At 65.3% G+C, this 181284-nt stretch carries 148 protein-coding genes, 1 pseudogene and 2 riboswitches (1 of these 151 running past the window's edge); of the genes and pseudogenes, 93 read left to right on the top strand and 56 right to left on the bottom strand.

Features of this window, described 5'->3' with window-relative positions; all coding sequences use genetic code 11:
* From PNI01S_RS17165 to hutG, 7 genes are all read left to right on the top strand, one after another.
* The coding region (locus PNI01S_RS17165) for a cytosine permease (RefSeq protein ID WP_174602960.1) at window positions 1–598 on the top strand (598 nt) is incomplete at its 5' end.
* Window positions 599–740: 142 nt separating this feature from the next.
* Window positions 741–1649: an ABC transporter substrate-binding protein gene (locus PNI01S_RS17160; RefSeq protein WP_413247473.1), complete on the top strand. Its 909-nt coding sequence runs from the start codon at window positions 741–743 to the stop codon at window positions 1647–1649.
* A gap of 62 nt (window positions 1650–1711) precedes the next feature.
* The gene (locus tag PNI01S_RS17155; protein ID WP_038803328.1) at window positions 1712–2566 is read left to right on the top strand and encodes an ABC transporter permease; all 855 of its coding nucleotides are present in this window, start codon (window positions 1712–1714) and stop codon (window positions 2564–2566) included.
* Window positions 2563–3378 (top strand): quaternary amine ABC transporter ATP-binding protein, encoded by an 816-nt coding sequence (locus PNI01S_RS17150; RefSeq protein ID WP_024764190.1) that lies wholly within the window; start codon window positions 2563–2565, stop codon window positions 3376–3378. Before PNI01S_RS17155 ends, PNI01S_RS17150 begins: the two co-directional genes overlap by 4 nt.
* Before the next feature lie 49 nt (window positions 3379–3427).
* Window positions 3428–4960: a histidine ammonia-lyase gene (hutH, locus tag PNI01S_RS17145; RefSeq protein ID WP_084358672.1), complete on the top strand. Its 1533-nt coding sequence runs from the start codon at window positions 3428–3430 to the stop codon at window positions 4958–4960.
* Window positions 4957–6153: an imidazolonepropionase gene (hutI, locus tag PNI01S_RS17140; RefSeq protein ID WP_084358671.1), complete on the top strand. Its 1197-nt coding sequence runs from the start codon at window positions 4957–4959 to the stop codon at window positions 6151–6153. The genes hutH and hutI overlap by 4 nt, the downstream gene beginning before the upstream one ends.
* A gap of 217 nt (window positions 6154–6370) precedes the next feature.
* Window positions 6371–7174 carry an N-formylglutamate deformylase gene (gene hutG, locus PNI01S_RS17135; RefSeq protein ID WP_065327951.1) on the top strand — a complete coding sequence of 268 codons (804 nt, stop codon included), beginning with the start codon at window positions 6371–6373 and terminating at the stop codon, window positions 7172–7174.
* A gap of 116 nt (window positions 7175–7290) precedes the next feature.
* On the opposite strand, the gene PNI01S_RS17130 is transcribed toward hutG, so the two are convergent.
* Together PNI01S_RS17130 and PNI01S_RS17125 are read right to left on the bottom strand one after the other, a co-directional pair.
* Window positions 7291–8688 carry a hypothetical protein gene (locus PNI01S_RS17130; RefSeq protein WP_065327950.1) on the bottom strand — a complete coding sequence of 466 codons (1398 nt, stop codon included), beginning with the start codon at window positions 8686–8688 and terminating at the stop codon, window positions 7291–7293.
* A gap of 115 nt (window positions 8689–8803) precedes the next feature.
* Window positions 8804–9785: pseudogene (locus PNI01S_RS17125) on the bottom strand (LysR family transcriptional regulator).
* A gap of 63 nt (window positions 9786–9848) precedes the next feature.
* Between PNI01S_RS17125 and PNI01S_RS17120 the strand changes: the two are divergent.
* Genes PNI01S_RS17120 through PNI01S_RS17110 form a run of 3 tightly spaced genes read left to right on the top strand, consistent with a single transcriptional unit; the run spans window position 9849 to window position 12407 of the window.
* The gene (locus tag PNI01S_RS17120) at window positions 9849–11093 is read left to right on the top strand and encodes a D-amino acid dehydrogenase (protein WP_065327948.1); all 1245 of its coding nucleotides are present in this window, start codon (window positions 9849–9851) and stop codon (window positions 11091–11093) included.
* A gap of 24 nt (window positions 11094–11117) precedes the next feature.
* Window positions 11118–11468, top strand: coding sequence for a RidA family protein (locus tag PNI01S_RS17115; protein WP_024764186.1), 351 nt, complete (start codon window positions 11118–11120; stop codon window positions 11466–11468).
* Window positions 11469–11507: 39 nt separating this feature from the next.
* Window positions 11508–12407, top strand: a complete 900-nt coding sequence (locus PNI01S_RS17110; protein ID WP_065327947.1) for a transporter substrate-binding domain-containing protein — start codon at window positions 11508–11510, stop codon at window positions 12405–12407.
* 2 nt (window positions 12408–12409) lie between these two features.
* On the opposite strand, the gene PNI01S_RS17105 is transcribed toward PNI01S_RS17110, so the two are convergent.
* Entirely contained in the window at window positions 12410–12886 is a 477-nt protein-coding gene (locus tag PNI01S_RS17105; RefSeq protein ID WP_065327946.1) for an NUDIX domain-containing protein, read from the bottom strand.
* Entirely contained in the window at window positions 12883–13311 is a 429-nt protein-coding gene (locus tag PNI01S_RS17100) for a hypothetical protein (protein ID WP_065327945.1), read from the bottom strand. The genes PNI01S_RS17105 and PNI01S_RS17100 overlap by 4 nt, the downstream gene beginning before the upstream one ends.
* A 179-nt stretch (window positions 13312–13490) precedes the next feature.
* Between PNI01S_RS17100 and pip the strand changes: the two genes are divergently transcribed.
* The 7 genes from pip to PNI01S_RS17065 all read left to right on the top strand — a co-directional run bounded on the left by pip (window position 13491) and on the right by PNI01S_RS17065 (window position 22014).
* A complete protein-coding gene (pip, locus tag PNI01S_RS17095; protein WP_024764183.1) occupies window positions 13491–14462 on the top strand; it encodes a prolyl aminopeptidase in 972 nt (323 codons plus the stop codon).
* Window positions 14459–14896: a D-aminoacyl-tRNA deacylase gene (gene dtd / locus PNI01S_RS17090; RefSeq protein ID WP_024764182.1), complete on the top strand. Its 438-nt coding sequence runs from the start codon at window positions 14459–14461 to the stop codon at window positions 14894–14896. Before pip ends, dtd begins: the two co-directional genes overlap by 4 nt.
* A gap of 201 nt (window positions 14897–15097) precedes the next feature.
* A complete protein-coding gene (locus tag PNI01S_RS17085) occupies window positions 15098–16666 on the top strand; it encodes a glucan biosynthesis protein G (RefSeq protein ID WP_038803332.1) in 1569 nt (522 codons plus the stop codon).
* Window positions 16659–19232 (top strand): glucans biosynthesis glucosyltransferase MdoH, encoded by a 2574-nt coding sequence (mdoH, locus tag PNI01S_RS17080; RefSeq protein ID WP_038803333.1) that lies wholly within the window; start codon window positions 16659–16661, stop codon window positions 19230–19232. Before PNI01S_RS17085 ends, mdoH begins: the two co-directional genes overlap by 8 nt.
* A gap of 221 nt (window positions 19233–19453) precedes the next feature.
* Window positions 19454–20251 (top strand): transporter substrate-binding domain-containing protein, encoded by a 798-nt coding sequence (locus PNI01S_RS17075; protein WP_024764181.1) that lies wholly within the window; start codon window positions 19454–19456, stop codon window positions 20249–20251.
* A gap of 73 nt (window positions 20252–20324) precedes the next feature.
* Window positions 20325–21287: an amino acid ABC transporter permease gene (locus PNI01S_RS17070; RefSeq protein ID WP_065327944.1), complete on the top strand. Its 963-nt coding sequence runs from the start codon at window positions 20325–20327 to the stop codon at window positions 21285–21287.
* On the top strand, window positions 21280–22014 hold the full coding sequence (locus PNI01S_RS17065; RefSeq protein ID WP_024764179.1) for an amino acid ABC transporter ATP-binding protein: 735 nt from the start codon (window positions 21280–21282) through the stop codon (window positions 22012–22014). Before PNI01S_RS17070 ends, PNI01S_RS17065 begins: the two co-directional genes overlap by 8 nt.
* Before the next feature lie 396 nt (window positions 22015–22410).
* Here the strand turns inward: PNI01S_RS17065 and rhlE2 are convergent, their stop codons facing one another.
* The 6 genes from rhlE2 to PNI01S_RS17035 form a co-directional block, all read right to left on the bottom strand.
* The gene (gene rhlE2, locus PNI01S_RS17060; RefSeq protein WP_065327943.1) at window positions 22411–24450 is read right to left on the bottom strand and encodes an RNA helicase RhlE2; all 2040 of its coding nucleotides are present in this window, start codon (window positions 24448–24450) and stop codon (window positions 22411–22413) included.
* Between the two features lie 154 nt (window positions 24451–24604).
* Window positions 24605–25453, bottom strand: a complete 849-nt coding sequence (metF, locus tag PNI01S_RS17055; protein WP_024764178.1) for a methylenetetrahydrofolate reductase [NAD(P)H] — start codon at window positions 25451–25453, stop codon at window positions 24605–24607.
* Window positions 25454–25507: 54 nt separating this feature from the next.
* Window positions 25508–26038: an HD domain-containing protein gene (locus PNI01S_RS17050; RefSeq protein ID WP_024764177.1), complete on the bottom strand. Its 531-nt coding sequence runs from the start codon at window positions 26036–26038 to the stop codon at window positions 25508–25510.
* Between the two features lie 55 nt (window positions 26039–26093).
* Window positions 26094–27500 (bottom strand): adenosylhomocysteinase, encoded by a 1407-nt coding sequence (ahcY, locus tag PNI01S_RS17045; protein ID WP_024764176.1) that lies wholly within the window; start codon window positions 27498–27500, stop codon window positions 26094–26096.
* An 8-nt stretch (window positions 27501–27508) separates the two neighbouring features.
* Window positions 27509–27621: riboswitch (S-adenosyl-L-homocysteine riboswitch) on the bottom strand.
* A gap of 309 nt (window positions 27622–27930) precedes the next feature.
* Window positions 27931–29154 (bottom strand): CaiB/BaiF CoA transferase family protein, encoded by a 1224-nt coding sequence (locus tag PNI01S_RS17040; protein ID WP_065327942.1) that lies wholly within the window; start codon window positions 29152–29154, stop codon window positions 27931–27933.
* A 126-nt stretch (window positions 29155–29280) separates the two neighbouring features.
* Window positions 29281–30462 (bottom strand): acyl-CoA dehydrogenase, encoded by a 1182-nt coding sequence (locus tag PNI01S_RS17035; RefSeq protein ID WP_038803335.1) that lies wholly within the window; start codon window positions 30460–30462, stop codon window positions 29281–29283.
* Window positions 30463–30689: 227 nt separating this feature from the next.
* Between PNI01S_RS17035 and PNI01S_RS17030 the strand changes: the two genes are divergently transcribed.
* From PNI01S_RS17030 to PNI01S_RS17010, 5 genes are all read left to right on the top strand, one after another.
* Window positions 30690–31598 carry a LysR family transcriptional regulator gene (locus PNI01S_RS17030; protein ID WP_084358670.1) on the top strand — a complete coding sequence of 303 codons (909 nt, stop codon included), beginning with the start codon at window positions 30690–30692 and terminating at the stop codon, window positions 31596–31598.
* Window positions 31599–31836: 238 nt separating this feature from the next.
* A complete protein-coding gene (locus PNI01S_RS17025; protein ID WP_015479269.1) occupies window positions 31837–32244 on the top strand; it encodes an acyl-CoA thioesterase in 408 nt (135 codons plus the stop codon).
* A gap of 193 nt (window positions 32245–32437) precedes the next feature.
* Complete coding sequence (locus tag PNI01S_RS17020; RefSeq protein WP_084358680.1) at window positions 32438–33445, top strand: ABC transporter substrate-binding protein; 1008 nt, start codon at window positions 32438–32440, stop codon at window positions 33443–33445.
* Between the two features lie 67 nt (window positions 33446–33512).
* Window positions 33513–34319 carry an ABC transporter permease gene (locus PNI01S_RS17015; RefSeq protein WP_045215900.1) on the top strand — a complete coding sequence of 269 codons (807 nt, stop codon included), beginning with the start codon at window positions 33513–33515 and terminating at the stop codon, window positions 34317–34319.
* Entirely contained in the window at window positions 34319–35095 is a 777-nt protein-coding gene (locus PNI01S_RS17010) for an ABC transporter ATP-binding protein (protein ID WP_084358669.1), read from the top strand. The genes PNI01S_RS17015 and PNI01S_RS17010 overlap by 1 nt, the downstream gene beginning before the upstream one ends.
* A gap of 10 nt (window positions 35096–35105) precedes the next feature.
* On the opposite strand, the gene PNI01S_RS17005 is transcribed toward PNI01S_RS17010, so the two are convergent.
* Both PNI01S_RS17005 and PNI01S_RS17000 read right to left on the bottom strand, forming a co-directional pair.
* The gene (locus PNI01S_RS17005) at window positions 35106–36089 is read right to left on the bottom strand and encodes a TPM domain-containing protein (protein WP_065327939.1); all 984 of its coding nucleotides are present in this window, start codon (window positions 36087–36089) and stop codon (window positions 35106–35108) included.
* On the bottom strand, window positions 36086–36700 hold the full coding sequence (locus tag PNI01S_RS17000; RefSeq protein ID WP_037011389.1) for a LemA family protein: 615 nt from the start codon (window positions 36698–36700) through the stop codon (window positions 36086–36088). Before PNI01S_RS17000 ends, PNI01S_RS17005 begins: the two co-directional genes overlap by 4 nt.
* 146 nt (window positions 36701–36846) lie before the next feature.
* Here PNI01S_RS17000 and PNI01S_RS16995 point away from each other — a divergent pair, with 146 nt between their 5' ends.
* The 3 genes from PNI01S_RS16995 (at window position 36847) to PNI01S_RS16985 (ending at window position 38776) form a co-directional block, all read left to right on the top strand.
* Window positions 36847–37677, top strand: coding sequence for an EamA family transporter (locus tag PNI01S_RS16995; protein ID WP_084358668.1), 831 nt, complete (start codon window positions 36847–36849; stop codon window positions 37675–37677).
* Between the two features lie 100 nt (window positions 37678–37777).
* Window positions 37778–38164: an MAPEG family protein gene (locus tag PNI01S_RS16990; protein WP_024764168.1), complete on the top strand. Its 387-nt coding sequence runs from the start codon at window positions 37778–37780 to the stop codon at window positions 38162–38164.
* A gap of 144 nt (window positions 38165–38308) precedes the next feature.
* Window positions 38309–38776 (top strand): c-type cytochrome, encoded by a 468-nt coding sequence (locus PNI01S_RS16985; protein WP_084358667.1) that lies wholly within the window; start codon window positions 38309–38311, stop codon window positions 38774–38776.
* Window positions 38777–38835: 59 nt separating this feature from the next.
* On the opposite strand, the gene PNI01S_RS16980 is transcribed toward PNI01S_RS16985, so the two are convergent.
* Window positions 38836–39234: a DUF1090 domain-containing protein gene (locus PNI01S_RS16980; RefSeq protein WP_024764166.1), complete on the bottom strand. Its 399-nt coding sequence runs from the start codon at window positions 39232–39234 to the stop codon at window positions 38836–38838.
* Window positions 39235–39383: 149 nt separating this feature from the next.
* Between PNI01S_RS16980 and PNI01S_RS16975 the strand changes: the two genes are divergently transcribed.
* Complete coding sequence (locus PNI01S_RS16975; RefSeq protein WP_084358666.1) at window positions 39384–40367, top strand: CE1 family esterase; 984 nt, start codon at window positions 39384–39386, stop codon at window positions 40365–40367.
* On the opposite strand, the gene PNI01S_RS16970 is transcribed toward PNI01S_RS16975, so the two are convergent.
* On the bottom strand, window positions 40364–41110 hold the full coding sequence (locus PNI01S_RS16970; protein WP_024764164.1) for a metallophosphoesterase family protein: 747 nt from the start codon (window positions 41108–41110) through the stop codon (window positions 40364–40366). The two genes, PNI01S_RS16975 and PNI01S_RS16970, sit on opposite strands and share 4 nt — an antisense overlap.
* A 175-nt stretch (window positions 41111–41285) precedes the next feature.
* On the opposite strand from PNI01S_RS16970, the gene PNI01S_RS16965 reads away from it, so the two are divergent.
* Window positions 41286–42590 carry a ferredoxin reductase family protein gene (locus tag PNI01S_RS16965; RefSeq protein ID WP_024764163.1) on the top strand — a complete coding sequence of 435 codons (1305 nt, stop codon included), beginning with the start codon at window positions 41286–41288 and terminating at the stop codon, window positions 42588–42590.
* 5 nt (window positions 42591–42595) lie between these two features.
* On the opposite strand, the gene ligB is transcribed toward PNI01S_RS16965, so the two are convergent.
* The 3 genes from ligB to PNI01S_RS16950 all read right to left on the bottom strand — a co-directional run bounded on the left by ligB (window position 42596) and on the right by PNI01S_RS16950 (window position 46622).
* Window positions 42596–44263: an NAD-dependent DNA ligase LigB gene (ligB, locus tag PNI01S_RS16960; protein ID WP_065327933.1), complete on the bottom strand. Its 1668-nt coding sequence runs from the start codon at window positions 44261–44263 to the stop codon at window positions 42596–42598.
* A 149-nt stretch (window positions 44264–44412) separates the two neighbouring features.
* On the bottom strand, window positions 44413–45603 hold the full coding sequence (gene metK, locus PNI01S_RS16955; RefSeq protein WP_024764161.1) for a methionine adenosyltransferase: 1191 nt from the start codon (window positions 45601–45603) through the stop codon (window positions 44413–44415).
* Between the two features lie 17 nt (window positions 45604–45620).
* Window positions 45621–46622, bottom strand: coding sequence for an ArsR/SmtB family transcription factor (locus PNI01S_RS16950; RefSeq protein WP_065327932.1), 1002 nt, complete (start codon window positions 46620–46622; stop codon window positions 45621–45623).
* Between the two features lie 225 nt (window positions 46623–46847).
* Between PNI01S_RS16950 and tkt the strand changes: the two genes are divergently transcribed.
* From tkt to PNI01S_RS16905, 9 genes are all read left to right on the top strand, one after another.
* Window positions 46848–48845 (top strand): transketolase, encoded by a 1998-nt coding sequence (gene tkt / locus PNI01S_RS16945; RefSeq protein ID WP_065327931.1) that lies wholly within the window; start codon window positions 46848–46850, stop codon window positions 48843–48845.
* Between the two features lie 59 nt (window positions 48846–48904).
* The gene (gene epd, locus PNI01S_RS16940; RefSeq protein WP_024764158.1) at window positions 48905–49951 is read left to right on the top strand and encodes an erythrose-4-phosphate dehydrogenase; all 1047 of its coding nucleotides are present in this window, start codon (window positions 48905–48907) and stop codon (window positions 49949–49951) included.
* Between the two features lie 28 nt (window positions 49952–49979).
* Window positions 49980–51143 carry a phosphoglycerate kinase gene (locus PNI01S_RS16935; RefSeq protein WP_024764157.1) on the top strand — a complete coding sequence of 388 codons (1164 nt, stop codon included), beginning with the start codon at window positions 49980–49982 and terminating at the stop codon, window positions 51141–51143.
* An 86-nt stretch (window positions 51144–51229) separates the two neighbouring features.
* Window positions 51230–51424: a hypothetical protein gene (locus PNI01S_RS16930; protein WP_024764156.1), complete on the top strand. Its 195-nt coding sequence runs from the start codon at window positions 51230–51232 to the stop codon at window positions 51422–51424.
* Between the two features lie 140 nt (window positions 51425–51564).
* Window positions 51565–51900 (top strand): MliC family protein, encoded by a 336-nt coding sequence (locus PNI01S_RS16925; RefSeq protein ID WP_024764155.1) that lies wholly within the window; start codon window positions 51565–51567, stop codon window positions 51898–51900.
* Window positions 51901–52019: 119 nt separating this feature from the next.
* The gene (fba, locus tag PNI01S_RS16920) at window positions 52020–53084 is read left to right on the top strand and encodes a class II fructose-bisphosphate aldolase (protein ID WP_024764154.1); all 1065 of its coding nucleotides are present in this window, start codon (window positions 52020–52022) and stop codon (window positions 53082–53084) included.
* 48 nt (window positions 53085–53132) lie between these two features.
* Window positions 53133–53600 (top strand): hypothetical protein, encoded by a 468-nt coding sequence (locus tag PNI01S_RS16915; protein ID WP_231387536.1) that lies wholly within the window; start codon window positions 53133–53135, stop codon window positions 53598–53600.
* A 37-nt stretch (window positions 53601–53637) separates the two neighbouring features.
* A complete protein-coding gene (locus PNI01S_RS16910; RefSeq protein ID WP_024764152.1) occupies window positions 53638–54408 on the top strand; it encodes a class I SAM-dependent methyltransferase in 771 nt (256 codons plus the stop codon).
* A 49-nt stretch (window positions 54409–54457) separates the two neighbouring features.
* Window positions 54458–54952: a M48 metallopeptidase family protein gene (locus PNI01S_RS16905; protein ID WP_084358665.1), complete on the top strand. Its 495-nt coding sequence runs from the start codon at window positions 54458–54460 to the stop codon at window positions 54950–54952.
* Here PNI01S_RS16905 and PNI01S_RS16900 read toward each other — a convergent pair.
* Window positions 54946–55413 carry a hypothetical protein gene (locus PNI01S_RS16900; RefSeq protein ID WP_024764150.1) on the bottom strand — a complete coding sequence of 156 codons (468 nt, stop codon included), beginning with the start codon at window positions 55411–55413 and terminating at the stop codon, window positions 54946–54948. The genes PNI01S_RS16905 and PNI01S_RS16900 overlap by 7 nt on opposite strands.
* Window positions 55414–55589: 176 nt before the next feature.
* Window positions 55590–58019 carry a penicillin-binding protein 1A gene (locus PNI01S_RS16895; protein ID WP_024764149.1) on the bottom strand — a complete coding sequence of 810 codons (2430 nt, stop codon included), beginning with the start codon at window positions 58017–58019 and terminating at the stop codon, window positions 55590–55592.
* Between the two features lie 185 nt (window positions 58020–58204).
* Between PNI01S_RS16895 and PNI01S_RS16890 the strand changes: the two genes are divergently transcribed.
* The 11 genes from PNI01S_RS16890 to hemE all read left to right on the top strand — a co-directional run bounded on the left by PNI01S_RS16890 (window position 58205) and on the right by hemE (window position 74229).
* Window positions 58205–59269, top strand: a complete 1065-nt coding sequence (locus PNI01S_RS16890; RefSeq protein ID WP_024764148.1) for a pilus assembly protein PilM — start codon at window positions 58205–58207, stop codon at window positions 59267–59269.
* Window positions 59269–59862 (top strand): type 4a pilus biogenesis protein PilN, encoded by a 594-nt coding sequence (gene pilN, locus PNI01S_RS16885; protein ID WP_024764147.1) that lies wholly within the window; start codon window positions 59269–59271, stop codon window positions 59860–59862. Before PNI01S_RS16890 ends, pilN begins: the two co-directional genes overlap by 1 nt.
* The gene (gene pilO / locus PNI01S_RS16880) at window positions 59859–60512 is read left to right on the top strand and encodes a type 4a pilus biogenesis protein PilO (RefSeq protein ID WP_037010140.1); all 654 of its coding nucleotides are present in this window, start codon (window positions 59859–59861) and stop codon (window positions 60510–60512) included. The genes pilN and pilO overlap by 4 nt, the downstream gene beginning before the upstream one ends.
* On the top strand, window positions 60509–61033 hold the full coding sequence (gene pilP / locus PNI01S_RS16875) for a type 4a pilus biogenesis lipoprotein PilP (protein ID WP_024764145.1): 525 nt from the start codon (window positions 60509–60511) through the stop codon (window positions 61031–61033). The genes pilO and pilP overlap by 4 nt, the downstream gene beginning before the upstream one ends.
* 53 nt (window positions 61034–61086) lie before the next feature.
* A complete protein-coding gene (locus tag PNI01S_RS16870; RefSeq protein ID WP_084358664.1) occupies window positions 61087–63228 on the top strand; it encodes a type IV pilus secretin PilQ in 2142 nt (713 codons plus the stop codon).
* Window positions 63229–63236: 8 nt separating this feature from the next.
* Window positions 63237–63755: a shikimate kinase AroK gene (gene aroK, locus PNI01S_RS16865; protein ID WP_024764144.1), complete on the top strand. Its 519-nt coding sequence runs from the start codon at window positions 63237–63239 to the stop codon at window positions 63753–63755.
* 50 nt (window positions 63756–63805) lie between these two features.
* Entirely contained in the window at window positions 63806–64912 is a 1107-nt protein-coding gene (gene aroB, locus PNI01S_RS16860; RefSeq protein WP_024764143.1) for a 3-dehydroquinate synthase, read from the top strand.
* A 6-nt stretch (window positions 64913–64918) separates the two neighbouring features.
* Window positions 64919–66607 carry an AAA family ATPase gene (locus tag PNI01S_RS16855; RefSeq protein WP_084358663.1) on the top strand — a complete coding sequence of 563 codons (1689 nt, stop codon included), beginning with the start codon at window positions 64919–64921 and terminating at the stop codon, window positions 66605–66607.
* 462 nt (window positions 66608–67069) lie between these two features.
* Entirely contained in the window at window positions 67070–71515 is a 4446-nt protein-coding gene (gltB, locus tag PNI01S_RS16850; protein WP_084358662.1) for a glutamate synthase large subunit, read from the top strand.
* Window positions 71516–71542: 27 nt separating this feature from the next.
* The gene (locus PNI01S_RS16845; protein WP_084358661.1) at window positions 71543–72976 is read left to right on the top strand and encodes an FAD-dependent oxidoreductase; all 1434 of its coding nucleotides are present in this window, start codon (window positions 71543–71545) and stop codon (window positions 72974–72976) included.
* Window positions 72977–73164: 188 nt separating this feature from the next.
* Window positions 73165–74229, top strand: a complete 1065-nt coding sequence (hemE, locus tag PNI01S_RS16840) for a uroporphyrinogen decarboxylase (protein ID WP_084358660.1) — start codon at window positions 73165–73167, stop codon at window positions 74227–74229.
* A 253-nt stretch (window positions 74230–74482) separates the two neighbouring features.
* Here hemE and gabP read toward each other — a convergent pair whose 3' ends face one another.
* Window positions 74483–75874 carry a GABA permease gene (gene gabP / locus PNI01S_RS16835; RefSeq protein ID WP_038803337.1) on the bottom strand — a complete coding sequence of 464 codons (1392 nt, stop codon included), beginning with the start codon at window positions 75872–75874 and terminating at the stop codon, window positions 74483–74485.
* Window positions 75875–76117: 243 nt separating this feature from the next.
* Entirely contained in the window at window positions 76118–77461 is a 1344-nt protein-coding gene (locus PNI01S_RS16830; protein ID WP_231387535.1) for an MFS transporter, read from the bottom strand.
* A gap of 228 nt (window positions 77462–77689) precedes the next feature.
* Here PNI01S_RS16830 and PNI01S_RS16825 point away from each other — a divergent pair, with 228 nt between their 5' ends.
* Together PNI01S_RS16825 and PNI01S_RS16820 are read left to right on the top strand one after the other, a co-directional pair.
* Complete coding sequence (locus PNI01S_RS16825; protein WP_024764137.1) at window positions 77690–78598, top strand: LysR family transcriptional regulator; 909 nt, start codon at window positions 77690–77692, stop codon at window positions 78596–78598.
* Window positions 78599–78692: 94 nt separating this feature from the next.
* The gene (locus PNI01S_RS16820; RefSeq protein ID WP_024764136.1) at window positions 78693–79460 is read left to right on the top strand and encodes a ParA family protein; all 768 of its coding nucleotides are present in this window, start codon (window positions 78693–78695) and stop codon (window positions 79458–79460) included.
* 4 nt (window positions 79461–79464) lie between these two features.
* On the opposite strand, the gene PNI01S_RS16815 is transcribed toward PNI01S_RS16820, so the two are convergent.
* The 10 genes from PNI01S_RS16815 to PNI01S_RS16770 all read right to left on the bottom strand — a co-directional run bounded on the left by PNI01S_RS16815 (window position 79465) and on the right by PNI01S_RS16770 (window position 94581).
* A complete protein-coding gene (locus tag PNI01S_RS16815) occupies window positions 79465–80274 on the bottom strand; it encodes a universal stress protein (protein WP_084358659.1) in 810 nt (269 codons plus the stop codon).
* 76 nt (window positions 80275–80350) lie between these two features.
* Window positions 80351–80797, bottom strand: a complete 447-nt coding sequence (locus PNI01S_RS16810) for a YiiD C-terminal domain-containing protein (protein WP_084358658.1) — start codon at window positions 80795–80797, stop codon at window positions 80351–80353.
* Between the two features lie 83 nt (window positions 80798–80880).
* Window positions 80881–81315 (bottom strand): thioredoxin TrxC, encoded by a 435-nt coding sequence (trxC, locus tag PNI01S_RS16805; protein WP_024764133.1) that lies wholly within the window; start codon window positions 81313–81315, stop codon window positions 80881–80883.
* 110 nt (window positions 81316–81425) lie between these two features.
* The gene (locus PNI01S_RS16800; RefSeq protein WP_414602895.1) at window positions 81426–83210 is read right to left on the bottom strand and encodes a methyl-accepting chemotaxis protein; all 1785 of its coding nucleotides are present in this window, start codon (window positions 83208–83210) and stop codon (window positions 81426–81428) included.
* 505 nt (window positions 83211–83715) lie between these two features.
* Window positions 83716–84993 (bottom strand): bifunctional O-acetylhomoserine aminocarboxypropyltransferase/cysteine synthase, encoded by a 1278-nt coding sequence (locus PNI01S_RS16795; RefSeq protein WP_038803338.1) that lies wholly within the window; start codon window positions 84991–84993, stop codon window positions 83716–83718.
* Window positions 84994–85115: 122 nt separating this feature from the next.
* Window positions 85116–86576 (bottom strand): protein adenylyltransferase SelO, encoded by a 1461-nt coding sequence (gene selO / locus PNI01S_RS16790; protein WP_084358657.1) that lies wholly within the window; start codon window positions 86574–86576, stop codon window positions 85116–85118.
* Window positions 86577–86634: 58 nt separating this feature from the next.
* Window positions 86635–89991, bottom strand: a complete 3357-nt coding sequence (gene mscK, locus PNI01S_RS16785; protein ID WP_084358656.1) for a mechanosensitive channel MscK — start codon at window positions 89989–89991, stop codon at window positions 86635–86637.
* An 83-nt stretch (window positions 89992–90074) separates the two neighbouring features.
* On the bottom strand, window positions 90075–91817 hold the full coding sequence (locus PNI01S_RS16780) for a potassium/proton antiporter (RefSeq protein WP_024764128.1): 1743 nt from the start codon (window positions 91815–91817) through the stop codon (window positions 90075–90077).
* 100 nt (window positions 91818–91917) lie between these two features.
* Window positions 91918–92556 (bottom strand): hypothetical protein, encoded by a 639-nt coding sequence (locus PNI01S_RS16775; protein WP_065327411.1) that lies wholly within the window; start codon window positions 92554–92556, stop codon window positions 91918–91920.
* A 222-nt stretch (window positions 92557–92778) separates the two neighbouring features.
* Window positions 92779–94581 carry an acyl-CoA dehydrogenase gene (locus PNI01S_RS16770; protein WP_084358655.1) on the bottom strand — a complete coding sequence of 601 codons (1803 nt, stop codon included), beginning with the start codon at window positions 94579–94581 and terminating at the stop codon, window positions 92779–92781.
* Window positions 94582–94759: 178 nt separating this feature from the next.
* Here PNI01S_RS16770 and PNI01S_RS16765 point away from each other — a divergent pair, with 178 nt between their 5' ends.
* Window positions 94760–95596 carry a 23S rRNA (adenine(2030)-N(6))-methyltransferase RlmJ gene (locus tag PNI01S_RS16765; protein WP_084358654.1) on the top strand — a complete coding sequence of 279 codons (837 nt, stop codon included), beginning with the start codon at window positions 94760–94762 and terminating at the stop codon, window positions 95594–95596.
* 108 nt (window positions 95597–95704) lie between these two features.
* Here the strand turns inward: PNI01S_RS16765 and msrA are convergent, their stop codons facing one another.
* The 4 genes from msrA to aceE all read right to left on the bottom strand — a co-directional run bounded on the left by msrA (window position 95705) and on the right by aceE (window position 103766).
* On the bottom strand, window positions 95705–96352 hold the full coding sequence (gene msrA, locus PNI01S_RS16760; protein WP_024764124.1) for a peptide-methionine (S)-S-oxide reductase MsrA: 648 nt from the start codon (window positions 96350–96352) through the stop codon (window positions 95705–95707).
* 133 nt (window positions 96353–96485) lie between these two features.
* Window positions 96486–99185 carry a putative bifunctional diguanylate cyclase/phosphodiesterase gene (locus PNI01S_RS16755; RefSeq protein ID WP_024764123.1) on the bottom strand — a complete coding sequence of 900 codons (2700 nt, stop codon included), beginning with the start codon at window positions 99183–99185 and terminating at the stop codon, window positions 96486–96488.
* A gap of 277 nt (window positions 99186–99462) precedes the next feature.
* The gene (gene aceF, locus PNI01S_RS16750; RefSeq protein ID WP_084358653.1) at window positions 99463–101106 is read right to left on the bottom strand and encodes a dihydrolipoyllysine-residue acetyltransferase; all 1644 of its coding nucleotides are present in this window, start codon (window positions 101104–101106) and stop codon (window positions 99463–99465) included.
* Window positions 101107–101117: 11 nt separating this feature from the next.
* Window positions 101118–103766, bottom strand: a complete 2649-nt coding sequence (aceE, locus tag PNI01S_RS16745; protein WP_024764268.1) for a pyruvate dehydrogenase (acetyl-transferring), homodimeric type — start codon at window positions 103764–103766, stop codon at window positions 101118–101120.
* 244 nt (window positions 103767–104010) lie between these two features.
* Here aceE and glnE point away from each other — a divergent pair, with 244 nt between their 5' ends.
* The 12 genes from glnE (at window position 104011) to PNI01S_RS16685 (ending at window position 118625) form a co-directional block, all read left to right on the top strand.
* Complete coding sequence (gene glnE / locus PNI01S_RS16740) at window positions 104011–106956, top strand: bifunctional [glutamate--ammonia ligase]-adenylyl-L-tyrosine phosphorylase/[glutamate--ammonia-ligase] adenylyltransferase (RefSeq protein ID WP_084358652.1); 2946 nt, start codon at window positions 104011–104013, stop codon at window positions 106954–106956.
* Between the two features lie 292 nt (window positions 106957–107248).
* Window positions 107249–108292 (top strand): lipopolysaccharide heptosyltransferase II, encoded by a 1044-nt coding sequence (waaF, locus tag PNI01S_RS16735; protein ID WP_084358651.1) that lies wholly within the window; start codon window positions 107249–107251, stop codon window positions 108290–108292.
* Window positions 108289–109362: a lipopolysaccharide heptosyltransferase I gene (gene waaC / locus PNI01S_RS16730; protein ID WP_084358650.1), complete on the top strand. Its 1074-nt coding sequence runs from the start codon at window positions 108289–108291 to the stop codon at window positions 109360–109362. Before waaF ends, waaC begins: the two co-directional genes overlap by 4 nt.
* Window positions 109359–110480: a glycosyltransferase family 4 protein gene (locus PNI01S_RS16725; RefSeq protein ID WP_084358649.1), complete on the top strand. Its 1122-nt coding sequence runs from the start codon at window positions 109359–109361 to the stop codon at window positions 110478–110480. Before waaC ends, PNI01S_RS16725 begins: the two co-directional genes overlap by 4 nt.
* Complete coding sequence (gene rfaP, locus PNI01S_RS16720) at window positions 110477–111283, top strand: lipopolysaccharide core heptose(I) kinase RfaP (protein ID WP_037013950.1); 807 nt, start codon at window positions 110477–110479, stop codon at window positions 111281–111283. Before PNI01S_RS16725 ends, rfaP begins: the two co-directional genes overlap by 4 nt.
* Complete coding sequence (locus PNI01S_RS16715; protein ID WP_024764273.1) at window positions 111283–112017, top strand: lipopolysaccharide kinase InaA family protein; 735 nt, start codon at window positions 111283–111285, stop codon at window positions 112015–112017. The genes rfaP and PNI01S_RS16715 overlap by 1 nt, the downstream gene beginning before the upstream one ends.
* A complete protein-coding gene (locus PNI01S_RS16710) occupies window positions 112014–112769 on the top strand; it encodes a lipopolysaccharide kinase InaA family protein (RefSeq protein ID WP_084358648.1) in 756 nt (251 codons plus the stop codon). Before PNI01S_RS16715 ends, PNI01S_RS16710 begins: the two co-directional genes overlap by 4 nt.
* Window positions 112766–114244 carry a lipopolysaccharide kinase InaA family protein gene (locus PNI01S_RS16705; protein WP_084358647.1) on the top strand — a complete coding sequence of 493 codons (1479 nt, stop codon included), beginning with the start codon at window positions 112766–112768 and terminating at the stop codon, window positions 114242–114244. Before PNI01S_RS16710 ends, PNI01S_RS16705 begins: the two co-directional genes overlap by 4 nt.
* Before the next feature lie 15 nt (window positions 114245–114259).
* Window positions 114260–116014, top strand: a complete 1755-nt coding sequence (locus tag PNI01S_RS16700; protein ID WP_024764275.1) for a carbamoyltransferase family protein — start codon at window positions 114260–114262, stop codon at window positions 116012–116014.
* Window positions 116015–116077: 63 nt separating this feature from the next.
* Entirely contained in the window at window positions 116078–117049 is a 972-nt protein-coding gene (locus PNI01S_RS16695) for a glycosyltransferase family protein (RefSeq protein WP_084358646.1), read from the top strand.
* 51 nt (window positions 117050–117100) lie between these two features.
* Window positions 117101–117784, top strand: coding sequence for a hypothetical protein (locus PNI01S_RS16690; RefSeq protein ID WP_243779349.1), 684 nt, complete (start codon window positions 117101–117103; stop codon window positions 117782–117784).
* A 37-nt stretch (window positions 117785–117821) separates the two neighbouring features.
* On the top strand, window positions 117822–118625 hold the full coding sequence (locus PNI01S_RS16685) for a hypothetical protein (RefSeq protein ID WP_024764278.1): 804 nt from the start codon (window positions 117822–117824) through the stop codon (window positions 118623–118625).
* 66 nt (window positions 118626–118691) lie between these two features.
* On the opposite strand, the gene PNI01S_RS16680 is transcribed toward PNI01S_RS16685, so the two are convergent.
* Window positions 118692–119645: a glycosyltransferase family 2 protein gene (locus PNI01S_RS16680; protein WP_331274339.1), complete on the bottom strand. Its 954-nt coding sequence runs from the start codon at window positions 119643–119645 to the stop codon at window positions 118692–118694.
* 346 nt (window positions 119646–119991) lie between these two features.
* Between PNI01S_RS16680 and PNI01S_RS16675 the strand changes: the two genes are divergently transcribed.
* Complete coding sequence (locus PNI01S_RS16675; RefSeq protein ID WP_037013940.1) at window positions 119992–121479, top strand: hypothetical protein; 1488 nt, start codon at window positions 119992–119994, stop codon at window positions 121477–121479.
* Between the two features lies 1 nt (window position 121480).
* Here PNI01S_RS16675 and PNI01S_RS16670 read toward each other — a convergent pair whose 3' ends face one another.
* Window positions 121481–122128: a lipopolysaccharide kinase InaA family protein gene (locus PNI01S_RS16670; RefSeq protein WP_084358644.1), complete on the bottom strand. Its 648-nt coding sequence runs from the start codon at window positions 122126–122128 to the stop codon at window positions 121481–121483.
* 100 nt (window positions 122129–122228) lie between these two features.
* Between PNI01S_RS16670 and msbA the strand changes: the two genes are divergently transcribed.
* From msbA to PNI01S_RS16640, 6 genes are all read left to right on the top strand, one after another.
* The gene (gene msbA, locus PNI01S_RS16665; RefSeq protein ID WP_037013965.1) at window positions 122229–124058 is read left to right on the top strand and encodes a lipid A export permease/ATP-binding protein MsbA; all 1830 of its coding nucleotides are present in this window, start codon (window positions 122229–122231) and stop codon (window positions 124056–124058) included.
* Window positions 124059–124080: 22 nt separating this feature from the next.
* A complete protein-coding gene (locus PNI01S_RS16660) occupies window positions 124081–124977 on the top strand; it encodes a GNAT family N-acetyltransferase (protein WP_084358643.1) in 897 nt (298 codons plus the stop codon).
* Window positions 124978–125074: 97 nt separating this feature from the next.
* On the top strand, window positions 125075–126487 hold the full coding sequence (locus tag PNI01S_RS16655; RefSeq protein WP_084358642.1) for a PIG-L deacetylase family protein: 1413 nt from the start codon (window positions 125075–125077) through the stop codon (window positions 126485–126487).
* A gap of 64 nt (window positions 126488–126551) precedes the next feature.
* On the top strand, window positions 126552–127976 hold the full coding sequence (hldE, locus tag PNI01S_RS16650; RefSeq protein ID WP_024764284.1) for a bifunctional D-glycero-beta-D-manno-heptose-7-phosphate kinase/D-glycero-beta-D-manno-heptose 1-phosphate adenylyltransferase HldE: 1425 nt from the start codon (window positions 126552–126554) through the stop codon (window positions 127974–127976).
* A 159-nt stretch (window positions 127977–128135) separates the two neighbouring features.
* Entirely contained in the window at window positions 128136–129419 is a 1284-nt protein-coding gene (locus tag PNI01S_RS16645) for an acyl-CoA dehydrogenase family protein (protein WP_084358641.1), read from the top strand.
* A gap of 148 nt (window positions 129420–129567) precedes the next feature.
* Entirely contained in the window at window positions 129568–130773 is a 1206-nt protein-coding gene (locus PNI01S_RS16640; RefSeq protein ID WP_084358640.1) for an acyl-CoA dehydrogenase family protein, read from the top strand.
* 139 nt (window positions 130774–130912) lie between these two features.
* Here PNI01S_RS16640 and PNI01S_RS16635 read toward each other — a convergent pair whose 3' ends face one another.
* The 4 genes from PNI01S_RS16635 to PNI01S_RS16620 all read right to left on the bottom strand — a co-directional run bounded on the left by PNI01S_RS16635 (window position 130913) and on the right by PNI01S_RS16620 (window position 134540).
* The gene (locus PNI01S_RS16635; protein WP_054906319.1) at window positions 130913–131824 is read right to left on the bottom strand and encodes an NUDIX hydrolase; all 912 of its coding nucleotides are present in this window, start codon (window positions 131822–131824) and stop codon (window positions 130913–130915) included.
* A gap of 329 nt (window positions 131825–132153) precedes the next feature.
* Window positions 132154–132957, bottom strand: coding sequence for an aldo/keto reductase (locus PNI01S_RS16630; protein ID WP_084358639.1), 804 nt, complete (start codon window positions 132955–132957; stop codon window positions 132154–132156).
* Entirely contained in the window at window positions 132954–134129 is a 1176-nt protein-coding gene (locus PNI01S_RS16625) for an NAD(P)/FAD-dependent oxidoreductase (protein WP_065085586.1), read from the bottom strand. Before PNI01S_RS16625 ends, PNI01S_RS16630 begins: the two co-directional genes overlap by 4 nt.
* 78 nt (window positions 134130–134207) lie before the next feature.
* Window positions 134208–134540, bottom strand: a complete 333-nt coding sequence (locus PNI01S_RS16620; RefSeq protein WP_024764290.1) for a DMT family transporter — start codon at window positions 134538–134540, stop codon at window positions 134208–134210.
* Between the two features lie 142 nt (window positions 134541–134682).
* On the opposite strand from PNI01S_RS16620, the gene PNI01S_RS16615 reads away from it, so the two are divergent.
* On the top strand, window positions 134683–135567 hold the full coding sequence (locus tag PNI01S_RS16615; RefSeq protein ID WP_024764291.1) for a LysR family transcriptional regulator: 885 nt from the start codon (window positions 134683–134685) through the stop codon (window positions 135565–135567).
* 77 nt (window positions 135568–135644) lie between these two features.
* Complete coding sequence (waaA, locus tag PNI01S_RS16610; RefSeq protein WP_084358678.1) at window positions 135645–136925, top strand: lipid IV(A) 3-deoxy-D-manno-octulosonic acid transferase; 1281 nt, start codon at window positions 135645–135647, stop codon at window positions 136923–136925.
* Here the strand turns inward: waaA and PNI01S_RS16605 are convergent.
* The 3 genes from PNI01S_RS16605 to PNI01S_RS16595 form a co-directional block, all read right to left on the bottom strand.
* Window positions 136906–137499 (bottom strand): helix-turn-helix domain-containing protein, encoded by a 594-nt coding sequence (locus tag PNI01S_RS16605; protein WP_084358638.1) that lies wholly within the window; start codon window positions 137497–137499, stop codon window positions 136906–136908. The two genes, waaA and PNI01S_RS16605, sit on opposite strands and share 20 nt — an antisense overlap.
* A 185-nt stretch (window positions 137500–137684) precedes the next feature.
* Window positions 137685–139634: an oxidoreductase gene (locus PNI01S_RS16600; RefSeq protein WP_084358637.1), complete on the bottom strand. Its 1950-nt coding sequence runs from the start codon at window positions 139632–139634 to the stop codon at window positions 137685–137687.
* A gap of 164 nt (window positions 139635–139798) precedes the next feature.
* Window positions 139799–140149 carry a EutQ-related cupin domain-containing protein gene (locus PNI01S_RS16595; protein WP_065085583.1) on the bottom strand — a complete coding sequence of 117 codons (351 nt, stop codon included), beginning with the start codon at window positions 140147–140149 and terminating at the stop codon, window positions 139799–139801.
* A gap of 333 nt (window positions 140150–140482) precedes the next feature.
* Between PNI01S_RS16595 and PNI01S_RS16590 the strand changes: the two genes are divergently transcribed.
* Window positions 140483–141556, top strand: a complete 1074-nt coding sequence (locus PNI01S_RS16590; RefSeq protein ID WP_084358636.1) for an ABC transporter substrate-binding protein — start codon at window positions 140483–140485, stop codon at window positions 141554–141556.
* A 66-nt stretch (window positions 141557–141622) separates the two neighbouring features.
* Entirely contained in the window at window positions 141623–142411 is a 789-nt protein-coding gene (locus PNI01S_RS16585; protein WP_024764297.1) for a class II aldolase/adducin family protein, read from the top strand.
* Window positions 142412–142481: 70 nt separating this feature from the next.
* Here PNI01S_RS16585 and PNI01S_RS16580 read toward each other — a convergent pair whose 3' ends face one another.
* Window positions 142482–143936, bottom strand: coding sequence for a TolC family outer membrane protein (locus PNI01S_RS16580; RefSeq protein ID WP_065085580.1), 1455 nt, complete (start codon window positions 143934–143936; stop codon window positions 142482–142484).
* A 174-nt stretch (window positions 143937–144110) separates the two neighbouring features.
* A riboswitch (TPP riboswitch) is annotated at window positions 144111–144218 on the top strand.
* 112 nt (window positions 144219–144330) lie between these two features.
* On the opposite strand from PNI01S_RS16580, the gene thiC reads away from it, so the two are divergent.
* On the top strand, window positions 144331–146211 hold the full coding sequence (thiC, locus tag PNI01S_RS16575) for a phosphomethylpyrimidine synthase ThiC (protein ID WP_024764298.1): 1881 nt from the start codon (window positions 144331–144333) through the stop codon (window positions 146209–146211).
* A gap of 136 nt (window positions 146212–146347) precedes the next feature.
* Window positions 146348–147634 carry a putative hydroxymethylpyrimidine transporter CytX gene (cytX, locus tag PNI01S_RS16570; protein WP_084358635.1) on the top strand — a complete coding sequence of 429 codons (1287 nt, stop codon included), beginning with the start codon at window positions 146348–146350 and terminating at the stop codon, window positions 147632–147634.
* Window positions 147635–147723: 89 nt separating this feature from the next.
* Here cytX and PNI01S_RS16565 read toward each other — a convergent pair whose 3' ends face one another.
* Window positions 147724–148476 carry an RsiV family protein gene (locus tag PNI01S_RS16565; protein WP_024764300.1) on the bottom strand — a complete coding sequence of 251 codons (753 nt, stop codon included), beginning with the start codon at window positions 148474–148476 and terminating at the stop codon, window positions 147724–147726.
* 229 nt (window positions 148477–148705) lie between these two features.
* Between PNI01S_RS16565 and PNI01S_RS16560 the strand changes: the two genes are divergently transcribed.
* From PNI01S_RS16560 to PNI01S_RS16510, 11 genes are all read left to right on the top strand, one after another.
* Window positions 148706–149323: an NUDIX domain-containing protein gene (locus PNI01S_RS16560; RefSeq protein WP_084358634.1), complete on the top strand. Its 618-nt coding sequence runs from the start codon at window positions 148706–148708 to the stop codon at window positions 149321–149323.
* The gene (locus tag PNI01S_RS16555) at window positions 149314–149772 is read left to right on the top strand and encodes a DUF1249 domain-containing protein (protein ID WP_024764301.1); all 459 of its coding nucleotides are present in this window, start codon (window positions 149314–149316) and stop codon (window positions 149770–149772) included. Before PNI01S_RS16560 ends, PNI01S_RS16555 begins: the two co-directional genes overlap by 10 nt.
* A 159-nt stretch (window positions 149773–149931) precedes the next feature.
* Window positions 149932–150741, top strand: a complete 810-nt coding sequence (cpdA, locus tag PNI01S_RS16550; protein WP_084358633.1) for a 3',5'-cyclic-AMP phosphodiesterase — start codon at window positions 149932–149934, stop codon at window positions 150739–150741.
* A 75-nt stretch (window positions 150742–150816) separates the two neighbouring features.
* Window positions 150817–151446 (top strand): YqiA/YcfP family alpha/beta fold hydrolase, encoded by a 630-nt coding sequence (locus tag PNI01S_RS16545; RefSeq protein WP_084358632.1) that lies wholly within the window; start codon window positions 150817–150819, stop codon window positions 151444–151446.
* A gap of 11 nt (window positions 151447–151457) precedes the next feature.
* Window positions 151458–153353, top strand: coding sequence for a DNA topoisomerase IV subunit B (parE, locus tag PNI01S_RS16540; RefSeq protein WP_084358631.1), 1896 nt, complete (start codon window positions 151458–151460; stop codon window positions 153351–153353).
* Entirely contained in the window at window positions 153353–154405 is a 1053-nt protein-coding gene (locus PNI01S_RS16535) for an esterase-like activity of phytase family protein (protein ID WP_084358630.1), read from the top strand. Before parE ends, PNI01S_RS16535 begins: the two co-directional genes overlap by 1 nt.
* Window positions 154402–154926 (top strand): retropepsin-like aspartic protease family protein, encoded by a 525-nt coding sequence (locus PNI01S_RS16530; RefSeq protein WP_024764305.1) that lies wholly within the window; start codon window positions 154402–154404, stop codon window positions 154924–154926. Before PNI01S_RS16535 ends, PNI01S_RS16530 begins: the two co-directional genes overlap by 4 nt.
* Before the next feature lie 7 nt (window positions 154927–154933).
* On the top strand, window positions 154934–157198 hold the full coding sequence (gene parC, locus PNI01S_RS16525) for a DNA topoisomerase IV subunit A (RefSeq protein ID WP_065085577.1): 2265 nt from the start codon (window positions 154934–154936) through the stop codon (window positions 157196–157198).
* A 151-nt stretch (window positions 157199–157349) separates the two neighbouring features.
* The gene (locus PNI01S_RS16520) at window positions 157350–158072 is read left to right on the top strand and encodes a PqiC family protein (RefSeq protein WP_024764306.1); all 723 of its coding nucleotides are present in this window, start codon (window positions 157350–157352) and stop codon (window positions 158070–158072) included.
* 245 nt (window positions 158073–158317) lie between these two features.
* Window positions 158318–159874: an ArnT family glycosyltransferase gene (locus PNI01S_RS16515; protein ID WP_084358629.1), complete on the top strand. Its 1557-nt coding sequence runs from the start codon at window positions 158318–158320 to the stop codon at window positions 159872–159874.
* Window positions 159874–161112, top strand: a complete 1239-nt coding sequence (locus PNI01S_RS16510; RefSeq protein ID WP_024764308.1) for a metallophosphoesterase family protein — start codon at window positions 159874–159876, stop codon at window positions 161110–161112. The genes PNI01S_RS16515 and PNI01S_RS16510 overlap by 1 nt, the downstream gene beginning before the upstream one ends.
* A gap of 1 nt (window position 161113) precedes the next feature.
* Here the strand turns inward: PNI01S_RS16510 and PNI01S_RS16505 are convergent, their stop codons facing one another.
* Both PNI01S_RS16505 and PNI01S_RS16500 read right to left on the bottom strand, forming a co-directional pair.
* Entirely contained in the window at window positions 161114–161650 is a 537-nt protein-coding gene (locus tag PNI01S_RS16505) for a metal-dependent hydrolase (protein ID WP_024764309.1), read from the bottom strand.
* A gap of 50 nt (window positions 161651–161700) precedes the next feature.
* Window positions 161701–163269 (bottom strand): AhpA/YtjB family protein, encoded by a 1569-nt coding sequence (locus PNI01S_RS16500; RefSeq protein ID WP_024764310.1) that lies wholly within the window; start codon window positions 163267–163269, stop codon window positions 161701–161703.
* Window positions 163270–163491: 222 nt separating this feature from the next.
* Between PNI01S_RS16500 and serB the strand changes: the two genes are divergently transcribed.
* On the top strand, window positions 163492–164712 hold the full coding sequence (gene serB, locus PNI01S_RS16495) for a phosphoserine phosphatase SerB (RefSeq protein ID WP_024764311.1): 1221 nt from the start codon (window positions 163492–163494) through the stop codon (window positions 164710–164712).
* Between the two features lie 81 nt (window positions 164713–164793).
* Here the strand turns inward: serB and PNI01S_RS16490 are convergent, their stop codons facing one another.
* The 6 genes from PNI01S_RS16490 to PNI01S_RS16465 form a co-directional block, all read right to left on the bottom strand.
* On the bottom strand, window positions 164794–166878 hold the full coding sequence (locus PNI01S_RS16490) for an EAL domain-containing response regulator (RefSeq protein ID WP_084358628.1): 2085 nt from the start codon (window positions 166876–166878) through the stop codon (window positions 164794–164796).
* A 65-nt stretch (window positions 166879–166943) separates the two neighbouring features.
* On the bottom strand, window positions 166944–168752 hold the full coding sequence (locus PNI01S_RS16485; protein ID WP_084358627.1) for a cyclic-di-GMP receptor FimW-related protein: 1809 nt from the start codon (window positions 168750–168752) through the stop codon (window positions 166944–166946).
* A 128-nt stretch (window positions 168753–168880) separates the two neighbouring features.
* The gene (locus PNI01S_RS16480) at window positions 168881–169858 is read right to left on the bottom strand and encodes an HPP family protein (RefSeq protein WP_084358626.1); all 978 of its coding nucleotides are present in this window, start codon (window positions 169856–169858) and stop codon (window positions 168881–168883) included.
* A gap of 76 nt (window positions 169859–169934) precedes the next feature.
* Window positions 169935–170804, bottom strand: coding sequence for an archaetidylserine decarboxylase (gene asd / locus PNI01S_RS16475; protein WP_084358625.1), 870 nt, complete (start codon window positions 170802–170804; stop codon window positions 169935–169937).
* A 3-nt stretch (window positions 170805–170807) separates the two neighbouring features.
* The gene (rhdA, locus tag PNI01S_RS16470) at window positions 170808–171623 is read right to left on the bottom strand and encodes a thiosulfate sulfurtransferase (protein ID WP_084358624.1); all 816 of its coding nucleotides are present in this window, start codon (window positions 171621–171623) and stop codon (window positions 170808–170810) included.
* A gap of 114 nt (window positions 171624–171737) precedes the next feature.
* On the bottom strand, window positions 171738–173261 hold the full coding sequence (locus PNI01S_RS16465; protein ID WP_084358623.1) for an HDOD domain-containing protein: 1524 nt from the start codon (window positions 173259–173261) through the stop codon (window positions 171738–171740).
* A gap of 120 nt (window positions 173262–173381) precedes the next feature.
* Between PNI01S_RS16465 and motA the strand changes: the two genes are divergently transcribed.
* Both motA and motB read left to right on the top strand, forming a co-directional pair.
* Window positions 173382–174233 carry a flagellar motor stator protein MotA gene (gene motA / locus PNI01S_RS16460; RefSeq protein ID WP_024764317.1) on the top strand — a complete coding sequence of 284 codons (852 nt, stop codon included), beginning with the start codon at window positions 173382–173384 and terminating at the stop codon, window positions 174231–174233.
* A 15-nt stretch (window positions 174234–174248) separates the two neighbouring features.
* Entirely contained in the window at window positions 174249–175316 is a 1068-nt protein-coding gene (gene motB, locus PNI01S_RS16455) for a flagellar motor protein MotB (RefSeq protein WP_024764318.1), read from the top strand.
* Between the two features lie 134 nt (window positions 175317–175450).
* On the opposite strand, the gene rsgA is transcribed toward motB, so the two are convergent.
* A complete protein-coding gene (gene rsgA, locus PNI01S_RS16450) occupies window positions 175451–176482 on the bottom strand; it encodes a small ribosomal subunit biogenesis GTPase RsgA (protein ID WP_065085567.1) in 1032 nt (343 codons plus the stop codon).
* An 89-nt stretch (window positions 176483–176571) separates the two neighbouring features.
* Here rsgA and orn point away from each other — a divergent pair, with 89 nt between their 5' ends.
* Window positions 176572–177114, top strand: a complete 543-nt coding sequence (gene orn / locus PNI01S_RS16445) for an oligoribonuclease (protein WP_084358622.1) — start codon at window positions 176572–176574, stop codon at window positions 177112–177114.
* A gap of 105 nt (window positions 177115–177219) precedes the next feature.
* Here orn and queG read toward each other — a convergent pair whose 3' ends face one another.
* On the bottom strand, window positions 177220–178281 hold the full coding sequence (queG, locus tag PNI01S_RS16440) for a tRNA epoxyqueuosine(34) reductase QueG (RefSeq protein WP_084358677.1): 1062 nt from the start codon (window positions 178279–178281) through the stop codon (window positions 177220–177222).
* A 244-nt stretch (window positions 178282–178525) separates the two neighbouring features.
* Here queG and PNI01S_RS16435 point away from each other — a divergent pair, with 244 nt between their 5' ends.
* The 3 genes in view from PNI01S_RS16435 to amiB are tightly spaced (at most 7 nt apart) and all read left to right on the top strand, a layout consistent with a single transcriptional unit that may run on beyond the window.
* Window positions 178526–180022: an NAD(P)H-hydrate dehydratase gene (locus PNI01S_RS16435; RefSeq protein WP_084358621.1), complete on the top strand. Its 1497-nt coding sequence runs from the start codon at window positions 178526–178528 to the stop codon at window positions 180020–180022.
* Window positions 180010–180477, top strand: a complete 468-nt coding sequence (gene tsaE, locus PNI01S_RS16430; RefSeq protein ID WP_037012078.1) for a tRNA (adenosine(37)-N6)-threonylcarbamoyltransferase complex ATPase subunit type 1 TsaE — start codon at window positions 180010–180012, stop codon at window positions 180475–180477. The genes PNI01S_RS16435 and tsaE overlap by 13 nt, the downstream gene beginning before the upstream one ends.
* Before the next feature lie 7 nt (window positions 180478–180484).
* A protein-coding gene (gene amiB, locus PNI01S_RS16425) for an N-acetylmuramoyl-L-alanine amidase AmiB (RefSeq protein ID WP_083196183.1) crosses the window boundary here: on the top strand, window positions 180485–181284 show its 5' portion. Its footprint extends 631 nt past the window's final position; 800 of the gene's 1431 nt are visible here — the first part of the coding sequence; the start codon lies at window positions 180485–180487; its stop codon lies off the right edge, out of view.

The raw sequence follows: 181284 nt of genomic DNA, 5'->3' as shown, positions 1-181284 counted from the left end.
CTATATCGTCGGCCTGAGCGGCAGTGGCGCCGTTGCTGCGCTGCTGTACTTCAGCATCGCCTTCGGCAAGATCACCATCTCGACGCTGAACTCCTACGGCAGCTTCATGTGCATCGCCACCGTGATCAGCGGCTTCCGTGGCCACCTGGAAGTGAGCCGTGTGCAGCGCCTGGTGTTCGTCCTGCTGATCGTCGGCGCCGCGACCCTGATCGCGTTGCTCGGCCAGCATTCGTTCCTTGGCGCGTTCAAGTCCTTCATCCTCTTCCTGCTGGCCTTCTTCACCCCGTGGAGCGCGGTCAACCTGGTGGACTACTACTGCATCACCCGCGAGCACTACGACGTGCCGGCGCTGGCCGACCCCGATGGCCGCTACGGCCGCTGGAACATCCCCGGCATCAGCGTCTATGTGATCGGCGTGCTGGTGCAGTTGCCGTTCATTTCCACCAAGTTCTACACCGGCCCGATGGTGGACGCCCTGGGTGGCGTGGATATCTCCTGGATCATCGGCCTCGTGGTTCCGGCCGTTCTCTATTACCTGGTCGCCCGCCGCGTCACGCGGGCAGTACCGGACCGGCTGATCCTGCCGGCCCGCACCTGAACAGACCGGCCCGGCCGCGCGGCCACAAGCCTGCGCGGCCCTTGCACTGCCCAACCTCATTCACGTTTAGGAGCATCAGATGAACAACACCAAGAAGACGCTGCTGGGCCTGTTCCTGTCCGCCGGTCTGCTGGGCGGCACCATGACTTCGGCCCAGGCCGCCGGCTGGTGCGAGAGTGGCAAGCCGGTGAAATTCGCAGGGCTGAACTGGGAGAGCGGCATGCTGCTCACCGACCTCATGCAGATCATCCTGAAAAACGGCTACGGCTGCGAAACCGACAGCCTGCCGGGCAACTCCATCACCATGGAGCAGGCGCTGGCGAACAACGACATCCAGATTTTCAGCGAGGAATGGATTGGCCGCAGCGACGCCTGGAACAAGGCCGCCGCCGCGAACAAGGTGGTCGGCGTGGGCGCGCCCATCGTCGGCGCCACCGAGGGCTGGTACGTACCGCGCTTCGTGATCGAGGGCGACAAGGCGCGCAACATCGAAGCCAAGGCGCCGAATCTCAAGGCCGTCACTGACCTGGCGCAGTACGCCGAGGTCTTCCGCGACCCGGAAGAGCCGGGCAAGGGCCGCTTCTACAACTGCCCGGCCGGCTGGACCTGCGAGCTGGAAAACTCCGAGATGCTGAAGAAGTACGGCCTCGAGGACAAGTTCACCAACTTCCGCCCCGGCACCGGCCCGGCCCTGGATGCCGCCGTATTGTCGAGCTACAAGCGCAAGGAGCCTATTCTCTTCTACTACTGGTCGCCGACGCCGCTGATGGGCCAGGCCGACCTGGTGAAGCTGGATGAGCCGGGCGTAAACAAGGACGTGAAGATCCAGGTCGGCCTGTCCAGGGCCTTCCACGACCAGGCCCCGGAACTGGTCGCCGTGCTGGAAAAGGTCAACCTGCCCATCGACCTGCTGAACCAGAACCTGGCGAAGATGGCCAAGGAGAAACTCACCTCCGAGCAACTGGCCAAGGCCTTCCTCAAGGAACACCCGGAAGTGTGGACCACCTGGGTCAGCGAGGACGCTGCGAAGAAGGTCCAGGCCGCGCTCTGACGCCGCCGAATCCGGGGAGGCGCTGCTTCCCCGGTGATGCCCACTCCTGACGAGTACGTGCCATGTTTCCCGAACGCTTCACCTTCTCCATCGCCGACTGGGTCAACGGTTGGGTCGATGCCCTGGTTACCAATTACGGCGACGTGTTCCGCCACATCTCCGACACCCTGCTGTGGGCCATCGTCAACCTGGAGAGCGTGCTGCGCGCGACGCCCTGGTGGCTGATGCTGGCCATCGTCGCCGGCATCGCCTGGCACGCCACCCGGCGCATCCTGCCGACCGTGGTGATCGTCGGGCTGCTGTTCCTGGTGGGCGCCGTGGGCCTGTGGGACAAGCTGATGCAGACCCTGGCGCTGATGATGGTCGCCACGATCATCTCGGTGCTGATCGGCATCCCGCTGGGTATCCTCGCCGCACGCAGCGACCGCTTCCGGGCGATCCTGCTGCCGCTGCTGGACATCATGCAGACCATGCCCAGCTTCGTGTACCTGATCCCGGTGCTGATGCTGTTCGGCCTGGGCAAGGTGCCGGCGATCTTCGCCACGGTGATCTACGCCGCGCCGCCGCTGATCCGCCTCACCGACCTGGGCATCCGCCAGGTCGACCGCGAAGTGATGGAGGCCATCACCGCCTTCGGCGCCAACCGCCGCCAGCAACTGTTCGGCGTGCAGCTGCCGCTGGCGCTGCCGAGCATCATGGCCGGCATCAACCAGACCACCATGATGGCCCTGTCGATGGTGGTCATCGCCTCGATGATTGGCGCCCGTGGTCTGGGCGAGGACGTGCTGGTGGGCATCCAGACCCTCAACGTCGGCAAGGGCCTGGAGGCGGGTCTCGCCATTGTCATCCTCGCCGTGGTCATCGACCGCATCACCCAGGCTTACGGCCGCTCGCGCCACCATGAGGCCAGCAAATGAGCAAGATCCAGGTCAAGAACGTCTACAAGATCTTCGGCGCCAAGGCCGATGCGGCCCTGGCGATGATCCGCCAGGGCAAGAGCAAGGCCGAAGTCCTCGCCGCCACCGACTGCGTGGTCGGGGTGAACGACCTGTCGCTGTCCATCGAGGCCGGGGAAATCTTCGTCATCATGGGCCTCTCCGGTTCCGGCAAGTCGACCCTGGTGCGCCACTTCAACCGTCTGATCGACCCCACCAGCGGGCAGATCCTGGTCGACGGTGAGGACGTGCTCGGCTACGACGCTGCCGCGCTGGAAAACTTCCGCCGGCGCAAGATCAGCATGGTGTTCCAGAGCTTCGGTCTGCTGCCGCACAAGAGCGTGCTCGACAACGTCGCCTACGGCCTGAAGATCCGTGGCGAGAGCAAGGCATTGTGCCAGGAACGCGCGCTGCACTGGATCAACACCGTGGGCCTGAAGGGCTATGAAAAGTCCTACCCGCACCAGCTCTCCGGCGGCATGCGCCAGCGCGTCGGCCTGGCCCGCGCCCTGGCGGCGGACACCGACATCATCCTCATGGACGAAGCCTTCAGCGCCCTCGACCCGCTGATCCGCGCGGACATGCAGGACCAGTTGCTGGAGCTGCAGAAAACCCTGCACAAGACCATCGTCTTCATCACCCACGACCTCGACGAAGCGGTGCGCATCGGCAACCGCATCGCCATCCTCAAGGACGGCCAGCTGATCCAGGTCGGTGCGCCCAGCGACATCCTGCACAAGCCTGCCGACGAATACGTCGACCGCTTCGTCCAGCGCCGTGTCGCTGCTATCTAACGTCATTCACCGGCGGGGAAGGGGGCTTCCCCGCCTACAGGAGTTCCGCATGTCGTCCGCTTCCCCCATCACCATCGGCAACGGCCCAGTGCGCTGGCAGGATCTGGTCGCGGTGGCGCGCCACGGCGCGCGGCTGCAACTGTCGGCGGCCGCCTGGGCGCGCATCGACAACGCCCACGGCATCGTCGAGCGCATCGTCAGCCGGGGGGAACGGGCCTATGGCATCAGTACCGGGCTGGGCGCGCTGTGCAACGTGGTGCTGCAGGGCGAGCAACTGGCGCAGCTGTCGCGCAACACATTGCTCAGCCATGCCTGCGGTGTCGGCGAACCGCTGAAGGATGAGCAGACCCGCGCGATTATTTGCGCGGCCATCACCAACTACAGCCACGGCAAATCCGGCCTGCACCGCCGCGTGGTGGAAGCGCTGGTCGCGCTGCTCAACCATGGCATCACCCCGCGCGTGCCGTCGCAGGGTTCGGTCGGTTACCTGACCCACATGGCCCACGTCGGCGTGGCGCTGCTGGGCATTGGTGACGTGAGCTATCGCGGTGAAGTCGTCCCGGCCTTCCAGGCCCTGGCCGCCGAAGGTCTGGAGCCGGTGCAGCTGGGCGCCAAGGACGGGCTCTGCCTGGTCAACGGCACGCCCTGCATGACCGGCCTGAGCTGCCTCGCCGTCGACGACGCAACGCGCCTGACGCAATGGGCCGACGTGATCGGCGCCATGAGCTTCGAAGCCCTGCGCGGGCAGATCGACGCCTTCGACGCCGAGATCATCGCGCTCAAGCCGCATCCGGGCATGCAGAAGGTCGGTGCCAACCTGCGCGCGCTGCTCGAAGGCAGCGAAGTCATCGCCGCCAGCAAGGGCATCCGCACCCAGGACGCCCTGAGCATCCGCTCCATGCCGCAAATCCACGGCGCCTGCCGTGATCAGTTGGAGCACGCGGCGAAGCAGATCGAGACCGAACTCAACTCCGCCACCGACAACCCGCTGGTGCTGGGTACGCCGGACGATTACCGCGTGGTGTCCCAGGCCAACCCCCACGGCGAATCCGTGGCCATGGCCGCCGACCTGCTGGCGATTGCCGTGGCTGAATTGGGTGGGGTATCCGAACGCCGCCTGGACCGTCTGATCAACCCGCTGGTCAGCGGCCTGCCGGCTTTCCTGGTCAGCCAGCCGGGCGTCAACTCGGGGATGATGATCGTGCAATACGTCGCCGCCTCCCTGGCCGGCGAGAACCGCCAGCTGGCGCAGCCGGCGGTGGTGGACAACTTCGTCACCTCCGGCCTGCAGGAAGACCACCTGAGCCTGGGCACCAGCGCCGCGCTCAAGCTCGGCCGCGCCATCGACAACACCCGGCGCATCTTCGCCATCGAATACCTGCTGGCTGCCCAGGCCTTTGAATTCCTCAAGCCGCAGCGTTTCGGCGCCGGCACCGACTGTGCCTGGAGCGTGCTGCGCGAACAGGTGCCGGCCTATGACAGCGACCGCTGGCTGGCGCCGGACATCGACCGTGCCACCGCACTGCTGGCCGACCCGGCAGCACTGGAAAGCGTCGGCGCGAGCATCGGGAGACTGCAATGAAACACCTCTGGCACCACTGCCACGCGGCAACCATGAAAGATGGCCGCTACGCCATCATCGAAGACGCCGCGATCATCACCGAGGGTGAACGCATCAGCTGGATCGGTCCGCGTGCCGAGCTGCCCGAGCGCCCGGTACAGAGCACCGACCTGGGCGGCGCCTGGGTCACGCCCGGCTTCATCGACTGCCACACCCACCTGGTGTTCGGCGGTGACCGCAGCGGCGAGTTCGAGCAGCGCCTGAACGGCGTCAGCTACGCGGACATCGCGGCGGCCGGCGGCGGCATCGCCAGCACCGTGCGCGCCACCCGCGAGGCCAGCGAGGACGAACTGCTGGCCAGCGCCATCAAGCGTGCCCGCCCACTGTTGGCCGACGGCGTGACCGTGCTGGAAGTGAAGTCCGGCTACGGCCTGGATCTGGACAGCGAACGGCGCATGCTGCGCGTGGCCCGCCGTCTGGAGCAGGAGTTGCCGGTGACGGTACGCACCACTTGCCTGTCCGCCCATGCGCTGCCGCCGGAATACGCTGGGCGCGCCGACGAGTACATCGATCAGGTCTGCACCCACATTCTCCCGGCGCTGGCCGAAGAGGGGCTGGTGGACGCGGTGGATGCCTTCTGCGAGCACCTGGCGTTCTCTCCGGCGCAAGTCGAACGGGTGTTCCAGGCCGCCCGGCGCCTGGGCCTGCCGGTCAAACTGCACGCCGAGCAATTGTCCTCGCTGCATGGTTCCAGTCTTGCGGCGCGTTACGGCGCGCTATCCGCCGACCACCTGGAATTCATGGACGAGAGCGACGCCATGGCCATGGCCGAATCGGGCACCGTTGCCGTGCTGCTGCCGGGCGCCTTCTTCGTCCTGCGCGAAACCCAGCTGCCGCCGATGGACGCCCTGCGCAAGCACGGCGTGAACATCGCCATCGCCAGCGACCTCAACCCCGGCACCTCGCCAGCGCTGTCGCTGCGCCTGATGCTGAACATGGCCTGCACCGCTTTCCGCCTGACCCCGGAGGAAGCGCTGGCCGGTGTCACCCTCAACGCCGCGCGGGCGCTGGGCATGGCCGACAGCCACGGCAGCCTGGAAGCGGGCAAGGTCTCCGATTTCATCGCCTGGGACATCCAGCGCCCCGCCGAACTGGCCTACTGGCTCGGTGGCGACCTGCCCAAGCGCATCATTCGTCACGGCGAAGAGTTGTGAAACCGCAAGTTCAAAAGCCCCTCACCCTAACCCTGGCTGCGCGCCCCGCTCCTCAAGCGGGAGAGGGGACTGTTCGGTGCAGGATGACGCTTTGCTGTAGGGCCGGTACGGACGGCCCCCTCTCCCCCTGGGAGAGGGCTGGGGTGAGGGGGAAGCATTGGCACAGACTTTCAGCACGAAAATGAACTCATCTCGCTGGGTGTGGAGATAACTACCCATGAATAACGTTCTCGAATTCAAACGTGGCCGCGTGCCACTGCTCATCAGCATGCCGCACCCCGGCCTGCGCCTGACCCCGGCCGTGGAAGCCGGTCTGGTCGACGAAGCCCGCGAACTGGCCGACACCGACTGGCACATCCCGCAGCTTTACGCCTTCGCCGAAGAACTGGGTGCCAGCACCCTGGCCGCCGGCTACTCGCGCTATGTCATCGACCTCAATCGCCCGGCCGACGACAAGCCGCTGTACAGCACGGCCACCACCGGCCTCTACCCGGACACCCTGTTCGACGGCCGCCCGCTGTTCAAGGAAGGGCAGGCGCCTTCCGCGGAAGAGCGTGCGCGTTACCTCAAGGAAGTCTGGACGCCGTATCACCAGACCCTGGCCGGCGAACTCGCACGGCTGAAGGCAGAATTCGGCTACGCGCTGCTGTGGGATGCCCACTCGATCGCCTCGGTCATCCCGCACCTGTTCGACGGCAAGTTGCCGGACTTCAACATCGGCACCAACAGCGGCGCCAGCTGCGACGCGCAACTGGCCGAGCGACTGGTGGCGGTGTGCGCCGACGCGCCGGCCTATCGCCACATCCTCAACGGCCGCTTCAAGGGCGGCCACATCACCCGCCACTACGGCCAGCCGCAGGACAACGTGCATGCGGTGCAGCTGGAACTCGCGCAGTGCAACTACATGGATGAGCACGCACCCTTCGGCTACCGCGAAGACCTCGCCGCACCGACCGCCCAGGTACTCCGGCGCATGCTGGAAACCTTCATCGCCTGGGGCCGCGAGCACTACGGCCGGTAAGTTTTTACACAGCCTCCTGCCGCGCCGGGGCTTGTCGGCGCGGCGCCGCTGGACCACGCATCCCGGCGGCGCTTCCCCGGTGTGACAGGGGGCTGTCTTTTCTTCCCGAAACTGCTTCAGCGAAAGCGAACGATGCGCGAATCGGAGTAATAGAATTCATTTCGGCTATCGCCCTGGCGGAATACCAGGCCGTAGTCTTCCAGGAAGTATCGGGTATCGATGCGCTTGTATTTGTCGTCGACTACCGAGCAATGAATCTCTTTGGCGCTGCCGGATAGTTGGGGATTCAGCTCGGCTGCGGACAACTCGCGGATCACCTCGCAGCGCGTTTCCTGGGTGTCTCGGGTCTGGCCGATGATGCTGAAGTTCTCTTTTCGAGTGAGCCGGTAGCTGAGCTTTTCACCCACAGGCATCTGTTTCCAGTTGCCTTCCAATTCCAGCTTTTCTACCTCACAGGTGCCCTGCGCCTTGCTGTAGTGGGTCACGCTGCTGAGCTCCAGCATGCCCATGAAACTGGTGTCCTGCGAGACGTAGCCCGTGCCCTGCCGCTTGATGTGCAGCAGGCCGGGAGTATCGCCCGGCTGGAACCAGAACTCCTCAATCAATGGCTTGGTTTCTCCCTTGAAGGTCGAGGTGCCTTCGGTGCGTAGGTAGGACAGAGATTTTCGAGGCGCATCGAAGCCCAGGGAGGTCACGTAGCGAGCGACTCCGGCATCCAGCGCAGGTTGGTTTTCCAGATCAGGGGCGGGCTTGTCGCGATTCTCCGCCCGCGCCAGCGCGGACAGTTGTTCGTGCGGCTTGCAGGCAGCTTGCAGGATGGCGAGGTAGTCGGCTGAGGCGGAGCTGAAGGTGCGCGCGCTGGGGGAGGCCTCGATGCGGCCATCCGTGACTCGCTGGCGCGGATCCAGGTCGTAGCCAGTCAGCCAGGTGTAAGTGTTACGGCCGCAATTGACTTGCAGTTGCTCGACCTTGCTGCCGTAAGGCGCTTGGTAGGGCGCATCGTAGGCCAGCGACGGGTAGTCGAATGCAGCCCAGAGCTTCAGGCTCCCGTCGGGCTGTGGTTCCAGGCTGGCGATGTCCAGCAGGACATGTCCGTCGTTGCCGCTTTCGAAGTTCGCCAGTTTGCGCCAGTCCGGGTTCTGAGCGCAGGCCTGAACCACCTGCGGCAAGCTACGCAGTGTTCTGGCGGTGTCACTCGTCAGCGGGATGGGTTCGCGATATTGCGACTGGCCCACAGCGTACATGCGACCGGGAGTGTCGACATATAACCAGTTGGCGCTCTCAGCCGAGCAACTTACCTGAAGCTGCAGCAGGCCGCGTGGAAGGCGCAGGGCGAGGGCGGCTTCGTTGCCGGCGCGCAGGACGCTGTTTTCCACAACGTTGCCGGCGCTGGCGGTATTGGTCACCAGCTTGTCGAGGGCTTGCGTGGGATTCTTTCCGGTGGCGGTTTGCGTGGCGCAGGCGCCAAGCGAGAGCAGAAACGGAGCAAGGAGAAGTGGGCGAAGCAATGTCATGACGAGTCCTTTCAGATCAAAACCAATCCCTTCGGGGCGCGGAAGATTCGGGTATTTCCCCTCGTTTGACAATGACGCGTAGCAATCAGGCGCAGCAGACTTCGCGGACCTTGCTTCAATCCTCGGTCTGGAGATCGGCCAACTGCATCTCGGCATGTCGCACCAGCATCTCCAGCAGCAGGGCCTGGGTGTGCGGCGGGGTCTCGTCGGCTCGGGTCAGGGCGTAGAGCGTGACCTTCACCGGAGGTGACAGCGGGCGCAGTGCGGTGAGTCTTTCGTCCGCGCCCAGTGCCGTGAAGGGGTCGACCAGCGCCAATCCTGTTCCTGCCTCCACCAGCGTGCGCGCCAGTGCATAGGTCTGTACTGAAATGCGCACGCGCGGCGGTGGTTCGACGTTCGCCAGGTAGCTTTCCAGCCGCGCCGACAGCGGGTCGGAGGTGGACAGCCCGATCATCGGCTCGCCGGCCAGTTCGTCCAGCGTCAGCGCCTTGCCCAAACGGTCTTCCGGCCAGTGCGCGCGTGGTGCCAGGGCTACCAGCGGGCCGCTGGCGATGACCTGCGAGCGCAGGCCGGGGTGGTCGGTCTGCTGCAGGGTGAGGGCGAGGTCGAGCTCGCGCATCAGCAGGTTCTGGATCAGTTCGCGGGAATGCTGGGTGGCCAGTTCGCAACTGCTTTGCGGGTAGCGGTCGGTCCATTCGCGGATCACCGGCGGCAGCAGCGACAGCGCCAGGGCCGGCGTGGCGCCCACGCGCAGGCGGTTCTCCGGCTGGCCGCGCAGGCTCTGCGCCAGGCGGCGCACGCCCTGCAGGCTTTCCGTGACCTTGGCGACTTCGCGCTCCAGCTCCAGCGCCTCGGGGGTCGCCTGCAGTTTGCCGCGCACGCGCAGGAATAGCGGGAAGCCCAACTGCTGCTCGGCGTGCTGCAGCACCTTGGTCACTGCCGGCTGGGAGACGTGCAGCAATTGCGCGGCGCCGCTGACCGAGCCGGTTTCGCGGATGGCCTGGAACACTTCGATATGGCGCAGGCGCATGGCTTGCCTCCGTCAGCGGATTCGCCAAGGTATAACCCTGGTTTATGGGTTGCCCATGTTTATTCATTGTTCGCCGCCTGTCATCCGGTCCTAAGGTCGGAGCCTGGAATGGATGGACAGTGAGACGGCAATGGCACAGCGGATTTGCATCATCGGCGCGGGCGTGGTCGGGCTGGCTACGGCGCAGGCGCTGGTCCAGGAGAGCTTCGACGTCACTGTGCTGGAAGCACGGGATGCGGGCGGGCTGGAAACCAGTTTCGCCAACGGCGGCCAGCTGTCCTACCGCTACGTGGCGCCCCTGGCCGATGCCGGCGTACCGCAGCAGGCACTGGGCTGGCTGCTGCGCGGCGACTCGCCGCTGCGCCTGCGCCCGCGTCTGGATCCGGCGCAGTGGCGCTGGCTGATGGAATTCACGGCGGCCTGTCGGCGCTCGGTGAACCAGGCCAATGCGAAACATTTACTGCGCCTCGCGCTGTTCAGCCAGAGCACGCTGGCGCAGTGGCGGGAGGATGGGCTGGACGGCTTCGACTGGCGGCGCAACGGCAAGCTGGTGGCCTTCCGCGATGAAGGCAGCTTCCGCAGTGCGCGGCAGACCCTATCCGATCCTTCAGCGCAATTCGTGCTCTCGGCGCAGCAGTGCCGCGGGCTGGACCCGGCGCTGGCGAGTGCGCCCTTCGTCGGTGGCATCCATACGCCGGACGAGGAGGTCGCCGATTGCTTCCTGTTCTGCCAGCGGCTCGCCGAGCGACTTCAGGCATCGGGACGTTGCCGGCTGGTGTATGCCCGCCCGGCTTCCCGGCTGATGATTCGCAATGGCGTCGTGATCGGTGTGGAGGCGGGCGGCGAGACCTTCGAGGCCGATCACGTGGTCCTCGCCGCCGGCTACCGCAGCGCGGCGCTGCTGCCGGGTAGACCGCGCCTGCCGCTCTATCCGCTGAAGGGCTACAGCCTGACCGCGCCAATCCGCGCCGAGGACCACGCGCTGGAGGTGAGCCTCACCGACTACGACCGCAAGGTGGTCTATGCACGCCTCGGCGAACGTCTGCGCATCGCTGCCATGGTCGATATCGTCGGCTTCGACCCGCGCCTGGAACCCAGGCGACTGGCGCTGATCCGGCAGCAGGCGGCGGATACGCTGCCGGACGCCTGTGACTACAGCGCCGCCATCGAATGGGCCGGCATGCGTCCGGCCACGCCCACCGGCGTGCCGCTGGTGGGGGCCTGCGGGCCGCGTGGCCTCTGGCTGAATCTCGGCCACGGCGCGCTGGGCTTCACCCTCGCCTGTGGCAGTGCGCAACTGATCGCCGCACAGATCGCCGGGCGTCACCCGGATATCGACACGACCGGCCTGACGCCCGCGCGGCTGGCCGGCTGATTTCTTCGAATGGGGAGACACACCATGCAACTCACACGCATCGCCACCAACGATCGCCTTTCCGGCGCTATGGTCTTCGGCTCGCTGGTGTTCCTGTCCGGGCAGGTACCTGGGCAGGCCACCGACATCCAGGGCCAGACCCGCGAAGTGCTGGCGAAGATCGACGCGCTGCTGGCCGAAGCCGGCACCGGGAAGGCGGACATCCTCAGCGCGACCATCTACCTCAAGGACATCGCCGCCGATTTCGAGGCCATGAACGGCATCTGGTCCGGCTGGCTGCCGGAAGGCTGCGCACCGACCCGCACCACGGTGCAGGCGCTGCTGGCGCGGCCGCAGGTGCTGGTGGAAATCACCGTGATTGCCGCGCGGCCCTGACCCCTAACCCGACTCACAACAACAAGAAGGATCGCACCCATGAAACGACTTGCACTGGGAATGCTGGCGGCGTCCAGCCTGGTCTGCGCGCTGGCGCAGGCCAACGAGGCACTGGACGGCACGCTGAAGAAAGTCGCCGAGCGCGGCACGATAACCCTGGGTTATCGCGACGCCTCGGTACCGTTCTCCTACCTGGGCGATAACAGCGGGCAGCCCATGGGTTACTCGGTGGACCTGGCCGGCAAGGTGGTCGAGCGCATCCGGCAGAAGCTCGGCAAGCCCGATCTCAAGGTGAAGTACAACCTGGTGACCTCGCAGACGCGCATTCCGCTGGTGCAGAACGGCACGGTGGACCTGGAGTGCGGTTCCACCGGTGTCACCGCCGAGCGCATGAAGCAGGTCGCCTTCTCCTACGGCTTCATCTATGTGAAAGGCCAGTTGCTGACCGCCAAGGACAGCGGCATCCAGGGCTTCGCCGACCTCAAGGGCAAGAACGTGGTGACCACCGCCGGCACCACCAACGAGCGCTACCTGAAGGCCTATAACGCCGAGCACAAGCTGGGCATGAACGTGGTCAGCGCCAAGGACCACGGCGAAGCCTTCCTCATGCTGCAGTCGGGTCGCGCGGTGGCCTTCTACATGGATGATGCGCTGCTCTACGGCGAGAAGGCCAAGGCCCGCGACCCGCACCAGTGGGTGGTGGTGGGCGAGCCGCAATCGCGAGAAATCTACGCCTGCATGGTGCGCCGCGACGATCCGCAGTTCCTCGCCCTGGTCAACCAGACGCTGGCCGAGCTGTATTCCTCCGGCGAGATCAAGGGCATCTACCAGCGCTGGTTCGAGCAGCCGATCCCGCCGAAGAACCTCAACCTGGAATTCCCCATGACCGCCGAGCTGCAGGCGATCATTGCCAAGCCCACCAGCGAACCGGTGCAGTAATCCTAGCGCTGCAGGCCGAGGTGGCGGATCAGCGGTTGCGCCTCGGCCAGGCGCTCCCAGACATCGTCGAGCAATTCGGCGGGGTAGTAGGAGGGCAGGCGCGGCAGCTCGCGGCGCGGCACCCAGGCGACTTCGCGGATATCGAACTCGTCGCCACCCAGGCCGCGCAGGTTGTCCAGGTTGACCCGGCCGTCCCAGGCATCCACGCGGTAGAACAGCTCCATGTGGAAGCGCCCGGCCAGCGGCTCGGCGAACTCGCGCACGTAGACCAGCGGGCCGACCTCCACCGCCAGCCCGGTTTCCTCCCGGCACTCGCGGCGCACGGTGTCGCGGGTGCACTCGTCCTTGTCCGACTCGAAGCCACCGCCCGGTGGAATCCAGTATTCGTCGCCGGCGACTGCATGACGCACCAGCAGGATTTCGTCGTTGCTGACCAGCAGCCCGGCGGCGCGAATGCGGTGTTGCAAGGGGGAAGTCATTGCCAGTCGAGCCTCGCCAGTTTCCATTCCGATCCTTCGCGCCACCACTCCAGCCTGACCGAGTAATGCCCGGCGCTATCAGGGAGGAGGTTCTCGGCGCCGGTGAGGGCGACCTGCGCGTCGGTATGGCCGCGGTTGGCGTAGGTCGGGTCGATCCTGCTCTCGCTGCTGAGCAGGATCACCTTGACCTGCTGGTGCCGCAGGAACATCAGCGTCATGGTGCGCCTGGCCCAGTCGCGATCGAACTCGCCATTGGCGCGGAAGTCGCCAGCCAGCTGATCGATCACGGCCCCGCTATTCTTGGCTTCGAGGTTGTCCTGCAACTGCTTCACGGCGGCGTCCAGCTGTGCGCGCGGGTCGTCGCGATCACAGCCGGCCAAGGCGAGCATCAGCAGGAAAAGAGAAAGAAACAACTTCCGTGGCATGGCTCACTAACTCCCTTATGGGTTTTTCGCTGGCCCGAGTATCATGCCCGACACCGTGGGGGCCGAAGACTTTCGATGGAAGTCGCGCTGCGGCAACGCGACTTTCTATAAGGTGGCGACAGGCCCTAGGATGGTTACTGGTCCGGGAGCGACCGTACGCACTGATCCAGGAGCGAGCCATGCAAACTTTGTATCCGGAAATCAAGCCTTACGCCCGCCATGAACTGGCCGTCGATGAGCCGCACGTCCTCTATGTGGACGAGAGCGGTACGCCCGACGGACTGCCGGTTCTGTTCATCCATGGTGGCCCGGGCTCCGGTTGCGATGCCATGTCGCGGCGCTTCTTCGACCCCAATATCTACCGCATCGTCACCTTCGACCAGCGCGGCTGCGGCCGCTCCACGCCTTACGCCAGCCTGGAGAACAACACCACCTGGCATCTGGTGCAGGACATCGAGCGCATCCGCGAGCACCTGGGCATCGACAAGTGGGTGCTGTTCGGCGGTTCCTGGGGCTCCACCCTTTCGCTGGCCTACGCCCAGACCCATCCCGAGCGCGTGCTGGCGCTGATCGTACGCGGCATCTTCCTCTGCCGTCCGCAGGAAATCCGCTGGTTCTACCAGGAGGGCGCAAGCCGCCTGTTCCCGGATTACTGGGAAGACTACCTGGCGCCGATTCCCGCCGACGAGCACGACGACCTGCTGCACGCCTTCCATCGCCGCCTGACCGGCCCCGACCAGATCGCCCAGATGCACGCCGCGCGCGCCTGGTCCACCTGGGAAGGCCGGACCGCCACGCTGCGGCCGAACCCGGCGGTGGTGGATCGCTTCGCCGACCCGCACCGCTCGCTGTCCATCGCCCGCATCGAGAACCACTATTTCGTCAACGACGGCTTCCTCGAGCCGGACCAGCTGCTGCGCGACATGCACAAGATCGCCCACCTGCCGGGGGTGATCGTTCACGGCCGCTACGACGTGGTCTGCCCGCTCGACAATGCCTGGGCGCTGCACAAGGCCTGGCCCAACAGCGAGTTGCAGATCGTCCGCGACGCCGGCCACGTGGCCGGCGAGCCGGGCATCACCGATGCGCTGATCCGCGCCACCAATGAAATCGGCCGCCGCCTGCTGAACCTGCCGCCGGAGGCTGAATGAAGGGTTTGATCCAGCGGGTGCGAGGCGCCCGCGTCGAGGTTGACGGCGAAATCGTCGGCGCTATCGACCATGGGCTGCTGGCTCTGGTAGGGGTCGAACCCCAGGACGACGAAGACTCGGTCAACCGTTTGCTGCACAAGCTGCTTAACTATCGAGTGTTTGGCGACGATGAAGGTAAAATGAACCTTTCATTGAGCGATGTCGGCGGCGGCCTGCTGCTGGTTTCGCAGTTCACCCTGGCCGCAGACACCCGCAAGGGCCTGCGACCGAGCTTTTCCAGCGCGGCGCCTCCTGCAAGGGGCGCCGCGTTGTTCGATCTACTCGTGGAACAGGCGCGAGAGCGTCATCCGCTGGTCGCCACTGGCCGTTTTGGCGCCAACATGCAGGTCCACCTGGTCAATGACGGGCCGGTGACCTTTCTACTGGAGGCTTGAACGCGCGGCAGCTTGTCATATCGCCGTGGGATGATGGTTAGGGCTTATGCATCTAGAACAATGCGCCTCCGGGAGCCGGAAGTACCCGTGGAAAAAAGCGGGGAATCATTCAGGCTCACCGGGGTCGGAATTCAATCGCCGGCAATTTGGCATCGCCTTTGCTGGCTTTAATCGTTTTGTGTTCACGGACGAGGGGGACTCGTGATTTTCCGTTCCGTTCAACAACCGCTTTCGCGCCACATCCTTCGCGGACTGGTCGGCTCCGCCCTGTTGGCGTTGAGCGCTACCCATGCCTGGGCCTTCAATCTCGACGACGTTGGCGAACAGGCCAAGGCGCTGGCTGCTGAGAAGTACAGCGCACCGACGAGCAACCTGCCATCGGAATTCAGCGAAATGAAGTTCGCCGATTACCAGCAGATTCGCTTCCGTAACGAGAAGGCCTACTGGGCCGACGAGAAGACCCCCTTCAAGATCAGCTTCTATCACCAGGGCATGCACTTCGACACCCCGGTGAAGATCAACGAAGTCACGGCGACCGACGTCAAGGAGATCAAGTACGATCCCTCCCGTTTCGACTTCGGTTCGCTGAAGTTCGACGCCAATGCGACCAAGGATCTGGGTTACGCCGGCTTCCGCCTGCTGTACCCGATCAACTCGCCGGACAAGCAGGACGAGATCGCCACCTTCCTGGGGGCGAGCTACTTCCGCATCATCGGCAAGGACCAGTGGTGGGGCCTCTCCGCCCGTGGCCTGGCGCTGGATACCGCGCTGCCATCGGGTGAGGAATTCCCGCGCTTCCGCGAGTTCTGGATCGAGAAGCCCAAGCCCAAGGACAAGCACCTGGTGATCTTCGCGCTGCTGGATTCGCCCCGCGCGACCGGCGCTTACCGCTTCACCATTCGTCCGGGCAACGACACCGTGGTCGATGTGAAGGCCCGCGTGTATTTGCGCGACAAGGTGAGCAAGCTGGGCCTGGCGCCCCTGACCAGCATGTTCCTGTTCGGCTCCAACCAGCCGTCCGCCGAGCACAACTTCCGCCCGGAACTGCATGACTCCACCGGTCTGCAGATCCACGCCGGCAACGACGAGTGGATCTGGCGTCCGCTGAACAACCCCAAACACCTGTCCGTCAGCGCCTACAGCGTCGAGAACCCGAAAGGATTCGGCCTGCTGCAGCGCGGCCGCGAGTTCTCCCGCTACGAAGACCTCGACGACCGCTACGACCTGCGTCCGTCCGCCTGGGTCGAGCCGCAGGGCGACTGGGGCAAGGGCACCATCGAGCTGGTGGAAATCCCGACCCCGGATGAGACCAACGACAACATCGTCGCCTTCTGGAATCCGGAGAAGCGCCCGGAAGCCGGCGAGCCGCTGGACTTCGCCTACCGCATGCGCTGGACCAAGGATGAGGACGCGCTGCACGACGCGAAGAACGCCTGGGTCATGCAGACCCTGCGCTCGGTCGGCGACGTGAAGCAGAAGAACCTGATTCGCCAGCCTGATGGCAGCGTCGCCCTGGTCGTCGACTTTGTCGGCCCGACCCTGAAGGCGCTGGCCGGCGATGCTCCGGTGAGCACCCAGGTGAGCACCGACGACAATGCCGAGGTGAAGGAAAACGCCCTGCGCTACAACGCGGTGACCAAAGGCTGGCGTCTGACCCTGCGGATCAAGGTCAAGGACCCGAAAAAGCCGACGGAAATGCGTGCGGCGCTGGTAAACGGCGGCCAGACCATTTCCGAAACCTGGAGCTACCAGCTGCCTGCCGATGAATAACTCCACCGCTACCACCGCGCCGGTGGCCGACTACCTCGCGCACCTGCCCCTTTCGGCGCAGGAGCGTGAGCAGCTGGCCCAGGCCGGTTCCTTCAGCGAGCTGCATCAGCAGCTCGCTGGCGATATCCAGGGCGAGGACGCTGCGCTGGCTTCGGTCGGCGCGCGTCTGCGCCACGGCTATGGGCAGGACCTGGACGATGCCCAGATGCTGGGCATGGACGACAACGGCCGCACCTACCTCAAGGCCGCGCCGCCGATCCAGCGCACCAAGGTGATTCCCGAACCCTGGCGCACCAACCCGATCATGCGCGGCTGGCGCCGCCTGACCGGGCGCAGCAATCCGGCCAAGCCCGCCCGCGACCTGCCCAAGGCGCGCTGGCAACGAGTCGGTTCGCTGCGCCGGTTCATCCTGGTCCTGCTCATGCTCGGCCAGACCACCGTCGCCACCTACTACATGAAAGGCATCCTGCCCTACCAGGGCTGGGCCTTCGTCGACCTGGAAGAGATCAACCGCCAGACCTGGCTGCAGACCCTGGAGCAGGTGCTGCCCTACGCCATCCAGTTCGGCGTGCTGACCCTCTTCGCCATCCTCTTCTGCTGGGTTTCTGCCGGGTTCTGGACCGCCCTGATGGGCTTCTGGGAACTGCTCACCGGCCGTGACCGCTACCGCATCTCCGGCAGCAGCGCGGGTAGCGAGCCGATTGCCGCCGACGCCCGCACCGCCATCGTCATGCCGATCTGCAACGAAGACGTCCCGCGCGTCTTCGCCGGCTTGCGGGCGACCTATGAATCGGTGGCGGCCAGCGGCGAGCTGGATCGCTTCGACTTCTTCGTGCTCAGCGACACCAATCAGCCCGACATCGCCATGGCGGAAGAAAAGGCCTGGATCGAGCTGTGCAAGGAAGCCCTGGGCTTCGGTCGTATCTTCTACCGTCGCCGCCGGCGCCGGGTGAAGCGCAAGAGCGGCAACATCGACGACTTCTGCCGTCGCTGGGGTGGCCAGTACAAGTACATGGTCGTCATGGACGCCGACAGCGTGATGAGCGGCGACTGCCTGACCAAGCTGGTGCGGCTGATGGAGGCCAACCCCGAGGCCGGCATTATCCAGACCGCGCCCAAGGCGTCGGGCATGGACACGCTCTATGCGCGCATGCAGCAGTTCGCCACCCGCGTGTACGGCCCGCTGTTCACCGCCGGCCTGCACTTCTGGCAGCTGGGCGAATCCCACTACTGGGGCCACAACGCGATCATCCGAGTGAAACCCTTCATCGAGCACTGCGCCCTGGCGCCGCTGCCGGGCAAGGGCTCCTTCGCCGGCGCGATCCTCTCCCACGACTTCGTCGAAGCCGCGCTGATGCGCCGCGCCGGCTGGGGCGTGTGGATCGCCTACGATCTGGAAGGCAGCTACGAGGAGTTGCCGCCCAACCTGCTGGATGAGCTCAAGCGCGACCGCCGCTGGTGCCACGGCAACCTGATGAACTTCCGCCTGTTCCTGGTCAAGGGCATGCATCCGGTGCATCGCGCGGTGTTCCTCACCGGCGTGATGTCCTACCTGTCGGCGCCCCTGTGGTTCTTCTTCCTGGTACTGTCCACCGCGCTGCTGGCGGTGCACCAGTTGATGGAGCCGCAGTACTTCCTCGAGCCGCGCCAGCTGTTCCCGATCTGGCCGCAGTGGCACCCGGAGAAGGCCATCGCCCTGTTCTCCACCACCCTGACCCTGCTGTTCCTGCCCAAGCTGCTCAGCGTCATGCTGATCTGGGCCAAGGGCGCCAAGGGCTACGGCGGCGTAATCAAGGTGACCCTGAGCATGCTGCTGGAAATGCTCTTCTCCGTGCTGCTCGCGCCGGTGCGCATGCTCTTCCACACCCGCTTCGTGCTGGCCGCCTTCCTCGGCTGGGAAGCCCAGTGGAAGTCGCCGCAGCGTGACGACGACGACACCCCGTGGAGCGAGGCGATTCGTCGCCATGGCCTGCAGACCCTGCTGGGCCTGTGCTGGGCGCTGCTGGTGGCGTGGCTGAACCCGCGGTTCCTGTGGTGGCTGTCGCCCATCGTCGGCGCGCTGATGCTGTCGATCCCGGTCTCGGTGATCAGCAGCCGGGTCAAGCTGGGCCTGGCCTCGCGCGACGAGAAGCTGTTCCTCATCCCCGAGGAATACGACACCCCGCGCGAGCTGCGCGCTACCGACGAGTATACCTACCAGAACCGCTGGCAGGCGCTGAAGGACGGCTTCGTCCGCTCTGCCGTGGACCCGGTGCTGAACGCCCTGGCCTGTGCCATGGGTACTGCCCGCCACGGCCAGTCCGCCGCCATCGAATCGACCCGCGCCGCGCTGGTCGAGAAGGCGCTGGAAGCCGGTCCCGAGCAGCTCGACGGCAACCGCCGGCTGGCGCTGCTGAGCGATCCGGTGGCGCTGTCGCGCCTGCACCTGGCGCTCTGGCAGGGGGACAGGGAACAGTGGATCGGTCCCTGGCGGCAATCGCTGAAGGCCGATGCCCATGCTCCCGCCGTCCCCTTGGCCCCGGTTGCGGAACAGGGCGTCTTGGCGCTGCCCGCCGCGCAATCCTGACCGCAGGTCGCCCCGTCTCGTTCGGGACGGGGCGACCTGCCGGTTTCCGCTGTTTTCCCCGCGCACCGCTGCTGGTAACCTTCGCCAGCTATCCAGAAAAGATTGAGATATCCGGCGCATGGGGTACGCTTCGCACCCTTCCGCGCAAGGCTTGCTCTTGCGCGCCCGGTTCGATCGCTGGGAAAAACAACAAGTTCTTTCACTTGCTTGGGAGTATGGGGATGAAAAAGTACCTGGCATCGCTGGTGATGGGCGTCTGCGCCCTGGTCAGCGTGAGCGCGGCTCAGGCCGGCGCCATCGATGAAGCGGCCAAGCGCGGCACCCTGCGCGTGGGCATGGACCCGACCTACATGCCGTTCGAGATGACCAACAAGCGCGGTCAGATCGTCGGCTTCGAAGTAGACCTGCTCAAGGCCATGGCCAAGTCCATGAACGTCAAGCTGGAACTGGTTTCCACCGCCTACGACGGCATCATCCCGGCCCTGCTCACCGACAAGTTCGACATGATCGGCTCGGGCATGACCCTGACCCAGGAACGCAACCTGCGCCTGAACTTCACCGATCCCTTCATCGTGGTCGGCCAGACCCTGCTGATTCGCAAGGAACTGCAAGGCGAGATCAAGTCCTACAAGGACCTGAACGACGCCAAGTACCGCATCACCTCGAAGATCGGCACCACCGGCGAATTTGTCGCCAAGAAGCAGCTCTCCAAGGCCCAGTACCACGGCTTCGACAACGAGCCCGAAGCGGTCATGGATGTGGTCAACGGCAAGGCCGACGCCTTCATCTACGACTCTCCGTACAACGTCGTTGCCGTCGGCAAGTTCGGCGCCGGCAAGCTGGTGCACCTGGATCAGCCGTTCACCTACGAGCCGCTGGCCTTCGGTCTCAAGAAGGGCGACTACGACTCGATCAACTTCATCAACAACTTCCTCAAGCAGATTCGTGAAGACGGCACCTACGATCGCATTCACGACAAGTGGTTCAAGAACACCGACTGGCTCAAGGACATGGAATAATCCACGTCTGACACTGGTCGACCCGACGCGCAGGCCCTGAGCCTGCGCGTTCGCATTTTCACGGTAGAGATTCGTGGCTAGAACGAAACGCGCAACCTGGCCCTGGCACGGGCTGACCGGACTGATCCTGCTGTTGATCGGCCTGGCCATCTGGTACTCCACTTCGCTGATCTCCTACGAGTGGCGCTGGAACCGCGTCCCGCAGTACTTCGCCTACCAGGCCGAAGAACCGCTGCGTGCGGACAGCATCTCGCGGGTGGAGAAGATCGAGCCGTACGGCAGCGATGCCCGCGTCACGCTGGTGGACGAGGATGGCAAGCAGCAGGTGCTGACCGTTGCGTCGGACAGCCTGCAGTTCTCCGAGAACGACGACGTCGCCGAAGGCGATGTGGTCGGCGCAACCCGCCACTGGGCGGCCGGCCCGCTCGCCTGGGGCCTGTGGACCACGCTGTGGATCTCTTTCGTTTCCGGCGCGTTCGGTCTGTTCATCGGCCTGTTCACCGGTCTCTGCCGTCTGTCGAAGAACCCGACGCTGCACGACCTCTCGACCCTCTACGTCGAGCTGGTGCGCGGTACGCCGCTGCTGGTGCAGATCTTCATCTTCTACTTCTTCATCGGCACCGTGCTGAACCTGTCCCGCGAGTTCGCCGGCGTGGCAGCGCTGGCGCTGTTCACCGGCGCCTATGTGGCCGAGATCGTCCGTGCCGGCGTGCAGTCCATCGCTCGCGGCCAGGACGAGGCGGCGCGCTCTCTGGGCCTGAATGCCGCGCAGTCGATGCGCCACGTGATCCTGCCGCAGGCCTTCAAGCGCGTGCTGCCGCCGTTGGCCGGGCAGTTCATCAGCCTGGTGAAAGACACTTCCCTGGTCTCGGTGATCGCCATCACTGAACTGACCAAGAGCGGCCGCGAGGCGATCACCACCTCGTTCTCCACCTTCGAGATCTGGTTCTGCGTCGCCGCCCTCTACCTCGTGATCAACCTGCCGCTGTCGCATCTGGCGGGGCGCCTGGAGCGGAGGCTCGGCCAAAGTGATTGAAGTCCGTAACCTGACCAAGGTCTTCGATACCCGCGGGCAAGTCGTGCGCGCGGTGGATGACGTCACCACCGGTGTGGCCAAGGGTGAGGTCGTGGTGGTGATCGGCCCGTCCGGCTCGGGCAAGTCCACCTTCCTGCGTTGCCTGAATGGCCTGGAGGAGTTCGACTCCGGCTCGGTGAGCATCGACGGCCTCGATCTCGCCAACCCGAAGACCGACGTCAACGCCTACCGTCGCGAAGTCGGCATGGTCTTCCAGCACTTCAACCTGTTCCCGCACATGACCGTGCTGGAAAACCTGTGCCTGGCGCAGAAAGTCGTGCGCAAGCGCGGCAAGGCGGAGCGCGAGGCCAAGGCCAGGGCGCTGCTGGATAAGGTCGGCATCGGCCAGAAGGCCAATGAGTACCCGTCGCGCCTCTCCGGCGGCCAGCAGCAGCGCGTGGCCATTGCCCGCGCGCTGTGCATGGACCCGAAGGTGATGCTGTTCGACGAACCCACCTCGGCGCTCGACCCGGAAATGGTCGGCGAGGTGCTGGACGTGATGAAGACCCTGGCCGTGGAAGGCATGACCATGGTCTGCGTGACCCACGAGATGGGCTTCGCCCGCGAAGTGGCGGATCGCGTGCTGTTCTTCGATCATGGCAAGCTGCTGGAGGACGCCGCCCCGGCGGAGTTCTTCGCTCAGCCCAGGGATGCCCGCGCGCAGAGCTTCCTGCGGCAGGTGCTGTGAGGTATTCGCCGCTGTGAAAGAGCCGCCTTCGGGCGGCTTTTTGGTGTTTGCTCGGGGGTGAGGGATGGCTTTGGTAGGAGCAACTGTCTTCTTCAGGTAAGTCCGTGCCAGTGCCTTCCCTCACCCCAGCCCTCTCCCAGAGGGAGAGGGAGCCGCCCGTGCCGGCGGGCACCAAGGTTTCATCCTGCACCGAACGGTCCCCTCTCCCTCTGGGAGAGGGTTAGGGTGAGGGCTGATCCGAGTACAGGACTGTCGGGTAGGAGCAACTCCGTCCGTGATAGCTCACAGCGAGCTCGGAACATCGCGGACAAAGTCCGCTCCTACGATCACAGGGAACACCGGCGACAAATCCCGGACAAAAAGAAACCGCCCCGGAGGGCGGTTTCTTCTGCAGCGTCAGTCGCGGTTGCGGGTCAGCAGCGCGGGACGCTCGGTCTTGCGGCGCGGTTCCAGCTCTTCCAGCTGCTCCGGTGTCGGGAAGCGGTCGGTGCGGACCAGGTCGCGCTTGTTGATCACTACCGGTTGGCGGGTCGGCTTGGCGGCGCCGTACTCGCTCGGCTCGCGCAGCGGGGCGTCGTTCATGCGCGAAGCCGGAGCCTTGCCGCCGCGCTTGCGCTGGCCGGCCTTGCCCTGAGCGTTGCCGCCCTGGCCCTGGGTGCGACCGCCGCCGTTAGGCTTCTTGGCGGCGCGGCCCTGGCCTTGCCCCTGGCCACGGTTCTGACCGCTTCCGCCCTGGCCGGCACCTTGGCCACCCTGGCCGCGCGGGCGCTGCTGGCCCTGCCCCTGGTTCTGGCCTTGCCCCTGGCCGCCACGGCGGCGCTGGCTGCGCTGCTGGTCCTTGTCCGGGAACGGGCTGACGTAGTCGGCGCGGTTGCCAAAGTTGTCGAAGTCGTCGTCGAGGAACTCTTCAGGATCGCGGTTACCGTCGACCTTCGGTGCTCGGACCTGCCTGGGCTGCTGCTGGCGGCCCTGACCCTGCTGGTCCTGCTGCCGGGGCTGGCGAGGCTCACGAGCCTGGGTGTGGGCGTTCGGCTGAGCGTCGCTGCCCTGGCCGTCACCCTTCTTCTTGCCACGGCCGCCACGACGACGGCGCTTGCCGGCTGGCTTGTCGCTGTCGGCGAATTCGCCTTCAGCTGCGGGGGCAGCGTTCTGCTGGTCCTCACCCTGGGGCTGCTGAGGCTTGTCCTTGCTGCGGTCTTTGCGTTCGCCACGCTTGGCCTTGTCCTTGCGCGGCTGGCGCTGAGGTACTTCGCGGGCCTCGGGCTGCTGGACCTCGGGCAGCACGGTATCGGGGTCGAAGCCCTGCATGTCGCCATCGGGGATGCGCTGCTTGGTCAGGCGTTCGATGGCCTTGAGCAGTTTGTCTTCGTCCGGCGCCACCAGCGAGATGGCTTCACCGGTGCGACCGGCACGGCCGGTACGGCCGATGCGGTGAACGTAGTCTTCCTCGACGTTGGGCAGCTCGTAGTTGACCACGTGAGGCAGTTGGTCGATGTCCAGGCCGCGGGCGGCGATGTCGGTGGCGACCAGGATGCGCACGTCGTTGGCCTTGAAATCAGCCAGGGCCTTGGTGCGCGCATTCTGGCTCTTGTTGCCGTGGATCGCGGCAGCCGGCAGGCCATGCTTGCTCAGGTATTCGGCGAGGCGGTTGGCGCCGTGCTTGGTGCGGGTGAACACCAGCACCTGTTCCCAGGCACCCACGGTCACCAGGTGCGCCAGCAGGGCGCGCTTCTGCACCGACGGGATGCGGAACACGCGTTGTTCGATGCGCTCGACGGTGGTGTTCGGCGGGGTGACCTCGATGCGCTCCGGGTTGTGCAGGAGCTTGTTGGTGAGGTCGATGATGTCTTTGGAGAAGGTCGCCGAGAACAGCAGGTTCTGGCGCTTGGCCGGCAGCTTGGCGAGGACCTTTTTCACGTCATGGATGAAGCCCATGTCGAGCATGCGGTCGGCTTCGTCGAGGACGAGGATTTCCACATGGGACAGGTCGACGCTGCCCTGACCGATCAGGTCGAGCAGGCGGCCGGGGCAGGCGACCAGGACGTCGACGCCCTTGGACATCGCCTGCACCTGGGGATTCATGCCGACGCCGCCGAAGATGCAGGCGCTTTTCAGCGGCAGGTCGCGGGCGTAGACCTTGAAGCTGTCGTGCACCTGGGCTGCCAGCTCGCGGGTCGGAGTCAGTACCAGGACACGGGCCTGGCGTGGGCCATGGCGGTGTTCGCGGTCCGGGTGACCTTCGGGGAACAGGCGTTCGAGCACCGGGAGGGCGAAGCCGCCGGTCTTGCCGGTGCCGGTCTGTGCGGCAACCATGAGGTCGCGGCCTTGCAGTACGGCGGGGATGGCGCGTTCCTGAACGGGAGTGGGGCGCGCGTAGCCGGCGGCTTCAACGGCGCCAGCCAGGGCCTCGGAGAGACCGAGGGAAGTAAAGGACATGCGGGGTTCCTGTAGGCCGGCAACCTGCCGGCTCGAGGGCGCGTGATTTCAAGCTCGGGGCGAGCGCTCAGCCTTGGGCTGGAAGCACTCCGCCCACGATACGCCGGCGTTGCGCTGGCCGGGATCGTGGACGGTAAGCCCGGAGCAATGATCCTCAGCGGGGGAGCTTGAGGTTGTTCCAGAGCGCCAGGCTGGGTTCAGCCTGGTTCAGGGTGTAGAAATGCAGACCCGGTGCGCCGCCTTCCAGGAGACGTTCGCACATGTCGGTGATGACCTGCTCACCAAAGGCCTGGATGCTGGCGATGTCGTCGCCGTAGGCTTCCAGTTGCTTGCGAATCCAGCGGGGGATTTCCGCGCCACAGGCGTCGGAGAAGCGGGCCAGTTTGGTGTAGTTGGTGATCGGCATGATACCCGGTACGACCGGAATGCTGACACCGAGTTTCTCCGCACGCTCGACAAAATGGAAGTAGCTGTCGGCGTTGAAGAAGTATTGTGTGATGGCAGAGTCGGCGCCGGCTTTGACCTTGCGCACGAAATTCGCCAGATCATCCTCGAAATTGCGCGCTTGCGGGTGAACTTCCGGATAGGCGGCAACTTCGATGTGGAAGTGGTCGCCGGTTTCGGCGCGGATGAATTCCACCAGTTCGTTGGCGAAACGCAGTTCGCCGCTGGCCATGCCCATGCCCGAGGGCAGGTCGCCACGCAGGGCGACGATGCGACGGATGCCGGCGTCCTTGTAATGGGCCAGCAGGGCGGAGAGCTCGGCCTTGGTGTCGCCGACGCACGACAGGTGCGGGGCCGTCGGCACCTGCACGTCGCCGTCCAGCTGCAGCACGGTGGTCAGGGTGCGGTCGCGGGTGGAGCCGCCGGCACCGTAGGTGCAGGAGAAGAAGTCGGGCTTCTTCGCTGCCAGCTGGCGCGCGGTGGCCAGCAGTTTTTCATGGCCGGCTTCGGTCTTGGCGGGGAAGAACTCGAAGCTGAAACGGCGATCTTTCTGACTCATGGTCGTTCCTTCGGCGCCACATCATTGCGCGGCTGCCGGCATGTGCCGTCGACTTCAGAAGTAACGGCGATAATGGTCTATCTTCGTGCGCAGTCGCTCGGCGCTGGGCTCGTGCACATGGCCGAGGACGGCCAGGATACGCTGCGACTCCCCATGGTATTCGGCGATCTTGCTCCGCGCCCAGGTCGAGGGTGGCGGCTGCAGGTTGGTGATCCGGTCACACAGCTTGACGATCGCATATTGCTGCGCGCCGGTTGCCAGCCTTTCGAGGTAGGTATCGAATGACAGCTTTTCGCCATTCACCACCTTGCTCAGGCGTTGGGCGCCCTCGGCGACGAACTCGCCGAAATCCGTCTGCAGTTCCTCGAAGGGCACCGGGGTGTCCTCGAGTACGTCGTGCAGCAGTGCAATCTGGACGGTCTCCGCCAGGCGCTCGATGGGCGCTTCGCGGTCGGCCGCCATCACTTCGTTGGCCACCATCGCCAGGTGGACCGCGTAGGGCAGCGTCGAGGCGGTCAGCGTCTGCCCGGCGTGCGCGCCGGCGGCGAAGATCCAGGCCTGGTTGTAGCTGTCCTGCAGGTCCATGCAAGGTTTCCAATGGCAAAGAGGGCAGACGATTGCTCGTCTGCCCTCTGGTACATCAGTAGCGGTAGGTGTCCGGCTTGAACGGGCCTTCCACGGTCACGCCGATGTACTCGGCCTGTTTCGGGGTCAGCTGGGTGACGACGCCACCGAAGCCTTTCACCATCTCCAGGGCCACTTCTTCGTCCAGCTTCTTCGGCAGTACTTCGACGGTCAGGCGCTGGGCCTTCTTCTCGGCGGAGAGGTCGGCGTACTTCTGCTCGAACAGGAAGATCTGCGCCAGTACCTGGTTGGCGAAGGAGCCGTCCATGATGCGGCTCGGGTGGCCGGTGGCGTTGCCCAGGTTCACCAGACGGCCTTCGGCCAGCAGGATCAGGTAGTCGTCGTTGGCCGGATCGAAATCGCCAGCGCCGGTGCGGTGGATCTTGTGCACCTGCGGCTTGACCTCTTCCCAGGCCCAGGTCTTGCGCATGAAGGCGGTGTCGATCTCGTTGTCGAAGTGGCCGATGTTGCACACCACGGCGCGCTTCTTCAGCGCTTTCAGCATGCCCGCGTCACAGACGTTGACGTTGCCGGTGGTGGTGACGATCAGGTCGATCTTGCCCAGCAGGGCGGCGTCAACGCTGGCTTCGGTGCCGTCGTTCAGGCCGTTCTTGTACGGGGAGACCAGCTCGAAGCCGTCCATGCAGGCCTGCATGGCGCAGATCGGGTCGATTTCGGAAACCTTCACGATCATGCCTTCCTGACGCAGCGACTGGGCGGAGCCCTTGCCCACGTCGCCGTAGCCGATCACCAGGGCCTGCTTGCCCGACAGCAGGTGGTCGGTGCCGCGCTTGATGGCATCGTTCAGGCTGTGACGGCAGCCGTACTTGTTGTCGTTCTTGCTCTTGGTCACAGCGTCGTTGACGTTGATCGCCGGGACTTTCAGGGTGCCGGCCTTGAGCATGTCGAGCAGGCGGTGAACACCGGTGGTGGTTTCTTCGGTGACACCGTGGATGCGCTCGAGCATCTGCGGGTATTTCTTGTGCAGGATCTCGGTCAGGTCACCGCCGTCGTCCAGCACCATGTTGGCGTCCCACGGCTGGCCATCCTTGAGGATGGTCTGCTCAATGCACCACTCGTACTCCTGCTCGGTCTCGCCTTTCCAGGCGAACACCGGGATGCCGGCGGCAGCGATGGCGGCAGCGGCCTGATCCTGGGTGGAGAAGATGTTGCAGGAGGACCAGCGCACTTCGGCGCCCAGCGCAGTCAGGGTCTCGATCAGCACGCCGGTCTGGATGGTCATGTGGATGCAGCCGAGGATTTTCGCGCCCTTGAGCGGCTGGCTGGCGGCGTACTTGCGGCGCAGGCCCATCAGAGCCGGCATTTCGGACTCGGCGATGATCAGCTCGCGGCGGCCCCAGGCGGCCAGGGAAATGTCGGCGACTTTGTAGTCAGTAAAAGCAGCGCTCATGTGTAACTCCATTCGTTGTCTGCGAATGGGCGCCGTTGATGCGTTTGGCGATCGGCGGCAGCCGACCGTGACGCGCCCTGTTCGAGCCTGACAAGCCGAAGCGAATCGACCTGCTGCAGCGCCCCTCGGACAGGTGGCGGGAACGACCGGACAGCGCCGGCCGTTATTGAAGCTCGCGGATTATAGCCATGGCGCATGACAAGCCAAAGGCTTTTGGTCGTGTTCGCGCAGTGGATCGCGACCGGGATCCCCGTCGCGCCCGCGCCAGGGGCCGTGAAAACCCTGGCGCGGGCGTCGTTGCGGGGATCGGTGGCGTCCGCTGGAGCGGGCGCCGATGGTCAGTTGTAGGGCGTATAAAGCGGTGCGCTTTATCTGCCGCTTCTGGCTTCAGAGCCGACGGACGGCGGATAACGCTCGAGGCGTTATTCGCCCTACGGGGACGTCAGATCACGCCGTCCTCGCGCAGCTTGCCGATGGCTGCCTGGTCCAGGCCGAGCACGCCTTCGAGGATTTCCTGTGTGTGCTGGCCGAGGGTCGGCGGGGCGTTGCGGTATTCGACCGGGGTCTCGGACAGGCGGATCGGGCTGGCGACCTGCGGCACCGTGCCGGCCAGCGGGTGCGGCAGGTCCACGCGCAGCCCGCGAGCGATGACCTGCGGATCGGCGAACACCTGGGCCAGATCGTTGATCGGCCCGCACGGCACGCTGGCGTGTTCCAGCACGGCGATCCACTCGGCGGTGGTGCGCATCACGGTGGCCTGGCGGATCAGCGGGATCAGCACCTCGCGGTGCGCCACGCGCGCCTGGTTGGTGGCGAAGCGCTCGTCGGTGGCCCACTCCGGGTGGCCCGCCAGCTCGGCGAACTTGCGGAACTGGCCGTCGTTGCCGACGGTGAGGATCAGGTCGCCGTCGGCGGTGGGGAAGTCCTGGTACGGCACGATGTTCGGGTGCGCGTTGCCCAGGCGACGCGGCGGGTTGCCGGTGGTCAGGTAGTTCAGGGTTTGGTTGGCCAGGCAGGCGACCTGCACGTCCAGCAGCGCCATGTCGATGTGCTGGCCGATGCCGCTGACATCGCGGTGGGCGAGCGCGGCGAGGATCGCGGTGGACGAGTAGAGGCCAGTGAGGATGTCAGTCAGTGCTACACCCACTTTCACCGGGCCGGCGCCTTCCTCGGCGTCGGAGCGCCCGGTCAGGCTCATCAGGCCGCCCAGGCCCTGGATCATGAAGTCGTAGCCGGCGCGCTTGGCGTAGGGGCCGAACTGGCCGAAGCCGGTGATCGAGCAGTAGATCAGCTTCGGGTTGAGCGCTTTCAGCGACTCGTAGTCCAGGCCGTAGGCCTTCAGCCCGCCGACCTTGAAGTTCTCCAGCACGATGTCGGCCTTGGCGGCGAGTTCGCGCACCAGGCGCTGGCCTTCGGGCTGGGTGAAGTCGATGGTCAGGGATTTCTTGTTGCGGTTGGCGGACAGGTAATAAGCCGCTTCGCTGGTGTCGCGGCCGTCGGCGTCCTTGAGGAACGGCGGGCCCCAGGCGCGAGTGTCGTCGCCGCTGCCGGGACGCTCGATCTTGATCACTTCCGCGCCGAGGTCGGCGAGGATCTGCCCGGCCCAGGGGCCGGCGAGAACGCGGGAGAGGTCGAGGACACGAATGTGCGAAAGGGCGCCGGACATGCAATCACCTGCAGCTTGGATAGGGGCGGGGAGGACGCGGTGCGGGGACTCCACGGTCCTCCCCGGGGCCTCTCGGGCGAGAGGTAAAGCGTGCGCTGGCCCAGGCGGGCCAGCGCGGGGCATTGCTTAGAAGAACGCCTGGATGCCAGTCTGGGCGCGGCCGAGTATCAGCGCGTGGACGTCGTGGGTACCTTCGTAGGTGTTCACCACTTCCAGGTTGACCAGGTGGCGGGCGACGCCGAACTCGTCGGAGATGCCGTTGCCGCCAAGCATGTCGCGGGCCAGGCGGGCGATGTCCAGGGCCTTGCCGCAGCTGTTGCGCTTCATGATCGAGGTGATTTCGACGGCGGCGGTGCCTTCGTCCTTCATCCGGCCCAGGCGCAGGCAGCCTTGCAGGGCGAGGGTGATGTCGGTCTGCATGTCGGCCAGTTTCTTCTGGATCAGCTGGTTGGCGGCCAGCGGGCGGCCAAACTGCTTGCGGTCCAGGGTGTACTGGCGAGCGGTGTGCCAGCAGGCTTCGGCGGCACCCAGGGCGCCCCAGGAGATACCGTAGCGGGCGGAGTTCAGGCAGGTGAACGGACCACGCAGGCCGCGCACGTCCGGGAAGGCGTTTTCTTCCGGGCAGAACACGTTGTTCATCACGATCTCGCCGGTGATCGAGGCGCGCAGGCCGACCTTGCCGTGGATCGCCGGGGCGGACAGGCCTTCCCAGCCTTTTTCCAGGACGAAGCCGCGGATCTGGCCTTCGTCATCCTTGGCCCAGACCACGAAGACGTCGGCGATCGGGCTGTTGGTGATCCACATCTTGGCGCCGGTGAGACGGTAGCCGCCGTCGACTTTCTTGGCACGGGTGATCATCGAGCCCGGGTCGGAGCCGTGGTCCGGCTCGGTCAGGCCGAAGCAGCCGATGTATTCGCCGCTGGCCAGTTTCGGCAGGTATTTCTGCTTGGTGGCTTCGTTGCCGAATTCGTTGATCGGCACCATCACCAGGGAGGACTGCACGCTCATCATCGAGCGGTAGCCGGAGTCGATGCGCTCGACTTCGCGGGCGATCAGGCCGTAGCACACGTAGTTCAGGCCGCTGCCGCCGTATTGCTCGGGGATGGTCGCACCGAGCAGGCCGGTTTCGCCCATCTCGCGGAAGATCGCCGGGTCGGTCTGCTCGTGGCGGAAGGCTTCCAGTACGCGCGGGGCCAGCTTGTCCTGGGCGAACTGCTGGGCGCTGTCGCGCACCATGCGCTCTTCTTCGGTGAGTTGCTGATCCAGCAGCAGCGGATCTTCCCAGTTGAAGCTTGCTTTGGTCGCCATGGAGAACCTCGAACGCAGACAGTGAAAGACCCGCACAAGTCTAGGCGGGCTCGGTGTGGGCCATCCTAGTCAGCCGTCGGGAAGCGGGGCAACCGATTAATTCGCACGCTGTTGTGCTATTTTGTCACTCCGTAATTGCTGGGCTGCTGCTGGATTTTGCCTGCTCGCCTCTATTTCAGGCGTTCATGGCGATTCCTGTGCATCACGATATTCCGAAGAGGCATTCGATGCGACGCAAGATCCCGACCACCGCGGCGCTGGTCGCCTTCGAGTCCGCCGCCCGCCACGAGAGCTTTACCAAGGCCGCCGACGAGCTGTCGCTGACCCAGAGCGCCATCTGCCGACAGATCGCCACGCTGGAGGAGTTTCTCGGCGTCGAGCTGTTTCGTCGCTCGCGGCGCGGGGTGAAGCTGACCGAAGCGGGGCTCAACTACAGCCGCCGTGTTGCCCAGCGCCTGGATGCCGTGGAGCGCGACACGCTGGCAGTGATGGGGCAGCAGGGCGGCGGTACGCTGGAGCTGGCGGTGGTGCCGACCTTTGCGACGCAATGGCTGCTGCCACGGCTGAAGGACTTCAAGCGCCTGCACCCGGAAGTCACGGTGAACATGACCAACCGCACCCGGCCCTTCCTCTTCGCCGACACCGAGTTCGACGCGGCGCTGTATTTCGGCGACGGCGTGTGGTCCGGCACGGTGGCCAACTTCCTCATGCACGAGAACCCGGTGCCGGTGTGCAGTCCCGAGCTGCTGGGTGGGTGCCGTGAACTGTCCGCCGCGCAGATCGCCGAATTGCCCTTGATGCAGCAGACCACCCGGCCCTACGCCTGGCGCCAGTGGTTCGGTTCGCTGGGCATGAGCGTGGCGCACGACATGAGTGGCACGCGCTACGAGTTGTTCTCCATGCTCGCCCAGGCGGCGATGCACGGCATGGGCGTGGCGCTGATCCCGCCGATGCTGATCCAGCACGAGTTGGCCGACGGACGGCTTATCGTGCCGATGCAACATGCCTATTTGAGCGAAAATGCCTATTACCTGATGATTCCCGAGCGCAAGGTGGAATCGGCGACCCTGGGCGCTTTTCGCGATTGGCTGGTGGATGAAGCCGCCCACTACCGCGCCGAAGCCGGCCTCGGCTGAACACCTGCTGCGCGTCGGCATAACTGCGTTGGAAACAGACTAAAAAATGCTCATTTACAGAACGTAAACTCCGCTTTTTCAGCCTGTTCCCGCCTTGTTCTGCTCTAGCTCGCAAGATGTTGAACAGGTCTGAGTCATGGCAAGTTATCTGGCGCCGGACTGGTCCAGACTTGCACAGCCGGCGGGGCTTTCCCCGTCATCGCGCTCACGAGGCGCAACCTCCCAAGAAGGAGCTTCCATGAATTTCCACACCCGCAAATGGGTCAAGCCTGAAGACCTCAACCCGAACGGTACCCTGTTCGGCGGCAGCCTTCTGAAATGGATCGACGAAGAAGCGGCGATCTACGCCATCGTCCAGCTGGGCAACCAGCGCGTGGTCACCAAGTTCATCTCGGAGATCAACTTCGTCAGTTCCGCGCGCCAGGGCGACATCATCGAGCTGGGCATCACCGCCACCGAGTTCGGCCGCACCTCGATCACCCTGACCTGCGAAGTGCGCAACAAGATCACCCGCAAGAGCATCCTCACGGTGGACAAGATGGTCTTCGTCAACATCGGCCCCGATGGCCAGCCGGCGCCGCACGGCCGTACCGAGATCAAGTACATCAAGGACCAGTTCAAGGACGATGCCATTCCCCAGCCCTGATGGCTGGCTCGCCAAGGTGATTGCCTGCGTGCCCGGAGCCAAGCCGAACCGCGGCGAAAACCTTTGCATTTGCGTCGATTGAATGTGAGCCTGTGCCCGCCCACGGCGGGCATGGGCCGACGCTGCTCCCCGCCGATCCAGCAGTACTGCATTCAGCAGAATGTTCCTGCAGAACAATGACCGGGGAGAGACCATGCACACCACTTTCGCATCCGCGCTGCGCCAACTGGCCGTGGCCACCTGCGCCAGCCTGCTGCTGGCCGGCGTCGCGCACGCCGCCGCGATCAAGGCCGACACCAAGCCCGAGGCCGGCACCTTCAAGATGGGCATGCAGCCCTGGCTGGGCTACGGCCAGTGGTACGTCGCCGAGCAGGCTGGCGCCTTCAAGGCCAACGGCCTGGAGCAGGTCGAGCTGGTCAACTTCACCGAAGACAAGGACATGAACGCCGCCCTGGCCAGCGGCCAGATCGACGGCGGCAACCTCGCCACCCACACCGCCATGGCCATGGTCGCCGCCGGCCTGCCGGTGAAGATCGTCCTGTTGCTGGACCAGAGCACCAGCGCCGACGCGCTGATCGTCGACCCGTCGATTAAGACCCTGACCGATCTCAAGGGCAAGCAGGTCGCCTATGAAGAAGGCACCACCAGCGACATCCTCCTGCACAGCGCCCTGCGCAAGGCCGGCCTGACCCTCGCCGATGTGCAGCCGGTGCCGATGCCTGCCGCCAACGCCGGCAGCGCGCTGATCGCCGGCCAGGTCCCGGCCGCCGTCACCTACGAGCCGTACCTGTCCGCCGCCAAGCAGCAGAACCCCAAGGTCAACCTGCTGTACAAGGGCTCGGATGACCCGGGCATCATCAGCGACGTGTTCGTGGTGCGCGACGAAGTGCTGAAGGAGCGTCCCGGCCAGGTGCTGGCGCTGATCAAGAGCTGGGAAGCGGGCCTCAAGCACTACACCGAGAAGAGCGCCGAAGGCCGTGCCGCCATCGCCAAGGGCGTGGGCGCCGACGAGTCCGAACTCAGCAGCGCCTTTGACGGCGTGCACTTCTACTCGGTGAAGGAGAACCAGGCCGAGCTGAAAGGCTCCTTCCAGAAAGGCTCCTTCGAGCACATCCAGAAGGCTGCCAGTGAAGCGGGCATCCTGCAGCAGCCGGTCACCCCGGCACAGGCCATCGACGCGCGCTTCGTCGAGGCCCTCTGACTCTCTGAAACACCACGCGCGCCGGCCCCGAGCCGGCGCGCGTCTTTCTCCGTTCGACGAGCCCGACATGAAAGCCCGCAAATCCAACCCGCTGTTCACCATCGGCAAGCCGATCGCGCAGCGCCATTTCCTGCTCATCGGCGGCGCCGTGTTCGTCCTGCTGGCGCTGCTCTGGTGGCTGGCCGGCGCCAGCGGCGCGGTGCCGAAGATATTCCTGCCGGCGCCCGGCGACGTCTGGGCGCGCATGCTCAAGCTGGCCGCCGATGGCACGCTGTGGTCGGACCTGAAGGTCAGCGTGTATCGCATCGCCGTGGCCTTCCTGGTGTCCTCGGCGATGTCCATCGTGATCGGCGTCTTCGCCGGCTGCTACGGCTTCTGGAAAGCCGCCACCGAGCCGCTGGTGGACTTCGTGCGCTACATGCCGGTGGTCGCCTTCGTCCCGCTGACCATCCTCTGGGCCGGCACCAGCGACTTCCAGAAATTCCTCATCATCTGGATCGGTACCTTCTTCCAGCAGGTGCTGATGGTGATGGACGCGATCAAGCGCGTGCCGGCGGACTTCGTCGGCCTGGGCCGAACGCTCGGCATGCCGGATCGCCGAATTCTCCTGAAGATCGTCCTGCCCAGCGCATTGCCGGGTATCTGGGACGCCCTGCGGATCAGCCTCGGCTGGGCCTGGACCTGGCTGGTGCTGGCTGAACTGGTGGCGGCGACTTCGGGCCTGGGCTATCGCATCACCGTGTCCCAGCGCTTCTTCCAGACCGACACCATCATCGGCTACATCCTGCTGCTCGGCTTCCTCGGCCTGATCACCGACCAGGCCATGCGCGCCGGCGAGAAGGTCCTGTTCCGCTACAACCGGAGGCGCAACTGATGGCGACTTTGGAAATCTCCGGCCTGAACAAGAGTTTCGCGGTCGGCCAGTCGCGCCGCGAGGTGCTGCGCAACATCGACCTGACGCTGGCGGACAACGAGTTCGTGTCCATCGTCGGCACCTCCGGCTGTGGCAAGAGCACGCTGCTGTCCATCGCCGCCGGCCTGGAAGAGTTCGACAGCGGCAGTGTGAAGGTCGACGGCGTGCCGATCACAGGGCCGGGCCTGGACCGTGGCGTGGTGTTCCAGTCCTACACCCTGCTGCCCTGGCTCACCGCGCGGCAGAATGTCGAGTTCGCCCTCAAGGCGGCCGGCATGTCCCGCGCGCAATGCCGTGAGATCGCCGACGAGCACCTGGAGCTGGTGAAGCTGACGAAGTTCGCCGAGGCCTACCCGAATGAGCTGTCCGGCGGGATGAAGCAGCGCGTGGCGATTGCCCGTGCGCTGTCGTACCGGCCGAAGATCCTGCTGATGGACGAGCCCTTCGGCGCGCTGGATGCCATGACCCGCCACCAGATGCAGGAGCTGCTCACGCGCATCTGGGAAACCCACCGGCTGACGGTGATGTTCGTCACCCACGACGTGGAAGAGGCGGTGTACCTGTCCGACCGCATCGTGGTGATGGGACTCGGGCCGGGGCGGATCAAGACCACCTTCGACGTGAAGCTCGGCCGCCCGCGCCACGAGGACATGGCTGCCAGCGCCCAGTTCATCGACCTGCAGCGCCAGGTGCTGCGCTCGATCCGCGAGGAAGAGCAGGGCGTCTCCGCCCTCTGAGGGCCCTGGTTTACCAGCGGCCGGAGGCCCCGCCGCCGCCGCTGGAACCACCGCCGCCACGGAAGCCTCCACCGCCGCCGCCACCTCCACGCCCGCCGCGGCCGATCGAGCTGATGATCGTCATGAGCAGTTGCAGCACGCCCATGGTCAGCCACATCGGCGGCAGGAAGAAGATGTACAGCACCAGCGGGATCGTGAAGGCGCCGATCAACTGCTGTTGCAGCGCGGCGGGATTGACGTCGCTGACCAGCAGCACGCCAGCGGCGATGCCGCCCACCAGCACGCTGCACAGCAGGTAGCGGCCCATGCTGCGCTGGCGCATCCAGGACACCGGCAGCAGCATGCCCAGCAGCGGCACGCCGACCAGCAGGCCGAGTAGCGCTGCCAGGCGGGTGGGCGGGATTTCCTCGGCGGCCGTCGCGTTGCGGTTCGAGTAAGCGTCGCTGTAGTTTTCCGCCGGGCCGGTATGCGGCAATTCGTCTTCGCTGCCGTCCGGCGTGGTTGCGGCGGAGGGCGGCTCGATCAGCGCGATCAGACTGTCGACGCCGGCCTGGATGCCGCCAGCGAAGTCGCCTTTCTGAAAGAAGGGGACGATCTGTTCGCGGATGATCCGGCCGGCCTGCACGTCGGTGATGGTGCCTTCCAGCCCGTAGCCGACTTCGATGCGCAGCGTACGGTCATTCTTCGCAACCACCAGCAGCACGCCGTCATCGACACCCTTGCGGCCCAGCTTCCATTGCTCGAAAGCACGCACCGCGTAGTCCTCGATGCTGTCCTCGCCAGTGGTGGGAACCAGCAGTACGGCGATTTGCGCGCCCTTGCGTTGCTCCAGGCCGGCGAGTTGGCTTTCCAGCTGCGCGCGCTGCCCGGCATCGAGGGTCTGGGTGAGGTCGGTGACGCGGGCGCTGAGCGGCGGAATGGCGACCGGCGCCGCCTGCAGCACGACCGCCCAGCACAGCAGCAGGGCGGCCAGCAGCCAGCGCGGCAAGGTCATTGTGCGGGCTGCGCCGGCGCGTTGCCGAAGTCCACTTTAGGCGCGGTGGAAATGGCGGCTTCGTTCTCGACGCTGAAGTTGGCCTTGGGCTTGTAGCCGAAGATCTTCGCGGTGATCACCTGCGGGAACTGGCGAATCATCACGTTGTATTCCTGCACGGCCTTCACATAGCGGCCACGGGCGACAGTGATGCGGTTCTCGGTGCCCTCGAGCTGGGTCAGCAGGTCCTTGAACAGGCCGTCAGCCTTGAGCTGCGGGTAGTTTTCCGAGACCACCAGCAAGCGTGACAGCGCCGAGCTGAGCTGCCCCTGGGCCTGCTGGAAGCGCTTGACCGCTTCCGGGTCGTCGAGCTGGTCGGCATTCAGGGTGGTGCTGCCGACCTTGGCGCGGGCCTCGGTCACCTGGGTCAGCACGCTGGCTTCATGGGCGGCGTAGCCCTTCACGGTGCTGACCAGGTTGGGGATCAGGTCGGCGCGGCGCTGGTACTGGTTGAGCACTTCCGACCAGGCGGCCTTCACGCCTTCGTCGCCGGATTGCATGGCGTTGTAGCCGCAGCCGGAGAGCAGGGTGACGAGGATGTAAGCGGTCAGGAACTTGATCAGGCGTGGCATGGCAGAGGCTCGTGCTGGCGAAAAGGCCCAGTCTAGGCCAGTTATGGCTGAGGAGGCAGGTGGAAATGTCCGAAACAGCCAGCGCTTGCCCGGCATGGGGTGGCTCAGGGTAGAATTGATCTGGTCTATACCAGGAGTTCGTTTTCGTGCTTGCCACTACCCTGGTGCTGCTGGCCGCCCTGCTGCACGCTACCTGGAACACCCTCGTCAAGTTCAGCAACGACCGCCTGCTGGTGGTTGCCTGCATGGACATGGTCGGCCTCGCCGCCGCGCTGCTCCTGCTGCCCTGGATCGAGATTCCTCCTGCCGAAGTCTGGCCCTGGCTGCTGGCCGCCGTGTCGTTGCAGCTGGTCTATCGCGTGCTGCTGATCCAGGCCTACAAGGTCGGCGACCTGGGTTTGGTCTATCCGCTGATGCGCGGGCTGTCGCCGCTGGTGGTGCTAGCGCTGACCCTCTACTTCGGCGGCGAGCACCTGACCGGCAAGCAGATCCTCGGTATCCTGCTGATCCCGGTCGGCATGCTGTTCCTGCTCAAGGGCGGCGGCGGCTCGAAGCTGCCGTGGATCGCCTATCCCACCGTGCTGCTGATGGGCCTGTGCATCGGCAGCTACACCTGGACCGACGGCAACGCGCTCAAGCTCTGGCCCAAGCCGCTGGACTACCTGGTTTGGCTGTCGCTGCTGTCGGGCCTGCCATTTCCGCTGGTGGCGCTGTGCGGGCGCACCCGAGCCTTCGCCAAGTTCTGGATCAACGACTGGAAGCTCGGCCTGAGCGTCGGTTTCTGCGTGCTGCTCAGCTACGGGCTGGTGCTCTGGGCCATGCAGCTGGGCTCCATCGCCGAGGCCGCCGCGCTGCGCGAGACCAGTGTGCTGCTGGTGGTGCTGTTCGGCATGCGCTTCCTCAAGGAACCCTTCGGCCTGCCGCGTCTGGCGGCGTGCAGCCTGGTGTTGGCGGGCATGCTGGTGATGAAACTCTGAGGATTGGCTCGCGCTACGGAGCAACCCGCCAAGCCGGTCAAGGACGCAGCGTGCGGCGATGACCTAAGCTGCGCGCTTTCCCCTCGACGAGAGTCCCGCCATGCCCATTGCCTTCTGGTGCGTCCTGATCGCGATCTTCCTGCCTTACGTCGGCACCAGCATCGCCAAGTTCACTGGCGGCGGCTTCGGCCCCCGGCAGAACCACGACCCGCGCACCTTCCTCGCCAGCCTGGAGGGCTATCGCAAGCGCGCCAACGCCTTCCAGATGAACAGCTTCGAGGTGACCCCGGCCTTCGCCGCGGCAGTAATCATCGCTTACGTGGTGAACAATGCCGAACCCGCCACCATCGACCGCCTGGCCATCGCCTGGGTCACCAGCCGCCTGCTCTACCTGATCTTCTACATCGCCGACCTGGCGATGCTGCGCTCGCTGGCATGGTTCCTCGGCATGGCGTTGATCATCGCGATCTTCGTCGTTTCCGCCTGACCCGAGGCTGCCTGAACGGCAGCTGAACGAATGGCACGGCGCTGCGGCGGATGGCCGCAGCGACCGGCGCGCGGTCTGGATCATTCGGGGAACGGGGCGGATAATCCGGCGCTTCCGTGTCTGGCCGTCCTACAAGAGTCCCCCATGAAGTTGAAGACCCTGCTCGTTCTGCTGCTGGCCGGTACCGCGCTTGCCGGCTGCCATCGCCTGGACCCCAACTCGCCGGAGTACAAGCGCCAGGCGGTGTTCAAGGAGATGCTCAAGACCAGCGAGGACATGGGCGGCATGTTGCGCGGGCGAATTCCCTTCGACGCGGACAGGTTCCGGAGCAATTCGACCAAGCTGGGCGAACTGGCCGACAAGCCCTGGCAGTACTTCCCCACGACCCAGCCGCCAGCTGACAAGGTGGAAAGCGACGACACCCGCGCCAAGGCGGAAATCTGGCAGCGCCAACTGGAGTTCCAGGCCGACGCCAAGACCTTCGAACAGGCCGTCCGCGCCCTGGGCGAAAACACCCGCAATGCCGCGCCGACGCCTGAAGGCGTGCGCAAGGACTTCGCCGCGGTGGAAGACGCCTGCGAAGCCTGCCACAAGAAATTCCGCGCGCTCTGACGGGCGCTTTCTTGTAGGGTCGAGCTGACTCGCGAACGAGCCAGTTCGATCCTACAGGTTCACTCCTCCAGTTCGCGCTTGGCCTGCTCCAGTTCGGCGCGGGCTTCGGCCAGCTTGTCCTTGCGCTTCTCGATCTTCTCGGCGTCACCCTTGTTCATCGCCTTGCGCAGGTCCTTCTCGCGCTGGGCGACTTCCTTCTCCGCGTCCAGCACATTCTGCTTGCGCTCCTGCGTGAGGCTGGCGTCGGTGCAATAGGTCTTCACCTTCTCCAGGGCGGTCTGCAGGCCGGCGATGCGGTTGCCGTTGCCTTGGGCCTTGGCCTGTTCGAGCTGGGTTTCGAGAGCGGCGCGCTTGGCGGCGCAGCCGGTCAGCGGTTGCCCGGACGTCTCGGCGGCGAGTAGCGGGCTGGCGCAGCCGAGGGCGAGAACGGCGGCCATCAGGGCAGAGCTTCGGAACATTTTCGGAGTCCTTGGTTACCAAACACTATGACGTTGGAGTCAACGGCTAGAGTTTGCCATGGACGGGAGCGCCAGGGGCTGCCCCAGGGCAATGCCTCCGAATCTGGCCCGGACTCGCAAGGCCCGCCGGGCGGGCAAGGAGAAGCGGTATGCGGGTGGCGATGCGGATCGTGCAGGGGCTCATCGCGCTGCTGGTACTGGCGCTGCTGGTGGGCGGTTGGTGGTACGTGCCCGGCGAGCTGATACAGCGACCAACGCTGACCGGCAGCAGTGAGGATGCCTCGCTGCGCCAGGGGCAGCGACGCCGCAGCTACGTGCTCTACGTGCCGCAGAAGTTGGCCGAGCGCCCGGCGCTGCTGGTGGTGCTGCACAGCTCGCAGAGCAACGGCGAGCGCATGCGCCGCGACAGCGGCTACCGTTTCGACGCGTTGGCAGATCGCGACGGTTTTCTGGTGCTCTACCCCGATGGTTTCGAGGGCCATTGGAACGACTGCCGGCGGGTCGCCTCCTACAGCGCCCGGCAACTGAACATCGATGATGTCGGCTTTCTCTCGGACATGATCGCGCGCCTGCAGCGCGAGCGCGGCGTCGATCCCGCGAGGGTGTTCGTCACGGGCTATTCCAATGGCGGGCAGATGGCCTTGCGGATGGCGGCGGAAGCGCCGGACAAGGTCGCTGGCGTCGCCGCCGTGGCTGCCAGCCTGCCGAGCGCCGACAACGACGCCTGCCGTCCCGCCGAGCAGCCCAGGGCGGCGTTGTTGATGAATGGCACGCGGGACCCCATCAATCCCTACGCGGGTGGCCGGGTCACGCTGTTTGGCTTCGGTGATCGCGGCAACGTGCTCTCTGCCGAGGACTCTGCTCTTGCACTGGCGCGGCGCAACGGCCAGGGAGGCGAGCCGCAGGTGGATAAGCTGACCCAGCCGGGGCCGGTGTGGACGCAGCGCCAGCGCTGGGCTGCCGGCGACGGGCCGCCCGTGGAGCTGGTGACGGTGTTTGGTGGAGGGCACCTGATTTCGCAGCCGCTTTACCGGCCGCCGCGCATGCTTGGCCAGGTCGACCCGCAACTGGATGGGCCGGCTGAAATCTGGCGGTTCTTCAGCGAGCTATCACCTGGCGAGCAGCCGTTCTAGAGTTCGATCACCCGACAGGGATCGAAGCCGCTGTCCTCGCCGGGGTAGGCGCCGGGGTTGGCGACGATGCGGCCCCGGCCGACCTGGTAGTCCAGGCATTCGTGAACGTGACCGTGGATCCACAGGTCACAGCGCTCGACCAGTGATTCCAGGTTGGAAGCGAAGGCCGGCGACAGCGCATCGCCCACGTAATGCGGAGGAATCGAGCGCGCGCTGGGTGCGTGGTGGGTGACCACCACCGTGGGCCCGGCAAAGGGCTGTGCCAGTTCCGCCTCCAGCCACCGACAGGTCGACGCGCAGATATCGGCGCTCATGCCTGGGGTGAAGGGTTGGGCGAAGTAGTCGATCGTACGGAAGTCCGGCATGAGTAACTGGGCCTGCTCGTAGGCCAGTTCCGACGCATGCGCGCCATAGAGCTGAAAGTCGGTCCACAGCGTGGCGCCAAGGAAGCGTACGCCGCCCAGGACCACGGCGTCCTTTTCCAGAAAGTGGATATTCAATGCCTGCGCCAGATTGCGCATGGCCTGGGTCAGTTCGGGCAAGTCTGAGTGATAGAACTCGTGGTTGCCGGCGACGTAGATGATCTCGCTATCAGGAAATTCCTCGCGCGCCCAGTGCAACCCCTGCAAGTGTTCGTGGATATCTCCGGCAAGTACGACGATGTCCGACACAGTCTGCGGCAATTGGCGATAACCGTTGGGAAAGTGCTCGTGATGGAGGTCGGAAAGAACGCGAAGGCGCATGGTTGTTTTTATATTTGCCGTAGGAAAGTGCCGAGCATAACGAAGGATGATGCGTTTGACATGGATCATGGCATCACCGGTACGACCCTAAAGGCCCTTCGAAATTAAGGGATAATTCAGAGGAACCCTTCAGCTTCCATGTGGGTGCACTAAGTCAGTGCTCCAAGGAGAAGTCATGAAACTCATCTGGATCGTACTGTTGGCCGTGGCGGCCACCTTTGGCCTCGCCCTGTTCGTCGACCCGCCGGCGACGCTGGATATCTGGGTCGTGCGCAAGCAGGCCATTCTCTTCACTGGCGTCGCGTCATTCGCGCTGATGTCGCTGATCATGCTGCTGGCGGTGCGCCCGGTGTGGCTGGAGAAGCCCCTCGACGGCCTCGACCGCATGTACCGCGCGCACAAGTGGGCGGGCATCCTGGCCATCGTGCTGGGCCTGCTGCACTACCTGATGGAGCTGGGTGGGCCGCTGCTCGCCGAGTTCATCGCCAAGCCGGCCAAGGGGCCGAGGGTGGAAACCTTCCTCGACGTATTCCGCGGCTCGGCCAAGGACCTGGGCGAGTGGTCGGCCTGGTTGCTGGCGGCGATGCTGGTCATCACGCTCTGGCAGCGCTTCCCCTATCACTTGTGGCGCTATGTCCACAAAACCCTCGCCGTGGTCTATCTGGTGCTCGCCTTCCATGGCGTGGTGCTGGCGCCGGCGGGCTACTGGGCGCAACCGGTCGGCTGGCTGGTGGCACTCTGCGCCGCGGTGGGCAGCCTCTGTGCGCTCTGGTCGCTGACCGGGCAGATCGGCCGCCGGCGCACCCATGAGGGTGTCGTGGTCGCGGTCGACCGCCCAGGCGAGCGAATGCTGGAAGTGACCTGCAAGCTGCAGGGGCGTTGGCAGCACCGTGCCGGGCAATTTGCCTTCCTCACCTGCAATCGCCTGGAAGGCCAGCATCCCTTCACCATTTCCAGCGGCGACCTGGGCAACGGCGAAGTGCGTTTCAGCATCAAGGCATTGGGGGACTACACACAGCGCCTTCAGGATGGACTGAAGGTGGGAGACCCGGTGAAGGTGGAAGGGCCGTACGGCCGCTTCGACTTCCGCCGCGACAAGGGCGAGCGGCAGGTCTGGATCGCCGGTGGTATCGGCATTACACCCTTCCTGGCGTGGCTCGACTCACTGCAGGCGCGGCCGGATGACAGCCCGGAGGTGACGCTGCTGTACTGCGTGCGCTCGCCGTCCGATGCCATCTATGCCGGCCGCCTGCGTGAGTTGTGTGCGAAATTGCCGCGTATCGATCTGCGTGTGCATTACAGCGAGAGCGAAGGTTACCTGCAGGCAGCCGATCTGGGTCTGCAGCCCGGTGTAGGAGGGCGGTGGCCGAGCGTGTGGTTCTGCGGCCCGCAGGCGCTGGCCGAACTGCTGCGCCGTGACCTGCGCCGCCAGGGCATGCCGGGCAACCGCTTCCACCAGGAAGCCTTCCAGATGCGCTGAGGCGCTCAGAAGCCGGCAACGCCGAGGTCGTGCAACTGCTCGCGCAATTGCACGACTGCCGGCGCTTTGAAGAAGGCTTCCAGTTGTGCCGCGCGCACCTTGCCTATGCCTGGTTGCATCTGCCACTGCACTGCGTCGCGGGCGGCCAGCGCGGGCCAGTCGTCTCCCGCGGGATGGGCGTTGGGGGACGGTGCACCCAGTGCACGCAGCCAGGTAGCGAACGATCGCCGGCGAGCGAGCTGGAACTGCTGGTGCAGACTCGCTGCACTTCGCTCTCCGAGTCCGGGAACCTGGCTCAGTTGCTCTGGCGTCAGCGTCATCCAGGCGAGTATCCCCGTCAGCAGCCCGGCTTCGTGCAGCTTGCTCCAGGTGCCCGGTCCGACACCGGCTAGCCCCAGCCCGCTCTTTCCGCTGAGCCACTCCAGGCGGGCGAGGAACTGTTCCTCGCAGCCCTCGATGGGCTGCCAGCAGGAGAGGGCGTTGAACTGGCCGTCTTCTGGCGCGGCTATTTGGGGGCGATTCGGCGAGCGCCAGACCACGCCGTCCAGGCGAGGAATGGTCAGTCCGGCGAGGGCGATGGCGACCTGGTCGCCAGGGCGGATGTCCAGGCTGCGCCAGCGTTTGAGCGAGCCGACGCCGACGCGCTGGATGGTTCGTCCGTCCAGCTCTACCGGGGCCAGATGCAGCACAGGTGTCACCCGGCCACTGCGGCCGACCTTGAACGCCACGCGACGAACCTCCGCCAGTGCCTGTTGATGTGGATACTTCCACGCCACCGCCCAGCCCGGCGCCTGTGCACTCCAGGCCTTGCCCGGTGGCCGGCGGCCCTGGCGGATGACAATGCCATCGCTGGCGAAGGGCAGCGGCTGGCGATACCAGCGTTCGCGCCAGGACTCGATTTCAGATTGCCCAGCCACCGGTACGGTCAGGTCGGCGCTGTCATCGAATCCCAGCTGGCGCAGTCGTGCCAAGCGATCCGGCATTTTCACCGGACCCTCCGGCAGCTCCCAGACGAACAGACCGATCTGTGTGCCTTGGTCGCCCAAATCCTTGCGGGCCATCAGGCCGGCGACCTTGCCGCGGGCACCCGAACCGCCCTGCAACGCTTGCACATGCTGTGGCAGTCGCCAGTACAGCTCGCCTTGCAGCACCAGATCGCCTGGTTCGCCGGGTAACTGCCTGGGGATAGCATCGATTCGTTGCGCGTTGGCGGTCCAGTCCTGCCCGGCGCTGCCGTCGCCGCGGCTGATTGCCTGGATGAAGCGACCGTCGCGGTAGATCAGCGTGACCGCTACGCCGTCGACCTTGGGTTGCGCCCAGAGATCGGAGCGGTTGGCCAGCCAACTGCGCACGGCCGAGGCATCGGGAAGCTTGTCGAGGCCGGTGTGGGGGAAGGGGTGGCGAATCGTCCCCGCGCTGCTGGCCAGCGGTGACTCGGGGGCAACACGGACTTGAGGGAAGCAGTCCCGCCACTGCGCCAGTCGTTCGCGTGCCTGGTCGTAAAGCTCATCGGCCACGGGGGACCTTCCGTCCCGGTGGTAGGCGTCATCCCACTGCGTCAGCTGCCCGCGGAGTGCCTCGATCTGTCGAGGCACCTGCTCGGCCGGCCAGTCGGGGCAGGCACGAACGGTAAGAGGAAGGCAAAGCAGCAAGGTGATGACGAGGCGGAGCATGGCGAGAGACCGTGCAGTGGAAACCCGCAAGGCTAGGAGCCGAAAGCGGCGATTGATGCCGGAATGAGCGTGGATTTTTCGCCAAGGCTTGTGGGCGATCAGAAACGAAAAAGCCCCGCCGAGGCGGGGCTTTTTCCTGCTACCGGGCCTTACAGGCCGGCGGCATCACGCAGGGCGGCAGCCTTGTCGGTGCGCTCCCAGGTGAAGGCGGTGAAGGTGTCACCGTCGTAGGTCATTTCGAACGGGTTGCGACCGAAGTGGCCGTAGGCTGCGGTCGGCTGGTACATCGGGTGCAGCAGGTCGAGCATCTTGGTGATCGCGTACGGACGCAGGTCGAAGTGCTCGCGGACCAGTTGGATGATCTTGTCATCGCTGATCTTGCCGGTGCCGAAGGTGTTGATCGAGATGGAGGTCGGCTGGGCCACGCCGATGGCGTAGGACACCTGGATCTCGCAACGCTCGGCCAGGCCGGCGGCGACGATGTTCTTGGCCACGTAGCGGCCGGCGTAGGCGGCGGAACGGTCGACCTTGGACGGGTCCTTGCCGGAGAACGCGCCGCCGCCGTGACGGGCCATGCCGCCGTAGGAGTCGACGATGATCTTGCGGCCGGTCAGGCCGCAGTCGCCCACCGGGCCACCGATGACGAAGTTACCGGTCGGGTTGATGTGGAACTGGGTGTCCTTGTGCAGCAGTTCGGCCGGCAGCACCTGCTTGATGATCAGCTCCATCACGCCTTCGCGCAGGTCCTTGTAGCTGACTTCCGGGTTGTGCTGGGTGGACAGCACGATGGCGTCGATACCGACGACCTTGCCGCCTTCGTAGCGGCAGGTGACCTGGGACTTGGCATCCGGGCGCAGCCACGGCAGCAGGCCGGATTTGCGGGCCTCGGCCTGGCGCTCCACCAGGCGGTGGGAGAAGCAGATCGGTGCGGGCATCAGCACGTCGGTTTCGTTGCTGGCATAGCCGAACATCAGGCCCTGGTCGCCAGCGCCCTGGTCTTCCGGCTTGGCGCGGTCGACGCCTTGGTTGATGTCCACCGACTGCTTGCCGATGATGTTCAGCACGCCGCAGGTGGCGCCGTCGAAGCCGACTTCGGAGCTGTTGTAACCGATGTCGATGATGACCTTGCGCACCAGCTCTTCCAGGTCGACCCAGGCGGAAGTGGTGACTTCACCGGCGATGATCGCGACACCGGTCTTCACCAGGGTTTCGCAGGCCACGCGGGCGTATTTGTCCTTGGCGATGATGGCGTCGAGCACCGCATCGGAAATCTGGTCCGCGATCTTGTCCGGATGGCCTTCGGAGACGGATTCGGAGGTGAAAACTGAGTATTCGCTCATCTAACGGTTCCTATCATTTACCGGTGGGTGAGGACGCTTCGCGAATCCGGTTTGGCGAAGTGCCGCACCTGGATCTGAAAGCCATTGCGTAAACCGATGTACACACTTTCGCCGGACGCGAGCCCGGCGGCGTCGGCCCAGCGGGCCAGGTCTTCCTGTTCGAACCCCAGCCAGAGATCGCCACAGGCCTCGCGGGCCCAGCTCTGGTCGTGGCTGCAGAGTTCGGTCACCAGCAGGCTGCCACCGGGTTTCACCAGGTGTGCCAGCTGCTTCATGGCCTCCGCCGGTGCGGCGAAGTGATGCAGCACCATGTTCAGCACCACACAGTCCGCCGCGTCGTCGACGTCCTGCAGGGCGTCGCCCAGCCGCAGCCGGACGTTGTTCAATCCATCGCTGGCGCAACGTTGCCGCGCCATTGCAAGCATGGTCTCGCTGTTGTCCAGCGCCGTGACCTGATCGAAACGCCGGGCCAGCTCGGGGAGAAACCCGCCGTCGCCGGGGCCGACTTCCAGCGCCGTGGCGCCGGCGGCGAAGCTCAGTGCATCGAGCAGCGCCAGTACGCTTTCGCGGTATTGCGGCAGTCCTGCGATCAGGTCCTGGGTCGCCTGGAACTTCTCCGCACTACGGGCGAAATAGTCGCGGCTCACGGCGGCACGTTGGGCGTGTACGCCGTCGACCCGGGCGCTGACGTCATCGGCCAGCGCCAGTTCGTCCACTTCTTCGAGCAGCGCCCCGTGCAGCGTGCCGCCCAGGCTTTCACCCTGGGGCAGGGCGCGGCGATAGAAGATCGCGTTGCCTTCGCGACGGGTAGCGACCAGGCCGGCCTGGGCCAGCACCTTCAGGTGATGGCTCATGCCCGACTGACGTACGCCGAAGATATGTGCCAGTTCCAGTACGCCGAACGAATCGTTGGCCAGCACCCGCAGCACGTTCAGCCGCAGCGGGTCGCCGCCGGCCTTGCACAGGGCAGCCAACTGGTCGCAATCGTCGTGGCGGATTTCGGGCAGGCGCAGACTCATGGGTTGCGCAGTCTAGTCATGGCCTTCGGGGTCGGCAAGGGCTGTATCAAAAAGTTTTGATATTGCCGGATGAGTGGTTTTTGATCAGCCCACGGCGATAAACCGGTGCCCTGTGTCAGGCATCTGCCGATCTGTCATTGCCCCACAGGGGCCGGCTGGGCGAAAATACCGGCCTTTTTTCATTCCCTTCGATCTTTCGAAGCAGCCCCCGCAGGAGATTCAGCGATGCCCAGCCGTCGTGAGCGAGCCAACGCCATCCGCGCACTCAGCATGGATGCCGTGCAGAAAGCCAACAGCGGCCATCCTGGCGCCCCCATGGGCATGGCGGATATCGCCGAAGTCCTCTGGCGCGACTATCTCAAGCACAACCCGAGCAACCCGCAGTGGGCCGACCGCGACCGCTTCGTGCTGTCCAACGGCCACGGCTCGATGCTGATCTACTCGCTGCTGCACCTCACCGGCTACGACGTCACCGTCGATGACCTGAAGAACTTCCGCCAGATGCACTCGCGTACCCCGGGCCACCCGGAGTACGGCTATACCGCTGGCGTCGAGACCACCACCGGCCCGCTGGGCCAGGGCATCGCCAATGCCGTGGGCATGGCGCTGGCCGAAAAAGTACTGGCTGCGCAGTTCAACCGCGACGGCCACAGCATCGTCGACCACTACACCTACGCCTTCCTGGGCGACGGCTGCATGATGGAGGGCATCTCCCATGAAGTCGCCTCGCTGGCCGGCACCCTGCGCCTGAACAAGCTGATCGCCTTCTACGACGACAACGGCATCTCCATCGATGGCGAAGTCCACGGCTGGTTCACCGACGACACCCCCAAGCGCTTCGAAGCCTACGGCTGGCAGGTGATCCGCAACGTCGACGGGCATGACGCCGACGAGATCAAGACCGCCATCGACACCGCCCGCAAGAGCGACGCGCCGACCCTGATCTGCTGCAAGACCATCATCGGCTTCGGTTCGCCGAACAAGCAGGGCAAGGAAGAAAGCCACGGCGCCGCCCTGGGCGTCGACGAAGTGGCCGCCACCCGCGCTGCGCTGGGCTGGAACCACGGCCCGTTCGAAATCCCGGCGGACATCTACGCCGAGTGGAGCGCCAAGGACAGCGGCGCCACCCGCGAAGCCGAGTGGAACAAGCGCTTCGCTGCCTACCAGGCCGCGCACCCGAAACTGGCCGCCGAGTTCGAGCGCCGTGTGGCCGGTGAGCTGCCCGCCGACTTCGCCGAGAAGGCTGCTGCCTACGTCGCCGACGTCGCCCTGAAGGGTGAGACCATCGCCAGCCGCAAGGCCAGCCAGAACGCCCTGAACGCCTTCGGCCCGCTGCTGCCGGAACTGCTGGGCGGCTCCGCCGACCTCGCCGGTTCCAACCTGACCCTGTGGAAGGGCTGCAAGGGTGTGAGCGCCGACGATGCCAACGGCAACTACCTGTTCTACGGCGTGCGCGAGTTCGGCATGAGCGCCATCATGAACGGCGTGGCCCTGCACGGCGGCTTCATCCCCTACGGCGCAACCTTCCTGATCTTCATGGAATACGCCCGCAACGCGGTGCGCATGTCCGCCCTGATGAAGCAGCGCGTGCTGTACGTGTTCACCCACGACTCCATCGGTCTGGGCGAAGACGGCCCGACCCACCAGCCGATCGAGCAACTGGCCAGCCTGCGCCTGACCCCGAACCTGGACACCTGGCGCCCGGCCGATGCCGTGGAATCCGCGGTGGCCTGGAAGTACGCCATCGAGCGCGCCGACGGCCCGTCCGCACTGATCTTCAGCCGCCAGAACCTGCCGCACCAGCCGCGCGACGCCGCCCAACTGGCCGATGTGGCCCGTGGCGCCTACGTGCTGAAAGACTGCGACGGCGAGCCGGAACTGATCCTGATCGCCACCGGCTCCGAAGTCGGCCTGGCCGTGCAGGCGTTCGACAAGCTCAGCGCCGAAGGCCGCAAGGTGCGCGTGGTCTCCATGCCGTCCACCAGCGTCTTCGACCAGCAGGACGCCGGCTACAAGCAGGCCGTGCTGCCGGTACAGGTCGGTGCGCGCATTGCCATCGAAGCGGCCCACGCCGACTATTGGTACAAGTATGTGGGCCTGGAAGGCCGCGTGATCGGCATGACCACCTTCGGTGAGTCGGCCCCGGCCCCGGCGCTGTTCGAACACTTCGGCTTCACCGTCGAGAACGTGCTGGAAGTCGCCGCCGAGCTGCTCGAAGCCTGACGAGCGCCTGAGCCTGCCGGGGTGCGTTACGCCCCGGCAGCGATCACCAAGGGATAACAATGTCCAAGCGCCCTTACCGAGTTGCCCTCAACGGCTACGGCCGTATTGGCCGCTGCGTGTTCCGTGCCCTGCACGAACGCGGCGCCAAGGCCGGTTTCTCCATCGTCGCGCTGAACGACCTGGCGGACCTGGCCAGCCTGGAATACCTGACCCGCTTCGACTCCACCCACGGCCGCTTCCCCGGCGAGGTGAGCGTGGCCGACGGCTGCCTGCATGTAGGCGGCGACTGCGTGAAGGTGTTCCGCGAAGCCGAACCCGAGGCGATCGACTGGCGTGCCCTGGACATCGACCTGGTGCTGGAATGCTCCGGCGTCTACAACACCCGCGCCGATGGTGAGCGCTTCCTCACCGCGGGTGCGTCGCGGGTGCTGTTCTCGCAGCCGATGGCCAGCGAGGCGGATATCGACGCCACCGTGGTCTTCGGTATCAACCAGCAAGAGCTCTCCGGCGCCGAGACGCTGGTGTCCAACGCCTCCTGCACCACCAACTGCAGCGTGCCGCTGCTCAAGCTGCTGAACGAGGCCGTGGGCATCGAGTACGTCTCGATCACCACCATCCACTCGGCGATGAACGACCAGCCGGTGATCGACGCCTACCACCACGAAGATCTGCGCCGCACGCGTTCGGCCTTCCAGTCGGTGATCCCGGTGTCCACGGGGCTGGCGCGCGGCATTGAGCGCCTGCTGCCGGAACTCGCCGGGCGAATCCAGGCCAAAGCCATTCGGGTGCCGACGGTGAACGTCTCAGCCCTGGACATCACCCTGCAGGTCTCCCGCGATACGTCCGCCGAGGAGATCAACCGCGTGCTGCGCCAGGCTGCCGCCGAAGGCCCGCTGAAAGGCCTGCTGGCGTACACCGAGCTGCCCCACGCCAGCTGCGATTTCAATCATGACCCGCACTCGGCCATCGTCGATGGCAGCCAGACTCGCGTTTCCGGCCCTCGCCTGGTGAACGTGCTGGCCTGGTTCGACAACGAGTGGGGGTTCGCCAACCGCATGCTCGACACCGCAGGGCACTTCCTGCACGTCGCCGCTACTGAACGTTAATCAAACAGCCCCTACAGGACTGACTGTCATGACCGTGTTGAAGATGACCGACCTCGACCTCAAAGGTAAGCGCGTACTGATCCGCGAAGACCTCAACGTTCCGGTGAAGGACGGTGTGGTCAAGAGCGACGCGCGTATCCTGGCCTCGCTGCCGACCATCAAGCTGGCCCTGGAGAAGGGCGCGGCGGTAATGGTCTGCTCGCACCTGGGCCGCCCGACCGAAGGTGAATTCTCCGAAGAGAACAGCCTGCAGCCGGTCGCCGACTACCTGTCCAAGGCCCTGGGCCGCACTGTGCCGCTGGTCAGGGATTACCTGGGCGGCGTCGAGGTGAAGCCGGGTGAAGTCGTGCTGTTCGAGAACGTGCGCTTCAACAAGGGCGAGAAGAAGAACGCTGACGAGCTGGCCCAGCAATACGCCGCCCTGTGCGACGTGTTCGTCATGGACGCCTTCGGCACCGCCCACCGCGCCGAGGGTTCCACCCACGGTGTAGCCAAGTTCGCCAAGGTCGCTGCCGCTGGCCCGCTGCTGGCCGCCGAACTGGAAGCCCTGGGCAAGGCGCTGGGTAATCCAGCGCGCCCGATGGCGGCCATCGTCGCCGGCTCCAAGGTGTCGACCAAGCTCGACGTACTGAACAGCCTGGCGCAGATCTGTGACCAGTTGATCGTCGGTGGCGGTATCGCCAACACCTTCCTTGCCGCGGCAGGCCACAAGGTCGGCAAGTCCCTGTACGAGGCCGACCTGGTCGATACCGCCAAGGCCATTGCCGCCAAGGTCAGCGTACCGCTGCCGGTGGACGTGGTGGTTGCCAAGGAATTCGCCGAGACTGCCGTTGCTACCGTCAAGGACATTGCTGACGTGGCCGACGATGACATGATCCTGGATATCGGTCCGAAGACGGCGGCCCAGTTCGCCGAGTTGCTGAAGACTTCCAGGACCATCCTCTGGAACGGTCCGGTCGGCGTGTTCGAGTTCGACCAGTTCGGCGAAGGCACCAAGACCCTGGCCAAGGCCATCGCCGAAGGTTCCGCCTTCAGCATCGCCGGCGGTGGCGACACCCTGGCTGCCATCGACAAGTACGGCATCGGCGAGCAGATTTCCTACATTTCCACCGGTGGTGGCGCCTTCCTTGAGTTCGTCGAGGGCAAGGTCCTGCCGGCCGTCGAAGTGCTGGAACAGCGCGCCAAGGCCTGACCTGGGGCGTTGCCGGGCGACAGTAAAGCAAACCTCCGCGGCATCCTCGGGTCACAAGCCTAGTATGGATGCCAAGGAGAACGGTCATGCGAGCTGTCACCCCTTTGTTGTCGTTTTGCCTCGTGCTGGTGGGTTGCGCCGGAGGCGGCGGGACGCCCAGTACCTGTGAAGTGATGAGCCCGCCCTCGGTCATGGTGCCTTCGGACCAGAACCGCGAGCGGGTGGAAAGCCAGAGCAGCGGCGATCCGACCCCTGACCAGAAGCCGGTGAACTGCCCCTGAGGCCTCGTCCGGCGGTCGGGTCACGAACTGGCAGTGCCGCACGCGCCCTGGCGTAGGCGGCACTGGCGTTCCTGCGGCGGGACGGGCAATCTGGCGCATTGGATATCCGGCGGCGCGTCCGCCCGAAGGAGAGTCGCCCGATGCTGCGTTATATCGTCCCGGCCCTGGGCCTATTGCTGGTGGCGGGCTGCTCGAGCCATTCGTCCGGCGGCAAGGCGGCTTCGGGTAGTGGCTGGAACCACTGGGTCTGCGACAGCAAGGCCGAGGTGCAGTGGCGCTACGTCGATCCCAGCAAGTCGGTGGTCGACCTGAAGCTGGGTGAGGACGACGTGGTCCATCACCTGGAAGAGGAACCCGGCGGTTCCGGCGCTTTCTATAGCGACGGGCTGATCGGCTTGAGCATCAAAGGCGACCAGGGCCTGGTCTACTGGGTCGAGAGCAACGACCTGATCGGCCGTGGTTGCAAGGCGCCCTGAGCGCCGATTGTCCGGCGTGCGCCGGAAGGCTTGAACACGGCCTGTCCCTGCGGCAGGCTTCCAAACATGTAGTTAAGGGGCTCGTGTAACCGAGCCTGACTTCTGGGAGAAGCGAGACCATGGCACTCATCAGCATGCGCCAAATGCTGGACCACGCCGCCGAGTTCGGCTACGGCGTTCCGGCTTTCAACGTCAACAACCTGGAGCAGATGCGCGCCATCATGGAAGCGGCCGACAAGACCGATTCCCCGGTGATCGTGCAGGCCTCCGCCGGTGCCCGCAAATACGCCGGTGCGCCTTTCCTGCGCCACCTGATTCTCGCGGCCATTGAAGAATTCCCGCACATCCCGGTGTGCATGCACCAAGACCACGGCACCAGCCCCGACGTCTGCCAGCGCTCCATCCAGCTGGGCTTCAGCTCGGTGATGATGGACGGCTCGCTGAAGGAAGACGGCAAGACCCCGGCCGACTACGAGTACAACGTCCGCGTGACCCAGCAGACCGTTGCCTTCGCCCATGCCTGCGGTGTGTCCGTGGAAGGTGAGCTGGGCTGCCTGGGCTCCCTGGAAACCGGCATGGCCGGCGAAGAAGACGGCGTTGGCGCCGAAGGCGTGCTGGATCACAGCCAGTTGCTGACCGACCCGGAAGAGGCTGCGGACTTCGTCAAGAAGACCCAGGTCGACGCCCTGGCCATCGCCATCGGCACCAGCCACGGCGCCTACAAGTTCACCAAGCCGCCGACCGGCGACGTGCTTTCCATCGAGCGCATCAAGGAAATCCACAAGCGCATCCCCAACACCCACCTGGTGATGCACGGCTCCTCCTCGGTGCCGCAAGAGTGGCTGAAGGTGATTAACGAGTTCGGCGGCGACATCAAGGAAACCTACGGGGTGCCGGTCGAGGAAATCGTCGAAGGTATCAAGCACGGTGTGCGCAAGGTCAACATCGACACCGACCTGCGCCTGGCTTCCACCGGCGCCATCCGCCGCATGATGGCCGAGCAGCCGAGCGAGTTCGACCCGCGCAAGTTCTTCGCCAAGACCATCGTCGCCATGCGTGATATCTGCATCGCCCGCTACGAAGCCTTCGGCACCGCCGGCCATGCCTCGAAGATCAAGCCGATCTCCCTGGAAGGCATGTTCCAGCGTTACGCCAAGGGTGAGCTGGTGTCGAAGGTCAACTGATCTCGAGCCCGGTTCCCGCTCTCGCTCTGTTTCTGAAGAGTTGAAGAGTTGAAGAGCCCCGCCCTGCGGGGCTCTTTCGTATTCGCCAGAAGGAAATCGCCGATGTTGCGCGCCTTGTTTTCCGTCTTGCTGCTGGCGCTTCTCGCGGGGTGTTCGCTGTCCCCGGCACAGCCTCCCGCGCCAGCGCCCAAGCCGCCCGTGGATCTGCCCGTGGATGCGCAGAACTGCCTGACGCACCAGGAGTGCACGCTGAAGACCTCGCGCACCCTGCTGTTCGTCTTCGACTATGCCGAAGCGGGCGCCGCGCTGGTGGAAAATGAAAACCGCGTGCTCAGTACCCCGGAAAAGGCGCCGAAGAAGGGCTGGCCGGCGATCCGCATCCAGTTGGCCGATCCGGATGGCGGTCGCTTCGAGTTCTCCAGCGAATGCCGGCAGAAGCGCTGCATTATCAAGGAATCGCGCCTGCTCAGCTGCTACCGTAGTTATCTGGACGGAAAAGCCTGCCGGTTCCGCTGAGCGCTGGTGCTCCGGCCGGACGGGCTCTGGAGGCACGATGACGGATGTACACGGCAGTGCGCGGGAGGGGTTCTCCCGCGAAGCTAAGACCTACGCCCACGGGCGTCCGGATTATCCCGACGAGCTGCTGGGCTGGCTCGGCGAAGAGCTGGAGATCGGCGCGGGCAGGAGCGTTGTCGATCTTGGCGCAGGCACCGGGAAGTTCACCACGCTACTGCTGCGCACGGGGGCGCAGGTCACTGCCATCGAGCCTGTGGCAGCGATGCGGGAGCAGCTCAGTGCGGCGCTGCCTGCCGTGAAGGCGCTGAATGGCACGGCACAGGCGATACCTCTGGCGGCAGAGAGCATCGATGCACTGACTTGCGCACAGGCCTTCCACTGGTTCGCCGACGCGCGGGCGCTGGAGGAAATCCATCGCGTCCTGCGGCCGGGCGGCCATCTTGGCCTGGTCTGGAACGTGCGCGACGAGCGGGTCGACTGGGTGGCCCAGGTGACGCGGATTCTCGAGCGCTACGAAGGCAGCACGCCGCGCTTCCACACCGGGCAATGGCGCCGCGCCTTTGCCGGGGCGCGTTTCGAGGAACTGCGGTTGCGCGAGTTCAGCTACCAGCACCTCGGCCCGCCGGAGCAGGTCATAGTCGCACGCACCCTCTCGGTGAGCTTCATCGCGGCGCTGCCTGACGAGCAGAAGCAGCGTGTCGCCGATCAGCTGCACGAGCTGATCGCCACGCACCCGGCGCTGAAAGGGCGCAGCGAAATTGCCTTCCCATACCGCACCGAGGCCTACAGCACCCGCGCGTTGGCCTGAACGGCGAATGCGGTAGACTGGCGGACGTTCTCTCCGCCAGTCGTTTCCCATGCAGCCGCTTCGCTATCTCCAGGCCTATCCGCCACAGCTCCAGGACCAGGTGCGCCAGCTCATCGAGCAGGACCGCCTCGGCGAGTATCTGGAGCGCCGCTACCCCGGTCGCCACGACGTGCAGAGCGACAAGGCGCTGTACAGCTATGCCATGGACCTCAAGCAGCAGTACATGCGCACTGCGCCCGCGGTGGACAAGGTGCTCTACGACAACAAGCTGGACGTGGTGCAGCGGGCGCTTGGCCTGAATACGGCGATCTCGCGTGTACAGGGCGGCAAGCTCAAGGCGAAGAAGGAGATCCGTGTTGCCTCGTTGTTCAAGGAGTCAGCTCCCGAGTTCCTGCAGATGATCGTCGTCCACGAGTTGGCGCACCTGAAGGAGCGCGATCACAGCAAGGCGTTCTACCAGCTCTGCGAGCACATGCTGCCCGGTTATCACCAGCTGGAATTCGACCTGCGCGTCTACCTGACCTGGCGCGACTTGCCTCAGTAGTAGAGTCGCCCGAGGTAGAACAGCCCCAGGCACCACGGCAGCAGCAAGGCGAGGCCCAGGTAACGCAGCGCTTTGCGCGGGCCGCGCTCGCCCTGGTTCAGCCAATGGATGCCCGCCAATATCAGTGCATAGACCGCCAGACCCGCCAGCAGCCACTCATATTGCTCCGTTGTGGGCGACACCGGGCCGAGATGGGTGTGGGTCAGGTGCCACGCGCAAAGGATGATGGCCGGCATGAGCAGTAGCAGTGCCACCAGAACTCGCCCTGCGAGGCGCAGCAGGAAGGCGATGAACAGCCCGGCCAGGCCGGCGCTGGCAATCAGCACGGTGAACGCCTGGTCGAGGTAGACGAGGTCAGGCGCCGGCTCGAGTGAGCGTGGCTGTGCGAGCAGGCGCAACAGGGGCGCGCCGAGCACAAGGACGATCAGGCAGAACAGCCAGCCAGTCAGAGGGCGCGGCATTCGAATTTCCTGATGAAGTTGCTGCGGGAAGCCCCTGACGTGCCGGATGGGGTCGGTCGCCTGGGGTTGTTCACCGCCGCAAAGCCCAGATTAATCAATGCTTTGGCTAAATGCCATGATTTTGTCGGGAATGATTCCCGAAAATGAGAAGGCCCCTCCTGGGAGGGGCCTTGCTATCAGAACAGGTCGATCGGCGCTTCTTCGTCCGCCGGCATACCGCTGCCGGGAGTGCTACCAGGCGCCAGTTCGTTCATTGACGGAGGTGTGTCTTCGTTTTTGAACAGTTCGAAGTACGCGCCTGGTGTGCCCGGAGGCGCCGCGCGGCCCGTGACTGGGTCGATACGCAGGCTGACCATGCCGGGCGGCTCGGGCAGCAGATGCGAAGGCTTGTCCTTGAGCGCCGCGCCCATGTAGCGCATCCAGATCGGCAGGGCCACGTTACCGCCGTACTCGGCGCGGCCAAGGCTTTCCGGCTGATCGAAGCCCACCCACACGGTGGTCATGAAATCGGCGTTGAAGCCGGAGAACCAGGCATCCTTCGACTCGTTGGTGGTGCCGGTCTTGCCTGCCAGATCGTCGCGCTTGAGCGCCAGGGCACGGCGGCCGGTGCCGCGCTTGATCACGTCCTGCAGCATGCTGGTCATGATGTACGCGGTACGGGCGTCGAGGACGCGTTCGGCTGCCGCCGGTTCGATCGTGGTCCTGGCTTGGCTCGGGTCGTCATTGCCGAAGGCGTCGGTAGCGGCCGGTTGCGGCTGTGCCTGTACCTGCTCCCCGTCGCGGGGAATGCTGGGTGGGTTGGCCTGGTAAAGCACCTGGCCGTCGCGGCTTTCGATGCGCTGGACGATATAGGGTGAAACCTTGAACCCGCCATTGGCGAAGACGGTCCAGGCGCTGGCGATCTCCATCGGGGTCAGGGTCGCGGTTCCCAGGGCCATGGAAAGGTTGGGCGGCAGGTCATCCTTGTTCAGGCCGAACTTGCTGATGCATTCGCGCGCGCGATTGACGCCCAGGGCCTGGAGAATGCGGATCGAGACCATGTTGCGCGACTTGTAGAGCGCTTCACGCATGGGAATCGGGCCGAGGAAGGTATTGGTGTCGTTCTTCGGGCGCCAGACCTTGTCCAGATACTCGTCGTAGAACACCACCGGTGCATCGTTGATCAGCGAGGCGGCAGTGAAGCCGTTGTCGAGCGCGCAGCTGTAGATGAACGGCTTGAAGCTCGAGCCGGGCTGGCGACGGGCCTGGGTGGCGCGGTTGTAGTTGCTCTGTTCGAAGGAGAAGCCACCGACCAGCGCCATGATCGCGCCGTCCTGCGGGTTCAGCGACACCAGGGCGCTCTGAGCGGCAGGCACCTGGGTCAGGCGCAGCGAGCCGTCGTCCTTGCGTTGCACGCGAATCACATCGCCGGCTTGCACTACATCGCTGGGCTGGCTGGGCATGCGGCCCATGCTGTTGTTGCTCAGGTACGGGCGGGCCCACTTCATGCCGTCCCAGCTCAGGGCCTCTTCCTTGCCGTCGCGGGTCATGACCATGGCACCGCTTTTCTCGACCTGGACAACGATGGCCGGTTCCAGGCCGCCCAGCGGGCGCTGCTGTGCGATAGCCTGGCGCCAGGCGTCGCGGGTCTTGCCAGGTAGGCGGGTTTCGGGGCCGCGGTAGCCGTGGCGCTGGTCGTAATCCTGCAGGCCTTCGCGCAGGGCGGTATTGGCGTCTTCCTGCAGATCACTGCGTACGGTGGTGTAGACGCGATAGCCTTCGGTGTAGGCGTCGCCGCCAAAGCGACCGACCAGCTCGGCGCGGGCCATCTCGGCGATGTAGGGGGCAGCCAGTTCCGGAGTCTGGACGTGGTAGGAAGCGCCGACCGGTTCCTGGATGGCTGCCTGGTAGCGTTGCAGGTCGATGAAGCCGAGCTTGAGCATGCGCTCGAGAATCCAATTGCGACGTTCCAGGCTGCGCGCGGCATTCGCCAGTGGGTTGTAGCGCGAAGGCGCCTTGGGCAGGCCGGCGATCATCGCCATCTGGGCCAGGCTCAAGTCCTTGATGGACTTGCCGTAGTAGACCTGGGCCGCGGCCTCGACGCCGTAGGCGCGGTTGCCGAGGTAGATCTTGTTCACGTAGAGCTCGAGGATCTCGTCCTTGGTGAGCGAACGTTCGATCTGCAGGGCGAGCAATATCTCGTTGATCTTGCGGGAGAAACTGCGCTCGTTGGTGAGGAAGTAGTTCTTCGCGACCTGCATGGTGATGGTGCTGCCGCCGGTCTGGATGTGCCCAGTCTTCAATAATTGCGCGGCAGCACGCATCAGGCTTTTGACGTCCACGCCATAATGGTTGGCGAAATTGTCATCTTCAGCCGATAACAGTGCGTGGGTGAAATCCGGGGGGATTTCAGCAAATCGAATCGGCGTTCGGCGCATCTCGCCAAACTCTGCTATCAATTTGTTATCAGCACTGTACACCCGCAGCGGCATCTGCAATCGCACGTTGCGCAAGGCCTCCACGGAAGGGAGGTTCGGGCTGAGGTACAGATAGGCGCCGCTGAAACTGAGCAGCACTCCACAAATAATGGTGACGCAAGTCCACCACAGAAACTTCAGCAGGCGCATCGGAAGGTCTTGGATTTCCAGAGAAAAGAAAGAGTTAAGCGGATGGTGCGGTAAAAAGGGAAAAGCTGATCACATTATAAGCAGTTTTTTTGCTGGCGAGCCATTTGCGAAGCTGTCAAGTCTGGTATCTAATGTGGAAAAACATAAATCGTCCGTAAGTCTCGGATGCTGATAGGAAATCAGTCGTGCTAGGGCTCTTCAATAAGAAAGCGAACACGCTGCTGGGGATAGACATCAGTTCGACTTCGGTCAAACTTCTCGAATTGAGCCGCTCTGGAGGCCGCTACAAGGTAGAGGCCTACGCTGTCGAGCCGCTCCCGCCCAATGCAGTGGTAGAAAAGAACATCGCTGAGCTGGAGGGTGTCGGCCAGGCGTTGTCACGTGTGGTCGCCAAGGCGCGGACCGCTGTGAAAACGTCTGCGGTCGCGGTTGCCGGCTCGGCGGTCATCACCAAAACCATCGAGATGGACGGCGGACTCTCGGACGACGAGCTGGAAAACCAGCTCAAGATCGAGGCCGACCAGTACATCCCCTATCCCCTCGAAGAGGTTGCCATCGACTTCGAGGTGCAAGGCACATCCGCGCGCAACGCAGAGCGCGTCGATGTTCTTCTTGCCGCTTGCCGCAAGGAAAACGTCGAGGTGCGCGAAGCTGCGCTGGCGCTCGCGGGTCTGACAGCCAAGGTCGTCGACGTCGAAGCCTATGCGCTGGAGCGAGCATTCAGTCTGCTGGGAGACCAGCTGGGCGGCAATGCCGACGAGCTCACAGTTGCGGTGGTCGATATCGGCGCCACCATGACCACGCTGAGCGTCCTGCACCACGGACGCACCATCTATACGCGCGAACAGCTCTTCGGTGGGCGTCAGTTGACCGAGGAAATCCAGCGTCGCTATGGCCTGTCGGTCGAAGAAGCTGGCCTTGCCAAGAAGCAGGGCGGTCTTCCGGATGACTACGACAGCGAAGTGCTGCAACCGTTCAAGGATGCCGTGGTCCAGCAGGTGTCTCGTTCCTTGCAGTTCTTTTTCGCCGCCGGTCAGTTCAACGATGTGGATTACATCCTGCTGGCGGGTGGCACTGCGTCCATCCCTGACCTGGATCGCCTGATCCAGCAGAAGATCGGCACTCCGACCCTGGTGGCCAACCCGTTCGCCGACATGGTGCTGAGCGGCAAGGTCAACGCCGGTGCGCTGGCCAGCGATGCGCCGGCGCTGATGATTGCCTGCGGTCTGGCGATGAGGAGTTTCGACTGATGGCACGCATCAACTTATTGCCCTGGCGAGAGCAACTGCGCGAGGAACGCAAGCAACGCTTCCTGGTGATCCTCGGTGCTGTGCTGCTGGCTTCCGGGGCCCTGATTTTCCTGGGGGACCAATACTTCAATTCGGCCATCGAGAACCAGAGCGCGCGTAATAATTTCCTGCGCAAGGAAATCGCCGTGCTGGATGCCCGGATCAAGGAGATCAGCGAGCTGAAGACCCGTCGCCAGCAGCTGCTGGAGCGGATGAAGATCATCCAGGACTTGCAGGGCAACCGCCCGATCATCGGCCGGGTGTTCGATCAGTTGGTTCGCACCTTGCCCGATGGCGTGTTCTTCACCGAGCTGAAGATGTCCGGGAAGTCCATTTCCATTGCGGGGGCAGCCGAATCCAACAATCGCGTCTCCAACCTGATGCGTAACCTGGATGCATCGGAGTGGCTGATGTCGCCGAACCTCACCGAAGTGAAGGCCGTCACTCAGGGTGCACTGGATCAGGCGAACGTCTTCCAGTTGACCGTGCAGCAGACCCAGCCCGGCGGCGAGGAACAGAACAAGACCAGCGCCGCGCAAGGAGCCAAGAAATGAGTCTGGCCAGTTCTCTGGAGAGCTTGCGCAAGATCGATATCAACGATCTTGACCTGAACAACCTCGGCTCCTGGCCGGCAGCGGTCAAGTTCATCGCCTGCGTACTGGTGATGGCTGTGGTACTGGTGCTCGGGTACAACTTCCACCTGAAGGATCTGCAGGATCAGCTGGACCGCAATCGCGACGAGGAGCAGACCCTCAAGCAGCAGTTCTCGACCAAGGCCTTCCAGGCGGCAAACCTGGACGCCTACAAGGTACAGATGAAGGAAATGGAAGAGTCCTTCGGTGCCTTGCTGCGTCAACTGCCGAGCGATACCGAGGTGCCCGGGCTGCTGGAAGACATCACCCGCACCGGTCTGGGCAGTGGCCTGGAGTTCGAAGAGATCAAGCTGCTGCCGGAAGTTACCCAGCAATTCTACATCGAGCTGCCGATCCAGATCAGCGTTGTAGGGGGGTATCACGACCTGGCTACCTTCGTCAGCGGTGTGGCCAGCCTGCCACGCATCGTGACGCTGCATGATTTCGACATCAAGCCGGCCAGCCCGGACAGCACCTCGAAGCTGCGCATGAGCATTCTGGCGAAGACCTATCGGTACAACGACAAGGGCGTGAAAGCTACTGTCCCGGCCGCAGGAGCGAAGAAGAAATGAGGGGGCGCCTGATCATTTGCAGTTTCCTGCTCCTGACCCTTAACGGCTGCGGCTCGGGAAGCGACTTTGCCGACTTGCAGAGTTTCATGGATGAAGTGCGCGCTCGCCCGAAAGGTGCCATCGAGCCGCTGCCGAAGTTCCAGGCATACGAGGCCTTCACGTACAGTGCTGCGTCCTTGCGCAGTCCTTTCCAGCCACCAGTGAAGATCGATCTGGCGGTCAAGCAGAAGGGCAACAAGGTCATCAAGCCTGACGAGACCCGGGTCAAGCAGTTCCTCGAGGGTTTCAATATCGAGACCTTCGAAATGGTCGGTACGCTGGGCAAGGACAGTCAGGTGTTTGCGCTCGTCAAAGGTGCAGGAGGGGTGCATCGGGTGCGGGTGGGTGACTACCTTGGGCGTAACGACGGCAAGATCGTTGCGATCAGCGAAGCCAAGATCGACGTGATTGAAATCGTTCCTGATGGTGAGGGTGGCTGGCTGGAGCGTCCGCGCAGCCTGACTCTCAAGGAACGCTCCTAAGGGCGGGGATGAACATGGATAACAAACAGCAGTCTGCACGACGGATTCAGACGATGAATAGAACGCTTTCCCGCCTGAGCATTTCCCTGCTCGCGGCCGTATTTGCGCCAGCTTTGCTGGCCGCCAACCTGCAGAGCGTCGATGTGGCGGCCCTGCCGGGAGACCGCGTGGAGCTCAAACTCGGTTTCGACGAGCCGGTGGCTGCACCGCGTGGCTATACCATCGAGCAGCCCGCGCGTATCGCACTGGATCTTCCGGGCGTGCAGAACAAGCTGGGTAGCAAGAACCGTGAACTGGGTGTGGGGAACGCCCGTAGCCTGACAGTCGTTGAGGCTAAGGATCGAACCCGTCTTATCGTCAACCTGAGCACCCTGGTGCCTTACAGCACGCGCGCCGAAGGTGCCAACCTGTATGTGGTGGTGGGTGGAGCAGGTTCTGCTTCCAGTTCATACGCTTCTGCGTCGCCGACTCCTTCGGCAGTTGCCAAGCCTGTGCAGGCCAAGCCTTACATTCCGGCTGGTAAGGCAATCCGCAATGTGGATTTCCAGCGCGGCGATCAGGGCGAAGGCAACGTCGTAATCGATCTTTCCGATCCGACGGTCAGCCCGGATATCCAGGAACAAGGCGGCAAGATCCGTCTGGACTTCCCTCGCACCCGGTTGCCGGACAATCTGCGCGTTCGTCTGGATGTGAAGGACTTCGCCACGCCGGTGCAGTTCGTCAATGCATCCGCTTCGGGCGACAAGGCCAGCATCTTGATCGAACCGACCGGGCTGTATGACTATCTGGTCTACCAGACCGACAATCGCATGACCGTCAGCATTAAGCCGCTGACCCAGGACGATGCCGAGAAGCGCAAGAAAGACACCTTTGCCTATACCGGCGAGAAGCTGTCGCTGAACTTCCAGGACATCGATGTGCGCTCGGTCTTGCAGTTGATTGCCGACTTCACCGACCTGAACCTGGTGGCATCGGATACCGTGCAGGGCAACATCACCCTGCGCCTGCAGAATGTGCCTTGGGACCAGGCGCTGGACCTGGTGCTCAAGACCAAGGGCCTGGACAAGCGCAAGGTCGGCAATGTGCTGCTGGTTGCGCCGGCCGATGAAATCGCGGCTCGCGAGCGCCAGGAACTGGAAGCACAGAAGCAGATTTCCGAGCTGGCCCCCCTGCGCCGTGAGCTGATCCAGGTCAACTACGCCAAGGCATCGGATATCGCCAAACTGTTCAGCTCGGTGACTGGTGCAGGGGCTCCAGGTGCTCCAGCTGCAGCACAGGGTGATAACCGTGGATCAATCACCGTAGATGATCGTACCAACAGCATCATCGCCTACCAGACGCAGGATCGCCTGGATGAGCTGCGCCGTATCGTTGCTCAGCTGGATATTCCGGTACGTCAGGTGATGATCGAGGCGCGTATCGTTGAGGCTTCGGTCGATTACAGCAAGAGTCTCGGGGTCCGTTGGGGGGGGGCCTTTACCTTCGGAAACTGGGCCAGTTGGGGCAAGAACGGGAACATTGGTACCGGCGGCGATAACGGCACCAGCTGCGGTCCGTTCGGTGGTGGTGGCTGTACCCTGCCGACAACCAACAACGTTCCTACTCCGTCGGTTGACCTTGGTGTGACCAACAGCACTTCTGGCATCGGCATCGGCTTCGTGTCCAACAATGCGATTCTGGATCTGCAATTGTCGGCGATGGAGAAGGGCGGTAACGGCGAAGTCGTATCCCAGCCGAAGGTTGTCACTTCCGACAAGGAAACTGCCAAGATCCTGAAAGGTACGGAGATTCCGTACCAGGAAGCCAGTTCCAGTGGTGCAACATCGGTTTCCTTCAAGGAAGCTGCATTAGCGCTGGAAGTGACTCCGCAGATCACCCCAGACAATCGCATCATCATGGAAGTGAAGGTCAACAAGGACGAGCCGGACTTCGCCAACGCGCTGAACGGCATTCCGCCGATCAAGAAGAACGAAGTGAACGCCAAGGTGCTGGTCAACGATGGCGAGACCATCGTAATCGGTGGCGTGTTCTCCAACACCCAGACCAAAGCCGTGGACAAGGTTCCGTTCCTGGGTGACGTTCCGGTGCTGGGCCGACTGTTCCGTCGAGATTCGGTAACCGACAGCAAGAACGAGCTACTGGTTTTCCTTACCCCGCGGATCATGAATAATCAGGCCATTGCAGTCGGCCGTTGATCAATGTCGTGTCCAATTTGATTCTGGTAGGCCCGATGGGGGCTGGTAAAAGCACCATCGGGCGTCTTCTCGCCAAAGAGCTTCACCTCGTCTTCAAAGATTCGGATAAAGAGATCGAGCAGCGCTGCGGAGCCAACATCCCCTGGATATTCGATGTCGAGGGCGAGGCGGGCTTCCGTGAGCGTGAGCAGGCGATGCTGGCCGAGTTGTGCGATGAAGGGGGCATGGTCATTGCCACCGGTGGCGGCGCGGTGATGCGCGACGCCAATCGGCTCATCCTCAAGGCCGGCGGCAAGGTGATCTACCTGCACGCCTCGGTCGAACAGCAGATTTCCCGCACGGCGCGCGACAAGAATCGCCCGCTGCTGCAGAAGCCCAATCCGGACCAGATCCTTCGTGATCTCATGCAGATGCGCGACCCGCTCTATCGCGAAATCGCCGACGTGATCATCGAAACCGACGAGCGGCCTCCACGCCTGGTCGTACTGGAGATTCTGGAGCGGTTGCGTGAGCTTGAGCGCCATTAACGGCGCTGCAATCTGCGGTATCCTAGTCCCCTTTCTTGCCTGGGGGTTTCATGCGCACACTCAACGTCGATCTGGCCGATCGCAGCTACCCGATCTACATCGGTGAAGGGCTGCTGGACGATCCGCGCTACTTCGAGCCGCATATTCGCGGCCGCCAGGTAGCCATCGTCACCAACGAAACCATCGCGCCGCTGTACCTGGATCGACTGCAGAAGACCCTGGCCGGCTACAAGGTCACCACGGTCGTGCTCCCCGACGGAGAGGCCTACAAGCAGTGGGAAACCCTGCAACTGATCTTCGATGGCCTGCTGACCGCGCGCCATGACCGCAAGACCACCCTGATTGCACTGGGCGGTGGCGTCATCGGCGACATGACCGGTTTCGCGGCGGCCTGTTACCAGCGTGGTGTCGACTTTATCCAGGTGCCGACCACCCTGCTGTCCCAGGTGGACTCCTCGGTCGGCGGCAAGACCGGCATCAACCACCCGCTGGGCAAGAACATGGTCGGGGCCTTCTACCAGCCCCAGGCCGTGGTCATCGATACCGCGACCCTGAAGACCCTGCCGCCGCGCGAGCTGTCGGCGGGCTTGGCGGAAGTGGTCAAGTACGGCTTCATCTGCGACGAGCCCTTCCTCACCTGGCTGGAAGCGCACATGGATGACCTCCTGGCGTTGGAGCCCACCGCGCTGACCGAGGCCATCGAGCGCTCCTGCGCCGCCAAGGCGCGAGTGGTCGGCGCCGACGAGAAGGAAACCGGCGTCCGCGCCACGCTCAACCTGGGCCACACCTTCGGCCACGCCATCGAGACCCACATGGGTTATGGCGTCTGGTTGCACGGTGAGGCGGTGGGTGCGGGAACCGTGATGGCACTTGAGATGTCGCATCGGCTGGGATGGCTGACAAAGGCCGAACTCGACCGCGGTATCCGCCTGCTTGCTGCGGCGAAACTGCCGGTGGTCCCGCCGCAGGAAATGAACGCCGAGCATTTTCTCGAGCACATGGCTGTCGACAAGAAAGTGCTCGATGGCCGTTTGCGTCTGGTATTGCTCCAAGGGCTGGGGGGCGCGGTCGTGACCGCCGAATTCCCCCGTGAGATTCTGGAAGAAACACTGCGCGCTGACTACCAGGCACTGGTCGGTCAGGCAGGAGAACACTGAGGTCCCATGTCCAGCTTGCATGCCGATGAGGCCTTCCTGGCCCACTACCAGTTCAGCCACGATCCGTTCGCACCGCGGGTCCCGGGCTTCAAGTTCTTCCCGGCGCAGCGCAAGCCCGTACTGGGCCAGCTGCACCACCTAGCGCGCTACAGCCACCTGCTGCTGGCCGTCACCGGCCCGCTGGGCAGCGGCAAGACGCTGCTGCGCCAGGCGCTGGTGGCCAGCACCAACAAGGACGCCGTCTCCAGTGTGGTGATTTCCGGTCGCTCAGTGACCGACGAAGCCACTCTGCTGCGGCAGCTCGCGCAAGGCCTGGGTATCACCCAGACCAGCATCGAGGCGATCCTCGCCAAGGTCGCCCAGTTGGCGATCACCGGGCAGGACGTTTATCTGCTGGTGGACGACGCCGAGCAACTGCGCGACGACGCCCTCGAAGTCCTGCTGCTGCTGGCTGCCGGCAACTCCGAAGCGCGCCTGCACGTCTTCCTGTTCGGCGAGCCCGAGTTGCTGTCGCGCCTGGAAGTGCTGTCCGAAGGCGAGGAGCGCTTCCATGCCATCGAACTGCAACCCTACAGCGAGGAAGAGACCCGCGAGTACCTAGCGCAGCGCCTGGAAGGCGCGGGGCAGGGCATCGAGCTGATCTCCGCCGACCTGCTGGCCGACATTCACGAACAATCCGGTGGTTGGCCGGGCACTATCAACCAGACCGCCCGCGACGCGATGATCGAGGCGATGCTGGCGGATCGTAGCGGCGAGCGCAAAGCGGCCGGTGCCGGCTTCAAGCTGCCGAAGAAACATCTGGCCATCCTGGGCGTGGTCGCGATTGGCGTCATCGCTGCCTGGTTCATGCAGGGCAAGACCACCAAGCCGGAGACAGCGAGCAGCACCGCTGCGCAGACTTCGTCGCAACTGCCGCTGAATGGCGCTGCACCGCAGCCGAACGCTCAGCCGCAGCCTGATGCCCAGGGTAATGGCCCGTCGGTGGAGTTCGCTGGCTCCAACCAGCCGCTGCCGTTGCCGCTGGTCGGTGAAAGCCAGCCGGTGATCCGCGAGCCGATGGCCCAGGCCGGCGGCCAGGAGGATGCCGACGAAGGCGCCATGCCGTCCGCAGCCATTCCGCCGACCGTGACCACCACCGCGCCGCCGGTGACTCCGCTGGCCAATAACGGCCCTAAACCGCTGAACCCGGTTCCGCCGGCCCCCGCCCAACAGCAGGCAGCTATCCAGCCCACGCCGACTCCGGCGGCTACGCCGCGCCCGGAGCCGGTCAAGCCGGCCGCTACCGCACCGGCCAAGCCTGTCCAGACTGCCAAGCCGGCAGCGTCCAAACCTGCCACCACCGTTGCCAGCGCCAAGCCGGCGACCGCCGCCAGCAAGCCCGTCGCAGCCGTCGGCAGTGCCGGCGGCAGCAACTGGTATCAGTCCCAGGCCGGGTCGCGCTACTCCGTGCAGGTGCTGGGCACCGGTTCCGAAGCCAGTGCCAAGGCCTTCATCAGCCAGCAGGGCGGTGGCGAGTACCGCTACTTCCGCAAGAACCTGCAGGGCAAGCCGTTCTATGTGGTGACCTACGGCAACTTCGCTGACCGTAATGCCGCCCAGGCTGCGATCAAGAAGCTGCCGGCGAAGATCCAGGCCTCCAAGCCCTGGGCCCGACCCTTCTCCAGCATCCAGCAGGACATCGCCGGGGCGCGCTGAAAGGTCGCACTGTCGCAATACTGAAAAAGCCGAGCCCCATACCCTGGGTCTCGGCTTTTTTATTGGCTTGTTTCTTTTGTTGCATTCTTATAAAAATGCGACATCGGGTGTCAGTAGTGCGTCAAAAAAATTAAGTGACGTCGCTTTCCCCGTGTGTACAATGACCTCCCTTTGCCTATCGGAAACTCGCCGTTTGAGCGGGTAGACAGGCGAAGTGCTTGAAGAGGGTCTGCTGACGTTTCGTCATGGCCAGGGCCGGAACCGCCGCCGCGTTGGGTAAGACGTGGCAACTCGCGCGGAACGGTCATTCCAGGTGAACCAGGGGCTACAACGGCGCTGCACGATAGAGGCGGCCCGAGCCTTTAGGGTGCGCGGGAAACGAGCCTGCACGGCGAAACAGGGCGATGGCGAAACGTCAGCAGACCCTGGAATTTATAAAAGTTTTGCCGGTGAGAGTTCCCTATGAAAGCAGGTCTGTACCATCCTGAGACGTTCAAGGATAACTGCGGATTCGGTCTGATCGCCCATATGACGGGCGAGGCAAGCCACGAACTTCTGCAAACCGCCATCGAAGCACTGACCTGCATGACCCACCGAGGTGGGATCAACGCGGACGGAAAAACCGGGGACGGTTGTGGGCTGCTGATCCAGAAGCCCGACCAGTTCCTGCGCGCCGTGGCCAAGGAATCCTTCAACGCCGAGCTGCCCGCCCAGTACGCCGTGGGCATGGTCTTCTTCAACCAGGACCCGGTGAAAGCCGAAGCCGCCCGCGCGAACATGAACCGCGAGATCGAGCGTGCGGGCCTTACGCTGGTCGGCTGGCGCAAGGTGCCGATCGACACCAGCGTGCTGGGTCGCCTGGCGCTGGAGCGCCTGCCGCAGATCGAGCAGGTGTTCATCGGCGGCGAAGGCCTGTCCGACCAGGAATTCGCGGTCAAGCTGTTCAGCTCCCGTCGCCGTTCCTCCGTGGCCAACGCCGAGGACGCCGACCACTACGTCTGCAGCTTCTCGCACAAGACCATCATCTATAAGGGCCTGATGATGCCGGCGGACCTCGCCGCCTTCTATCCGGACCTCTCCGACGAGCGCCTGAAGACCGCCATCTGCGTCTTCCACCAGCGCTTCTCCACCAACACCCTGCCGAAATGGCCGCTGGCCCAGCCGTTCCGCCTGCTGGCGCACAACGGCGAGATCAACACCATCACCGGCAACCGCAACTGGGCCCAGGCCCGTCGTGCAAAGTTCGCCAACGAGTGGATGCCGGACCTGGACGAGCTCGGCCCGCTGGTCAACCGCGTGGGTTCGGACTCCTCCAGCATGGACAACATGCTCGAGCTGATGGTCACCGGCGGCATGGACATGTTCCGTGGCCTGCGCATGATCATTCCGCCGGCCTGGCAGAACGTCGAGACCATGGACGCCGACCTGCGCGCGTTCTACGAATTCAACTCGCTGCACATGGAGCCGTGGGACGGTCCCGCCGGCGTCGTGCTGACCGACGGCCGCTACGCCGTCTGCCTGCTCGACCGCAACGGCCTGCGCCCGTCGCGCTGGGTCACCACCAAGAACGGCTACATCACCCTCGCCTCGGAAATCGGCGTGTGGGACTACAAGCCCGAGGATGTCATCGCCAAGGGCCGTGTCGGCCCGGGGCAGATCCTCGCGGTGGACACCGAGACTGGCCAGCTGCTGCAGACCGAGGACATCGACAACCGCCTGAAGTCGCGCCACCCGTACAAGCAGTGGCTGCGCCAGAGCGCGCTGCGCATCCAGGCCACCCTGGACGACGACCAGGGCGTAGCCAGCTACGACGGCGACCAGCTCAAGCAGTACATGAAGATGTTCCAGGTCACCTTCGAGGAGCGTGACCAGGTGCTGCGCCCGCTCGCCGAGCAGGGCCAGGAGGCCGTCGGCTCGATGGGCGACGACACCCCGATGGCGGTGCTGTCCAAGCGCATCCGCTCGCCGTACGACTACTTCCGTCAGGTCTTCGCGCAGGTCACCAACCCGCCGATCGACCCGCTGCGCGAAGCGATCGTGATGTCCCTGGAAACCTGTCTGGGCATCGAGCAGAACATCTTCGAAGAGTCCCCGCACCACGCCAACCAGGCGATCCTGACCACCCCGGTGATCTCCCCGGCCAAGTGGCGGACCCTGATGAACCTGGAGCGTCCGGGCTTCGACCTGCACCACATTGACCTGAACTACGACGAGACCGTCGGCCTCGAAGCGGCTGTGCGCAACATCGCCGACCAGGCCGAGGAAGCCGTGCGCGCCGGCAAGGTGCTGCTGGTGCTCTCCGACCGCCACATCGCCCCGGGCAAGCTGCCGGTGCACGCGGCCCTGGCCGTCGGCGCCGTGCACCATCGCCTGGTGCAGACCGGCCTGCGCTGCGACTCCAACATCCTGGTGGAAACCGCCACCGCCCGTGACCCGCACCACTTCGCGGTGCTGGTGGGCTTCGGTGCGTCCGCGGTCTACCCGTTCCTCGCCTACGAGGTGCTGGCCGACCTGATCCGCACCGGCGAAGTGCTGGGCGACCTCTACGAGGTGTTCAAGTACTACCGCAAGGGCATCTCCAAGGGGATGCTGAAGATCCTCTCGAAGATGGGCATCTCCACCATCGCCTCCTACCGTGGCGCCCAGCTGTTCGAAGCCATCGGCCTGGCCGACGAAGTCACCGGCCTGTGCTTCCCGGGTACCCCGAGCCGTATCCAGGGCGCGCGCTTCCTCGACATCGAGAACGAGCAGAAGCTGCTGGCCAACGAAGCCTGGAACAACCGCAAGGCGATCCAGCAGGGCGGCCTGCTGAAGTTCGTCTACGGCGGCGAGTACCACGCCTACAACCCGGACGTGGTGAACACCCTGCAGGCCGCCGTGCAGCAGGGCGACTACGCCAAATTCAAGGAATACACCGCGCTGGTGGACAGCCGCCCGGTGTCCATGCTGCGCGACCTGCTCAAGGTGAAACCTGCCGAGCAGCCGCTGAGCCTGGACGAGATCGAGCCGCTGGAAGCCATCTTCAAGCGCTTCGACGCCGCCGGCATTTCCCTCGGCGCGCTGTCGCCGGAGGCCCACGAGGCACTGGCCGAGGCGATGAACCGCCTGGGCGGCCGCTCCAACTCCGGTGAAGGCGGCGAGGACCCGGCGCGCTACGGCACGCTGAAGAGCTCGAAGATCAAGCAGGTGGCCACCGGCCGCTTTGGCGTGACTCCGGAATACCTGGTCAACGCTGAAGTCCTGCAGATCAAGGTGGCCCAGGGCGCCAAGCCCGGCGAAGGCGGCCAACTGCCGGGCGGCAAGGTCAACGGTCTGATCGCCCGCCTGCGCTACGCAGTTCCCGGCGTGACCCTGATCTCGCCGCCGCCGCACCACGACATCTACTCCATCGAAGACCTCGCCCAACTGATCTTCGACCTCAAGCAGGTCAACCCGCAGGCACTGGTCTCGGTGAAGCTGGTGTCCGAACCGGGCGTGGGCACCATCGCCGCCGGCGTGGCCAAGGCCTATGCCGACCTGATCACCATCTCCGGCTACGACGGCGGTACCGGTGCATCGCCGATCACCTCCATCAAGTACGCGGGTTCGCCGTGGGAGCTGGGCCTCGCCGAGGCGCACCAGACCCTGCGCGGCAACGACCTGCGCGGCAAGGTCCGCGTGCAGACCGACGGCGGCCTGAAGACCGGCCTGGACGTCATCAAGGCGGCGATCCTCGGCGCCGAGAGCTTCGGCTTCGGTACCGCGCCGATGATCGCCCTGGGCTGCAAGTACCTGCGCATCTGCCACCTGAACAACTGCGCCACCGGCGTTGCCACCCAGAATGACAAGCTGCGCAAGGACCACTTCATTGGCACCGTGGACATGGTGGTGAACTTCTTCACCTTCATCGCCAGCGAGACCCGCGAGTGGCTGGCCAAGCTCGGCGTGCGCAGCCTGGAAGAGCTGATCGGCCGCACCGACCTGCTGGAAATCCTCCCGGGCGAGACGCCCAAGCAGGGCAACCTCGACCTCACGCCGCTGCTGGGCAGCGACCTGATCCCGGCCGAGAAGCCGCAGTTCTGCATCGTGGAGAAGAACCCGCCGTTCGACCAGGGCCTGCTGGCCGAGAAGATGGTCGACCTGGCGCGCGGCGCCATCGAAGGTGCCAAGGGCGGCGAGTACGAACTGGATATCTGCAACTGCGACCGTTCCATCGGCGCGCGGATTTCCGGCGAGATCGCCAAGGTCCACGGCAACCAGGGCATGGTCAAGGCGCCGATCACCTTCCGCTTCAAGGGCACTGCGGGCCAGAGCTTCGGCGTGTGGAACGCCGGCGGCCTGCACCTGTACCTGGAAGGTGACGCCAACGACTACGTGGGCAAGGGCATGACCGGCGGCAAGCTGGTCGTCACCCCGCCCAAGGGCAGCCCGTTCAAGTCGCAGGAGTCGGCCATCGTCGGCAACACCTGCCTGTACGGCGCCACTGGCGGCAAGCTGTTCGCCGCCGGTACCGCGGGCGAGCGTTTTGGCGTGCGTAACTCCGGCGCCCATGCCGTCGTGGAAGGCACCGGTGACCACTGCTGCGAGTACATGACCGGCGGTTTCATCTGTGTTCTGGGCAAGACCGGCTACAACTTCGGCTCCGGTATGACCGGTGGCTTTGCTTATGTCCTCGACCTGGACAACACCTTCGTTGACCGCGTGAACCATGAGCTGGTGGAGATCCAGCGGATCAGCGGCGAGGCGATGGAAGCCCAGCGCAGCCACCTGCGCAAGGTGCTGGTCGAGTACGTGGCGGAAACCGCGAGCGAGTGGGGCGCGCATCTGCTGGAGAACCTCGACGACTACCTGCGTCGGTTCTGGCTGGTGAAACCGAAGGCCGCCAGCCTCGGTTCCCTGCTGACCAGCACCCGTGCCAACCCGCAATAAGCGCCTGAAGTTTGATGAGGTCTCTAAATGTCTGAACGTCTGAGTTCTGATCGCCTGAATAACGACTTCCAGTTCATCGAAGTCGGGCGCAAGGATCCGAAGAAGAAGCTTCTTCGCCAGCGCAAGCGCGAGTTCGTGGAAATCTACGACCTGTTCAAGCCGCAACAGGCGGCTGACCAGGCCCACCGTTGCCTGGGCTGCGGCAACCCCTACTGCGAGTGGAAGTGCCCGGTGCACAACTTCATCCCCAACTGGTTGAAGCTGGTCTCCGAAGGCAACATCCTCGCCGCCGCCGAACTGTCCCATCAGACCAACACCCTGCCGGAAGTCTGCGGCCGGGTGTGCCCGCAGGATCGCCTGTGCGAAGGCGCCTGCACCCTGAACGACGGCTTCGGCGCGGTCACCATCGGCTCGGTGGAGAAGTACATCACCGATACCGCCTTCGCCATGGGCTGGCGCCCGGACATGTCCAAGGTCAAGCCCACCGGAAAGCGCGTCGCCGTGATCGGTGCGGGCCCGGCGGGCCTGGGCTGCGCCGACGTGCTGGTGCGTAACGGCGTGACTCCGGTGGTGTTCGACAAGAACCCGGAAATCGGCGGCCTGCTGACCTTCGGCATCCCCGAGTTCAAGCTGGAGAAGCAGGTGCTGTCGCGCCGTCGCGAAGTCTTCACCGGCATGGGCATCGAGTTCCGCCTGAACACCGAGATCGGCAAGGACATCACCCTGTCGCAACTGCTCGATGAGTACGATGCCGTGTTCATGGGCATGGGCACCTACACCTACATGAAAGGCGGCTTCCCCGGCGAGGACCTGCCCGGCGTGCACGACGCGCTGGACTTCCTGATCGCCAACGTGAACCGCAACCTGGGCTTCGAGAAGTCGCCGGAAGACTTCGTCGACATGAAGGGCAAGCGCGTCGTGGTACTGGGCGGTGGCGACACCGCGATGGACTGCAACCGCACCTCGATTCGCCAGGGCGCCAAGAGCGTGACCTGCGCCTACCGTCGTGACGAAGAGAACATGCCCGGCTCGCGCAAAGAGGTGAAGAACGCCAAGGAAGAAGGCGTGAAGTTCCTCTTCAACCGCCAGCCCATCGCCATTGTCGGCGAGGACAAGGTGGAAGGCGTGAAGGTGGTCGAGACCCGTCTCGGTGAACCGGACGCCCGTGGCCGCCGCAGCCCCGAGCCGATCCCGGGCTCCGAGGAAATCATCCCGGCCGAAGCCGTGCTGATCGCCTTCGGCTTCCGTCCGAGCCCGGCGCCGTGGTTCGACCAGCACCAGGTGGAAATCGACAGCCAGGGCCGTGTCATCGCCCCGGCCGCCGCGCAGTTCAAGCACCAGACCAGCAACCCGAAGATCTTCGCTGGCGGCGACATGGTCCGTGGTTCCGACCTGGTGGTGACGGCGATCTTCGAAGGCCGCACGGCAGCCGAAGGTATCCTCGACTACCTGGGCGTCTGAGTGCGTTCCCTGTAGGGCGAATAAGGCAGAATGCCTTATCCGCCGCGGCGGATAACGCCTGTGGCGTTATGCGCCCTACGAGAATGGCGCAGCGACAAACTGTCGCGATGGACGAAAGGCACGGCACCCGCCGTGCCTTTTCGTTTGGGCTTTGCGAAAATGCCCGCACTTTTTTTCCGGATGCCGTTATGACTGCCCTGAAGAACGATCGCTTCCTCCGCGCCCTGCTCAAGCAGCCCGTCGATGTCACCCCCGTCTGGATGATGCGCCAGGCCGGCCGCTACCTGCCGGAGTACCGCGCCACGCGCGCCAAGGCCGGTGACTTCATGAGCCTGTGCATGAACCCGCAGATGGCCTGCGAAGTGACCCTGCAGCCGCTGGACCGCTACCCGCAGCTGGACGCGGCGATCCTCTTCTCCGACATCCTCACTATCCCCGACGCCATGGGCCAGGGCCTGTACTTCGAAACCGGCGAAGGTCCGCGCTTCAAGAAGGTCGTCAGCACCCAGGCCGACATCGACGCCCTGCCGATCCCCGATCCGGAGAAGGACCTGGGCTACGTGATGGACGCCGTGCGCACCATCCGCCGCGAGCTGAATGGCCGCGTCCCGCTGATCGGCTTCTCCGGCAGCCCCTGGACCCTGGCCACCTACATGGTCGAAGGCGGCTCCAGTCGTGACTTCCGCAAGACCAAGGCGATGCTCTACGACAACCCGCAGGCCCTGCACGCGCTGTTGGACAAGCTGGCCCAGTCGGTCACCAGCTACCTCAACGGCCAGATCCTTGCCGGCGCACAGGCGGTGCAGATCTTCGATTCCTGGGGTGGTGCGCTGTCGGCGGCGGCCTACCAGGAGTTCTCCCTGGCCTACATGCAGAAGATCGTCGACGGTCTGATCCGCGAACACGAAGGCCGCCGTGTGCCGGTGATCCTCTTCACCAAGGGTGGCGGCCTCTGGCTGGAGTCCATGGCCAATACCGGCGCCGAAGCCCTGGGCCTGGACTGGACCTGCGATATCGGCAGCGCCCGCGCCCGCGTCGGCGACAAGGTTGCCCTGCAGGGCAACATGGACCCGGCAGTGCTTTACGCCAAGCCGGACGCCATTCGCACTGAAGTCGCACGCATCCTCGGTGCCTTTGGTAACGGCAATGGCCACGTGTTCAACCTCGGCCACGGCATCACCCCGGAAGTCGACCCGGCCCATGCCGGTGCCTTCTTCGAGGCCGTGCACGAGCTGTCGGCACAGTACCACTGAGCCTGATGCCGAACTGAAAAGCCCCGCGGATGCGGGGCTTTTTCGTTTCTGGCTCCGGGGTTCGCGACCCGGCACCGGGCCTGCCGGCGTATCGCAAACCAACCTCGCACCGGCAAAAGCCAATCCGCGTGTGGGAGCGGACTCCGTCCGTGATCGGCCCGAACAGCAGAGGCTTTCCCCGACAACAAAAAAGCCCCGCTTCACAGCGGGGCTTTTCGTTCCCTCATGGAGCATCAGGCCCCATCAGAGCGCGTCACGCGGCATCGCCCACCAGGCCGGCGGCGCGCTGGGCCTTGCGGCGGTTGGACACCAGCAGGCCGGAGCAGACCACTACGACGGTCAGCAGGGTAGTGGCGACCACTTCCATGCGGTGATCCGGACGGATCAGCATGATCACCAGGGCGCCGACGATGAACAGAATCACCGCCCAGGTCAGCCAGGGGAACAGCCACATCTTCAGCTTCAGCTGGTGGCCCTGGGCGAGCAGCTTCTTGCGCATGCGCAGCTGCGACAGGGCGATCACCAGGTACACCAGCAGGGCGATGGCGCCGGAACTGGCCAGCAGGAAGTTGAACACTTCGGCCGGGGCGAGGTAGTTGGCGAAGGTGCAGAGGAACGCCATGGCGGTGGACAGCAGCACGGCATACACCGGAGTACGGCTGACGCTGGTTACCTGGGCGATCTTCGGTGCATCGCCGCGCTTGCTCAGCGAGTACATCATGCGCGAAGCGGTGTAGAGCGCCGAGTTCAGGCAGCTGGTTACCGAGACGAGGACGATGATGTCGACGATCAGCTTGGCGTACGGGATGTGCAGGTGTTCCAGCACGGTCTGGTAGGAGCCCATGCTCACCAGGCGCGGGTCGTTCCACGGCACCAGGCAGACCACGATCAGGATCGACAGCAGGTAGAACAGCGCGATACGCCAGATTACCGAGTTGGTGGCACGGGTGATCTGCTGCTCCGGGTCCTTGGACTCGGTGGCGGCGATGGTGACGATTTCCGAGCCCATGAAGGAGAACATGGTGGTCAGCAGCGCCGCGAGCACGGCGCCCCAGCCCTTGGGCAGGAAGCCTTCGCTGGTCAGGTGGCCGATGCCGGAGACTTCGCTGTTGGGCGAGAAGCCGAAAATGGCCGCGCAGCCCAGCACCAGGAAGGCGATGATCGAGACGACCTTGATCAGCGCCAGCCAGAACTCGAACTCACCGTAGTTCTTCACGCTGAACAGGTTGGTCACGGTCAGCGCGGAGGTGATCAGGAAGGCCAGCACCCAGATCGGCGCGCCGGGGAACCAGGCGTGGATGATGGCCGCGGCGGCGTTGGCCTCCAGCGGGATCACCAGGACCCAGAACCACCAGTACAACCAGCCGATGGTGAAACCGGCCCAGTGCCCGATGGCACGGTCGGCGTAGGTGGAGAAGGAGCCGCTGTCCGGCTGCGCGACGGCCATTTCGGCCAGCATGCGCATCACCAGGACCACCAGCAGGCCGGCGACCAGATAGGAAATCATGACGGCCGGGCCGGCTTCGGCGATGGCGTGGCCGGAGCCTACGAACAGGCCTGCGCCGATGGCGCCGGCGATCGAAAGCATCGTGACGTGACGATTTTGCAGGCCCTGGGAGAGCCCGGAGGTTGGGGTGCTGCTCATGCTTTACCTACAACTACGGAGGGAATTGCGTACTGCGGGAGTCGAGGTCCGTTTCAGGATTCCAACAAGTCGTTCGACATTGTGAACGCAAGGATCGCGCCACACTTTGTTACGACTTAAGTCGTAGGTTGGAAATTTATCCTACAACGCCCGCCTGGCAGGCGTTATCGGATCTGAGATTAATGTCTTTGCACGACAGTTCCATGTCGTTTTAAGACATGCACGATGTCGTGTGTGTAGAAACTACCCAGCTTTGTTGGGTGCAGGAAGGTCGCGCGGTAACACTGGCAGGCGTGCCAGGTGCAGGGCCACCAGCAGGCCGATGCCCAGCAGGCTGGCGATGAACAGGCCCACGCCGTTCCAACCGTACTGGTGCCAGAACAGCCCGCCAGCGGTGCCGGCGACGCTGGAGCCGACGTAGTAGCTGAACAGGTACAGAGAGGAGGCCTGGCCTTTGGCCTTCAGAGCGCGGCGGCCGATCCAGCTGCTGGCCACCGAATGCGCGCCGAAGAAGCCGAAGGTGAAGATCAGCAGACCGACCAGGACCACGGCCAGCGGTTGCAGTAGGGTGATCAGCACGCCGCCGAGCATCAGCGCGATCATCGCCCAGAGCACCTTGCGCCGACCCAGCTTGTCGGCCAGCGAACCGACCCACGCCGAACTGTAGATGCCCGAGAGGTAGACCAGCGAGAGCACGCCGACGATGGCCTGGCTCAGGTGATAAGGCTCAGCCAGCAGGCGATAGCCGATGTAGTTGAACAGGGTGACGAAGGCACCCATCAGCAGGAAGGCTTCGAGAAACAGCCAGGGCAGGCCGGCATCGCGGAAATGTCCGGTGAATCCCTCGATGAGCCGGCGTGGCTTGAGCGGTGCCGGACGGAAGTTCTTCGATTCGGGAAGGATGCGCCAGAACAGCAGCGCCGCGGCCAGGGCGAGCACACCCAGGGTGGCTAGCGCCACGTGCCAGTTCACGTAGTCCACCAGCACGCCGCTGATCAAGCGGCCGCTCATGCCGCCGATGGCGTTGCCGCCGATGTACAGCCCCATGGACAGCCCGATGTGTTGCGGGTGGATTTCCTCGGAAAGGTAGGTCATGCCCACCGCCGCCAGGCCGCTGAGGGACAGGCCGAGCAGCGCGCGCATGGCCAGCACGCCGTGCCAGGTCGGCATCAGCGAGCTGCCAATGGTAAACAGGGCGGCGAGGACCAGCGAAGCAACCATGATCGGCTTGCGTCCGATGGCGTCGGAGATCGGCCCGGTGACGAGCAGGCCGAAGGCCATGGTGACGGTGGAGATCGACAGTACCAGGCTGCTCTGCGCGGCGGTCAGGCCAAAGGCCTTGGACAGCACCGGCATCATCGGCTGCACGCAGTAGAGCAGGGCGAAGGTGGCGAAGCCACCGGAGAACAGCGCCAGCGAGGTGCGCATGAAGGCCGGGGTGCCTTTCTCTATGTAGGTTTCGATTTCCTCGACGACGCGCACCACGTCGCCGTTGGCTTCACGCGCGCTCTCGCGCAGATTCGCCAGCACCTCCGCCGGATCGTTGGCGGCTACCGGTTCTTGTACGACGGTCGGTTCGGCCGCCATGGGATGTTCTTCCCGCAAAGCCCGCAGTGCAGGTTGACTCACGACACACCTCAAGTAGATGACAGCAGAGGGCCTGGAATGGCGGCAGGGTTCCGCGCGGCCAGGCAGGGAGCAGGTTGGTAGTCGTTATTGGGCTTGTGTGGAAAGGATAAGGAGCGGGCTTTATTATTTCCAATATATTAATCGACACGTTTGATTCGTTTTACGAATCACTTATGCGGGGGCGGAATGGAACTGCGACACCTGCGTTATTTCATCGCCGTGGCGGAAGAGCTGCACTTCGGCCGCGCGGCCGAGCAACTGGGGATTTCCCAGCCGCCGCTGAGTCAGCAGATCCAGGCGCTGGAGGAAGAGATCGGCGCGCGCCTGCTGGAGCGCACCAACCGCCGTGTGGCGCTCACCGAGGCCGGCAAGCTGTTTCTCGACGAGGCGCGGCAGGTACTGCAGCAGGTGGACCGCGCCGTGCTGCTGGCCCGGCGCGCGCATCAGGGCGAGATCGGTGAACTGAAGGTCGGCTTCACCGCGTCGGCGCCGTTCACCTCCAGCATCCCGCGCGCGATTCTGGCGTTCCGCCAGGCCTATCCGGACGTGCATCTGGACCTGCAGGAGCTGAGCAGCGGGCAGGCGGTGCAGGCATTGCTGGAGGAGCGCGTACAGGTGGGACTGATTCGCCCGATCCCGCTGCCGGAAACCCTGGAGGCCGTGGAGCTGTTCAGCGAACCGCTGGTGGCTGTGCTGCGCGCCGATCATCCGCTGGCGCAGGCCAGCCAGGAGGGCCTGGAGTTCGCCGAACTGGCAGACGAGCCTTTCGTATTCTTCCCGCGCAGCTATGGCACGGGGCTCTACAGCCAACTGATGGCGCTCTCACGACAGGCCGGCTTCAGCCCGCGCATCGCCCAGGAAGCGGGAGAGGCGATGACCATCATCGGTCTGGTGGCGGCGGGGCTGGGGGTGTCGATGTTGCCGGCGTCGTTCCGCCGTACGCGGGTGGACGGCGTGGTCTATCGCACCCTGAGCGATCCGGGCGCTACCAGCTCGGTATGGCTGGTGCGGCGGCGCAACGAGACGTCACGCCTGGCGCAGTCGTTCTTCGACCTGGTGACCGAGGAAGTGAAGGCTCAGCACGGCGCCCGCTGAGCAGGGGCAAATATACCGGGCTGCTGCGCTCGCCCTTGTCATGGGCTTTGCATAGAATCCACCGGCACTCGATTGGTTCCTGGAGGGACGGCTCATGCGGCGTGTGGTGTTCAATCAGAAGGGCGGGGTCGGCAAGTCCAGCATCGCCTGCAACCTGGCGGCAGTGAGCGCAGCGGAGGGCCACCGCACCTTGCTGGTGGACCTCGATGCCCAGGCCAACTCCACCCACTACCTCACCGGTCTGACCGGCGAAGATCTCCCGGTGGGCATCGCCGATTTCTTCAAGCAGACGCTTTCGTCCGGACCTTTCAGCCGCAAAGGCAAGGTCGACATCTATGAGACGCCGTTCGATAACCTGCATATCGTCACCGCCAGTCCCGAGCTGGCCGACCTGCAGCCCAAGCTCGAGCAGAAGCACAAGATCAACAAGCTGCGCAAACTGCTGGACGAGCTCGGCGAAGACTACGACAGGATCTACCTGGATACTCCGCCGGCGCTGAACTTCTACACGGTTTCTGCACTGATCGCCGCCGATCGGTGCCTGATACCCTTCGATTGCGATAGCTTCTCCCGACAGGCGCTGTATGGCCTGCTGCAGGAGATCGAAGAGCTGAAGGAGGACCACAACGAAGACCTGGAAGTCGAAGGCATCGTGGTCAACCAGTTCCAGCCGCGCGCCACGCTGCCGCAGCAACTGCTGGATGAGCTGGTGGAAGAGGAGCTGCCGGTGCTGCCGGTCTACCTGATGAGTTCGGTGAAAATGCGCGAGTCGCACCAGGCGTGCACCCCGCTGATCTTCCTCGAGCCCCGGCACAAGCTGACCCAGCAGTTCGTCGAACTGCACAACCTGCTGGAAGCCTGAGCGGTTACTGGCTGATCAGCACATCGCAGGGTGGCCGGCGCAGGAAGTAACGCGTCGAGCTGCCCAGCATGGCTTGCTCGATGGCGCCGCGGCTGCGGCTGCCGAGTATCAGCAGGTCGGGCGACCACTCCCGCAGCGCCGTTTCCAGCGCCTGCTGGGCTGTGCCCTGTTGCACCGCGCAGAGTAGCTGCGGCCCCGTGCTCGGTACGTGCTTGCGCTCATCCTGCAGCGCCTGGCGCAGCAGTTCGCGCTGCGTCTCCAGGTGGCTGTCGGCGCGGCCGGCCTTCTTGCCCGACTGGTAGGCGTTGAGCGCCAGCAGCTCGGCGGCGGGTTCCAGCAGGCGGTAGCCGGCGCGCCAGGCCTGGCAGGAGCAGTGCGACAGGTCCAGCCCAGCCAAGGCCTTGGTGTAAGGCGCGGCGGACTCTTCCACGGCGAGCAGGATCGGCGCGCGGCAATGCCGGGCGATGCGCTCCAGTGTGGTGCCGTCGAAACGCTCGAGCAGTTGCTGATGGTGCGCACCGATCACCAGCAGGTCGGCGCCCAGCTCCTGCACCGCCTGGGTGACGGTATTGGCGGCGCGCCCCTGGCGTATCACCAGTTGGTAGTCGGCGATGTCACTGGCGCGGGCTGCATCGCGCAATGCCACTTCAGCCGCTTCGCGGACGGTATCCATCATGCGGTCGGGGAAGAATTCCTCGATGACGTGCAGCAGCGTGACGCTGGCCCCGTGCTGGCGCGCCAGTTTTGCAGCGCGCCGCACCGCGATGTCCGCCTCGACACTGAGGTCATGGGCGACGAGCAGGTTCCTGTACATGGTGGGTTCCCTCTATGGCGCTTCCACTGTCGCGCCACATAGGAAATTTCACCTTGATGCAGGGCAATGGCTCGATTCAGCGACTGCGCAGCTGATAGATGGCATGGCTTTCGGCGACGACATTGCCTTCTTCGTCCTTCAACTGCAGGTCGAGGACGAACTCCGCCTTGCCTTGGTGCATCGCCTCTTCGCCGATATGCTGGATTTCGGCTTCAGTGAGCTGCGCATCGACGGTCACGTCACTGGCGGCGGGGCGCAGGAAGCGCAGCCCGGCTTCCTTGACGATGGGGTAGAAGCGCCGCGCATCGAAGCTGGTGAGCATCAGCACGCCACCGGGCAATTCGGCCACGGTGAACAGCGCGCCGGCGTACATGTTCTGGATGTGGTTCTCGTTGCCCTTGAGCGGCATGCGCAGGCGCACGTGGCCCGGCTCCAGCACCTCGGCCTTGAGGCCGGTGCGCTTGACGAAGGCGATGTGCTCTTCGGTGAGCTGGCGGATGAAGTCTTCGGGGTAGGAAGGCATGGGCGTGCTCCGTTTTTTTGCCCAAGCCTAGCCCGCGTGTGCGGTCTGGCAATGACCGCACCGATTGACCGAAACGCTCGCCCTCAGATGCCCTGGCGCGACAGCCAGTCGAGCAGCTGTGGCAGAGGCATCGCACCGCTCTGGCGCGCCACTTCCTGGCCATTGCGCAGCAGGATCAGGCTGGGAATCGAGCGAATCCCCAGGCGCGTGGAGAGGTTCGGGTTGGCGTCGCTGTCCAGCTTGGCCAGACGTACCTTGCCCGACAAGCGCGCCGCCGCTTGTTCGAACACCGGCGCAAAGCCCTTGCACGGCCCGCACCAGTCGGCCCACACGTCCACCAGCAACGGCAGATCGCCCTTGGCCTGGGCGGTGAAACCGGCTTCATCAAGGTCGAACGGCGTATCCAGCACGATCGGCGCCTGGCAGCGCCCGCAGCTGGGCGAGTCAGCCAGGCGCGCGGCGGGCACGCGATTGAGGCCGTTGCAGTTCGGGCAGGGGATGATCAGGGAATCGGACATGGCGAGGCTCCAGAGTCTATGGAGCAAAGATGGAGCCTCCAAGCTCCGATCTCAACGGTACGTTGAATGCTTTTCCGAAGGTGGGCCGACGGAGCGTCGGCCCATTCACATCACACGCGGAAGTGGCTGACCAGCGTCTGCAACTGCCCGCCCAGGCGCGCCAGTTCGACGCTGGAGGCGGCGACTTCTTCGTTGGCCGAGGCGGTCTGTTCGGAGACGTCGCGCACGTTGACCACGCTGCGGCTGATTTCCTCGGCCACGGCGCTCTGTTCCTCGGCAGCGGTGGCGATCTGCTGGTTCATCGCCTGGATGTTCGACACGGTGCGGGTGATCTCGCCCAGTGACTCGCCGGCCTGGCGGCTGAGGGCGACGCTGCTGGCGGTGAGTTCGCGGCTGCCGAGCATGACGCTGGAGACCTGGCGGGTGCCGCTCTGCAGGCCGGCGACCAGGGCTTCGATTTCTTCGGTGGATTGCTGGGTGCGCTGGGCCAGCCCGCGTACTTCGTCGGCGACCACGGCGAAACCACGACCGGCTTCGCCCGCGCGGGCGGCCTCGATGGCGGCGTTGAGGGCCAGCAGGTTGGTCTGCTCGGCCACCGACTTGATCACGTCCATGACCTTGCCGATCTTCTCGCTCTCCTGTTCCAGGCGCTGCATGGCCTCGGCGGAGCGTTCGACTTCCTCGGCGAGACGCTCGATCTGCTCCACGGCCTTGTTCACCACGCGGTCGCCGTCCTGGGCCTGGTGGTCGGCGGCGGAGGCGGCCTGGGAGGCCTGCTCGGCGTTGCGCGCTACCTCCTGCACGGTGGCGGACATCTCGTGCATGGCGGTGGCGACCTGGTCGGTCTCGACCTTCTGGGTGTTCGCGCCGGCGCTGGTCTGCTCGGTGACGGCGGAGAGTTCTTCGGCGGCGCTGGCGATCTGGGTGACGCCGTCGCGGATGCCACCGATCAGCTCGCGCAGGCTCTGGCTCATGCGCTGCATGCTTTGCTGCAGGCGGCCGAGCTCGTCGCGGCGGGTGACCTGGACGGTCTGCGACAGGTCGCCGGCGGCGATGCGGTCGACCACAGCCATGGTTTCCTGCAGCGGGCGGGTGATCTGGCGGGTGATGATCAGCGCGGCGATTCCGCCCAGGACCAGCGCGAGCAGGGTGAACAGAGCTTGCAGGCTACGTGCGCTGGCGCTTTCGGCGTCGCGGCGATCGAGCTGGAGTTGGTAGAGATTCTCGCTGATCTTGACGATGTCCTGGCCCTGGCTGGTCATTTCCTTGCGTGCCTGGACGATGGCGGCCATGTTGCCGCGCAGGGTGGTGACGGCATCGCGATAGGCGCGCAGGGCAGTGCCCAGTTGCTGGACGTACTGCGCTTCGGCGACGCCGAGGACGCTTTCCAGGGCCGGCAGGCCGGCGATGCTTTCGTCCAGGCCGCGGGTCACGCCGTCACCGTTGCTGGTGAGGGCCGTGGCCAGGTAATCGCGCACGTCGTAGCGGGCCTGCAGCAGGTCTTCACGGGTACCGGTAATGGCCTGGAAGCGGGTGGCGCGCTCTTCGTCCGCGGGGGCCTTGAGTACGTCCTGCTGGATGGTGGCCGTGAGTTCGGCGGCACGCGTGGCGTTGTCCTGCAGGGCGCCTCGGGTGATGCCGGCGCTCTGGTAGCCGGCGCGCATGGCGGCCAGGGATTTCTCGTAGTCGGCGATGACGCCGCCGAGCTGGTCGAGCAGGCGCACGTTCTCGGGGCTGACGAAGGAGGCGCGCAGTTTCTGCTGCTGCGCCTTGAAGTCGGCCAGGGTGGACATGACGTTGGCGGCTTCCTGCTCGGCGCCGTCGGCGATCATGTACTGCAGGCGGGTGATGCGCAGCTTGGTCAGGCGCGAGTTCAGCTCGGTGATATCGCTCATCCAGTTGCTGCGGTCGATCAGCGAGCCGAGGCCGACCCAACTGACGATGGCGAGGATGGCGGTGAAGGCGAGGACCAGGCCGAAGCCCAGGGCCAACTTGAGATTCACGCTCAGGTTGGAAATCCAGGTGTTCATTGACGATCTCCAGGAAAGGTTGTGTGAAGTCAGGCCGTTCGGAGATTGTTCTTGTTGGGGGCCAGGGTGGCGAACCACGTCCAAGCCCTATCGGCAGGATCGGGCGGAACCGTATGGTCACGGGCGAAAAAAGTTATCCGCCGGCCGGCGCCTGGAAGGAGGGTCGGAGAGGAATGGGCGGGGAAAGGCGGACGAAATCCCTGTTCGCTGGCGTGTCGCTGGGTGCGGTCGCGCTCTGGCTTGCGGCGCTGCGCGGCATTCTACGGAAAGGCCAGTGGGCTCGTCTGCAAAATGATGGCAAAGAGATATTGCAGGGGCGCTGACCCGCGAATGAGGCGCCGGCCTGGCGCCTCATTCGGTTGCCACGGGATCAGGCCTTGGCGGCGTCAAGCGCCTGGGCGAGGTCGGCGAGGATGTCGTCGATGTGCTCGATGCCGATGGACAGGCGCACCATGTCGCGCGGTACGCCGGCCTTCTGCAGTTCTTCGTCGTTGAGCTGGCGGTGGGTGGTCGAGGCCGGGTGGCAGGCCAGGGACTTGGCGTCGCCGATGTTGACCAGGCGCACCACCAGGTTCAGCGCATCGATGAAGCGCGCGCCGGCTTCCTGCCCGCCCTTGATGCCGAACGAGAGGATCGACGCGGGCTTGCCGCCCATGTAGCGCAGCGCCAGTTCCTGCTCGGGGTGGTCGGCGAGACCCGCATACTTCACCCAGCTGACCTGCGGGTGGTCCTGCAGGTATTGCGCGACTTTCACGGCGTTCTCGCAGTGGCGCTCCATGCGCAGGGCGAGGGTTTCCAGGCCTTGCAGGATGAGGAAGGCATTGAACGGCGAGAGCGCGGCACCGGTGTTGCGCAGCGGCACGACACGGCAGCGGCCGATGAAGGCGGCGGGGCCGAAGGCTTCGGTGTAGGTCACGCCGTGATAGGACGGGTCGGGCGTGTTGAGCAGCGGGAAGCGTTCCTTGTTCTCGGCCCAGGGGAATTTGCCGGAGTCGACGACGATGCCGCCGATGCTGGTGCCGTGGCCGCCGATGTACTTGGTGAGCGAGTGCACCACGATGTCCGCGCCGTGTTCGAACGGGCGGCAGAGGATCGGCGTGGCGACGGTGTTGTCGACGATCAGCGGTACACCGTGGCGGTGCGCGGCGTCGGCCAGGGCCTGCAGGTCGACGATGTTGCCGGCCGGGTTACCGATGGATTCGCAGAACACCGCCTTGGTGCGTTCGTCGATCAGCGCTTCGAGGGCGGCGATGTCGTCATGCGGCGCGAAGCGGGTCTGGATGCCGAAGCGCGGCAGGGTGTGGGCGAGCAGGTTGTAGGTGCCGCCGTAGAGCTTGGCCACCGAGACGATGTTGTCGCCGGCTTCGGCGACGGTCTGGATGGCGTAGGTGATGGCGGCCATGCCAGAGGCCACGGCCAGCGCTGCCACGCCGCCTTCCAGCGCGGCCACGCGCTCCTCCAGCACCGCGTTGGTGGGGTTCATGATTCGCGTGTAGATGTTGCCGGCGACCTTCAGGTCGAACAGATCGGCGCCGTGCTGGGTGTCGTCGAAGGCGTAGGAGCTGGTCTGGTAGATCGGCACGGCCACGGCCTTGGTGGTCGGGTCGGGGCTGTAGCCGGCGTGGATGGCCAGGGTTTCCGGTTTCATTGTTCGAGCGTCCTTGTGGCAGAAAGCCCCGAGGATGCGAGCGGCGCCCGGCCCTGGTCAATGACCGGGAGCAATCTGGCCAGGGCGTCGCTAGATCGCTTTTGGCTGAGCTTATAACCGGCTCAGGAGGAGCAACTGATCTCCAGATGCTTGCCCCAGTCCGGCGGACGGCGGGTGAAGGCTTCGGCGTCGGGCTGCTCTTCGAAGGGCCGGCTGAGCACTTCATGCAGGCGGCGCACGACGCTGAAGTCGCCCTGCTCGGCGGCTGTGATGGCTTCCTGGGCGAGGTAGTTGCGCAGGACGTAAAGCGGGTTGACGGCGTGCATGCGCGCGCGGCGTTCGTCCTGGCTGCCGCCTTCGCGCTCGACGCGAGCGCGGTAGTCGGCGGCCCAGGCGTCGAAGCCGGCCAGGTCGACGAAGTCGTCACGCACCACGGCCAGCGCCTGCTCCGGCGCCTGCTCGCCGAGGCGGCGGAAGAACAGCGAGTAGTCCACCGCGCCTTTCTGCATGCTCTGCAGCAGGCGCTGTACTAGCTCCAGGTCGCCATCCTCGGCAGTGGTGAAGCCCAGGCGCCGGCGCATCAGGTCCAGGTAGTGGGCCTGGTACAGTGGCAGGAACAGGTCCAGCGTGGCGCGCAGGTCATCGACTTCGACGAAGTGCACCAGCGTCTGGCCCAGCGCGGCGAGGTTCCAGTGGGCGATGGGCACCTGGTTGCTGAAGGAGTAGCGGCCGGTGTCGTCGGAGTGGTTGCAGATGTGGTTGGCGTCGAAGTCGTCGAGGAAGGCGTAGGGGCCGTAGTCGAAGGTGATGCCGAGGATCGACATGTTGTCGGTGTTCATCACGCCGTGGCAGAAACCGTAGGCCTGCCAGCAGGCGATCATCTGCGCGTTGCGCTCGACCACTTCGCGGAAGAATGCCAGGTAGGGCTTCTCGTCGTTCAGGCTGTCGGGGAAATACTCGCGCAGGACGAACTCGCCGAGCGTCTTCAACTGCTCTTCCTGCTGGGTGTAGTAGAAGTACTCGAAGTGGCCGAAGCGCACGTGGCTGGGCGCCATGCGCAGCAGCATGGCGCCGGTTTCCCGGGTCTCGCGCCACACCGTGGTACTGGATCCGGTGACGCACAGGGCGCGGCTGCTGGGGATGCCGAGGGCGTTGAGGTATTCGCTGGCGAGGAACTCGCGGATCGACGAGCGCAGCACGGCGCGGCCGTCGCCCATGCGCGAGTAGGGGGTCTGCCCGGCGCCCTTGAGGTGCAGGTCCCAGTGCTCGCCTGCAGCATTGACCACTTCGCCCAGCAGCAGCCCGCGGCCGTCGCCCAGGCGTGGGTTGTAGGAGCCGAACTGGTGCCCGGAATAGACCATGGCGCGCGGCTCGGCTTCTTCCCAGAGCTTGTGGCCGGCGAAGATTTCCGCGAACACCGGGGTATCCGCCTCGCTCGGGTCGAGATCGAGCAGGGCCATGGCCGAGCGGCTGGCGACGACCAGGCGCGGGTCGGCGATGGGATCGGGCAGGACTTCGGTGGAAAACACGTCGCCCAGGCGGGCGAAGCGGTTATCGAAGGCGAGTTCGTCGAGCTTTTTCACAGGCTAACTCCGGACATGTCCGAGTATTGTGCTCGGATATGTCCGGAGGCGTCCAGCCTCAGGCCTTGTCGCCGTTGGGCTTGTCCTGGCTGATCTTCACGGGCGTGGCGGTGGGCTGCTGCTGGCCGACGATGACCTGGGCTTCCTGGCCCTGGAAGTTCTTCAGGAACACGTCGACCTGGTTGAAGGCCATGTCGATGCCGGCCTCGCGGAAGGCCAGGGCGATGCGAGTCAGGGTCTCGTCCACCGCCGGATTGCGGTCGCCCAGTTCGCGCACATGGAAGCGCAGTTCGTAGTCGAAGGTGCTGGCGCTGATGGTGGTGAAGTACAGCACCGGTTCCGGGTCGCGCAGGATGCGCGGGTTGGCGTGGGCCGCGTCGAGCATGATCTTGCGCGCCAGCGGCAGGTCGCTCTCGTAGGCCAGACCGATCTTGATGGTCACCCGCGTCACGGTATCGCTCAGCGACCAGTTCACCAGTTGCCCGGTGATGAAGGTCTGGTTGGGGACGATGATTTCCTTGCGGTCGAAGTCGGTGATAGTGGTGGCGCGGATACGAATCCGGCTGACGGTGCCGGACAGCGTGCCGATGGTCACCACGTCGCCGATCCGCACCGGGCGCTCGAAGAGGATGATCAGGCCGGAGACGAAGTTGGAGAAGATCGCCTGCAGGCCGAAGCCCAGGCCTACCGACAGGGCGGCCACCAGCCATTGCAGCTTGTCCCAGCTCACCCCGAGGGTGGACAGCGCGCTGACGAAGCCGATGCCGCTGATGGTGTAGGACAGCAGGGTGGTGATGGCGTAGGCGCTGCCCTGGGCCAGGGTCAGGCGTTGCAGTACCAGCACTTCCAGCAGGCCGGGCAGGTTGCGCGCCAGGGCCACGGTGACAGCCGCGATGACCATGGCCATGAGGAAGTCGCTGAGGCTGATCGGCGTGGTGGAGGCCGCGTCGCCTGTGCCGCTGGTGTATTGGTAGAGAGTCACGTTGTCGAGGTACGAGACCACGCTGATCAGGTCGGCCCAGACCCAGTACAGGGTGACCACGAAGCCGATCAGCAGGCCCAGGCGGATCAGGCGCATGGACTGCTCGTTGATCTGCTCGATGCCCAGGGTGGGCTCTTCCACGACGACCTCGCTGCCCTCGATGCCTTCCTTGGGTGCGTTCTGCCGCTTCGCCAGGGCGCGCTGGTAGGCCAGGCGGCGCGCGGCGACGCCCATGCCGCGGACGAAGGTGGCTTCCACCACCATCCAGAACATCAGCAGGAACAAGGTGTCGATCAGCCGGTCGGTCAGCTTTAGCGCGGTGTAGTAGTAGCCGAAGCCCACGGCGAGGAACAATGCCACTGGCAGGGCAGTGAAGCCCAGGCCGACGACCATCTTGATCATTGACGGACGCTCGCTGGACGGGCTGTTGAACAGCAGCTGGGCGAGCAGCCAGGTCATGGCGCCATAGCCGAACAACACCACGGCGATGCCAATCACGTCATCGGCGAGGGATGCCGGTGAGTGCTCGGCGACGGTCACCACCGCGACCAGCGACATCACCACCAGGCCCAGTCGGCGCATCAGCTTGCCGAGGAACTGCACCTGCGACTGGCTCCAGTGGAAGTGTCGCTCGGCGATGCCGCCGGGGCGCAGGATACGGTGTGCGGTGTAGAACACCAGCCAGACCTGCGCCATCTCCAGCAGCGCACTGCCCAGGGTGGCGTTCTGCCCACGGGCGTCGAGCAGCAGGGCGAGGCCGGCGATGGCCAGGGCCAGCGTTCCGGGCAGCGCCAGCAGCACCGCGAGCAGTAGAGCCAGCGGGGTGTGCGCCTGGCTGTCACGCTTGAAGTGGCCGATGTCGTCGTTCAGCGATTCCAGCTTGTCGTAGAGGAACTTGCGCTTCCACAGCAGCCCGGCGACCAGCAGGAGCAGCGGCAGGAACAGGAAAGGCCGGTCGATCAGGCCTTCGAACAGCTCCTGCACACCCGATCCCCAGGGCACTTCGGCGAGCTGGTGGTGTAGCAGAGTCGGGGTCATCTTGAACCACGACAGGTCCAGCGGGCGGTTGCTGGGGATCCAGAACATCTGCTCGTCGAGGGTGGCGCGCAGGCTGTCGCTGGTTTCCTTGAGCTGCTTCTGGTTGAGCTGCAGCGTAATGGCTTCGTTGAGCAGCGCGTTGAGTTCGTGGTTGAGGCGCTCCATCAGCTCCAGGCGGGTATTCACCAGCTCGTTGAGGTCGTGGCGCAGTTGCGGTGTGACGCTTTCCTGGGCCTGCTGGGCAAGCAGGTTGTCGATGTAGAGCTGGGTGTTGTTGATTTCGTCGCGCTTCTGGTTCAACTCGAACTGGTAGAGACGCAGGTCGGCGATTTCGTCGGCGAGGTCCTGGTCGGTCTTGATCACCGGCAGCGATTGTTTCTGCTGGTAGAGGATCTTCGACAGCAGCAGGCTGCCGCGCAGCACGTTGATCTGCTCGTCCAGCGCCTGCTCGCCCTGGGTCAGGTTGTCCAGTTGCTGCTTGGCCTCCAGGTTGCGCCGGGTGAGCGTGTTAAGGCGGTCGGTGGTGCGCAGCAGGTAGTCGGAGAGCTTGAGGTTGGTGGCGCTCTGCTGGCTCAGCAGGCTGTCGGTGCCGGCAGCCTGGTCGGTGTCCTTGGACAGTTTGGCGACAGTCTGTTCGGATTGCTCGCGGCGCTTGTCGCTGATCATCGTCTGCAGTTCGAGGGTCTCGCGCTCCTCGCGGCCAATGCGTTCGGCGAGCAGGTCGCGCTGGCTGGAAGCGAGGTCGAGCAGCAGGTTGTTGCCGGCCAGTTGCTTGCGCAACAGCGGGTTCTGGGCAGTGAGCAGGGCCTGTTCGGCAAGCAGTTCGTTGCGATGCTCTTCGCTGAGCGTCTTGCTACCGTCCTTGCCGGCCTTGAGGATGCCGGCGATCTCCAGCAGGCGTGTCTGGTTCTTGCTCAGATCGGCCTGGGCGCGCTCGGGACGGGTCTGCGCAGTGAGGATGTCGCTCTTGGCGTCCACCAGTTCTTTCTGCCACGCGGCCAGTTGGGTGGACTGCTCGTTGAGGGTCATTTCCAGCTGGGTAGCGTTGAAACCGGCGTAGCGTTGGCTGGCGGGCTTGTCGCTGCTGCCCTTGAGGCGGCTGAGCGCCTTCTGGTTTTCATTGATCAGCTTGGGTGCGTCGGCCAGCTTGCCGTTCAGCTCCTGCAATTGCTGCTCGGCATCGGTCTTGGCGGCGAGCAGCTTGAGCGTGTTTTCCAGGGTGGCCTTGAGCGCTTTGGCGTCCGCCTCGGGCAGCTTGCGGTCGGCCAGACCGTCGAGGCTCTGTTGCACCTTTTCGGCGCTGGGCACGGTGGTATCGGCGGCCTGCGCGGGCAGGCCGGTGAACGCGCCGCACAGGAGGACGGCAGTCAGAAAGGTACGCAGCAGGAATGACATGGTCGCGATCAGCGGCTCGTGCAAAAAGTGGAGTGAGGGTAGTGCTGGCGGGCCGGCACCCGCAAGCGGGCACCGGTAGGCGGTCAGAGGAAGAGCCCGGGACCGGGACGGCCTTCCGGGAATTTGACCCCGACCTTGCGGATCTTGTTCCCGTCCAGGGCGGCAACGGTCCAGGTCAGGCCGTTCCATTCCACCTGGTCGCCGATGATCGCCTGGCCGCCGATTTCTTGGGCGATGAAGCGGCCCAGGTTCTGCTCGCCATCCACGCCTTCGAGCTTCAGGCCGTAAAGCGAGGCCACGGCGGAGAGCTGGGCGTCGCCCTCGAGGACGAAATCGCCGAAGAAGCGCGCGCTCAGGCCGCGGTCCGGCGCCTGGCTGAACAGCTTGCCCAGCGGCGAGAGGTCATGCTCGTGGCCGATCACGCAGAGGATGTCGTCGGCTTCGAGGATGGTACTGCCCGAGGGGTGCAGCAACTGGGTGCCACGGAACAGCGCGGCGATTCGGGTGCCTTCGGGCATCTTCAGCTCGCGCAGGGCGGCGCCGATGCACCATTTTTCCTTGCTCAGGTGATAGACGAACAGCTCCCACTCGCTGGTGGGGTGGACTTCCAGGCCGGCGCGGGAGATCGGCGCCGGATCCGGTGGTACCACCACGCGCAACAGCTTGGCGGCCCAGGGCAGGCTGGTGCCCTGCACCAGCAGCGAGACCAGCACGATGAAGAAGGCGACGTTGAAGAACAGCTGGGCGTTGGGCAGCCCGGCCATCAGCGGGAACACCGCGAGGATGATCGGCACCGCGCCACGCAGGCCGACCCAGGCGATGAAGGCCTTCTCGCGACCATGGAAGGCGCGGAACGGCGCAAGGCCCACCAGCACCGACAGCGGACGGGCAAAGAGGATCATCCACAGCGCCAGGCCGAGAGCGGGCAGGGCGATGGGCCAGAGGTCGTGTGGCGTGACCAGCAGGCCGAGGACCAGGAACATGCCGATCTGCGCCAGCCAGGCCATGCCGTCGAGCATGTGCATGATGCCGTGGCGCGAGCGGATCGGCTGGTTGCCCAGCACCAGGCCACACAGGTAGATGGCCAGGATGCCGCTGCCGTGCACCGCGTTGGCCACGGCGAAGATCAGCAGGCCGCCGCTGATGGCCAGCAGCGGGTACAAGCCGTTGGCCAGGTGGATGCGATTGATCACCTGCAGCAGCAGCCAGCCGCCACCCAGGCCCAGTACCGAGCCGATGCCGAACTCGCGCAGGAAGTGCCAGAGGAAGCTCCAGGACAGGCCGCTCTCGCCGTGGGCAAGCATGTCGATCAGGGTAACGGTGAGGAATACTGCCATGGGGTCGTTGCTGCCCGACTCGATTTCCAGGGTCGCGGTGACCCGCTCGTTCAGGCCCTTGCCGCCCAGCAGCGAGAACACCGCCGCAGCGTCGGTGGAGCCGACGATGGCGCCGATCAGCAGGCCTTCCATCCAGCTCAGCTTGAACAGCCAGGCCGCGGCGATGCCGGTCAGCCCTGCGGTGATCAGCACCCCGGCAGTGGCCAGCGACAGCGCGGGCCAGAGTGCCACACGGAAACTCGACACCCGCGTGCGCAAGCCGCCGTCCAGCAGTATCACCGCCAGCGCCAGGTTGCCCACCAGGTAGGCCATGGGATAGTTCGAGAAACCGATGCCGCCGGGGCCGTCGGTGCCCGCGATCATGCCCACGGCGAGAAAGATGACCAGGATCGGGATGCCCAGGCGCGAGGACAGCGAGCTGACCAGGATGCTCATGCCGATCAGCACGGCAGCGATCAGGAAATAGCTGTTGATGGCCACGGCATCCAATATGTCGACCTCCTGGGGGATAGGGGAGTGGCGACGCTACTCGAGGATCAGGATGCAGGCCGCATGCCAATCGATTCTAACCTGCGGATTTACAAGGCTGTCAAAGGTTTGTTGAGGACCGTTCGACGGTGCTTTCAAGCCAGCCTGCACTGCCTTGCCAGGTGGGCACCAGATTGAGCCCGGAGAGTGCGGTGGGCGCCCATTTCAGTGCCTCTTCCAGAGGCAGTCTGACGGCGTCCAGGCAGGATTGCCTGTCTCGTTGCAGGATGGCGCGGGCATTGGCGACCTCGCCGGCGATGCTGTGCCCGGCATCGGCGCTCAGGGCGCGAATCTGCGTGTGCCAGAGGTGGCGCGCCGAGCTGCCGGTGACGCCGCAACTGCCCAGCGGGTCGTAATAGGACGAGCCGAACTGTGCATAGCCGGCATTGACCAGTGCGTTGAAGTAGCGGCTCTGCGAGGTGATGGATTTGCTGTCGCCACCGCGCAGCACGGCAAGCCCGTCGCTCATGGCCTTGTCGATGTCCTTCAGGTAGTCGTCAGCGTGCTCGAAGGCTTCTGTGCTGGGTGCGCTGTAGATCGGCGAGGTACTTGGCGAAAGGGCGGTGTCTCGCTGTTTGCCGTCGTCGGTCGACCCGGTGTTGAACAGGACGAGCGTGCAGCCCAGTGCTGCAGCGATAGCGAGCAGAGGCAGGAAGTTCTGGTAGTGGCGTTGGAGTGACGGGAGAGTGACGGTCTGCATGGCCATGGTCGAGAGGGATGGAGAATGCGCGGTCGCTATTCAATTGCATCTACCTCAGGCCTTGCTGTCGGTCGGTTCGGTGCTTCTCGTGGGAAGTGTCCTCCAATTCTTTAGGCTGTCTTCTGTCAGCTTGTGGGGCGCTTCCGCGGTCGGCGACGCGGCCTTCATCCGGGCATAAAAAAGCCCCGGACGTGACCGGGGCATAAGGGACATACGAGACGCTTAGAACCAGGCGTCCTGCATGGTGGAACAGGTGTCGTCGCGGGCTTCGAGCAGCGCCAGGTCATGGTGGCAGGACGGCACTTCCCAGGTCAGGAAGTAGCGCGCGGCCTGTAGCTTGCCGCGGTAGAAGTCGGTGTCCGAAGCATCGCCTCGTGCAAGGCCCTCTTCGGCGCGGATGGCCTGCTCCAGCCAGCGCCAGCCGATCACGGCGTGGCCGAAGACCTTCAGGTACAGCGCGGAGTTGGCCAGGCCCTGGGCTACGCGGCCCTGCATCAGGTCGCCGAGCAGGCTCAGGGTGGTCGCGGACAGGCGCGCCATCAGTTGTTCCAGCGGCTCGCGCAGCTTGTCTAGCGACGGGTGCGCGCTGGCGCGCTCGCAGCACTGGTTGATCAGGCGGGTCAGCTGTTTCAGGCCGGCGCCGTTGTTCTGCGCCAGCTTGCGGCCGAGCAGGTCCAGCGACTGGATGCCGTGGGTGCCTTCGTGGATCGGGTTCAGGCGGTTGTCGCGGTAGTACTGCTCCACCGGGTATTCGCGGGTGTAGCCGTGGCCGCCGAGGATCTGGATCGCCAGCTCGTTGGCCTTCAGGCAGAACTCCGAGGGCCAGGACTTGACGATCGGAGTGAGCAGGTCGAGCAGTTCGTGGGCCTGCGTGCGCTCTTCCTCGGTGGGCAGGGTTTCGCAGTCGTCCACCAGGCGCGAGGCGTACAGGCCGAGGTCGAAGGCGCCCTCGACGTAGGACTTCTGGGTCAACAGCATGCGTTTCACGTCGGTGTGCTGGACGATGGAGACGGGCGCCGAGGTCGGGTCCTTGGCATCCACCGGGCGGCCTTGCGGGCGCTCGCGGGCGTATTCCAGGGAGTACAGGTAGCCGGCGTAGCCGAGCATGATCGCGCCCATGCCGACGCCGATGCGCGCCTCGTTCATCATCTGGAACATGTAGGCCAGGCCGTGGTGTGGCTTGCCCACCAGGTAGCCGACGCACTCGCCCTTGTCGCCGAAGTTCAGCGCGGTGGAGGTGGTGCCGCGCCAGCCCATCTTGTGGAACAGGCCGGCCAGAGTCACGTCGTTGCGTGCGCCGAGGGAACCGTCGTCGTTGACCAGGAACTTCGGCACGATGAACAGGCTGATGCCTTTCACGCCGGGCGGGGCGTCCGGCAGCTTGGCCAGGACCATGTGCACGATGTTCTCCGACAGCGGGTGGTCGCCGCCGGAAATGAAGATCTTGTTGCCCTTGATCCGGTAGCTGCCGTCGGCGGCCGGTTCGGCGCGGGTGCGGATATCCGCCAGCGACGAGCCGGCGTGGGGCTCGGTCAGCGCCATGGTGCCGAAGAAGCGCGCGTCGATCATCGGCTGCAGGAACAGGCGTTTCTGTTCTTCGCTGCCGAAGGTCTCGATCAGGTGGCTGGCGCCCATGCTCAGCATCGGATAGGACGAGGTGGCGATGTTGGCCGACTGGAAGTGCGCGAAGCAGGCGCGCGACAGCAGATGCGGCAACTGCATGCCGCCCTGTTCGAAGCTGCGCGAGGCGTTCTGGAAACCGGCTTCGTTGAACGCATCCACTGCCGGCTTCACTTCCGGAATCAGCACCGCGCCGCCGTCGACGTACTGCGGTTCGTTCTCGTCGTTCTTGCGGTTGTGCGGGGCGAACAGCTCTTCGGCGATGCCGCGCGCGGTGGACAGGGCCGCATCGAAGGTCTCGCGGTTGTGGTCGGCGAAGCGTTCGCGCTGGGTCAGGGCCTCGGCGTCGAGCACTTCGTAGAGTTCGAAAGCGAGGTTGCGGGAGCTGAGCAGGGTCTCGGACATGGATCGACCTCCGTGGGAATCGGCGCAGTCTAGTCTGGTGAATGAAGCGCGCACAGAATCATCCATGAGCGTGATAAAGGGCTAAAACACTCGGCTCCCGGCAGGCCCCCGGCGACGGCGGACTCGCACCGCACCCGCCGCAGGACCTAAACTGCGCGCCTTGAGGAGTCCGCTATCCATGAACTACCGCCATGCCTACCACGCCGGCAACCACGCCGACGTGCTGAAACACATCGTCCTTGCCCGCATCTTCGCGCTGATGGCGCGCAAGGACACGCCCTTCGCCTATCTCGACAGCCATTCCGGCATCGGCCTGTACGACCTGCTGGGTAACGAAGCCAGCCGTACCGGCGAATGGGAGTCGGGCATCGGTCGCCTGTGGGAGCGCGATGACCTGCCGGAGCTGCTGCAGGACTACCTGGAGGTAGTCCGCGCGCTGAATCCCGATGGCGGGCTGGAGTTCTACCCCGGTTCGCCTGAGCTGGCGCGGCGCCTGACCCGCCCGCAGGACCGGGTGATGCTCAACGAGCTGCACCCGGAAGACGGCCGCCTGCTCAAGGCCAACATGGCTGGCGAGCGCCGCATCTCGGTGCATCAGGGCGATGGCTGGTTGCTGCCGCGGGCTTTCCTGCCGGTTTCCGAGAAGCGCGGGGTGCTGTTGATCGACCCGCCCTTCGAGCAGCCCGATGACCTGGAGCGCTGCGTAACCGCACTGGACGAAGCCATCGGCCGCATGCGCCAGACCGTGGTTGCCATCTGGTACCCGATCAAGGATCGCCGCCAGCTCAAGCGTTTCTACCAGCGCCTGGAAAAGAGCTCGGCGCCGAAGATGCTCCGCGTGGAGCTGTGCGTACATCCGGCCGACGTGGCCGACCGCCTGAATGGCTCCGGACTGGTCATTGCCAATCCACCGTGGCCGCTGGACGAGGAACTGCGCGGGCTGTTGCCCTGGCTGGCCCAGACGCTGGCGCAGAGTGAAGGCAGCAGCCAGGTGGACTGGCTGATCGCGGAATGAAAAAAGCCCTGGCAGTGCCGGGGCTTTTTCGTGATACGGGCTCGATCCTGATGATCTGGCGCAGGCGCCGTGCTGATCGAGGACGGAGCCCGTTCCTGCAGATATGGCTTACGCCGGCAGGCAGACGCCCGTGCCGCCCAGGCCACAGTAGCCGTTGGGGTTCTTCGCCAGGTACTGCTGGTGGTAGGCCTCGGCATAGTAGAACGGCGGCACCTCGCGGATTTCCGTAGTGATCTCGCCGTAGCCCTTGGCGCTCAGCTCCTTCTGGAAAGCCGCGCGGCTGGCGTCGATGGCAGCCTTCTGCGCCTGGTCGAACCAGTAGATCACCGAGCGGTACTGGGTGCCGGTGTCGTTGCCCTGGCGCATGCCCTGGGTCGGGTCGTGGGATTCCCAGAACACCTTGAGCAGCGCCTCGATGCTGGTTTCGCGCGGGTCGTACGCCACCAGCACCACTTCGCTGTGGCCGGTCAGGCCGGAACAGACTTCGTCGTAGGTCGGGTTCGGCGTGAAGCCGCCGGCATAACCCACCGCGGTTACCCAGACGCCCGGCTGCTGCCAGAAGCGCCGCTCGGCGCCCCAGAAGCAGCCCAGGCCGACAACGATCTGCTGCACGCCGGCGGGGAAGGGTGCAGTCAGCGGGTGGCCATTGACGTAATGCGCTTCGGGCACCGGCATCGGGCTCTCGCGTCCCGGCAGGGCCTGGGCGGAGCTGGGCAGTTCCAGTTTGTGGGCAAGTATCTGCGAGCGCAGGGTCATGGCATTCGTCTCCTGTCGAATAGGGGCGGCAATAGACTCGGGTACTCGCCGAAGATTACAGCGTTTGTTTTGCTTTGCGGGAGGTTTGAGACAGCTCGTGCGAATGGCTGCGGGCACGCCGCGCCAGAGTCGTTCAATGCGGGCGGCAGGGGTAGCGCTGCAGGCTGGAGGAGAGGTCGTGGCTGGGGATGGGCTTGTCGAACAGGTAGCCCTGGCCGATGTCGCAGCGGTTGCGCCGCAGGAAGGCCAGCTGGGCGGCGGTCTCGACGCCTTCGGCAACCACCTGCAGCTTGAGGTTGTGCGCCATGGCGATCACCGCCGAGGTGATCTCCATGTCGTCCTGGTTGTCCGGGATGTCCTTGATGAAGCTGCGATCGATCTTGATCACGTCGATGGGGAATTTCTTCAGGTAGCTCAGCGACGAGTAACCGGTGCCGAAGTCGTCCATGGCCAGGGTCAGGCCGAGGTTCTTCAGGCGTTCCAGCTGCTGGCGGGTGTCGTCGGTGGCGTCAAGCAGCAGGCTTTCGGTCAACTCCAGTTCCAACTGCGAGGCCGGGATGCTTTCCTCGTGGAGGATCGCGGCGATGGAGCCGACCAGGTCCGGGTCGCTGAACTGCTTGGGCGACAGGTTGATCGCCATGTGCAGCTCGCCCAGGCCTTTGGCGGCCAGTTCCCGGACCTGGCGGCAGGCCTGGCGGATCACCCACTTGCCGATGGGGATGATCAGGCCGGTTTCCTCGGCCACGCTGATGAATTGGTCCGGGCGGATCATGCCCTTCTCCGGGTGCTGCCAGCGCAGCAACGCTTCCAGGCCCAGCAGCGCACCGCTGCGCAGGCACAGCTTGGGCTGGTAGTGCACGGCCAGTTCGTCCTGCACCAGCGCGCGGCGCAGGTTGCTCTCGACGAACAGCTTGTAGCTGGCCTCGGCGGTCATCGCCTCGGTGAAGGTCTGCACCTGATGCTTGCCATTGGCCTTGGCCTTGTGCAGCGCAAGACCCGCGTGCTTCATCAGCGTCTGCGGATCCTGACCGTGTTGCGGCGCGTAGGCGATGCCCACGGAGCCGGTGATGCTGATCAGCTGGTTGTCGACGAACAGCGGCTTATCGAGCACAGAGAGAATCTGCGCTGCAATCTTCTCGCCACGGCCGGCCACGGACTCTTCCAGCAGTACGGCGAATTCGTTGCTGGCGAAGCGCGCCAGGGTGGCGCTGTCACTCAGGCTGCTGCGCAGGCGGCGGGCGAGGTTGGCCAGCAGTTTGTCGCCGGTCTGGTGGCCGAGGCTGTCGTTGATCCGCTTGAAATTGTCGATGTCCACCAGCAGCAGGCTCAGCGAGTGCTCGCTGCCCACCTGCAGGCGTTCTTCCAGGGCATTGATGAAGAAGTGCCGGTTGGCCAGGCCCGTGAGATTGTCGCGGTAGGCGAGCTTCTCGATGTGCTGCTGGGCCAGCTTGCTCTGGGTGATGTCTTCGTAGATGCCGATGTAGTGGGTCAGCTCGCCCTTGTCGTCGTAGACCTTGGACAGCGACAACTGGCCCCAGTAGGGCTCCAGATTCTTGCGCCGGCTGCGGAACTCGCCCTGCCAGCTGTTCTGCGTGACCAGGGTGGAGCGCGCATCGAACAGCAGTTCGCTGAGATTCGCCAGTGCCGGTAGCTCCGGCAGGCGGCGGCCGCGCACTTCGTCGGCGCCGTACTGGGTGATGGCGGTGAAGCTCGGGTTGACGTACTCCACCAGGCCCTCGCGGTCGATCAGCAGGAAGGCGCTGGCGCTCTGTTCGACGGCGCGCTGGAACAGGTGCAGGGCGCTGGAGACGTTGCGCCGCTCGTGGTTCATCAGCACCTGGGCGTACTGGTCGGCGAGTTCGCCGGCGAAGGCTATCTCGTCGCTCTGCCACATGCGCACTTCGCCGACATGCTCCAGGCAGAGCACGCCGACCACTTCGCCACCGACGCGGATGGTGGCGTCGAGCATGGCGCTGATGCCCTGCGGGCGCAGGTAGCGCATGGCCAGCTCCTGGGTGCGCGGGTCCTGCTGGGCGTTATGGGCGTCGATGGCGCGGCCGCTATGCACCGCGTCAAGGTAATTGGGGAAGTGGCTGGCGTCGATATCCTGCGGCTTTTCGTACTGGTCGGTATCGCGGCGGTAGATGGTCACCGCTTCCAGGCGATGGTCCGGGTGCAGGCGCCAGATGCCGGCGCGGGCGACATCGTAGGCCTCGCAGGCGGCCTGGGCGATCAGTTGCGCGGCTTCCAGCAGCGGGTCGCTGGACAGGTAGCGGTGCCGCGCCAGACGCACGATGAGGTTTTGCTGGGTACGCGAGCGCACCAGGTGCTGCAGGTGTTCGTCCTGGGAGCGCTGGTACATCTCCAGCGACATCTTCAGGCGGATGTTCTGTGCTTCCAGGTCCAGCAGGCGCGGGTCCAGCTCGGTTTCGTGCTCGTCCGCCTCGGTCTGTAGCAGGTAGCCGTGGAGCAGTTGGCGGCCGTGCTGCTGGAAGGCTTCGCCGACCTCCAGCACGTTCAGCGTGCCGCGTGGCGAATGGAGCAGGTAGCGCACCCGGTAACGGCCGTCCCTGAGCAGTTGCTGCTGCACCTGCTCATGCAGGCGATGGCGCGCTTCGGGCTCCATCAGGCTGGCGTAGGGGGCGTCGAGTATGCCGCAGAGGTCCTGGGCCGGGACGCCGATCTGGCGTTCGCAGCCGGGGTCGAGGAACAGCAGGGTCCAGCTGGGCTCGTTCAGGCGCTCGAAGCGCAGCATCCCGAGCCTCGACGGGACGGGAAGCTGCGTGACAACCTCGGCCGCCTGACGGCTGGCGGCATCGGGATGACTCTTCATGCGCGGGAGATTTCCAGGGTGCTGGATGGGGTACTTCGCCCCACCCGACTTCTATGGGCGTTGGCAAGATTTGCATGAGGCACGGGGCCATGACAAGCCAAGACTGTATCGGCCGTCACAGTGGGAAGTTGAGTCAGCGGCGGGCGCTGGGCCTGACCGCCGGTCCGGCAAAAAGAAGCCCCGCCATCCGGCAGGGCTGGAGAGAACGAGCGTGGCGTGCTCGTCGAGAGGAAGGGCCGGGCGAACCGGCCCCTTGCAACACTTACAGCAGCCGCACTTACAGGAGCAGGGTGCGGATATCGCCCAGCAGGTCCGACAGGCGCTTGGTGTAGCGCGCGGCGGCTGCCCCGTTGATCACGCGGTGATCGTAGGACAGCGACAGCGGCAGCATCAGGCGCGGCTGGAAGGCCTTGCCATCCCACACCGGCTGCATGGTCGCCTTGCTGACACCCAGGATCGCCACTTCCGGCGCGTTGACGATCGGCGTGAAGCCGGTGCCGCCAATGTGGCCGAGGCTGGAGATGGTGAAGCAGGCGCCCTGCATGGCGTCGGCGGAGAGCTTCTTGGTACGCGCTTTCTCGGCCAGTTCGGCGGCTTCGGCGGCGAGTTGCAGGAGGCTCTTCTGGTCGACGTTCTTGATCACCGGGACCAGCAGGCCGTCCGGTGTGTCCACGGCGAAGCCGATGTGTACGTACTTCTTGCGGATCAGCGCCTTGCCGCTGGGGGCCAGCGAGCTATTGAAGTCCGGCATTTCCTTGAGCAGGTGGGCACAGGCCTTGAGCAGGATCGGCAGCACGGTCAGCTTGACGCCAGCCTTTTCCGCGACGGCCTTCTGGGCCACGCGGAAGGCTTCCATCTCGGTGATGTCGGCCGAGTCGAACTGGGTCACGTGCGGCACGTTCAGCCAGCTGCGGTGCAGGTTGGCGGCGCCGACCTGCATCAGGCGGGTCATCGCCACTTCTTCCACTTCGCCGAACTTGCTGAAGTCGACTTCCGGGATCGGCGGGATGCCTGCGCCACCGGTAGCGCCGGCCGGAGCCGACTTGGCGCGCTGCAGTTGTTCCTTGACGAACAGCTGCACGTCTTCCTTGAGGATGCGGCCTTTCGGGCCGGTGCCTTTGACTTCGCTCAGCTCGACGCCGAACTCGCGGGCGACCATGCGCACCGCGGGGCCGGCGTGGACCTTGGCGCCGTCACGGCTGGGCGCGCCCACCGGAGCGGCTTCCGCAGCCTTGGCCGGCGCGGCAGCCGGTGTCTGGGCGGCGGCCGGAGCGGCAGCGGCGGGAGCCGGAGCAGCCGCCGGAGCTGGTTCAGCAGCAGCCGGGGCAGCAGCGCCCGCGACCTTCAGCTTGAGGATCAGGTCACCGGTGCCGACTTCGTCACCGACCTTGATCGACACGCTTTCCACCACGCCGGCAGCCGGCGAGGGGATTTCCATGCTGGCCTTGTCCGACTCCAGGGTGATCAGCGACTGGTCGGCTTCGACCGTATCGCCGGCTTTCACCATGACTTCGATGACGTTGGCCTTGCCGGCCGAGCCGATGTCCGGGACGTGGATGTCCTGGACGCTGGCGCCAGCGGCAGGTGCGGCAGCCGGCGCCGGGGCAGCGGCCGGAGCCTCTGCCTTCGGAGCCTCGGCGGCCGGAGCCGGCGCTTCCGCCTTGGGCGCTTCGGCGGCAGCCGAACCCCCCTCGACTTCCAGCTCGAGGATCTCGTCGCCTTCCTTCAGGGTGTCGCCCACCTTGACCTTCAGGCTCTTCACCACGCCGGCTTTCGGCGACGGGATTTCCATGCTGGCCTTGTCGGATTCCAGGGTCAGCAGGCTCTGGTCGGCCTCGACGGTGTCGCCGACCTTGACCAGCAGTTCGATCACTTCGCCCTGACCATTGCCGATGTCGGGTACACGAATCAGTTCGCTCATCGTGCCTCTCCTCAGCAGTCCAGCGGGTTGCGTTTTTCGGGGTTGATGCCGAACTTGGCGATGGCTTCGGCCACGACCTTGGGTTCGATATCACCGCGATCGGCCAGGGCTTCCAGTGCGGCCAGCACGACCCAGTGGCGGTCGACTTCGAAGAAGTCGCGCAGCTTGCGGCGGCTGTCGCTGCGGCCGAAGCCATCGGTGCCCAGGACCTTGAATTCCTTGCTCGGCACCCACTGGCGGATCTGCTCGGCGTAAAGCTTCATATAGTCGGTGGAGGCGATGACCGGACCCTTGCGGCCGGACAGGCACTCTTCGACGTAGCTCTGTTTGGGCTTCTGACCCGGGTGCAGGCGGTTCCAGCGCTCCACGGCCAGGCCGTCGCGGCGCAGTTCGTTGAAGCTCGGAACGGACCAGACGTCGGCGCCGATGCCGAAGTCTTCGCGCAGGATCTTCGCGGCGGCTTCGACTTCGCGCAGGATGGTGCCCGAACCCAGCAGCTGCACGTGGTGCGCGGCGTCCTTCTTGTCCTCATCGAGCAGGTACATGCCCTTGATGATGCCTTCCTCGGCGCCCTTGGGCATGGCCGGCTGGACGTAGTTCTCGTTCATCACGGTGATGTAATAGAAGATGTCCTGCTGCTCTTCGATCATCTGGCGCGAGCCTTCGCGGATGATCACCGCCAGCTCGTACGCATAGGTCGGATCGTAGGTGCGGCAGTTCGGGATGGTCGCCGCCAACAGGTGGCTGTGACCGTCTTCGTGCTGCAGGCCTTCACCGTTCAGGGTGGTACGGCCGGCGGTGCCGCCGATCAGGAAGCCGTGCGCGCGGCTGTCGCCAGCGGCCCAGGCCAGGTCGCCGATACGCTGGAAGCCGAACATCGAGTAGAAGATGTAGAACGGCAGCATCGGCTGGTTGTGCGTGGAGTACGAGGTACCCGCAGCGATCCAGCTGGACATGGCGCCGGCTTCGTTGATGCCTTCCTCGAGGATCTGACCTTTCTTGTCCTCGCGGTAGAACATCACCTGGTCTTTATCCACCGGCTCGTACAGCTGGCCGACGGAGGAGTAGATGCCCAACTGGCGGAACATGCCTTCCATACCGAAGGTACGGGCTTCGTCCGGCACGATCGGGACGATGCGCGGGCCGAGTTCCTTGTCCTTGACCAGCTGCGAGATGATCCGCACGAAAGCCATGGTGGTGGAGATTTCGCGGTCGCCCGAGCCGTCGAGCATGGCCTTGAGGGTTTCCAGCGGGGGAACCGGGACCTGGAAGCTCTTCTCGCGGCGAACCGGCATCACGCCGCCCAGTGCGGCACGGCGGGAAGCCAGGTACTTGGCTTCGGCGCTGCCTTCCTCGGGGCGGTAGAACGGCAGGTTTTCCAGATCGTCATCCTTGATCGGGATGTCGAACTTGTCGCGGAACGACTTCAGCGACTCGACGTCGACCTTCTTGACGTTGTGCGCGATGTTCTTCGCTTCGCCCGAGCCGGTACCGTAGCCCTTGATGGTCTTGGCCAGGATGACGGTGGGCTGGCCCTTGTGGTTGACCGCCTGGTGGTAGGCCGCATAGACCTTGTAGGGGTCGTGGCCGCCACGGTTGAGTTTCCAGATCTCTTCGTCGGAGAGGTCCTTGACCATCTCCAGCAGCTCCGGACGGGCACCGAAGAAGTGCTCACGCACGTAGGCGCCGTCTTTGGCCTTGTAGTTCTGGTACTCGCCGTCGATGACCTCGTCCATGCGCTGCTGCAGCAGGCCGGCGGTGTCCTTGGCGAACAGCGGGTCCCAGAAGCGACCCCAGACCACCTTGTTGACGTTCCACTCGGCGCCACGGAACACGCCTTCGAGTTCCTGGATGATCTTGCCGTTGCCGCGAACCGGGCCGTCGAGGCGCTGCAGGTTGCAGTTGATGACGAAGATCAGGTTGTCCAGCTTCTCGCGGCCGGCCAGGGAGATCGCGCCCAGGGATTCAGGCTCGTCGCACTCGCCGTCGCCCATGAAGCACCAGACCTTCTGCTTGCCGGCGGGGATGAAGCCGCGGCTTTCCAGGTACTTCATGAAGCGCGCCTGGTAGATCGCCTGGATCGGGCCCAGGCCCATGGAAACGGTCGGGAACTGCCAGAAGTCCGGCATCAACCAGGGGTGCGGGTAAGAGGACAGGCCGTTGCCGTCCACTTCCTGGCGGAAGTTGTTCAGCTGGTCTTCGCTGATACGGCCTTCGAGGAAGGCGCGGGCGTAGACGCCGGGGGAGGCGTGGCCCTGGAAGAACACCAGGTCGCCGCCGTGTTCGTCGGTCGGGGCCTGGAAGAAGTAGTTGAAGCCCACGTCATAGAGGGTCGCCGAGGAGGCGAAGGAGGAGATGTGGCCACCCAGATCCGGGTCGTTCTTGTTGGCCTTCATCACCATCGCCAGGGCGTTCCAGCGCACCAGGGAGCGGATGCGGCGTTCCATGAACAGGTCGCCGGGCATGCGCGCTTCGTGGGTGACCGGGATGCTGTTGCGGTACGGCGTGGTGATGGCGTAGGGCAGTTGGGTGCCGGACCGGCTGGCCAGCTCGCCCATGCGGGTCATCAGGTAATGGGCGCGGTCTTCACCTTCACGGTCCAGGACCGATTCCAGGGCGTCCAGCCATTCCTGGGTTTCGACGGGATCGAGGTCTTGCATGGCTTGCTCCAGGGCGGAAAGGCTTCCAGAATCGGAAGCCAGTAGATCGTTGCCGATAGCTGCGCCAACCTCGTGGGCGACGCGGCGAATTCTTGGAAGTGCTCCGGGGGTACGCCCGGCGGGTTGTAGTTTTACTACAAATCGCCAGCGGATACATCCCTCCGCCAGAAAAAGTTAGTAGTAAAACTACAGGGGCGCGAAAAGACAGGAATGCCGGCGCCTCGCCGACCACTCAGGATAGACCATGAGCCTGCCGTCCCTGGCCGCTTTGCCGGCCACCCTCAAGCCCCTCGCCGAGCGGGCTGAGCAGAATTTCCGCACTGCCATCGCCGCGTTTTCCCCCGAGCAGATCGCCAGCTTCGACAGCTGGTCCGACGAGCGGCACGCCGACTTCTTCCGCGTCACTGCCGGCAGCGATTTCGTTGCCGAGCAGGTCCAGCGCGATCCTGCCTTTCTATTGGAACTGGCCGCGACCGGTGAGCTGGAGCGCGTCCTGCAGCCCGGCGAAATGGGCGCACAACTGGAAGCGCTGCTGGCCGATTGCGCCGACGAGGACGAACTGGGTCGCCGCCTGCGTCGCTTCCGTCGGCGCCAGCAGGTGCGCATCATCTGGCGCGACCTGAGCCGCCGCAGCGACCTGGCGGGTACCTGCCGCGACCTGTCGGACCTCGCCGACGCCTGCATCGACCAGTCCCTGGCCTGGCTCTACCAGCGCCACTGCCAGCAGTTCGGCGTGCCCATCGGCAACCGCTCGGGCCTGCCGCAGAAGATGATCGTGCTGGGCATGGGCAAGCTGGGCGCGGGTGAGTTGAACCTGTCTTCGGACATCGACCTGATCTTCGGCTACCCCGAGGGTGGCGAAACCCAGGGCGCCAAGCGGGCGCTGGACAATCAGGAGTTCTTCACCCGTTTAGGGCAGAAGCTGATCAAGTCGCTGGACGCCATCACCGTCGAGGGCTTCGCCTTCCGCGTCGACATGCGCCTGCGCCCTTACGGTTCCAGTGGCCCGCTGGTACACAGCTTCGCCGCGCTGGAGCAGTACTACCAGGACCAGGGCCGCGACTGGGAACGCTACGCGATGATCAAGGCCCGCGTGGTCGGTGGCGACCAGGAGGCTGGTCAGCGCCTGCTGGAGCTGCTGCGCCCCTTCGTTTACCGCCGCTACCTGGACTTTTCCGCCATCGAGGCGCTGCGCACCATGAAGCAGCTGATCCAGCAGGAAGTCCGGCGCAAGGGCATGAGCGAGAACATCAAGCTGGGCGCTGGCGGCATCCGCGAGGTGGAGTTCATCGCCCAGGCCTTCCAGTTGATCCACGGCGGCCGTGACCTGAGCCTGCAGCAGCGGCCGCTGCTGCGCGTGCTGGCGATCCTCGAGGGGCAGGGCTACCTGCCGCCGCAGGTGGTCGCCGAGTTGCGCGAGGGGTACGAATTCCTGCGTTACGCCGAGCACGCCCTGCAGGCCATTGCCGATCGGCAGACGCAGATGCTGCCGGAGGACGAACTCGAGCGAATCCGCGTCGCCTTCATCATGGGCTTCGCCAACTGGTCGGCGTTCCACCAGACCACCAACCAGTGGCGCGATCGCATCGACTGGCATTTCCGCCAGGTCATCGCCGATCCGGACGAGGACGAAGACGGCCAGGTCGACACCACCATCGGCGGCGAATGGATTCCGCTCTGGGAAGAGGCGGTGGACGAGGAGTCCGCCTGCCGACAGTTCGCCGACGCCGGCTTCGCCGAACCCGCGCAGGCCTGGAAACGCTTGACCGACCTGCGCCATGGCACGCAGGTGCGTGCCATGCAACGTCTTGGGCGCGAGCGGTTGGATGCCTTCATGCCGCGGCTGCTGAACATGATTGCCGAGCGCGGCCCGGCCGATGTGTTGCTCGAACGCGTCCTGCCGCTGATCGAGGCGGTGGCGCGGCGCTCGGCCTATCTCGTGTTGCTGACAGAAAACCCCGGTGCGTTGGAGCGCCTGCTGACGCTCTGTGCGGCCAGCCCGATGGTGGCCGAGCAGATCGCCCGCTTCCCGATCCTGCTCGACGAGCTATTGAACGAAGGGCGCCTGTTCCGCCCGCCGCAGGCTGCCGAACTGGGCGCCGAGCTGCGCGAGCGGCTGATGCGTATTCCGGAGGATGATCTCGAGCAGCAGATGGAGACCCTGCGTCACTTCAAGCTGGCCCATGCCTTGCGCGTGGTGGCCTCGGAGATCGCCGGGACTCTGCCTTTAATGAAGGTCAGCGACTACCTGACCTGGCTGGCCGAAGCAATCCTCGAACAGGTGCTGAGCCTGACCTGGGACCAGCTGGTGCAGCGCCACGGCCGGCCGACCCGCGTCGACGGGACGCCCTGCGATCCGGACTTCATCATCATCGGCTACGGCAAGTCCGGCGGCCTGGAACTGGGCCACGGCTCCGACCTGGACCTGGTGTTCATCCACGATGGCGACCCGCAGAGCGAGACCGACGGTGCCAAGCCCATCGATGGGGCGCAGTTCTATACGCGCCTGGGGCAGAAGATCATTCACTTCCTCACCGCGCAGACGCCCTCGGGCATGCTCTACGAAGTGGACATGCGCCTGCGCCCCAGCGGTGCCTCCGGCCTGCTGGTCAGTTCGCTGCGCGCCTTCGAGGCCTACCAGTTGGGCGAGGCCTGGACCTGGGAGCACCAGGCGCTGGTGCGCGCCCGCGTGCTCGCCGGCTGCCAGCGGGTGGCCAGGGCCTTCGAGGCGATCCGCGCGAAAGTGCTGGGCCAGCAACGCGATCTGCCGGAGTTGCGCAAGGAGGTCAGCGAGATGCGCGCGAAGATGCGCGACAACCTCGGCACCCCCAGCACTGTCGCCGGCACCGCGCCGAATGCCTTCGAGGCCGCGGCCCCGTTCGATCTCAAGCAGGATGCCGGTGGTATCGTCGATATCGAATTTATGGTGCAATACGCGGCCCTGGCCTGGTCGTGGCAGCACCCGGAGCTGGTGGAGTTCACCGACAATATCCGCATCCTGGAAGCGCTGGAGCGGGTCGGGTTGATGTCCGGCGAGGATGTCCTGACGTTGCAGGACGCCTACAAGGCTTACCGGGCGGCGGCGCACCGATTGTCCCTGCAGAAGCAGCCGGGCGTGGTAAGCGGCGACCACTTCCATGCGGAGCGGCGCATGGTGATGCAGATGTGGAAAGCCTTCGAGCTGACCTGATTCGCTGCGATTTCCCTCCCCTGGGCTTTTGAACGATGGAGCCAGCATCCGGCGGGATGAAGTTCGCCGGAGCGGCCCGCGCTGTCAGTTGTGTTGTGCGGGCCTATGGATGTCAGGAACGAGGCGCGTGATGCCATTGCGCCAGGTCACAGGGAGTGACGAAAACTGTCCGGCCGAAAGAGCGGCTGGGCTAGACTGCCGGCATTCGATGCACGGCACCCGACGACGCCACACGGCTGGATGAATGGAGTACGGGGAGGCGAGAGCCTCCCCGGTCGTTTCTGGAAAAGGCATGAGAATTCTGATCGTAGGCCCCTCCTGGGTGGGCGACATGGTGATGGCGCAGACACTCTTCCAGTGTCTGAGGCAGCGGCACCCCGACTGCGTGATCGATGTGCTGGCGCCTGACTGGAGCCGGCCGATCCTCAAGCGCATGCCCGAGGTGCGCCAGGCCCTGAGCTTCCCGCTCGGCCACGGCGTGCTGGACATCGCCTCGCGCCGCCGTATCGGCAAGTCCCTCAAGGGGCAGTACGACCAGGCGATCCTCCTGCCCAACTCGCTGAAGTCGGCGCTGGTGCCCTATTTTGCCGGTATCCCAAAGCGCACCGGCTGGAAGGGCGAGATGCGTTACGGCCTGCTCAACGATATCCGCGCGCTGGATAAAGAGCGTTACCCGCTGATGATCGAGCGCTTCATGGCCCTGGCATTCGAGCCGGGTGCGGAGCTGCCGCAGCCTTATCCACAGCCACGCCTGGCCATCGACCCGCAGAGCCGCGAGGCCGCGCTGGCCAAGTTCGGCCTTAGCCTGGATCGCCCGGTGCTCGCCCTGTGCCCCGGCGCCGAATTCGGCGAGGCCAAGCGCTGGCCGGCGGAGTACTACGCCAAGATCGCCGAGGTGAAGATCCGCGCCGGCTGGCAGGTATGGATATTCGGCTCGAAGAACGATCATCCCGGCGGCGAAGACATCCGCATGCGCCTGATCCCCGGCCTTCGCGAAGAGTCGGTGAACCTGGCGGGCGAGACGGCCCTGTCCGAGGCCATCGACCTGATGTCCTGCGCCGGAGCCGTGGTCACCAACGATTCGGGCCTGATGCACGTGGCCGCTGCGCTGAACCGCCCGCTGGTGGCGGTCTACGGCTCCACCTCGCCGCAGTTCACGCCGCCGCTGGCCGACCAGGTGGAAATCGTCCGCCTGGGATTGGAATGCAGCCCCTGCTTCGACCGCGTGTGCCGTTTCGGCCACTACAACTGCCTGCGCGAGCTCAAGCCGCGCCCCGTGATCGAAGCGCTGGATCGACTGGTCGCTGACCCGGTGGACGTGGAAAGCGCCGAATGAGGGTTCTGCTGATCAAGACATCGTCCCTGGGCGATGTCATCCATACCCTGCCGGCTCTGACCGACGCCGCCCGTGCCATTCCCGGGATCCAGTTCGACTGGGTGGTGGAGGAAGGCTTCGCCGAGATTCCCGCCTGGCACCCCGCCGTGGCCCAGGTGATCCCCGTGGCGATCCGTCGCTGGCGCAAGAATCTCTGGCAGACATTGAAAAGCGGCGAATGGGGCCGCTTCAAACGCCGTCTGAAGGAAGTCGACTACGACCTGGTGATCGACGCTCAGGGCTTGCTCAAGAGCGCCTGGCTGACCCGCTACGCTCGCCGCCGCACGCCGATCGCCGGGCTGGACAAGGAGTCTGCGCGCGAGCCGGCTGCCAGCCGCTTCTATAACCGCACCTATCCGGTCGCCTGGGGCCAGCATGCCGTCGAGCGCGTGCGCCAGCTGTTCGCCCAGGCGCTGGACTACCCGCTGCCCGCCGGCACCGGTGACTACGGGCTGGATCGCAATCGCCTGCTGGACGAGACGGAGGCCGAGCCCTACCTGGTGTTCCTGCATGGCACCACCTGGGTGACCAAGCACTGGCCCGAAGTGTATTGGCGCGAACTGGCCCAGCGCATGGGCGAGCGCGGCTGGTCGGTGCGCCTGCCCTGGGGCAACGAAGCCGAACGGCAACGCGCCGAACGTTTGGCCGAAGGCTTGGAAAACGCTTCGGTGCTCCCCAGATTATCCCTCGCAGGCATGGCCAAGGTGCTGGCCGGCGCTTCCGCCTGCGTAGCGGTCGACACCGGACTCGGGCACCTGGCTGCCGCTCTGGACGTGCCGACGCTGTCGCTGTTCGGCCCGACCAATCCCGGTCTCACCGGCGCCTACGGACGCTCGCAGGTACACCTGGCCAGCGACTGGCCTTCATGCGCGCCCTGCCTGCAGAAGACCTGCACCTACCAGCCTACGGCCGAAGACAAGCGCCAGTTCGACCTGCGGCATGAACAGCCTCTGTGCTTCACGCGCCTGAATCCCCAGCGCGTAGCGACCCAGCTGGAGGCACTGCTGCTGGCCCCGGAGACGCTTCGATGACCCTGGCTTTCGTCCTCTACAAATACTTCCCGTTCGGCGGGCTGCAGCGCGACTTCATGCGCATCGCCCTGGAGTGCCAGCAGCGCGGCCACGCGATCCGCGTCTACACGCCGATCTGGGAAGGCGAAGTACCGCCCGGCTTCGACGTGCGCGTGGCGCCGGTGAAGTCGTTGTTCAACCATCGCCGCAACGAGAAGTTCAGCGCCTGGCTGACCGCGGACCTTGCGCGCTCGCCGGTAGACCGGGTGATCGGTTTCAACAAGATGCCCGGCCTGGATGTGTACTACGCCGCCGACGGCTGCTTCGAGGACAAGGCGCAGACCCTGCGCAACTCCTTCTACCGCCGCTGGGGCCGTTACAAACACTTCGCCGACTACGAGCGCGCGGTGTTCGCGCCAGAGTCCAAGACCGAGATCCTGATGATCTCCGAAGTGCAGCAGCCGCTGTTCATCAAGCATTACCGCACCCCCGAGGCTCGCTTCCACCTCTTGCCGCCGGGCATCGCCCAGGACCGCCGTGCGCCGGCCAACGCCGCCGAAATCCGCGCCGAGTTCCGTCGCGAGTTCAAGTTGGCAGAGGATGACCTGCTGCTGGTGCAGATCGGCTCGGGCTTCAAGACCAAGGGCCTGGACCGCAGCCTCAAGGCGCTGGCCGCGTTGCCGCGCTCGCTGCGCAAGCGCACCCGCCTGATCGCCATCGGCCAGGACGATCCCAAGCCATTTCTGCTGCAGGTGAAGGCGCTGGGCCTGTCGGACAACGTGCAGATCCTCAAGGGGCGCAGCGATATCCCGCGCTTCCTGCTCGGCGCTGACCTGCTGATTCACCCGGCGTACAACGAGAACACCGGCACCGTGCTGCTCGAAGCGCTGGTCGCGGGCTTGCCGGTGCTGGTCACCGATGTCTGCGGCTACGCCCATTACATCGACGAGGCGAAAGCCGGCCGTGTGGTGCCGTCGCCCTTCGAGCAGGAGCGGCTGAACGCCATGCTCCAGGAGATGCTGGAAGACGACGCCGCGCGCGCCGACTGGTCGCGCAATGGCCTGGCCTTCGCCGACAGCGCCGATCTCTACAGCATGCCGCAGCACGCCGCCGACCTGATCCTGCGGGAGCGCGCATGAAGCTCGAACTGCACGAGCCCTTCAAGACCCTCTGGGCCGGCAAGGACCCGTTCGCCGAAGTCGAACGCCTGCAAGGCAAGGTCTACCGCGAGCTGGAGGGCCGCCGCACGCTGCGCGCTGAGGTCGAAGGTCGCGGCTATTTCGTGAAGATCCACCGCGGCATCGGCTGGGGCGAAATCGTCAAGAACCTGTTCAGTGCCAAGCTTCCGGTGCTCGGGGCGGGCCAGGAGCAGCGTGCCCTGGAGCGCCTGCATCAAGCCGGGGTGGCCACCATGACCTCGGTGGCGTATGGCGAGCGCGGCGGCAATCCGGCCGCACAACACTCCTTCATCATCACCGAGGAACTGGCGCCGACCATCGATCTGGAAGTCCTCTCGCTGGATTGGCTGCAGACGCCACCCGAGCCGCGCCTCAAGCGTGCGCTGATCGCCGAGGTGGCGAAGATGGTCGGCACCATGCACCGCGCCGGGGTCAACCACCGCGACTGCTACATCTGCCACTTCCTGCTGCACACCGACCGCCCGATCAGCGCCGATGACCTGCGCCTGTCGGTGATCGACCTGCACCGGGCGCAGACCCGCGCCGCCACCCCGCGGCGCTGGCGCGACAAGGACCTGGCGGCGCTGTATTTCTCCGCGCTGGACATCGGCCTCACGCGCCGTGACAAATTGCGCTTCCTGCGCGGTTACTTCCTGCGCCCGCTGCGTGACATCCTCCGCGAGGAAGCCGCGCTGCTGGCGTGGATGGAACGCAAGGCGGCCAAGCTCTACGACCGCAAACAACGATACGGAGACCTGCTCTGATGGCCGGCTGGGTACTCGAAGCCGACTACCAGCATCTCGCCGCCGATTTCGGCAGCCTGGATGCCGTGTTCGCCCTCGAAGGCGAGCGCATCACCAAGGATGCGATGTCCGACGTCGTGCGCATCGAGCGTGACGGCGTGCGTTATTACGTCAAACGCTACCGCAAGCCGGGCAAGGGTTTCCGTCGCTATCTGCCGCGCCCTCGGGTGAAGGCCGAGTGGCAGAACCTCAAGCAGTTCGCCAAGTGGGGCATCCCGACCGCGCAGGTGGTGGCCTACGGCCTGGAGCGCGCCAATGGCGGCTTCTCCCGTGGCGCGATCATTACCCGCGAGCTGGTCGACACCGAAGACCTGCATGCCCTGGCCAGGCGCAACGATCCGCGCCTGAAGGATCGCGCCTGGGTCGCGCATGTCATGCGCCAGCTGGCCGGCTACACGCGGACCATGCATGACCACCATTTCACCCATAACGACCTGAAGTGGCGCAACATTCTGGTCGACGGGGAGGGCACGGTGTACTTCATCGATTGCCCGATCGGTGATTTCTGGGTCAGCTTCATGCTGCGCTATCGGATCACCAAGGACCTGGCCACCCTCGACAAGGTCGCCAAGTACCATCTCTCTTACACGCAGCGCCTGCAGTTCTACCTGCTGTACCGGCGCCGCGAACGACTGAACGCGTCGGACAAGAAGCGTGTCCGGCAGATCGTCCATTTCTTCGAGGGACGCGAGTGAAGGATTTCATTGCCGAGGGCGACCAGGCCCTGCTGGAAAGCAACGCCCTGGCCGATTTCGATGCCCTCTGGACTCTGCAGCTGGATGCGGTGGACGAGCCCAACACCGAGCGTGGCGGCTGGAGCAGCGTCTATCGCCTGGAGCTGGACGGCACCGCCTACTACCTCAAGCGCCAGAGCAACCACCTGACCCGCAGCCTGAAGCACCCGCTGGGCGAAACTACCTTCAGCCGCGAGTTCCGCAATATCCAGCGTTACCGCCAGCTCGGCATTCCCTCGATGCAGGCGGCCTTCTTCGGCGCGCGGCAGGTCGGCGGCGAGCGCCGGGCGATCCTCATGACCCGTGCCCTGGATGGTTGGCGTGACCTGGACAGTCTGCTGCAAGGCTGGTCGAACCTGCCTGCCGAGCGCCGCCAGGCCGTCCTGCGTGCCTGTGGCATGCTCGCCCGGCGCCTGCATGAGGCCGGGCAGATGCACGGCTGCTTCTATCCCAAGCACATCTTCCTGCGCGAGACCGACGACGCCTTCGAGGCGACCCTGATCGACCTGGAGAAGACCCGCCCGCTGTGGTTCGGCCAGCGCGACCGCGTGCGCGACCTTGAACCGCTGCTGCGCCGCGCGCCGGACTGGAACGAGGCCGACGTGCGCAACCTGCTGGCGGCTTATCTGGGGACTGCCGCGGGTGGCCCGGAAGTCGACGACTGGTACCGCCGCCTGGGCGCGCGCCGCAAGAAGAAGGAAAACCGCGCATGAGGCTGTCCGCCCTGCGCGATGCCGGCCGCGCTCCGTCGCTGCCCCTGCGCATCGAGCTGGAAGACGGCGCCGGCCCGGCCGAGCTGCGCCTGGACAGCCTGTTGCGGGTACTGCCCGGGCAGCGTTACGTCGGCGCGGCCAATTGGCGTGGCCGACCGGTGCTGGCCAAGCTGCTGGTCGGCGGCAAGGCTGCCCGGCACTTCCAGCGTGAGCGCGACGGCGTGCGCCTGCTCGCCGAGCAGGGTCTGACCACACCGCAACTGCTGGCCGATGGCCTGAAGGACGGCGAGGGCGGCTGGTTGCTCTTCGAGTTCCTCGACAACGCCCAGAGCCTCTGGGATGCCTGGCGCGCCGTGGAGGGCGAGCCACTGCTGTCCGAAGGCCAGACCGCCGTCATTGCCGAGGCGCTGACGGCCATCGCCCAGCTGCATGCCAAGGGCCTGTGGCAGGAAGACCTGCACCTGGACAACCTGCTGCGCCACGCCGGCCAGCTCTACCTCATCGACGGCGCCGGCATCCGCGCGGAAACCCCGGGTCAGCCACTGTCGCGCAAGCATGTCTTGGAAAACCTCGGGGTATTCTTCGCCCAGTTGCCGGCCAGCCTTGATCCGTATCTGGAAGAGCTGCTGATCCATTACCTGCTGGCCAATGGCGAGCACGCGCTGCCGTTGGAGGCCTTGCAGAAGGAAATCGCCAGGGTGCGCCGCTGGCGCGTGGGCGACCTGATGAAGAAGATCGCCCGCGATTGCAGCCTGTTCAGCGTGTTCAAGGGGCCGTTCGGCCTGCGCGCGGTGCGCCGCGAGGAAGAACCGGGCCTGCAGCCGTTGCTGGCCGATCCCGACGACTTCATCGGCAAAGGGCATATCTACAAGACCGGCGGCGCCGCCACGGTTGCCCGAGTCGAGCTCGACGGCCGGCCGTTGGTCGTCAAGCGTTACAACATCAAGAACCTGTTGCACTGGTTCAAGCGCTTCTGGCGCCCCAGCCGGGCCTGGGGGGCGTGGCGCGAGGGCAATCGACTGGACTTCCTCGGCATTGCCACCCCGCGTCCTCTGGCGGTCATCGAGCGCCGCTGGCTGTGGCTGCGCGGGCCGGCCTTCCTGATTACCGATTACCTGACGGGTCAGGATATAATCGCCCGTTTCAAACCCTACCTGGATCAGTCGGAGGGAGGCGGCTTGCCGCCAGAATCGGATCTTGCAGCCCTGGACAGACTGTTCGCGGCGTTGGTGCGTGAACGTATCAGCCACGGCGATCTCAAAGGGCACAACGTGTTCTGGCAGGAGCAGGGCGAAGGCGGGCAATGGTCGTTGATCGACCTCGATGCCATGCAGCGCCACTCGCGAGAAGCGAGTTTCGCCCGCGCCTATGCCCGCGACCGTGCGCGCTTCCTGCGCAACTGGCCAGAGGGCAGCGCACTGCACCAGCTGCTCGACGAACGTTTACCGCGGGTGCCTGCGCACCCGCCCAGATGAAAGAGGCTAGACCCTGTGGCATTGACCATCCTCGGCCTGTCCGGCGCCGTAAGCCATGACCCTTCCGCCGCCCTGTACATCGACGGCAAGCTGGTCGCGGCCGTCGAAGAAGAGCGCTTCGTCCGCGACAAGCACGCGAAGAACCGCATGCCCTACGAGTCGGCCAAGTTCTGCCTGGAACAGGCCGGGATCAAGCCGTCGGACGTTGACGTGGTGGCCATTCCCTTCGCCCCCATCAGCATCTTCGACAAGGCCCGCTGGCACTATGCCAAGCGCTACGCCTACGCGCCGGACCGCGCGCTGGACGCCATCCTGCTCGGCAACCGCCGCTACCACCGCTACTACAAGCGAATCCAGTGGTGCCTGCAGCAGCTGGGCTTCGACCTGAAGAAGGTCAAGATCCAGCCGGTCGAGCACCACCTGGCCCACGCCTCCAGCGCCTACCACTGCTCGGGCTTCAAGGAGAAGACGGCGATCCTCGGGATCGACGGCAAGGGCGAGTATGCCACCACCTTCTTCGGCTACGGCGAGAACGGCAAGATCCACAAGATCAAGGAATTCTACGATCCGGACTCCCTGGGTGGCCTGTATGGCGCGATCACCGAGTACCTCGGCTTCGACATGCTCGACGGTGAGTTCAAGGTCATGGGCATGGCGCCCTACGGCGATGCCAGCAAGTACGATTTCTCGCGCCTGGCCAAGTTCGAGAACGGCGAGCTGATCATCAATACCGACTACGCCAACGTCATCGGCTTCCGTCGCTACAAGGAGAAGGGCAAGGGTTACTACTTCTCGCCCAAGCTGATCGAGTGGCTCGGTCCCAAGCGTGAAGGCGACATCGCCGACGATCCCTACATCCACTACGCCGCCAGCATCCAGGCGCTGTTCGAGAAGCTGGCGCTGGAAATGATGGATTACTACCTGGGCGACATCATCCGCGAGACCGGCAAGGTCGCCTTCGCCGGCGGCTGCGCGTTGAACGTCAAGCTCAACCAGAAGATCATCGCCCGTCCCGAGGTCAAGGAACTGTACGTGCAGCCCGCGGCCAGCGACGCCGGCACCGCGGTTGGCGCGGCGGCTTATGTGTCCTGGGAGCGTGGCGTACCGGTCGAGAAGATGGAACATGTCTACCTCGGCCCGGAATACAGCAACGAAGACGTCATCGCCGCCTGCGCCCGCCACGAGGCCAAGCCGCAATGGCGCAAGATCGACAATGTGCCCGAGCACATCGCCAAGGTGCTGGTCGAAGGCAATCCAGTAGCCTGGTTCCAGGGCCGCATGGAGTTCGGCCCGCGCGCCCTCGGCGGCCGCTCGATCATCGGTTGCCCTAGCATCGCTGGCGTGGCTGACCGCATCAACGCGCAGATCAAGTTCCGCGAGCGCTGGAGGCCCTTCTGCCCGTCGATGCTCGATACCGTCGGCCCGCAGATGTTCAAGATCGACCACCCGGCGCCGTTCATGACCTTCACCTTCGAAGTCAACGAAGAGTGGAAGACCCGCGTGCCGGAAGTCGTCCACGAAGACGGCACCTCGCGCGCCCAGGTGCTCAAGCGCGAGTTCAACCCGCGTTACTACGACATGATGAAGGAGCTGGAGAAGCTCACCGGCAACGGCGTGGCGCTCAACACCTCGCTGAACCGCCGTGGCGAGCCGATGATCTGCTCGCCGACCGACGCCCTGAACATGTTCTACGGTTCGGACCTGCAGTACCTGATCATGCAGGACATCCTGGTGGTCAAGGATGGCACCGCCGCCAGCCCCGCCGACTGAGTCTGCCAGGCTGTTTCCAGCCGGCTCCGCCAGGGGCCGGTTTCCATGTCGGGAAGACACGTCGTGAAAGTGATGTTGATGGTGATGGACGAGCAGAGGGTCATCCTCGATCGTCTTTATGAAGTCATCCAGAGCAATTGCTCCGAGTGCGAGATTCATCGACTGAGCAAGGCGCAGCAGATGAACCTGGGGCCCTACCTCATCGCCGCCGATTACCGTCGTTTCGACCGGATCGTGATCTTCTCGCGCCTCAAGCGCATGGTGCCTCAACTCGCTGTACTGCGCTGCCTGCCCAACCTGGTGATTCTCGAGCACGACGCCTACCAGAACTACATGCCCGGCAGTAAGTATCGCGGCCAGTACTCGGCCCTGCTGCACAAGCTCCCAGGGGCGCGCATCCTCGTGTCGGGAGCGCTGGTTGCCCAGCGTCTGGCGAACGAAGGGGTCGATGTGCGCTTCGTCTCCAAGGGTTATGACGAGGAGATGCTGCGCAATATCGGCAGCGAGCGGGATATCCCGGTCGGCTTCCTCGGCAGCTTGAAGAGCAGCGAGTACAGCCAGCGCAAGGAGATGCTGGAGAGCATTGCAGAACGTGTGCCGATGCTCATTACTCGCACCGCTTCCGGAGCGGAGTATCTGGAGACCCTCAATCGCATCGCGATCTTCGTCAGCGCGGATATCGGCATGGGCGAGTTCATGATCAAGAACTTCGAGGCCATGGCCTGTGGCTGCGTCCTGCTGGCGTGGAGCCAGGGAGAGGAAGATCGCCTGCTGGGCTTCGAGGATATGCACAACGTGGTGTTCTATCGCTCGGTTGACGAAGCCGTGGAGAAGATCCGGCAGCTTCAGGCCGACCCTGAACTGGCCCAGCGGATTGCCCAGGTCGGCCAGGCATTCGTCGAGGAGCGCTACACCTTCGCCCGAGTCGGCAAGGACCTGGCGGCGGCCATCGCCGAGCCTATGCAAGGCTGGTCGATGCCCGGAGTGCTGACCCGCTGGTGGGCTCGCATGCGCTTTGGCTTCCGGGTGGGCTGAGAGGATGCCGATGCAGCATTTGTACCGTGGTGTCGCGGCGAAAGGTCGATCGTGAGTCAGAATCGTCATGCAGCGCAGTGGGTGGAAGACAACCTGCCGCCGGAGTTGAAGGTTCTGCTTCGTCGCGCCGAGCGAGTCATCCTGGTCGCGAACAACCCTGCCATCAGTGCCGGGGATTTTGACGCCCTGGCCCTCGGCCCGCGCGATGTCGTGGTGAGCTTCAATACCGCTGTCAAAGCAGAGTTGCTGAGTGCCGAGACGGTCAACGTGTTTGTCCATGGCTATCACGGCCAGGAATTCCACTTCTTCGGATTGCCGTGTCGTCCATGCATCACAAGGTTGTTCGAGCAGTCTCCGGATCGCTGTTTCACCTTGCTGGTGGGGGTGGTCAACCCGATGTCGGCGTTGCCGCGGGTGGCGATCTACGAAGATCGCATCCCGCTGCCGACCCTGCTCGACTATCCCCGCATGCGCCCCAGCGGCAAGCCGTTCGCCGGCCCTTCCACCGGCTTCAACGCCATGGTGGTGTTCGACTGGTTGCTGGGCAGGCCCGGTTATACCTACGAGTTGTTCGCCCTGGGCTTCTCCAACGAGGCGGGAACTCTGTGGAACGGGCATGCCTGGGACTACGAGCGCGCCTGGATGCATGCATCCCGCGTGCGTGTGATTGCCCTGGAAAGCGCCGGAAAGCGCTGGTGGTGGCCATTGCGTTTCAAAGGGAAGAAAGCCAAATGAGTGGCTATCAGTCGAGCCTTTTCGCTGGAGTCTGGTCGTGAAGATCGCCGTCGCCTTCTTTGGTATTCCACGCAATTCCGAGCTCTGCTTCCCCCAGATCCAGCGCAACATCCTGCAGGTTCTTCCCGCCGACGCGCAGGTGTCCTGCTTCTACCATCTCTATCGCCTGCGCGAGGTCTTCAATCCGCGTTCTGGCGAGGCCGGGGTGCTCGGCGAAGAGAACTTCACCCCTTTCCAGGATATGACCGGCCTGATCGAAGAGCCGGAGCTCTGTCTCGATCGCTGGAATTTCGAAGCGATCAAGCAGCGTGGGGACACCTGGAAAGATGATTTCCGCTCGATCCGCAACCTGATCCACCAGCTCAATTCTCTGCATCAGGTGACGTCGCTGCTGGCCCCGACTGACCCGGATTTCGTAGTGTACGTCCGCCCGGACATCTTCTTCCATGACCCATTGCCGGGGTATGTGTTCGCCCACACGGAGCGGCGACGCAGGAATGTCTACGTGCCGAACTGGCAATGGTGGGGCGGTCTCAACGACCGCTTTGCCATCTGCGGTCGCGAGATATACCGGGCGTACGGCTGCCGGGCCGAGGAGATGCTGAACTTCTGTGATGCGAGCGGCCGCTCTCTGCACTCCGAGCGGCTGCTGAAGTTCGCCTTGCAACGTTACGGCGCGCGGGTCTGCATGATGGATACTACCGCCTCGCGGGTACGCATCGATGGGCAGTTTGCCGAGGAACCGTTCTCGCCCAAGCGCTCGATGGGCAAGCGAGAGAATCGCTATTTCCATCGGGTTGCCCAACTGCGCACCTGGCTGGACAAGTACGGCATTCTCTAGGTTTCCGTGAGCGCTGCGGCAGGCGGGCCGTCTGTCCCGTTTGCCCGGCGAGAAGGTCGCCAGAAACTACCTGGCGACCTTCTTCCTGCGCTTGGCATTGAGCCAGAGCCGCACGGCCTTGCGGGTATAAGACAGTTTGAAGATGACGCGCCAATTGCGCTTGAGGGCCATGCGGAAGAAGTGCTTGGCCGAGAGGTCGTCGTCCGTCAGGTAGGCTTCGCGGAACAGCGACAGGCAGCGTTGGGTGTAATAAGCCTTGCTCAGTCGCTGCCAGTCGCCATCAAGGCGCCGGAAGACTTCCTCGACCAGTTCCACGCCGATCTGCTTCGAGTAGTGGAACTGGTGGCGCAGGCTGTCATCGTGGCGGTGGATGGTAGCCAGGGGTTTTTCCAGAATGGTGCAGGGATAACTAGCCAGCACCTGCGCAAATACCGGGATATCTTCGGCATTGCGGAAGTTCTCCGGGTACAGGCCCCGCTCGAATACCTCTCGATGCATGACGCAGGCACCATTGGAGAGGTTGATATTCTTTTCGATCAGGTAGCCGCGTACCCGCTCCTGCGGGGTTCGCGGAAGCGCCTGAGGCGTGCGCTCCACCGTCCTGTCGCAGGTCTTTGCCAGGTAGCCGCCAATCACCATGCGACTGTGCGGGTACTGCTCGATGTGCTGGCGTGCGGCTCTCAAGGCTCCGGGCGTCATTTCATCATCGGCGTCCAGGAAGATCAGGTAGTCCCCTCGGGTTTCGGCAATTCCACGATTGCGCACGGTGGCGAGACCGCCGTTTTCCTTGCGCAGGCTGCGGAAATTGCCGAACTGCTGATGAAGGGCCTCGATCAGGGCCGGCGTAGCGTCCGACGAACCGTCATCGATGATCAGTAGCTCGCTGTGCTCATCCAATTGAGTTGCGACGGATTCGACGGCGCGACGAAGCACGTGCGCATAGTTGTACGCGGGAATTACAACGCTGATCAGGGGTCTTGCTGTCATGAGAGGCGCGTCATTGTAGAGCTGTCCATCCACTAGCTGGCATCAGGATATGCGAGGCTGCGATCTGCTTGAGGGCGTTCGTCACAGCAAATTCAAGTTAAGTCGCAGCGGCTTGTGCCTGCTTGGTCCCGAGGTGACTCGACGCGAGTGCGGTTGCACAAGTCGTTCCGGGGCGACGAATAGTATCCTGTTGAAAGGTTTGTATCCAAGGTTCTACAGACGGCCAGAGCCCGTCGTGGAAGTCCGCCCGGGGAAACCCACGTTCAGCGCTGTTTCGACACTTCAGGCGAGGGAGAGTGCTTGCTCCGGGTTGATTCTTTGAGCAGGAAACTGCTGAATGCTGCGTTTCTGGTGATTCATATCCGAGATGAAGGGTTTCATGGGAAGTCATGTAGTCGGGCGTTCGATTTTTTCCGCGGTCAGCGAAGGAAAGCTACTGTGGTGCGTTTTCTTTGCCAGCCTCGTTTTGTCATTGATTGCATCCTTCTGCAACCCGATCATCGGTCGTGATGCGGCCCTGTACATGGATCTTGCGGGTATTTACCAGCAGCAGGGTGTCACCGGTGCGTTGCAGCGCTTTGACTGGCCCTGGTTTTCCATACTGCTGAGCGTGACGAGCCAGGTGACAGGGCTGAGTTATGAACTGCTCGCCCGAGTGTTCTGCGAGCTGCTCACGGCAGTCGCCTGCGTCGCCTGCGTCGACTTTGTCCGCCGACTCCGCCCGCAAGCCCTGCCCTGGGCCTGCCTCGCCGTATTGGCAGTGCCGGCATTCAATGAGTATCGCGGCGACATCCTGCGTGAAAACGGTTTCTGGGCCTTCTCGCTCGTTGGTTTGTGCTACATGCAGAGCTGGCTGCAGCAGCGTCGTCCTGTCAGTTTGCTACTGGCTTGCGTGGCCGTCATTGTGGCGGCGGCTTTCCGCTTCGAGGCCGTCTACCTGCTACTGATCGTGCCGCTGATGGAGGTACTGAAAGCCGGCGGGGTCCCCTTGCGTCGGGGTTTGCGCTTCGCCGTAGGGGTGGCCTTGATGGGCGTGATTGCCGGCGCGTTGCTGTGGGTCGGCCGGCATGGCCTGTTGCCCCAGGGGCGAGTGGCCGGCCTGGTGGACTACCTGGACCTGGCGAGCGTCTTGCGCAACTTCTACGCGTTCGCTGATGGCGTGGCGCAAGCAATGCCCTTTGAATACGCCCGCGACAGTGCCCCGCAGATCATCTTCTTCGGCCTGCTGGGTTACCTGGCGAGCAAGGTACTCAGTGCTTTTGGTGTACTGGTGGTGCCGCTGTTCGTGGGCGCCGTTGCCCAGTGGCGAGAGCGGGAAAACCGCTGGCTGCTCCTGGATGTCGCTGCCGTTGGCTACATCGCGCTTTTGCTGGTCTTCGCACTGAGCCACCTGTTTCTATCTAGCCGCTACGTGGCATTTGCCGCGTTCCTTCTGTTGCCACGGGCTGCCTGGGGGCTGAGCCTGATAGCGCAACGCTGGCCGCGCATCCGCGTCGCTCTGGTGGCGATCCTGGTGTTGATAGCCATGGCTAACGTGGTGTCACTCTCGGCGCCCAAGACACACTTGCGCGATGCTGGCCACTGGGTGGGAGAGCATCTGCCGAGGTCGGCAAGTGTGTACCAGGACGACAACCGGGTGAGTTACTACGCAGGCTGGGGATACGGCAGGGAAAGTTTGGACCGTGATCACGCGCTGGCGCGGACGGGCAAGGGGGCCTACGAGTATTTCGTCCTGGACCTCAAGCGCAAGGCCAAGCTACAACTACCCGCGCTGGAGAAAAAGGGCCTGGTGCCGCTTGCACAGTTCCACAACCGCAAGGGCGAGACCTACGTGGTCCTGCGCCGTGCCGGTGCGAAGCAGCCCTGATCTAGGGTTGCTGGAGCGTTTTTTCCAGGGAACCAGGTGGCCAGGGCATCGAGCTGGCTTGTCGATAGCCCTGGCAAAGCTGGGCGCCAGCGTCCGCTAGCAGCCATGTGCGGTCCTGCATGTAGCGCAGCATGTGGGCGAAGTTGCGTTTGCGCTGCAGTCGGCTCAAGGCACGGCGCTGGGTCTTCATGTCGGCAATGTCGATCAGGCCCAGTTCGCCTTCGGGGGTCTGCACGACGTTACCCAGGTGCAGCGAACGGAAGTACACCCCGCAATCATGCAGTTTGGCGATGAGCGAGCCGAGTTCCTGGCGTAGCTGCTTCTGGGGATGCTCCGCGCTTATCAGCTGGCGCAAGGTCAGACCGGGCAGCGGGTGGTAGTGCACCGCGTCGCGGGCGATCCCTGGGATGCGGTAGACAGCAATGATCCGTGGGCAGGGGATGGCCAGTTTCTGCAAGGCCTGGGTGTTGTCGGCAAAGCGTTGCGCATAGGGATACAACGCCGCCGAGGAGATCAGCCGCTTGCGCCGGAACAGCTTCAGGAAGTTGCCATCGGCCAGGCGCAGGACCTTGTCGCCATGCTTGTCGGCTTCCAGCACCTGGGCGCCGGCACGTAGCGCTTCGTAGGCGGAGAGAGCAAGGTCTTGCATAACGGGTTCCTGAATCGATAGCCGGCTATAGTAGCCCACCCGCCGGGCAAACGAGAGCGCTGTGTTATAATCGCCGACCTTTCAAGTGTGCGATTCCTACATGTCCGGTAAAGAACCCCAGGCAACTTCCAGCCTGAAGATCTACTTCCGACTGCTGTCCTATGTGCGCCCGTACATCGGCATGTTCCTGCTGAGCATCGTCGGTTTCCTGATCTTCGCCGCGACCCAGCCGATGCTGGCCGGCATCCTCAAGTATTTCGTCGACGGCCTGGCGCATCCGGATGCCAAGCTTTTCCCCAACGCCCCCTGGGCCTGGTTGCGCGACCTCTCGCTGCTCTACGCGGTGCCTCTACTGGTAGTGCTCATCGCTGTCTGGCAGGGGGTCGGCTCATTCCTGGGCAACTACTTCATCGCTAAAGTTTCCCTGGGGCTGGTGCAGGACCTGCGCGTCGCCCTGTTCAACAACCTGCTGACGCTGCCCAACCGCTATTTCGACAACAACAACTCCGGGCATCTGATCTCGCGCATCACCTTCAACGTGACCATGGTGACCGGCGCCGCCACTGACGCCATCAAGGTGGTGATCCGCGAAGGCATGACGGTGGTCTTCCTGTTCCTCTCCCTGCTGTGGATGAACTGGAAGCTGACCCTGGTGATGTTGGCGATCCTGCCGGTCATCGCCCTGATGGTGACCAGCGCCAGCCGCAAGTTCCGCAAGCAGAGCAAGAAGATCCAGGTGGCCATGGGTGACGTCACCCACGTGTCCTCCGAAACCATCCAGGGCTACCGGGTGGTCCGAAGCTTTGGCGGCGAGCCCTATGAGCGCCAGCGCTTCCAGCACGTCACCAGCGAGAACACCAACAAGAACCTGCGCATGAACAAGACCTCGGCAATCTATACGCCGATGCTGCAGTTGGTGATCTACAGCGCGATGGCGGTGTTGCTCTACTTCGTCCTGCTGCTGCGCGGGGACGCCACTGTCGGCGATCTGGTGGCCTACATCTCCATGGCCGGCCTGCTGCCCAAGCCGATCCGCCAGCTCTCGGAAGTCAGCTCGACCATCCAGAAGGGCGTGGCCGGTGCGGAAAGCATCTTCGAGCAGCTCGACGAACAGCCCGAGGTGGATAACGGTACCGTCGAGCGTGACCGCGTGCAGGGCCGTCTCGAGGTAAAGAACCTCAGTTTCACCTATCCGGGAACCGAGAAGAAGGTCCTCAACGACCTGAACTTCAGCGTCGAGCCGGGCCAGATGGTGGCGCTGGTCGGCCGCTCGGGCAGCGGCAAGTCGACCCTGGCCAACCTGATTCCGCGCTTCTACGACCACAGCGAAGGGCAGATCCTGCTCGATGGCACGGATGTCGAGGACTACAAACTGAGCAACCTGCGCACACACATCGCGCTGGTGACCCAGCAGGTCAACCTGTTCAACGACAGCGTGCTCAACAACATTGCCTACGGTGACCTGGCCAGCAAACCGCGCGAAGCGGTGGAGAAGGCCGCCGAGGACGCCTTTGCCCGCGAGTTCATCGACCGCCTTCCCGAAGGCTTCGAGACCGAAGTCGGCGAGAACGGCGTGATGCTCTCCGGCGGCCAGCGCCAGCGCCTGGCGATTGCCCGCGCCTTGCTCAAGGATGCGCCGGTGCTGATCCTCGACGAGGCGACTTCGGCGCTGGACACCGAGTCCGAGCGACACATCCAGGCCGCCCTGGAGAAGGTCATGGAAGGTCGCACCACGCTGGTCATCGCCCACCGCCTGAGCACCATCGAGGCAGCGGACCTGATCCTGGTGATGGACCAGGGGCACATCGTCGAGCGCGGCAGCCACGACGAGCTGATCGCGCAGAACGGCTACTACGCCCGTCTGCACGCCCGCCAGTTCGCCGACGACCCGGTAGGTGGCAACGAGCTGATCGTCGAGCAGCCGGTATGACGCTGGAGCGGAACACCCTGGCATGCTGAACCGTCTGCGAGTCTTCCGCGAACGCGGCTGGACGCCCATCACGGCGGCAGACTATGCCGCCACCTGGCACCGGTTTGGCGGCAGCGTCGCGACCCATCCGGACGTGGTCGAACGTCTCGCCGCCCTGGCCGGTATCCCGGTGCGCTACCTCGGTTGGTTCGAAGGCGACGAACTGCGCGCCGCCGTGCCCACGTGGGGGCGCAACCTGGCCTTGTCCAAGGACGTGCTCAAGCGCGAAGGCAAGAAGGCGCTGTTCGACCTGGGCAACGCCGAGATCATCCTGCCGATCGCCGAGGGCGCGCGCATCGAGTTGCGCCATCAGGTGCGCTATCTCTCGGAGCTGAACCGCGAGCAGGTCAGCGACGCCCGTGAGCAACCCGAGCAGCTGGCGATGAATCGCGCGCCAGCGGATTTCTCGAAGAAATTCCGCTACAACCAGCGCCGCGAACAGCGTTTGCTGGAAGAGGCGGGCGGCGTGCTGCAGCCGATGAGCGAGCTGAGCCCCGAGGAGCAGGCGAGCATCTATGCCGACCTGTTCCAGCGCCGCTGGGAGTTCGAGGTGCCGGGCAAGGCACGGTTGGCCGAGGTATTCGGCCTGATGCGTGAGTTCATGCGTGGTTCGCTGGTGCGCCTGGACGGCGAGCCGGTGGCGATCCAGATTCTTTACAGGGTCGAGGCGCCGAAATGGATCAGCGTCGAATACATCAATGGCGGCGTGGCGCCGGAGAACCGCGAGTTCAGCCCCGGCAGCGTGCTCAGCTTCGTCAATACCCAGCAGGCCTGGGCCGAAGCCGAAGCGCTGGGCAAGCCGCTGCGCTACTCCTTCGGCCGCGCCGACCGCGAGTACAAGGACCGCTGGTGCCACCGCGTGCCGGTGTTCCAGGTCTGAAGGCCCCTCTTCCTTCAGGGACAGGGGAGAACCCGAACCTCAAGCCTCACCGTTTGAGCGGCCCTCGTCCACCATTTGCCTTGAGAGAGATCCCCGCGTGACCGCCCGCAAACAGCATCTGCTCAAACAGCACCGCCGCAAGAAGCGTGTGGTTCTGCTCGTCGCCCTGCTGGCGCTGATCCTGCTGGGTATCTTCGCGCCCTGGTGGAGTGTGCCGCTGGCCGTGTTGCTCGGCTGGGTCGCCCACGAGGCGTGGTTCGCCGATCACCTGTTCTACTCGCCGCGCGACGACTACCGCTACGACTTCCCCGAAGGCTCCGTCGCGCTGCCGGTCTCCCTGGGCCCGCACGGCTTGCACGTTGCCACCGGCGCGTTGCCGGAGCGGGAAGAGACCCTGGTGCTGGAGATCGAGGTGAAAGCCTCGCTGCTCGGCCGCTGGCTCGATCCGCAGGTGTTGATCGAGGGCGTCGAGAACGACCGCCAGGACTTCGAACGGGGTGTCAGCGGCAAGCGCTACATCAACCTCTCCGGCCAGGGCGCAGCATTGCGTGCCGGGCACCTGCGCATCCGCAGCCGCCATTGCCGGCTGGCGCAGCAGGGCGTGCTGCATGCCTTCGACAACCCCGATTACGCCCGGCAGCGCCTGCTGATCATCGCCCCTCACGCCGATGACGCCGAATTGGCTGCCTTCGGCCAGTACAGCCGCTGCCCGGAAGCCTGGATCGTCACCCTGACCCAGGGTGAGATCGAGGCCGAACACTACCAGCGTCTCGGGCTGGGCAAGGCCGAGGCTGCCAGACTCAAGGGCCGTCTGCGCACCTGGGACAGCATTGCTGCGCCGCTCTGGGGGGGCGTGCCGGCCGAGCGTTGCGTGCAACTGGGCTACTACTGCCTGCAACTGCCGGCCATGGCTGCCGAGCCGAGCCAGGCGTTCGGCTCGAAGGAGTCCGGCGAGACCGACATCCGCAGCGTACGCGGCTTCAATCCGTTCGCGCTGCCGGCCGACAGCGACGGTGCGCCGACGTGGCTCAACCTGGTGGCTGACCTCACCACACTGATCGAACACATCCGCCCTGAGGTGATCCTTACCGCTCACCCGGAGCTGGACCCCCACGCCGACCACGTGCACGCTACCCGCGCGACCCTGGAGGCCATCGAACGCAGCAGCTGGCAGCCGCAGACCCTGCTGCTTTACGCCAACCACCTGCACGACAACGATCGCTGGCCCATGGGGCCGGCCGATGGCGGTATCGCCCTGCCACCTTGTATCGAGGCATTGCCGGCCGACCCGCTGTGGAGCCCGGTGCTGGATGCCGCGACGCGCATCGACAAAGCCCAGGCCCTGGCCCTGCAGCACGATCTGCAGACCCCACTGACCGGCAAGAAGCGCCTGCGCCGGCTGATCCAGCGTGTGTTCGCCGGGCGCCAGTGGCCGGTCACCGGTGACGACGAGTTCTTCCGCAAGGCGGTGCGTCGCCACGAGCTGTTCTGGGTCCGCAGACTGCCCTGACCGGCGCAAGTCGCACCGGGCGGCTATGGTATTATCCGCGGCGATTTCGACCTGCGGAGTTCCCATGAAATTGACCATGCCCCGATTCGATCAGGCCCCCGTTCTAGTAGTCGGCGACGTGATGCTCGACCGCTACTGGCACGGCGCGACCTCGCGCATCTCGCCCGAGGCGCCGGTGCCCGTGGTGCGGGTCGAGCAGCATGAGGACCGCCCCGGCGGCGCCGCCAACGTCGCGCTGAACCTTGCCGCCCTCGGCGCACCGGCCTTCCTGGTCGGCGTCACTGGTGTCGACGAGGCCGCCGACAGCCTGAGCGACAGCCTGCAGGCCGTGGGCGTGACCACCCGCTTCCAGCGCATCGCCGGCCAGCCGACCATCGTCAAGCTGCGGGTCATGAGCCGCCACCAGCAATTGCTGCGCGTGGACTTCGAGGAAGCCTTCCGCACCGACGCGGTGGCGCTGTCCGCCGATGTCGAAGCGCTGCTGGACCAGGTCCGTGTACTGGTGCTCTCCGACTACGGCAAGGGCGCGCTGAAGAACCACCAGGCACTGATCCAGGCCGCGCGCAAACGCAATATCCCGGTGCTGGCCGATCCCAAGGGCAAGGACTTCGCCATCTACCGTGGCGCCAGCCTGATCACCCCGAACCTCTCCGAATTCGAAGCCATCGTCGGTCGCTGCACCGATGAAGCCGATCTGGTTGCCAAGGGTCAGCAACTGATGACCGAGCTGGAGCTCGGTGCGCTGCTGGTCACCCGTGGCGAACACGGCATGACCCTGCTGCGCCCTGGCCACAGCGCCCTGCACCTGCCGGCCCGCGCCCGCGAAGTGTTCGACGTCACCGGTGCTGGCGACACGGTGATTTCCACCCTGGCCGGCGCCATCGCTGCTGGCGAGGACCTGCCGCAGGCCGTGGCCCTGGCCAATCTCGCCGCCGGCATCGTCGTCGGCAAGCTCGGCACCGCCGCCATCAGCGCCCCGGAACTGCGTCGCGCCGTGCAGCGCGAGCAGGGCTCCGAGCGGGGCGTACTGAGCCTCGACCAACTGCTGCTGGCCATCGAGGACGCCCGCGCCCACGGCGAGAAGATCGTCTTCACCAACGGCTGCTTCGACATCCTCCACGCCGGCCACGTGACCTACCTGGAGCAGGCGCGCGCCCAGGGCGACCGCCTGATCGTCGGGGTCAACGACGACGGCTCGGTGACCCGCCTGAAAGGCCCTGGCCGCCCGATCAACAGCGTCGACCGCCGCATGGCCGTGCTCGCCGGCCTCGGCGCGGTGGACTGGGTCGTCAGCTTCGCCGAAGACACACCCGAGCGCCTGCTCAGCGAAGTCCGCCCGGACGTGCTGGTGAAAGGCGGCGACTATGGCGTCGATCAGGTCGTGGGTGCCGACATCGTCAAGGCCTACGGCGGCGAAGTCCGCGTGCTGGGCCTGGTGGAAAACAGCTCCACCACCGCCATCGTCGAGAAGATTCGTCACCAGGGCTGAGCCTCCCCTCCCCAGAAAGGGCGCTACCGGGTAGCGCCCTTTTTGTTTGTGCCCCATGCACTGACCGCTCTGCCAGCGACCAACGGCAAAGCGGTCATGGTCCCTGCGGCATTTTGCAGCGCATGATCGGGGCATCCACCCTCCGCGGAGCGAGATGCCATGACCACCGACGTGCAGGGCCGCGCCCTGGCCGTGCTGAACCGTGTCGCCCAGGCCGACTGGCCGGACCGACTGAAGCTGCGCAAGCCTTTCGAAAGACTGCTCTACAGCGGCAGCCGCACCGGTTTTCGGTTGGCCAGCGAGCGCGCCGCCAAGCAGCCCAAGACCCCACGCAAGGCCGATCCCGATGGGCTGTTCGACCTGTCCCTGTCCGACGAGCAGCAGATGCTGGTGGAGATGCTCGAAGGCTTCGCCGCCGAAGTGCTTCGCCCGGCCGCCCATGAGGCCGACGCCAGGGCCCATCTCAGTCTCGAACTGCTGGCCCAGGCGCAGGAGCTGGGGCTGACCCACTATGGCGTCAGCGAAGTGCATGGCGGCATGGCCGGCGAACGCACCGTGGTGACCAACGCGCTGATCGCCGAATCCCTCGCCCGCGGCGACCTGAGTCTGGCTGCCGCGCTGCTGGTTCCCTTGTCGGCGGCCAACTGTATTCGCCGCTGGGCCTCGCCCGAACAGCAGGCGCGCTGGCTGCCGGCCTTTGTCGCTGAAGAGGCCGCGCCGCTGATCGCCATCGCGGTGAACGAGCCGCAGTTGCTGGCTGATCCACAGCGCCTGTCCACCAGGGCCCGCAAGCGCGGTTCGAGCTACACGCTATCCGGCGAGAAGTGCCTGGTGGTGCGCGGCGTGGATGCGCAGAAGCTGATCGTCGCCGCGGATGCCGGCGACGGCCCGGCGCTGTTCCTCGTCGATACCCGTGCCAAGGGCGTCGAAGTGCGTGCCGAGCCGGCGATGGGGCTGAAAGCCACCGGCACCGCGCGGGTTCGCTTCAAGGGGGTGAGAGTCCCGGCCGAACAGCGGTTGGCAGCCGAGCGCTTCGACTATCAATCCTTCCTCGATCACACCGCGCTGGCCTGGTGTGCGCTGGCCGTGGGTACCGCGCAGGCCGCGCTGGACTACGTGATCACCTACTGCAACGAGCGCGAAGCCTTCGGCGAGCCGATCAGCCACCGTCAGGGTGTGGCCTTCATGGTCGCGGATATTGCCGTCGAACTGGACGCCATGCGCCTGATGGTCTGGCGTGCGTGCGCGCTGGCCGAACGTGGCCAGGCGTTCCACCGCGAGGCCTATCTCGCGAAGCTGCTCTGCGCCGAGAAGGCGATGAAGATCGGCACCGACGCGGTGCAACTGCTCGGCGGCCACGGTTTCACCCAGGAACACCCGGCCGAGCGCTGGTACCGCGACCTGCGCGCCGTGAGTTTGATGGCCGGCGGCCTACACCTGTAACGCGGGCTCATCGCTGCTGTGCTCGCCCAGCCGGCGTTGGAAACGAACTCGGAATGCTCATTTACAACAGTAGACTCCGCTTCCTCGTCCGTTTCCGCCTTGGCTGCGCTTCGCTCGCAACGCGATGAGCTCCGCTTAGGAGCCTTGCATGTACCTCGAGACACCGAAGAAATTCCGCACCTTGCAGAACCAGGCCCGTCAGGTCGCCGAGAACTACCTGCGGCCGATTTCGCGCAAGTACGACAAGGCCGAACACGCCTATCCCAAGGAACTGGACCTGCTGGCGGCGCTGCTGGACGGCATGAACGCCGGTTCGCCGGACGCCGTCGGCGCCACCTCGGCCAGCAAGCGCAAGGCCGGCGCGGAGGAGGGCGTGAAGAACGGCGGCAACCTCTCCGCCTGCCTGGGCGTGATGGAAATGTGCTGGGGCGATACCGGCCTGCTGCTGGCCATGCCGCGCCAGGGCCTGGGCAACGCCGCTATCGCTGCGGTGGCCAATGAGGAGCAGCTCAAGCGCTTCTCCGGCACCTGGGCGGCCATGGCGATCACCGAGCCGGGCTGCGGCTCGGACTCGGCTGCTATCCGCACGATTGCAACCCGCGATGGCGATCACTACCTGCTCAATGGCGAGAAGATCTTCGTCACCTCCGGCGCCCGCGCCGATGCGGTGGTGGTGTGGGCGACCCTGGACAAGAGCCTCGGCCGCGCGGCGATCAAGTCCTTTGTGGTGGAGAAGGGCACGCCGGGCATGACCGTCACCCGGCTGGAGAAGAAGCTCGGGATCAAGGCCTCGGATACCGCCTCGATCAGCTTCACCGATTGCCGCGTGCCGGCGGCGAACCTGCTGGGCAATGCCGAGATCGACGTGCAGAAAGGCTTTGCCGGGGTGATGGAAACCTTCGACAACACCCGGCCGCTGGTGGCCGCTATGGCCATCGGCGTGGCGAAGGCCTCGCTGGACCGTACTCGCGAGCTACTGAAGAAGGCGGGTTGCCGCTTCGACTATCGCCAGCCGCTGCTGACCGCCAGCCATGCCGAAGCCACGCTCTATCGCCTGGAAGCTGAATGGGAAGCCGCGCGCCTGCTGACCCTGAAGGCGGCGTGGAAGGCCGACAATCGCCTGCCCAATTCCAAGGAGGCCTCTATCGCCAAGGCCAAGGCCGGGCGGGTGGCCAACGAGGTGACACTCAAGTGCGTCGAGCTGGCCGGTGCGTTGGGCTATGGGGAGGAAGAGTTGCTGGAGAAGTGGGCTCGGGATTCGAAGATCCTCGACATCTTCGAGGGCACCCAGCAGATCCAGTTGCTGATCGTGGCGCGACGCTTGCTGGGCAAGAGTTCCAGTCAATTGAAGTGAAGCTGTTGTAGGAGCGAGGGGGACGCCCAGTTATTGCTCGCGAACTGCTCAACGCCGGCGTACCCGCCTGACATGGTTCGCGAGCAAGCTCGCTACAGACGTCGCCCTACCGTCAGGCAGGGCGAATCAGGTTACGGCCTCAGGCCGTGCGTCGCCCGCTGCCGGCATTGCCGGCGGCGGGCGGCCACTGCTCCATCCATTCGCGGAAACGGATGCGCTCTTCGCGCACCAGCCAGCCTTCCTGTTCGGCGAAGCTTTCCGATAGCCAGAGGCCGCGGGTACTCGCCTTGCACAGTTCGCCCTTGCTCAGGGTGAAGAGTTCGCCAGTGGGCTGGCCATGCTCCAGCGGCAACAGGTAGAGGTCCGGGCGCCGGCGATCGAGGCGCGCCACCAGCGGACCGCTTTCGAGTTTTTCGTCGACATGGAACAGGCTGACCTCGCGGGCGTCCTTGGGCAGTTCCATGCGCAAGTCGTAGACCAGTTGCAGGGAGGCCGTCGGCAGGTGCACGTAGGCTTGCGGGCGCTCCAGCAGGCGCAGCGCGCCGGCCTGTACCGGACGCGAGGCGCCGGACAGCGGGGTGAGCGAGAAGTGGCTGGTTTCGCGGTAGCGCAGGATGCCCTCATAGGGCGTCGGCAGCCAGGTGTCGCCGAAGCGCCCGCCGAGCCAGCCGTCGGCGGTTTCCACCAGGCATTCCTCGGCCACTTCCTGAATTGCCGTGAGCAGCGGCAGGTTCAGTTCATGGGCCGGCACGTAGCCGGAAATCAGCTTGAGCACGGTGTCGCCACGATCCAGGCGGCGCTGGCGCACCAGGATCCAGTGGTCGCGGCCCTGGTAATTCAGGGTCAGGCGCACCGAGACGCCGAGATTGGCCAGTTCGGTGGTAAAGCGTTCGGTCTCGTTGATCTCGATGGGGCGGCGTTTCTCCAGGACCTGGGCGAAGTTCAGGGGCTTGCCGAGGGTCTGGTAGGCGAGCCCTTCCGCGCTGGCTTCGACCAGCAGCGGCAGGGTCTTGAAGGCGGTCGGGTCCTTGCGGGCGAGCGTACGGGGCATGTGGGGGTTCCTTCTCGTACAGGGCGCCGGGTTGCGCCGGGCGCGTCCTTTTCAAAGGCGACGCCGACGCCAACGCTGACCGTCTGCGGGAGACGGACCGGCCGATCGTTCTTTACCGGGTCGCTACAACCTAGACAGCCTGACACCGATCCTGGCGTCATCGAAAATCAAAAAGATTTCCGGATTTTTCCCTGAAAGTCTTGGTGATTCCGAGATTTTTGCAGGGGAATGGCTAGCTGGCGACAGTTTCTGTGCCCACGGTTTTCGCCGGGGGAGTTGGAGCATGGCACAGGAATACGCAATCCACATGACCGTACGGCGTCTGCCGATCAGTGGTCGAGCACCTCGGCGGCGATGCTGACGTTGTGCGCCAAGTGCAACGGATTGATGGTGCCGACAATGGCGCTGGCGACGCCCGGATGGCCCAGCACCAGCTCGAAGCTGGCGCGCACCGGATCGACACCCGGCGCCAGGGTGGCGTGGCCGCTGGCCAGGGCCTTCTTGATCAGGATGCCGCGACCCTGGGCCAGGGCATGGTCGATCACCAGCTTTTCCGCCTGTTCGTTGAGGTTGTAAGTGACCATGGCGCAGTCGCCGCGCTCCAGGGCCAAGAGGCCGCCGTCGGCGGTCTTGCCGGAGAAACCGAAGCCGCGGATCAGCCCTTCGTCCTTCAGCTGTTCCAAGGTTGCGTAGACCTCGGTGCCGCGCAGGATGTCCAGGTCGTTGCCGTCGGAGTGCACCAGCACCAGGTCGATGTAGTCGGTCTCCAGGCGCTGGAGGCTGCGCTCTACCGAGCGGCGCGTGTGGGCGGCGCTGAAGTCGAACTGCGACTGGCCGCTGACGAATTCCTCGCCGGTCTTGCTGACGATCACCCACTGATCGCGCTGGCCACGCAGCAGCGGGCCGAGGCGTTCTTCGCTGCGGCCATAGGCCGGTGCGGTGTCGATCAGGTTGATGCCCAGATCGCGGGCCAGGGCGATCAGGTCGGCAGCCTCGCGGTCATCGGGGATGCGAAAGCCCGCGGGATACTTCACGCCCTGGTCGCGGCCGAGCTTAACGGTGCCCAGGCCCAGCGGCGAGACGTTCAGGCCGGTGCTGCCCAGCGGGCGGTGCAGGTGATGCAGGGTCTTCATCCGAACAGTTCCTCCCACACCGGGCTGGCCATGGCCGGGCGCGGCAGGTTGGGCAGGGCGGCGCTGGCTTGCGGGCGGACGCCGCTCTTCTCCAGGGACTCCACTACGCGATCGGCGAAGTTCGGCGCCAGGGCCAGCTTGGTCGGCCAGCCGACCAGCAATGCGCCGTCCTCCGCGAGGAAGGCGCTGTCCGGACGCAGCAGGTTGTTCTGCGAAGGCTCCGCGCGGTCCACCCGCAAGGTGGCCCAGCGCGCGGTGGAAAGGTCGATCCACGGGACCAGCTTGTGCAGCTCGCGCTGCGCCTCGGTGATCTGCTCGGCTTCGCTGCGCGCGACACCGCCGGCTTCGGCGATGTCGCCTCCCAGGTACCAGACCCAGTCGCCATTGCTCAGCGGGTGGGTGGTGACGGTGACTCGTGGCTTCGGCCCGCCGCCGAGGCAGTGGGCGTAGAGCGGTTTCAGGGTCGGTGCGGTGACCAGCACCATGTGCAGCGGGCGGCGCTGCATTTCCGGGCGCTCCAGGCCCAGCTCGCGCAGCAGCGCCTCGTTGCCGGCGCCGGCGCTGAGCACCACGCGCTGGGCGCGGATCTCGCGGCCGTCCACGCGCAGGCCGGCCAGTTGGCCGCCTTCGCGCAGGGCTTCGATGTGTTCGCCGGCCAGCAGGCTGTCTCCGGCCAGTTCGGCGAGGCGGGCGATCAGGCTCGGCACGTCCAGCACCAGTTCAGTGAGACGGTAGGCCTTGCCCTTGAAGGCCTTGTCCTGCAGGGCGGGCGGCAGATCGCTGCCCTTCACCTGGGCGACGCGGCTGCGCACCGCCTTGCTGGCGAAGAAGCTGGTGAGATTACCGGCCAGGCCGCCCGGTGACCACAGGTAGTGGGCGTCGGACAGCACGCGTACGCCGCGCAGGTCCACTTCGCCGGTCCCGGCCAGGCAGTCGCGCCACAGGGCCGGCATGTCGGCGATGGCTTCCGAGGCGCCGGTCAGCGCGCCGTGCAGCGCGTACTTGGTGCCGCCATGGATGATCCCCTGCGAGCGCATGCTCTGCACGCCCCCCAGCGCGGTGTTTTCCACCAGCAAGGTGGAAAAGCCGGAGCGACGCAGGCGGGCGTTGAGCCAGAGACCGGCGATGCCGCCGCCGACGATGAGGATGTCGGTGCTCAGGGATTCGGACATGAAAGCGCCTCGAAGGGAAAACAAGGCGCGCAGTATAACCCGATGGCGCGCGGCGGCAGGCCGCGCGCCGATGCCACGTCAGTGACCGGCGTTACCGGAAAACAGTTGGATCACCACCACCCCACTGACGATCAGGCCCATGCCGAGCAGCGCGGCGGTATCGAGCTTCTGTTGGTAGAGCACCAGGGCTGCAATGCTGACCAGCACGATGCCCAGCCCGGCCCAGATAGCGTAGGCGATGCCCACCGGGATGCTGCGGACCACCAGGGTGAGCATCCAGAAGGAAATGGCGTAGCCGACGATCACCAGTACCAGCGGCAGAGGCGTGGACAGGCCCTTCACCGATTTGAGTGAGGCGGTGGCGATGACTTCGGCGACGATGGCGATGGCGAGGTAGAGATAGCCGGGCATGGTGGGTGCTCCCCGGAACGACACGCCGCTCGTTGTGAGCGACACGCAGCTGACGTTCGATTCTGCCGGCCATTCTAGTCCCGTGGCTGATGGGATAAAGTCATTACCTATCTGAGTTGGAGATGGGTTCTGGAGATAGACCATGCAGTGGAACCTGGACCAGTTGCGCCTGTTCGTCAGCGTCGCCGATCAGTCGTCGTTTTCCGCTGCCGCGCGGCAGCTCAAGCGGGTGCAGTCTGCCGTGAGTTCTTCCATCGCGCTGCTGGAAAGCGACCTGGGTGTGACCCTGTTCGAGCGCAGCAGCGGCCGCCAGCCGGTGCTGACCGTCGAAGGGCGTGCGCTGCTGGACGAGGCGCGCGAAGTGCTGCGCCAGTGCGAGCGGCTGGAGAGCCGCGCGCTGTCGCTGGTGCGCGGCACCGAGCCCTTGTTGCGATTGGCGCAGGATGAAGCGATGCCTTATCAACCGGTGCTCTCCGGGCTGCAGGCGCTGGCGCAGGAGTTCCCCGCGGTGGAGGTGCAGCTTTCCAGCAGCGCCCAGGGCGACGTGGCGCGCAAGCTGCTGGAGCGCCGCGCGGACCTTGGTCTGCTGTTCCATCACGAGGGTATGCCGCAGGAACTCGAGCGGCAGCGCCTGGGCACCATCGAGATGGTCACCGTGTGTGGCGCCGGGCATGAGCTGGCGAAGCTGGATTATGCGGACCGTCGCGAGCTGGCTCGGCATCGCCAGTTACTGATGGCCCCGCAGGACAGCCACTACCCCGGCGGCGAGCAGATCAGCCCGCTGGTGTGGCGCGCCGACAGCTTCTACGCCATGGCCGAACTGCTGATGCGCGACCTCGGCTGGGCCTGGCTGCCGACCCACGTGGCGCAGTACCCCGCCTACCAGCCGTTGCTGGTCGAGCTCGCCAGCGACTGGACGCCGCCGCCGCTGGTGGTGGAGCTGGTCTGGCGCCGCGACGAGCCGCTGGGGCCGGCGGCGAACTGGCTGGGCGAGTGCTTCGCGGAGCATCTCGCCGCGCCGGTGTGACCTGCTCTTCGTGGGAGCGATGCACCATGCAGGATTGTCCGGCCGCCAAGCCCGCTAATTTGCTACTCTCCGCCGCCATGAACCGGACCCTCTATACCCTGCTGTTCCACCTGGGCCTGCCGCTGGTTGCGCTGCGCCTGTTCCTGCGCTCGCGCAAGGCCCCGGCCTATGCCCAGCGCGTTGGCGAGCGCTTCGCCCTCGGACTGCCGGCGCTCAAGCCTGGCGGCATCTGGGTGCATGCGGTATCGGTGGGCGAGAGCATCGCCGCCGCGCCGATGATCCGAGCGCTGATGCAACGTCATCCCGGCCTGCCGATCACCGTCACCTGCATGACGCCCACCGGCTCCGAGCGCATCCGCGCGATGTTCGGCGACCAGGTGCAGCACTGCTACCTGCCGTACGACCTACCCTGGGCGGCGGCGCGCTTCCTCGACCGCGCACGGCCGGTGCTGGGCGTGATCATGGAGACCGAGCTGTGGCCCAACCATATCCACCAGTGTGCCAAGCGCGGTATTCCGGTGGCGCTGGCCAATGCGCGGCTGTCCGAGCGCTCGGCGCGTGGCTACGCGCGTTTCGCCGGGCTGACCCGGCCGATGCTCGAAGAGATGAGCTGGATCGCCGTGCAGACCGAGGCCGAAGCCGAGCGCTTCCGCCGGCTCGGCGCGCGCCCGGACTGCGTGAGCGTCACCGGCTCGATCAAGTTCGACCTGGCCATCGACCCTGAACTACTGGTCCGCGCCGGTGATCTGCGCGCCCAATGGCAAGCACAGCAGCGGCCGATCTGGATCGCTGCCAGCACCCATGTCGGCGAAGACGAAATCATCCTGGCGGCGCACCGCCAACTGCTGGAAAAACATCCGGACGCCTTGCTGCTTCTGGTGCCGCGCCACCCGGAGCGCTTCGGCCCGATGTTCGAATTGTGCCAGCGTGAAGGCTTCCGTACCCAGCGTCGCTCCACCGGCGAGCTGGTCACGGCGGACACCCGGGTGCTGCTGGGCGACACCATGGGCGAACTGCTGTTCCTCTATGCGCTGGCCGACGTCGCCTTCGTCGGCGGCAGCCTGGTGCCCAATGGCGGCCACAACCTGCTGGAGCCGGCGGCGCTGGGTAAGCCCGTTTTATCCGGCCCGCACCTGTTCAACTTCCTGGAAATCGCTGCGCAATTGCGCGAGGTTGGGGCGCTGCGCGAGGTGGCCGATGCACCTTCGCTGGCAGTGGCCGTGGCCGCTCTGTGGGACGAGCCGGCAAGCGCCGAGCGCATGGCCGAGGCCGGGCGTGGCGTGATGAAAGCCAACCAGGGCGCGCTCGGGCGGTTGCTGGATGGGCTGGGGCGACTGATCAGAACGTCGGCGGGGTAATCACCCACAGCACCACCGCGTCCACGTCACCCGGATTGCCGTAGCGATGCGGCTCCTGGCTGGAGTAGCTGAAGCTGTCGCCCTCATTGAGCAGGAAGTAGCGCTCGCCCACCCATAGCTCGAACGTGCCGCTGAGCAGGTAGCCGGCTTCTTCGCCTTCATGGCTGTAGCTCTGCTGGCTGTAGGTGCCGGGCGGGAACTTCGAGTGGAGGATCTCCAGCTGGCGGCTGGGTTGCGGGCTGAGCAGTTCGTCGACGATGCCATCCTCGTAATGCACGCTGGTACGGGCATTGCGCCGCACCACGTAGCCGGCGTCGGCCGGGTCGACCTGCACTTCGCTGGCGAAGAACCACTGGATGGTCACGCCCAGGCTGCGGGCGATATTGAACAGCGCCGGGATCGACGGATACGCCAGGTTGCGCTCCAGCTGGCTGATGTAGCCGGCGGTGAGCCCGCTCTGCTCGGCCAGCGCCGACAGGGTCATGCCGCGCCGCTTGCGCAGGCCGCGGATGCGGGTGCCGAGGAACTGCGCTTCGGCGTTGGCGGGTGCTTCCTGCGGGGCTTTGCGGCTCATGCGGCGAGAGTCCTGGCGAATGTCGTCGTGGGGCATTCTAAACAATGCGCCGGGGCTGTGGACCGTTTGCTCTTCGTAGGAGCGAGGGGCACCCAGTTCTTGCTCGCGAACGAGGCTCCCGGCGAGTTCGGCGCTGAGCGGTTCGCAAGCAAGCTCGCTCCTACAGGAAGTTGCCTTGCCAGGGCTCAGATTGCCCAACCCGCCTTGAGTCCCTCGTAGATCGCCTCTTCCGCCGTGCGTGGCGCCAGGCAGTCGCCGATGCGGCGTACCTCGGCGAGGTCGGCGATCTCGTCGGCCAGTTCGTCCACCGGTTGGTGGCCCTGGCAGAGCACCAGAGTGTCGATGTTTTCCACCAGCATCGGCTCGCCGCTAGCGGTGTGCTGCAGGTAGACGGTGCTGTCGTCCACACCGTACAGGCGGGCGTAGGTGGTGATGCTGATGCCCAGGCGGTGCAGCTCGCCAGCCAGGTGATCGCGCACGTAGAGGGGCAGGCTTTCGCCGGCGTGGGTGCCGTTCACGGCGAGTTGCACCTGGTGGCCGTCGCGTACCAGGCGCTCGGCGATGCCGGGGGCGATCCAGTCGGCGCGCCAGTCGGTGACCAGAACGGAGCGGCCGAGCTTCACTTCGCCGCGCAGCACCTGCCAGGCGTCCACCACCTGCAGCTCGCCCGCTTCTTCGTAAGGGGGGCGATAGGGTTTGGCGCCGGTGGCGACGATCACTACGTCGGGGCGCTCGGCTTCTACCAGCGCGCGGTCGACGCGGGTGTTGCGGCGCACTTCGACGCCCGCCAGCTGCATCTCGCGTTGCAGGTTGGTGGAGGCGCCGCCGAACTCCGCGCGGCGCGGCAGGAGTTGGGCGAGGTTGACCTGGCCGCCCAACTGAGCGGTGGCTTCGCAAAGGGTGACGTCATGGCCACGCTGGGCAGCGACAGCGGCGGCCTTCATGCCGGCTGGCCCACCACCGACCACCAGGACGCGTTTGCGCTGGGCGGCCATCTTGCGTTCGGCGTAGATCAGTTCGCGGCCGGTTTCCGGATGCTGGATGCAGGAGATCGGGTAGCCGCGGTGGAAGTGGCCGATGCATGCCTGGTTGCAGGCGATGCAGGCGCGCACGTCCTCGACGTGGCCGCGTTCGGTCTTGCTGGGCATCTGCGGGTCGCAGATCAGCGCGCGGGTCATGCCGCAGACATCGGCCTGGCCACGGGCGACGATCAGCTCGGCTTCCTGCGGCTGGTTGATGCGCCCGGTGACGAACAGCGGGATGTCCAGATTGCGCTTGAAGGTGCCGGCTTCGTTGGCCAGGTAGGCCGCTTCGATGGCCATCGGCGGCACGATGTGGATGGCGCCGCCCAGGGAGGCGGAGGTGCCGGCGACGATGTGCACGTAGTCCAGGTCTTTCTGCAGCCCTTTGACGCCCTGCAGCGATTCGTCTTCGGTGAGGCCTTCGGGATCGCGTTCGTCGGCGGAGATGCGCAGGCCGATGATGAAGTCCTCGTCGGTGGCGGCGCGGATGGCGGCGATCACCTCGCGGGTGAAGCGCAGGCGGGCGTCGAGATCGCCGTTGTAACCGTCGCTGCGGCGGTTCACCCGTGGGTTGAGGAACTGCGCCGGCAGGTAGCCGTGGCTGGCCACCACTTCCACGCCGTCGATGCCGGCAGTGTGCAGGCGCCGTGCGGCGGCGGCATAGCCTGCGATGATCTCGTCGATCATCGCCTGGCTCAGCTCGCGGGGCATGACGCGGAAGCGCTCGTTGGGCGAGGCGGACGGTGCGTAGGCCACGGCCAGCAGGCCGTCGCTGGACTCCATGATTTCGCGGCCGGGGTGGAACACCTGGGACAGCACTACCGTGCCCTCGGCGTGGCAGGCCTCGGCGATGCGCCGGTAGCCGGGGATGCACTCCTCATCGGTGGCCATCAGCACGTGGGAGGTGTAGCGGGCGCTGTCGTGCACACCGGCGACCTGTAGCACGATCAGGCCGACGCCACCCTTGGCGCGGGCGGTGTGGTAGGCCACCAGCTGGTCGTTGACCAGGTTGTCGGTGGGCATCGAGGTGTCGTGCCCGGTGGACATGATGCGGTTCTTCAGCGCCTTGCCGCGGATCTGCAGCGGGCTGAACAGGTGGGGAAACTGGCTCATCGGGCAACTCCGGATTCTTGTTGTAAATACAGCGCTAAACATCGACCGCGCGAGCTAGAGCGCAACAAGGCGGAGACCGGAGAGGCAGCGGAGTTTACTCCAGTAAATGAGCATGCCGAGCCGGTTTCCAACGCAGTTGCGCCGACGCGCAGCCGGTCGACCAGCTAGGCGTTGCGCGCCTGCCAGTCCACCGGGTAGAGGGCGTAGAAGACGCAGGCTTTTTCGCCTTCGTAGGCCAGCGGCGTGCGTTCGGGGACCCAGATCACGTCGCCCGGCCTGGCCTCGATCACCTGGTCGGCCAGGCGCAGGCGGAAATTGCCTTCCAGCACCACGATCAGTTCGTCGTAGAGCACTGTCCACTCGATGGAGACGCCGTCGAAGCGCGCCAGGCCCGCGCCCATGGTCTCGCTGTCCGCCGGACCGATCAGGCGGCAGATGGCGGCGCGTTCGATGTCTTGTCCACCGTAGGACTGGAACTGCAGGGCGGATTGCTGGAAGTGGCGAACCTGGGACACGGCGACTTCTCCTGGGTGGAAAGTGTTGTTTAAGTTCTTGCTATGGAAATTTACCGCCAGTAAAAAATCAACTTGTTTTTTTAAAATTGACTGGGTAGTTTCGATGCCGCTCCCGGAGTTTCCGGGGCAACCGCGACGTGCTCCACAACAACTACAAGAGGAGAGGCGCATGAACCGTCCCGTACGGTACCCCCTCGCACGGCGGGTCCACCCGCTGGCAATCGATTCATCTCTGCCCTGTCTTTCTTGCTCCGTGGTTCCGGCGCGCCCGTCCTGCGTGTGTGCAGTCATTCCGGCTGCGCCCGCTGCCACCTACGACTGGGGGTATGCCCGATGACTTTGCGTCAAAGCAGTTTCCACAAACGCTTCTTCCTCAAGACCGCCGCCGCGCCACTGCTGCTAGCCCTCGGGCTGTGCTGCGGCGGCACCCAGGCCGCCGAGAACATGGTGGTGGTCGGTTATGGCGGCGCGGGTCAGAAGGCCCAGGAAGCGGCCTTCTTCCAGCCGTTCAGCAAGCAGTCCGGGGTTGGTGTGACCCAGACCGAATACAACGGCGAGATGGCGCGCATCAAGGTGATGGCCGATACCGGCCACGCCGACTGGGACGTGGTGCAGATCGAAGGACCTGACCTTGCGCGTGGCTGCGACGAGGGCCTGTTCGTGCCGCTGGACTGGCAGCAGATCGGCAGCAAGGACCAGCTGATTCCCAACGCCGCCAAGGATTGCGGTTCGGCCGCGCTGGTATGGGGCGTGGCCATCGCCTACGACGCGGACAAGCTCAAGCCGGCGCCGCAGTCCTGGGCCGATTTCTGGGATGTGAAGAAATTCCCCGGCAAGCGTGGCCTGCGCAAGCGCGCCATCTACAACCTGGAGTTCGCCCTGATGGCCGACGGCGTGAAGCCGGCGGACGTCTACAAGGAATTGGGCACCAAGGCCGGTGTCGACCGCGCCTTCGCCAAGCTCAACCAGATCAAGCCCTATGTGCAGTGGTGGGAAGCCGGCGCGCAGCCCGCGCAGTGGCTGGCCGCCGGTGACGTGGTGATGACCACCACCTACACCGGGCGCATCGCCGATGCCTTCAAGGGCGGGCGCAACCTGCAACTGGTCTGGCCGGGCAGCCTGTATGGCATGGACTACTGGGCGATCATCAAGGGCTCGCAGCACGTCGACGCGGCGAAGCGCTTCATCGCCTTCGCCAACCAGCCCGATGCGCAGGTCGACTACGTGAAGCACATTGCGTATGGTCCGACCAACAAGCAGGCCGCCGAACGCCTGCCGTCCGATCTCGCCGGCTGGGTGCCGACCTCGACGCAGAACCTGCCCCAGGGCCTGGCGATGGACGATGAGTTCTGGGTCGACCATGGCGAGGAGCTGGAAGAGCGCTTCAACGCCTGGGCCGCGCAATAACCAGAACGTGACCGTGACGCTGGGGCGACTGCCCCGGCGTCTTCTTGCCTTGAGGAGAAGTGCACCATGACGTCGCTGCAGGCGCCCAGCCGCGCCACCTGTTCACCCGAGGAATGGAAGCTGCGCGAGGAATTGGCGGCCTGCTACCGCCTGATCGCGCACTACCGCATGTCCGATCTGATCTTCACGCATATCTCGGTGCGTATTCCTGGTCCCGAACACCATTTCCTGATCAATCCCTACGGCCTGATGTTCGACGAGATCACTGCCTCGAGCCTGGTGAAGATCGACCTGTCCGGTCATGCCGTGGAGCCGTCGCCGTACAAGGTCAACCCGGCCGGCTTCGTCATCCACAGTGCCATCCACGGCGCCCGCGAGGACGCGCAGTGCGTGCTGCACACCCACACCCGCGCCGGCTGCGCGGTGGCGGCTCAGGCTTGCGGGTTGCTGCCGCTGAACCAGATGTCGATGGAGTTCTACGGACGGCTGGGCTACCACGATTACGAAGGGATCGCCCTGTCCATGGACGAGCAACAGCGCCTGGTCGCCGACCTGGGCGATCACCTGGGCCTGATGCTGCGCAACCATGGGCTGCTGACGGTCGGCCAGACCGTGCAGCAGGCGTTCCTGCGCATGTACTACCTGGAGAAGGCCTGCGACATCCAGTTGGCGGCCCAGGCGGGCGGCGAGCTGGTGATTCCGCCGGAGGAGGTATGTCGCCACACCGAGCAGCAGTTCAACGCCCCGGCGCGACCGCTGGCCGAAGGCGAATTGAGCGATCCGGATGGCTATGACCTGGCCTGGTCGGCGCTGCTGCGCATGCTGGATCGCGTCTCGCCGGGGTATCGCGATTGAGCGCGACGCCCTGTCGGCGGCGAGTCCAAAGGAAAAGCCCCGCATCGCGGGGCTTTTTCGCAGGGCGGGATCAGTATTTCGAACCGGCCTTGAGCTGCGCCTCGGCGGCCTTGGCCAGGTCTGGCGGGAGGAAGTCCTTGTCCGGGTTGTAGTCCGGTTTCAGGTAGCTGCCCAGCGCTTCCAGGTCGCTCGGCGCGAGGGTGCCGGCGGTCTGCTTGAGGCTCAGGTTGTCGAGGATGTAGTCATAGCGGGTGTTGTTGTAGTCGCGCACCGAGTTGTACAGCGAACGCTGGGCGTCCAGTACGTCGACGATGTTGCGGGTACCGACCTGGTAGCCGATCTCGGTGGCTTCCAGCGAGCTCTGGTTGGAGATGATCGCCTGGCGGCGCGCCTTCACCTGCTCCACGTCGGTGTTCACCGCACGGTGCTGGTTGCGCGCGTCCTGTACCACCTGGCGGCGCTGGCTTTCGCGCAGCTGCTCGCTCTGGTTGAGGCGCTGGTAGGCCTCGCGGACCTGGGAACTGGTCAGGCCGCCGCTGTAGATCGGCACGTTCAGTTGCAGGCCGATGCTGCTCTGGTCGACGTACTTGCCATAGTGCGGCTCGCCCGGTACGCCGGAGTTGGCAAAGCCCAGGGCATCGTTGTCGCCCTTCTGGTACTGGGCCACGGCGTCGACGGTCGGCAGGTGGCCGGCCTTGCGCTGGCGCAGGGTCTCTTCGGCGGCGTCGACCGCGTAGTTGCTGGCCTGCAGGCGCAGGTTCTGCTGCACCGAGGTATCCACCCAGGCCTTGGCGTCATTGGGGATCGGCGCGACCACCGGCAGCGAGTGGAGGATGCCCTCGATGGCGCTGTACTCGCGGTTGGTCAGGGTCACCAGGGCCTGGAAGGCGTCATCCACCTGGCGCTCGGCGACGATCCGGTTGGCGCGGGCGGTGTCGTATCCCGCCTGGGATTCCAGCACGTCGGTCTTGTCGGACAGGCCGACGTCGAAGCGCTCGTTGGACTGGTCGAGCTGGCGCTTGAACGCCGCTTCCTCGGCCTTGCTGGCCGCCAGGTTGTCCTGGGCTCGGAGCACGCCGAAGTAGGTCTGCGCAGTCTGCAGGATCAGCTGTTGCTGCGTTGCAGAAAATTCCAGCTGGGCCTGTTCGGTGGTGTTTTCCGCGGCCTTGAGCTGGAACCAGCGGTCCGCACGGAACAGCGGCTGGCTCAGGCTTGCCTGCACCAGCTGGGTATTGCGGTTCAGCGTGGCGCTGGGGGTGTCCAGTGAGGTGCGAGTCGACCCGGTGCTGGCACCGGCGTTGATCTGCGGCAGCAGGCCGGAGCGTGCCTGGGGCACGGCTTCCTTGCGCGCCAGGTAATCGGCCTGGGCGGCGGCGAGGTCGGCGTTATTGTCGACAGCGTCCTTGTAGACGCTGATCAGATCCGTCTTGGTGGGCAGCGGAGTAGCGGCCGGAGCGGGCTGGGCAGCCCAGGCAAAGCCTGTCGTAGCGGCAACAGCGACAGCCAGAGAGAGTCTGCGCAGCATTCGTTCATCCTGGAAAGTGATGCGAGGTGGGGCAAGGCTACGGTCGCCGCCGGTGGCGGTCAAGGCACGTTCGTACGAGCCTTCCGAGGCTGGAGTGTAGCTGCCTGTAGGAGGTCGCAAGGAATTCTGTCGGACGGCGATTGGCTAATCCCTGTCCACTTGATTAGACTGCGGGCGTTCTTGTCGGGGTGCCCCATTGCGAGGGGCTGAGATCGGATAGTTCCGGATCCCGTTGAACCTGATCGGGTTAGCACCCGCGTAGGGAACAAGAAGACCGCATCCCGCGGCGTATTCCGCCCCGGCCCCAGCCCTTCACGGGATGCGTCCCTTCGCTGCAGCAAGCAGCTCCTCTCGTTCCAGGTTCTCCCCGGCAATCAACCCAAGGAGAGCCAGGATGAGCACCCAGAAGAACAACGTCACCCGCCTTGAACAGCTCGATCGCCAGTCGACCCAGCCGTTTCCGAATTCGAAAAAGGTCTATCTGACCGGCTCGCGCCCGGACATCCGCGTCCCTGTGCGGGAAATCACCCTCGCCGACACCCCGACCGCCTTCGGTGGCGAGAAGAACGCCCCGGTGATGGTCTACGACACCTCCGGCCCCTACACCGACCCGGACGTTCGCATCGACCTGCGCAAGGGCTTGCCGGACGTGCGCTCGGCCTGGATCGACGAGCGCGGCGATACCGAAATCCTCCCCGGCCTGACCTCCGAGTTCGGCCAGTCGCGCCTGGCCGATGCCAGCCTGGACGCCCTGCGCTTCGCTCACGTGCGCACCCCGCGTCGGGCCAAGGCGGGCGGGAACGTCACGCAGATGCATTACGCACGCCAGGGCATCATCACGCCCGAGATGGAATACATCGCCATCCGCGAGAACATGAAGCTGCAGGAGGCCCGCGCCGCCGGCCTGCTGGGCGCCCAGCATCCGGGCCAGAGCTTCGGCGCGAGCATTCCGCAGGAGATCACTCCCGAGTTCGTCCGCGAGGAAGTCGCCCGTGGCCGCGCGATCATCCCGGCGAACATCAACCACACCGAACTGGAACCGATGATCATCGGCCGCAACTTCCTGGTGAAAGTCAACGGCAATATCGGCAACAGCGCGCTGGGTTCCTCCATCGAGGAAGAAGTGGAAAAGCTTACCTGGGGCATCCGCTGGGGCGCCGATACGGTGATGGACCTGTCCACCGGCAAGCACATCCACGAGACCCGCGAGTGGATCCTGCGCAACAGCCCGGTACCGATCGGCACTGTGCCGATCTACCAGGCGCTGGAGAAGGTCAACGGCATCGCCGAGGACCTGACCTGGGAAATCTTCCGCGACACCCTGATCGAACAGGCCGAGCAGGGCGTGGACTACTTCACCATCCACGCCGGCGTGCTGCTGCGCTACGTGCCGCTGACCGCCAAGCGGGTTACCGGCATCGTCTCCCGTGGCGGCTCGATCATGGCCAAGTGGTGCCTGGCCCATCACCAGGAGAATTTCCTCTACACCCACTTCGAGGAAATCTGCGAAATCATGAAGGCCTACGACGTCAGCTTCTCGCTGGGCGATGGCTTGCGTCCGGGTTCGATCGCCGACGCCAACGACGCGGCGCAGTTCGGCGAGCTGGAAACCCTCGGCGAGCTGACCCGCATCGCCTGGAAGCACGACGTCCAGGTGCTGATCGAAGGCCCTGGCCACGTGCCGATGCACCTGATCAAGGAAAACATGGACAAGCAGCTGGAGTGCTGCGATGAGGCGCCGTTCTACACTCTCGGCCCGCTGACCACCGACATTGCGCCGGGCTACGACCACATCACCTCCGGCATCGGCGCGGCGATGATCGGCTGGTTCGGCTGCGCCATGCTCTGCTACGTCACGCCCAAGGAGCACCTGGGCCTGCCGAACAAGGATGACGTGAAGACCGGCATCATCACCTACAAGATCGCCGCGCACGCCGCCGACCTCGCCAAGGGCCACCCGGGCGCGCAGATCCGCGACAACGCCCTGTCCAAGGCGCGTTTCGAGTTCCGCTGGGAAGACCAGTTCAACCTCGGCCTCGACCCGGATACCGCCCGCGCCTTCCACGACGAGACCCTGCCCAAGGACTCGGCCAAGGTCGCGCACTTCTGTTCCATGTGCGGGCCGAAGTTCTGCTCCATGAAGATCACCCAGGAAGTCCGCGACTACGCCAAGGAAAACGGCTTGACCGACGAGCAGAAGGCCATCGAGGCCGGCTTCCAGGAACAGGCCGCGCGCTTCAAGGACGAAGGCTCGGTGATCTACAAGCAGGTTTGATGCCTGTGCAATACCTGTAGGAGCGAGTTTGCTCGCGAACCTTTGCCGGCGACTCCGCAACTGGGCGGTTCGCGAGCAAGCTCGCTCCTACAAAAAACAACAAAACCTAATCCAACCTTCGAGCCCTGCACGCATCGTGACCACTACCGCCATCGACTACTCACCGACTTCCGCCGTGGGCAACGCCCAGCGGGTACTCGGCCTGCGCGACCTGTTCTCCCTCTGGTTCTCCCTGGGCATCGGCCTGATGGTGCTGCAGACCGGTGCGCTGTTGGCGCCGGGCCTGGGCCTGGCCGGCGCGCTGGGCGCGATCCTGCTCGGCACCCTGGTCGGCGTGCTGCTGCTGGCCAGCGCCGGGGTCATCGGCACCGACACCGGCCTGTCCGCCATGGCCTCGCTCAAGCTCAGCCTGGGCAGCCATGGCGCCGCGTTGCCGGCGCTGCTCAACCTGCTGCAGCTGGTCGGCTGGGGCGCCTTCGAGATCATCGTCATGCGCGATGCGGCCAGCCTGCTGGCGACCCGCGCCTTCGGTGAAGGTGGCGCCTGGAGCAACCCTGCGCTATGGACCCTGGTATTCGGCGCGCTGGCAACCCTGCTGGCGGTCGCCGGCCCGCTGGCCTTCGTGCGCCGTGTGCTGCGTCGCTGGGGGATCTGGCTGCTGATCGCCGCGTGCATCTGGCTGACCATCGACCTGTTCCAGCGTGCCGACCTGGCGGCGCTCTGGGCCAAGGCCGGCGATGGGTCGCTGACCTTCGCCGTGGGCTTCGACATCGCCATCGCCATGCCGCTGTCGTGGCTGCCGCTGATCGCCGACTACTCGCGCTTCGGCAAGCGCGCCGGGCAGACCTTCACCGGCGCGGCGCTGGGCTTCTTCATCGGCTGCTTCTGGCTGATGGGGTTGGGCGTGGCCTACACCCTGGCGTTTGCCCAGGGCAGCGATGCCAACGCGCTGTTGCTGGCGCTGGCCGGTGCGGGCATGGGCATCCCGCTGCTGCTGATCCTGCTCGACGAATCGGAGAAGGCCTTCGCCGACATTCACTCGGCGGCGGTCTCCAGTGGCATCCTGCTGCCGCTCAAGGTCGAACACCTGGCGCTGGCGATCGGTGTGATCTGTACCCTGATCGCCTGGTTTGCGCCGCTTGCGCAGTACCAGAATTTCCTGCTGCTGATCGGCTCGGTGTTCGCCCCGCTGTTCGGCGTGGTGCTGATCGATCACTTCGTCCTCCGTCGCCGCGCGCCGGCCGCGATTCCCCATGGCCTGCGCTGGGGCTCGCTGCTGGCCTGGGGCGGCGGCGTGGTGGTGTATCACCTGTTGGCGAACTACCAGCCTGATCTGGGCGCAACGCTGCCGGCTTTGGTGGTGGCGGGTGTGTTGCAACTGCTGCTGGGGCGTGTGGGCGTGAAAGGGCCGGCTACTGCGTAACGCTGTTCGCGAGCAAGCTCGCTCCGGCAGGCACCCGGTAACGCCGAGTGTGCTCTTCGTAGGAGCGTGCTTGCTCGCGAACCGGACCTTTACTGCGCCCCGCGCCCAGGGAAGTAATAGGTCTTCACGATCCCGTTCAGGCGCGGGTACGGAATCTTCAGCTCCGGGTGCCCGACCGAATGCGGGGCGATGCGGTCGATGTCGTACTTGAGCGTCAGCGCGCCGAAGGTCAGGGCGAAGTGCTCGGTCGGCTGGAACGGCCAGTTCTTCGAGAAGTTCGGGTCCTGCTCGTCCAGCTTGTTCTGCAGGATCCACGCCTGGTGCGCCATGCGCGCCACTTTCCAGAAGTTGTCCTCCTGGCCGGGCTGGAGAATGTCCTGCAGGGTGAGCACCTTGTGGAGGCGTCGATCATAATTGATGAAGGCGCGGCCGGGCTGGCCGTACTCGCCGCCGGTGAAGCGATAGCTGGACAGCTCGATGATCACCAGACCGTCATGCTGTTCGCGGATCTTCGCTTGCAGGTAGGAGCTCCAGCCGGGCTGCGCCGAATCGAGGAAGCCTTTCTCGTAGACATCCAGGCTGGCGGGGGCCGCACCGTCGCCCTCGCGGGCCAGTTGCAGCAGTTGGGCGTTGATCGCTTCGTTGAGCGCCGGCTCGTCGTCGAAGCTCAGGGTATCGAGGTTGAACAGCGGGCATTGCTCGCCCTGGCAGCCCGGCTGCGCGTGTTCGAAAGCGGTGTGGCGCGCAGTGAGCGGCTCGTCGAGCGAGGGCTTGAACAGACCCTGGCACGCCCCCAGTAACAGGCAGATGCTGCCCAGGGCGGCAAGTTTCAGAAGTCGCATGGGAATCCTTGTCGTTGACGTTCGCCGGCAATTGGAGTGGTTCGACCGCCATCGGTGCTGCCGGTTCGGCGGGTGAGTATGAACCACTTTGGCGGAACGCCGGCAGTGTGCGACGGTCACAGCAGACCGGCCGCCCGGCGGCCCGCGAAAGAGGCTGCGCCTGCTCCGGCGGCGCGATAGGATGGCGCGAAGTTCAACGTACTGTCAGTAGGAACGGGAGTAGAACGGGATGTCGGAAACGTTCAAGCCAGGCCCGCAGGATATCGAGATCCAGGAGCGCGAACAGTGCTTCAAGGGCTTCTACAAGGTCGACCGCCTGCGCCTTCGGCACCGCCAGTTCGCCGGCGGCATGGGCCCGCTGCTGACCCGCGAATTGTTCGTGCGCCACGATGCCGTGTGCGTACTGCCCTACGATCCGCAGCGCGATGAAGTGGTGCTGATCGAGCAGTTCCGCGTCGGCGCCATGGACGCCGGGGTCAATCCCTGGCTGATGGAGCTGGTTGCCGGGTTGATCGACAAGGATGAGGAGCCCGAGGAGGTCGCCCGCCGCGAAGCGGTGGAGGAAGCCGGCCTGACCCTCGGCGCGCTCTGGCCGATCGCCCAGTACCTGCCGTCGCCCGGCGGCAGCAACGAACTGGTGCACCTGTTCGTCGGTCGCTGCGACAGCAGCAGCGCCGCCGGCATTCACGGGATGGAAGAGGAGGGCGAGGACATCCGCGTCCACGTCATGCCGCTGGAGGAAGCACTGCAGGCCGTGCGGGATGGCCGTATCAACAACGCGGCGAGCATGCTCGCCCTGCAATGGCTGGCGCTCAATCGCGCCGAGGTAAGGGGGCTATGGGTGTGAATCTGCTGCGCGAGCGCTATCGCGTCGACCTGGCGGGGTTGCAGGCGACCTGTGAGGCGAACTACTTGCGCCTGATGCGCCTGTTGCCGGAAATGCGCGAGGCCCAGGTCTCGCGCCGTGTGGCGCTCAGCGAAGGCGAGCGGCTGCTCGGCGTGCTGGCGCTGGACGTGGTCGAAGCCTGCCCGTACACCACGGTCCTGCAGGTGCGCCAGGAGCTGGGGCTGCCCTGGCTGCCTGCGCCCAAGCTGGAAGTACGGGTGTACCACGATGCACGCATGGCCGAGGTGGTCGGTGCCGAGCAGGCGCGCCGCCTGCTGGCGATCTACCCCTACCCGAACCAGGCGATGCACCAGCCGGACGAGAAGAACCAGCTCAACCAGTTCCTCGGCGAATGGCTGAGCCATTGCCTGTCCTGCGGCCATGAGCTGGAGCCGGTGCTGCAACGCTGAGATGGCGGTAGTGGCAGCGTGCCATGATATCCTGCCCGTCCATCGCAGACTCGTGTCCCTAACTGTGATCTGTGACGCTTTCCCGGTTTGCTCAGGGGGGCGCCTGTCACCATACTTCGTCACGAATCCCCGCACGCCCGCCTCACAGGAGAAGGCGCATTGCCCACCCAGCCCACCGCTTCCGATTCCGTCCTGGTCGTCCAGCTTTCCGACAGCCATCTGTTCGCCGAAGAGAACGGCCGGCTGCTGGGCATGGACACCGCCGACAGCCTGACCCAGGTCGTCCGACTGGTGGGCGAGGAGCAACCGGCGATCGACCTGGTGCTGGCCACGGGTGATCTCTCCCAGGATGGCTCGGTAGAGTCCTACCAGCGCTTTCGCGAGATCACCGCATCGATTGCTGCGCCGGCCCGCTGGTTCCCCGGCAATCACGACGAACTGGGGCCGATGCGCGAGGCCGCCGCCGACACCGACCTGCTCGACCCGGTGATCGACCTGGGCGCCTGGCGGGTGATCCTGCTGGACTCCACCATTCCCGGCGCAGTGCCGGGGCAGATGACCGTCGAGCAGATCCATCTGCTTGAGCGCGCCATCCAGGCCGCGCCAGACAAGCACCTGCTGATCAGCTTCCATCACCACCCGGTGCCCATCGGCAGCCAGTGGATGGACCGCATAGGCATCTACAACCCCGAGCGCCTGTTCGCCGTGCTCGACCGCCATCCGAACGTGCGCTGCCTGCTCTGGGGCCACGTGCACCAGGAGATCGACCGCATGCGCGGCGACGTGCGCCTGCTGGCTTCGCCGTCCACCTGCGTGCAGTTCACTCCCGGCAGCGAAGACTTCTGCGTCGACAGCCCGGCGCCGGGCTATCGCTGGTTGCGGCTGATGGCCGATGGTCGGGTGGAGACAGGCGTTTCGCGCGTGACCGACATCGAGTTCGAAGTCGACTACAGCATCAAGGGTTATTGATCGGTCACGCTTCGAACGCCTTGCGACGCTGACCCACTTGCGGCATGCCACTTGCAGCTTGTAGCCTCCCGGCCCATGACCGCATTCCTCTATATCCACGGATTCAACAGTTCGCCCGGCTCGCAGAAGGCGCGCCAGTTCGCGGCCGCCATGGAGCGCCTGGGCCTGGCCGAGCAACTGCGCGTGCCCGCGTTGCACCATCATCCGCGCAAGGCCATGGCACAGCTGGAATCCGCCGTTGCCGACCTGGGCCAGCCAGTGCTGATCGGCAGCTCCCTGGGCGGCTACTACGCCACGTATCTGGCCGAACGCCATGACCTGAGGGCCGTGCTGATCAACCCGGCCGTGGCCCCGCACCGGCTGTTCGACGGCCAGCTCGGCCCGCAGACCAACTACTACAGCGGCGAGACCTGGGAACTGACCCTGGACCACGTTGCCGCCCTGGCGGAACTGGAAGTCCCCACGCCCACCGACGGCTCGCGCTATCAGGTGTGGCTGCAGACTGCCGACGAAACCCTCGATTACCGCGCCGCCGAGCGCTACTACCGGGCCGCTGCCTTGCGCATCGAGTCCGGCGGCGATCACAGCTTCCAGCGCTTCGTCAGCCATCTGCCGGCCCTGCTGGCCTTCGCCGGCGTGCCGTCCAGCCAGTGGCGCGACATCGACTTCTCCGCCTTTGAAGCCATCACCTCTTCGACTGATTAAGCAGGAACCCCATGGCCCAGCAGAACGCCTATAACGCAGACGCCATCGAGGTTCTCTCCGGCCTCGATCCGGTGCGCAAGCGCCCGGGCATGTACACCGACACCTCGCGCCCGAACCACCTGGCCCAGGAAGTCATCGACAACAGTGTCGACGAAGCCCTCGCCGGCCACGCCAAGAGCGTGCAGGTGATCCTCCACGAGGACAACTCGCTGGAGGTAATCGACGACGGCCGCGGCATGCCGGTGGACATCCACCCCGAAGAGGGCGTGCCCGGCGTCGAACTGATCCTCACCAAGCTGCACGCCGGCGGCAAGTTCTCCAACAAGAACTACCAGTTCTCCGGCGGCCTGCACGGCGTGGGCATCTCGGTGGTGAACGCGCTGTCGACGCTGGTCGAGGTGCGCGTCAAGCGCGACGGCAACGAATACCGCATGACCTTCGCCGACGGTTTCAAGTCCAGCGACCTGGAAGTCGTCGGCAGCGTTGGCAAGCGCAATACCGGCACCAGCGTGCACTTCTGGCCGGACGCCAAGTACTTCGATTCGCACAAGTTCTCCGTCAGCCGCCTGAAACACGTGCTCAAGGCCAAGGCCGTGCTTTGCCCCGGCCTGCTGGTCAGCTTCGAGGACAAGGCCAGCGGCGAGCGCATCGAGTGGCACTACGAGGATGGCCTGCGTTCCTACCTGGTCGACTCGGTCTCCGAGCACCTGCGCCTGCCCGACGAGCCGTTCTGCGGGTCGCTGGCCGGCAACAAGGAAGCGGTGGACTGGGCCCTGCTGTGGCTGCCCGAGGGTGGCGAATCGCTGCAGGAAAGCTACGTCAACCTGATCCCCACTGCCCAGGGCGGCACCCACGTCAACGGCCTGCGCCAGGGCCTGCTGGACGCCATGCGCGAGTTCTGCGAATTCCGCAACCTGCTGCCGCGCGGCGTCAAGCTGGCGCCGGAAGATGTCTGGGAGCGCATCGCCTTCGTCCTCTCGATGAAGATGCAGGAGCCGCAGTTCTCCGGCCAGACCAAGGAGCGCCTGTCCTCCCGCGAGGCCGCCGCGTTCGTCTCCGGCGTGGTCAAGGACGCCTTCAGCCTGTGGCTCAACGCCCACCCCGAATTTGGCCTGCAACTGGCGGAGCTGGCCATCAGCAACGCCGGCCGCCGCCTCAAGGCGGGCAAGAAGGTCGAGCGCAAGAAGATCACCCAGGGCCCGGCGCTGCCCGGCAAGCTAGCCGACTGCGCAGGGCAGGACCCGATGCGCGCCGAGCTGTTCCTGGTGGAGGGTGACTCCGCCGGTGGCTCGGCCAAGCAGGCGCGCGACAAGGAATTCCAGGCGATCATGCCGCTGCGCGGGAAGATCCTGAACACCTGGGAAGTGGACGGCGGCGAAGTGCTCGCCAGCCAGGAAGTCCACGACATCGCCGTGGCTATCGGCGTCGATCCGGGCGCGGCCGACCTGACCCAGCTGCGTTACGGCAAGATCTGCATCCTCGCCGACGCCGACTCCGACGGCCTGCACATCGCCACCCTGCTGTGCGCGCTGTTCGTCCGCCACTTCCGCCCGCTGGTGGAAGCCGGCCACGTCTATGTCGCCATGCCGCCACTGTTCCGTATCGACCTGGGCAAGGAAGTCTTCTACGCCCTGGACGAAGCCGAGCGCGACGGCATCCTCGACCGCCTGGCCGCCGAGAAGCGCCGTGGCAAGCCGCAGGTCACCCGATTCAAGGGTCTGGGCGAGATGAACCCGCCGCAGCTGCGCGAAACCACCATGGACCCCAACACCCGCCGCCTCGTCCAGCTGACCCTGGAAGACGCCGAAGGCACCCTGGAAATCATGGACATGCTGCTGGCCAAGAAACGCGCCGGCGACCGCAAGTCGTGGCTGGAAACCAAGGGCAACCTGGCGGACTTCGCCTGATGCGCTGGCTGCTGGCCTGCTCCTGCCTGTTGACGAGCCTGTTCGTCGGCGCAGCGAGCGCTGCCCAGGTGCCCGACCAGGCGCCGAAGGCTGGCGCGCCGCTGGCTGCGCCCGTGGCTCCTGCGTCGCTGCAGTTCGTCGCCGAGCATCCGGTGGAGGGCATGCCCAGCGGCAACCTTTCCGGGCTCGCACTGTGCGGCAGCGAGATGTGGACGGTGTCCGACCGCGACGACGACCGTATCTATCGACTGCTGATCGACGAAGCGCCGGGCAAGGCCTGGCAGGCCACCGCCGAACCCTTCGTGGTGCCGGGCACCCCGGAAAGCGGGCTGTCCTGGGGCACCCGTGCGCGGGTCGCCGTCGGTGGGCTGTTGCGTGGTGGGGCCATGGACTTCGAAGGCATCAGCTGCGACCAGGCGGGCAACCGCTATGTGGTCAGCGAAGGCTACGCGGCCGTCCTGCTGCTTCCCGCCGTCGGCGAGCCGAGCTGGCTGCCGCTGCCGCAGAGCCTGCTGCGCCAGGCTCGCGCCAGCGGCCTGCTGATGGAGTTCAATGCGCTCTACGAAGGCATTGCCGTCAGCGCCGATGGCAAGCAGCTGTGGCTGGCCGCCGAGCGCCAGCGCCGTGGCCTGCTCAAGGTGCACAACGAGAACGGCACCTGGAAGTGCGAAGGCAACTGCGTGATGCTCAGCGAGGGCGGTACGGCAATGCCGCCACCGGAACTGGGCAGCGAGCGCGCACTGCCGATCGATTTCTCCGATATCGCGTTGTTCAAGGACAAGCTGTTCACCCTGGAGCGCCTGGCGCACCAGATCTGCCGCCGTGACGCCAAGACCGGCGCGCAGGAGTTGTGCTGGTCCTTCGCCGCCGGTGCACTGGCCCCGGAGCGCCGCTACGACCTGCCTTATGGCGTGGCCGAGGCGTTGATCCTCGACGAGCAGGGCGCCTGGATCGGCCTGGACAACGGTGAACACGCCCGCGCCGACGGCGATGGCCGCCCATACGTGCTGCGCTTCGCGGCGCCGGCCGGCGGCTGGCTTGGTGGCAAATGAACGACGCAGTACCGGGCAAGCGGGTCGGCAAGGTCATGATGTTCCTCGCCTGGGGCGCGGGCATCCTGCTCGCCACCCACTATTTCGGCGCCTGGGAAACCCGTCAGCACAATCCCAACCCTCAACCGCAGTCGACTCGCGCCAATGGCGCCGTGGAAGTGCGGTTGGTGGGCAATCGCGCCGGCCACTATGTGGCCGACGGCCGGATCAATGGCGAGGCGGTGACCTTCATGCTCGACACTGGTGCTACCCAGGTAGCCCTGCCGCAGCGCCTGGCCGACCGGCTCGGCCTGCCGCGCGGGTTGCCGATCACCCTGGACACCGCCAACGGCCGCAGCCAGGGCTGGCGCACGCGCCTGCCCAACCTGCAGCTCGGCGACATCCGTCTCACCGATGTGCCGGCGCTGATCGCGCCGGGCATGGAAGGCGACGAGGTGCTGCTCGGCATGAGCGCACTCAGACAACTGGATTTCACCCAGCAGGACGGCACCCTGGTGCTGCGCCAGCGATCTACACCGTGAGGCACGCATGAGCGAAACCCTCGATCTGAGTCTGGAGGGCGTGGAGCGCCGGTCACTGGCCGACTTCACCGAACAGGCTTACCTGAACTATTCCATGTACGTGATCATGGACCGCGCCCTACCGCACATCGGCGACGGCCTCAAGCCGGTACAGCGGCGAATCGTCTATGCCATGAGTGAACTGGGCCTGGACGCAGACTCCAAGCACAAGAAGTCGGCGCGTACCGTCGGCGACGTGCTGGGCAAGTACCATCCCCACGGCGACTCGGCGTGCTACGAAGCCATGGTGCTGATGGCCCAGCCGTTCTCCTACCGCTATCCGCTGGTGGACGGCCAGGGCAACTGGGGGGCGCCGGACGATCCCAAGTCCTTCGCCGCCATGCGTTACACCGAGGCCCGTCTGTCGCGTTACGCCGAAACCTTGCTCTCCGAACTGGGCCAGGGCACCGCGGACTGGGTGCCGAACTTCGACGGCACCCTGGACGAGCCGGCCGTGCTGCCGGCGCGCCTGCCCAACCTGCTGCTCAACGGCACCACCGGCATCGCCGTGGGCATGGCCACCGACATTCCGCCGCACAACCTGCGCGAAGTGGCCGCTGCCTGCGTGCACCTGCTGGATAACCCGGGCTCCACCGTCGCCGACCTGATCGATTTCGTCCCAGGCCCGGATTTCCCCACAGAGGCGGAAATCATCACCCCGCGCGCCGACCTGCAGAAAATCTACGAAACCGGCCGCGGCTCGGTGCGCATGCGCGCCGTGTACCGCGTCGAGGATGGCGATATCGTCGTCACCGCGCTGCCGCACCAGGTCTCCGGGGCCAAGGTGCTGGAGCAGATCGCCGGCCAGATGCAGGCCAAGAAGCTGCCGATGGTGGCCGACCTGCGTGATGAGTCGGACCATGAGAACCCCTGCCGCATCGTCATCATCCCGCGCTCCAACCGCGTGGATGCCGAAGAACTGATGACCCACCTGTTCGCCACCACCGACCTGGAAAGCTCGTATCGGGTGAACATGAACGTCATCGGCCTGGACGGCAAACCCCAGGTCAAGGACCTGCGCCAGGTGCTCAGCGAGTGGCTGACCTACCGCACCGACACCGTGCGCCGCCGCCTGCAGTTCCGCCTGGACAAGGTCGAGAAGCGCCTGCACCTGTTGGAAGGCTTGCTGGTTGCCTTCCTCAACCTCGACGAAGTCATCCACATCATCCGCACCGAGGACCAGCCCAAGCCGGTCCTCATGCAGCGCTTCGAGCTCTCCGAGCTGCAGGCCGACTACATCCTCGATACCCGCCTGCGTCAGTTGGCGCGCCTTGAAGAGATGAAGATCCGCGGCGAGCAGGACGAGCTGGCCAAGGAGCGCGCCAAACTGCTGGCGATCCTGGGTTCCAACGCCAAGCTGCGCAAGCTGGTGCGCGACGAGCTGGTCGCTGACGCCGAGACCTACGGCGATGACCGCCGTTCGCCCATCGTCGAGCGTGCCGAAGCCCGCGCCTTGTCGGAAACCGAGCTGATGCCGACCGAGCCGGTCACCGTGGTGCTCTCGGAAAAAGGCTGGGTACGTTGCGCCAAGGGGCACGACATCGACGCCACCGGTCTGTCCTACAAAGCCGGAGACGGCTTCAAGGCCGCTGCGCCGGGCCGCTCGAACCAGTACGCGGTGTTCATCGATTCCACCGGTCGCAGCTATTCGCTGGCCGCCCACGGCCTGCCATCGGCCCGTGGCCAGGGTGAGCCGTTGACCGGCCGCCTGACGCCGCCGCCGGGCGCCTCCTTCGAGCGGGTGCTGCTGCCGGAGGACAATGCCCTGTACGTGCTGGCCTCCGACGCCGGCTACGGCTTCGTCGCCAAGGGCGAGGACATGCAGGCCAAGAACAAGGCCGGCAAGGCGCTGCTCAGCCTGCCCAATGGCGCGCAGGTCATGGCCCCGCGGCCGGTCAACGACCTGGAGCAGGACTGGATCGCCGCCGTGACCACCGAAGGCCGTCTGCTGCTGTTCAAGGTTTCCGACCTGCCGCAGCTGGCCAAGGGCAAGGGCAACAAGATCATCAGCGTGCCGGGTGACCGCGTGGCGAGCCGCGAGGAGTATCTCACCGACCTCGCTGTTCTTCCGACGGGCGCGACCCTGGTGCTGCAGGCCGGCAAGCGGACACTTTCGCTCAAGGGTGACGATCTGGAGCACTACAAGGGCGAAAGGGGGCGTCGTGGCAACAAACTGCCGCGCGGTTTCCAGCGAGTGGACGCCTTGCTGGTAGAATCGCTGTCTCAGGATTGAAACGCGGTTCGATACATTCTGCCTCTGGAGCTGAGGCGCCGGTTGAGGGATGATACGTCCCTTTGGCTACTGGCGCCTCGGCGCGTTGCCTGAAGTCATAGTGAAATTTGTTGGAAGTAGCGCCGATTTTCGGCGAATGACGGTGAACCAGATGAGCGCTTGGCGCGTCTTGGCCTTATTTTCTCTCGTCAGCCTCCTTGGGCTGACGGGCTGTACAGTGAACCGACCGACCCAGTTGTACCAACTGGACGCGGGCGCGGTTCCTGTTCCGACCCGTGACAACGGCGTCGCGGTTCTGCTCGGCCCGGTGTCCCTGGCCGATTACCTGAAGCGCGAGACCATGGTCCAGCGCCAGGCCGACGGTATCCTCAACCTGTCGACTGAAGCCCGCTGGGCTGGCAGCCTGGAAACCAACGTCAGCCAGCAGCTGATGCGCCTGCTGTCGGGCGAGCTGGACAGCACCCGTCTGGCGCTGTTCCCGGAGAAGCCCGGTTTCACTCCGCAGGTGCAGGTCATGCTGACCATCAGTCGCCTGGATTCCGGCCCCAAGGAACCGGCGGTGCTGGAGGCGCGCTGGCGTCTGCTCGACCCGAAGGGTGAGCTGCGTGACAGCCGCGTCTTCCGCGAGGAAGAAGCGCATTCTGGCAGCGTGCAGGACCAGGTGCGTGCCCAGGGCGACCTGCTGCGCAAGCTGTCCGCGCAGCTCGCTCGCGACGTACGTCCGGTCGCCGCCGCGGTTGCCGAACAGCAGGCGGCGCCGCCGCGCAAGCCGCAGGTAGCCAATACCGAGCAGGTGGCCAAGCCCAAGGTGGAGGGGCCGAAGATCCCGCTGGTGGTGCCGATCCGCACTGACGTCGAGGTCTACCGCTTCTAAGCCGGCACTGCTCGGCGCGAAATTCCACGGCCCGCAGAGTTTGGCTTTGCGGGCCGTTTTGCATCTGCCGTGGCCGGTTTTGACATCTTCTTGACGGCCCCTGTGGTATCTACGGGCGCTTGTGCAGGCTATTGGCGCCCGGACGTTTCCGCGCGGAGCCTGCGAGAGACTCAAGCGTGTCGTCATTCCCTCCTACGTCCGGTATTCAGGCAGATTCCGCCCTGAGTCGTCAGACGCTTTGCGTCATGCTGGCGGCTCTGGTGCTGTTCCTGCTCGGTGTGCACGGTGACGCCTTCGTTGGCTTCGACTCGCGCTTCGTGCTGTTCGCCCGCGAAATGCTGCGCCATGGGCCCAGCTGGTTCCCGACCACCTACGGCGCACCCTACCCGGACTATCCGGCTACCTCCACCCTCCTGACCTACCTGCTCTCGCTACCGCTGGGGCGGGTCACCGAGCTCACCGCCTGGCTGCCCACCGCGGTAGCGGCGGCCGTCTGCGCCGGCATGGTGTATCGCCTGGTGGCTCCGTTCTCGCGCTCCTGGGCGCTGGTCAGCCTGGCGCTGCTGCTGCTGACGGCCACCTTCGTCAGCGAGACCCGGGCCGTGTCCCTCGACCTGATGGTCGCTGCCGTAGGGCTGCTGGCCTTCTACCGGGCGTTTCAGGCCGAGCGCCATGGCGTGCCGGGCCTGCTGCTGCGCCTGCTGCCACTGCTGTTCATCGGTTTTGCCCTGCGTGGCCCGCTGGGGCTGGTGGTGCCGGCCGGCATGGTGTGCAGCCAGTTGCTGCTGGACCGGCGCTGGAAGGCTCTGGTTGCCTTCTCGGCAAGCGCGCTGGTCCTGCTGATGCTCTGCGTGCTCGCGCTGATTGCCCTGGCGCGCTCCACCGGCGGAGAGGAGTTTGTCCAGGATGTCCTGCGGATGCAGGTGATCGGCCGTCTGGACGGCTCCGCCGGCTCCAGCGATGCCCTGTATTACTTCCGCAGTTCGCTGGGCAACTACGCCCTGGCCTTCCCGCTGGCGTTGCCGGCGCTGGCGCTGCTCTGGCAGCAGCGCCGCGAGCCGGCGTTCCGCCTGGTGGCGGGTTGTGCCCTGGCGGCGCTGGTCGTCATGGTCGGCCTGTCGGTACCGCAGGCCAAGAAGGCCCGCTACATCGTTGCCCTGGCTCCGTTGGCGGCCATTGTCGCCGGGTATCCCTTCATGGTCGCCGGCAGCCGTCTGGCGCAGGTGCTGCGTGGCGTACTGCGCGTGCTTTGGCTCGCCTTGCCGGCCTTGCTGCTGGCCGGGTTGTGGCTGGCCTGGAAGCGCTACCCGCAGGAGCTTGCCGCACTGGGCTGGCGCCTGCCAGCCAGTATCGTGGTTCTCGCTGCGCTGCTGGTGCTGGGCGCACTGCGCTGGCGGCGGCCGGCGGCACTGGCCCTGGGGGCGGCGCTGGCACTGTGGGCAAGCTACATTCTGGTCTTCGAGCCGGTGGAGCATCGCCTGTACGACAGCCAGGCGTTCTCCCGCAAGCTGGCCCTGAAACTCGATGCGCAGCCTGCGCCCCTGGCGCTCTATGGCATGGCTCCGGACGCGCGGGCGATCAAGCTGATGGTCAATCTCGACCGTGACCTGCAGCCGCTGTTCCTCGACCATCCGGAGCAGTTGGCTGCCCAGCGCGGCCCGCTGTACCTGATGATCCAGGCGCGCGATGCCGAGCGTATCGCCGCCTCCCTGCCCACGGCCCCGGAGCAGTTGTTCGAGGGCCGCTTCGACAATGACACCTATCGCCTGCTGCGCCTCCCCGGAGTGGGCTCCAATCCGTGATGAAAGTACTGACATCCCTTCTTGCCTGCTGTCTGCTGCTGGTCGGCTGCGACGATTCCGATACCCAGGATGTGGTCGAGCGGGACCAGGCATTCTTCCGCCAGCATCCGCTACCGCCCCTGGAAATCGTCTCCGGGGGTGGCAGCTTCGTGCTGCCGCTGCTGCCCGACACCCAGTTCTACGCGGAGAACAACCACCGCCAGCGCCACCTGTTCCGCAGCGAGCAGCGCTTTCCCGGCTTGCCGTACCAGCCGGCGCTGGCGTTCTTCGCCCAGACGTTCTGGCTGGCCAAGCACGCCGAGGTTCTCCAGGTGCCGCTGGTGGTGCACCTGGGGGATGTGGTGGAGAACGCCGGCGTCGCCACCCAATGGCAGACCGCCAGCGGTGCCATGCGTACGCTGGAGGAGCGCGGCGTGCCCTACAGCATCGCCACGGGCGAACGCGACGTGCATGAGGAGGCCAGTAGCGATGACCGCCGATCGTTCCTTGACCGCTTCGCTGACCACTTCGGACCTCAGCGCGCGGCCTGGCAGAGTACCTATGTCGGCAGCGATCCCAGGGGGCTGAGCCAGGTGCACCTGTTCCAGCGCTATGGGCAGTCGTTCCTGCTGCTGGCGCTGGACTGGAACCCTTCTGAAGCCACTCTGGTGTGGGCGCAGAGCGTCATCGACGAGCATCCCCATGTGCCGGTGATTCTCGCGTCCCACAGCATCCTGCGGCGCACCGACAAGGGCGTGGCGGAGCTGTCCCGCGAGGACAATGCCAGTGGCGTGCTGCTCTGGGATCGGCTGATCCGTCGCAACGACCAGGTGTTCCTCACCCTGAACGCGCACACCGATGGCGCTGTGCACACCCGACTGCTCAACGACCGGGGGCACAGCGTCGATATGGTGATGGTCGACTACCAGCACCAGTACCTGGGCGGCAACGGGCTGCTGCAGTTGCTGGAGCTGGACTTGCGGCGCAATCGTCTCGCGGCGTTGACGCTGTCGCCGTGGGTACTCTGGAAGCGCCAGGTCTATCCGCAGGCCTACAAGCCCTGCGATACGTTGCAGGCGCTGCACGATTGCGACCAGCTGATGCCGGAAGATTCGCCCGGCTGGGACAACCGCTTTCAGCTGGAACTCGATTACCAGGCACGGTTCAGCAGTTTCCAGGGCTACAGTGCGCAGTTGCCGTTGCAGGGTGAGCAGGCCTCGCTGCTGGACCAGCTCCAGGCGCAGCTCGGCAAACGCTGAGTCAGGCGTCCCCGCGCAGCAGGCGGCGTACTCCAATGCCGGCCAGCGCCATGCCCAGGCAAGGCAGCCAGACCCAGCGCGCCTCGGAGAGCAGTACTTCCAGGCCGCGCGGGCTGAGGAAGCGCGACAGGCCGATGGGCGAGACCTCGATCGGGTGCAGGGGCAGGAAGTAGCGCTGCTCGCTCCACGGCCAGAACCAGGCGACGCCCAGTCCTCCGTCGGTCATCGCATCCAGCACGCTATGGGAGGCGGTTGCCAGGCCGATCCACAGGGCGGCTTTCAGGGGGCCGCTGCCCAGCAGGCGGCAGCACAGCGCCCCAAGCACACCCAGGCACGCCGCGAACAGCAGGGAATGGCTGAAGCCTCGATGACCGAAGGCGTCGTGGTAGGCAATGCCCAGCTTGAAGGCCAGCACATCGAGGTCGGGTAGGCACGCGGCGAGCATGCCGGCCAGCAGCAGGCGCGGCCCGATGGCGCGCGAGCCGAGCGCGAGGCCCAAGGCCAGCACAGGCAAGGGATGGGTGATCAGGGTGGTCATGGAATCCGTTCCACGTGGGGCCGGGCGGCCCCCTCTCTTTCTATTGGGGGTCAGCTGGTGCGCAGGGCGCGCATGCGCGAGAGCTGGCGTTCCAGCATGGATGGGTAGGGCTCTTTCAGCCATTCCACGCAGCAGGCGTTTTCCGGGCTGGCGATGGGGCGGATGCGTGCCCGCTCGCGGACCTTCTCGTCGTCGCCGATGGATTTTTCCACCAGCAGCAGGTTGCGGCTGTGCTGGCTGAGGGCCAGGGCGTCCTGGGCAGAGGAATCCTGCAGCAGGTCGGCCTGTTCGAGGTCGGCGACGTCTTCGCCCAGCACCAGGCCCAGTTGCAGCTGCAGGGTGATGCCGCTGTCGGCCACCTCGATCTGCAGGGCATGGCCCAGGGCGCGCATCAGCTCGCCGCAGCACAGTGCGTTGGTGAGGAATTCCTCGTCCTGGTCGCGGCTGTGGAAAAGGATCAGGCTGCCGCCGTCGCTGAGGGTGTAGAGCGTACCCTTGTACAGGCGCGCGGCTTGCTCCAGGCAGTCGCGGTAGCGTTCCAGCAGGTCCACCAGGCGTGCACGCGGCAGGCGGCGCAGCTGTTCCTGGGCGCCCAGTTGCACGGCCAGCACAGCGCTGGTGCCGGCGGAAATCGGCTCCGGCTCGGCTTCAGGCTCTTCTTCCTCGACGCCGATTTCGTCCTCGGCTTCCTCTTCCGCCACGGTCTCGAACTCTTCCTCGGGGAAGTCGTCGTCAGCATCGGCCTTGCGGCGCGCGGCGGAGGCGAGCAGCTCGTCGTCGGAGAAAATGTTTTCGTCGAACTCGTGTTCGTCTGCGGGGCCCGTTGCTTCCAGCGACGGCTCTTTGGCCGCGGGCTTGCCGACCTTGGCAGGCGCTTTCGGGCGCGGCGCGGGAGCGCTGGCCAGCGGTTCGGGAGCTGGCGGTTTCTCGGGCACCAGGCGCGCCTGCAACTGGCGGGCAAGGTCGCCGATCTCGTTCTGCAGGCCGGCGCCTGGAGCGGGGTCGTCCGGGTCGCGCAGCCAGACACGAAGCTGTAACAACGGTGTGGAAATCTGCCGCCCCAGACGCAGGCCGAAGGTCAGGGTGAGCAGCAGCAGGATCAGGCTGATCAGCCCCATGCTCTGCAGGCTGACGGTCATCGGTTGCTCGAACTGGTGCATGTCGAGGCTGATGCGCAGGTGGCCGGCGATCACTTCCTGGAAGGTGATCGGCGTGGAGTACAGGCCCTCGGCATCGCCCAGCAGGCCCTGCTTGGGCCGCGTGCCGGACTCGGCGAGGATGCGGTTGTCCACGCTGTAGATGGCGGCGTGGGCCACCAGCGGGTTCTTGGTCAGGTTGTTGAGCAGCACGTTGAGGCTGAGGATGTCGTTGGACACCAGCAACTCGGTGGCCGACTGCGCGGTCTGCGTGGTCAGGCTCTGGCCGAGGGCGTCGGCCTGCTGCTGCATGGCCTGCTTGAACTGCATGCCCATCACCCAGGCGTAGATCACCAGGGCAGCGGCCACCAGCAGCAGGCTGTGGATGGCGATGCGCAGGGCGATCGGCACGCGGCGCTGGCGCAGGGCGTGGAAGAGCAGCAGGAAGAAATTGTCGGGCTTGACGGAGGTGGGCCGGGTCACAGCGGGCTCGGTCTTCTCTAGGGCAGATGCGGGGCAGTATAACGAGGCCCTACCGGGGGGCAAAGCGCCGCAGGGCCCGTCAACTCGAACCGGGCCGGAATGACCCGGGGAACTCGCCGTTAATCCGATCGACGGCGCCGGCCCCGAACGGGCGAGCGGAGCATCCGCGGACGGTGAAAGCAGGTAGAATGTCTGCCTTTTTTCCATGGCGGAGACAGCGCCTTGCGCGAGATCGTCCTGATCAACATCACCGGGGAAGACCGCCCCGGCCTCACCGCAGCCATCACCGGCGTCCTGGCGCAGGGTGGCGTGAACATCCTCGATATCGGCCAGGCGGTGATTCACGACACGCTGTCCTTCGGCATCCTCGTGGAAATCCCGGACAACGAGCGCGCTTCGTCAGTGCTCAAGGATGTGCTGTTCACGGCCTACGAGCTGGACCAGCAGGTGCGCTTCACACCGGTCTCCGAGGACGATTACCGGCAGTGGGTCGGTGGCCAGGGCAAGCCGCGCCACATTGTCACCCTGCTGACTCGCCGGGTGACCGCCGAGCAGTTGCAGCGGGTCAGCTCGATCACTGCCAAGTACGGCCTGAACATCGACCAGATCGATCGCCTGTCCGGACGTATGCCGCTGGACATGCCGGCGGACCAGGGCAAGGGCTGCATCGAGTTCTCCGTGCGCGGCGAGCCCGCGGATCCGGCAGCCCTGCGCGCCGAGTTCCTCAGCGTGGCCCAGGAGCTGAACGTCGACATCGCCTTCCAGCAGGACTCGGTGTTCCGCCGCAACCGTCGCCTGGCGGTGTTCGACATGGACTCGACGCTGATCGAGGCCGAGGTCATCGACGAGCTGGCCAAGGCGGCCGGCGTGGGCGAGCAGGTTTCCGAAATCACCGAGCGCGCCATGCGCGGCGAGCTGGACTTCCGCGCCAGCTTCAAGGAGCGCCTGGCGTTGCTGCAGGGGCTCTCCGAGGATGTGCTGGAAGAGATCGGCGCTTCGCTGCGCCTGACCGAAGGTGCCGAAACCCTGTTCGCCGAGCTCAAGCGCCTGGGCTACAAGACGGCCATCCTCTCCGGCGGCTTCAGTTATTTCGCCAAGCAGCTGCAGGCCAAGCTGGGCATCGACTATGTGTTCGCCAACGAATTGCAGATCGTCGACGGCAAGCTGACCGGCGTGGCCATCGAGCCCATCGTTGACGCCCAGCGCAAGGCCGACCTGCTGCGCGAACTGGCGGCGAAGGAAGGCCTGCAGCTGGAACAGACGATTGCCGTGGGCGATGGCGCCAACGACCTGCCGATGCTCGGCCTGGCCGGCCTGGGCGTGGCCTTCCGCGCCAAGCCACTGGTCAAGCAGTCGGCCAAGCAGGCGATCTCCACCCTGGGGCTGGACGGCATCCTCTACCTGCTCGGCTTCCGTGATCGCGAAGGTGTGGACGGACTCTGATTCGCCGCAGCATGAAAAAGCCGCCTCGATGGGCGGCTTTTTTATGGGCTTCCGGCTGCTTTTTGTAGGTTCCGTTCCGGGTTACTCGTCCGAGGCGAAGTCGTAGTCCATCGCCTGGCTCGGGCCCTGCAGGTAGCGGCCCTGGATGTAGTTGGCGCCGGCCTGCCACAGGGTGGCCAGGGCGGTGGCGCTTTCCACCATGGGGACGATGGTCAGCTTGGCCTGGGCGTGCAGGCTGGCCATCAGGGTCTTGAGGTTTTCCTGGTTCTCCGCCGTGTTCAGGTCCTGCACATAGGAGCCGTCGACCTTCACGAAGTCGACGTTCATGTGCTTGAGCGTGTTGAACGGGTTGAGTGCGCAACCGAACTGGCACAGGGCGATCTGGCAATGCAGTTCTGCCAGGCCCTGGCTGAGCACCTTGGCCTGGCGCAGGTAGGCGATGGCGTCCGGTTCGCTGATCTGGACGATCAGCGCATCGGCCGGCAGGCGCGAGGCCTTCAGCGCCACGCTCAGCCACGGCAGCAGTTCGGGGTCCTGCAGGCTGGGGCCGGAGAGGTGCACGAAGAGCTTGGTCTCGTGACCCTTGGCGCGGTGTTCGGAGAGCAGCTTGATGGAGTTGAGCAGCACCCAGCGGTCGATCTTCTCGGCCAGGCCGCTGGCCTTGGCGGCGTTGAGGAAATCTGCCGGCGGTACTTCCTCGCCCTGCGGGTTGAGCAGGCGCAGCAGTACTTCGTAGTGCTCGTGGGTATCTCCACGCAGGCTGATGATCGGCTGGAACAGCAGGCGGAAGCTGTTCTGCTCCAGCGCCTGGCGGATGATCGCGACGATGTCGCCACGGTAGGCGGCAGCGGCGAGTTCATCGGCCGGGTTGTAGATCTTCAGGCCGTTGCCGTCCTTCTGTGCGACGTCGTCGGCGCCACGGTGGGCGCGCTCGATGACTTCCTGGGCGCGGGTGGTCTTCTCGTCCAGCCCGGCGGTGCCGATGGACAGGGTGACCTGTGCGGTGCGGCCATGGATGTCGAACAGGTGGCCTTCGACCTTCTTCAGCAGCGCGTTGAAGCGCGGCGCCGATTGTTCCGGGGTTTCGCCCTGCAGCAGCACGGCGAACACATCGTCGCCCAGGCGGGCCAGTTGCGCCTGCTCCGGGAACTGCCCGCGCAGCAGGTTGCCCAGGTCCGCCAGCAGCAGGTCGATGCTGGCAACGCCGAGGTCGAGCTGGAGGGTCTGGGCGCGATCCAGCAGCATGTAGGCGAAGGTCGCCGGCTGGCCGGCGGTTACCGCACGCTCCACGGCGCTGTCCATCAGGTCGAGGAAGTGGGCGCGGTTGAACAGGCCGGTGACCAGGTCCTGACTGCTGACTTCGCGCAGTTTTTCCTCGAGTTGGGCGTTGTCCGATTCGGCGCGGATCACCACCTGGATGCAGGGTTCGCCGTCATAGGTGGCCGGCGAGAAGGTCATGCGCGCGGCGAAGGCCTGGCCATCGCTGCGGATGCCGCTGCAGGCCAGGTCGGCGTTGTCCTCGGTGCTTTCCTTGGTGAGATGGTAACCCTTGAGGAAGTCCTTGAAGTTGGCCTGGTCGCAGCCGGCGATCAGGTCGATCATCGGCATGCCTTCCAGCTCCTCGGCATCCTCGTAGCCGAACAGGCCGACGTAGGCCCGATTGGCGTAGATGTGCATGCCGTCGTGGACGTAGGTGATGGCGTCCACCGAGCTGTCCAGCAGCAACTGGCAACGTTTCTCTGCTTCACGCAGCGCGACTTCGGCGGAGCGGCGGGCGCGGCGCTCCTCGAGGTTGGCCAGCTCGCGGTTGGCGACCAGGATCAGCCGCTCGTCCTCGCCTTGCGGCAGGGCATCCTGCGCGCCGAGGGCCAGGGCTTCGGTGACGGCGTCGGAGTCGTTGCCGCTGACCAACTGGATAAAGGGAATGTCCTTGGCCTGGCGGCGAATGCTGCCCAGCGCTTCGCTCGGGTCCAGCGCCTCGGCCTCGGGGGCGGCGATCAGCAGATCCCAGCCCTGGGGCAGGATGTCCGTCAGATCTTCGCTGGAGGTGATGCGGTGGACGCGGGTCGCACGACCGGCGTTGCGGAACAGGCTGACCAGGCGCTCGGCTTCATTCTGCGAGTCTTCCAGGATCAGCAGGCGGATGGTTTTCTTTTCATTGGCCATGAGGAAGGCTGCTTATACCGCGCTGGACGGCAGCAAATTGGCGACGAATGGGAATTCTCCGGAATCTACAGAGACTTCCATAGTGAGTCAAAGTCTTCCTCCCCGCCAGCACCTCGAGCATTCGGTGCTGTGATGGGCTTATCGCTCGACGGGCCGGCAGCATCCTGCGCCTGGTATTCGAACTGGGTGAAGCTGGCGGTGGCGGTGACCTTGCGGGTCAACGTGGCACGTCGTTCGTCACCCTGCAGGTTGAGCTGCACGCGGTTGCCTTCCTGGAAGGGCAGGCGAGGAGTAATGACGGTCGCCGGGCGGGAGATGGCGGCGATTTCCGGCAGCAGCAGCGCCCGCAGGTACTGGCTGCCCTGTTCGGTCTTGCGCAGCAGTTGCAGGCCGCAGGGCTGGGCGAGCGGGGCGATCAGCTCAATGCCCATCTGCGTGCCGCCGCCGCGGACCTGGCGGATCCAGCGCACCACCGCGACGCTCCAGCTGTGCTCCGGGGTGTCCTGGATGCCGAGCAGTTCGCCGGCCTGCAACTGGCTGGGAATTTCCTTTGGCCAGGTCAGGCAGTAGCCACCGGGGCTGTGGTTGACGATGGCCAGATTGAAGACTGGATAGTCGTCGCGCGGATTTTCCGGTGCGGCGCCAACGCCCGTGTCGTCGACGGTGCGTGGCGAGGTGTATTCGATTTCCTCCAGCGGCATGCCGGGCTGCCAGTCGTTGAGTTTCTGCGCATCGAAGGCGCCGGACCAGGCGTCGTTGACCTCTGCCTTGAAGCTGGGCACCTGTTCCTGCACCTGGATCTTCAGGACGTCGGCAAAGCTGCGACGGCCGGCGAGGAAATAGTGCAGGGCGCTCATGCCGATACAGAGGGTCAAATGACCCTGGCCGGGCGTACGGTTGAAGGTGCGTTCGGCGATGTCGCCCCAGGCGGCGGCGAGGTGCTGCAGCAGATCGATGCTGACGCCGTCCGGGACTTTCAGGCGCGCCTTGGCGCGATCCTCGGCCGGCAGCAGGAGGTATTCGCGGATCAGGTCCACCAGCGGCTGCGGGTCGATGCCCAGCGCGCCGGTGAGATCGCTTTCCTTGAACAGCGTGCGATAGCGCGGCGGGCCGTCCAGCTGCGGCACCACCACGAACAGGGTGGAAGGCGCGTCGGCGGCCTGCACTCTGATCTGCGCCGCCCAGCCTTCGAGCACTTCGGCGACGCGTGCGATGTTGTTCTGGCGCATCTGGTTGCAGCGCGCAGAGCCGAGCATCAGCGCAGTCACATAGGCGTGCTCGATGGACAGCCCCTGGGACTGGCGGGCCAGCGCATCGCGCACCGGCGTGTGCTGCAAGCCGTGCCGGCGAGCGAGCTGGTAGAGCTGGTGGAGTTCCAGCCACAGGTTTTCCGGCACCGGGCAGTACAGCTGGGACGCTCGTACCAGCGGCCCGCAGAGGCTGCGGATGGCGCGCTGGGTGGCCGCGGTCATCACCTGGGCGCGTTCGCGGGTGAAGCGCGAGGCTTCGCGTACGACAATCAGCTTGTAGCCGATGGCCAGATGGTTCTGCAGCGCCTGGCAGAGGTTGGCGACCTTGCGCGGGCGCTCGTCCAGGACGATGGATTGGTTGAGGAAGTGCCGCTCCAGGTTGTGGCAGACGAAGTGGACTTCCGGGCGGAACAGTTCCAGTAATTGCAGGCGAGTCTCGACCGGCAGTTTGAGCTGGTTGAGTTCGATCAGCCCCTGGTAGAGCTGACGAGCCGTTTCCCCGAGATTGGCCTTGGGCAGGTGATCCAGCCAGTTTTTCAGCTCGCGCGCATTGGCGTTGCAGAAGCTCAGGCTCTCGTGCGTTGGTGTGGGGACGCGTAGAAACTGCTGGGGACTGTTGTCCATGGTGAGAGTCGATTCTCCACAACCCGGCTCGTTGTACGAACCAGTTGTTCATAACTGTCGGCTTTTTCCGAACTCTAGCAGCATCCGCCGCCCGCCGCAGCCCATCGCCCGGATGGTGCGCGGACAGGTCACGGCCGAGGGGATTGCCCCTTGATCTGGCGTTGCAGGGCGTCCTTCGCCGAGTCCTGCGCCGTGCTGCGCACCCAGCCGTCGCCCTGGGCCGTCACCGGGTAGGCCGCCCAGTCGAGCAGGTCCTGACGGCGGCAGACGCCAGTGTTGCCTTTGCCGGCGCCGGCGACCACCTTGTAGACCAGCTGATCCTGGCGGCTGCGCTTGTCCGGGTGGTCGTCGATCACCTGGCGCACGGCCCAGGCGTTGCCGCTCAGGGCGTTGCTGTAGCTGGCGCCGAGCAGGATGTCTTCGGGCGTCAGGCGCTGCGCCTGGGCGTGTTCCTGGGCCAGCTGGAGAATCTTCAGCAGGTCGTCGAACTGCACGTCGATGTACGAATCCATCTTGCGCAGCGCGTGATACAGGTCCTCCGGTGCCGGCCCCGCGGGCAGCTTCGGCGTGACTGGCAGGCGTGCCAGCGGTGCGGGGTAGCGGCGCCAGGCGAACAGGCCGTTGAAGGCCACCGCGACGGCGAGGATCAGCACGACGTTGAGCAGCACCGGGCTGAGCACGTAGTGGAAGCCCAGGGCCGTGATGGCCGGACCGCCGGATACTGCCGCCAGTGCCGTGGCGCCACCCGGGGGGTGGATGCAGCGGGCGTAGTGCATGACCAGGATTGCAGCGCCCACCGCGAGGGCGGGGGTGAAGGCCTGGCCGGGGAGGAGCTTCTGGCAGATCACCCCGACGCAGGCCGAGAGAACCTGGCCACCCAGAACAGCCCAGGGCTGCGAGAGCACGCCATGAGGTACAGCGAACAGCAGCACGGCGCTGGCGCCCATGGAGGCGACGACCCAGATGGCCGCTTCGCTGGGTAGCACCCAGTGGGTGACGGCGTAGATGGCGGCGATGCCGCACAGCGCTCCGGTTGCGGAGAGCCACTTTTCAAGATGGCTGGTGGCATTGGCACGCCAGCCCATCAGGTGCAGGAAGCGTTTCATGGCAGGGAACTGGCACGATGAGGCGAAAAGCAGTGGTGGGCGGCTCGTTGGCCGCCCGCCTTATGGACAGCGGGCCTCAGCCCTGGCGTGCGCCACCCAGGCGCTCGCCCATGCGCACGGCGCTGGTGGCGGCGAGGTTTTGCGCCCAGCTCACCTGCTCGGGACCGAACAGCACGATGGCGGTCGAACCCAGCTTGAAGCGGCCCAGCTCGGCGCCTTTCTCCAGGTGGATCGGCGCACGGGAGGCTTCGTCGTAGGAGAACGATTTCAGCTCACGCTTGGGCGGCGTGACCAGGCCGGCCCAGACGGTCTCGATGGAAGCGACGATCATCGCGCCGACCAGCACCACGGCCATTGGCCCGCGCTCGGTGTCGAAGATGCACACCACGCGCTCGTTGCGGGCGAAGAGTTCCGGCACCTGCTCGGCGGTCAGCTGGTTTACCGAGAACAGGCGGCCCGGCACGTAGACCATCTCGCGCAGGGTGCCGGCCAGCGGCATGTGCACGCGGTGGTAGTCCTTGGGCGACAGGTAGACGGTGGCGAAGTCGCCGCCCATGAAGGGCGCGGCGCGCTCGGCGTCGCCGCCCAGCAGTTCCATCAGGCTGTAGCTGTGGCCCTTGGCCTGGAACACGCGGCCATGTTCGATCGGGCCGAGCTGGCTGATGGCGCCGTCGGCGGGGCAGAGCACCGCGCCTGCGCTTTCGTCCAGCGGACGCGCGCCCTCTTTCAGGGCGCGGGTGAAGAAGGCGTTGAAGTGTTCATAGGAGCGCAGGTCCTCGACCTGGGCTTCGCGCATATCCACCTGGTAGCGACGGGCGAACCAGGGAATCAGGCGGTCCTTGAACCAGGGCGCGCGGCATTCGGCGGCGCAGCCGATCAGGCGCGACAGCAGGTGATGCGGCAGCAGGTACTGGCTGAGGATGAACAGACGATCTTTGAACGACATTCCTTAAACCTCTACGGGGGTGTCGGGATGGTTGCCCCATTCCGACCAGGAACCGGCATAGCCCTTGACCCGCGGATAGCCGAGGGCCTTGGCCACCAGGTAGGTGAAGCCGGAGCGGTGGTGGGTCTGGCAGTGGGTGATCACTTCCTTGTCCTTGGTGATGCCCAGGTCCTCGAGGATCTGCGGCATATCGGTGCGGATGCGCAGCGCGCGGGCCGGATCCATGCCGGCGGTCCATTCGAAATTGACCGCGCCGGGCACGTGGCCGGCCTTGGCGGCGAGAACCTTCTGGCCGCTGTACTCGCTGGGGTTGCGGGCGTCCCAGACGGCCAGGTCGGCTGCGCCCAGGCGGCTCTGCAGGTACTCGCGGGTGGCGGTCGGCTCGTCGTGCAGGGGCAGCGGCAGCGGGCCGCCGACCGGCGCCGGAACGTCCTCGCTCAAGGGCAGGCCGTCGGCAAGCCAGGCGTGCAGGCCGCCGTCGACGTAGTGGTAGTTGCCGTGGCCGATCACATCCAGTAACCAGATGAAGCGACCGGCCCAGCCGCCGCCTTCGTCGTCATAGACCACGTAGACGGCATCGGGGTGGTGGCCCAATTCGCCGAACAGCGCTTCCAGGTCGGCCTTGGCCGGCAGCAGGCCCGGGGCCGGCGTGCCGCCCATCTGGGTGCGCGCAGGAGCGACGAAACGGGCGCCGGGGATGTGGCCCTGGGCGTAGCGCGCGGCGCTGGTCAGGTCGACCAGGATCAGTTCCGGAGCATCGAGACGGCTGGCGAGGTCAGCCGGTTCGATCACCAGGGGCAGGGCGGAGAAGGCGGACATGGCGGAGACTCCCGGCGAAAAGGGTGGGGGAGGCAACGTGAGCGCGTGCCCTGGGCTACCCCGTGAGGGCGGTTAGTTTAAAGGGCAGAAGGCGGGGAGCAAACCTTTCCCGGATCACGAGCCCCGCGCCATCTGCTTCACCGCGTGCTCGATGCACTGCACGGTGCGGCCGAAGGCCTGCGCGTGCAGGTCTGCCAGCGGCTGCCCGAGGCGGTCGCAGACGACCAGCATGACCACCCGCGCGCCATTGCCCAGCGAGCGCAGCAGCAGATGTTCACTGGGTACCAGCGCCTTCAGCGAGCCGGGAATCAGCGCCGAGAACTCGGCCATGTTGGTCGGGCTCAGGCGCAGTTGTCCGGGTTGTTGCAGGAGTTTGCGTAGCACCGGGCTGGCGGCGACTTCCAGCTTGAAGTCGCCGATCTCGCCGTCCAGGCCGAAGTGCCGGCGCGCCTGCAACCAGCTGCCGCCCTTGTCGGCCAGCAGGATCATCCCGCGTTGCAGCCCGCAGGCCTGCAAGGCAGCCGTGGCACAGTCGAGCAGTTGCACGGCGTTGCCGAACGGGCTGGGCGTCTGCATCAGGCGGGTGCAGTGCTGACGCCATTCGACGAGGGTGTCCGGCGCCTTGGCCGGCTCCTCGGCCTTCGGCCCGTTGAGCCAGCGGCGCGCATCCCAGGGCCAGAGCAACGCCTGCGCCGGGTGCCAGAGCAGCGGGCGGGCGTGGCGGCGGGCGCTCTGCGCGGCGAGGCCGTGGACGGTCTGCTGCAATTCTTCCAGCGGCATCTGCAGATAGAGGCTGGTCAGGCGCTGCCAGCGCAGCATGTGCACGCCCCCCCAGGACTGGTGTGCGGCCATGGCGATGCTGTTGGCCAGGAGGATGGTGTTGGCCGGGCGGGTCAGCCAGCGTTGCAGTTCCGGATCGGCGTCCAGGCGCTGCTGCTGGCCCAGCGGCTCGTGTTCGGTGTGGGCGACGTGCAGGGCGCGCACCAGCAGGCGCTTGTCGTCGCTGAGCAGGGCGTAGCCCTGGCCGACCCAGTCCGGCAGCCGCCAACTGTCGGCCAGCGCGCGGCACAAGGGCAGCAGGGGAGTGCCGAGCAACTCCTCTTCGACTTCGCTGCTGCAGCGGCCCAGGCCGTAGACCTGGCGCTGCCAGCTCTCCATCAGCTCCGGTTTCGCGGTGGCCAGCGCCCACAGCGGCGCAAGGGTGAACAGGCTGCCCCAGTGGATTTCCTGCCAGAGTCGCGCCAGGCGGTTGGCGAACAGGCCGCTGGCCTGCTGCATGGCATGGCGGCTGATCAGCAGCAGTTGGCTCAGGGCTCGCGGCATCTGCGCCTCGGGCATCGCGGGCAGGCTGTCGAGCAATTGAGTGACGCGGGACAAGCCCAGGCGGTTGAGGGCGACCTCCAGGCTTTCCGCCGGATTGTCCCTGGCGCTCTGTGCGCGGTTGGCTTCGCGCAGGATGGCAAAGGCCAGGGTCGGCGCGTCCTGCAGCAGTTCGGCGATATCGCGGATCGAGCGGCGGCTGTCGTTCAGCGCCCGGCGAATGTCATCGCGCTGTTCCAGCGGAACGGGCAAAGGCAGGTCTTCCAGCTGGGTTAGCCAGGCCTTGAGACGCTCTGGATGAAGCAATTGCTTAGACATGCGTGAGGCGCCGAACTGGTTTTTAGTGTTTTCGGCCTATAGTCTTGCCCGAAATCTCCGATAACAACAGGGAGGCGGGAATCATGCCTCCATTCTGTTCACAGTTTCAGTCCGGTCCCCATGGCAAAAATCATCGGCATCATCGTCATTCTGGGTAGCGTGCTCGGCGGCTACATGCTCTCCGGCGGCAAGATCGCGGCCATCATTCAGCCGTTCGAAGTGCTGATCATCGGCGGCGCCGCGCTGGGCGCCTTCCTCCAGGCCAACCCTGGCAGCACCTTCATGACCGTACTGAAGAAGGCGCCGAAGATGTTCGGCAACCGCTTCACCCATACCTTCTACCTGGAGGTGCTGGGCATGCTCTACGAGGTGCTCAACAAGAGCCGCCGCGAAGGCATGATGGCGATCGAGGCCGACGTCGAGGACCCGGCTGCCAGCCCGATCTTCAGCAAGTACCCCGCGGTGCTCAGGGACGACCGCATGACGGCCTACATCTGCGACTACCTGCGCATCATGTCTTCCGGCAACATGGCGCCCCACGAGTTGGAAGGCCTGTTCGACATGGAACTGGGCAGCCTCAAGGAAGACCTCGAGCACCCCGCCCATGCAGTGACCCGCGTCGCCGACGCCCTGCCGGGCTTCGGTATCGTCGCCGCGGTACTGGGCATCGTGATCACCATGGCGCTGCTCGGCCAGGGCAGCCAGGCCGAGATCGGCCACCACGTCGCCGCGGCGCTGGTGGGTACCTTCCTCGGTATTCTCGCCGCGTACGGTTTTGTCGGCCCGCTGTCCAACGCGCTGGAGCACGACGCCAAGGAAGAGCTGAACCTCTACGAAGCGATCAAGGCCTGCCTGGTGGCTTCGGCTTCCGGCATGCCGCCCTCGCTGGCCGTGGAGTTTGGCCGCAAGGTGCTGCTGCCGGCGCACCGTCCGAGCTTCAGCGAGCTGGAGCAGGCCGTTCGCGGTCGCTGATGGGTCGCCTGACGCATGGATAACAATCAGCCGATCATCGTCAAGCGCGTCAAGCGCTATGCCGCCGGCCACCACGGCGGCGGCTGGAAGATCGCCTTCGCCGACTTTGCCACCGCCATGATGGCGTTCTTCCTCGTGCTCTGGCTGCTGTCCTCGGCCACGCCCGAGCAGAAGAAGGCCATCTCCGGTTACTTCCAGGACCCCATCGGCTTCACCGAGAGTGCCAGCCCCTACGTCATCGACCTGGGCGGCACGCCGACGCCGGCGCCGGACAAGACGCTGAACCCGCAGATCCAGGCTCAGCCGGATGCCGACGAGACGCGCATCAACCCGGACGAGAACGCCAAGATCAACGAGCAGCAGGCCGAGGACGTCGCCGAGAAGGTCGAGAAGGAGCGCCTGGAGTTGCTGCTGCAGGAACTGCAGAACAAGGTCGACGAGAACCCGACGCTCAAGCGCTTCAAGGACCAGATCCTCTTCGAGATCACCCAGGACGGCCTGCGTATCCAGATTGTCGATTCGGACAACCGGCCGATGTTCGACCTGGGCAGCGCGCGTTTGCAGTCCTATTTCGAGGACATCCTGCTGGCGCTGGCCGAGACCATCAAGCAGGTGCCGAACAAGATCAGCATCAGTGGTCACACCGACGCCAAGCCCTACGCCGGCAATGGCGACTTCGGCAACTGGGAGCTTTCGGCCAACCGTGCCAACGCGGCGCGGCGCGCGCTGGAAGCCGGCGGCTACCCGGAAGACCAGATCGCCCGCGTGGTGGGCTACGCCTCTTCGGCGTTGTTCGACCGCGACCAGCCGCTGAATCCAGTGAACCGTCGGATCGACATCATCGTCCTGACCAAGAAGGCCCAGCGCGCCATCGAGGGGCAGGACGGCGGCAGCGACAAGCCGGTCGATGGCGCAGTCCCGGCTGCCCCGGGCGCCGCCACACCGGCAGCGCCCAATGGCGCACCGGCCAAGCCAGCGAGCGGCCAGGGCGACCCTGTGCCGCCGGACCAGCTCAAGCAGAAGCTCAACCTGTTCGACGACGGCGGTACGCTGAAACTCGACGAGTTGAACAAGCAGCAGTAGGAAACGAAGAAGGCCAGCTGAACAGCTGGCCTTCTTCGTTGCGCTTCATGCCATTGATATGCTGAGGCGTGCTCGCTCCTACTGGTCCGTGCAACATCGGTGCGGCGGATAACGCTTGAGGCGTTATCCGCCAATCAATATTCGTCTTGCGGCAGGCTCGCGAGGATGTGCCGGTAGCTGGCCATCCGTTGCGGCGAAACACGACCGTCTTCCAGCGCCTTGAGCAGCGCACAGCCCGGTTCGCGATCGTGCTTGCAGTCGCGGAAGCGGCAGTGGCCGAGCAGGTCGTGGAACTCGATGAAGCCGGCTTCGACATCGTCACGGCTGACATGGCCGAGGCCGAATTCGCGGATGCCGGGGGAGTCGATCAGGTCGCCGCCGGCGGGGAAGTGGAACAGCCGCGCGGTGGTGGTGGTGTGGGTGCCCTTGCCGGTGACTTCCGAGAGATCACCGACGCGGGTGTCGACGCCGGGCAGCAATGCGTTCACCAGCGACGACTTGCCTACGCCGGACTGTCCGACGAACACGCTGACGTGCTCGTTCAGCGCGGCACGAAGGGCGTCCAGCGCCAGGCCGTTGAAGGCGGAAACCTCCAGCAGCGGATAACCCAGCTCGCGGTAGGTGCCCAGCAGCGAATCGAGGAAGGGTGCGTTTTCCTCGTCGATCAGGTCGGCCTTGTTCAGCAACAGCAGCGGCTTGATGCCGGCGTGCTCGGCGGCCACCAGGTAGCGGTCGATCAGGTTGGCGTGGGGTTCCGGGCGCGGGGCGAAGACGATCACGATGCGATCGACGTTGGCCGCCACCGGCTTGAGCACGCCGCGCATGTCCGGGCGACGCAGCTCGGACGTTCGCGGTAATTGCGCGACGATCACCCCGATGCCCTGGTTGCCGGGGCGCCAGACCACCTGGTCGCCGGTCACCAGCGGGGGCAGGTTGGCGCGCAGGTGGCAGCGGAACACCTGGCCGGCGTGGTCGCCTTCCTGGGCCTCGACTTCCACCTGCACCCCGAAGTGGGCAATCACCTGGCCGGTCTGCTCCGGGCCGAGGTCGCCGCCTTCCAATTCTTCCAGGGCGCGTGACTCACGCTTCGCCGCGCGCGAAGCGCGTTCTTCCTGGACTTTTTCGATCCGCCAGCTCTGCCGGCGGGTGAGGTGACGCTTGGCCATAGGGTATCCACAGGGAAAATCGCGCCGCAGTTTAGCATGCGCGCGTCCGCTTCCCGCTAAACTAGGGGGCTGAGCTGAGGAGCCCCATCATGCAGAACCCGCAGAACCTGATCTGGATCGACCTGGAAATGACCGGGCTGGACCCGGACAAGGATGTCATCATCGAGATGGCGACCATCGTCACCGACAGCGACCTGAACATCCTCGAGGAAGGCCCGGTGATCGCCGTGCACCAGAGTGAGGAGCTGCTCGCCGGCATGGACGAGTGGAATACCCGTCAGCACGGCCAATCCGGCCTGACCCAGCGCGTGCGTGAAAGCACCATCTCCGCCGCCGAAGCCGAAGCGATGACCATCGCCTTCCTGGAAAAGTGGGTGCCCAAGCGCTGCTCGCCGATCTGCGGCAACAGCATCTGCCAGGACCGCCGCTTCCTCTACCGCCACATGCCGAAGCTGGAAGGCTACTTCCACTACCGCAACCTGGACGTCTCCACCCTCAAGGAACTGGCAGCGCGCTGGGCGCCTTCGGTGCGGGATGGCTTCAAGAAGGGCAACACCCACCTGGCGCTGGACGACATCCGCGAGTCGATCGCCGAGCTGCGTTACTACCGCGAGCACTTCATCAAAGTCTGAGCCGATGGCTCTTTGTAGGGGCGAGCTTGCTCGCGAACTGATTCCGTCGCGGGGCTTGGTTTGCGAGCGAGTACCATGCGTCCCCCTCGCTCCTACACGTCTCCTTCAGGCGCAGTGCCGGCCCAGCGCCCACGCCACATGCTCGCGCACCAGCTCCGACGGGAACTCCTGTCGTGCCCGCAGCGCCTCGATCACCGGGATGGTCGATGGCGCATTGCCCAATCCCACGGCCAGGTTGCGCAGCCAGCGCTCGTAGCCCGCTCGTCGCAATGGCGAACCCTCGGTGCGGCTGAGGAATTCCTCTTCCGTCCACAGGAACAGCTCCGCCAGCGCGGCGTTGTCCAGGCTGTGGCGCGGTTGGAAGTCGCCCAGGTCGGTGGCGCGGGCGAAACGGTTCCACGGGCAGACCATCTGGCAGTCATCGCAGCCGAATACACGGTTGCCGATCAGCGGGCGCAGGTCTTCGGGGATCGGGCCCTTCAATTCGATGGTCAGGTAGGAAATACAGCGCCGTGCATCCAGCACATAGGGCGCCACGAAAGCGGCGGTGGGGCAGATGTCCATGCAGGCCGAGCAGCGCCCGCAGTGCTCCGTGCCGTGCGGCTCATCCACCGGCAGCGGCAGGTCGGTGAACAGCTCGCCGAGGAAGAAGTAGCTGCCGGCCTTGCGGTTCAGCACCAGGGTGTTCTTGCCGACCCACCCCAGACCCGATTGCTCGGCGATGGCCTTCTCCAGCACCGGTGCGCTGTCGACGAAGGCGCGGAAGCCGAACGGTCCGACCTGCTGCTGGATGCGTTCGGCCAGTTGCTGCAGGCGCTTGCGGATCAGCTTGTGGTAATCGCGGCCCAGGGCGTAGCGCGAGACATAGGCCCTCTCCGGATCGCCCAGGACCTGCGCCATGCGCGTGTCGCCGGGCAGGTAGTCCATGCGCAGCGATACGACCCGTAGCGTGCCGGGCACCAGTTCGTCGGGCCGCCAGCGCTTGCTGCCATGGGCGCCCATGTAGTCCATCTCGCCGTGGTAGCCCGCATCCAGCCAGCGCTGCAGGTGGGTGCCGTGTTCCTCGAGGTCGAGCCCGCTGATGCCGACCTGCTGGAAGCCGAGTTCGCGCCCCCAGTCCTTGATGGAGCGGGCGAGGTCGGCGTAGTCGAGCGTTGAATCGTGCATGGAAGGCGGGAAACCGAAGTCCGGGTGCGTATAATTCTGCCAGACCTGGCCGGCGTCGGCCCGTCCGTACGCCAATAGCCGCTCAAAATCTGCTGCGCGTCGGCAGAGCTGCGTTAAAACAGACTCGGAATGCTCATTTACAGCAGTAAACTGCGCTCCCTCGTCTATTTTTGCCTTGCTCTGCTCTAGCTCGCGAGCTTTTGAACAGGCTCTCAGGCGACACATTCTGCCGCCCGGAACAGCGATGACTGCCCACGACGATCTGCCCCTGAATCTGTACAGCGCCCAGCAGGTGCGCGACCTCGATGCGCGCCTGATCGCGGCCGGCACGCCCGGCTTCGAGCTGATGCGCCGCGCCGCCCATGCCGCCTGGCGCGCCCTGCGTCGCCAGTGGCCGGATGCCGGCGAGGTTACCGTGCTGGCCGGCCACGGCAACAATGCCGGCGACGGCTACCTGATCGCCGCTCTGGCCCTGCGCGCCGGCTGGCGCGTACGCGTGCTGGCAGTGGGCGATGCCTCCCGCCTCTCTGGCGATGCCGCCTCGGCCCATGGCGAGGCGCGCGCGGTCGGCGTGGATGTCCAGGCCTGGAGCGACCGCGCCGAACTGCGAGGTGTGCTGGTGGATGCGCTGCTGGGCACCGGCCTCGGCGGCGAGGTGCGCGAGCCCTATGCCTCGGCCATCGCGGCGATCAACGCCAGCGGCCTGCCGGTCCTGGCCGTGGACATCCCTTCCGGCCTCAGCGCCGATACCGGACAAGTGCTGGGCTGCGCGGTGAACGCCGATCTGACGGTGACCTTCATTGGCCTCAAGCTTGGCCTGTTTACTGCTCAGGGGCCCGACCAGTGCGGCGAGCTGGTATTCGACGGGCTCGATGCCGATCCTGCGCTGCTTCCCGAAAGCAGCCTGGCGCGCCGGCTCGCTGCAGCTTCCCTGCCCTGCCTCGCAGCGCGCCCCAAGGCTGCGCACAAGGGCCTGTTCGGCCATGCGCTGGTGATCGGCGGCGACACCGGCATGGGCGGCGCCGTTCTGCTGGCGGCGGAGAGCGCGCTACGCTGCGGCGCCGGGCTGGTTTCCCTGGCGACCCGTGCAGTCCACGTGCCCGCTGCGCTGGCTCGTCGCCCCGAACTGATGGCACGCGGCGTCTCCTCTTCCGCAGAGCTGCTGCGCCTCGCCGAGCGGGCCGATGTGCTGGTGGTCGGCCCTGGCGTCGGTCGTGACGCCTGGGGGCGCGTACTGGTCAGCGCCGCAGCGAGCCTGGAGCGCCGACAGGTGTGGGACGCCGATGCGCTCAATCTGCTGGCCGAAGAGCGGGTGGCCCGCCCGTCCGGCGACTGGGTGATCACTCCCCATCCCGCCGAAGCGGCGCGCCTGCTGGGAATCTCCACCGCGGAGGTTCAGGCGGATCGTCCCAAGGCTGCTCTCGCACTGGCGCAGCGCTATCAGGCGGTGGTCGTGCTCAAGGGCGTCGGCAGCCTGATCGCGTCCGCGGATGGCCGGCTCGCGCTGTGCGATCACGGTCATCCAGCCATGGCGGGCGCCGGGCTGGGTGACGTGCTTTCCGGCATCCTCGGTGCGCTGCTGGCGCAGGGGTTGCCTGCATTCGATGCCGCTTGCCTGGCGGTCTGGCTGCACGCGCGCGCCGGCGAGTCGCTCGGCGCGCAAGGTCGCGGACTGGCCGCCGCCGATCTGATTCCTGCCGTTCGTCAGCTGCTCGAGGAGTTGTGCCCATGCCTGAACTGAATCTGTTCGCCGATGGCGAAGAGGCCATGGTCGATCTTGGTCGGCGGATCGCCGAGGCGACCGGCGGGCGCGGAGTGATCTATCTGCATGGCGACCTGGGGGCGGGCAAGACCACGCTGTCGCGCGGCATCCTGCGGGGATTGGGCCACGGTGGAGCGGTCAAGAGTCCGACCTTCACCCTGGTCGAGCCCTACGAAATCGGCGATCTGCGCGCCTTCCACTTCGATCTCTATCGCCTTGCCGATCCGGAGGAACTGGAGTTCCTCGGCATCCGCGACTACTTCGAGGGCGATGCGTTGTGCCTGATCGAGTGGGCGGAGCGTGGCAAAGGCATTTTGCCAAAGGCCGACATGGACATTACCATTGTTCCGCATGCGGGCGGACGCATGCTGCGCCTCGACCCGCACGGAACACGGGGCGAAGCCTGGTGTGCCGCCCTGGCCACGGGAGCATAGAAAAAAGATGGGTTGGGGGTTGCGCCTTCGGGCGTTGTTTATCGGGGTGTCCGTTCTGCTGGCATTCGTTGCCGGTGAGGTTTCTGCCGCCACGCAAATCAAGAGCGTGCGCATCTGGCGCGCGCCGGACAACACGCGTCTGGTGTTCGATCTGTCCGGCCCTGTGCAGCACAGTCTGTTCACCCTGAGCGCACCCAACCGTATCGTCGTCGACATCAACGGCGCACAGATGTCCGCCGCCCTCGACAAGCTCAAACTCGGCAATACCCCGATCACCGCGATGCGCTCCGCCCAGCGCTCGCCCACCGACCTGCGCCTGGTGCTGGACCTGAAGAACCAGGTCACGCCCAAGAGCTTCGTGCTGCCGCCGAACCAGCAGTACGGCAACCGCCTGGTCGTCGACCTCTATGACCAGGGCGCCGACATTGCCCCGGACGTCCCGGCGACCCCGACCCCCAGCGTGCCCGCCACGCCGGTCAGCCCCGCCCAGTCGGTGGCCAAGATTCCCGCGCCCAGCAGTGGCGGCAAGCGTGACGTGGTGATCGCCATCGACGCCGGTCACGGCGGTGAAGACCCTGGTGCCCTCGGCCCGAATGGTCTGCACGAGAAGAACATCACGCTGTCGATCGCCCGCGAACTGCAGCGGCAGATCAACCAGATGAAAGGCTTCCGCGCCGAACTGACGCGCACCGGCGACTACTTCATCCCACTGCGCAACCGCACCGTGATCGCCCGCAAGAAGGGCGCGGACCTGTTCGTTTCGATCCACGCCGACGCCGCGCCCAGCCGCAGCGCCTTCGGTGCCTC

Source organism: Pseudomonas nitroreducens NBRC 12694, assembly GCF_002091755.1.
Classification (GTDB): domain Bacteria; phylum Pseudomonadota; class Gammaproteobacteria; order Pseudomonadales; family Pseudomonadaceae; genus Pseudomonas; species Pseudomonas nitroreducens.
The sequence above is the reverse complement of the archived record's forward strand: the minus strand, read 5'-3'. Positions and strand labels throughout refer to the sequence as shown.

Excerpts from the sequence above, each read along its gene's own strand:
- PNI01S_RS17160 (WP_413247473.1), top strand. The coding sequence starts at position 741 with ATGACTTCGGCCCAGGCCGCCGGCTGGTGCGAGAGTGGCAAGCCGGTG.
- PNI01S_RS17155 (WP_038803328.1), top strand. The coding sequence starts at position 1,712 with ATGTTTCCCGAACGCTTCACCTTCTCCATCGCCGACTGGGTCAACGGT.
- PNI01S_RS17150 (WP_024764190.1), top strand. The coding sequence starts at position 2,563 with ATGAGCAAGATCCAGGTCAAGAACGTCTACAAGATCTTCGGCGCCAAG.
- hutH (WP_084358672.1), top strand. The coding sequence starts at position 3,428 with ATGTCGTCCGCTTCCCCCATCACCATCGGCAACGGCCCAGTGCGCTGG.
- hutI (WP_084358671.1), top strand. The coding sequence starts at position 4,957 with ATGAAACACCTCTGGCACCACTGCCACGCGGCAACCATGAAAGATGGC.
- hutG (WP_065327951.1), top strand. The coding sequence starts at position 6,371 with ATGAATAACGTTCTCGAATTCAAACGTGGCCGCGTGCCACTGCTCATC.
- PNI01S_RS17130 (WP_065327950.1), bottom strand. The coding sequence starts at position 8,688 with ATGACATTGCTTCGCCCACTTCTCCTTGCTCCGTTTCTGCTCTCGCTT.
- PNI01S_RS17120 (WP_065327948.1), top strand. The coding sequence starts at position 9,849 with ATGGCACAGCGGATTTGCATCATCGGCGCGGGCGTGGTCGGGCTGGCT.
- PNI01S_RS17115 (WP_024764186.1), top strand. The coding sequence starts at position 11,118 with ATGCAACTCACACGCATCGCCACCAACGATCGCCTTTCCGGCGCTATG.
- PNI01S_RS17110 (WP_065327947.1), top strand. The coding sequence starts at position 11,508 with ATGAAACGACTTGCACTGGGAATGCTGGCGGCGTCCAGCCTGGTCTGC.
- PNI01S_RS17105 (WP_065327946.1), bottom strand. The coding sequence starts at position 12,886 with ATGACTTCCCCCTTGCAACACCGCATTCGCGCCGCCGGGCTGCTGGTC.
- PNI01S_RS17100 (WP_065327945.1), bottom strand. The coding sequence starts at position 13,311 with ATGCCACGGAAGTTGTTTCTTTCTCTTTTCCTGCTGATGCTCGCCTTG.
- pip (WP_024764183.1), top strand. The coding sequence starts at position 13,491 with ATGCAAACTTTGTATCCGGAAATCAAGCCTTACGCCCGCCATGAACTG.
- dtd (WP_024764182.1), top strand. The coding sequence starts at position 14,459 with ATGAAGGGTTTGATCCAGCGGGTGCGAGGCGCCCGCGTCGAGGTTGAC.
- mdoH (WP_038803333.1), top strand. The coding sequence starts at position 16,659 with ATGAATAACTCCACCGCTACCACCGCGCCGGTGGCCGACTACCTCGCG.
- PNI01S_RS17075 (WP_024764181.1), top strand. The coding sequence starts at position 19,454 with ATGAAAAAGTACCTGGCATCGCTGGTGATGGGCGTCTGCGCCCTGGTC.
- rhlE2 (WP_065327943.1), bottom strand. The coding sequence starts at position 24,450 with ATGTCCTTTACTTCCCTCGGTCTCTCCGAGGCCCTGGCTGGCGCCGTT.
- metF (WP_024764178.1), bottom strand. The coding sequence starts at position 25,453 with ATGAGTCAGAAAGATCGCCGTTTCAGCTTCGAGTTCTTCCCCGCCAAG.
- PNI01S_RS17050 (WP_024764177.1), bottom strand. The coding sequence starts at position 26,038 with ATGGACCTGCAGGACAGCTACAACCAGGCCTGGATCTTCGCCGCCGGC.
- ahcY (WP_024764176.1), bottom strand. The coding sequence starts at position 27,500 with ATGGAGTTACACATGAGCGCTGCTTTTACTGACTACAAAGTCGCCGAC.
- PNI01S_RS17040 (WP_065327942.1), bottom strand. The coding sequence starts at position 29,154 with ATGTCCGGCGCCCTTTCGCACATTCGTGTCCTCGACCTCTCCCGCGTT.
- PNI01S_RS17035 (WP_038803335.1), bottom strand. The coding sequence starts at position 30,462 with ATGGCGACCAAAGCAAGCTTCAACTGGGAAGATCCGCTGCTGCTGGAT.
- PNI01S_RS17030 (WP_084358670.1), top strand. The coding sequence starts at position 30,690 with ATGCGACGCAAGATCCCGACCACCGCGGCGCTGGTCGCCTTCGAGTCC.
- PNI01S_RS17025 (WP_015479269.1), top strand. The coding sequence starts at position 31,837 with ATGAATTTCCACACCCGCAAATGGGTCAAGCCTGAAGACCTCAACCCG.
- PNI01S_RS17020 (WP_084358680.1), top strand. The coding sequence starts at position 32,438 with ATGCACACCACTTTCGCATCCGCGCTGCGCCAACTGGCCGTGGCCACC.
- PNI01S_RS17015 (WP_045215900.1), top strand. The coding sequence starts at position 33,513 with ATGAAAGCCCGCAAATCCAACCCGCTGTTCACCATCGGCAAGCCGATC.
- PNI01S_RS17010 (WP_084358669.1), top strand. The coding sequence starts at position 34,319 with ATGGCGACTTTGGAAATCTCCGGCCTGAACAAGAGTTTCGCGGTCGGC.
- PNI01S_RS17005 (WP_065327939.1), bottom strand. The coding sequence starts at position 36,089 with ATGACCTTGCCGCGCTGGCTGCTGGCCGCCCTGCTGCTGTGCTGGGCG.
- PNI01S_RS17000 (WP_037011389.1), bottom strand. The coding sequence starts at position 36,700 with ATGCCACGCCTGATCAAGTTCCTGACCGCTTACATCCTCGTCACCCTG.
- PNI01S_RS16990 (WP_024764168.1), top strand. The coding sequence starts at position 37,778 with ATGCCCATTGCCTTCTGGTGCGTCCTGATCGCGATCTTCCTGCCTTAC.
- PNI01S_RS16985 (WP_084358667.1), top strand. The coding sequence starts at position 38,309 with ATGAAGTTGAAGACCCTGCTCGTTCTGCTGCTGGCCGGTACCGCGCTT.
- PNI01S_RS16980 (WP_024764166.1), bottom strand. The coding sequence starts at position 39,234 with ATGTTCCGAAGCTCTGCCCTGATGGCCGCCGTTCTCGCCCTCGGCTGC.
- PNI01S_RS16975 (WP_084358666.1), top strand. The coding sequence starts at position 39,384 with ATGCGGGTGGCGATGCGGATCGTGCAGGGGCTCATCGCGCTGCTGGTA.
- PNI01S_RS16970 (WP_024764164.1), bottom strand. The coding sequence starts at position 41,110 with ATGCGCCTTCGCGTTCTTTCCGACCTCCATCACGAGCACTTTCCCAAC.
- PNI01S_RS16965 (WP_024764163.1), top strand. The coding sequence starts at position 41,286 with ATGAAACTCATCTGGATCGTACTGTTGGCCGTGGCGGCCACCTTTGGC.
- ligB (WP_065327933.1), bottom strand. The coding sequence starts at position 44,263 with ATGCTCCGCCTCGTCATCACCTTGCTGCTTTGCCTTCCTCTTACCGTT.
- metK (WP_024764161.1), bottom strand. The coding sequence starts at position 45,603 with ATGAGCGAATACTCAGTTTTCACCTCCGAATCCGTCTCCGAAGGCCAT.
- PNI01S_RS16950 (WP_065327932.1), bottom strand. The coding sequence starts at position 46,622 with ATGAGTCTGCGCCTGCCCGAAATCCGCCACGACGATTGCGACCAGTTG.
- tkt (WP_065327931.1), top strand. The coding sequence starts at position 46,848 with ATGCCCAGCCGTCGTGAGCGAGCCAACGCCATCCGCGCACTCAGCATG.
- epd (WP_024764158.1), top strand. The coding sequence starts at position 48,905 with ATGTCCAAGCGCCCTTACCGAGTTGCCCTCAACGGCTACGGCCGTATT.
- PNI01S_RS16935 (WP_024764157.1), top strand. The coding sequence starts at position 49,980 with ATGACCGTGTTGAAGATGACCGACCTCGACCTCAAAGGTAAGCGCGTA.
- PNI01S_RS16930 (WP_024764156.1), top strand. The coding sequence starts at position 51,230 with ATGCGAGCTGTCACCCCTTTGTTGTCGTTTTGCCTCGTGCTGGTGGGT.
- PNI01S_RS16925 (WP_024764155.1), top strand. The coding sequence starts at position 51,565 with ATGCTGCGTTATATCGTCCCGGCCCTGGGCCTATTGCTGGTGGCGGGC.
- fba (WP_024764154.1), top strand. The coding sequence starts at position 52,020 with ATGGCACTCATCAGCATGCGCCAAATGCTGGACCACGCCGCCGAGTTC.
- PNI01S_RS16910 (WP_024764152.1), top strand. The coding sequence starts at position 53,638 with ATGACGGATGTACACGGCAGTGCGCGGGAGGGGTTCTCCCGCGAAGCT.
- PNI01S_RS16905 (WP_084358665.1), top strand. The coding sequence starts at position 54,458 with ATGCAGCCGCTTCGCTATCTCCAGGCCTATCCGCCACAGCTCCAGGAC.
- PNI01S_RS16900 (WP_024764150.1), bottom strand. The coding sequence starts at position 55,413 with ATGCCGCGCCCTCTGACTGGCTGGCTGTTCTGCCTGATCGTCCTTGTG.
- PNI01S_RS16895 (WP_024764149.1), bottom strand. The coding sequence starts at position 58,019 with ATGCGCCTGCTGAAGTTTCTGTGGTGGACTTGCGTCACCATTATTTGT.
- pilN (WP_024764147.1), top strand. The coding sequence starts at position 59,269 with ATGGCACGCATCAACTTATTGCCCTGGCGAGAGCAACTGCGCGAGGAA.
- pilO (WP_037010140.1), top strand. The coding sequence starts at position 59,859 with ATGAGTCTGGCCAGTTCTCTGGAGAGCTTGCGCAAGATCGATATCAAC.
- pilP (WP_024764145.1), top strand. The coding sequence starts at position 60,509 with ATGAGGGGGCGCCTGATCATTTGCAGTTTCCTGCTCCTGACCCTTAAC.
- PNI01S_RS16870 (WP_084358664.1), top strand. The coding sequence starts at position 61,087 with ATGAATAGAACGCTTTCCCGCCTGAGCATTTCCCTGCTCGCGGCCGTA.
- aroB (WP_024764143.1), top strand. The coding sequence starts at position 63,806 with ATGCGCACACTCAACGTCGATCTGGCCGATCGCAGCTACCCGATCTAC.
- PNI01S_RS16855 (WP_084358663.1), top strand. The coding sequence starts at position 64,919 with ATGTCCAGCTTGCATGCCGATGAGGCCTTCCTGGCCCACTACCAGTTC.
- gltB (WP_084358662.1), top strand. The coding sequence starts at position 67,070 with ATGAAAGCAGGTCTGTACCATCCTGAGACGTTCAAGGATAACTGCGGA.
- PNI01S_RS16845 (WP_084358661.1), top strand. The coding sequence starts at position 71,543 with ATGTCTGAACGTCTGAGTTCTGATCGCCTGAATAACGACTTCCAGTTC.
- hemE (WP_084358660.1), top strand. The coding sequence starts at position 73,165 with ATGACTGCCCTGAAGAACGATCGCTTCCTCCGCGCCCTGCTCAAGCAG.
- gabP (WP_038803337.1), bottom strand. The coding sequence starts at position 75,874 with ATGAGCAGCACCCCAACCTCCGGGCTCTCCCAGGGCCTGCAAAATCGT.
- PNI01S_RS16830 (WP_231387535.1), bottom strand. The coding sequence starts at position 77,461 with ATGGCGGCCGAACCGACCGTCGTACAAGAACCGGTAGCCGCCAACGAT.
- PNI01S_RS16825 (WP_024764137.1), top strand. The coding sequence starts at position 77,690 with ATGGAACTGCGACACCTGCGTTATTTCATCGCCGTGGCGGAAGAGCTG.
- PNI01S_RS16820 (WP_024764136.1), top strand. The coding sequence starts at position 78,693 with ATGCGGCGTGTGGTGTTCAATCAGAAGGGCGGGGTCGGCAAGTCCAGC.
- PNI01S_RS16815 (WP_084358659.1), bottom strand. The coding sequence starts at position 80,274 with ATGTACAGGAACCTGCTCGTCGCCCATGACCTCAGTGTCGAGGCGGAC.
- PNI01S_RS16810 (WP_084358658.1), bottom strand. The coding sequence starts at position 80,797 with ATGCCTTCCTACCCCGAAGACTTCATCCGCCAGCTCACCGAAGAGCAC.
- trxC (WP_024764133.1), bottom strand. The coding sequence starts at position 81,315 with ATGTCCGATTCCCTGATCATCCCCTGCCCGAACTGCAACGGCCTCAAT.
- PNI01S_RS16800 (WP_414602895.1), bottom strand. The coding sequence starts at position 83,210 with ATGAGCGATATCACCGAGCTGAACTCGCGCCTGACCAAGCTGCGCATC.
- PNI01S_RS16795 (WP_038803338.1), bottom strand. The coding sequence starts at position 84,993 with ATGAAACCGGAAACCCTGGCCATCCACGCCGGCTACAGCCCCGACCCG.
- mscK (WP_084358656.1), bottom strand. The coding sequence starts at position 89,991 with ATGTCATTCCTGCTGCGTACCTTTCTGACTGCCGTCCTCCTGTGCGGC.
- PNI01S_RS16775 (WP_065327411.1), bottom strand. The coding sequence starts at position 92,556 with ATGCAGACCGTCACTCTCCCGTCACTCCAACGCCACTACCAGAACTTC.
- PNI01S_RS16770 (WP_084358655.1), bottom strand. The coding sequence starts at position 94,581 with ATGTCCGAGACCCTGCTCAGCTCCCGCAACCTCGCTTTCGAACTCTAC.
- PNI01S_RS16765 (WP_084358654.1), top strand. The coding sequence starts at position 94,760 with ATGAACTACCGCCATGCCTACCACGCCGGCAACCACGCCGACGTGCTG.
- msrA (WP_024764124.1), bottom strand. The coding sequence starts at position 96,352 with ATGACCCTGCGCTCGCAGATACTTGCCCACAAACTGGAACTGCCCAGC.
- PNI01S_RS16755 (WP_024764123.1), bottom strand. The coding sequence starts at position 99,185 with ATGAAGAGTCATCCCGATGCCGCCAGCCGTCAGGCGGCCGAGGTTGTC.
- aceF (WP_084358653.1), bottom strand. The coding sequence starts at position 101,106 with ATGAGCGAACTGATTCGTGTACCCGACATCGGCAATGGTCAGGGCGAA.
- aceE (WP_024764268.1), bottom strand. The coding sequence starts at position 103,766 with ATGCAAGACCTCGATCCCGTCGAAACCCAGGAATGGCTGGACGCCCTG.
- glnE (WP_084358652.1), top strand. The coding sequence starts at position 104,011 with ATGAGCCTGCCGTCCCTGGCCGCTTTGCCGGCCACCCTCAAGCCCCTC.
- waaF (WP_084358651.1), top strand. The coding sequence starts at position 107,249 with ATGAGAATTCTGATCGTAGGCCCCTCCTGGGTGGGCGACATGGTGATG.
- waaC (WP_084358650.1), top strand. The coding sequence starts at position 108,289 with ATGAGGGTTCTGCTGATCAAGACATCGTCCCTGGGCGATGTCATCCAT.
- PNI01S_RS16725 (WP_084358649.1), top strand. The coding sequence starts at position 109,359 with ATGACCCTGGCTTTCGTCCTCTACAAATACTTCCCGTTCGGCGGGCTG.
- rfaP (WP_037013950.1), top strand. The coding sequence starts at position 110,477 with ATGAAGCTCGAACTGCACGAGCCCTTCAAGACCCTCTGGGCCGGCAAG.
- PNI01S_RS16715 (WP_024764273.1), top strand. The coding sequence starts at position 111,283 with ATGGCCGGCTGGGTACTCGAAGCCGACTACCAGCATCTCGCCGCCGAT.
- PNI01S_RS16705 (WP_084358647.1), top strand. The coding sequence starts at position 112,766 with ATGAGGCTGTCCGCCCTGCGCGATGCCGGCCGCGCTCCGTCGCTGCCC.
- PNI01S_RS16675 (WP_037013940.1), top strand. The coding sequence starts at position 119,992 with ATGGGAAGTCATGTAGTCGGGCGTTCGATTTTTTCCGCGGTCAGCGAA.
- PNI01S_RS16670 (WP_084358644.1), bottom strand. The coding sequence starts at position 122,128 with ATGCAAGACCTTGCTCTCTCCGCCTACGAAGCGCTACGTGCCGGCGCC.
- msbA (WP_037013965.1), top strand. The coding sequence starts at position 122,229 with ATGTCCGGTAAAGAACCCCAGGCAACTTCCAGCCTGAAGATCTACTTC.
- PNI01S_RS16660 (WP_084358643.1), top strand. The coding sequence starts at position 124,081 with ATGCTGAACCGTCTGCGAGTCTTCCGCGAACGCGGCTGGACGCCCATC.
- hldE (WP_024764284.1), top strand. The coding sequence starts at position 126,552 with ATGAAATTGACCATGCCCCGATTCGATCAGGCCCCCGTTCTAGTAGTC.
- PNI01S_RS16645 (WP_084358641.1), top strand. The coding sequence starts at position 128,136 with ATGACCACCGACGTGCAGGGCCGCGCCCTGGCCGTGCTGAACCGTGTC.
- PNI01S_RS16640 (WP_084358640.1), top strand. The coding sequence starts at position 129,568 with ATGTACCTCGAGACACCGAAGAAATTCCGCACCTTGCAGAACCAGGCC.
- PNI01S_RS16635 (WP_054906319.1), bottom strand. The coding sequence starts at position 131,824 with ATGCCCCGTACGCTCGCCCGCAAGGACCCGACCGCCTTCAAGACCCTG.
- PNI01S_RS16630 (WP_084358639.1), bottom strand. The coding sequence starts at position 132,957 with ATGAAGACCCTGCATCACCTGCACCGCCCGCTGGGCAGCACCGGCCTG.
- PNI01S_RS16625 (WP_065085586.1), bottom strand. The coding sequence starts at position 134,129 with ATGTCCGAATCCCTGAGCACCGACATCCTCATCGTCGGCGGCGGCATC.
- PNI01S_RS16620 (WP_024764290.1), bottom strand. The coding sequence starts at position 134,540 with ATGCCCGGCTATCTCTACCTCGCCATCGCCATCGTCGCCGAAGTCATC.
- PNI01S_RS16615 (WP_024764291.1), top strand. The coding sequence starts at position 134,683 with ATGCAGTGGAACCTGGACCAGTTGCGCCTGTTCGTCAGCGTCGCCGAT.
- waaA (WP_084358678.1), top strand. The coding sequence starts at position 135,645 with ATGAACCGGACCCTCTATACCCTGCTGTTCCACCTGGGCCTGCCGCTG.
- PNI01S_RS16605 (WP_084358638.1), bottom strand. The coding sequence starts at position 137,499 with ATGAGCCGCAAAGCCCCGCAGGAAGCACCCGCCAACGCCGAAGCGCAG.
- PNI01S_RS16600 (WP_084358637.1), bottom strand. The coding sequence starts at position 139,634 with ATGAGCCAGTTTCCCCACCTGTTCAGCCCGCTGCAGATCCGCGGCAAG.
- PNI01S_RS16590 (WP_084358636.1), top strand. The coding sequence starts at position 140,483 with ATGACTTTGCGTCAAAGCAGTTTCCACAAACGCTTCTTCCTCAAGACC.
- PNI01S_RS16585 (WP_024764297.1), top strand. The coding sequence starts at position 141,623 with ATGACGTCGCTGCAGGCGCCCAGCCGCGCCACCTGTTCACCCGAGGAA.
- PNI01S_RS16580 (WP_065085580.1), bottom strand. The coding sequence starts at position 143,936 with ATGCTGCGCAGACTCTCTCTGGCTGTCGCTGTTGCCGCTACGACAGGC.
- thiC (WP_024764298.1), top strand. The coding sequence starts at position 144,331 with ATGAGCACCCAGAAGAACAACGTCACCCGCCTTGAACAGCTCGATCGC.
- PNI01S_RS16565 (WP_024764300.1), bottom strand. The coding sequence starts at position 148,476 with ATGCGACTTCTGAAACTTGCCGCCCTGGGCAGCATCTGCCTGTTACTG.
- PNI01S_RS16560 (WP_084358634.1), top strand. The coding sequence starts at position 148,706 with ATGTCGGAAACGTTCAAGCCAGGCCCGCAGGATATCGAGATCCAGGAG.
- PNI01S_RS16555 (WP_024764301.1), top strand. The coding sequence starts at position 149,314 with ATGGGTGTGAATCTGCTGCGCGAGCGCTATCGCGTCGACCTGGCGGGG.
- PNI01S_RS16545 (WP_084358632.1), top strand. The coding sequence starts at position 150,817 with ATGACCGCATTCCTCTATATCCACGGATTCAACAGTTCGCCCGGCTCG.
- parE (WP_084358631.1), top strand. The coding sequence starts at position 151,458 with ATGGCCCAGCAGAACGCCTATAACGCAGACGCCATCGAGGTTCTCTCC.
- PNI01S_RS16535 (WP_084358630.1), top strand. The coding sequence starts at position 153,353 with ATGCGCTGGCTGCTGGCCTGCTCCTGCCTGTTGACGAGCCTGTTCGTC.
- PNI01S_RS16530 (WP_024764305.1), top strand. The coding sequence starts at position 154,402 with ATGAACGACGCAGTACCGGGCAAGCGGGTCGGCAAGGTCATGATGTTC.
- parC (WP_065085577.1), top strand. The coding sequence starts at position 154,934 with ATGAGCGAAACCCTCGATCTGAGTCTGGAGGGCGTGGAGCGCCGGTCA.
- PNI01S_RS16520 (WP_024764306.1), top strand. The coding sequence starts at position 157,350 with ATGAGCGCTTGGCGCGTCTTGGCCTTATTTTCTCTCGTCAGCCTCCTT.
- PNI01S_RS16515 (WP_084358629.1), top strand. The coding sequence starts at position 158,318 with ATGCTGGCGGCTCTGGTGCTGTTCCTGCTCGGTGTGCACGGTGACGCC.
- PNI01S_RS16510 (WP_024764308.1), top strand. The coding sequence starts at position 159,874 with ATGAAAGTACTGACATCCCTTCTTGCCTGCTGTCTGCTGCTGGTCGGC.
- PNI01S_RS16505 (WP_024764309.1), bottom strand. The coding sequence starts at position 161,650 with ATGACCACCCTGATCACCCATCCCTTGCCTGTGCTGGCCTTGGGCCTC.
- PNI01S_RS16490 (WP_084358628.1), bottom strand. The coding sequence starts at position 166,878 with ATGGCCAATGAAAAGAAAACCATCCGCCTGCTGATCCTGGAAGACTCG.
- PNI01S_RS16485 (WP_084358627.1), bottom strand. The coding sequence starts at position 168,752 with ATGGACAACAGTCCCCAGCAGTTTCTACGCGTCCCCACACCAACGCAC.
- PNI01S_RS16480 (WP_084358626.1), bottom strand. The coding sequence starts at position 169,858 with ATGAAACGCTTCCTGCACCTGATGGGCTGGCGTGCCAATGCCACCAGC.
- asd (WP_084358625.1), bottom strand. The coding sequence starts at position 170,804 with ATGTCGTTCAAAGATCGTCTGTTCATCCTCAGCCAGTACCTGCTGCCG.
- rhdA (WP_084358624.1), bottom strand. The coding sequence starts at position 171,623 with ATGTCCGCCTTCTCCGCCCTGCCCCTGGTGATCGAACCGGCTGACCTC.
- PNI01S_RS16465 (WP_084358623.1), bottom strand. The coding sequence starts at position 173,261 with ATGTCTAAGCAATTGCTTCATCCAGAGCGTCTCAAGGCCTGGCTAACC.
- motA (WP_024764317.1), top strand. The coding sequence starts at position 173,382 with ATGGCAAAAATCATCGGCATCATCGTCATTCTGGGTAGCGTGCTCGGC.
- motB (WP_024764318.1), top strand. The coding sequence starts at position 174,249 with ATGGATAACAATCAGCCGATCATCGTCAAGCGCGTCAAGCGCTATGCC.
- rsgA (WP_065085567.1), bottom strand. The coding sequence starts at position 176,482 with ATGGCCAAGCGTCACCTCACCCGCCGGCAGAGCTGGCGGATCGAAAAA.
- orn (WP_084358622.1), top strand. The coding sequence starts at position 176,572 with ATGCAGAACCCGCAGAACCTGATCTGGATCGACCTGGAAATGACCGGG.
- queG (WP_084358677.1), bottom strand. The coding sequence starts at position 178,281 with ATGCACGATTCAACGCTCGACTACGCCGACCTCGCCCGCTCCATCAAG.
- PNI01S_RS16435 (WP_084358621.1), top strand. The coding sequence starts at position 178,526 with ATGACTGCCCACGACGATCTGCCCCTGAATCTGTACAGCGCCCAGCAG.
- tsaE (WP_037012078.1), top strand. The coding sequence starts at position 180,010 with ATGCCTGAACTGAATCTGTTCGCCGATGGCGAAGAGGCCATGGTCGAT.